We start from the raw sequence: 230,686 nt of genomic DNA on the forward strand, positions 1-230,686 counted from the left end.
ATCATTCTGCGGACCCATTCCCAACCGATCTCGGGTGTGACGCGTCTGACGGGCCGTGGACGACGATCTTGTACGGGCCCTGTTGCAGGAGCAGCCCCTTGATCAGGCCCTGGCCCCACCATTTGATGGCCAGGAACGGGCCCGGAGTGGTCGCCCAGGGGATGATCCGCAGCCAGTGCGCGTTTCCCTGCTTGTCATGCACGTCGTTCCACGCCGCCCAGCCGACGACACCGACAAGACCGCCCGCGAACGCTCCGCCGAGACTTGCACCTCCGGCCAAGCCCCCGACGACGGCCATCCCACCGCCGAAGTACCACCCCTTGTCCCATGGAAGGTCCTGTGGCCCGTCCTGCTCGTAGTGCATGAACGGATCGTTGCCCCAGCCGGACTTGAGGAATCTGTCCAGCCAGCTCAACGTGTTGTTGGTCAGCATCACCGGGTCCCGCTTGGGTGGGATGTTCGCACTCTCCTTCGTGATCTCAGCGATCTTCCAGACGTCCTGAGCGGCGCTGATCGCCTTGCGGACCTCCTCGTCGACGCCGCCCGTGGGGTCGAAGCGGCGGACGACGCGGGTCACTCGGATCACCTCTTTGACCAGCTCGGTGACGATCCGGACGATCCGTTTGATCTGGACCTGGTAGTACGTCCTCGTCACCCACAGCGACGCGGCGAGGGCGAAGTTGCCGAGCGCCATCGCCATCGCCGCCATCGCACCGGACACCAGGACCCGCGCGGTCAGCTTGATCACCTCGCGCTTGTACTCGACGATGCGCTTGGTAATCGCCCGGACGACGATCTTCAGCTGCGTCACGGTGTCCAGCACGAACCGCTGGCCGTCCGCGTCCGAGAACGTCACCGGGCTGTTGTTGGCGTACGCGTAGGGGTTCAGCTGCTGCGGGTCCTCGGTATCCACCACCGGGTCCACCGAGATGAACTTTCCCAGCGCCGGGTTGTACTCCCGGGCCCCGAGATGCACCAGGCCGGTCGAGTCCTCGACCCCGCCGACGAACCCGTGCTCCCCGGGCCACGCGGTCGGAGCCGCCCCGCGAACCTCGCCGTACGGCGTCGTCCGCCGGCGCTGCACCACGAGCGTCGCGGTGTCCACGGTCAGGTTGACCGTGCCGTGGTGGTCGGTGGCGACCCAGCTCAGCTTGGCGCCGGTGCGCACCGCGATCAGCGAGCCGCCGAACGTGTAGTAGCGGGTCCCGACCTGCGTCCCGTCCGGTCGCAGCAGCAACTCGGTCTGACCGAAGTACAGCGTGGTACCGGTACTGTCGCGGCGGAGCAACCGGGCGCCGTCGGCGTCGTAGACGTACGACGTCTGCTTCCCGTTCGTCGTGACCGTGTCCACGTGACCCTCGGCATCCCACGTCAGCGTCTGGCCGGGCGCCGTCGTCTGCTGCCCGGCCTGGTTGTACCCGTACGAGTCGGTCCGGTTCACGCCAGGTCCGTTCACCGCGACCTGCGAGACCTGGTGCGGTTTGCCGGTCGAGTAGGTGTAGGTGCTCGTCGTCGTCCCGGCTGCTGTCCTCCGGGTCTCGGTCTTGCGGTTGCCAACGGCGTCGAAGGTCCAGCTGTGCCAGTAGGGAGCCGGACCGCCGAGCGCGGCCGTCGTCGGCAGCGTGGTGCAGTCGTCGGCCTTCGGCGACCAGGCTTGGGTGAGCTGCCGCGACTGGTCGTAGCCGAAGCACTGGATGTCGGTCGCCGAGCCCTCCGACGCGCCCGCAGTGTCCTTGATCTTCGTGATGTTCCCGGCCGCGTCGTAGCTGTAGGCAACGTCCTGGACCAGCTCGTTCGGGGTGATCACACCGCTCCGGGCCAGCCGCCGGGTGCCCTGCTCGTACTCGAACTGCTGTTGCAGCCAGTTCGAGCCGGCCGTGAGTGAGAGCTCCGACAGCTCGCCGTACGGCGTGTACTTGCTGTCGATCACGTAGTCGTCCGCGCCGGTGAGCGAGTACGGCTGGTTCTGGGCGGTGTACGTCGTCGTCAGCGTCTCCTCGGGGAGCCCACCGACGGCCGGCAGCTTGACCGTGGCCTCCTGCCCGTCGGCGGTGTACGTCGTCGACGTCGTGTACGTCTTCGCCAGCCCGCCTTCGGCCGACGGAATCACCAGCTCGGTTCCGGTCGGCTTGCCGCGGTCGTCGTACCCGGTCATCCGCACGGTGTACGGCGTACCGTTCACGTAGCGGGTCGAGCTGGTCAGCGACCCCGGCTTGAGCGTGTCGTACTTCCAGTCGGCGAGCAGCTTGCCGTCGGCCACCTCTCCGAGGTACTCGCCGGTGCGGCGACCGCCGTCGTCGTAGGTGAACGACAACTTGACACCCCGGCCGTCCAGCGACGACGTCATCCGGTCGAGATCGTCGTAGGTGTACTTCGTCACGCCCCGATCGGGTTCGGTGTCCTGGACCTTCCGGCCACGCACGTCGTAGTCGTACTGCCACTTGTTGCCCGCGGCATCCATGACGGTGGCCAGCTTGCCGCTCGGCCAGTAGCTGTACTTCGTCGCGTCGTACGTCCCGGTCGGGCTGTCGCCGCGGTACTGGCGCAGCTCGGTCAGCCGGCCCTTGGCGTCGGTGATCCGGGTCGTGGCCTGCTCGCCCGTCGGCGGGTCGATCGTCTCGACGCCGGTGGCGTTCGAGTGCGTGGTGCTCCACTTCAGCACGCCCGCGACGTAGAAGCGCTCGGTGCTCGGCAGGCCGCGGTCGTCGTACTGCGTGACCTTCTGGGCGTCGACGTCGCTGACCTGCAAAGGCGCGACCGCGAGACCGCTCGACGGCCGGGACTCCACGTAGTACGGCCCGTTCTCCTGGCTGCGCAGCCCGCGCGAGTCGTAGATGTAGTCGCTGATCACCCAGCCGACGCCGTCCGCGGACGGCTTCTGCGTCTGCCGGACCCGTCCGAGGCCGTCGAGCAACTGGTACGTGTCACCCACCGATCCGTCGGCCTGGAGCACGCTCATCTTGGTGACGGACGGCTTGCCGGCGCTGTCGGTGTACTCGTAACGGATGTTAGGCGTTCCGTTCCGATCCTGACCGGGCAGGAAGGTCGACTGCACCCGGCCGAGCGGGTCGCGGACCGTGTCGGTCCTGCGGTTGCCCTCGTCCACGGTCGCGACTTCCTCGCCCCAGGCAGGGTCCAGCACGCTGCTGGTGACGAGACCGTTCGGCTGCTTCGCCGCGGTCTGCGTGACCGCACCGGCCGCGGGCGTGTAGGTGATCGTCGTCTGCTTGTTCGCGGCGTCGGTCGTCACCTTCGGCCGTCCGTAGTCGTCGTAGGTCGTGGTCGCGACGGTCTGGTAGATCTCCTTGTTCGCACTGTCGAAGCCGGACAGCCGCTGCAGGCTGAGCTGATCGCCGGTCTGCGCGTCGAAGGTCTGCTTCTCGTCCGAGACGACGTCGTTCTTCGTCCAGGTCTGGTCGCACGCCACATCGACTACCTGCTTGCGGCTCGGCACGTCGACGATGCCGCGGGCCGGGTTCGAGTAGTACTCGTACCGGGTGCAGGTGTCGTCGGTGGTCGACGCCTCGTCGCCCTTGTCACTCGTCCACTGCAGCCGGCCGGTCGCGTCGTACTCGTTCCGCGAGGACGTCTTGCGCCAGCCCGAGCCGACCGCCTGCGCCTCGTTGACCGCCTGCTCCTGGATCTGGAACGCCTGCGTGGTCCCCCACGACCGCACCCGGGTCGCGGTCGCCGCCGACATCCAGGGGTCGGTGATCGACCGGGTGACCACGGTCGCACCGCTGTACGTCGTCTGCTCGCGCGCCATCCCGGCCAGCGCGTTGCTGTCGGTCCAGGTGCCGCCGGCCGAGTCCGTGACCTGCACGCTCTTGGTCCCACCGGCGGCCAGCTTGTCGCCGTCCATGCCACGGAAGAACGTGCTCCGAGTGACGGTCTTCGGGCCGGAGTCGTCGCCCTTGGTCACGGTGACCTGGTCATAGCCGCGCCACTGCGACCAGGTCTTCTGGCCGACCTCGACCAGCCCGTCCTCCTCGTCGTACCGCCAGGCCGGCGGCCGCGGGTAGCTGTACGTCGTGACCACCGGGGTGATCCCGCTGACCTGGTCCGACTCGGTCACCGAGCTGACGACGTACTTGCCGAACCAGTCCTGCCGCTCGGCCTGACCGTCAGGCGTCCACTTGATCGGGTGGCAGCGCTTGCCGTTCGTGTCGGGCGCGGGCACGTTGCCGGGCAGGCTGCAGTCGGGATCGTTGTAGCTCACGGTCACCTGCCCGCCGGTGCCGTACGTGATCGTGCGGATCCGCGGCCAGTACATCGCCGGCAGGCCGTCGTTCGGGCCGACGATCCGGTTGGCCTTCATCACCGCGTCGAACGCAAGCTCCGGCACGGCCTTCGTACCACCGACCAGACCTGTCTGCGTGATGCCTTGCAGCCAGAGCAGTGGACTCCGCCCGTCGCCCGGAGTCAGCCAGCCGTACCGTGGCGTCCAGCTGGTCACCGGAACGAGACCAGCACCGCGGTCCACCTCGCTGGTCACCTTCGCGAGCCGGTGCTTGGTCCAGAACGTCGGGTAGAGGTTCGAGCAACTGGTCGCACCGTCCAGGCACTGCTGGTCCAGCGGCGTGTCCACGTAGTCGGCCGGCGCACAGGCAGACGTCTTCGTGCAGCGCTCCTCGGTCGTGAACGAGACCCGCGCGACCGGCTTGTCGGTGCCGAGCCCGGTCCCCTCGCGCTGCCCGTACTCGATGGTGCGGATGTTGCCGGCCCGGGTGTAACGGCTGACCAGGGTCTTCGACCCGGCCCGGCCGTAGTTGTTGGTCTCGACGTCGTAGAAGTAGCGCATCGTGTTGCCGTGCGTGTCGACCACATAGTCGAGGTTCCACTTGTAGGCCTGCTGGCACGACGAGGCCGCGAAGGTGGCCTGGTTGCAGGGCTCCTTCGGGTTGTTGCCGAAGACCGGGACCGTCCAGACCGAGTTCGTCGCGACGGCCGAGCCGGGCAGGTTGTTCAGACCGAAGTAGTACTTCGTCCCGGCGCGGTCGGTGAGCAGCCAGGCCTCGCCCTTGGCGCCGTCGCCGGTATCGGGACCGGCATCCCCGTTCGCCTTCCCGGTCAGCTTCTCGACCGTGACCCCGTCGTCGTTGCGCGGATGCCACTTCAGCGTCGCGTCGTCACGAACCAGTTCACCGCCCGCACCGTTGAGGGCGAAGGTCGCATTGTCGGTCGCCCAGCACAGGTCGCCGACCGGCGTCGTGCCGTTGTTGCCGTCCTGCTGGGACTTGGCCGCACACGAGGCGTACCGGCGCTCGATCGAACCGCCGGGTGTCAGTTCGAAGCCCGCGCCGACCCAGCTGGACTGGCTGTTGGCCGTGGTCGTCCGGCCGTCGACACTGCCCGACGAATAGGTCAGTGCGATATCGGGCGACGGGCCGCCCACGCCGGGCGAAGCTTTCATCGGGTAGTTCCAGGTGAAGTCACCGGAAGAGCCACCGGCCTGCCAGGTCGCCGACGGGTTCAGCGACGTACTCGTCGAGTCGCCGGCCGGTCCGGAAGGCCCGGCCGCGACCGCGAACTGCGTCGCGGCGGCCGACACCGGCACGTCGGCGGACAGGCTGCCACTGCCGTCGTTGCGGGTAGCAACCGGTACGCCGAGGCAGTCCGCCGTCGCGCATCGGACGACCTTCAGCCGAGTCGCCCAGTCACCACCGAACGTCCCCGCAAAGCCCGAGTAGTCGACCCGCAACGAGACTTTGCCGGCGGCAACGATCCCGTCGGTACGCCGGAGCCGCAACCGCAGCTGATCGCCGACGCGACCGACCAGCTCGACCTCGATCTTGGCCGGCGTGCTCAGCGCCGACCGGGCCGCGTCCAGGTTCGCCGCCGTGGCCGGGCCGATCGCGACCGGAAGCTTGCCCGCAGTCGCCGCCGGACCGGGATCGCGCGCCGGACGACCGGTCACCAGTCCCTGCCAGTCGGTCCGCGGCGCGGCCGGTCGCGGTACCTGGACCTCGGCCCGCCCGGCGGCCGGCCAGGTGGCGGGGCCGTGGGTCTGCACCGCCCATCGATCGTCCGGGTCCGCGCCCCGGGGGACGGGCAGGACGGCCTTCACCGGCACGGCCTTGTCCTTGCTGGGATGCCAGGCCGTCTTCCGGGGATCCGGTTTCGGGGCGGCCTGTGCGTGCAACTGCGGCGTACTGACGAACAAGCTGGCTGCTACCAACGTAGCGAGCGCTGCACGGAACCGCGGGGCGTCGGACCTGCGCGCACGACCAAACATGGCGGACCTCCCGAGTCAAAGCCGGTCTTTTCTCAAGCTGAGCGCACTACTTCCGGTGGGCAATCGTTTCCACCCGGCTCGAATGGCCTCTCCGGGTTTGGCCGACGGTGTTTCAGCCGACGATCGGCCGTGCGACCGTGGCGCTGTCCGCCCATTCGCTGGAGGCGCCATGCCCAGACCGGCCACCACCGCCCGACTCGCTCTGGCTGCGGTTCTCCTGCTCCCCGCCGCACTGCCTGCCGCCCTACCTGCCGTGGCGCGCCCTTCCGCGTCGGTCCCCCGCTCCCAGTCGGCAGGGCCGGCTTCGGCGTCCGCCGCGGACCCGTTGCAGGCCGAGGCCGCGCGGACCGGCAAGCCCGTCGAGCTGATGGCAGACCGGACCGAAACCGCCCAGGTCTTCGTGAATCCGGACGGTCACCACACCCTGGTCCAGCACGTCGAGCCGGTCCGGGTACGGCGCGGATCGGGCTGGGTCGCCGTCGATCCGACGCTCGCGTTCCAGGCCGACGGGACAGTCCGGCCGGCTGCGACCTCGCAGCCGTTGACCCTCTCCGGCGGCGGTTCACGATCGCCGTTGGTCACCTTGGGTACGGCCGGCCGACAGATCCGGCTGAGCTGGCCCACCGCGTTGCCGAGACCGGTGCTGGATGGTGCGACCGCGACGTACCGCGAGGTGTTCCCGGGCGTCGACCTGCTGGTCCGGGCGGAGACCAGCGGCTTCTCGCACCTGCTGGTGGTGAAGAACGCCACCGCCGCGAGGAATCCGGCGCTGCGCTCGATCGCGTTCGGCCTGGTGGGCGACGGGCTGAAGGTGTCGTCCACCACCGGCAGCTCGATGGTCGGCAGCGACTCCCGTGGCAGGCCGGTATTCACCTCCGGCACAGCGCTGATGTGGGATCGCCGGACCACCCCCGACGGGACACCCAGCCACCAGGCGAAGGTCGGGACGACACTCGATCACGGCCGGCTGGTACTGCGACCCGACGAGCGTCTGCTGACCGCCCCGGACGTGGCGTATCCCGTCTCCATCGACCCGTCCTGGACCGGATCCGCGGGCGACCTGTGGACCCACGTGAACAGGGCCGCGGTCACCACGTCGTACTGGAACTTCGACCGTGCGGAGGGCGCCAAGGTCGGTGCGGCATACCAGGACCCGCCGCACATGTACCGGTCACTGTTCCAGCTGAACACCGCCCCGATCGCCGGGGCGCGCGTGATCAGGGCGCGGTTCACCATCGAGCTCGACCACACTCCGACCAGCACACCGACACCCGTGCAGCTGTGGCAGACCCGCTCGATCAGCCGCTCCGAGGACGTCACGTGGAACAGCACGGCCAACCACTGGCTGCAGTGGCTCGACACCGAGAGCGGCCACGCGTGGACCCGCGGCGGGGAACCGAACCAGTCGATGGGTTTTGCCGGCGACAAGCTGCTCGCGGTGGTGCAGAGCGCCGCCGACCAGCGGCTGGGGAGCATCGGCTTCGGCCTGCGGGCGGATTCCGAGACCGATCAGAACCAGTGGAAGAAGTTCGTCGGCGGGACGGCGTCGATCGCCGTCGACTACAACAACCCGGCCCGGATGCCACTCAAGGTGAACTTCACCGAGCCGCAGCCGTGCGGTACCGCGTCCGCGCCGACGATGATCCGCACCGCCGAACCGTCGTTCGCGGCGGTCGGTAGCGACCCGGACGGCGACGCGATCCTGAATCGGCTCGAGATCCACCGCGCCGCCGATGACGGTCTGCAGTACCAGCTCGACGCGGGCCCGACCAGCTCGGGCGCGGCGTTCAGCTGGTCGGCCGTGCCACCGGGGACGCTGTCCGACGACGTCACCTATTACTACTCGGCCGCCAGCAACGACGGCGTCGCCGATGACGGGGTGGAGTTCGGTCCGGCGAGCCCGCGGTGCTACTTCCGGATCGACCGCACTCCGCCCGGTACGCCGGTGCTCAGCAGCACCGCCTTCCCGAACGGGTCGGCCGGGATCCAGATCCGCACGGTCGGCGTGATCACGTTGACGCCGGCGGCCGGTGCGACCGACGTCGTCGGGTACCGCTACGGGTTCTCGTCCGACAAGATGACCTTGCAGATCAAGGCCGCGGCCAACGGTTCGGCCCAGCTGCCGGTGACCGTGAACCCGGACCCGCTGCCGACGCGAACGCTGTACGTCCAGGCGCTGGACCAGGCCGGTAACGCGAGCAGCATCGCGCGCTGGAGCCTGATCGCCAAGACCGACCATGCTCCGCCGGTCTCCACCACCCGCGGCGACGTCAACGGTGACGGGCTCGCGGACGTCGCCGCCGTCGTCGACCAGGGAGCCGGGGAGACCGGGATCTGGAACGTCGCGGCGACTCCCACCGGCTTCGGCACCGGAACGAGGTCTTGGGCCAGCGGTGTCAACGGCGGCTTCCCGCTGTCCCGGACGCTGCCGATCCAGGGCGACTTCACCGGTGACGGGCGCTCCGACCAGGCGTTCGTTCACGACGAGGCCGGGCGGCAGGTCGCGATCTACCTGGCCAAGTCGGAGGGGAACAGGTACGACCTGCAGGTGCAGCCGGTCTGGCGTAGCGACGGTGCCGCCTGGAGCATCAGCACGGCTCACGTCGCGTCCGGTGATCTCGACGGCGATCACCGCGACGACATCGTCGTACAACTCGACTCGGGCAACGGGAACTGGAGGACGCTCGTCTACCCCGGCAGCAACCTCGCCGCGCCGGTCCAGTGGCTGCAGACCGCGGCCGGATCCGGTGCATGGAGTCGCAGCCGGCCGGTGATCGCCGACGTGGACGGTGATGGCAAGGACGATCTGGTGGTCCTGAAGGACCTCGGTGGGTGCCGCACCGCAGCGGACCTCTACCGCTCGACCGGTACGGCGTTCTCCGCAGCGGTGACGGTCTTCGACAGCGGGGCCGGGGCGTTCTGTGCCGACCGGGCTCACGCCGCCGTGGGCGACGTGGACGGGGACGGCAAGGACGACATCGTCGCGCTCTACGACAACGGCACCACCGGCACCGACACCTCGCTGCGTGTCCTTCGCTCGGCCGGTACAGCGCTCACCGCGAGCGAGTGGTGGCACGAGACCGGCAAGTTCGATGCAATCCGTACCACGTTGTCGGTGGGCGACCACAACGGCGACAAGCTGGCGGACGCCGCCCTGGTCACTGCCCTTGACGGCGGCGGCCGCGAGGTGTTCGACCTACGCTCGACCGGTACGTCGTTCGCAGCACCGGCATCGGTGTGGCGGGAGACGGCCGTGGGCGCGAGCACCGCACCACGGGTCGACATCGAGCCACGCACGTACGAGCTGGTCTCGCGGAACACCGGACGGTGCGTCGAGGTGGCCGGCGCGAGCCAGACCGACCCTGCGGTCATCCAGCAATGGGACTGCTTCGGCGGGCTGCACCAACGCTTCCGCATCGTACCGACCAGTGGCACCGACCAGTACCAGATCCAGATGGTGCACGAGCGGGTCGCTCCGGCCGACGGTAAGCCGCGCTGTATGGACGTCGGGAACCAGAGCACCGCGGACAACACCCCGATCGTCCAGTGGCAGTGCGCCGGTACAGCGAACCAGCAGGTGCTCCTGGACTACGTCGAGGGCACCAGCTACGACACTGTCGTCCGGCTCCGGTTCGCCCACAGCGACAAGTGCGCCGAGATCACCAACCCGGCCGCAGGAAACGGTGCGGCACTGCTGCAGATGCCGTGCGACAACACCCGTACGACGCAGCAGTGGGTGCTGCGTGCGGCGCTGAACACCCCGCAGCTGAGCGGGCAGTACGCCGTACGCAGCATGCTCCCAGGTGGTTTCGTACTCGACGTCAAGGATTGCACGGTGTCAGCGGGGCTCCGGCTGTGGGACCTGGTCAGCGGCAGCAAGTGCCAGCACTGGGACTTCCGGCCGCTCGGTGACGACATCTACCAGATCGTGGACCTCAACTCGAACACCGCGCTCCAGGTCCTGGGCTGCTCCCGGGCCAATGCCGCCACTGTCATCACGCTCGGCATCGATGCCTCCGAGTGCCAGCGCTGGCGGGTCGAACCAGCGGTCGACGGAAGCGTCACCATCCAGCAGGCCGACACCGGCAAGACCCTGGACGCGGCCGGGTGCGTCGACGCCCGTGGGGTGAGCCCGATCGTCTGGCCGTACTGGAACGGTCCCTGCCAGCGGTGGCACCTGGAGCGCTAGCCGTAATCCGGGTGAGGGGTTGGGGTCGGCCGCCTAAACTGGTCGGGTTATGCCTGATGCCCGGACCGAGTCCCCGAGTCCAACCCCAGCTCCCATCCAGGACCCAGCCGGCAAGCACCGCCGGCCGCGCCGCCGTGGCCCCCGCAGGCGTTCCACGGAACAGCCGGCGACCGGTCAGATCAACTCCGAGCCCAGTCTCAACGAGGTTGTGGCTCGGCTGGAGCAGGTGTCGGTTTATGACCGGGAGCAGCTCGGGCGGCGGCTGGAGCGGGTCCGGCGGACGCCGGACGGGGAGAAGCGGGCGCAGGCGCTACGTGGGGTGATCGGCGCGGTCGAGCAGGCCGAGCAGCGGGTCGAGGTACGGCGGGAATCCGTGCCGGACATCACGTACCCGGAAGAGCTGCCGGTCAGTCAGCTCAAGGACGAGATCGCGGCCGCGATCCGGGACCACCAGGTCGTGGTCGTCGCCGGTGAGACCGGATCGGGAAAGACGACCCAGATCCCGAAGATCTGTCTCGAGCTCGGCCGCGGTGTGCGCGGGATGATCGGTCACACCCAGCCCCGGCGGCTGGCGGCCCGTACGGTCGCCGAGCGGATCGCCGACGAGCTGGGCACGGAGCTCGGCGAGACGATCGGGTTCGCCGTACGGTTCACCGACAAGGTGAGCGAGCGCTCGCTGGTGAAGCTGATGACGGACGGCATCCTGCTCAACGAGCTGCAGCGCGACCGCGACCTGACCCGGTACGACACACTCATCATCGACGAGGCGCACGAGCGCAGCCTGAACATCGACTTCATCCTCGGCTACCTCAAGCGCCTCCTCCCCCGCCGCCCCGATCTCAAGGTGATCATCACCTCGGCGACGATCGACCCCGAGCGCTTCGCCGCGCACTTCGCCGACGCGAACGGCACCCCGGCCCCGATCGTCGAGGTCTCCGGCCGCACGTACCCGGTCGAGGTCCGGTACCGCCCGATCAACGACCCGGACGACCCGAGCACGATCGACCGCGACCAGACCCAGGCCATCCTGGACGCCGTCGACGAGCTCGAGTACGAGGCCGACGGCGACGTTCTCGTCTTCCTCAGCGGCGAGCGCGAGATCCGCGACACCGCCGACGCGCTCAACGACAAGTACGCCGCGCAACGTGGCCGGCCGGGTGCCGTCGAAGTACTCCCCCTCTACGCCCGGCTCTCGAACGCCGAGCAGCACCGCGTCTTCCAGCCGCACTCGACCCGCCGCATCGTCCTCGCCACCAACGTCGCCGAGACGTCACTGACCGTCCCCGGCATCAAGTACGTCATCGACCCCGGTACGGCGCGCATCTCGCGGTACAGCCACCGCACCAAGGTCCAGCACCTGCCGATCGAGCCCGTCTCGCAGGCCAGCGCCAACCAGCGCAAGGGCCGCAGCGGCCGGACCAGCGACGGCATTTGCATCCGGCTGTACTCCGAGGAGGACTTCGAGAGCCGCCCCGAGTTCACCGACCCGGAGATCCTGCGCACCAACCTCGCCTCGGTCATCCTGCAGATGACCGCGATCGGCCTCGGCGACATCGCCGCGTTCCCGTTCATCGACGAGCCGGACAAGCGCAGCATCACCGACGGCCTGCAGCTGCTCACCGAGCTGGGCGCGATCGAGACCCCGAAGGGCGGCCGGCTCACCCCGATCGGCCGGCAGCTCGCCCAGATCCCGCTGGACCCGCGGCTGGCCCGGATGATCGTCGAGGCGGACAAGCACGCCAGTGTCCGTGAGGTGATGGTGATCGCGGCGGCGCTCTCGATCCAGGACCCGCGTGAGCGTCCCACGGACGCCGAGGCGCAGGCGACCCAGCAGCACGCCCGGTTCCGCGATCCGAACAGCGACTTCCTCGGCTACCTCAACCTGTGGGCGTACCTGAAGAAGCAGCAGAAGGAGCTCTCCGGCAATCAGTTCCGCCGGATGTGCCGCAGCGAGTACCTCAACTACCTCCGGGTCCGCGAGTGGCAGGACATCTACGCGCAGCTCCGCCAGGTCGCGTCCCAGATCGGCGTGAAGCTCAACAGCGGCGCGCCGGCCGACCCGCAGACCGTGCACATCGCGCTGATGTCCGGACTGCTCAGCCACCTCGGGATGAAGGACCCGGCGAACCAGCACCAGTACATCGGTGCCCGCGGCACCAAGTTCGCGATCTTCCCCGGCTCCGGGCTGTTCAAGAAGCCGCCGCAGTTCGTGATGGCCGCCGAGCTGGTCGAGACGTCCCGGCTGTGGGCGCGGGTGAACGCGAAGATCGAGCCCGAGTGGGCCGAGGACCTCGCGCCGCACCTGATCAAACGGTCGTACTCCGAGCCGCACTGGGAGCGCAAGGCCGGTGCCGTGATGGCCTACGAGAAGGTCACGCTGTACGGCGTACCGATCGTGGCCCGGCGCAAGGTGAACTACGGCAAGGTCGACCCGGAGGTGTCCCGCGAGCTGTTCATCCGGCACGCGCTGGTCGAGGGCGACTGGGACACGCACCACAAGTTCTTCCACGAGAACCGCAAGCTGATCGAAGAGGTCGAGGAGCTCGAGGAGCGGACCCGGCGGCGCGACCTGCTGGTCGACGACGAGACGCTGTTCGCGTTCTACGACGAGCGGATCGGCGCCGAGGTCGTCACCGGACGGCACTTCGACACCTGGTGGAAGACGGCGCGGCAGCGCGACCACGACCTGCTCGACTTCGAGCGCTCACTGATCGTCCGCGAGGGCGCCGAGGTCCGCGAGGAGGAGTTCCCGCTGCACTGGATGCAGAACGGGATGACCTTCGACCTCACGTACGCGTTCGAGCCGGGCACCGACGCGGACGGCGTCACCGTCCACATCCCACTGCTGGTCCTCAACCAGGTGTCCGCCGACGGCTTCGAGTGGACCGTGCCCGGCTTCCGCGAGGAGCTGGTCACGACCCTGATCAAGTCACTGCCCAAGGCGGTACGGCGGAACATCGTGCCGGCGCCGGATCACGCCCGGCAGATCCTCCCGCAGCTCGACCCGGCGTCCGGACCGCTGACGGACGCGATGGCCCGCGCACTGCGCGACCTGCGTGGTGTCGTGATCGAGCCGGGCGACTGGGACTGGAGCCGGGTGCCGGAGCACCTGCGGATGACGTTCCGGGTCGAGGACGACAATCGCAAGACGGTGGCCGAGGGCAAGGATCTCGCCAAGCTCAAGGAGCGGCTGAAGCCGAAGACGACGGCCGCGATCTCGCAGGTCGCGTCCAAGGCGGTGAGCGGTCTGGAGAAGGCCGGGCTGACCGACTGGACCTTCGGTGACCTGCCACGCAGCTTCTCCGAGCACCGCAACGGTCTGACTGTCGCGGGCTACCCGGCGCTGGTCGACGAGGGCAAGACGGTGGCGATCCGGCTGCAGGAGACCGAGCGCGATCAGGCCGCCGCGATGTGGGCGGGCACGCGCCGGCTGCTGTTGCTGACGATGCCGTCCGTGATCGACGTCGTGCAGCGGCACCTGACCAATCAGCAGAAGATGACGCTGATGGCCGGTCCGCACCGCAACGTAGGTGAATTGCTGGACGATGCGATCGGGGCGGCCGTCGACCAGTTGATGGCCGCGGCCGGTGGGCCGGCGTGGAACCTGACCGCGTTCGCGATCCTGCGGGACGCCGTACGGTCGGAGCTCGCGGACACCGTGCTGACGATCCTCCAGCAGGTCGAGACCGTCCTGGCCTATGCCCGGACCGTGGACAAGCAGATCTCGCGGGCGTCCTCGCCGGCCCTGATCGCGGCGCTGTCCGATGTGCGTGGCCAGCTCGAGGGTCTCGTCCACCCCGGCTTCATCACCGAGGCCGGTGCGAGACGGTTGCCGGACTTGGCCCGCTACCTGCGTGGGATGGAGCAGCGCCTGGACAAGCTCGGCGCGAACGCGGCCCGCGACCGCTCCGGCATGGCAGTCGTCCAGACCCTCACCGACGAGTACCAGAAGCGCCTGCGCGCCGTCCCGACCGGCAAGTACCCCAGCCCCGAACTCCTCGAGGTCCGCTGGATGCTCGAGGAACTCCGCGTCAGCCTCTTCGCCCAAACCCTCGGCACCCCGTACCCCGTCTCCGAGAAACGGATCCGGCGAGCGCTCGCGGACGCCTGAGCCGCGAAGGCTGATGGCACAGCAAAGCCCGCCCCGATGGATCCGGGGCGGGCTGACCGCTGTGTTTACTCGAGGCAGATCCGGAACGGGTGTCCCGCCGGATCGGCGTAGATCCGCCAGCCGCGGTGGATCTCAGCCGGTGGTGGGTCCAGCGGGTCGAGCGGTTCGGCTCCGAGCGCGACCACGGTGGCGTGGCCGCTGGAGAGGTCCTCGACGATCAGGTCGAGATGCAGATCGGGCCCCGCGCCGGGCCACGTGGCCGGCACGTACTCCTCCGAGCGCCGGAAGGCCAGCGTCGAGAACCCGAGCGACGAGCCGGGGCCGGTCAGGCTCCGCCAGTCGTCGTCACCGTTCTCGTCGATGTCCAGACCCAGCAGCGCCGAGTAGAACTGGGCGAGCTCAAGTGGGTCCGGGCAGTCCAGCACCACCGAGCCGAGCCGCCCGGCAGTACTGCCCGGCTGCTCTGCCACCTGCGTCATCTGTCCTCCAGCTCCTCATATGTCGGCCTGCTCCTCAGTCCGGGCAGACCCGGCCAGGCCCGTCGTGTCGGAAGGCCCGGCCGCCTACGATGACAGGTCCCGGGGACAGTTCGCACCTTTCGACACGCGTTCTCGCCAGGTGAGCCGATCGCTGACTGTGCAGGTTCGATCGCGCTACCGGTATCAGCTGGGTACGGCGGTAGCGCGGCGGCGCTCGCCGAGCTTGCGGATCTTGACCCGCGTCCCGCAGTCCTCCATCGCGCACCAACGCCGCGAACCGTTCCGGCTGCGATCCAGGAACAGCCACCCGCAGCCGCCCTCGGCGATCGGGCAGGCCCGCAGCTGCCGGACCTCGACGGTCCGCACCAACTCGACCGCGGCGACCACCAGCCGGTCCGGGATCAGCTGTGCCGGCGACGTCCCGACCACGAGGTCGGCGACGCCGTGCGTCCGATCCTCGGCGGGGATCAGCATCGAGCGCGCCGCGGCTGCCGACCACCGCAGCATCAACCGCTCGAAGGCCGTGCCCTGGCTGCGCTTCACCCCGTCCGGCGCCACCACCGCGCCACCGGCCCGCGACGCCAGGACGTCGTACGTCGCCTCGCGGATGTCGAGCGTCGCCCGGAGCGCCTTCTCGGCCAGCTCCGGCGCGGGCCGCCAGGTGCCCTCGACGGCGCTGAAGTCCCGGAGATCGATGAGCTCGATCCGCCGGCTCCAGGCCAGCAGCTCGGCCGGCGTGGTGAGGTAGTCGTGCTGCCCGGCACCACCCCGGATCCGCGGGCTGACCGTGTTCACCAGGTCGAGCGCGGGATGCCCGCCCACGATGCGGAATTCCGCACGAGAACTGTCGGTCATGGATGAGAGGCTACCACCATCAGACATTTCACTGGGATCAGGTGAATCCATGCACATCTCGTCCCGCCGAGCCACCGCTGCCCTGGTGTTCCTCGGCGTCTCGACGTTCTCCTTCGTCACGATCGAGGTGCTACCGATCGGTCTGCTGACCGTGATGGCCGACGACCTCGGCCGCTCCAGGTCGCAGGTCGGCCTCCTCGTCACCGGGTACGCCGCTGTCGTCGTGCTCGCCTCCATCCCCCTCGCCCGGCTGACTCAGCACCTTCCCCGCCGGCTGGTGCTCGGCGGCACGCTGGGGGTCGTCACGGTGGCAACGGCCCTGTCGGCAGCAGCACCGTCGTACGAGGTCCTCTTCGGTGCACGACTGGTCATAGCGCTCTCCCAGGCGCTCTTCTGGGCGATTGCGCCACCGATAGCGACCGGCCTCTTCGCACCGGAGCTGCGTGGCAGGGTCGTAGCTCGCCTGGCCATCGGGACCGCGCTCGCGCCGATCCTGGGCATTCCGCTGGGCACCTGGCTGGGCGAACAGGCGGGGTGGCGCGTGCCGTTCATCGTCATGGCCGGCCTCGGAGCCGCGGCCTGCGCGGGCATCGTCGTCCTGCTGCCGCACACCGACGTACCGGACAGCCCGTCGCGTCGGGGCAGCGCACCAGACGTCCGCCGGTACGTCGTGCTGCTCACCGCCTCGGCGATCGGCGTGACCGGCTTCCTGACGTTCAACACCTACGTCACGCCGTTCCTGCTGGACATCACCGGCTTCTCGTCGCAGGCGCTGGGCCCGGCGCTCGTCGCCAGCGGCGCGGGCGGCTTCCTTGGCACGTTGATCGTCGGCCGCCTCCTCGACCGCTATCCCTGGGGAGCCATGGTCGTACCGCTGGGCGCCATCACCGTCGGATTGCTCGGCCTCTTCGCGCTGGGCGAGCTCCGAGTGGCAACCATCCTGCTCATCGCCGTTGTCGGGATGTCTTTCAGCGGTCTCGCGGTCGCTGTCCAGAGCAGGACGCTGCAGGTCGCCCCAGGCAGCACCGACGTCGCCTCCGCCGGCACCAGCTCGGCCTTCAACGTCGGCATCGCCGCTGGTGCTTTCGTCGGCGGCGCACTGATCGACCACACCACGGTCCGCAGCGTGGCGCTGGTCGGCGGTCTACTGACGGCGCTCGCGGCGCTGATCATGCTCGGCGAGCCGTTGCTGGCTCGCCGTCGCCTCCAGGTGGCAGAGTCAAACCATGACCGGTCTGGACGACAGGTTTGTGAAGAGGCGGCATGACGCGCCCACGGGGTTCTTCGAGGTCGAGGCGGCGGGGTTGCGATGGCTCGCAGTGCCCGGTGGGGTGCCTGTGGCCGAGGTGCTCGACGTCTCTCCCACGCACCTGAGCACGCAACACCTGGAGAGTGCTCCACCCACAGGTACCGCAGCAGACGAATTTGGGCGCCGGCTGGTCGTGACTCACGACGCCGGCGCCCGGCACTTCGGCGTACCACCTGACGGGTGGGACGGCGACGGTTACATCGGGACGATCGGTCTGCCGCACGCACTGGAGCCGGTCAAAGCGTGGGGCGAGTTCTACGCCAACCTGCGGCTGCGGCCGTACCTGCGGGCCGCCTACAACCACGGCACTATCGACGGTCACCAGCTGCACGTCTTCGAGCGTGTCTGCACCCGCCTGGAGGCAGGGACGTACGACGACCCGTCGGACCAGCCGTGCCGTATCCACGGCGACCTGTGGTCGGGCAACGTCCTCTGGGCCACCGACGGCGTCCACCTGATCGACCCGGCGGCCCATGGCGGTCATCGCGAGACCGATCTGGCCATGCTCGGTCTCTTCGGCCTGCCACAGCTGGAGCGGGTACTGCGTGCGTACGACGAGGCGCACCCGCTCACGGACGGCTGGCGCGAGCGGACCGGACTGCACCGGCTGCACCCGCTCCTCACTCACGTAGTGATGTTCGGCGGTAGCTACGTGCCACAAGCGATCGCGATGGCGCACAAATATGGATGAGACTCTTCTGAAAGCTCTTGACCTGATCTCGTAGCCCACGAACACTTTCGATCATGATCCCGCAGCCCACGGCGCACCAGGCGCTCGCTGACCAGACCTTCGCCCTGGCGTCCGACGCCACCATCGGTGCCGCCGGCCCGGCCCTCCAGCAGATCGCCGAGCAGCTGGCCACCCAGCTCCGGCGCTCGACCGGCTTCGCGCTGCCGGTCCAGGACGGCGCCGGCACGATCACGCTGGCCCAGAACGGGCCGGACGAACTCGGTGCCGAGGGCTACGAACTGCGGGCCGACACCGACGGCGTGACGATCACCGCCGCGACCTCCGAGGGCGTCTTCCGCGGCGTCACGACCCTCCGCCAGCTCCTGCCCGCCAAGGCACACGCCGACAGCCCACAGGAAGGCCCGTGGGAGGTCACCGGTACGACGATCACCGACTCGCCGCGGTACAGCTACCGCGGCATGATGCTCGACGTCTCCCGGCACTTCTTCACCCTCGACCAGGTGAAGCACGTCATCGACCTGATCTCGCTCTACAAGGTCAACCACCTGCACCTGCACCTGTCCGACGACCAGGGCTGGCGGATCCAGGTCGACTCGTGGCCCAACCTGACCGAGCACGGCGGCAGCACGCAGGTCGGCGGTGGGGAGGGTGGCTACTACACCAAGGCGGAGTACGCCGAGCTCGTCCAGTACGCCTCCGACCGGTACATCACCGTCGTACCCGAGATCGACACCCCGGGGCACACCAACGCGGCGCTGTCGTCGTACCCCGAGCTGAACAAGGGTGACCTTCCGCCGAGCCTCTACACCGAGACCGAGGTGGGCTTCAGCTCGTTCACCATCGACAAGGACGTCACCTACGAGTTCCTGGACGACGTGTTCCGGGAGGTGGCTGAGCAGACGCCGGGCGACCTCCTGCACCTTGGTGGAGACGAGGCCCACTCGACCGAGCACAGCGAGTACCTGACCTTCGTGGCCAAGGCGACCGAGCTGGTCGTGAAGCACGGCAAGCGGGTCATGGGCTGGCACGAGGTCGCCGACGGGCCGCTGCCGGCCGGCTCTGTGGTGCAGTACTGGGGCACCGAGGACCCGAAGGCCCAGGTGCTCGCGCAGAAGGCGGTAGAGCAGGGCGCGACGCTGGTGCTGTCACCGGCGAACAGGTCCTACCTGGACATGAAGTACGACGCCGAGACCCCGCTGGGCCTCGACTGGGCCGGTCTGGTCAGCGTGGAGCAGTCCTACAGCTGGAACCCGGCGACTCTGGTCCCAGGCGTACCGGCCAGCGCGATCGACGGCGTCGAGGCGCCCCTGTGGACCGAGACGGTCGATGACGTGAGCAAGATCGAGTACCTGGTGTTCCCGCGGCTGCCCGGGATCGCAGAGCTCGGCTGGTCTGCGGAGTCCGCGCTGGACTGGGCGTCGTACCGCGATCGCCTGGCTGAGCAGGGTTCCCGGTGGGAGGTGCTCGGTGTGAACTTCTACCGCGCCCCTGAGATCGACTGGCGCTAGCTGCTCAGCACCCGGTCGAGCAGCCACGCGGTCGTCTCGTCGACGTCCTGCTCGGCCACGGTGTGGTGCGTGGCGTCGCTGTCGGCGGCGTCACGCACCTCCAGCTTGTAGACGTACCGGTCCGGCTGCGGCCGCCCGGTCCCCAGGTCCTTGCCGCTCAACGCCTGTACGGCGGCCTCGAGCCGGTCCGCGTCTCCCTCCGCACTGGTGTCGAGCGAGCCCTGCGTTGTCAGCCCGGCGAAGCCGCCGGTGCGGGTCACGGTGACGATCACGCCCTCACCCTGCCCCCTGCCTTCGAGACTGTCCAGACCCGCGCGACACGCCGAAGCTATCGATCGGATTCGAGCGTCCATCACCCGGCGTACCGGTCGTTGTCTTTCGTTGCCATCGTCCCGGACCCGCTCAGCGGGTGCGAATCAGCAGGTCGGCGCGGGATTTCCGGTTCCGGAGCGGCGCCTCCAGGAGCGAAACAGGCCGGACACGGAGAGTAACGCGCCCTGACAATGTGCGACACGTGTTTGTGGTCACCCCTACCAAAGGGCGCCAGAACGGCTACAGTTATGGCGTTGCAGTTTTGGACTCCCTGACTTTTGCTGTGCTGCATGGCCGGTCTGTCGTCTGGGGCCTTTCGGCGACGCGTGGCTCATGAGGTGTGGGTCACGGATTGTTAATAGCCATCGAGGAGATAGACAAATGGCTGTCGGTACTGTCAAGTGGTTCAACGCTGACAAGGGCTTCGGCTTCATCACCCCGGATGACGGTGGCGCGGACGTGTTCGCGCACTACTCCGCCATCCAGATGTCGGGCTTCCGCTCGCTGGACGAGAACCAGCGGGTCGAGTTCGAGATCACCCAGGGCCAGAAGGGTCTGCAGGCGGAGAACATCCGCGCGATCTGATCCTCGGATCACCCTTCCAGCACGACACTTGAAGGAGCCACACACCGCAGGGTGTGTGGCTCTTTCGTCGTTCCGGGCACGGCGCCCTAGCGCAGACGCGGGATGACCTCGGCGGCAACCTTCTCCAGGACGTCCTCCGAGCCGCCGTACACGCCCTCGGCGCGGGGCCAGTGGGTGATGAGGTCGGTGAAGCCGAGGGCTGCCGCGCGGCCGGCGATCTCCTCGAAGGCCTCGGGGCTGGAGAGGGCGTAGAGCGCGTTGTCCATCGAGAGGTAGCGGTCGAGGTGGCGGCCCTCGAGCAGGTCGTCCAGGCGGTGGCTGAGCTCGGCGAGCGAGGCGAACCAGGTGTCGAGGCTGGTCTTGTCGCCACCGGTGGTCATCCAGCCGTCGCCGTGCTTCGCAGCGAACTTCAGCGACCGCGGGCCGTTGCCGGCCAGGACGAGCGGGACACGCGGCTTCTGGACGCAGCCGGGGAGCGTCCGGCCGTTGCGGGTCTCGAAGTACTCGCCCTTGAAGTCGACGCCGTCCGTGGTCAGCAACGTGTCCAGCAGGTGCACGAACTCCTGGAAGCGGTCCTGCTTCTCGCGCGGTGTCAGGTCCGGGCCGCCCTGGATGGTCGCGTCCAGGCTGCCGCCGGCGCCGATGCCGCAGACGAATCGGCCGTCGGACACGTCGTCGATCGCGAGGATGTCGCGGGTCAGCGCGAGCGGGTGCCGGAAGTTCGGCGAAGTGACGAACGTGCCGAGCCTGATCGTCGAGGTGACCATCGCGGCCGCCGTCAGCGTCGGCGTCGTCCCGTACCAGGGCGAGTCCTGCAGGCCGCTCCAGGTCAGGTGGTCGTAGGTCCAGGCATGGTCGAAGCCGTACTCCTCGGCCCGCCGCCACCGCGGTGCGGCGTCGCGCCAGCGGTACTCGGGCAGGATCGCGATTCCGAAACGCATGCCCGCACCCTAGCCGCCGGGCGGGGCGGTCAGGTCTGGGCGGTCAGCGCGACGGTGTCGGGAAGCTCGCCAGCGAGCTCGTGCCGATCGATCCCAGCCAGACCTTGCCGTCGCGCTCGCGGACACCGGTCGGCATGTGGAAGCCCGGGTGCTTGGCCCGCAGGTCGTGCACCAGCGTCCCGTCCTCGTCGTACGCCTGGATCTCGATGATGTCCGCGGCCTTCGGCTTCAGGGCGTCCGGCAACGACCAGACGAGCTTGCGGAACACCGGCTGCTTCGGCAGCAGGAAGTCCAGTACGGCGTTGCGTGGCGAGCCGACCGCGACCCAGATCAGCCCGTCCGACCCGCGCGCGATGTTGTCCGGCAGCCCCGGGATCGACGCGACCTGCACCGGCTCCGCACCGTCCATGCCGTCCACGGTCACGTCCAGCTTGTACAGCCCGTACGTCGCCGTCTCGGCCCAGAACAAGGTACGGCGATCGCCGCTGAGCGCCACGCCGTTCGGGAAGGCGCGGTCCGTGGCCAACTGGGTCACCTTGCCGTCCGGGGTGAGCCGGTAGACGCTGCCCGTGGTGGAGTGCTCGAGCAGGTCGGCCATCCACTCGTCGATGCCGAACCGGGTGGACGAGTCGGTGAAGTAGATCGTGCCGTCCTCGGTCACGTCGGCGTTGTTGCAGAACCGCATCGGCCGGCCGTCGATCTCGTCCAGCAACGTGGCGATCCGGCCGTCCTGGTCGAGGGTGAGCAGGCCGCGGTGCGCGTCGCAGATCAGCACCTTGCCGTCCGGGAGCCACTCCAGCCCGAGCGGCCGTCCGCCGGTGTCGGCGAGTGTACGGATCGTCGTACCGTCCGCGCTGACTCGCAGGATGCGTCCGTCGTACAACCCGGTCAGGACGCTCCCATCCGCGTCGATCAGCGTGTCCTCGGGGCCCTCCCCCGGCAACGCCACCACGTCCACCTGGACGTTCAGCGGGTGCCGCTCCGGCGGGGCGGGCGGCGGTGTCCAGCGAACCGGCGAGATCGACGTCATGCGGGAGACCTTAGCGCGCTGCGTCCAGGGGGTCACACAACGGAACAGCCCGGACCGGGAGACGGTCCGGGCTGCGACGGCGTACGGCTAGAAGATGACCTCGCCCCGCGCGCGGCGGGCGCGGAGCTTCTCGAGGGCCTCCTCGAGGATCTCCTGTGCCTCCTGCTCGGAGCGGCGCTCCTTCACATAGGCCAGGTGGGTCTTGTAGGGCTCGATCTTCGGCGGCGGGGGCGGGTTGTTCACATCGGTGCTGGTCGGCAGACCGCACCGTGGACAGTCCCACGCCTCCGGGATCGCTGCCTCGACCGCGAACCAGGTCGCGGTCTCGTGCCCGTTCGCACAGAAGAACACGATGCGCTGCCGGGGCGCGGTGTCGCCGCGCTCCGCCTCGCCCATCGGGCCGGCACCGACCCGGCTGCCACGAATCGCACTGCCACCACCAGCCACGGGATCTACTCCCCCTCAGCCGAGCTTGTACAGCAGGCCGAGCGCGACGATGGCAGCGAACCAGACCAGACCGATACCGATCGTGATCCGGTCCAGGTTCCGCTCGGCGACCGAGGAACCGCCCAGGCTGGACGACACCCCACCACCGAACAGGTCGGACAGACCGCCACCACGGCCTTTGTGCAGCAGCACGAGCAGCGTGAGCATCAGGCTGCAGACGATCACGACGATGGAGAACGCGAGTTTCACGAGGAGTAGCCTAACTGAAGGTCCAGGTAACGGCAGATGCCGGCGAACTCGTCGGCCTGGAGGCTGGCGCCCCCGACCAGACAGCCGTCGACATCCGGTTGGGCCATGATGCCACCTGCACTGGCCATCTTCACCGATCCACCGTAAAGAATCCGTACCGAGTCGGCGACCGAGGGTGAGATCGTCTCCTCGATCCGGCCCCGGATCGCGGCGATCACCTCCTGCGCGTCCTCCGGCGTGGCCACCTCGCCGGTGCCGATCGCCCAGACCGGTTCGTACGCGATGACGAGCTTGCGGACGTCGTCCGGCTTGATCCCGGCGAGCGCGGCGTCGATCTGACCGACACAGTGCGCGACGTGACCGTCGGCCTTGCGGATCTCCAGCCCCTCGCCCACGCAGACGATCGGGATCAGGCCCGCCTCGAGCGCCTTCGCGGTCTTGGCGTTGACGACGTCGTCGGTCTCGTTGTGGTACTGCCGGCGCTCGGAGTGACCGGTCAGCACGTACGTACAGCCGAGCTTGGTCAGCATCGCCGCGGAGATCTCACCGGTGTACGCGCCGGAGTCGTGCGTCGACAGGTCCTGGGCGCCGTACCTGATCTTCATCCGGTCGCCGTCGACCAGCGTCTGCACGCTGCGGATGTCGGTGAACGGCGGGAGCACCGCCACCTCGACGCGCTCGAAGTCGTGCTTCTTGTCCTGCAGGGTCCACGACAGCTTCTGCAGCAGGTGCACAGCCTCGACGTGGTTGAGGTTCATCTTCCAGTTGCCCGCCATCAACGGCGTGCGGGCAGCTGTCGGGTCAGCCATGAGTCGTCAGTCCTCTTCCAGTACGGCGAGACCCGGGAGCTCTTTGCCCTCCAGGTACTCGAGCGACGCGCCACCACCGGTGGAGATGTGACCGAACGCGTCGTCCGCGAAGCCTAGCTGCCGCACCGCGGCTGCCGAGTCACCGCCACCGACGACGCTCAGGCCATCCACCTCGGTCAACGCCTGCGCGACAGCCTTCGTTCCGCCCGCGAACGCGGCCATCTCGAAGACCCCCATCGGACCGTTCCAGAACACGGTCTTCGCGCCGGCGATCTCGGCGGCGAAGGCCTTGCCGGAGTCCGGGCCGATGTCCAGACCGAGCTGGTCGGCGGGAATCGCGTCGGCCGCGACCACCGTGGCCGGAGAGTCCGCCTTGAACTCGGGCGCGACCACGATGTCGGTCGGCAGCACGATCTCGACGCCCTTGGACTTCGCGGTCTCCAGGTAGCCCTTGACCGTGTCCAGCTGGTCGTCCTCGAGCAGGCTCTTGCCGACCTCGTGGCCCTGGGCCTTGAGGAAGGTGAAGACCATGCCGCCACCGATCAGCAGCTTGTCGGCCTTGGCCAGCAGGTTGTCGATCACCGCCAGCTTGTCCGAGACCTTCGCGCCACCGAGGACCACGACGTACGGCCGCTCGGGGTTTTCGGTGAGCTTCTTCAGTACGTCGACCTCGGCCAGCACCAGGCCACCGGCCGCGTGCGGCAGCTTGCGAGCGACGTCGTACACGCTCGCCTGCTTGCGGTGCACGACACCGAAGCCGTCGCTGACGAAGACGTCGGCCAGCGCGGCCAGCTCCTCGGCCAGCGCCTCGCGCTGCTCGTCGTCCTTGCTCTCCTCGCGCGGGTCGTACCGCACGTTCTCGAGCAGCAGTACTTCGCCCTCGTCGAGGTCCTGCACCGACTCCTGGGCGCTCTCGCCGGTGAGGTCGGTGGCGAAGTGCACGGTGATGCCCTCGGGCTGCAGCAGCTCGCCGAGCCGCTTCGCCACCGGGGCCAGGGTGAACTCCGGGTTCGGCTTGCCCTTCGGGCGGCCGAGGTGCGCGGTGACGATCACCTTGGCGCCGGCCTTGGCCAGCTGGACCAGCGTCGGCAGCGAGGCGCGGATCCGGCCGTCGTCGCCGATCACGCCGTCCTTGAGCGGCACGTTCAGGTCGGACCGGACCAGCACCCGCATCCCGGCCAGGTCACCCAGATCTTCGATGGTCTTCACAGTTCAGCTTTCCTCAACTCAAGCGTGAAGCCTGCGCCGGCACCTTTGCGGGTGCCGGCACAGGCTGGGAACCAGGCGATCCTCAGAGCGAGGCGCCGACGTGCTTCACGAGGTCGACGAGGCGGTTCGAGTAGCCCCACTCGTTGTCGTACCAGCCGACGACCTTGACCTGGTTGCCGATCACCTTGGTCAGGCCGGAGTCGAAGATGCAGGACGCCGGGTCGGTGACGATGTCGGTGGAGACGATCTCGTCCTCGGTGTAGGTCAGGTAGCCCTTGAGCGCACCCTCGGCGGCCGTCTTGTAGGCCTCCTTGACCTCGTCGACGGTGACCTCACGGCCGACGGTGACGGTGAGGTCGGTGGCGGAGCCGGTCGGGACCGGGACGCGCAGCGCGTAGCCGTCCAGCTTGCCCTTGAGCTCCGGCAGCACCAGGCCGATCGCCTTCGCGGCGCCGGTGGAGGTCGGCACGATGTTCAGCGCGGCGGCGCGGGCGCGGCGCAGGTCCTTGTGCGGGCCGTCCTGCAGGTTCTGGTCCTGGGTGTACGCGTGGATCGTGGTCATCAGACCCTTTTCGATCGTGAACGCGTCGTGCAGGACCTTGGCCAGCGGGGCCAGGCAGTTCGTGGTGCAGGACGCGTTCGAGATCACGGTGTGCTTCTCGGCGTCGTACAGGTCGTGGTTCACGCCCATCACCACGGTCAGGTCCTCGTTCTTCGCCGGGGCGGAGATGATGACCTTCTTGGCGCCGTTGTCGGCGTGGGTCTTGGCCTTGGTGGCGTCGGTGAAGAAGCCGGTGGACTCGATCACCACGTCGGCGCCGACGTCGGACCACTTCAGGTTGGCGGGGTCGCGCTCGGCGAACGCCTTGATGCTGTGACCGCCGACGGTGATGTCGTCGTCGGTCGCGGAGACCTCACCCGGGAAGCGGCCCAGGATCGAGTCGTACTTCAGCAGGTGGGCGAGGGTCTGGTTGTCGGTCAAGTCGTTGACGGCGACGACCTCGATGTCGGCACCGGACGCCTGCACGGCGCGGAAGAAGTTACGGCCGATCCGGCCGAAGCCGTTGATACCTACGCGTACGGTCACAGGACTGCGTCTCCTCGAACTAGCTCTTCAAGACTGTCGCTACAGCCCGAAGACTAGCCCAACCGCCCAGTCGATCAACTGGTAGCGTCCAGATGAGACCACCCGTTCGTTTGCACGGATCCAGACCAGACCACTGGCTGGTACGACGAACGGCGCCTTCCGGAAAGTCTCTCCGGAAACCGCCGTCGCGCGCTGCTGGTCAGGCCGGGTCGAGCATGTCCGGGGTCAGGTTGGCCTCGGTGTTGGGGATGCCGAGATCGGAGGCGCGCTTGTCGGCCATCGCCAGCAGCCGCCGGATCCGGCCCGCGACCGCGTCCTTGGTCAGCGCCGGCTCGTGCAGCTGGCCGAGCTCTTCGAGACTTGCCTGCTTGTGCTCGAGCCGCAGCTTGCCTGCGATCCGCAGGTGATCCGGTACGTCGTCGCCCAGGATCTCCAGCGCCCGCTCGACCCGCGCGCCGGCTGCCACCGCGGCCCGCGCCGAGCGTCGCAGGTTCGCGTCGTCGAAGTTCGCCAGCCGGTTCGCGGTCGCGCGCACCTCGCGGCGCATCCGGCGCTCTTCCCACGCCAGCACGGACTCGTGCGCACCGAGCCGGGTCAGCAGAGCGCCGATCGCGTCACCGTCGCGGATCACCACGCGGTCGACGTTGCGTACTTCGCGGGCCTTCGAACCGATGCCGAGTCGCCGGGCCGCGCCGACCAACGCCAACGCCGCCTCCGGGCCGGGACAGGTCACCTCGAGGGAGGAGGACCGGCCGGGCTCGGTGAGCGAGCCGTGCGCCAGGAACGCGCCACGCCACGCCGCCACCGCGTCGCAGGAGGCGCCGGAGACGACCGCCGGCGGCAGTCCACGGACAGGACGGCCGCGGTTGTCCACGAGGCCGGTCTGCCGGGCCAGCGCGTCACCGTCGCGAACCACGCGGACAACGTACTTCGTCTGCTTCCGGATTCCGGACGGGGAGATCACCACCACGTCCGACGGGTGCCCGAAGATCTCGGCGATGTCCTTGCGCAGCCGCCGGGCCGCGGCACCGCTGTCCAGCTCCGCCTCCACGACGATCCGCCCCGACACCAGGTGCAGCCCGCCCGCGAACCGCAGGATCGACGACACCTCGGCCTTGCGGCAACAGGGTTTCGTGACCTGGATGCTCGTCAGTTCGGACTTCACCTGTGCTGTCATCGCCATGAGAAGAATCCTCCCACCTATGTCAAAGACCCTTGGACGTAGAACTGGGTTCGGACACTTCGGTTACGAGGACTGCAACCTTCGGTGGTGGTGCTTGCGTTACCTCGGCGACATCGTGAGAGGAGGGGCATGAAGGCACCGGACGAAGCCGAGTTCACCGAGTTCGCCTCGACCATGATCCGTCGGCTGCGGCGGACGGCGTACCTGATGTGCGGTGACTGGCACCGGGCCGAGGACGCCGCGCAGGACGCCCTGGTGAAGGTGTACCGGAGGTGGCACCGGATCGACCGCACCCAGGGACTCAACAGCTACGCGCACCAGTGCCTGGTCACGTCGGTTTTCGACCAGGCCCGCAAACCTTGGCGCCGCGAGCAGCTCAGCGACGTCGAGGACACCTCGATGCCCTTGCCCGATCCGTCGGGCGCTGTCGACACCCGGCTCCTCGTCGTGCAGGCGCTGGCCACGTTGACGCCCAGCCAGCGAGCGTGCGTCGTACTGCGGCACTTCGCCGACCTCAGCATCGAACAGACCGCCGACGTCCTCGGCATCGGCACCGGCGGCGTGAAGAGCCAGACGTCACGCGGCCTCGCCCGGCTCCGCGAACTCCTCGACCAGACCGAAAGGAGCGCCTCGTGACCAACGACATCGAAGACCTGCTCGCGGCCGCCGCCGACGACTCCGGCCGGCCGTTGCGGACCGAGGTCGACGACATCCTGGTCCGCGCCCGGCGCTCGGTCCGGAGGAGCCGGATCGCGACTGTCTCGACCGCGGTACTGACGACCGCGGCGATCGTGGGCGGGATCGCGGCCTGGTCCGCGCACCGCACCGAGGGCGTCGGCCCGGCCGACAAGCCGGCCATCACGATCAAGGCGAACGGCGAAGTCGTCGACCACGCGACCGGCGACACGATCGGGGCGCCGCCGCCGGTCAGCCCGCTGTCGGACGCCGAGGTGCTGCAGCGCTGCAAGCAGTACGACCAGGAGAACGTCGACTTCCTCCACCAGCACAACGCGAACGTCTGGGACCAGGCCGGTCCGATCAACGGCACCTGGACGGTCGTGGTGAAGAGCGGCGACGAGAACCTGCTGGAGGCAATGTTCCTCGCGCCGGACAAGTCGATCGTGTCCACCTGCACGATGGACGCGGCCGACAGGCCCGTCAGGAACGGCCGGCAGAGCACGACGCACGTGATGGACTTCAGCGCGACCAAGCAGCCGGACGCCGTGGAGGCGGGCGTGTGGATCCCGGTGCCGGGAGCGAAGCGCGTCCTGGTGGACACGGCCCAAGGGCCGGTTCGTCAAGCGCTGGTGGGGTCCGACGGCTTCTACGCCCTGGGCTACACCGGGAACCGCAACGGGTCGGGCCCGATCAAGCGGATCCGCGCGTTCGACGCCAACGGCAGACAGCTCTGGACGTTCGTGAGCAAACCGCCGAACCTTCCGCAGTACAAGGAGACCCCGGTCCCGGCGAACGTTTCGGTGAAGACCGTCGCGCCGATCGAGCCGAAGGTCCTGCTCACCAAGGATCCGGAGACGGGGAAGAAGCTCGCTCCCCCGCCGCCGGTCAGTCCGCTGACCGACGACCAGGTCCGGACCCGGTGCGCGACCGTCGATGCGATCGACCTCAAGCGAGTCGGCGGCGCCGAGCTGCCCGTCGGCATGGACTGGACGGTCCCGCTCAAGACCGGCACCGGCAACAAACTCACCGCGCTGCTCGTCTCCCCCGACGGCCGCACCGCGGCTTGGTGTCACATGCTCGGCACGTCGGCCAAGGGGCCGTACGACTACGGCCGCTCGAAGGTCCAGGCCAACGGCAAGTTCCACGACGCGTTCGAGTGGGGCATGGTCCCCGAGAAGGTTGCGCAGATCATCGTCGACCTGCCGAAGGAGGGCCCGACTCGGGCCCTGATGTCCAACGGCTACTACATCTGGGGCCTGACCGGCGGGAACTCGGACCTGCAGACCGTCCGCGTCCGTGGGTACGACGCCAACGGCAAGAAAGTGTACGACGAGAAGAAGCAGCTCGACGCGGACTTCGACTGAGGAGCCAACCTTTCCGTTGGTCGTCGTCGTTCATCAGACGACCGACGGAAAGGAGGGCGCATGCGACAGGCCGACAAGGCGGAGTACACCGAGTTCGCCGCGGCAGCGGCCCGGCGGTTGCGGAGAACGGCGTACCTGATGTGCGGCGACTGGCATCGCGCCGAGGACGCGGCCCAGGACGCGTTGCTCCGCATCTATCGGCGCTGGACCAAGCTCAACCGCACGGCGGGGCTGACGACCTACGCCCATCGCGCGGTCGTGTCGGCGGTCCTCGACCAGGCGAAGCGGCCATGGCGCCGCGAACAGAGCACCGCCGCGATGGCCGATCCGGGCACAGCCGGCGAGCCCGGCCGGACGGTCGACAATCGGCTGCTCGTGATCCAGGCGCTGGCTGCCGTCCCACCCGGCCAGCGAGCCTGCGTCGTCCTGCGCCACTACGCCGATCTGAGCATCGCGGACACCGCCGAGATCCTCGGCATCAGTCCAGGCGCCGTGAAGAGCCAGACCTCGAGCGGCCTGGACCGGCTCCGCGAGCTCCTCGGAAGCGACGAGAGGATCCACCTGTGAACGTTGACATCCACCGACTGCTCGAGGAGACGGCCGACGACACCGACCGGCCGATGGGCTTCTCGCCGGAGGATCTGACCCGGCGCGGCGAGCGCAGTACGTGGTACCGCCGCGCAGGCGTGGTGACCGCCGCAGTCGTCGGCACCACCGCGGTCGTGGCGGCCGTCGCGGCTCTGCTGCCAAGTCCGGCGGCTGAGGTCCAGCCGGCCGGAACCTCCGAACAGAAGTTCACCCTCGACCCTCAGACCGGTAAGACCATCCAGCCCGGACCGGCCCAGAGCCCAGTGAGCGACGACCAGATCATCGCCCGTTGCCTGCCGCTCGACGACTGGTTCCGCAACGCCAATCACCTGCAGGACTCCATCCAGGGTTGGACGGTCCTGCTCAAGCAGGGATCCGGGGCCGAGTTCGACGCACTGCTGGTCCCACCGGACCACAAGCAGGTGGCACATTGCGCGCCCGGCCGTACTGGTCCTGGCGGACGGCCCTTCTACAGCCGGAGAGCGGTACGCCCGGCACCGGACGACCTGGCGCTCTGGATGACGGGCGGCGTTCCGGCCACCGCACGCCTGATCGTGATGGAGACACCCGACGGCAAGGTATCGGAGGTTCCGATGAAGGACGGCTTCTGGCTCCGGCCCGACAGTGCCACCGTGCCGGCCGGCACGCTGTTCCGGGTGTACGACGGAAACGGCAAGGTACTGCTGGACTTCAGACAGCCGGGCGTGAAGACGATCCCGGTGCGTTAGGCGAAGATCTCCCGGTAGACCTTTGCCAGCTTGTCTGGGGCGTGGTGTAGGTAGCGGTCGTCGTCGGCGATGTCCGCGATCACCAGCTCGGCCCCGAGCGACAGCGCAGTACGGCGCAGCGATGCGGGGTCGGGCACGTGATCGGTGTCGGCCAGCACCACGTCGATGCGCAGGTCGGGGGCGTGCGCCGCGAGCACCTCGAGGTGGGTCTCGGGTGAGAAGCCGTCGGTCTCGCCCTTCTGCTCCCCCAGGTTCAGCGTGAGCAGGCGCCGGGCGCTGGTCCGCTCGAGGCCGCGGGACAGCTCGGGGACGAGCAGGTTCGGGATCACCGACGTGAACCACGAACCTGGGCCGACGACAACCCAGTCGGCCTCAGCGATCGCGACCAGGGCTTCGGGGCACGCCGGCGGGTCGGCCGGGTCGAGCGCGACGTCGACCACCTGTCCCTCGGTCGTCGCCACCTCGGCCTGACCACGAATCTCGGTGATCACCTCGGGGTGCTCCGGATCCAGCCCGAGCACGCGTGCGGTGATGTCCAGCGGTACGGCGGACATCGGCAGCACGCGGCCCTCCGCGCCGAGCAGCCGGGCGACCCAGTCCAGGCCGTCGACGGCCTCGCCGAGCAGCTCCCACAGCGCCACGATCAGCAGGTTGCCGACTGCGTGGTCGTGCAGCTCGCCGTTGCTGCGGAAGCGGTGCTGCAGCACGTCGGCCCAGGTCCGGCCCCACTCGTCGTCCCGGCACAACGCAGCCAGCGCCATCCGCAGGTCGCCAGGAGGCAACACCCCGAGCTCCCGCCGAAGCCTGCCCGAAGAGCCGCCGTTGTCAGCGACGGTGACTACCGCTGTCAGGTGGTCGGTGACGTGCCGAAGTGCGGACAGGGAGGCCGCGAGGCCGTGTCCCCCGCCCAGCGCAACTACCCGCGGAGGCCGCATCACTCCCGCCCCAGGTCCCGGTGTACCACTAACGTCGGTGATCCCTTCTCGCGCAGCCTGCGGGCGATCTCCTCGGCCATTGCGACGCTGCGGTGCTTACCCCCGGTGCAGCCGATCGCGACGGTGACGAAGCGCTTGCCCTCGTTCAGGTAGCCGGTCCGCAGGGTGTCCAGCACGTCCACGTAGTTCTGCAGGAACTGCTGGGCGAGCGGATGGCCGAGCACGAAGTCTGACACAGGCTTGTCCTGCCCGGTCATCGGCCGCAGGTCGGGCTGCCAGTACGGGTTCGGGATGAACCGCATGTCGGCGACCACGTCCGCGTCCACCGGGATGCCGTACTTGAACCCGAACGACACCACGGTCGCCCGGAGCTCGGCGTTCTCCTCGTCGCCGAAGGCGTTCACGATCTTCGCGGCGAGCTGGTGGATGTTCAGGTTCGAGGTGTCGATGACCAGGTCGGCGCCGGCCCGGATGTCGCCGAGCAGCTCGCGCTCGCGCTGGATGCCGTCGAGCAGCCGGCCCTCGCCCTGCAACGGGTGCGGACGGCGGACGCTCTCCTGCCGGCGCACGATGACGTCGTCGGAGGCCTCCAGGAAGAGCGTCAGCGGCTTGTAACCCTTCAGCCGCAAGTCGTGGATGGCCGAGCTCAGCTCGTCGAAGAACAGGCCGGTACGGACGTCGACGACGACCGCGAGCCTCGGCGCCGCACCGGTGCCGACGACCTGCTCGACGATGGTGGTCAGGAACATGGGTGGCAGGTTGTCGACGACGAACCAGCCGAGGTCCTCGAGTACGTCGGCGACGGAGCTTCGTCCCGCGCCGGACATGCCGGACACGATGATGAGGTTGCCGCCAGTGTCGTCCATCAGCTCTAGCTCTCCCTGGAATCCCCGTCGGGCGCCCCGGCCGGCGCCGGGACGTCGTCGTCCAGTATCTCGCCTGTGGCGGTGTTCACCGACGGGGCACGGCCGGATTCCGCCTTCGTTGCGGCAGCGTTCACCGCGAGTACGACGGATTCGGCCAGCCGGCGCCCGAAACCGGGCAGGTCCGCGACCTCGTCGATCGTGGCCCCGCGCAACTTCTTCAGCGACCCGAAGTGCCGGAGCAGGGTCTTCCGCCGGACCTCGCCGAGGCCGGGGACGTCGTCGAGCGTGCTCTCGACCATCGACTTCGACCGCCGGCTGCGGTGGTGGGTGATGGCGAAGCGGTGGGCCTCGTCGCGGAGCCGCTGCAGCAGGTACAGACCCTCCGAGGTCCGGCTGAAGATGACCGGGTCTTCCTCGTCCGGCAACCAGACCTCCTCCAGGCGCTTGGCCAGGCCACAGACCGGGATGTCGCCCAGGCCGAGCTCGTCCATCGCCTGGCGAGCGGCCGCCACCTGCGGCGGACCACCGTCGACGACCACCAGCCCGGGCGCGTAGGAGAACTTCTTCGCCCGGCCGGTCTCCGGATCGATCAGCGCGCCGTTCGGATCCTCGTCGGCGGTCATGGTGGCGCGCTCGTCGAGGAGGCGCTTGAACCGGCGGGTCAGAACCTCGGCGATCGAGGCGACGTCGTTCTGCCCGTCGACGCCCTTGATCACGAACCGGCGGTACTCGCTCTTGCGCGGCAGGCCGTCCTCGAACACGACCATCGACGCGACCACCTCGGTGCCCTGCAGGTTCGAGACGTCGTAACACTCCAGCCGCAGCGGCGCCTCGGGCAGGTCGAGACCGGCCTGGATCTCCTCCAGCGCCTGGTTCCGCGTGGTCAGGTCGCTGGCGCGCTTGGTCTTGTGCATGGTCAGCGTCTGCAGCGCGTTCCGCTCGACGGTCTCCATCAGCGCCTTCTTGTCGCCGCGCTGCGGGACGCGGATCGCGACCCGGGAGCCGCGCATCCCCCCCAGCCACTCGGTCAGCGCGTCGGCGTCGTCCGGAACCACGGGGACCAGGATCTCCCGTGGGATCGCGTCGACCGAGTCGTCGGCGTACATCTGCTGGATGAAGCGCGACACCAGGTCTCCGGTGGTCGCCGTACCGTCGGCCTTGTCGGCGATCCAGCCGCGCTCACCGCGGATCCGGCCGCCGCGGACGTAGAAGATCTGGACCGCGACCTCGAGCGGGTCCTCGGCGAGCGCGATCACGTCGGTGTCGGTGCCGTCGCCCAGCACCACCGCGTTCTTGGCCAGGGCCTTCTCCAGCGCGGCCAGGTCGTCGCGGATCTTCGCGGCCCGCTCGTACTCCAGCTCGATGGCCGCGGCCTTCATCTCCCGCTCCAGCCGGCGCACGTACGTCGCGGTCTGGCCGGACAGGAACGCGGCGAAGTCGTCGACGATCTTGCGGTGCTCCTCCTGCGTCACCTGACCGGTGCAGGGCGCGGCGCACTTGCCGATGTACCCGAGCAGGCAGGGCCGGCCGATCTGGCGGTGCCGGTTGAACACGCCCTTGCTGCACGAGCGCATCGGGAAGACCCGGAGCAGCAGGTCGACGGTCTCCCGGATCGCCCAGGCGTGGCTGTACGGACCGAAGTACCGGATGCCCTTCTTCTTCTGGCCGCGGCCGACCATCACCCGCGGGTACTCCTCGTTGAGGGTGATGGCGAGCCACGGGTACGACTTGTCGTCGCGGTACTTCACGTTGAAGCGTGGGTCGTACTCCTTGATCCAGGAGTACTCCAGCTGCAGCGACTCGACCTCGCTGGCGACCACGGTCCACTCGACCTTCGAGGCCGTCGTCACCATCGCCTGGGTGCGCGGGTGCAGGTTCACCAGGTCCTGGAAGTACGACGACAACCGGGCCCGCAGGTTCTTCGCCTTGCCGACGTAGATGACCCGGCCGGCCGGGTCGCTGAAGCGGTACACCCCCGGCGAGTCGGGGATCGAGCCCGGTGCGGGACGGTACGAGGACGGATCTGCCACCCAACCACCCTAGTTCGGGTCGCCGACAAATCCGGAATTCGCCCAAAGTCTCCACCGCTCCTTCAATGACAGACTTGAAGCATGACTCCCGACGAACTCGATCAGGTGATCCGCGGGTACGACGGTGTCCGGGTGCTCGAGGCCCAGAACGACCTGTTCTACCTGTACGACCCGGCCGCCGACCTGCCGCCGGAGCGTCAGCAGCCGTTCGCCACGATCGTCACCGGCGACCACTACGAGAAGGTGTCGCGGCTCGACGAGCCGGGCGCGTGGCGGCTGAACCTCGGGCTCACCAAAGCGTCCTACACCGCGCTGTTCGGTGCGGTGCCGACCGAGCGTGACGCCGACTGGGTGCTCGACTCGGGCCGTGACTACGCCGTACGAAACACCTTGATGCCACACCCGTTCTATGCATCCCAGTACTGGGTAGCAGTGGTGAACCCGGCCGAGTTGGACCCGTTGGTCCCGTTGCTTGCCGAGGCGCATGCGTTCGCCGCGCGCAAGTACGCCAACCACCAGGCGCGGCACACGGCGTGAACCTTGCGGTCGTGTTGCGGCTTGTCCCATAAGGCCGGTTTGACCCCCGATTGGGATGAGCGTGGTCTCTAGCGTGTGACTCAGGGTAGATGCGCAGGACCTTTGCGTGAGGCAACAAGGCCTTGCGTCGACTCGAGGGAGTTCCGCCCATGTTCCCAAGTTTTCGCAGACCACGCCTGATCGGCGTCGTCGCGGCATCGGCGCTCGCCGTCACCGGCGCCGTCGCCACCGCGACCGGCAGTGACGCTGCGCAGCCGAGCGGCGTGTCGATCCGCGGCGCCGGTACCGCGGACGCCATCCCCGGCAGCTACATCGTCGTTCTGGCCGGCCAGCGCTCGCGCGCGCAGACCCGGGCCACGACGCAGAGCCTGGCGTCCGGGTACGACGTGAAGGTGCGCGACCAGTACGACGCGTCGATCAAGGGCTTCTCCGCGGCGATGAGCGAGGACCAGGCCAAGAAGCTGGCCGCGGACTCCCGGGTCGCGTTCGTCCAGCAGAACCAGAAGGTCAAGGCCACCCAGGACGACCCGCCGTGGGGCCTGGACCGGGCCGACCAGCGCGACCTGCCGCTGGACAAGAAGTACGAGCCCGCCACGGACGCCAAGAACGTCAACGTCTACATCATCGACACCGGCATCTACGCCAAGCACAAGGACTTCGGCGACCGCGCCTCGGTCGGCACCGATACCGTCGGCGACGGCCAGAACGGCGTCGACTGCATGGGCCACGGCAGCCACGTGGCCGGCACCATCGGTGGCACGACGTACGGCCTGGCCAAGGCGGCCAAGCTGATCGCGGTCCGGGTGCTCGACTGCCAGGGCTCGGGCTCGACCGAGTCCGTGGTCGCCGGGATCGACTGGGTGACCAAGAACGCCAAGAAGCCGGCGGTCGCGAACATGAGCCTCGGCGGCGGTGCGGACGCCGCGCTGGACGCCGCGGTGAAGGCCTCGGTCGGTGCCGGCATCACCTACGCGGTTGCTGCTGGCAACGACAGTGCGGACGCCTGCCAGAGCTCGCCGGCCAAGGAGCCGTCCGCCATCACCGTGGGCGCGACCGACGACAAGGATGCGAAGGCCTCGTTCTCGAACTTCGGCCAGTGCGTCGACATCTTCGCGCCGGGCGTGGACATCACCTCGGTCGGGATCACCGACCCGGAGTCGACGGCGAAGATGAGCGGTACGTCGATGGCCACGCCGCACGTGGCTGGTGGCGTCGCGCTCTACCTGGCCGATCACCCGGACGCCACGCCGGCCGATGTGACCGCCGCGCTGGTGACCGCGTCGACGCCGGACAAGGTCGGCGACCCAGGGACCGGCTCGCCGAACAAGCTGCTGTTCGTAGGCAAGGTCGACCCGGCCGCCGCGCACTGAGCCTCAGCTGATGGGCCCCGGCCGACCCGGCCGGGGCCTATCGCTGCGTCAGTGGCTCAGGCGGACTGCACGATGTTGCTGCCCTGCACGGCCACCTTGACGGCGGGCAGCGGTGCGGAGGCCGGGCCGTTCGCCACACTGCCGTCGGTGATCTTGAAGCGGCTGCCGTGGAACGGGCAGACGATCTGCCCGTTCTCGACCGAGCCGACCGGGTTGCCCTGGTGGGTGCAGATCGCCGAGAACCCCTTGTACTGCCCGGCGGTCGGCTGGGTCACCACGACCTTGGCGTCGGCGAAGACCTTGCCGCCGCCCACCGGTACGTCGGACACCGGTCCGAGGACCTTGCCGCCACCGGCTGGAGCGCTGGACGCCGGAGCGCTGGACGACGGGGCGCTGCTCGCCGGTGCGCTCGGGGAGGACGCAGTACTCGTGCTGGTGCCCGGCGCGGAGCTCGACGTACCACCGGCGCCGGTGTCGTCGCCGCCACCGCAGGCGGCCAGGAGCGGAGCACTGCCACCCACCAGCGCGACCAGGGCCGCGCAGCGGAGCACCGACCTCCGGTCGCGCAGCTCGGGGCCGGCCTCCGGGGCCTGCTGCGGGGTGGTGGGTGCCATGGTGTCATCGCTCATGAATCTGGACCTCCAGGAGCCGTCGATCAGGTAGTTGAACGCTGTGTATCGAGTCAAACGGATGGCCGACGCGTTCGGTTCAACGTCAACCGGGATTTGAAACTTAGGTGGTGGTCCGGGTGACCGTTTCGACCACGCGAGCGGCCAGGTCGAGAACCGCGCGCCGGGTGTCGGCCTGCAGGGCTTCCGAGTGCAGCGGCCAGGCCTGGGCGATGTGCTCGTCGTACGGCAGCACGATCGGGTCCAGGCCGCGCTGCTGGAACGCCTCGACCAGCCAGCCGACCGAGCCCGGGTCCACGTTCTCGACCATCGTGATGACGATGACGCCGCGGGTCAGGAGCACGTCCTGCCCGTCCGGGGTGAGCTGATCGAGCTGTCCGAGGCAGTACTGGGCCACGTGCTGGACGGACGGGACCACGAGGACCGTGCAATGGCCGGACGACGCCATCTCGGTAGCGATCTCGTCGTACATGCTGCCGGGGCAGTCCACGACTGCGAGGCCTACATCGCGCGAGCCCTGGCCCTGTGCGTCGGCCAGCGTGGACCGGAGTGCCTCCGCGTTGCCGTCGCTGCGGAGCAGGGTCACGCCTTCGATCGGGCCGGCGCCGAGGGTGAGCTCGAGTCGGCGGGACAGCTCGGCCTCGTTCGGGTCGCAGTCGATCGCGACGACCCGGTCGGAGCGCTGGGTCGCGAGCATGGTGGCGAGCAGGGCGGTCAGGGTCGACGTACCGGCATTGATGACCGGGCTGAGGACGCCGACGCGGCGCATGATCGCGATCGGGCGGCGGACGGTGGCGATGTTGTCGACGTCGCGCTGCATGCGGCCGGAGGCGCCGACCAGGTAGGCCGCTTCGGAGGCGATGCGGCGGAAGCGGCGGAAGACCGAGTCACCCTCCGGCTCCGGCGCCGCGCCCCAGGCTTGGTCGGGGCCTGGCACGGGCTGGTACGGCGCTTGGCTGGGGTGCTGCTGGTGGTGCGGCGGGTACTGCTGGTCATACGGAGGTGGCTGGTAGGGCGGGACCTCCTGATAACCCTGGACCGGGTAAGGAGGTGGCTGCGCAGGGGCCTGCTCCTGGGGGTAGTAGGGCTGCTGCGGGGGGTACTGCTCGTACGGTGCCGGTTGGTACGGCGCTACCTGGCCGGGCGGAGGTGGGTACTGCTGGTCGTACGGCCCTGGCTGGTACTGCGGCTCGTACTGGGGTGGGTACTGCGGCGGTGGAGGCGGGTACTGCTGGTTCTGCGCAGGTGGGTACTGCGGCGGTGACTGGGGTTGGACAGGGGCGGGTGGCTCGACAGGCGGCGCGGGAGGTGGTGCGTCCGCGGGCGGGTTGTCGGGGTGGGCCGGCTCGTCGGCTGGTGGTTGCTGCGCCGACATCCGGCGCAACATGTCACCCTGCCAGTCAGATTCAGTCATTCCATCCGGTCGTCAGAACTTGTGCAGCAGGCTGGTGTAGACGCCGAACACTCCCAGCGCCAGCGGGACCGTCACGATGATCGCCCCGACTTCAAGATAGTCGAGCACCTGCGTGAGCCGGGCACGGACATGCTCCGCGGGTGCGAAACCGAGACCGAACGCGCAGAACATCGCCACCAGCACCAGCAGGCCCAGCGCGATGAACGCACCGCCCTGACCGTTCACAGCAGCGATCAGCACACACCCGGACACGATCGTGAAGGCTGCCGCGAAGAGTACGGCGACCTCCGTCACCAGCGGGTACAGCCGCGACCGCGACGCCAGCAGGAACGCCAGCACCAGCGCCAGCGCGACCGCCCAGGCAGAGCCCTCCTTCAGCAGCATGATGCCCGCCACCGCGGACGACACCGCGATCGGCACGGTCGCCAGAGCCAGACCGAGGTGCGCCGCGTTCAAGGCGGCCTGGACGTCGCCGCGCATGATCTCCTGACCAGCGGCGCGCTTGTCGTCCAGGCCTGACAGCCCGGACAGCGCCAGGGCCATCCGCGGCAGCAGACCCAGCAACAGCACCGCGAGCAGTGCTGCCAGCGCGCCAACCCGCTCTGACGCAAGCCCGGTGCCCACACCGACCATCCAGATGGCGACGAACAGTACTGCGGTCGCACCGGCGACGACACCGCCTCCAGCGACCCCTGCGGCGGCGTACAACAGCGGACCGAAGGCCAGGCACAGCGCACCGACCGTGATGACGAGTCCGAACTGCCAGTCGGCGTTCAGCGCCCAGAAGCCGACCGTCAGCGCCAGCACGACCGTCGCTACCGTCACGAGCGGGACCGCGACCAGCTTGTTGCCCGCGCGACCCAGCGCGATGCCGACGAACGCACAGATCGCCGCCAGCACCAGCAGCACGGCCGCGGTGACACCGTTCGGCGCCGCGACGAGCAGGGAGATCGCACCGGCAATGATCGAGAAGACCAGACCGGCCCCGGCGAGGACGCGGCGGTGCTGCGGCGTGAACGTCGTACCGCGGCGCTTCAGGTCACCGACAGCCTCCTCGGTGACGTCGTACACCGTGGGCGGCGGCGGCAGCTCGCCCTCGGACGCGAGTCGCAGGACCGCGCCGTCGATGATCTGCGCGGACGCGAGCGTGCCCTCTGGCGGCACCAGCGCGCCGGTCGCAGTGGTGAGGAAGCGTCGCTGCGGGCTCTGCTGCAGCGGCTCGTCCAGCATCCGCAGCAGGTCCGGCAGCAGGACGCCGAGCGGCTCGTCGGCGGGCAGCACCGCATCCAGCCGCCGGCGCTGACCGATCACCGTGACCCGGCTGTACACGCTCATCTTCCGCTCCTGTTCCGATTCAGTCCGATCCAGTTCCGGTTCACGGCCGGCCGGTCCTGGCCTCGGCCGGGATCAGTTTCTCCAGCACCTTCGCGTACTTCTCCCAGTCCTTCGGGTCCCGGCCGTCGCCGAGCGGGTACCAGAGCGCCGGCTCGTGCGCGGGCCCGATCGCCAGCGCGTGCGGGATGCCCTCGACCTTGAGCATCTGCTCGACACTCGACCCGCGCATCGCCTCGTTGCCGGCGCCGATCCCGATCGGGCACTGCATGCCGAGGAAGCGCGGCTCGTAGGTCGCGTCGGCGGCGCCGTACGCGCCCATCACCATCGCGGAGATCAGCTCGTAGTTGTCCGCGACCTCGTCGATCAGGTCGCCGATCGCGTGCGCCGACGGGAACTCCAGGCCGGGCTGCACGACCGCCAGCGTGACCGTCTCGTCCAGACCGGACCGGGTTCGGCGTGCCTCCAGCGTGCCGAGCGCCGGCTTGAACTCCGCTCCGGGCGGGCCGGACACGACCAGCCAGGTCGGGTCCGGTGCACGGTCGCGGCAGTACTCCGTCAACGCGTCCGGGCTCCACGGCTGCGTCACCGGCTCGGAGGTGGACCAGCCGGCCGGGCCGCCGCCCGTAGTCCGGGTGAACAGAAGCTCTGCGAGCTTGCCGAGCATCAGGGAGGCGACCGGCTTGTGCCGGACCCGGACGGTGAGCTGTAGGTGGCCGAACGGCTCCTTCTGGATCACGTAGTCCGGGTGCAGGTCCGAGGTCTGCTCCCCCGGCTTGGCCGTGGACCGCGCGATGAACAGGTCACCGTCCCACTTGAGCCGTACGCCGTTGAGGCCGTCGTAGTACTCACCGTCGTCGGCGGTGACGACCCACTTGGAGAACGCACCGTTGAACAGCATCGACCGGACCGGCCAGGTGAGCCGTGAGGTCTTCGGGGTGACCAGCTGGATGTCGCGGGCTTCCATCTTCGCGGACGTGAGCGCGTCGACGAGCCAGGAGGACATGCCGATCACCGGGCGATCCTGCATGACCACGGCGACCTTCTCGGTGATCAGGTCGACGCCAGGGCTGAAGACGAGGTTGTTGGGCATCAGTGTGTCCCTTCGCTCGCCGCCACCGCGGGTCCCAGACCGGACGACGTCCAGACCTTGCCGCCCAGCCGGCTGACCAGGGTGTCGGCGTACTTCTCGGCGAGTTCGCGGGCGCCTTCGAGCGCGGAGGCGCGGATCTCCACCCACCACGCAGGGGTGTCGACCGTGCCTGGCTCGGTCCCCAGCATCCGCTCGACCTCGCCTGGCACCTGCACCAGCAGCGGCAGCTCGATCGACACCAGCGGACGCTCCTCCTCGTCGCACAGCTGGATGACCGCTCCGCCACTCACCGCGCGGACGCCGAGGTCCTCCCCCGCGGCCGCGAGGCCGGCCAGCACGTCGTCGCTCGACGGGCGCCCGTCCACGAGCGCCACCAGGTCGTAGGTCATTGCGTTCCTCCACTGCTGTTGCCCGCGGCCTGTGCTGTGCTCGCCGCAGATGGTGCATCGTCGGCCAGAGCGAGCTGGACGAGCTCGGGTGCATCACCGCGGCGGACGAAGAGCCCGCGGCCGGGCGGGTAGTCCCCCGGGTATGCGCCGGTGAAGAGCTGACCCTCGGCGCGGTCGCCGGAGAGCACGAGTCCCGCCGTACCGGACTCCATCAGGGCGGCCATGAACGGCTCGTACATCTGCCGGGACGCTCCGGACGCCCGTCGGGTGACGATGAAGTGCAGCTTGATGTCGCGACCGGCCGCGACGTACGGCAGGAACGCCTCCATCGGCGACTGGTTGCCGGCCGTCAGCAGGTCGTAGTCGTCGGCCAGGACGACGATCCGCGGCCCGCCCAGTCCCGCCTCGGGCACCTGGCCGCTGTCGTCGGGCATCCGCTTGGCCAGCTCCTCGGACACCCCGGCGGCCAGGCCACTGGCGATCCGTCCGGTCGGTGCGTACCCGCCGACGTACGCCTGCGGGACGAACTCGCGCAGACCGCGCCGGGGGTCCATCACCGCGAACACCAGCTCGTCCGACGCGTGCTGCTCGATCAGCTGCTGGACCACGAGCTTGACGACGTTCGTCTTGCCCGAGCCGCTGTCGCCGAAGACGACCAGACTGCTGTCCCGGCCGGCCAGGTCGAGGTAGACCGACGCCAGCGCCTGCTCGTCGACACCGATCGGCACCACGCCCGGCTGCCGCACCTCGTCGGCCACCTGGTCGCGTGGGAGCTGCAGCGGCAGGATGCGGATCTGCGGTGCCTGCGGGCCTTGCCAGGTCGAACGGACCGATACCGCCTGTGCCTCCAGCACGTCCGAGAGGTTCTCGTCCGAGGTGACGCCGTCGATCCGCGGCAGAGCGATCTGCATGTACAGCTTGCTGCCCGGGATCAGAGCCCGACCCGGACCGGCCTTCCGCAGTACCTCCTGCAGCCGCCGGTCGATGCTGGAGTCGGTCGGGTCGTTCAGTCGCAGCTCGAGCACCGTGCCGAACAGGGCCTGGTTCTGCATGCGTACGTCGTTCCACCGCATCATGGCTGCGACGACGTGGACGCCGTAGCTGCTGCCGCGCTGGAGGATGTCCGACATCGGCTCGTCCAGGTCGTCGAACGTGGTCCGGATCGCGCCGTAGTTGTCCACCACCAGCACGATGTCTGCGGTCGGCAGCTCGGGGATCCGTCCGGCCGCATGGTCGGCCCGCAGCGCCTCCATGGTGTCGATGCCGTGGTTGCGGAACACACGCTCGCGCTGGTCGATCATCGTGCGGATCTCTTCGACCGTACGCCGGATGCGCTCCCGGTCGGTCCGCAGCGCGACCCCGCCGACGTGCGGCAGCTCGCCGAGCGCCTGCATACCACCACCGGCCAGGTCGAGTGCGTAGATCGCGACCTCGGCCGGCGTATGCGTGTGCGCGAGCGACATGACCAGTGTGCGCAGCGCGGTGGTCTTGCCGGACTGCGGGCCACCGACCAGGGCTACATGGCCGCCGGCCTTCGTCAGGTCGAGCCGGTAGACCTCCTGGCGCTGGTTGCGCGGGTCGTCGACCACACCGAACGGCGGCTGCATCTGCGGCGGCCGGACGGCGAGCTGCAGCCCTCGCCCGTCCACGTAGTCGCTACGGCCGGCCAGGCCGTCCAGCGTGCACGCAACGGGCAGCGGCGGCAGCCAGATGTTCAGCACCGGCTGGGCCGCCTTACGCGCCTGGTCGACGAAGACGTTCAGCACCGTGGGACCTGTGGTCCGCTCGGTCGCCTTCGGCCCTTCAACCGGCTTGGCCTCCAGTGCCTGCAGCTCCGCCTCGCTCTGCTGGTACGGCGGCAGCTCGTGCGGCCGGACCCCCTCACCCTCGTCCTCGACGACGTCCAGCGTCGGAGCGACGTACGGGCCGGAGACGTAGGCGGCCTTGAAACGCTGGTAGACGCTGGTGTCCACCTTGAGGTAGCCGAAGCCAGGCAGCGGCGGTAGGTGGAACGCGTCGGTGGTGTCCAGGACCGTGCGGCTCTCGTCCTCGGAGAAGGTGCGGAGACCGAGCCGGTACGACAGGTAGGTGTCCAGACCGCGCAGTGCGCCGGCCTCGATCCGCTGGCTGGACAGCAGCAGGTGGACACCGATCGACCGGCCGATGCGGCCGATCGACAGGAACAGGTCGATGAAGTCCGGCCGCTGGTTCAGCAGCTCACCGAACTCGTCGATGATCACGAACAGGTGCGGCAACGGCTGCATGTCCGGCCGCTGCCGCCGGTACAGGCGGTAGTCGGTGATGTTGGCGATGTTGCCCGCGTCCTTCAGGACCTGCTGCCGGCGCTGCACCTCGCCCGCCAGGCTGGCGTACGCGCGCTCGATCATGCTCGCGTCGTCCTGCAGGTTGGTGATGATGCCGGCCACGTGCGGTACGCCGTCGAACGGTGCGAACGTCGCGCCACCCTTGAAGTCGACCAGCACGAACGCGAGGTCCTCGGGCGGGTGCGTGGCCAGCAGCGCCAGCACCATGGTCCGCAGTACCTCGGACTTGCCGGAACCGGTCGCACCGATGATGAGGCCGTGCGGACCCATACCGAGCTGCGCAGACTCCTTCAGGTCGACCAGCGTCGTGCCGCCGTGGTCGTCGACACCCAGCGGCACCCGCAGGAACGCCCGGTCCGGCCGCGGCTGCCAGAGCTGGTTGAAGTCGACCTTGGCGACGTCGGTGAGGTTCAGCAGCTCCAGGAAGTCGACGTTGTCGAGCTGCGCGTCCTCGTCGAGCGACTCGGCCGATAGCCGCAGTGGCGCGAGCTCTCGGGAGATGCCCTCGGCCAAAGCCGCATCGAAGCGGTCGACCTGACCGCTGGCAGCTATCGGGTACGGGCCACGCAGGTCCTCGACCTGTACGTCGTCGCCGTACACGGTGATCCGCATGGTCACAGAGCTGGGCTCCTGCACCCGGTCGGCGACCAGGTGCAGGACGGTGACGCCCAGCTCGCCGGGCAGCAGCGAGTCGTCGGCCTGCGGGCGCACCTCGGCCGAGATGTCGCCGTACGTGTCGTGCAACACCAGCATGCGCTGGGTGAGCCGGCGGCGGTCGTTGAAGTCCACCGACCCGCGACGGGACTCAGTGGCCCACTGGACCCGCTTGGACAGGTCCTGTGCGAGCAGTTGCGACAGCTTGGTCGGGCTGTCCGCGATCCGTCGGAACGGGGTCGGACCGGTCTTGCGGTCCGGGTCCTGGACATGCGGCAGCCACGACATCCACTGCCAGTCCGGCAGTGCCTGCGGCGGGAACGCCGCGGCCATCAGCACGTCTTCCGGCGCGTGCCACACCGCGGTCTGCATCAGCAGCGACCGTGCCACGCGGACGACGCCTTCGCGGTCGCCGACGATGCTCACGTTGCCGACGTGGTCCAGCGGGACGGTCAGGGGCATGTCGGGGATCAGGGTGAAACGACGTACCAGCGCGTTGGCCTCGGCCATCATGAACTGGTCCGGCGGCTCCATCGCGGAGCCGGACTGACCGACCACGGCCGGCACCACCGGCACCCGCCCGCTGCCACAGCGTGGCTGCAGGAAGTCGCTGTCGGTACGGCGGCGCTCCCACAGCCGGGACACGTCGCCGACGCAGTCGAGCAGGGCGTCCGGCGGAGGGTTGAGCTCCAGAGCCTCGGTGCGGGCCTTGCGCTCCTGCACCGAGAACTCGTCCCGCAGCCGCTCGAGGTAGTCGAGGTACCGGGCGCGCTGGTCCTTGCGCTGCTTGCCGCCACCGCCGCGGCCGGCCAGCATGCCGCCGAGCGTGCCGAGCAGCGTCACCGCACCCATGGCGAGACCGATCATCATCGTCGGCCCGGAGCGCCCGACCGTCATCATCGCGATCGAGCCGACCGCGCCGACGCCCTGCATGATCGGCATCATCGCGCCGCCGCCACGGCCGCCACCGGATCCGCCCAAGGTGGGCGCGGGCTCGATCACGCGCTGCGGCTGCATGCCTGGAGCAGATGTGCGTCGCGCCGGGCGGTGCACGATCCGGCTTGCCACTAAGGTTTCCTCCGCTGACCAGCCCGCGAGAACGCGGGGGGACTCGTACTGCTTACCGAACGGGCCCGGCACACTTTAGTGGTGGGAGAGGTCATGGGATGACAGGCACAACGGACAGTTCAGCGGTGATCCAGGTGATCGCCGACCTTGCCCCGATCTGGCTGCCGGGGTGCGTCGTGGACACCGACGAACGCACCGTCGAGGTCGGGTGGGGCCGCGGCGCGCTGCAGATGTCCGCCGTGGTCGGCGTCGGCGAGATCGTCGATCGTTGCCTGCAGCTACCACAGCAGCGGTGGGCGGAGCAGATCGAGGCCTGGTTGCGCGCGGTGGTCGCCGAGGGTGAGCTCGCGACCGAGGAGCACCGGTTCGGCGACGTCGCGGAGCGGCAGCGCGCGGTGCTGGTGCAGCGCGGCTGGTCGGCGCGGACCTCGGGGCCGGTCGCGGACGCGCTGATCCCGTTCGGGGACCACTTCGAGGTGATGGTGTTCATCCGGACCGGGTCCGAGTTCCGCCGGCTGACCGTCGTACGGCGGTCGATGCTGGGGCTCGGGGATCCCGACGTACCGTCGCCGGTGCAGCTGTCGCTGGACGAGCTCTCCGGCCTGGAAGCGGTCGAGCAGGACGGGTTCTCGGTGCTGCACCGGGACGACGACCCGCTGGTCTCGATGGCGGTCGTGGACCGGGAAAACTTGTTGCCGCAGGCATCTGTCGGGCTGGGCGTGCTGCTCGGCGTGCCGCGGTTGAGCACGGTCGCGTACTGCGCGGCCGACGCCGGGCAGGAGACGGCTGACCGGCTGGCGCGGTTCGTCGCGGACACGTACAAGGACGCGCCGGACCAGTGCTGCCCGGACCTGTTCTGGCTGCAGGGCGACCGTCTGGTGCAGGTGCCCGTGACGTTGGCCACACCGCCCACGGTGATGCTGCCGGCAGCGTTGAAGCCGTCGCCGCGGCGGACGTGGCTGCGGCACCTGTTCGAGCAGGTGTTCCGGCGGTAGGCCGCTACTTGCTGGGCGACGGGCTGGCCGGGACGGTTTGGGTAGGAGCCGGTTTGTCCTTCGCGGAGGACGATTTGAAGTACGAGTACCCGGCGCAGCCGCCGCACGCGAGCACACCGATCATCACGCTGGCGAACAGCTTGCCGGTCTGCTCCCGCAGGGTGTTCTTCACGCGGTCCTGCCCGAACAACCAGGCCTCACGGAGCCGCCGCCGGCGTACCGCCACCGACTCGATGACCTGCGTTCCGTAGTAGCTACCCGACATCAGGCTTCCTTAGGGTTGTTCATTGCGGTGCAGGTGTGGCCGTTGGTGTCGCGCCGCGGAGGTGGTCGGCCTCGTCGACGAGCCACCGGACGTCGGCCGCCGGCAGGTGGGCGCTACCACCGTGCTGCTCCATCCGGGCGCCGACGATCCGGTACAGCGTCTTCGCGTTGTCGTTCGCGAAGCCGTCGATCGGAAGGCCCTTCTCGCGGGCGGTCCGCAGCGCCGCGTGCGCAGCCGCGATTCCGGCACCCGGGGCGCCGCGTCCGGCAGCCGTGTCGTGCGCGGTCCCCAGCAACCTCATGTACAGGTTGTTGTCGTCGAACGCGAAGTCCGCGGCGGCGAGCAACTTGCCGTCCCGCAGGCTGACCGCGATCCGGCGCTCACCGGCACCCGACGCGTCGTCGAACACCTGCTCCAGGTACTTCCGGCCGCGGTTCACCGTCGGGTTCTTGCTCTCCCGCTGCGCGATGGTGCGCGCCTGCTCCTTCAGGTCCCTGAGCAGGTCGCCGTCGTGCTTGGGATCCAGGACCCGCACCTCGCCGCCCGCCTCGTCGAAGCGGCGCAGGAAGTTGGACACCGCCTCCGCGGCCCGCTGCGGGACCTCCACGTTCTTGAGCCCGGGGACACGGCCGTGGTCGGACAGCTCGATGTGCCACGTGTCCGTCTCCTTGTCGAACCAGCGCCGCTCGACGCGGACGTGGTTCTCCGGCCCGTGGACGACCCGGTCCCGGTGCGTGCCGAACGAGATGTCCTTGCCGTGCCGGGAGTTCAGGTGGAACTGGACGTTCCCTCCCGGCTCGTAGGTCTTGCTCCACTCCGTGAACCCGCGCTCCGGCACGTTGCGGCCCGGTTGGTAGCGGTCGAGGACCTTCTCCAGCTCGGCGCCTTCGACGTACTCGCCACGCCGTACCGGACCGTGAAAGTCCGGCAGCTTGTTGATCCCCGAGGCCGCTGTCCGGATCTCCAGCTCCAGGTCGGCGAGCGCGGGCTCGTCGTGGTGCTTCAGCGCGTCGTTGATGTCCATCTGGCGATGGGCGTCGGCCACGCGGTCGATCGCGAGCAGCTCCGGGTCCGAAAGCTCGTTCCCGTCCGGCAGATCCCGGCGCCACTCGTCCAGCAGCCGCTTCTGGTGCCGGCCGGACTTCAAGGTGTCCTGGAAGTCCCGCTCCACCTCCCTGGCTACGCGGTACTCCGGGTCGCCGATCTCGTGCGTGAACTTCCGCACCGCATCAGCCCGCCCAACCCCCAACTCACTCCGCGACCGCCGCGGCACCGCCCCAGCCTCCCGAGGCCGCACAGGCTCCTGCCCCGCGCGCTCCGGCTCCCGATAGGGCTGATGCTCCGACGGCCGCCGCTCATACTCCGCCCGACGCGGCGGCTCCTGCCGGAACTGCGGCTGCTCCTGGCGAGGCCGTGGCTGCTCCGGCCGGTACTGCGGCTGCTCCTGCCGCGGCTGCTGCCGATACGGCTGCTCCGGTGGACGCTGCGGGTCATACTCCGGCCGACGCGGCGGCTGCTCCCCCGGCCGATGCCCCGGGTGCTGCGGGCGCTCGTGCGGCGGCTGCTGGCCGTGCTCCGGCGGACGCGGCTGCTGGTACGGCTCGCGCGGCGGCTCCTGCCGGAACTGCGGCTGCTCCTGCCGAGGCCGTGGCTGCTCCGGCCGGTACTGCGGCTGCTCCTGCCGCGGCTGCTGCCGATACGGCTGCTCCGGTGGACGCTGCGGGTCATACTCCGGCCGACGCGGCGGCTGCTCCCCCGGCCGGTAACCCGGCTGCTGCGGGTGCTCGTAGCGCGGTTGCTGGTGCGGTTGCTGTGGGTCCCGCCTGTGCTGCGGCTGACGTGGCGGCTCCGGGGTCCGCGGCGCGTGGTCAGCATCCCGTATGACGTCACGCGGAATCCGCTGCGTGGCATCAGCATCCCGAATCACGTCCCGCGGAATCCGCTGAGTAGCCTCTGGATCCACCCTCGGCTCCCGCTCCACCCGCGGCTCCGACGGGTGGTGCGCCGCCGGCTGTTCCTCGGGTGCACGCTCACGCGGCCACTCCGGCGTCGCGGGCTCGGAGGTGCGCAGCGGATCCGCCGATTCTGAAGGCCGGTCCGACGGCTGATGCGCCGCCGGCTGCTCGTCGGGTGCATGCTCACGCGGCCACTCCGGGGTCGCCGGCTCGGGCGAGTGCGTGGGCTCAGGCGTGTGCGTGGACTCCGGCGTGTGCGTGGGCTCGGGGGTGTGGAGGGGTTCGTGGTGGGTTGGGTTTAGGCGGTCCCAGATGGATGCGGTTTCCTGAGCGGCGGGGGGCTCCGGTGGGTGCTGGCGGGCGGGGGTCGGCGTGCTGGGGTCCTCGGGGTTGAGGCGGCGTGCCCAGTCGGGGGTGTTGCCTTCCTCGGTCTGGCCGAAGCGGCGTTGTGACGCCGGGGCGGTCTCGGCCCGGCGCGGGATGCCCTCCCACTGACCACCCGGCTCGCGGACGCTGAACTCGAGCCGGTCGATGTGGTTCGCGACCGGCACCTCGTCAGCGTGCCTCACCAGGTCGCGCTCGATCGCGGCCTTCTGCTCGGGGCTGCCGTCCGGGTGCTGACGCGCGGCGTGCGACTTCTGCGCGTCCAGCCACTTCAGCTCGCCGTTCTTGTCCACGAACGCGGTCAGCCGGTGCCCGCCGCCGTCGACGAAGTGCATTCCGACGTTCGCGTGCGTCCCCGGCGGGCGCCCGTGCAGCGCGTCGCGGACCTTCTGGAACGCCTCCTGGTCGAGGTCCAAGCCGCCCGGCCGGTCCGCCGGACGGGCGAACTTGTACGCCTCCGGGACGTCCTCGAGCCCCATCCACTCCAGCGTCTCGTCCATCGTCGCGCCGGCCTTGAACGTCCGGCCGGCGGCCAGCCGCGGCTCGTCCCCGTTCAGGATCTCGCAGGCAGCGCGGGCGGTGTCGGCACAGTTCCAGTCGTGGTGGCCGCCGGGGACGTGGTCCGGGTTGACCTTGTGGACCCAGTTCTCCGGGTTCTCGTGCGGCCGCGGCCCGACGCTGTCGCGCAGCTCGACCCGCCGCGGATCCATCGGGTCCGGCCTGAGGTGCGAGAACGGGTCGACCTCCGACCGCACCTTGCCCGGCGCCGGGCGCAGGTACTCCGGCTTCAGCTGATCGATCAGCTCCTGCCGGGTCCGCGGATCGTCGTACCGCGGATCGTTCCCACCATCCCGCGGCCGCGGCCCGTCGCCACCGTCCCGCGGCTGAGTCCGCGGATCGTTGCGGGGCTCGGCCTCTCGGGCCGGCGGCTCGTCGCGGACGTGGTGCGGCTGGGTCCGTGGGTCGGTGGTTGCCTCGGTCTCCCGCATCCGGGGCTCGTCGCCGGGGTGCGGTTGTCCCGGACGGTGTCCGGTGGGGCCGAACTCGTGTTCGGGGTTGCCGGTGTGGTCGACCGTGCGCGGGTCGTGGGCCGGCGGTCGGGCGGGGTCGTGGTTCGGGTCGTGCCAGGCGGGCTCGTTGGGGTTGCGCTGGTGCCAGGACGGAGTCGGGTCGGCCTGGCTCGGGGCGTGCTCGCCGGTTCGGGTCGGGTCGGTGTAGTCCGGCTCCTCCGGGTTGGTCCGCGGCCGCTCCCCCTCGGGAACGCGACGTCCCGGCGGTACTTCGGTCCGCCCCTGCGGCGCGAACCGCCCGGCCGGCTCCGGTGCGCGCGGCGACGGCACGTGCGGCTCGTTCGCGTGGACGCCCGGATGCATCGGCATCATCGGCGGCGGCGCCACCACCGGCGGCTCCCCCGCCCGCTGCCCCGGCACCTCCGCCCCCCGCTGCTCAGGAACACGCGTTTCCGGCGTGTGCGTCTCCGGAGCGTGCGTCTGCGGGGTCCGCGACTCGGGCACATGCGTCTCGGGCGTGTGCGTTTCCGGCGTGTGTGTCTGCGGCGTGCGTGTCTCTGCGGTCCGCGACTCCGGGACGTGTGTTTGCGGGGTGCGCGACTCCGGGACATGCGTTTCCGGCGTGTGTGTCTCCGGTGTCCGCGACTCCGGAACGTGCGTTTCGGGCGTGTGCGTCTGCGGGGTCCGCGTTTCCGGTGTGTGCGTCTCCGGCGTCTCCGGAGTGCGCGACTCGGGCACGTGCGTTTGCGGCGTGTGCGTCTGCGAGGCCTGCGTCTCGGCGGTGTGGGTCTGCGGGACGCGTGACTCGGGGACGTGGGTCTGCGGCGTCGGCGTTTCCGGGAGCTGCGTTTCCGGAGTGTGCGTGCTTGGCGTGTGGCTCGCCGGCGTGTGCGAACTCGGTGTGTTGGTCAGTGTCTCGGGCTGCGGAGTGTGCGTCGGCGCGGCCGCCGGCTCATACGTCGTCGGCGTGCCCGGCTCGTGTGTCGTAGGCGCGTGCGTGGTCGGCGTGCCCGGGTCATGCGTCGTCGGCGCCGTACCCGGGTCATGTGTGGTCGGGGACACGCCCGGGTCGTGGGTTGTGGGCGACAGACCCGGATCGTGAGTTGTGGAAGGTGCCTCGACGTGTGGGCTGTCGACGTGGGGTGAGTCGACGCTCGGTGCGTGGCTGGTCGGGCTCTCGCCGATGTGCGGCGTCTCGCCGACGTGCGGCACCTCGCCCACCGGCACCGACGGAGTGTCGACCTTCCACGGCTTGAAGTTGTGGCCGACGATCGGGATCTTCGCCATCCCCTCGACCACCGAGCCGACCTTCGGGATCTTCGTCACCGCGCCCAGCGCGGCGTCATGCATGCCCGCCTTGAGCGCGCCGACCTTGTCCACGACGTTCGCGACCTTCACCACCGCCGCGCTCGCCACGCCGAACTTGCCGGCCAGCGCCGCACCCTTGACCGCGGCCCCGGCGCCGAACGACGCGGCCGTTGTGACCACGTTGGTCAGCAGCATGCCCAGCGCCTTGCCCGGGTTCTTCGACCACTCGTCCCAGGCGACCAGGCCCTTGAGCATCTCGACACCCTGCTCGCCCAGATCCTTGACGAACTGCGGCCGGGTGTCCTGCCCGGTCACCTGGTCGAAGCCCCACCAGGCCAGCTGGACCGGCGCGGCGACGAGATTGGCCGCGAGCCCGGCAAGCCCCTTCCACGCCGCACCGGCCGATTCCCAGGTCGGCATGTCCCAGTTGAAAGTGCTCTTCGCCCAGTCCCGCAGGAAGCCGATGCTGCCCAGTGCGGGCAGCACCGGGATCAGCGTCAGAATGCCCTGGACGGTCTCACCGATGCAGGTCACGATGCCGACCAGCACGTTGCCGGCGAAGTCCAGGCAGTCCTCGTACCACGGCTTGTCGAGCTCTTCCGTCGTACCCCACGGCTCCGGCGGCGGGTCGCCCTCCTGCTTCGCCTGCTCCTTCGGCTGCTCGCCTTCGCGCAGACCGGTCTTCGGGTCCCACGGCTTGCCCTGGTGCAGCGCCACGATCGCGTTCGCGCAGCGGAAGCAGAGGTCTGGAAGCTCTTCCTTGATGATCCGGTGGACGTCGTTGACCATCTGGTTGTTCTTGTTGACCATCCCCTCGTCTTCTTGCCAGTCGGGGTTGGCGTCCTTCTGCTTCAACCACGCGTACGCGTCGCGCCGGATGGTCTCGAGGGTGTTGAGCCGGCTGTGCACCTCGCCGGCCAGGTTCCGCAGGTGCACCGCCATCGCAGGCAGGCTCGGGCCGAACTTGTCGAAGTTCGTCTGGATCCGCAGCGTGGAGTTCGTCAGGATGTCGCGCTCCGGCGCCTCGTAGCAGCCGTTGAGTCCCTGGAACGTCCGATGCACCGTCTGGCCCAGCGTGGTGATCTGCGGACCGAGGTCGCTCAGCGGCTGGACGTTCGCCTCGAGCGCGTCGACGACGTTCTTCAGGGCGGCGATCGGGATGCCGTCGGGTTGGATCATCTCAGTTCGATTCCTCGGTCACGCTGGGCTGCTACGGAGCAAACGGCTGGTTCGGATGCGGTACTGCGGGAGGCGCGGACGGGCAGTGCTACGGGCGGGCCGCGGCGATCGCGTCACCCAAGCTCGTCGAGCTCGGCGCGAACGCGGTGACGCCGTCACCGGCCACCAGGAACAGCTGGTTCGCGAACCCGGGCGGGGCGAACAGCAGGAACTCCTCGACCGGCCGCACCTCCCAGCTCGCCAGGTCGTCCAGGGTCACGCCGTACTCCGGGGCAAACGCCTGACTGTTCAGCCAGTCGGCCAGCCGCTCCCGCGCTACCACCACCGCCGGATCGTCCTGCGTCATACGGCGCGGTTCCTTCCGCCGGCGTGCTCGCCCGGCAACAGGTTGTTGGCCGCGGCCCGCTGCGCGTTCTGCGCCATCTGCTCCTGCCCGTTCATGTACGCCTTGACCGCCTCGGCCGCGCCGGTCAGTGAGGAGTTGATCTGCTTCGCCGCGGCCTCGATCACCGGCGACCAGTGCTGCGAGTACTCGCCGATCGCGGCTCCCACGACCTTGAACACGTCGTAGTCCAGACCGTTCATGAGGTTGGTGAGGTCGTCGCCGTACGACTTCATCAGGCCGTCCAGCGGCTCGGCGGCCTTCCCGGTGTTGGTCAGCACCGTCTGCACGCCGTCGACATTGATCTTCCAGTTGACCATCCGTGCTCCCTCGAGTCCCCCGTACCTGACGCGGTCGGCGCGCGGTCCGGGTACCGCCCACCGATCAGCTGCCGGCGGAGCGGGCCCACTTCATCGCCGAGCTCTGCGTGTCGGCGGCGATGCCGTCGTTGCCCTTCATGACGTCCTTCAGCGAGTTGATCAGCTCGATCGTCTTGTCGGCCGCCTTGTTGAAGCGGTCCTCGACGCCCTTGTACTCGTCGGAGACGCCGGTCGCGCTGAAGCTCGAGAGAGCTGCCGCGACGTTCTTCCGGTGGTCTGCGATCAGCGCCTCGATCTGCGTCGAGAGCGTGGCGATGGTGGCCTGGACCTCCTGGGAGGCGGCTCCGTCGAAGTTGTTCTGCGCGCCCATGGTTCCTCCCGCTCTCAGTGCTTGCCGAACTTGGCGGCGTTGAAGTCGGCGGCGCCCTGCGCCTTCTTGGCGTTCTGCGCCATGTCCTGCTCACCTTGGCGGTACGCCGTGTCCATGCCGGACTGGGCCGAGTTGATCGAGGCGAGGCCGGCGTTCAGGTCGTTCGCGATGCCGTCGACCTGCGACTTGAACGAGTCGAACATCTGCTTGCCGGCGCCGGCCATCTTGCCTTCGAGCGGAGTCGCCGCCTGGACCAGCTGCTTCACCAGGCCGCCGAGGTTCTGGGTGTTGCCCGACGTCTTCTTGGCGAGATCGCTGAGCGTATCCCGCTCCATCTTCCACCGCTGGCCGCTCACTGTTTCTCCTCTGCATCGATGTCGCGCCGTGCCAACCCTAAACGGACGGTGGGTCACCGGTCCGGTCCGGATCAGCTCCGGCGGAGTACGAGCGACAGCTCTAGCGGGAATCGTTGAGCATGGCAAGCATTTCCGCGCAGGCGGAAATCCTCGACCGGTGACACGCCGCCGATCCACACTCGGGACGGGCCTGTCACCCAACTGTGTGCAGGGCGCCGGACCACTGCCCGGCGCCCCCACACTTCAGCTCACCACCGCACGGCCCTCAGCCGGCGACTCGCTTCCGAGCGGCCGTCTTCTTGGCCGGCGTTGCCTTCTTCACTGCTGCCGCCTTCTTCGCGGCGGCCGCGGTCTTCTTCGCCGGAACCTTCTTCGCTGCCGTCGCAGTCTTCTTCGCGGTGGCAGTCTTCTTCGTGGCCGGCAGCGTCGCAGCCGTCGCCTGCTGCTTCGCGCTCGGCTTCGCCGCGCGGCCCTCGAGGATCTCGGCCAGGAACTGGCCCGTGTACGACTCCGGGTTCGCCGCGACCTCCTCCGGCGTACCCTCGGCGATCAGCGTGCCGCCGCGGCGGCCGCCGTCCGGACCGAGGTCGATGATCCAGTCCGCAGTCTTGATCACGTCGAGGTTGTGCTCGATCACGAGCACCGAGTTGCCCTTGTCCACCAGGCCGCTGAGCACACCGAGCAGCTTGCGGATGTCCTCGAAGTGCAGCCCGGTGGTCGGCTCGTCCAGCACGTACACGGTCCGGCCGGTGGAACGCCGCTGCAGCTCCGACGCCAGCTTCACCCGCTGCGCCTCACCGCCGGACAGCGTCGGCGCCGGCTGACCGAGACGCACGTACCCCAGACCGACCTCGACGAGCGTGGTCAGGTGCCGCGAGATCGCCGGGATCGCGGCGAAGAACTCGGACGCCTCCTCGATCGGCATGTCCAGCACGTCCGCGACCGTCTTGCCCTTGTAGTGCACCTCGAGCGTCTCGCGGTTGTACCGCGCGCCGTGGCACACCTCGCACGGGACGTAGACGTCCGGGAGGAAGTTCATCTCGATCTTCAGCGTGCCGTCACCCGAGCAGGCCTCGCAGCGGCCGCCCTTGACGTTGAACGAGAACCGGCCCTGCTGGTACCCGCGGACCTTCGCCTCCGGCGTCTCCGCGAACAGCTTGCGGACGTGGTCCCAGACCCCGGTGTACGTCGCCGGGTTGGACCGCGGCGTCCGTCCGATCGGCGACTGGTCGACGTGGATGACCTTGTCGACCAGCTCCATCCCGGAGATCTTGGTGTGCCGCCCGGGGACGGCCCGCGCACCGTAGATCTGCCGCGCCAACGACGTGTAGAGGATGTCGTTGACCAGCGTCGACTTGCCGGAGCCCGACACACCGGTCACCGCAACGAACACGCCGAGCGGGATGGTCACGTCGATGTCGCGCAGGTTGTTCTGGCGGGCGCCGTACACCGTCAGCTCGCGGCCCTCGGTCAGCGGTCGCCGGATGGCGGGGATCGGGATCTCGCGACGACCGGAGACGTACGCACCGGTGATCGAGTCCGGGTGGTTGCGCAGGTCCTCGACCGTGCCGGAGACGACCACCTGGCCGCCGTGCTCACCGGCGCCCGGGCCGATGTCGACGACCCAGTCGGCGTGGTCGATGGTGTCCTCGTCGTGCTCGACCACGATCAGCGTGTTGCCCAGCTCCTTGAGCCGGACCAGAGTCTCGATCAGTCGCCGGTTGTCCCGCTGGTGCAGGCCGATCGACGGCTCGTCCAGCACGTACAGCACGCCGACCAGGCCGGAGCCGATCTGCGTCGCGAGCCGGATCCGCTGCGCCTCGCCGCCGGACAGCGAACCCGCCGGCCGGCTCAGCGCCAGGTAGTCCAGGCCGACGTCGAGCAGGAACCGCAGCCGCTCGCCGATCTCCTTCACCACCCGCTCGGCGATCTGCTTCTCCCGCGGGCTCAACTCCATCCGGACCAGGAAGTCGTGCACCTCGTCGATCGACATCGCGCTGATCTCGGCGATGTTCTTGCCGCCGAGGGTGACCGCGAGCGAGATCGGCTTCAGCCGCGCGCCGTTGCAGGCCAGGCACGGGACCTCGCGCATGTACTCCTCGAAGCGCTCCCGGCCGGTGTCGCTGGACGCCTCCGCGTGCCGGCGCTCGACGTACGGGATCACGCCCTCGAAGGTGGTGTAGTACGACCGCTCGCGGCCGTAGCGGTTCTGGTACGAGACGTGGACCTGCTTGTCGTGGCCGGTGAGCAGGGCCTTCTTCGCCTTGGCCGGCAGCTCACCGAACGGCGTGCTGGTCTTGAACTTCAGGTCCCTGGCCAGCGCGTCCAGCAGGCGCTCGAAGTACTGCGAGACGTTCTGCCCCGACCACGGCTGGATGGCGCCCTCGTCCAGCGACCTCGACGGGTCCGGGACGAGCAGCTCCGGGTCGACCTCCATCCGGGTGCCGAGGCCGGTGCACACCGGGCACGCGCCGTACGGCGAGTTGAACGAGAACGACCGCGGCTCCAGCTCGTCGATGGCGAGCGGGTGATCGTTCGGGCAGGCGAGCTTCTCGGAGAAGCGGCGCTCGCGGTGCGGGTCGTCCTCCGGCAGGTCGACGAAGTCGAGCACGACCAGGCCGCTGGCCAGGCCGAGCGCGGTCTCGACCGAGTCGGTCAGCCGCTGCTTCGCCGAGCGCTTCACGGCGAGTCGGTCGACGACAACCTCGATGTCGTGCTTCTTCTGCTTGTCGAGCTTCGGCGGGTAGGTGAGCTGGATGGTCTCGCCGTCGACGCGGGCCCGGGACAGTCCCTGACCGCTCAGCTGGCGGAACAGGTCGAGGTACTCCCCCTTGCGACCGCGGACGACCGGGGCGAGCACCTGGAAGCGGGTGCCCTCGTCGAGCTCGAGCACGCGGTCGACGATCTGCTGCGGGGTCTGCCGCGCGATCGGCTCGCCGCACTCCGGGCAGTGCGGGCGGCCGGCCCGGGCGAACAGCAGCCGGAGGTAGTCGTAGACCTCGGTGATCGTGCCGACGGTCGACCGCGGGTTGCGCGAGGTGGACTTCTGGTCGATCGAGACGGCCGGGGACAGGCCCTCGATGAAGTCGACGTCGGGCTTGTCCATCTGCCCGAGGAACTGCCGCGCGTACGCCGAGAGCGACTCGACGTAGCGCCGCTGACCCTCGGCGAAGATCGTGTCGAAGGCCAGGCTGGACTTCCCGGACCCGGACAGGCCGGTGAAGACGATCATGGCGTCCCGCGGCAGGTCGACCGAGACGTCCTTCAGGTTGTGCTCACGCGCTCCGCGCACGATCAGACGGTCAGACACAAGCTCACTCTCAGCCGTTCTCGAGGGGTACCCGGGATGGTTCTGCCACATGCCCGGTCATGCTAACGAGGCCCACCGACAAAAACTTCCGCCGCCGGAACCGGTGCCTGATCCCTGGGCCGCTTCGAAAGTATATTCGACCGCGGGCGATGCCTGCGCACCGACATGACCGAGGCGTCCGGAAGTGCAAGGATCGGGACGTCACCGAACTTTTCAGGGGAGAGACGCATGCCGGAGTACCACGGGAACGTCAAGGTCGGCGGCCCGGCACAGACGCACGAGCTGGCCCAGCTGATGATCACCAAGGTCGCCGTCGGGCCGATGGACAACAACGCGTACCTGTTGCGCTGCCGGCAGACCGACGAGCAGGTGCTGATCGACGCCGCGAACGACGCGGACACGCTGCTGCAGCTGATCGGCGACAGCGGGCTGGCGCGCGTCATCACCACCCACCGCCACCAGGACCACTGGGGTGCACTCGCCGAGGTCGTCGCCCGCACCGGCGCCACCACGGTCGCCGGCCAGCACGACGCCGAGGGCATCCCGGTCCCGACGGACCAGTTGGTGGATGACGGCGACCACATCGCCGTCGGCAACTGCTCGCTCCGCGCCATCCACCTGGTCGGCCACACGCCTGGCTCCATCGCCCTCGTGTACGACGACCCCGACGGCGCCCCGCACCTCTTCACCGGCGACTCACTGTTCCCCGGCGGCGTGGGCAACACCCAGAAGGACCCCGAGCGCTTCACATCCCTGCTCAACGACGTCGAGTCCAAGCTCTTCCACCAACTCCCCGACGAAACCTGGGTGTACCCCGGTCACGGCGCCGACACCACGCTCGGCACCGAGCGCCCCCATGTCCCGGAGTGGCGCGAACGCGGATGGTGAAGGATGCGTCTCCGCAGGCGCAGCTCGACCGGTTGACGCAGGAACTGATCGCTGGTTTCCGCGACCGGGGAGTCGAGCGGGTCGAGTACGTGCCTGCGCTCAGCCCGCCGTACAGGTCCTGGGTCTGGCTGGGAACCGCTACCGACGCACAGCGAGACCAGTTGGCGGCTGACCCGGAGCTCGGCGAGCAGGTGCGGCGCCTGGCCGAACGGGCCGGTATCACCTTCCAGGGCGTCACCGTCGAGTCTCAGGAGACCGTGGCGCGAGACTTTGCCGGCAACTGGTTCTACCGGTTGCGGTAGTGGATCGGCGGAGGATCGCGGCATGGTGAGCTGGCGTGAGGTTTGTGCGTTGGCCGAGCGGTTGCCGGATGCGCGGCTTGGACAGGCGCATGAGGGGTCGCCGGCCTGGTATGCCGGACGTCATCAGTTTGCGCGGCTCCGCTGGGACGACGACGGACGCGAGCTGCTGCAGTGCTGGACCGGCGACATGGACATGAGTGCTGCACTCGCCGGTCGCCAGGATGTGTTTCCGGTCGTGCAGCGGTTCCAGTACCGCGTCACGTTCTGGGGCTACCTGGACCGCCTCGGGCTGCGTGAAACCGCCGAGTTGCTTCTCGACTCGTACGGCATCCGCGGCGGATCGAAGCGCCGGCAGGCGGTCGACCCGTCAGACTTCCTGCCCCCTAGCGGTCGGTGAGTTCTGCCGGGTGGGCTATCACGTCCACCAGGGCGTTGTTGCGGACCGCGGTGATTTCGGTACGGCGAGAGATGGCGTCGGCGAAGAGCTGACGCTGAAGGGACTGGGCGTCCCGGAGCGGGACTCCGTTGACAGCCAGGACCAGGTCGCCTTGGCGGAGACCGGCGATGGCTGCGGGGCTGTTGGAGATGACCTCTACTACGCGCAGGGCGGTGCGCTGGTCGAAGCGTTCGGCCAGGGCTGCCTGAAGCGGTGCGGGCTTGGTGACCAGGCCTAGATAGGCGCGGCGGACCCTGCCGTCGTGGAGCAGCGAGTAGATGATCCGGCGCGTGGTCGGGTTGATCGGAACGGCCAGGCCCAGGCCGATGCCGGCCACGGCCGTGTTGATGCCGATGACCCGGCCGCGGGCATCGGCCAGTGCTCCCCCGGAGTTGCCGGGGTTGAGGGCGGCATCGGTTTGGATGACGTCCTCGATGATTCGCTGCGCCGAGCCGCTGCGGACCGGGAGCGAGCGGCCGAGGGCGCTCACCACGCCGGCCGTGACGCTGCCGGCGAGCCCGAGTGGGTTGCCCACGGCAACGACGAGGTTGCCGACCTTGAGGTGGTCCGCGTCGCCGTACTCCGGCGGATCGGGGATCTCCCGGTCGGCGCGCAGTACGGCGAGATCCGACAACCGGTCCACGCCGACGACCCGGGCCTGCGCCGTCGTACCGTCCGCGAAGTCGGCCGTCGCCTCCTCGCCGTCGCCGACCACGTGCGCGTTGGTCAGCAGGTGCCCGTCGCCGGTCAGCACGACCGCGGACCCCGACGAGTCGCCCCGCCGGCTGTGGATCCGCAGGCTCGCGACCCGCGGGATCAGGTGTTCCGCCACCCCCGAGACCACCCGGGAGTAGGCATCGAGGACATCGTCCCCGGCAAGCTCATCGGTCATCGCACGCCTCCTGAATTACATCATTACACCGAAAGCAAACCGCGGGTACGGCGTGAACCGGACCACAAACCTGACCGATCGGTTGAAAACTGGCCGATCGGTCAGGCAAGATGGCTGCCATGACAGTCAGCACACCCGCACGGGAGCGGACCAGGCGCGAGATCCTGCGCCAGGCGATGGACCTGTTCCAGCTGAACGGCTACAACGCGACGTCGCTGCAGGACATCGCGTCGGCGGCCGGGTGCTCGAAGGCAACGGTGCTCTACCACTTCAGCGGCAAGCCGGCCGTTCTCGCCGCGGTGCTCGAGCCCGCGGCCGCCGACGTGGCCCGGCTGGTCGCGGCGGCCGCCGCGATGGGCCGCTCCGAGGCGCAGGAGTTCGCGATCGCGGGCTTCATCGACCTCGCCGTGGAGTACCGCGGGGTCACCGACGTCATCCAGGACGTGATCCCGGTGATCGAGGAGATGCCCGAGGTCGCCGGCCTGGTGACCGACGGAATGACGATGATCGGCCTGATGGCCGCGTCGGACGACCCGCTCGAGCACGACCTGGCGAAGTTCGCCGTGAACGGTCTGCTCGGCGAGTGCCGGCGTCCCGGAGAACGTTCCGCGGACGAGCTCCGACGACTCTGCACCATCGCTCTGGGGCGCCTGCTGAGACGCGCCTGATCCATCCGTACTTCGGCCGCCGGCGCCCCTGTCCGGCGGGCGATCACCCCTGCCCGTACGCCGTACCGAATCGAACGGACGCACTCCGATGGCCAATCTGCTGTACCGGCTCGGCCGGTTCTCCTACCAGCGCCGGCGGCTCGTCGCCGCCGTGTGGGCGCTCTTCCTCGTCCTGCTCGGCGTCGGCGCGCTCACGCTGGGCGGCAAGACGGCGAACACGTTCTCGATCCCGGGTACCGAGTCGCAGCGCGCGCTCGACGCCCTGAAGCAGGAGCTGCCCGCCGCGAGCGGCGCGTCCGCTACGGTCGTCGTACAGGCTCCGGAAGGCAAGACGCTCGCCGACCCGACGGTGAAGGCCGCGGTCGGGGCGACGGTCGCCAAGGTCGCGAAGGTGCCCGAGGTGATCGCGGCGATCGACCCGTTCACCAGTAAGGCGATCAGCCCGGACGGGCGGACCGGACTCATCAGCGTCCAGTTCGACAAGCCGGCCGACGAGCTCACCAAGGACAGCAGCAACGGGTACGACGGGTTGAGCGGGCTGAGCTCCGGTGACCTGAAGGTCGTGCCGGGCGGGCAGATCAAGGCGGGGGTTCCGGAGATCGGCGCGACCGAGGCGATCGGTGTCGCGGTGGCGGCTGTCGTACTCGTCGTCACGTTCGGGTCGCTGGTCGCCGCGGGTATGACGCTGGTGACGGCGCTGCTCGGCGTACTGGCCGGGATGGCTGGGTTGTTCGTCGTCACGGCATTCACGGATGTGTCGTCGACCGCGCCGATCCTGGCGTTGATGCTGGGGCTCGCGGTCGGGATCGACTACTCGTTGTTCATCAGCTCGCGGCACCGGTCGCAGCTGGCCGAAGGGGTCGATCCGGAAGAGTCGGTGGCGCGGGCGACCGCGACGGCTGGGTCGGCCGTGCTGTTCGCCGGTGCGACCGTGGTGATCGCGCTGACCGGGTTGTCGGTGGTCGGCGTACCGTTCCTGACGGCGATGGGGCTGGCGGCCGCGGCTACCGTGCTGACCGCCGTACTGGTGGCGTTGACGTTGCTGCCGGCGTTGCTCGGGTTCGTCGGGAACCGGGTGCTGCCGCGGAAGCTGCGGAAGGACCCGACTGCTGTGCCGGCCAAGGAAGGGTTCGGGTTCCGGTGGGGGCGGCTGGTCACGCGCTTCCGGGTGCCGATCGTTGCTGTGGGCATCATCGGGCTGGGGTTGCTGGCGATCCCGTCGCAGAGCATGCGGCTCGCGCTGCCGGACGGCGCGTCGGCCGCGGCAGGGACGAACCAGCGGGTTGCTTACGACCTGACCGCAGCCGCGTTCGGGCCGGGTGCGAACGGGCCGCTAGTGGTGGTTGTGAAGAGCAACGACGCGGCGACCGCCAACGGGATCGTGCAGCAGGTGCTGGGCAAGACGCAGGGCCTGCATGATGTGGTGGCGGCTCAGCCGGCCGCGGCGAGCCCGGACGGTACGACGCGGTTGGTGCAGGTGATCCCGAAGAGTGGACCGGCCAGTGAAGAGACGGCTGACCTGGTCAAGGACCTGCGATCGGCTGTTCAGCCACTGTCGAGCGGTGCGACGAGCATCTCGGTGACCGGGAACACCGCGGTCGGCGTCGACGTGTCGAACAAGCTGTCCGACGCGTTGCCGACGTACCTGTTCCTCGTGATCGGGTTGTCGTTCCTGCTGTTGCTGCTGGCGTTCCGGTCGGTGCTGGTGCCGTTGAAGGCGACGCTCGGGTTCGTGCTGACGATCGGTGCGACGTTCGGGATCACGGTGGCGGTGTTCCAGGAGGGTCACCTGGCGAGCCTGTTCGGCATCGACTCCCCCGGTCCGCTGGTCAGCTTCCTGCCGATCATCATGATGGGCATCCTGTTCGGCCTGGCGATGGACTACGAGGTCTTCATCGTGTCCCGCGTCCGCGAGGAGTTCGTGCATGGCCGGCACGCCAACGACGCCACCATCCAGGGCCTCGGCCACGGCGCCCGGGTCGTCACCGCCGCCGCGCTGATCATGGCGTCCGTCTTCGCCGGCTTCATCCTCGTCGAAGACCCCATCATCAAAGCCATCGGCTTCGGCCTCACCATCGGCGTCCTCATCGACGCCTTCGTGGTCCGCATGACGCTGGTCCCCGCCATCCTCTCCCTCCTCGGCGACCGAGCCTGGTGGTTCCCCAAGTGGCTGGACCGCATCACCCCCCGCGTCGACATCGAAGGCGAGTCCCTACACCCCACCGAACCAGAGCCGAAACAACTCGCCGAGGTGCACTGACAGCAGCACATTGAGGGGCACCGATCGGTGCCCCTCAATGCATCAGGCCGGAAGCATCGCCGACCAGGTACGGCGCGTAGGTGTCGGCGTAGATGCGGACTCGGCCGCCGAGCACCGAACTGGGGATTACGTACATGGCTCCGTTACCCAGCACGACGAAGAACAGGTCGATGTCGTCTGGGTCGTACGGCATCTTGCTCGCCGACTTGTCGAGCACATACGGCCGCCGTCCAATCTCCACGCCCCAGTGCCCTTGGGCGTCCGGGCGCGCACTGCTCTTGACCTGTACCCGCTGGACGCCCTTCGCCGTAGTCACCAGCAGGTCGTAGACCTCGGGCTCGATCGGCAACGCCACCGCACAACCCCGCAGACTGAACCAAGCCATGGCCAGCGCGGGCGCCGAGCTCCGCAGCGACTCCGGTCGAACGGGCTGATCGAAGACGTCACCAGACAATGCTTCACGCTCCGAAGGTCTCAGGCTCGAGCAGTCCAGCCCGAGCCGAACCGCATGCCCCTTGATCCGCACCCGGCTCTCCGACCCGTCGCTGACTCCCAGTCCGGCGATCACATCCGCCCAGCAAGTCGCGTCGCGCATCACAGCACGCAGCTCTCGGTCGGACCAGCGTCGTTGGCCGGTGAAGTGGGCGGTGTCCAGCGCAAGACGTACGGCGTGGCGTTTCAGCACGCGGATCGTGCCTGCGGAGGTCCCGTGCAGTCCCAGTGCGCGGGCGACCGCGCGCCAGGAACGGCTGCCTTCGACTGCTTGGCGCAGCTGTTCGTCGTTCCAGGTCCGCCGGTCCCCCGATGGCTTCATGGGAGAAACGTAAAGAGGGGCACCGACAGAATCGGTGCCCCTTCGAGGGTCGGGCTGACAGGATTTGAACCTGCGGTCTTCTGGCCCCCAGCCAGACGCGTTACCAAACTACGCCACAGCCCGTTGCCCGCTCTCCAAGGAGCGGACCGGAGTAAACCTTACCCCATCGGGTGGGGTGGTTTTTACCGGGTTGGGAGGGTGATGGTTCGGGACCAGATGGTGGAGGTGGGGGGTTTGTTGGGGGACCAGTTGGCGCCTCGGTCGCCGAAGGTGAGGAGGGTGGTGGGGGTCAGGGGGATGGCGCTGCCGTTGGCTGAGTTGCGGTAGTCGATGGGGGTGGGCGGGAGCCAGGTCGTGCCGGAGCCGTCCGGGGAGAGCATGAGGGATTGGCCGGGGCGGCCGTAGTACAAGGCGAGGCGGCCGTCGAGGAGGGGGATCAGGTTGGGGTAGACGCCTACTACGGCGAGGCCTCCGGCGCGCAGGATCGACGGGGTGGTCCAGGTGCGGCCGTTGTCGGTCGAGCGGGCGGTGTACATGTTCAGGTAGCTGCCGGTGCGCATGACGGCGAGCAGGGAGCCGTCCGCGGCGCGGGCGATCGCGGCCTCGCAGAAGCCCTCGCCGGGCTGGGTGCCGTTGTACGCGACCGTGGAGAGCGTGGTCCAGTTCACGCCGCCGTCGGTGGAGCGGAGGATCAACTGGCGGTACTTCGTGTCGTTCGTGTAGTAGCCGCACGCCGACTGGTACAGCGTCCCGTCCGCGTCCTCGACCACGTTGTGAACCAGCACGAATCCACCTAGCGACCGCCCCGGCCGGCTGCTGTTCGCGTCGATCGGCCGCATCGTCTCAGGCGTTGTCATCGCGCCGACCCGGAGCGTTCCCCAGGTCTGGCCGCCGTCGTGGGACACCTTGGTTTCGACGTCGGCGCTGCGGTCCCCCGCGCGCATGTACGTGTGGTACGAGAGCGCCATCAGATCGCCGTTCCGCAACCGCGAGAGGTTGTACGACTGCTCGTCCGGCATCGGGTTGCGGGCGGCGGCCACGGACCACGTCTCCCCCGCGTTCGCCGAGGTCGCGAAGCGAGTCCCCGTACCCGCGGCGGTGTCGACGTGCGCTGCATACGTAACCATCGCCTCGGTGCCGGTGCTGACCGACGAGTGCGGCATCTGGAGCAGCCCGTCTTCCTGCTGGATCGTCACCGCCGGGCCGATGCCGACGGCACCAGGCGGCAGTACCTCGGGAGCCGCGTCGACCTGTACGTCATCGAAGAACACCTCGTCCCCCGCTGTCGCAGTACCGTTGCTCGACAGGTCGAAGCCGGTGATGTCGGTGACCCGGCGCATGCCGACCGGGCCGGCGCGGGCGATCACGGTGTCGTCCTTCAGCACCTCGATCGACTCCTCGTCGACGGCTGCGCGGATCCTCAGGTCGGTCCAGGCTCCGACCGGGACGGCGCCGGGTGTGGTCACGGTCGTCCAGGCGAGGCCGTCATACCAGCGGATGCTGCCGTCGGTGACGAAGGCGAGGTGGAAGACCACGGCTGGGTCGGGTTGGCCCTCGAAGTGGCCGCGGAGTGAGATGAGGAAGCCGTTCTGGACTTCGGCCGGGTACGTCGAGAGGCGGAGGTCGATGCCGCGCTGCGGGACTACCGGGCAGGAGACGACCTCTTGGGTGTTTGTGGCTCGGTCGTCGAGGCGGAGGGACGCTGTGCCGGAGTGGGCGCGGACGTTGCTGACAACTGCCGCTGACTTGCCTGCTGGGGTGGTGCAGCCGGAGGGGGTGGCGCCGAGAGGCTCGGTGTCGTAGGTGCGGCCGGGTGTGGTGGTGACGTCGTCGAAGTAGATGCGGTCGCCGGTGGGGACTGTGCCGTTGCTGGCTAGTTGGTACGCCGTGATGTTCGGGGTGGGTGCTGATGCGCGGGAGGCGGTGCCGAGGTTGATTTCGTTGACGAAGAGCTGGGCCGATTGTGGGGTCGCTTCCAGGCGGAAGGTGTTCCAGGCGCCTACGTGGACGGTGTTTGCGGTGGCGAGCTGAGTCCAGTGGGTGCCGTCGTACCAGTGGACGGCTCCGTCGGGGGTGATGTTGAGGTGGTAGGCGAGGGTGGTGCCGGTGAGGAGGCTGACGAGGAAGCCGTTGGGTAGGGCGGCGGGGAGGGTCTTGAAGGAGAAGGTGGTTGCTGGGCGGGGGTCCAGGGGGCAGGTGACGACGGTGTGGGAGGTGGACGAATGGTCGTCGACGAGGAGCACGTGCTGATCACCCTGGACTGCTACCGAAGCAGCAGCCTTCCCAGCCGGCGTTGAGCAGCCGGAGGGGAGGGTGCCGGGCTGCTCGACCTCGTAGGTACGCACAACCCCGGAGCCCTCAGCTGCGGGAGCTGAGCCCGCAACACCTCCAACCCGGCCCGCCGAAACAGACGCAAGCCCAACGCCAGCAGTTGCGCCGCCGGGGGCAGGAGGCGCGACTGCACCGGCAGCACGCGCGACCCCCGGGGCCGCGGGCGCGCCTCCAGCCCCAGCGCGTGTGATGCCGGGGGTGGGACGCGTGGCTTCAGCGGCGGCGGGGGTTGTGCTGTGGGCTGCGAGGAGGGTGGCGGTGAGGGTTGCGGTGAGGAGGGGGTGCATGGGCGGCCTCCGCAGGGCGTGTTGGGGACACGGAGCCTGCCGGAGGCCTTACCGGGCCGCTAGCTGTTCCAAGCGGGTGAAATGGTCTTAGCGCTTCTTGTTCTTCTGCCGGGCGCGGATCTGGACGTGCACGGGGCTGCCGACGAAGCCGAAGTCCTCGCGCAGGCGGCGCTCGATGAACCGCTGGTACGACGGCTCGATCTGCCCGGAGGTGAAGATCGCGAACGTCGGCGGCATCGTCGTCGCCTGCGTGCCGAACAGGATCTTCGCCTGCTTCCCGGACCGCACCGGGTGCGGGTGCGCCGCCACCAGCCGCCCGAGGAACGCGTTCAGCTGGCCGGTCGGGACGCGCGTCTGCCAGCCGTCCAGCGCCGCCTCGATGGCCGGCACCAGCTTCTCCATGTGCCGCCCGGTCATCGCACTGATGTTCACCCGTGGCGCCCACCGGAACTGGACCAGCTCCCGGTCGATCTCCTTCTCCAGGTAGTACCGCCGGTCGTCGTCGACCAGGTCCCACTTGTTGTACGCGATCACGAGCGCCTTGCCGGCCTCCTCGACCGCGTTCATGATCCGCAGGTCCTGCTCGGTCATCGGCTCGGAGGCGTCGATCACCACCACGACGACCTCGGCCCGCTCGATCGCGGCGTTGGTCCGCAGCGAGGCGTAGTACTCGTGGCCCTGGGAGTTCTTCACCTTGCGCCGGATGCCGGCGGTGTCGATGAACCGCCACTCCTGACCGCCGAGCGTGATCAGCTCGTCGACCGGGTCGACCGTGGTCCCGGCGACGTCGCTGACGACGACCCGGTCCTCCTTGGCGACCTTGTTCAGCAGGGAGGACTTGCCCACGTTCGGCTTGCCGACGATCGCGACCCGGCGCGGCCCGCCGACCTCGCCGTCGCGCTCCGCCGGCGCCTCGGGCAGCGCGGCCAGGACCGCATCCAGCATGTCGCCGGTCCCCCGCCCGTGCATGGCCGAGATCGGGAACGGTTCGCCGATGCCGAGCCCCCAGAGGTTCATCGCCTCGGACTCGATCCGCTGGTCGTCGACCTTGTTCGCCGCGAGCACGACCGGCTTGCCGGACTTCCGCAGCACCCGGACGACCGCCTCGTCGGCGTCGGTGATGCCGACCTTCGCGTCGACGACGAAAAGCACGGCGTCGGCCGCGTTGATCGCGACCTCTGCCTGCGCGGCGACCAGGGCGGCCATGCCGACCGCGTCCGGGTCCCAGCCGCCGGTGTCGACCACGGTGAACTCGCGGCCGGCCCAGTTGGCGTCGTACGACACCCGGTCCCGGGTCACACCCGGGGTGTCCTCGACGACCGCCTCGCGGCGGCCGATGATGCGGTTGACCAGCGTGGACTTGCCCACGTTCGGACGGCCGACGATCGCGAGCACAGGCAGCGGGCCGGTGTCCTCACGCTCGTGCGTCGGTACATCGGTGGGCAGTTCAGTCATCAGGGTCCTTCTGGTCTGGCCGGCCCGGAAGTGGGTGGCCGGTGGCTTCGACGGCCGCCTTCACGTGGGCGCGCAGCACGTCGCCGATGTGGTCGGCGACCGCCTGTACGTCGGAATGTCTCCTGGGAAAGGGTACGCGGTCCACGGAGAAGGGCTCGCCATACACGACGTCGATCCGGCTCCCGGGGGCCGGATAGCTGCTCAGACCACCGCCCGGCGGCCGGGTCCCCATCAGCGCCACCGGCAGGATCGGAGCGCCGGTGACCATCGCCAGGTACGCCACCCCGACCCGGATCCGCCGGAAATCACCCGCGCCGCGATGACCCTCGGGGTAGATGTTCAGCACCCGGCCGTCACGCAGCGCCCGGATGCACTTGCGGACCGCGAGCACGTCGTACGTCCCCCGGTCGACCGGGATCTGCCCGATCCGGCGCAGGAACGCTCCCTGCGGACCGCCGAACACCTCGATCTTGCCGAGCTGGTGCAGCATCCGCGGCGCGACCGCGCCGAGCAGTGGCGCGTCGAGCAGGCTCAGGTGGTTCGGCGTCATCAGCAGCGGCCCGGTCGGCGGGAACCGCTCCTCGTGGTGCACGGTCAGGTCGTACTTGCGGAAGAAGTACGGCCGGGCCACCTTCCGCATCGGCAGCGCCAAGCGGTACGGCAGCGGCGACAGGTCATCGGTGCGGGGCGGCTCCTGGTGCTGATCCTTGCGCCCGGTCAGCTCAGCGGTCATGCGGCACCGTCGCGGTCTCCTTCGCCAGCCTGCTGATCACATCCACAACCTCCTCGAGCGACAGGTACGTCGAGTCGATGGTGACCGCACCGTCGGAGGCCACCTGGAACTCCGACACGGTCGAGTCGTCGGCGTCCCGCCGGACGATCTGGTCACGGAGCTCCTCCGCCGTCACCGAACCGGCCGCCAGCTCGGCACCGCGGCGGGCCATCCGGGCCTCCTGGTCCGCAGTCAGCAGCACCTTCAGCTCGGCGTCGGTCGCGACCACGGTGGCGATGTCGCGCCCCTCGACCACGATCCCGCCGCTCGACTGGGCGTCGTCGATGACCGCCCGCTGCCGCCGGATCAGCTCCTTGCGGACGTCCAGGTTGGTGGCGATCTTGGACACCACCTCGCTGATCCGCGGCTCCCGGATCGCCGTCGTCACGTCGGTCCCGTCGGCGATCACGAACTGGTTCACCGGGTCGGTGCTGAGCTCGAGCCGCAGCTCCCGGGCGCGCTGCGCCACCGCTGCCTTGTCGTCCAGGTCCAGCCCGTGCTCGATCGCCGACCAGGTCACCGCGCGGTACGTCGCGCCCGTGTCGAGGAACCGCAGTCCCAGCCGGCTCGCGACGCCGCGCGCCGTGCTCGACTTACCGGACCCGCTCGGGCCGTCCACAGCGATGATCATGCCCGAAGATTACCTGCGCCCGGTGACAATTTCGCAGCTGGACCTCAGCGGTGGACGACCCAGCCGCGGTCGGTGAGCACCTCGACCAACTGGTCCACCGAGCCCGGTTTGACGGCCAGCTCGACCTCACCGACCGGGCGGCCGGGGCTGTGGTCGATCCGGAGGTCCTCGACGTTGGCGCCGGACTCGGCGGCGTCCGCGAACAGGCGGGCGAGCTGACCGGGGCGGTCGGGGATCGTGACCAGGACCGGGACCAGGTCGATGTGCGGGGCGCCGTGCTTGCCCGGGACGCGGACCGCGCCGGACACGCCCTGGCCGAGGATCGCGGTCAGTTCGTCGCCCGCCTCTTCCTTGCCCAAGGCAACCAGCAGCCGGTCGAGCTCGCCGCGGATCTGCTCGAGCAGACCGGTCAGCGCCGTCGAGTTCGCGGCGACGATCTGCGTCCACAGCGCCGGGTCGCCGGCCGCGATCCGGGTCACGTCCCGGACCCCCTGGCCGGACAGCTCGAGGTGCGACGACGGCGCGTCCGCGAGGGTGCCGGCCGCGAGCGCCGACATCAAGTGCGGGAGGTGCGACACCCGGGCGACGCCCAGGTCGTGGTCCTCCACGGACATCTCGACCGTCCGCGCGCCGCAGGCCTCGGCGAGTCGTCGTACCAGCTCGACGGCGTCGGGCGAGCTGGTCTCGTGCGGCGTGATCGCCCAGGTCGCGCCGTCGAACAGGTCCGCGCGTCCGGCGAGCGGGCCGTTCCGCTCCGAGCCGGCCATCGGGTGACTTCCGACATACCGCGTCAAATCCACTGTCAGATCACCGGTCAGCCCGCGGGCGTCGGCGAGCGGCTTGGACTTCACGCTCGCCGCGTCCGTCACGATCGCGTCGGTCTGCTCGAGCTGCTCCGCGATCACCGCGCCGACATGGTCCGGCGGTACGGCGACCACGACCAGCTGCGGCTCGATCTGGACCAGCCGCGAGCCGGCGCCGATCCGCTCGGCCATCAGCGCACTGTCCGGGTTGGCGTCGACCAGCTCGACGACCACGCCGAGCCGGGCGAGGGCCAGGCCGATCGACGTACCGATCAGGCCGGTGCCGACGATCCGAACCGGGCCGCGCAGCTCAGGCATCGACACTCACTGGGCACCCGTGAGATCCGGCCGCAGCGCGGTCGCGCCGTGCAGGTAGACGTGCTGGATCTTGTCCCGCGACCGCGACGACTCAGTGTGCACCATCAGCCGCACCACCCGCGGCAGTGCGTGCGGGACCGGGATCTCCTGCATGCACATCAGCGGTACGTCGGTCAGTCCGATCTGCCGGCCGGCGACGGCGGGGAACTCCGACCGCAGGTCCGAGGTGACGGTGAACAGGATGCTGATCAGGTCCTCGTTCTCCAGCTCGTTCGCCTCCAGGACCGCCCGCACCAGCTCCGCCGTCCGGTCGAGCAGGTGTTCCCGCTCGTCCACGTCGAGCTGGGTGGCACCCCGGATCGCCCGTACCGCCACGTCTTCGCCTCCCTGCCCGTCGCTGGATCCTCGCTGGATCGCGGCTGGATCGTCTTCCCAAACCTTAGGCCAGAGTCGCCACAGCGTGGACATCCGTCTCGGATTGTGCCACGGCGGCATCGACGGTCTGCTCCAGCAGCAGGGCGATCGTCATCGGCCCGACGCCGCCCGGGACCGGCGTGATCAGCCGCGCCACCTGGGCCGCTTCCTCGAAGTGCACGTCGCCGACGTTGCCTTCGTTGTACCCGGCATCGATCACGACCGTGCCCGGCTTCAGCCAGTCGCCGCGGACGAAGTTGGCCTTGCCGACCGCGGCGATCACGACGTCGGCGGTCCGGACGATCGCGGGCAGGTCGACCGTCCGTGAATGCGTGTAGGTGACGGTCGCGTTCGATGCCAGCAGCAACATCCCGGCCGGCTTGCCGAGGATCGGGCTGCGGCCGATGACCACGGCGTGCGCACCTTGGAGTGGTACGTCGTACGCCTCCAGCAGGCGCATGATCCCGCCGGGGGTTGCCGACCGGAAGCCGGGGTCGCCGAAGGCCATCGCAGCGAAGGATCGCATCGTCACGCCGTCGACGTCCTTGGCCGGGTCGATCGCCTCGAACGCCGCCCGCTCGTCGATCTGAGCCGGCACCGGGTGCTGGAGCAGGATTCCGTGCACGGCCGGGTCGCTCGAGAGCTTGTGAATCTCGGCGACGAGCTCCTCGGTGGTCGTCTCGGCCGGCAGTACGACGCTGCGGGACGCGATACCCGCCTTCTTCGAGCGGTTCTGCTTCATCCGCACGTACGTCGCGGACGCCGGGTCGTCCCCGACCAGCACCGTCGCGAGACACGGCTGGACGCCGGTCTTCTCGACCAACTCCGCAGCCCGCTCGGCGGCCCGCGTCACCATCGCGGCCGCCAGCTCGGTCCCGACCATCAGTTCAGCAGTCATCGCGCACTCCTCAAGTGAGCCAAGTGCCCAGGCGCGCGGCGAAGCCGGTTCGGCAGACCGTTTCCCGGTGGTAGTCCACCTCAACGCCAGTCGCGGTCCTTGGTCGAGGATACCGGGCTACAACAGGCCGGCGTGGTCGAGGGCGAGGTAGGCGGCGTCGATGCCGGTCATGGCGCCCGGCGTACGCAACTCGGTCCGGAGGGCGTCGACGGTGAGCTCGACCGGTACGCAGTCCTCGGCCTCGTCGAGCTGTTGCTTACCCTCGGGCCGGCAGCCGCGGGCGATCGCGACGTACTTGCGGAAGGTCGACGAGGCACCTGACCACTGCCAGCCGACCACGTCGAGGGTCTCGCAGGTGTAGCCGGTCTCTTCCTCGAGCTCGCGGGCGCCGGCGATCGCCACGTCCTCACCGGGCTCGACGAGGCCGCCGGGCAGGTTGGTCACCACCCGGTCCGGGCCGGCGCGGAACATCCGGATGGTCACGATCCGCCCGTCCGGCGTCAGCGGCAGGACGGTGATCCCGGCCGAGATCCCGTCCTCGGACTCCGGCCCCATGACGTCCCACTCGACCTCACGCCCGTCCGGCATCCGGTAGCGGCGCAGCCTGACGGTCAGAAACCGCCGAAACCCCGGCTCCTCCCCCAGCAACTCCCAAGGCTCAGGATCCGCGGGACGAGATGACTCAGCCGCCACGTATTCCGTGACGGCTGAGTCCTCTGGTTGTTCCGTCACAGCGGGCGGTCGTCCTCGGGGTTCTCCGGTGGGGCGATGGGCGCGTCGTCCGCCGGTGGCGCGACGGCAGCGTCGTCGGACGAAGTCGCGTCCTCGGACGTCGCGCTTGCCGAATCAGCGGTGTCGTGCTCCACGGTCGGGCTGGTGTCGGGGCGGGACTCGGAGAGGATGCGGGCGAGGGTCTCCTCGGAGATCCGCTTGAACTTGCGCACCTGGCTCCGGGTCCGGTCGAGCACCGCGACCTCGAGCTGGTCGGGCGTCAGCTGCCGGACGTCCGTGCCGTCGTGCCCGAGGGCGTCCACCGCGAGCCGGAGGGCCCCGGCCAGGGAGATGCCGTCCTGGAAGTGCTCGCCGATGTAGTCCGCGACCTGATCGGCCGGGCCGCCCATCACGGCGTACCCGCGGACGTCCGCGATCGAGCCGTCGTAGGTGAGCCGGTAGATCTGGTCCTCGGCCGTCGAGCCGCCGACCTCGGCGACCAGGATCTCCACCTCGAGCGGCTTCTCACCTCCCGAGGAGAAGATCGCGCCGAGGGTCTGCGCGTACGCGTTGGCCAGCGCGCGGCCGGTGACGTCGCGCCGGTCGTACGAGTACCCGCGCATGTCCGCCAGCCGGACGCCGGCGATCCGCAGGTTCTCGAACTCGTTGTAGCGGCCGACGGCGGCAAACGCCATCCGGTCGTAGATCTCGGCCACCTTGTGCAACGCGGGCGAGCGGTTCTCCGCGACGAACAGGATGCCGTCGGCATACTGCAGCGCGATCGCGCTGCGGCCCTTGGCGATGCCTTTCCGGGCGAAGTCCGCCCGGTCCCGCATCAGCTGCTCGGGCGAGACGTAAAAGGGAACGCTCATCGAAGGTGTCGTCCTCTGTCAGTCGATCGGGTCAAGGGTCACGTCAGGGAGGCCGCGGCCGGACCGTCGGGACGCTCGTGCCGCTGCGCCCAGGCCGCGTCGACGAGCGCCGCCACCTCGTCCTCGGGCAGCCGCCGGTAACCGTCCGCGGTGACCACGCCGACCACCGGGAAGATCCGCCGCAACATGTCCGGACCACCGGTCGCCGAGTCGTCGTCGGCCGCGTCGATCAGGGACTGGATCGTCATCGTGACGCAGTCGGTCTCGGACGCGTCCTCGCGGTACAGCTTCTTCAGCGCGCCGCGGGCGAACAGCGAGCCCGAGCCGACGCTGTGGAAGTGGTGCTCCTCGTAGCGGCCGCCGGTGGCGTCGTAGGAGAAGATCCGCCCGCCCTTGATGTCCTCGTCGTAGCCCGCGAACAGCGGCACCACGGCGAGTCCCTGCATCGCCATCGCCAGGTTGCCCCGGATCAGCGCGCTGAGCCGGTTGGACTTGCCGTCCAGGCTCAGCGTCGCGCCCTCGAGCTTCTCGTAGTGCTCGAGCTCGACCTGGAACAGCCGGACCATCTCGATCCCGAAGCCGGCCGAGCCCGCGAACGCGACCGCGGAGTACTCGTCGGCGGGGAACACCTTCTCGATGTCACGCTGGGCGATGATGTTGCCCATCGTGGCCCGCCGGTCGCCGGCCATCACGACGCCACCCGGGAAGGTGGCCGCGACGATCGTCGTACCGTGCGGGACGTCGGCGGAAAAGTCGGCCTGCCCCAGGCTGCGCCGTCCGGGCAACAGGTCGGGCGCGTGCCCGGCCAGGAAGTCCATGAACGACGAGCCACCTGGGGTCAGGAAGGCTTCCGGCAACCGGCCGGAGGCATCGAAAGTCATCGAGCGGTTCACTCCCCACCCTTTTGCACGAACCCGCGGACGAACTCCTCGGCGTTCTCCTCGAGCACCTCGTCGATCTCGTCCAGGATCGAGTCCACGTCCTCGTCGAGCCGTTCCTTGCGCTCGGCGACATCCTCGGACGTCTCGACCTGCTCGATCTCTTCCTCGCTCGACGAACGCTTCGGCTGCTTGTGCTGCTGACCGCCGTCCTTCGCCATGGCCACACACCTCCTAGAACCGCTGGGAGGGCCACCTGACCGGCCCTCAATAGCGACCCTACCCGGCGGCACCCCCAGTGATGGTGCGAACCAGGTCACTCGCGGTGTCGCACTGGTCCAAAAGTGCCCCGACATGCGCCTTGGTGCCCCGCAACGGGTCCAGCGTCGGGATCCGCTGCAGCGACTCCTTGCCCGGCAGGTCGAAGATCACCGAGTCCCAGGAGGCGGCCGCGACCTGCGGCGCGTACTGCTGCATGCAGCGGCCGCGGAAGTAGGCCCGGGTGTCGACCGGCGGGTGCGCGACCGCCATCCGGATCTCCTCGTCGGTGACGATCCGCTGCATCCGGTTCGACTTCACCAACCTGTAATAAAGACCCTTGTCCGGCCGCAGGTCGGCGTACTGCAGGTCGATCAGGTGCAGCTTCGGGTCGTCCCACTCCAGGCCGTCGCGGTCGCGGTACTGCTGGAGCAGTTTGTACTTCGCGACCCAGTCGAGCTGGTCGGACAGCTTCATCGGGTCGGTGGCGAGCTGGTCGAGGACCTGCTCCCACCGGTTCAGCACGTCCTTGGTCTGCCGGTCCGCGTCGTCGCCGTACTTGTCCTCGACGTACTTGCGGGCCTGCTCGAGGTACTCCGTCTGCAGCTGGACGGCGGTGAGCTTGCGCCCGTCCTTGAGCGTGATCAGGTGTGTGCAGGACGGGTCGTGGCTGACCTCGTGCAGCGCGCTGACCGGCCGGTCCACGCCGAGGTCGTCGGTCAGCCAGCCGTCCTCGATCATCGCCAGCACCAGCGAGGTGGTGCCGACCTTCAGGTACGTCGAGATCTCGGAGAGGCTCGCGTCGCCGATGATTACGTGCAGCCGGCGGTAGCGGTCCGGGTTCGCGTGCGGCTCGTCGCGGGTGTTGATGATCGGCCGCTTGAGCGTCGTCTCCAGGCCGACCTCGACCTCGAAGTAGTCCGCGCGCTGGCTGATCTGGAAGCCGTGCTGGGCGCCGTCCTGGCCGAGCCCGACCCGGCCCGCGCCGGTGACCACCTGGCGGCTGACGAAGAACGGCGTCAGGTGCCGCACGATCGCCGCGAACGCGGTCGACCGGCGCATCAGGTAGTTCTCGTGCGAGCCGTACGACGCGCCCTTGTTGTCGGTGTTGTTCTTGTAGAGGTTCAGCTGCGGCGCGCCCGGGATCAGGCGGGCCTGCCGGGCGCCCTCCATGATCACCAGCTCGCCGGCCTTGTCCCACACCACCGCGTCCCGCGGGTTGGTGGTCTCGGGCGCCGAGTACTCCGGGTGGGCGTGGTCGACGTACAGCCGGGCGCCGTTGGTGAGGATCACGTTCGCCAGGCCGGTCTCCTCGTCGGTGAGCTGGCTCGAGTCGGCCACCTCCCGGCTGAGGTCGAACCCGCGCGCGTCCCGCAGCGGGTGCTCCTCGTCGAAGTCCCACCGCGTCTTCCGCGCGAGCGGCTGCGTCTGGGCGTAGCCGTTCACCACCTGGCTCGAGGTCAGCATCGGGTTGGCCCCGGGCTGGCCCGGCACCGAGATCCCGAACTCGGTCTCGGTACCCATGATCCGCCGAACACTCATGCCCACGAGCCTACGCGGTCCCTACGGCTAAACGAGTTGCTGTGTCCACAGGGTTACCTGTGAAACTGCCGGGATGGAGGAATTGGTCGCGATCCTGGACGAAGACAACCGTGTCATCCGATCCGTGCCGCGGTCGGTGATGCGCCGCGACAACCTGCGGCACGCGGCGACCGGCGTCGTGGTGCGGAACCCGTCCGGCGACATCTACGTGCACCGCCGGACGCCGACGAAGGACGTGTACCCGGGCCGCTACGACTTTGCCGCCGGCGGGGTCGTCGCGGCTGGTGAGGACCCCTTCGACGCGGTGGTCCGCGAGCTCGAGGAGGAGCTGGGCATTGCGGGTGTAGAGCTCACACGACTGCCTGAGGGCGATTACGCCGACGACCGGACGACGTACCACGCCTACCTGTACACGTGCGTCTGGGACGGCGAGGTGAGGCACCAGCCGGAGGAGGTCGAGTGGGGCGGCTGGATGTCACCGGCGGACCTGGTGGCGCGGCTGGACGACCCAGACTGGTCGTTCATGCCGGACACGGTCGGGCTGCTCGGTGCGTACGTCAGGGGTCTGCAGGTGACGGTCAGCGAGGGCTGGGACAGCGATGCGTGGGTCGAGGGCCCGTGGCTCTACCGGTCACCTCGACGGGCTGCGGTCCGTCCCCGGCTGCTTGCTGAAGCGACCCTCCTCCCCTGGCTCGCGCCACAGCTGCCGCTGCCGATACCAGTACCGTCGCTGACGGACGACGGCGTACGTCACCTGCTGCTGCCCGGCCAGCCGTTCGCTGGAGGTTGCCGTGAGACAGGTCGGCAGCTCGGTGCGTTTCTGAAGGCGCTGCACGCTGTCGACGTGGACGAAGCGGTCGCGCACGGCGCACTGGACGCTGCAACGGCGGCTGCGGAGAAGGCGGTCGTGCTGGACGAGTTCCGGACGCAGGTGGTGCCGCTGCTCCCTGTTGAGGTCCGGGGAGCTGCGGAGGCGTTGCTGGGGCGCGTTGCGAGGGTACGGACGTCCCTGGTGCACGCTGACTTCGGGCCAGACCACATCCTGATGTCGGACGGTCAGCTGACCGGTGTCATCGACTGGACCGACGCCGAGATCGGTGACCCCGCCCTGGACCTCGCCTGGGCCTTGAGCTGCGAGGGCGTCGCTGAGACCTACCAACCCAGCCCTGAGCTGCGCGAACGGGCACAGGACTGGGCTTGGCTCTCCCCTTGGTACGGGGTCCACCGCGGCCTGCTACTGGACCTACCAAACGACGTGGAGACCGGGCTACGCGAGATCGTTGCAACCATCGGCGGGACTCGCGGGCACTTACCGGTGTGACTGAATCGGACCCCCAGGTGTGGGAGCGGCTGCGCCAGGGCGATCACCAGGCTCTTGGCGAGCTGTTCGACCGCCACGCGGACGCGGTGTACGCGTTCGCGTTCCGCCGTACCGCGTCATGGACAGCCGCCGAGGAGGTGGTGCAGGCGACGTTCGTGACCGTGTGGCGGAAGTTCCAGCGCAGGCCGCCCGGCCCATTGGCGTCGCCGAGCGCCCGCGCCTACCTGCTGGTGGTGGCGGGCAACGAGTGCCGCACGGTCGCTCGTGCCAGCACCCGGTTCCGTCGGCTGGTCGAGCGGCTCCCGGAAGTGGCACCGGGACCGGACCATGCCACCGACGTCGCCCGCCGGTTGGACGACGAGCGGCAGATGTCCGCCGTACGTCGGGCCGTCGCGAAGCTGCCCAGGCACGAGCGGGAGACGCTCGAGCTGGTCATCTGGGCCGGCCTGACGCAGACCGAGGCCGCTGAGGCTCTCGGAGTATCCGTCGGCACCGTCAAGGCCCGCCTGCACCGCACCCGCCGCCGCTTCCCCGACCTGCTCAGCCAGGTCGCCCTTCTCGAGGAGCTCTCATGACTACGAAGCTCGATCCGCCGCAGGTCCCCCCGCTGACCCCGGCGCAGCACACACGCCTCCGCAACCGCGTGCTGGACCAGACCCAGCCGGCAGGTGCGGCACGTCGTCGCTGGATCGCACCGGTCGCCGCTGTCGGGGCGGTCGCCGCCGTCGCTGCCGTCGCTGCCGGCACGGTCGCTGTGGCCGACCGGATCCACGACCAAGGGGTTCCGGTCAGCGAGACGCCAACGGCTACGCCAAGCGTCAAGGTCAAGAACTCGCTCCCGCCGAACGCTGACACCGATCTGCCGCTCCCGACATCGGTCGACCTCGGGCCGGTCCCCGCCAACGAGGCGAATGCGGCCGCCCAGGCGTCCTGCCGGTTTCCGAACGGCCGCAGCAAGCCCGTCCAGGTCCTCTGGGACCGCCGGGTCCGCGGCCTCTCTCCCACGAGCAAGCTGATGATCCTGCTCGTCAAGGGACCGCCCCAACCGGGCGGCTACTACGACCAGGGCATCGCCCTGTGCCAGCCGGGTATGAACATCGTTGCGGTCAGGGACACGGACTGGGCCCCACAGCCCACCAAGGCCCAACCCCTCACCCGCATCGGCGGCTCCGGCTTCAGCACCGGCCCGACGGAGAGGTCCTTCCAGTTCTGGAAGCTCTACCGAGCCCACCCCACAGTCGCCCGCATCGAGTCCCGCTACGTCTGGAAGGGCGGCGCCGCCCCCTGGATCAGGGGCATCGTGACCAACGGCTACGCCTACACCGACAGCCGAGCCATCCTCCACGACAACTCCACCCCGACCGAACAGGTCCGGGCGTACGACGCGAGCGGACACCGGATCCCGCTGTAAGAAGCCAAGTCACCGGGCCAGCAGCGCGGACAGTTTGTACGTCAGTTTTCCCGATCTCGTCTGCACGGTGAAGACGGCTTTCTCCGGCGGCCTGTTCTCGGTGACGGTGACCGGGCTCGAGAAGGTGTTGCTGTCGACGTACTGCTTCGCCCGGAGATCGAACCTCTTGATCCGCTGCCAGCCGTCGTAGACCTCGATCAGGTTGCACGCTTGCGTCGTACTGCCCTTGGTCCGCCCGGTGAACATCGAGTACGAGTACGACTCGACGTACCCGGCCGCGTTGATCCGCCGCCCCGTCAGGGTGGCGGATCCGCACGTGTAGTACTTGTCCTCGAACGGGTACGGCGTACTCGACAGCAGAGCGACCGTCGTGTCTTCCTGCTTCTGCCACTGTGCCTGGACATACGGGACGCCCCAGTACCAGATCGCGCCCAGGCCCAGCGCGGTGGCCACGATTGTCCCCACGCGCTGCCGCCAAGGACGGAGGACCAGGTATGCGGCGACCAGAACGGCGACGACCATGCAGCCGCTGAGCCAGTCGCTGAGGAAGTACGCGCCCGCACGCCGAGCGTCGACGTCGTACACCGCGGAGTAGTTGTAGCGCGGCCATCTCCCGCGAAGCAGGTAACGGCCCACGAGCCACGGGAGCACCACCGTTGCGCAGGTCGCTACGCCGATTCCGATGGCGATCTTGTCCTTGGTCCGCCTCCGTTGGATCCGGAGGCCCTGGTCCCGGCGAATGGCCTCCTTCTGACGCTCCCGCTCGGCCTTCGACTCGGCCTGCGCCGCCTTACGGGCCGCGTCCCTCTCCGCTTTGGCCTTCGCGGCGGCCGCGCTCTGTCGTGACTCGACCTCCTCGAACCACGACGGGAAGACCAGGGTGACCACCGCGGCCTCGACGAAGTTCTCCAAGTTCAACTCACGCGATATCGAGACTTTGAGCTGATCGGTCCGCTCGACTGACCGCCTGTCCGACAGCAGCTCCCGGGCGCGACTCCACACCATCTTCCGCTTTTCGTCGCTCAACGCCGCGTCGAGGAGGGTCCCCTCCAGTCGTGGGACGGCGTCCGTGACGAGTTTCCGCACCTCCGGCTGCGCCCAGAACCCCGTTTGTAGCAGTCCCGTGTCGATGCGGCGCCACCACATGGCCAGCAGGTCGTCCGCTCGCGACAGGAGCGGCTCCTCAGCGTGTTGACCGACGACCGAGAGCACGGACGAGCTGCGCAACTCATGGACCCACTCGACCGCGGCCGCATCGCCTTTCAGCGCGGCCCGGATCGTCTTGGTGAGCTCCGCACCGGAGAGCTCCCGGCCGCGGAACGACGGCTCGTGCTCGGGATCGAGCAGCAACTGGAGCTCGACCGCTGCGCGCCCCGGCGAGGTAGCACCCGAACGCACGGCGTCGAGGATGCCGTCGGCCTCGTCGCCGACGGGCGTCTCGTGCAACCACGCCCGCAGGTCCGACACGCGGACACCGGCGAGGTGGTCGCGGGCGACCGTGAAGTTCTCCCGGATCGCGCGCGCCAACTCTGCCGGCTCGGTGCACTGCACCCCAGCGAAGTGGTACGACTTCCGGGCGCGGCGCCGGCTGATCGGCGTCCGGTTCGGCCAGTGCGCGGTGATCGCCGGCGACCCGCCCGCGATCCACTCCGTGACCTGGGCCCAGACCCAGCGGCCTTCGGCCGGTGACAGGAGGCCGTCGAGCAGGAGCTTCCAGCGCGGGTCGGTGACCTCGTCGTACGACCAGGACTGCTCGAAGTACGCCGCGCGCACCCGCACCTCGCTCAGTACGCCGTCTCCGCCAGGGATCGCGTGCAGGTGACGACCGGTGAGCAGCTCGTGGACGATGACACCCAGCCCCCACCAGTCGTTTGCCTTGTTGCCGCGCCCGACGCTGCCCTCCGGCGAGGTGTAGATGTAGGTACCGGCCACCGAACCGATCGCGTTGGACAGGACCCCCATCCGGGCGAGGCCGAAGTCGGCCAGCACGCAGTCCAGTGGAGTCTCCCGCCGGATCAGGATGTTCTGCGGTTTCAGATCCCGGTGTGACACGCCGAGCGCGTGCACATGGTCGAGCGCCTGCCCGATCTCCTTCAGGACGTCGAGCACGAACTCGGGCGCCTGCGGGCCGGCACCGCGACGGTTGACGAGATCCTCCAGGCTGCCGAGCGGGAGGTACTCCTGGACCTCCCACACCTGGAAGTCATCGGAGTGGAGCGTGAACTCCAGGACGTGATCCGTGTCGGCGGACTCCAGCGGTTTGATCGCGTCCTGGTCGAGCACCTTCGACGCGTCCGGCCGGTAGATCTTGATCGCGACCTCCTGACCGTTGCTCCGGTCCCGGAACAGGACGACATCGGCCTGAGCGCCACCCGACGACAGCTCCCGGACGTACTCGTACCGCGCGTCCACCTCAGGCGGAGGTATCAACCGCGCCCGCGACACGTGCCGCCCGACCGACGCTTCGTCCCCCTCGTGCCGAGTCACCGGCGCCCCGGTCCGCTCACTCTCGTGCCGCGTCACCGGCCTGGCCCGATCGTCCGCCGACTCGTGCCGCGTCACAGGTCGTTCCGTCATCTGCGCACCCCCGTAGCAAAAGCTGATCGCCCCAGCAACGCCACCCTGGCGCCGACCAGCGCGAGAACCAGCGCTGTCGGATCGGTCCACGAGGCACCGTTGGTGAGCACGAAGTTGGTCACGGCCGAGCCGGCGGCCATCAGGCCGACCGCGATGCCGACGTTCACGAACCCGAGCAGGAAGCAGGCGCCGAAGGCCACCACCAGGTAGAGGGCCCGCGGTCCAGGGTCGAGGTAGTACAGCGGCACGTTCCCCGGGCTCACCAGGAACAGGACGACGTCGACGATGGCGAAGTACACCTGAGCACGCCGCGGCGAGACCAGGTTCGCGATCCCACCGCGCGCCGCGCCAACGAGGAAACAGGCCGTGAGCAGGACGAGCAGCACGTACGGATAGACGGGCTGGTCCGGGTACCGACCGCCAAGCTCCCAGATCTCTGTGATCGACCCGGCCAAGCAGACGAAAGCCAGCAGCCAGTGAACGACGGCGTCGGCGCCGATGCGGGAGAGGACACCGCACGTGAACCCGAGGAAGAAGCCTCCGGCGATGACCGACGTCCCGAGCTGATGTGCCTCGGCAAGCTGGGCGACCGCGATGCCGCCGAGGATGAGTGACGGCCACAACGACGCGCTGTCGACGGAGTACCGCCGGAAGAATCCCCAGCGATGAGCGTGGAACTGTCGCGGTCCCGCGCCGATCTTCGGTCGGGCGCCTTTCAGGACCCAGAACAAGAACGGGACCAGGACCGCGGCCGCGAGGAGGATGGTGAGGGTCATCGGCTGGGCTCCCGGGGGTCTGGTGGTACGAGGTCCAGGACGATGAGCGAGACGTTGTCTGGGGCGCCGTTCTTCAAGGTCGCGGCTGTTAGGTCCGTGACTGCCTGCTCGGGTACGCCGGGCTTGCCGATTGGGCCGGCGAGCAGGGCGCGTAGGTCGTCTGCGGCGACGACGTCGGTGAGGCCGTCGGTACAGATCAAGAGGCGGACCGGACGGACGATCGGGTAGGTCTCCACCGCGGGGTCCGGGGACGACGTGTACATGGACAGGCTCTGCGTCAGGACCGTCGCGCCGTCCCGATGTGGATCTGGCCGGCGATCGGGCACGGTCAGCTCACCGACCGACCCCTCGGCGATCCGGAAGACCGCGCTGTCACCGACGGCGAACACGCTGAACCGCGTCGCGGTCACCGCCACACCCGCCACTGTCGAGCCCAGGCCTCGCAGTCCGTGGACGTCGTCCGACACCGTCTGAACCGCCCGCGCTGCAGCCGCGACCCGCTCGGTGATCGTCCCGGGCTCGACGTCGGACAACGGCCGGGCGGCCAGGGTGGCCGCGGCCACCCGCGACGCGACCGAGCCGCCGGCGTGCCCGCCCATCCCATCGAAGACCGCGGCCACGTACGGGTCTTCGCCCGGCCGGAGGACCTGCTCGCGGGCATAGGTACCGTCGCGCGCGGACAGCCAGGTGTTGATCAGCAGGCAGTCCTGGTTCTCGGTTCGCACGCGGCCGACGTGGGTTCGCGCCGCGATCCGCAGGATCGTCATGACTCCTCCCCCGCGATCACGTCGATCGTGAGCACCGCCGCCCGGCCGAGCCGAACCTCGTGCAGGCCCGGGTCGAGTGGCACCGGACGGTTGCCGGCAGGTCGACCGTCGACAACGGTTCCGTTGACCGAGCCGACGTCGGCGAGTACGACACCGGTGTCGGCGACCGTCAGCTCGGCGTGCTGTCTCGATACCCCGTCGTACGACGCCAGCCCGTCCGCGATGCGGGCGTCCGAGCTGTCCCGGCCGATGGCAACAACAGCCATCGGCCGAATACCGACGGTCGCGCCGTCAGGTAGCCGCAACCGGACCGCCGAAACGCCGACCGGCGGCGCGCTGGTCGCGGTGATCGGCGGAACTGGATGGGCACAGCGGGGACAGACCGTCGCACCAGGCGGGTAGGGCTCGGCGCACCACTCGCGTGGACAGATACCGGTCCCCGCCGCGGGCCGGATCGGGGACTCGACCGGAGTGATCTCTTCCACAGGCGCGGCCGGAAGCAGCGTCAGGTTGGAGAAGCAACGAGGGCAGAGCAGAAGGTCCGCCTGGATACCTTCGGCTTTGCAGTGCGGACAGGTCATGGTCGCCACGACACCCCGTCCAAACCGACGCCACGGTCGCGAAGGCGCAGCTCGAAGTCATCGAGGTCTCCCCGGTTCGGGATCCCGATCAGCAGGACGGCTCCCTCGTCGACGGCCACCTCGAGCCGGGCGCCGTCCGCGGCGAGCCACGATGCATAGCGGTCGCGGGCCTCGGGAGACCGGTAGTTCACGACTTGGTTGCTGGAGGCCACCAGCCGGCCAGCTGCCGGAAGGTCACGCCGAAACGGTCCGGCGACGACGCAATCAGCCTGAGCGATCAGCTCGGGCGCTCTTCGGGCAGCGGCCGCTTCCGTGCGGCCGGTGAACACCAGGACGTCGATCAGCTCCGGATCGAGGAGTCGACGGACCTCTCGGACGAGTCTGCTCAGGGCCTCGGGCTGGTTCGTCGGCTCCCCGCCGGTGATGGTCAGACCGTCCAGATACCCGGACCGGATCTGTTCGGCAACGGCAGCGGCGACTTCGTCGGTCGCCAGCACCCGCCCGCCGCTCGGGTCCCAGGTGTCCACGGACGCGCAGCCGACACATCCGATGTCGCAGCCTTGAACCCAGAGCACCACCCGATGACCCGGTCCCAACGCGGTCACAGGGGCGACCAACCGGGTGATCCGCAGGCTCAGACCAGTTTCGTCGTGAACCATCCGCCCTCCTCCCGGACGAGTGCATTCACCGTGGCTGTGGTCGTGCCGGCGGGGAGGTCGAACAGGGCGCGGGCCAGCGGGTTCACCAACAACGTGGACTCGACTACGCGCTCGATGCCACGACCGCCCTTCGACAGGTCCGCGACGGCCAGCTCGACGATGTCCCGGCGTACCTCGGGCGCGAGCGTCAGCTCGACGCCGTGCTGCTCCGCGGCCCGCCGCATCACGTTGCCGACGGCGTTGTCCGCGAGCTCCACGGCGGTGACCGGGTCGATGTAGTCGAACACCACGATGTTGTCGCCGATCCGGCCGAGCAGCTCCGGGCGGTGGATGGTGACCGAGAACTCATGCTCGATCGCGTGCTTCACGACCGCCTCGAGCTCCGCCCCCACCGGCACGGGCTCCCCCGGTCGCAGCTCCGGGACGCCGAGGTTCGAGGTGAACACGATGATGGTCTCGCCGAAGTGGACCGTGTCGCCGCTGCCGTCGGTCAGCCGGCCGTCCGAGAGGATCTGCAGGAACTTGTCCAGGATCCGCGGATGCGCCTTCTCGACCTCGTCGAACAGGACGACACAGAACGGCCGCTGCCGGACGGCGTTGGTCAGCTCACCCCCCTCGCCGTGGCCCTCGTACCCCGGGGGCGAACCGATCAGCCGGGCTTCTGAGTGGTCGGCGGCGAACTCTGACATGTCGAACCGCACATAGGCGTTCTGGTCGCCGAAGACCAGGTGGGTGATGCGCTTGGCCAGCTCGGTCTTGCCGACACCGGTCGGGCCCGCGAAGAACAGGATCCCTCGTGGCCCGGTCGCGTCGCCGCCGCGCTCGGCGCCGCTCATGCCGGTGTTGGAGCGGATCAGGATGTCCAGGGCGTGCCGGACCGCCCGGCGCTGACCCTTGACCTTCGCAGTCAGGACGGCCTCGCCCTTCCGGAGCCGATTTCGCAGCTCGGTGTCCGCCCACGGGTTGTCCGTCATGCCGATCTGGTACGCCCGTACGGCATCGTCGATCCGCTCCGGCCCGAGGTTCTGGTCCAGGGCCAGCTGGGTGGTCGCGATCATCGCCCGCAGCGACATCCCGACCGAGCGCTCGGCGAAGCGGTCGGCCGCGTCCTCCAGCGCAGGACGGGTCAGCTGGTCGCCACCCTGCATCGATCCGATCAGGCTGCGCGCGAGCCGCAGCCGAACACCCAGCTCCGGCTGCGGCACCGAGATCTGGCGAATGCCCTCGGACCCGCCGGTGAGCCACGGCGGCAGGTCGGCCGGGCGGTCGACCAGCCACAGGACGGGATTGAACAACCCGGTCGTCCGCTCGTGCCCCACGACGGTCGGTACGGCGTCGTGGATCACGGCCAGAGCCGACTGCATGAAGGCATGCTCGGCATCGCTCGGTGGCGTCCCGGCCGGTCGCCACTGCGACACATAGTCGATCGTCAGCGCCAGGCGCGTGTCGCGACAGGAAGTGACCGCACGGAGGAGGCCGGTCAGCTGGTCCGGACCGATCGGTCGGCTTCTGAAGTCACCGCTCAGGCCAGTCGCCTGCGCGACGGCTCGGAGGGCCGCCGGCTCGTTGGGATAGACCTGGACGCCACCAGGCGTGTGCCGGATGACGGCCGCGTAGCCGCTTCTCCGCAAGGTGTCCCAGAGGGCGGGGTGCAGGTCGAGCGGCGCCCAGCGACCGTCGGCGATCGGTACCAGGTAGCGGTCACGCAGGTTCCCGTGCAGGACGTACGCCGGTGTCACCGTCAGCGAGGAGTCGATCTCCCGCAACCAGGCTGGGTGCTCGTCGAGCCCGCGCGGACTCATAGCTGCTTCCTACGAACGGCCGGCCTGGTCGACGTCACCATCCGCCGACGCGCGTGCCGCTGAACCGGAAGCTCACCTGGCGGACGCTGGTACGTCAGCGTGGTCGGGACACCGCGGTCGCTCAACCCATCACGCAGCTGGTCGATGGCGTCGCACGTCGACTTGTCGAAGGCGGCGTCGTCCCGCGCATCGGTGTTCTCGAACGCGACCGGGATGGTGTGCACGCCCTCGGCATCGGCCGGAAACACGACCTTCAGCCCGTGGTGCGGCCAGTCGGCTCCGGAGACCATCGCCACGGTCGCGCCGGTCGACGGCTCGACGTCGACGCCGTACCCCATCTCGCGGAGCACTGCCGTGGCTTGGTCGACAGCGAAGCGCTGGTCAGCTTGCCTGGTCCGGCGCAGCTCCAGGTCGCGCAACGCTCGGACGGCGCCATCCAGATCACCGTCGGGCAACTGCGCGATCAGCGCCTGCGCCTGCTCTCCCTGCGCGGTGTCACTGGCGAGGAGTACGGCGTACTCGTAGGTGAGCTCGCGCGTCCGCTCGGCGCGGCGCTGAGCGATCTGTTGCCGCTTGAGACCCTGGGTGACTCTGGCCTCCATCTCGGTCAAGAAGCCCAGCGCTCTCGCCGACGACGAGCGACCGTCCGTCACGACGCCAGCCAGCTTCCGGATGTCGGCCTGGAACGACGCATCCAGACGCACAGCAAGCTCCAGCACCGCGTCGACCCGGTGCGCCAGTTGCTCGCCGGTGCCGGACTTGGCTGTCGGGCGTGGTGCCTCTCGGGCTGTACCGCGGAACCGCATCGTCGGAAGCGCGACCTGCAGCGCGTCGATTTCACGCTCCAGCGCCTGCTTGGCGCGCTCCGACCTAACGCTTTCGGCTGCGGCCACCAGGGCCCGCTCTTCGGCCGCCAAGGTGTTGTCGAGGTCGTTCAAGCGTTCGACGTCAGCGGTTTCCAGGCGACTGATCCGGGTGGCCGAGACCCTCGCGGCCGCAGTCTTCCCGACTTCGGCACGCAGGATCGTGACGGCCGTCAGCCGGGCGTTGACCCTGGCCATCGCCGCCTCGATCGCGCGGCGGCGCAGCTCCTCGGCGCTGACGATCTGGTAGCCGAACCCCGCCGACCCGCTCATGTAGCCCCCTCCGACGCCCCACCCACGCTGTCATCTGACGGACAGCCGCGAGGTCGGGACGACGGGGGCGCTCAGCGGCGGCGGGCCATGGTGCGTGCGAAGTTGATACCGAGGAGGCCGAACCAGGCGATGATCACGCCGGGCATTCCGACCATGGCGGCGGCGATCGCGGTGATCGGGATCGCGACCACGACCGAGACGATCGCGAGGGCCAGGCCGCCGGGGTCGGGTTCGCGGCTCGGGTGCCGTGGCCGGGCCGGCTCGGGGTGGCCGGCGTACGGCAGGGGCATGCCGCGGCGCTGGGCGTCGCGCTGGTCGAGCTTCTCGAGGAAGCTGTCGATGAGCTCGTTCTCGTACTCCTGGCCCAGCTCCTGCCGGGCCGCCACCGCTGCCCGCAGGTCCTTGCGCACCTCGTCCGTCGCCATACCAGCAAGGTACGGCGGCGCGCCGCCGGCCGAAATCAGGGAAACCCCCCGATCGCACCGGGGGTTTTCACTACCCTGCCGTCCCGCGGTCAGGCCATCCCGCCGTTCACCCGGATCGTCTGCGCCGTGATCCACGCCTGTTCGGGTTGGCAGAGGAACGCGCGTCGTGGATCTCGCCGAGCCGGTTGCCGATCGAGCGGGCCTTCGCGCCGGCGATCGACTCGTCGGTCTCGACGGGGTAGTAGAACGACGTGTTCAGCGGCCCGGGGGCGACGCAGTTCGCGGTGATCCCGCGGGCGCCGACCTCCTTGGCGAACGCGTTCGTCAGGTGCTCCACCGCGCCCTTGCTGCCGGCATACACGCCGTGGAACGGGATCGGTCCCGACGGCTTCCAGCGGCAGGTACTGCGTCGCGAGCCGTACGTCGTCGTGCTCGGCGAGCAGCACCCACTCTCCCGCCGCGACCAGATCTCCCTCGCCGATCTGCGTGGTGAGACGTTTCGGTTCATCGCGCGCGAGCTCGCCCCGACGTACTACGACGCCGTACTCGCCGCATTGCACAGCACTGGCGAAACGTTCCGCCTGTGGGAGAGTCCGACCCCAGGGCTGCGCAGTCTCCGCCTCCGTGACCCTGAGGGCGGGTTCACCCTCCTTCCCGAACCGGTGGCCGCGCGCCTGGCTGACGTGCGCTGTCTTCCGTTGACCGACGCCCTGCCGGCCTGCGAGGTGCATGCCGTCTGGCGCCCGTCCTCGGCCGTCGCGCGCGTCTTCGTCGCGACCGCTCGCACTGCGTTGTCACAGCACAGACAACTGCCCCCGGACCGAGGTCCGGGGGCAGTTGGTTGACGCGGGAGTTACAGGTACTGACCGGTGTTGGTCGCGGTGTCGATCGACCGGCCGGGCTCGGTGCCCTGCTTGCCGGAGATGAGGGTACGGATGTAGACGATCCGCTCGCCCTTCTTTCCGGAGATCCGGGCCCAGTCGTCCGGGTTGGTGGTGTTCGGCAGGTCCTCGTTCTCCTTGAACTCGTCCACGCAGGCCTGGAGCAGGTGCTGCACCCGCAGGCCCTTCTGGTTCTCGTCCAGGAACGCCTTGATCGCCATCTTCTTCGCCCGGTCGACGATGTTCTGGATCATCGCGCCCGAGTTGAAGTCCTTGAAGTACAGGACCTCCTTGTCGCCGTTCGCGTAGGTGACCTCGAGGAACCGGTTCTCGTCGGCCTCGGTGTACATCCGCTCGACCGTGCGCTGGATCATCCCGTTCACGCACGACGCCCGGTCGCCGCCGAACTCGCTCAGGTCGTCGGCGTGCAGCGGCAGCGAGGCGGTCAGGTACTTCGAGAAGATGTCCCGGGCGGACTCGGCGTCCGGCCGCTCGATCTTGATCTTCACGTCCAGCCGGCCCGGCCGCAGGATCGCCGGGTCGATCATGTCCTCGCGGTTGGAGGCACCGATCACCAGGACGTTCTCGAGGCCCTCGACACCGTCGATCTCGCTCAGCAGCTGCGGGACGATGGTGTTCTCGACGTCGGAGGAGACGCCGGAGCCGCGGGTGCGGAACAGCGAGTCCATCTCGTCGAAGAACACGATCACCGGCATGCCCTCGGAGGCCTTCTCGCGCGCCCGCTGGAAGACCAGGCGGATGTGCCGCTCGGTCTCACCGACGTACTTGTTGAGCAGCTCCGGGCCCTTGATGTTGAGGAAGAACGACTTCTGCTCGGCCACCCCGGTCCGCTCGGCGACCTTCTTGGCCAGCGAGTTCGCCACCGCCTTCGCGATCAGCGTCTTGCCGCAGCCGGGTGGGCCGTAGAGCAGCACGCCCTTCGGCGGCTTGAGCTCGTGCTCGAGGAACAGGTCCTTGTGCAGGTACGGCAGCTCGACCGCGTCCCGGATCTGCTCGATCTGACCGGCCAGGCCACCGATCTGGGTGTAGTCGATGTCCGGCACCTCTTCGAGCACCAGCTCCTCGACCTCGGACTTCGGGATCTTCTCGTAGACGTACCCGGAGCGTGGCTCCAGCAGCAGCGAGTCACCGGTCCGCAGGGCGATGTCGAGCAGCGGCGACGCGAGCCGCACGACCCGCTCCTCGTCCGCCTGCGCGATCACCAGCGCCCGCTCGCCGTCGGCGAGCAGTTCCTTCAGCATCACCACGTCGCCGACGACCTCGAAGTCGCAGGCCTCGACCACGTTGAGTGCTTCGTTCAGCATCAGTTCCTGGCCGAGCCGGAGCGCGTCCAGGTCGACCGAAGGGCTGGCCGCCACCCGGAGCTTGCGGCCCCCGGTGAACACGTCCAGCGTGTCGTCATCGTTACGTCCGAGGAAGGTGCCGAAACCGGACGGCGGCTGGGCCAGCCGGTCGACCTCCTCCTTCAGGGCGATGATCTTCTCTCGCGCCTCCCGCAGCGTGTCGGCCAGCCGCTCGTTCTGAGCGGTGACACTCGCCAGGGAAGCCTGTGTTTCGGACAGCCTGCTCTCGAGCGACCGGCTGTCTGCCGGGTGCTCGAGCAGCCGTCGTCGCAACGCCGCGACTTCGGCCTCCAGGTACCGGACCTGGTTACGCAGTTCTGCCGCGGTAGGACTCTCGTCTCCAGCCACGATCATCACCTCACCATGTGGGGCTCGACCCTATGGACCTTACCCAGAAAACCTCACTGGGCAAGCTGAATCCCATCACGTGTCGGTTGCGGATGACGGCAACCGGCGAGGTGCGTCGCATCACGTTCGTGCAGCGGACCTCAGGACACGGAATCAGTTGCTTCCGGCCCGTCTTCGGAGGTAATGGGCTCCGTGACCTGTGCAGGTCGTTCTTCGCGCCGCGGGCCGGCGTAGTCGTCGCCGTAGGCACCCGGAGCCGGGCGGCGCTTCTTGCGGGGTGCCTGCACCCCGTGCGCCATCCGCCGGGCAGTGACCAGGAAGGCCGTGTGTCCCTGCATACGATGGCCCGGCCGCACGGCCAGGCCCTCTACGTGCCAGTCTCGCACGAGCGACTCCCATGCGCGCGGCTCAGTGAACTCACCGTGTGCCCTCAGCGTCTCCACGACCCGGCTCAGCTGGGTTGTGGTGGCGACGTACGCGCAGAACACCCCACCGGGTGACAGGGCCTCCGCGGCCACGTCCACGCACTCCCAGGGGGCGAGCATGTCCAGGATGACGCGGTCCACGTCCTGCTCGTTCAGCTTCTCGACCAGGTCGCCGACCTCGAGCCGCCACGCCGGGTGCTCGCCGCCGAAGAAACCGGTGACGTTCTTGCGGGCGACCTCGGCGAAGTCCTCGCGGCGCTCGAACGAGATGAGCTGCCCGTGGATGCCGATCGCGCGCAGCAGCGCGGTGGTCAGCGCGCCGGACCCGGCGCCGGCCTCGACCACCTTGGCGCCCGGGAAGATGTCGGCCATCGTGACGATCTGCGCGGTGTCCTTGGGGTAGATCACCGCCGCGCCGCGCGGCATCGAGACCGAGTAGTCGGCCATCAGCGGCCGCAGCGCGAGGTACTCGACGCCGCCCTTCGACCTGATCACGACCGCGTCCGGGCCGTCGATCAGGTCGTCGTGCGCGATCCCGCCCTTGGTGGTGTGGAAGATCTTGCCGGCCTCGAGCTTCACCGAGTGCCGGCGGCCCTTCGAGTCCTGCAGGGTGATCCACTCGCCCACCTGCAAGGGGCCGTGGTGGACCCCGGAGTACGCCTGGTCGGGGAAGTCGCGCAAGTCAGCCATAAGGCGCTCACCATAACTTTCCGTGACCCGTACGGCGTAACCGAGCCTTGCCCGGCCGAAGCCCCCGCCGCTGCCTCAGCCGTTGCGGAAAGCGCGCTCCACGTCACCGGTGGCGAGGACGCCGTACACCGCGCCGTCGCTGTCCAGGACGAGGTACTCCGAGGCCGGGTGCTCGCGGATCGTGGCCAGGATCTCCTCGCCGGTGTCGTTGACGCCGATGATGTGGCCCGCGCCGATCCGGGTGGAAACCTCGCTCACCGTGGTCCAAGGCCGCTGGTTCGGGGCCACCGCGGCGACGGCGGTCTCGGACACCAGCGCGTGCGGCTTGCCGTCGCCGTCGATCACCACGACCGCGCCGGCCTGGGCGTCACCGGCCAGCCGGACCGCCTCGGCCAGCGGCGTACCGGAGTGGACCGCGATCGCGCGGCGCGCCAGCGTGCGGACCTGGAGGGTCGGGAGTTTTCGCCGGAGCCGGGCCTGCATCAGGGCTGCGGTGGAGCCGCTCCAGAGGAAGAAGCCGATCAGCAGGGCGATGACGAAGTCGAGGATCGACGGTTGCCGGTTCCAGACCTCCTCGGTCAGCACCGGGGCGGCCACGACGGCCAGCGCGAGCACCCGCCCGGCCCACGCGGCCACGATCGTGCCGGTGTGCATGTTGCCGGTGAGCTTCCAGACGATCGCCCGCAGCACCCAGCCGCCGTCCAGCGGGAGTCCGGGGAGCAGGTTGGTCACGCCGACGATCAGGTTCGCGACGCCGAGCTCCCAGAGGGCGACGTACCCGACGCCCTCGTCGAAGGCGCGCGAGGCGAAGTACGCCAGGCCGCCGACCACCAGCGACGCGATCGGGCCGACCACCGAGACGGCGAACTCCTCGAGCGGTGACTTCCGTTCGCCCTCGATGTGCGTGCCGGCCGCGAAGAAGCCGAGGTTGATCTCCGAGACGCCGATACCGAACCGCATCGCCATCAGCGCATGGGCCAGCTCGTGCACCAGGATCGACAGCGTGAACGCGACCACGAACGCGAACGCGGCCAGGTAGCGCCAGCCGCCGAGCTCGGGGAACTGCTGCCCGATGATCGCGGCGAAGCCGACCGCCAGCAGCATCGCCACCGGCAACCAGGTGAATCGCATGGTCAACCGGATCCCGCGGATACGACCGAGCACCCAGGTCCCGGGCGGCGGAGGGCCGGCCGGCTGGGCGGGGTTCTGGGGGTCACGCGAATCAGGCATCGAGCCAACGCTACTGGTCCGCAGGTAACTCCGTGCTACACACCCACCGTCAGAGCCGCAACACAGGTTTTCCACAGGCTCGGGCGGGGTGTGCACGAAGTGTCGGCGGGAGCGCCTAGGGTTTTGGCATGAGTGTTGCTGCAGCTGCTGACGTTCACGAGCATCCGCGCGGGGCGCTGTCGCCGTCCCGGGCGGCGGACTTCATGAGCTGCCCGTTGAAGTACCGGTTCCGGGTGGTGGACCGGTTGCCGGAGAAGCCGTCGTCGGCTGCTGTCCGCGGGACCGTCGTACACGGGGTGCTGGAGCGGTTGTTCGACCTGCCGCGGGGTGAGCGGACGCTGCAGCAGGCGGCGGAGATGCTCGAGCCGCAGTGGCAGCGGGTGCTGGAGACGGAGCCGGAGATCGCGGAGCTGTTCGCCGAGGACGAGTCCGGCGAGGAGTTCGCACGCTGGCTGGCCGAGGCGCAGCAGCTGCTCGGGAAGTACTTCACCCTCGAGGACCCGAACGCGCTCGAGCCCGCCGAGCGCGAGCTGTACGTCGAGACCGAGCTCGAGTCCGGTCTGGTACTGCGGGGGTACGTCGACCGCCTCGACGTCGCGCCGACCGGGGAGATCCGGGTCGTCGACTACAAGACCGGCCGCTCCCCCTCGGAGTTCTTCGAGGCCAAGGCGCTCTTCCAGATGAAGTTCTACGCGCTGGTCCTGTGGCGCCTCCGCGGCGTGGTCCCCGCGATGCTCCAGCTGGTCTACCTCGGCAACGGCGAGATCGTCCGCTACATCCCCGACGAAGCCGACCTCCGCGCCTGCGAACGCAAGGTCTCCGCCCTCTGGAACGCGATCACCAAGGCCCTGGACTCCGGCGACTGGCGCCCCAGCCCCGGCCCCCTCTGCGACTGGTGCGACCACAAAGCCCTGTGCCCCGCATGGGGCGGCACACCCCCACCCCTCCCCACCCGCACCGTAGAAGAAGTAGCCACCGAATCCGCCGGCATAGACCTAATCTCCATAGACGGCTGAGCACACCACCGGCTTGGCCGGGGTGGGGGCTGGAACCTTGGGTGGATAGCGTTCGTCGCATGAGTGTGGATGTGGCGGCAGTGCGGGCTGTGGCGGTCAGTAAGTGGTACGGGGGTGGGCAGACCCGGGTGATCGCGCTGGACGAGGTCAGTGCCGAGTTCGGTAAGGGCCGGTTCACCGCGATCATGGGGCCGTCGGGGTCGGGGAAGTCGACGCTGCTGCACTGTCTGGCCGGCCTGGATCGGCCAACCGACGGGAGCGTCTACCTCGGCGACGTCGAGCTCGGCAAGTTGCCGGAGAGGCAGCTGACGCATCTGCGGCGGGACCGTATCGGATTCGTGTTCCAGGCGTTCAACCTGGTGCCGACCCTGACCGCGCTGGAGAACATCACGCTCCCGCTCGATCTCGCCGGACGGAAACCCGACCAGGACTGGCTGACGACCGTCGTCGACACCATCGGTCTGGCCGACCGGCTCGGGCACAAGCCGTCAGAGCTGTCGGGCGGTCAGCAGCAGCGGGTCGCCTGCGCCCGCGCCCTGATCTCGAAGCCGGAGGTGGTCTTCGCCGACGAACCGACCGGCAACCTCGACTCCCGCTCCTCCGCCGACGTGCTCGGCTTCCTCCAGCGCTCGGTCCGGGAGTTCGACCAGACCGTCGTCATGGTCACCCACGACCCGACCGCTGCGTCGTACGCGCACCGCGTCCTCTTCCTCGCCGACGGCCGGCTGGAGTCCGAGCTGCAGGACCCGACGGCCGAGACCGTGCTCGACACGATGAAGCAGCTCGACGCCGCCGTGGCCGGCTGATGCTCAAGCTGGGTCTCCGGTCGGTGCTCGCGCACCGGCTCCGGTTCGTCCTGTGCACGGTCGCGGTGATGCTCGGCGTCGCGTTCGCCGGCGGCGCGATGGTCTTCACCGACACGCTCTCCACCGCGCTGAAGAAGAACTTCGCCGTGAGTACGGCGGACGTCACGGTCACGCCGGCCACTCCGATCGACAGCGACTCGAATCTCCCCGCGACGTTCCAGGCCGACGTCGTCGACCGCGTGCGCGCCGTACCCGGTGTGGCCGGTGCCTACCCACAACTCCTCGTCAGCGGCGTACAGATCCTCGCCCTCGACGGCAACCCGATCACCACCTACGGCCTGACCACCTTCGGCTTGTCCTGGCCGGGCGACACCCGCACCGCACCCTTCAAGCTCCTCGACGGTACGGCGCCCTTCGGCACCGGCCAGATCGCGCTGGACGAGTCGACCGCGAGCCGCGAGGGGTACGACGTCGGCGACCAACTCCGGGTAATCACGCCGACCAGAGCCGTCACCGCCACCCTGACCGGAATCACCACGCCCGCGCTCGCCGGCGTCGCGGCCGGCCAGCCGATGGTCAGCTTCGACCGCGCCACCGCGCAGCTCCTCCTGCTCGGCAAACCGGGCTGGACCTCGATCACGGTCACCGTCGCCCCTGGATCGGACGCCGCAACAGTCAGCGCCGCGATCAGCAAAGCGCTCGGCGACGGGGTCAAGGTCCGGACCGCGGCGCAGGTCACCACCGACGGCGAGCACGACCTCGACCGGACGTTCGGCGGCCTGAGCACCCTCCTGCTCGCCTTCGCCGGCCTGGCCCTGTTCGTCGGCACGTTCCTGATCGTCAACACCTTCGCGATGGTCGTCGCGCAACGTTCCCGCGAGCTCGCGATGCTCCGCGCGATCGGTGCGTCCCGCGGGCAGGTCACCGGCACGGTCCTCGCCGAGGGCTTCGTGATCGGCATGCTCGGATCGACCCTCGGTCTGCTGATCGGCATCGGCGTGGCCGTCGGGATCCGGTTCGCCTACGAGCGTCTCGACCTGCGCATCCCGACCGCCACTCTGCAGGTCACTCCGGCCACGATCATCGCCTGCTACATCATCGGCATCGGTGTCACGCTCGCCGCGGCATTTCCGGCCGCGCGCCGGGCCGGGAAGCTGCCGCCGATCGCTGCGATGCGCGACGACGTACCGACCCCTGAGCGCCGCCTGCTGACCCGGGTCGCCATCGGCGGGTTCCTCCTGCTGATGTCGCTGATCCTGCTCGCCATCGGTCTCAAGGCCGGTGCCCTCCCGGGCGCTCTCCTGGTCGGAGTCGGCGGCGCGATGACCATCCTCAGCGTGGTGATGATCAGCCCGCTGATCAGCCGGTACGTCGTCCGCCTGCTGATGCGGCCGTTCGGACGCAAGGCCCCGGTCACGCTCGGCCGCCGCAACGCCGAGCGGAACCCGCGCCGGACCTCCGCGACCGCCTCCGCGCTGATGATCTCGGTCGCGTTGATCAGCGGCCTGCTCGTGATCGCGGCCTCGGCCAAGGCCTCGATCAACCACAGCATCGCCGACGCCCTCGGCACCTCCGAGCTCGTCATCACGTCGAGCGGCCCGCCGAGCTTCAGCCCGGAGGTCGCCGACCGGACCGCGAAGGTCGCCGGCGTCCAGTCCGTCCACCGCGTCCGGCAGCAGACCGGCAAGGTCGGCTCGGCCACTGTCAAGGTCCGCGGAGTCAGCGACGGCACGCTCGACGGGCCGATCGCGGCGAAGTTCGACTCCGGTTCGGTGGCCGCGCTCGGCGCCGGGCAGGCCGTCGTACCGCGGAACCTGGCCAAGATGCTCAACCTGACCGTTGGCAAGACCTTCGAGCTCGCCACCGCGTCCGGCAAGCACAAACTGACGGTCGGCGCGATCCTGGCCCCCAACCGGCAGCTCAACGCGGTCGTCCTGTCGCTCCCGGCGTACGCCGCCGTCGGCGGGTCGCCGACCGACTCCGTCCTGTACGTCGAAGTTGCCAAGGGCACCCAAGTGGAACAGGTCCGGGCCGCGGTCCGCGCGCAGCTGAAGGACTACCCCACGATCGCCATCGCCGACCAGCAGGCCTACGCCGCCCAGGCCCGCGAGCCCGTGAACGGGATGCTGGCCGGCTTCGGCTTCCTGCTCGCGCTGGCGATCCTGATCGCGCTGCTCGGGATCGTGAACACGCTCGCCCTCGGCGTGGTCGAGCGGACCCGCGAGATCGGTCTGCTGCGGGCGATCGGGATGGACCGGCCGCAGCTCAGCCGGATGCTCCGGGTCGAGTCGATCGCGATCTCGTTGCTGGGCGCGCTCCTCGGCCTGGTGATCGGGGTCGCGTTCGCGGCGTCGATCCAGTCCACACTGGTCGACAACGGCCTGTCGGTGCGTGCCATCCCGGTCCTCCAGCTCGCCGTCGCCGTCCTCGTCGCGGGCCTGTTCGGCGTACTCGCCGCTGTTTGGCCGTCACGCCGCGCTGCCCGCCTCGACGTACTGCGAGCCATCGCGTCCGAGTGAGCAGTCACGGCCTACAGCCAGGGGCGTGGTTCGCAGGTAGCCTGCCGGTGTGCCGGGCACCGTGCAGTCCATCGAGCGAGCCGCGGCTGTGCTGCGGCTGCTGGCGGCCGCGCCGGACGGCCTCGGGGTCGCCGATCTCGGTAACGCGCTCGGCCTGGCGAAGACGACCGTGCACGGGATCCTCCGAACCCTGCACCAGGTCGGGTTCGTCGAGCAGGACCACAGCGGCGCGCACTACCACCTGAGCGACGCCTTCGGGCGGCTCGGTGAGACGTACCTCGACCCGAACGAGCTCCGCAGCCGCGCGATCAACTGGGCCGACTCGCTCGCCTCCCGCAGCGGCGAGGTCGTCCGCGTCGGCCGGCTCGTCGAGGGCAAGGTGGTCGTCGTCCACCATGTCTTCCGGCCGGACGACAGCGACCAGGACCTCGACGTCGGTACGACGCTCCCGCCGCACGCGACCGCACTCGGGAAGGCCGTGCTGGCGTTCGACACCAGCGGCGCCTCGCGGCCGCGCAAGCTGGAAGCATTCACGACCCGCACGATCACCGACCCGGCGAAGCTGTCCGAGGAGCTGGCCGCGGTCCGGGCCCGGGGCTGGGCCGGCGAGTTCGAGGAGCACACCGTCGAGCTGGCCGGCATCGCCGCCCCGATCCGCGGACTCGGCGGCCTGGTCGTCGGGGCGGTCGGCCTGGCCGGACGCGTGGAGCGCATCTGCGACAGCCGCCTGCGGCACCGCTCGGACCTGACCACTATGGTCCGGGCGACCGCCGAAGCCATCGCGCGAGACCTCCGGGACGACAGTTGAGTCCCCCGGCGGCGCGAAGGGAGCCGGGACATGGCTGAGCAGTACGTCGCGGCCGTGGACCAGGGCACGAACTCGAGCCGGTGCATCCTGTTCGACCGGCGCGGGCGGCTGGTGTCCGTGGCGCAACGCGAACACCGGCAGCTGTTCCCGCGGCCGGGCTGGGTCGAGCACGACGCCGAGGAGATCTGGCGGAACGTCGCCCGGGTGGTGCCGGCCGCGATCCGGCAGATCGGCGCCGAGCCGGCCCAGGTCGTTGCCATCGGCATCACCAACCAGCGGGAGACCAGCCTGCTCTGGGACAAGCTCACCGGGCAGCCGATCGGCCACGCGGTGACCTGGCAGGACACCCGGACCGACCGCCTGGTCACCGAGCTGGCCGGCGACGAGGGTCCGGACCGGTACGCCGACCGGTGCGGGCTGCCGTTGACGACGTACTTCTCGGCCCCGCGGATCCGGTGGATGCTCGACCACACGCCCGGGCTGCGGCAGCGGGCCGAACGCGGCGAGATCCTGTTCGGGACGATGGAGACCTGGCTGATCTGGAAGTTCACCGGCGGCCTGCACGTCACCGACGTGACGAACGCCAGCCGGACGATGCTGATGAACATCGAGTCGCTCGAGTGGGACGACACGCTGCTGGAGGCGTTCGACGTACCGCAGGCGATCCTGCCGGAGATCCGGCCGTCGTCCGGGGTCTTCGCGATCGCGACCGAGGTACTCCCCGGCGTCCGGATCGGCGCGGCGCTCGGCGACCAGCAGGCGGCCCTGTTCGGCCAGACGTGCTTCAGCCCGGGCGAGGCGAAGTGCACGTACGGCACCGGCTCGTTCCTGCTGATGAACACCGGGCAGGAGATCGTCCGGTCCAAGCACGGGATGCTGACCACGGTCGCGTACCAGATCGGCGACCACCCGGCGTCGTACGCGCTCGAGGGCTCGATGGCGGTGACCGGGTCGCTGGTGCAGTGGTTCCGGGACGGGCTCGGGATGATCCACACCGCGGCCGAGATCGAGACGCTGGCCCGGACGGTCGAGGACAACGGCGGCGCGTACATCGTGCCCGCCTTCTCCGGCCTGTTCGCGCCGCACTGGCGGAGCGAGGCGCGCGGGGTGATCGCCGGGCTGACCGGTTACATCACCAAGGGCCATCTCGCCCGGGCGGTGCTCGAGGCGACCGGCTTCCAGACCCTCGAGGTCGTGGACGCGATGAACGCCGACTCCGGGATCGCGCTGACCGCGCTCAAGGTGGACGGCGGGATGACGGCGAACAACCTGCTCATGCAGTTCCTCGCCGACCTGCTCGACGTCCGCGTCGTCCGCCCGATGGTCACCGAGACCGTCTCCCTCGGCGCCGCGTACGCCGCCGGTCTCGCCGTCGGCTACTGGCCGGACCTGGAGGGCCTGCGCAGCAACTGGCACCGCGCCGGCCAATGGCTCCCGAACATGGACCCAGCCCGCCGCGCCTCGGAGTACACGAACTGGCAGTCGGCCGTCCAACGCACCTTCAACTGGATCCGCCCAGAGGACTGATACGAGTTCACCGATGACGGGGCTCACTACACGGTCACTGTGGCCGGCTGACCGGTGTGGCGGGCCGGTGTGGCGGGCCGGTGTGGCGCCCGGCCGCCGGCCCGCCACACCATCACGGCGGCAGACGCTGCTACGACGGCTGCCGCACGCTCCCGCCCCAGTCGTTCTGATGCCAGCCGTCCTGCGGCGTCCACCACCAGTGGTAGAGCGTGTTGGTCGCGCTCTGCGCGAAGTACTGGTGCTGGTCCTCGAAAGCGAACGCGACCGGATCCGCGTACGCCTGGCCGGCCAGGTCCTCGAACACCAACGCGCCGCCTTCTTGCCACCACCAGTGATACAGCCGGTTGCCAGGCCCGCGAGCGACCACGTGCTGCTGGTTGCCGGTCTTGAACGCCGCGGGCGCGCCGGTGAACCGGCCTGGAGCGCGGCCCCACTTGTCGGTGGTCAGCCCGGCCGAGGGATCCCAGTACCAGTGGAAGAGCTGCCCGTCGGCGGCCTGCGTGAACACGTGCTGCTGCTCGCGCCAGACGAAGGTGGTGGGATCGGAGAACGCCTCACCACCCCAGTCCGCGAGATTCGGCTCGGTGTCGTCGAGGCCCCACCACCAGTGGTACAGATGGTTGTTGGTGCCGCGGGCAACCACATGCAGCTGGTTGCCCCAGACAAATGCTGACGGCGTACCAGCCACCTGCGCACCGGTCCACGTATCCGTGCGGACCTCGCCGTCGGCCGGGTCCCACCACGAGTGCGTCAGCGCGCCAGAGGGCGAGCGGGCGAACACATGTTGCTGACCGGACCAGACGACTGCCGCTGGGTCCCCCGCTATGTCGCCCGGCCACTTGCCGTAGTGCGGCGTGGTCTCGCCCTCGATCCACCACCAGCGCAGCAGCTCCCCGGCCGTGCTCCGCGCCACCGCGTGCTGCTGGTTGTACCAGGGGAAACCAGTCACCTTGCCCGCGATCGGGCCGCCGCCGAAGTCGTCCCGCCGCAACCCCGTCGCCGCCGTCCAGTCCCATCGCCCGAGCGATCCGGTCGCCGTCGGCGCGAAGATGACTTCGTGTCCCGCCCGACCCGCATCGGTCCATTGGTACGCCGCCGCGCCCGGGACCTCCTCGACTGCCCGGCCCGGTCCGTACGCCTCGATGTCGTCGACGAACACCCCGGTCGCAGTCGCCGTACCGGTCTTCACGTAGGTAACCCGGACGTACCGGGCCGGGGTCGGCGCGAAGTTCACGTCGTACCAGACGCGCGAGGCACCGTTGGTCGTGCTGACCTGTCCCTTGGCGGTGAAGGTCCTGCCGTCGAGACTGGTCGCGACCGACAGCACGTCCGGTCGATAGTCCGGGTATTCCTCGTAGGCGTGCGCGCGGACCGTGCCGACCGTCTGCATGCCACCGAGGTCGATCGTGACAGCCGGTTCGACGTGCTGACCGGAGGTGAGCTCGTAACCGAACGAGCGGTTGTCACCCCACTCGTCCGCCAGCACGCCGTCGGTCGCCTCCTTCCCGCTGTCCGGGAACCGGCCCGAGGGCGCCGGCTTCGTGTACGGCTTGCCACCGGCCAGGTTCTGCTGCAGCAGCAAGTTCCCGGCGACCTCGAGTTGGTTCAGCTGGAAAGCGCCGCCGCTGGTCTCGGTCACCTCCACCCGCACGTACCGCGCCTTCGCGTTCAACCCGACCACGTCGTCACCACCCGGCCTGGCCAGGTCGTCCTTCGGGTCGAAGGTCCGCGTGCCCGCCTCCGCCCAGTCCGTTCCGTTGTACGACGTGAGCACGCGGTACTGCTTTCCGTACACCGCACCCCAGTTCAGGTGCACCAGGTCGACCTGCGCCTGCCGGCCGAGATCGACCTGCACCCAGTTCGGTCCGGTGGTGGTCGGCCGTCCGTTGGCGAGGTCCTTCGCGACGACCGGCTTCCCGGCCGCCGCGTCGAGCACCATCGCCCGCACCCGCTGCATGTACGAGACGTCCCTCGAGTACTTGTTGCCGTTCTGCGCGACAGCGACCGCCAGATCGTGCGCAAGACCAGGGTTGGTCTTGCCGAGCTTGTTCAGGACCTCCCAGTCCTCCATCCCGTCGCGCAACGCCTCGTAGCGGGTTGACAGCTCGATCGTGTGGTGTGCCTTGTCCGGCCGAACGATGTAGCCGTCGCCCTTCTGGTCCTGCGCGTTGATGTCGAACTGCCAGTTGTTGTACGCCCAGTGCAGGTAGCCGGTGACCCCGCGGCTGTACGAGAACCACATCGTCTGGCGCTGCTGCCACTGCTGCTGGTCGATGAACCGGTTGAAGTAGTCCGCGCCCGGTCCCATGCAGTTGTAGAGCCACAGTGGTTTCCCGGCCCGGCGCTGGTCGTCGAACGCCGCGGGCAGGTCGGTGTACAGCGTCATCTTGGGGATCGCGATGTCGGCCTTCTGGACCAGGTCCCAGGACGTGTCGAACGTCGTCGCGTCCGCCAGTTTCACGTCCGGGTAGTACTTCCTGACCTTGTCGGCGATTTGGAACCAGGTCGCGCCGGCGACGTCCGACCTCGGCTCGTCGCTCACGTGCGTCCAGAACTTGTCCTTCCACCCCTTGTCGACCAGGTGCTGCCGCAGCGCCGGATAGAACTGGCTGTACCAGTTGTCCGCCTCGGGCCGGTCCCACCACACGTAGTCCGGAATCTGGCTGCCGGCCTGCTTCGGAACCACTTCCTCCAGCCAGACGGGGAACCTGCTGTTCCGTTCCGGGGTCTGCGCACCCGCCTGGGTGAAGCCCTCCAGGGTGTGGACGACGCCCTTGTCCAGGAAGCGCTGGACGACCTGGTCGAACCGGCTCCAGTTGAACGTGTACTTCCCCGCGGCATCGACCGTGCTGCCGCCGTCGGTGAGCAGGTTGATCATCGGCAGCTGCAGGTTGTTCTGCCGGTACTTCTTCATCACGTCGGCCCAGTTGTCGATCAGCTGCCACCAGTCCGGGCTGTACCGGTCGTAGCCGTAGAACAGCTTGATCGTGTCGCCCTTGCCGATGTCCCACGAGGTCAGGCCGAGGAAGTTCGTCCACATCACGTTGGTGAACTCGCTCTGGTTCGCCGGCGGGATCACCACGTTGCGGGCGTTGACCGCGATCGGTACGCCGATGTCGCCGTTCGTCGTCCGTACCAGTGCCAGGCCACGGTAGATCCCGCCCGCGGCCGTCGCCGGCACGTGCACCCGTACCCACAACGACTGGGTCTGGTCCGCCGGAACCGCGATGCTCGTCTCGTTCAGCAGGCGGTCCGGGAAGTCCCCTGGCGCCTTCCGGATCGTTGGGTACACCTCGGCCGACGGCTTGTTCAGGTACTCGTACCCGACCGGGTTGTAGCTGAGCTCGCTCACCGGGATCGTGTCCGACGGTCCGGCCAGCGGCGTGAAGTCGATCCCGGTCACGGTGAAGGCCGCGGGCCCGCGGAGCACGATCTGCGCACCCTCGATGTCGTTCTTCGCCGTATCGAGCCGGATGTCGTCCCGGCCCTCGAACGAGCGGGTGCTGTCCTTGAACACCGAGTTGTACGCCGGCTCCACCCACGACGCCGGCCTCGCGCCGGCAGCGACGGCCGGCCGCGGCGCAGCCACCGCGACGGCGCCGCCGAGGACCAGGGCCGCCGCCATCGTCATCCGCACCCAGCGCATCCGTCGCATCACGGCCTCCAGCTGTCGTCTGCCTCGACGTCAGCATGGCCGCAACCCTTTTACCGCTAAAAGCCCTGCGACCCAGATCGAATGGTCTCTTGGAACACGGTTCAGTCGGCCCGGGATTGCGGTGCCGGCCGGTCGGCGGCCGGTCCGGTCCGACGGGCCGAGCCTCGCCAGACGGCAGCCAGTTGATCCTTACTGCCTGCTGACAGTTCCCGCCGCGCTCCCGGAAGGCCCTGTCCGGCGGTCACGTCCGTCGGGGTCATCTCCCGCCGGCGCCCACCCGGACCGCCGCCGGGCAGGCCGAAACCACCCCTGACGACGCCGTTCCCAGCCGTCGCCGGCGTGTCGACCCGCGGTGCTTGCCCCGCCGACTGCCCCTCAGCGGACCGCGCTTCGACCTGCGGCGCTTCGGAGGCCGACTGAATGCCGTGGTCGGACCGAATCGCCTGCACGGCTCGATCCACCTCGGCCGTAGCTCGGTGGCGAGATTCCTCGGTCGACACCGCCGGGGCGACGCGATCGATGGCCACGCTGAGCCGCTCGCGAGTCTCCGCGTAGACCTCGGCCGGGACCGGCGTCGAAGCCAACAGGGCGCCCGCGATCTGCCACGCCTTCTGAGCGGGCGGCGCGGTCATGACCGTGTTCAGGAACGCAGCCCGCTCGACGCCCGCACGATCAGCCAGGTCGTCAAGGAAACCGCGGACCGCCTCCTCCCTCGTGGTCAGCTCGAGCGTCTTCGGCGGGCGCAGCAACCTCTTGGCCGTCCCCTTGCTGATCACGCCCTCGGCCAGGTGGCCCTCGGTCTGCCGCCGACGACCGGGGTCGAGCGGCGCAGAACCCGCCAACTCCCGGAACGTGCGGTCGTTCAGGTGCGCCAGCACTCCTTGCGGCGCGCGGAGGCGGTCCAGTATCGGCCCGAAGTTCGTCTTCGCCCAGAGCGCATTGACCTCGTGCGAGAACAGGTGTTGCTCGATCGTGGCTGCACGGTTCCAGGCCTCGTCCCCCCGGCGCATCGACTGCGGCAGCCCGTCAACGCCTTCGTCGAGATGCGGCCTGCGGTGCGCCGGAGCATCCGGAGCGGGTGACTCCGCACTGTGTGCGGCCACTGCGACGAGCTCGTACAGGGTGTCCCGCTGTTCGTCGATCGACGATCCCAGGTCAGGTTCACCCCATGGCCGGCCCGTTCGGCCCGCCAGCTCACCGATCACCTCGAACGATCGCTGGCCGAGGTAGAGCCGCCCGTCCTGCCGGCCGCCCTCCCAGCGGACCAGCTTGGTGTCCGCGTCCGTTCCCAGTTCGGCCCGCCAGAACGCCACCTGGGACGCACCGCTGTGCTCCTGGACGGCGAGGGCGACACGTTCGACAGCCAGCCGGATCCGGACATGCCGCACCCCACCCTGGTCGGGGCGGGCGTACTGCTCCTGCTGCCGGTCCTGGAAGTCCTGGATCTGGCGGCGGGTGTAGAAATAGCCGTTGATCCTGACGAAGCCGACATCAGCAGCCATGTTCCGCAGTATGCCGTGGCCGAGGGCCAGCGGCCGCTGGCCCCGCAGCCACTACGCCGGCGAGACGATGTCCGGCGCGCCCAGGCGGACCTTGTCGGCGGACTCGTCGTCGGGCTGGTCCTGGGAGTCGCGTTCGGACTGGACGCGCTGGGTGTAGAACGACACCTCGCGCTCGATCGTCGCCTCGTCCCAGCCGAGGATCGGTGCGACCAGCCGGGCTGCCGCTTCGGCCGCGCCGACGCCGCGGTCCCAGGCCTCGATCGAGATCCGGGTCCGCCGGGCCAGGATGTCGTCCAGGTGCCGTGCGCCCTCGGCCTTGGCGCCGTACACGATCTCGGCCTTCAGGTAGTCCTGCGTGCCGGGCAGCTGCTCGCCCAGCGACGGGTCGTCCGCGACCAGCGCGAGGACCTCGTCGATCAGCGCGCCGTACCGGTTGAGCAGGTGCTCGATCCGGGCCACGTGCAGCCCGGACCGCTGCGCGATCAGGTGCCGCTGGTTCCACAGCGCCTGGTACCCGTCGGCGCCGACCAGCGGGATGTTCTTCGTGACGCTCTTCGGGACCCGCCCGTCGAGCGCGGCCGCGGCCGCGTCGATCGCGTCCTTGGCCATCACCCGGTACGTCGTGTACTTGCCACCGGCAACCACCACGAGACCGGGCGCCGCGTGCGCGACGACGTGCTCGCGGGACAGCTTCGACGTACTCTCGGACTCCCCGGCGAGCAGCGGCCGGAGCCCGGCGTATACGCCCTCGACGTCCTCGCGGGTCAGCGGGGTGGTGAGGACGGCGTTGACGTGGTCGAGCAGGTACTCGATGTCCTTGCTGGTGGCGGCCGGGTGCGCCTTGTCCAGGTTCCAGTCGGTGTCCGTGGTGCCGATCAGCCAGTGCCGGCCCCACGGGATGATGAACAGCACCGACTTCTCGGTCCGCAGGATCATCCCGGTGCTGGACTGGATCCGGTCCTTCGGGACGACGAGGTGGATGCCCTTCGAGGCGCGCACGTGATACTGACCGCGCTCCCCCACCATCGCCTGGGTATCGTCGGTCCAGACCCCGGTCGCGTTCACGACCTGCTTCGCCCGGACCTCGAACTCGCGCCCGCTCTCCAGGTCCTTCGCCTGGACGCCGGTCACCCGCTCGCCCTGCCGGAGGAACCCGGTCACCTTCACCCGGTTCGCGACATGCGCGCCGTACGACGCTGCTGTCCGGGCGAGCTCCATCGTGTGCCGGGCGTCGTCGACCTGCGCGTCGTAGTACTGCAGTGCGCCGACCAGCGCGGACTTCTTCAGCGACGGCACCAGCCGCATCGCGCCGCGGCGGGTCAGGTGCCGGTGGATCGGCAGCCCGGCTCCCAGTCCCGAGCTGATCGCCATCCCGTCGTACAGCGCCACGCCGGAGCCGGCGTAGAACCGCTCCCACCACCGGTGCTGGAGCGGGTAGAGGAACGGCACCGGCTTGACCAGGTGCGGTGCCAGGCGTTGCAGGAGCAGGCCGCGCTCCTGCAACGCCTCGTGCACGAGTCGGAAGTCGAGCATCTCCAGGTAGCGCAGACCACCGTGGATCAGCTTACTGGACCGGCTGGACGTGCCGCTGGCGAAGTCACGCGCCTCCAGCAGTCCGGTGGTCAGGCCGCGGGTCGCGGCGTCCAGGGCCGAACCGGTGCCGACCACCCCGCCACCGATCACCAGGACGTCCAGTTCGCGTCCGTCGGCCATCGCGTCGATCGCGTCGGCCCTTGCTTGCGGTGACAGTGCAACTACAGCCACTGTGCTTTCCTCCGAACTCGTTGTTACCTGCCAGCCCTCACGGCACTGACGGCCCTGACGGTCAGTCGACGTCGACCCAGTCGAGCGTGCGCTGGACGGCCTTCTGCCAGCCGGCGTATCCCTTGGCGCGCTGCTCGTCCGTCCACTGCGGCTCCCACCGCTTGTCCTCGTTCCAGTTCTGCACCAGCTCGTCCTTGTTCTTCCAGAAGCCCACGGCGAGGCCGGCCGCGTACGCCGCCCCGAGTGCGGTGGTCTCCGCGACGACCGGCTTGCTCACCGGTACGCCGAGGATGTCGGCCTGCATCTGCATGGCCAGCTCGTTGGCGGTGACGCCGCCGTCGACCTTCAGCACGTCGAGCGTCACCCCCGAGTCCTTCTCCATCGCGTCCGAGACGTCCTTGCTCTGGTAGCAGATCGCTTCCAGTGTTGCTCGCGCCAGGTGAGCGTTGGTGTTGAACCGGGACAGCCCGACGATCGCGCCGCGGGCGTCGGAGCGCCAGTACGGCGCGAACAGGCCGGAGAACGCGGGGACGAAGTACACGCCGCCGTTGTCCTCGACCTGCCGGGCCAGCGTCTCGGTCTCACTCGCGCCGGAGATGATGCCGAGCTGGTCCCGCAGCCATTGCACCGCGGAGCCGGTCACGGCGATCGAGCCCTCGAGCGCGTAGACCGGAGCCTCGTCGCCGAACTTGTAGCACATCGTGGTGAGCAGGCCGGCCTTCGACCGGACCAGCTCGGTGCCCGTGTTCAGCAGCATGAAGTTGCCGGTGCCGTAGGTGTTCTTGGCCTCGCCCGGGTTGAAGCAGACCTGCCCGACGGTGGCCGCCTGCTGGTCGCCCAGGTCACCGGTCAGCGGTACGACGCCACCCAGCGGGCCGTTCGCCAGCGTCTCGCCGTACTTGCTCGGATCCGACGAGGGCCGGATCTCCGGCAGCATCTGCCGCGGGATGTTGAAGAACGAGATCAGCTCGTCGTCCCAGTCGAGCGTCTCCAGGTTCATCAGCATGGTCCGGCTGGCGTTCGTCACGTCGGTGACGTGGACGCCGCCGTCGGTGCCGCCCGTGAGGTTCCAGAGCAGCCAGGTGTCGGTGTTCCCGAAGACCGCGTCGCCGGCCTCGGCCGCTTCGCGGACCCCGTCGACGTTCTCCAGGATCCACTGCACCTTCCCGGCCGAGAAGTACGTCGCCGGCGGCAGCCCGGCCTTCTGCCGGATCACGTCGCCCTTGCCCTCGCGCTCCAAAGCGGAGGCGATCCGGTCGGTGCGGGTGTCCTGCCAGACGATCGCGTTGTAGTACGGACGGCCGGTCTTCCGGTTCCACACCACCGCCGTCTCACGCTGGTTGGTGATGCCGAGCGCCGCGAGGTCGCTCGGCTGCAGGTTGTTCGCGTTCAGCGCGGTCCGGATGACCGAGCTGGTCCGCTCCCAGATCTCCACCGGGTTGTGCTCGACCCAGCCGGCCTGCGGCAGGATCTGGTCGTGCTCCAGCTGGTGCTTGCCCACCTCGTTGCCGGAGTGGTCGAAGATCATGAAGCGGGTGCTCGTGGTGCCCTGGTCGACGGCACCGACGAAGTCAGCCATGGAAAGTCCTCTCCTCACACATCTGCGTGCTCAGGTCCGTGCTCAGGTCCGTGGTCACGCGGCGGTCTTCTCCTCGGGGATCCGGCCCGGCTCCTCGTCCTCGTCCGCGATCGGCAGGAACCGCCCGACCAGGACGTCGTAGATGAGCGCGCCGAGCAGCGCACCGATGATCGGTGCCACGATCGGCACCCAGAAGTAGACGTCCCCGAACTGATCCTTGAACGCTCCTCCGTACCCGGTGAAGAACGACGCCAGCCGCGGCCCGAAGTCGCGGGCGGGGTTGATCGCGTAGCCGGCGTTGGTGCCCCAGGCCATGCCGATCCCGACCACCAGCAGGCCGACGATGAACGGCGCGAGGTTCATCCCGGGGGACGTGTTGCGGACGTCGGTGATCGCCAGGATGACGAGCATCAGGATCGCGGTACCGATGATCTGGTCCCGGAAGCCGCCCCACAGGTGCACGCCGAGGTCCATGCTGCCGTTGCCGGGCAGCGTGGAGAACACACCCTGGGTCTTGATGGTCAGGCCGGGGTCGACCTTGTGCAGTGCTTCGGTGTAGTTCCAGCGAACCACGAGCGCCGCCAGGAACGCTCCGAGGAACTGCGACAGCGCGTACGGCAGGACCTTCCGCCAGCTGAACCCGCGGAACGCCGCCAGCGCGATCGTCACCGCCGGGTTCAGGTGCGCGCCGGTCATCCGGCCGGCGACGTAGATGCCGAGCGTGACGCCGAGACCCCACGCCCAGGCGATCGAGTCGTGGCCGCCGATACCGCCGGCCACCACCTGCGCCACCACGCCGCAGCCGAACAGGATCAGGATGAACGTGCCCGCGAGCTCCGCGGAACACTCCCCCAGGAGGGTTTTCGCCTTGACCGCTTCGGTCGTAGCCATACCGAGCCTCCCTTCCGCTTACAAGCCAGCCGTGACGACCACGGCTGGCTGGAATCTAGGAGCGATCTCCGGCGGGTACAACGCCCGCCGTTCGACATTGTCGAACGGCGGGCCGCAGTCCCCGGGCTGCGACACTCGGTGAGCTACTGATCACTCAGAGACAGAGATACAGGCCCTGCGGGCCGCGGAGCGTCGCGATCAGGCGGACCGGGCCGGGCTCGACCGGGAGCGTGAGGAACAGCGTGGCAAGGACTGCCTGGACCTCGTCGGCCTGTGGATGCGTCGCGCTGAAGTCGGAGAGCTCGACGGTCGGGAGGTCCGTGGTCGGGTGCGGTGCGTCGCCCCAGTCGATCAGGAACGGTACGACGCCGTCGTACAAGAACTTGGTGACCCGCCAGCTGAGTTCCGCTCCGTTCGCGTTGCGTCTGGAGAGCTGGGTCAGCGGGCCGAAGTCGACGCCGGCTGCGCGCGCGGTGGCTACGAAGGAGTCGGCGTCGTCCGGGTGGATCGCCCAGGTGAACAGGCGCTCCTCGTCGAACGGAAACGGCCATTCGACGGTTCGATCCGCCTCGGGGTCGCGGCCGAGGAACTCGAGGTAGGACGTCCCGCCGAGGCCGACGAGGTAGTTGCGGGTCCCCCAGCGGTCGTGGCGGCCGCCTTCGACCGGTCGGACGCCGGTCGCCGCGGCGAACGCGTCGACGGTCGCATCGAGGTCCGGGGTGCCCAGAACGAGGTGGTCGAGCAGGGGTTCCAGCATTTCCGGCATCTGTACGCCTTTCGATGGATGACCGGCCCGATGGGTTATTCCTAGCATCAACGGCAAGGGAGAGGCGGGTGGTGCGGGGTGCGGCGGTCGCTGATTCTCGACGCCTGCCTGGCGGTGATTGTCGCGGGCGTCGCCGTACCGTCGACGCTCGGCGGAGCCTCCGCAGTCGGGGTACTGGGGGCCGGTCGGGGCGTGACGGGGTGGGGGTGGTTGTTGTTCGCGGCCGTCCATATGCCGCTGGTTTGGCGGCGGCGGTGGCCGGTGGTGGTGTTCTGGGCGGTGCTCGGGGTCGTTGGGGTCTGTGTGGCGATCGGGGTGACCGGGGTGTTCCTGGTCCTGGCGCCGTTGTTCGCCTTGTACACGCTGACGCGGCATGCGGCGTGGGAGGCGGTGTGGCCGGGGCTTGGGGCGAGTGTGGCGGTGCTGGCGGTGGCGGGTGTGTTCAGCGGTGCCGGTTGGACGACGTTGGTCGGGATCAGCGCTGTGCTCGCGGTCGGGTGTCTGATGGGGATCGCGTGGCGGTTGCGCGCAGGTGCGGCGGCTGAGCGGACCCGGCATCTGCGGCAAGAGCTGGCCGCCGAGGCGCGGATGGCGGCGGAGGCTCAGCGGGAGGAGCTGGCCCGCGAGGTGCATGATGTCGTCGCCCACAACCTCGCGGTCATGGTGGCCCTCGCGGACGGGGCGCTGGCCACGATCGAGACCGATCGATCACAAGCGACGGACCTGATCGAGCGATCAGCCGCGACCGGTCGATCGGCGCTGGGTGAGATGCGGCGATTGGTCGGAGTACTGCGGACTGCCGACCGCCCGACACTTTCCGACCTACCCGGCCTGATCACCCGCGTCCAGCAAGCGGGTTTACACGTCTCACTTACCGGGACACTCCCCGAGGTGCCCGCCGAGGTCGGATTCGTTGCCTACCGCATCATTCAGGAGTCTCTGACCAACACTCTCAAACACGGTGGTGACGGTGTGACGGCGGCAGTCGCCATCTCGGCCACCACTGAGATCCTGACGCTGACGATCACCGACACCGGTGGCTCACCATCCCAACGCGCACCCGGCGGGCACGGGCTCGATGGGCTTGCGGAGCGGGTGGCTGCTTGTGGCGGCACCTTCTCGGCTGGGCCTGCCGAAGCCGGGTGGAGGGTCGAAGCTGTGCTGCGACTGGAGGCCGGGGGGTGATCAGGGTTTTGCTGGCTGATGATCAGGCTTTGTTGCGGCTCGGGTTCACGGCGTTTCTCGGGCAGGAGCCTGATCTCGACGTGGTGGGTGAGGCGGGGACGGGCCGGGAAGCGCTCCGGATGGTTCGGGCGCTCCGTCCTGACGTCGTGCTGATGGATGTGCGGATGCCGGTGCTGGACGGGATCGAGGCGACCCGGCAGATCGTCGCCACCGAAACGAGCACCCGGGTGCTGGTGCTGACGACCTTCGACCTGGACGAGTACGTGTATTCCGCGCTCCGCGCCGGTGCTTCCGGATTCATGCTCAAGGACGCGCAGCCGGCCGACCTCGCCGCCGCGATCCGCACGGTCGCCGCCGGGAACGCGGCTGTCGCACCGAGCGTCACCCGGCGGCTGATCGAGGCCTTCACACCGCACTTGCCGACCGGACCGCGACCCGACCCGCTCGAGACCCTCACCGACCGCGAGCGCGAAGTCGTCCTCCAGGTCGCCCGCGGTCGCTCCAACCACGAGATCGCCGACCGGCTGCACCTGTCCGAGGCCACCGTCAAGGTCCACGTCAGCCGGATCCTGACCAAACTCGCCCTCCGCGACCGCGCCCAGCTGATCGTGCACGCCTACGAGAACGGTGTGATCCAACCGGGCGAAAACTGAGTCAACCGATCCGTGCCGGTCGGCGTCAGCCCTGTGGGTCACCTCGACTGTGGACTCGACTGGAGGGGTTCGATGAACGTATCGCTGCTCGGGGGCTGGTTTCCGGCGATGCTCGACGTGGTCGCGGCCGCGGCGTTGCTGCTCGCGACCGGCTGGCGTGACCGGAGCTGGCGCTGGCGAGCGCTCCCGTGGATCGTCGGCGGCGCGGCGGTCGGCACACTGATCGCGGCGTACCCCGGAGCGAAGCTGGTCGGCGTCACCGACCCGCTGCCGTTCCGGGTCTGGCTGTGGTTCGGGATCGGCCTGGCGGCGATCATCGTGCTGGCCGTCGGCTGGCGCAGCGCCCGCTGGTGGCGACGCGGTACGGCGGTGGTCGCGATCGCCCTCGCCGGTCTCGTGTTCGCGAACCAGATCAACCAGTTCGTCGGCTACTACCCGACCATCGACTCCGCGATGAACGACTGGAACGACACCCCCGTCCCCGGTCAGGTCTCGGTCGCGGGCCTGGCCCACGAGGCCGGTACGTCGAAGCTGCCGCCGGCCGGCCGGATCGTCGCCGTCGACATCCCGGCGACGTACAGCGGGTTCAAGCACCGCCAGGAGCTCGTCTACCTGCCGCCGATCTGGTTCCGCAAGCACCGCCCCGCGCTCCCGGTCGTCGAGATGATCGGCGGCGAACGCGGCAACCCGCGCGACTGGATCCGCCTCGGCGGCGCCGAACAGGTCTCGGACGCCTACGCGCACCGGCACCACGGCTACGCCCCGATCCTGGTCTTCACCGACCCGACGGCGAACTTCGACAACGACACCGAGTGCGTCAACGGTCCGCGCGGCAACGCCACCGACCACCTCGACCAGGACATCCCGCAGTACGTCGAGAAGACCTTCGGCGCCTCCACCGACCCGCGGCAGTGGGCCGTCGCCGGCTTCTCGATGGGCGGCACCTGCTCGCTCGACCTGGTCGTCGAGCACCCGAACATCTTCACCCACTTCATCGACATCTCCGGCGACCTCGCGCCGTACACGGGTGACGGCAGCCAGACCCTGCACGACCTGTACGGCGGAAGCGTCGCGCTCGAGCACGCGAACGAGCCGCTCCTGGTGATGAAGGCGCACGGCCCGTACCAGGGCGTGAACGGCCTCTTCCTGACCAGCACGCAGGAGCTCCGCCACCAGCACGAGGCCGCAGAGCTGTCCAAGGCCGCCGCCCAGGTGGGCATCTGGTCCCAGGTACACGTCTCCCCCGGCACGCACGTCTGGCAGTTCGCGGCACCGGCGTTCGCGACCGCATATCCTTGGCTGGCCAACCAGCTCGCGACCCCGGCGGTCCCGCACCACGAAGCGAGGCACCAGAAACCGGCGTGACCCACACACTGCGACGGCTCACCACGAGTCTGCTTCTCGTCGCCCTCCTGGCCGGCTTGACCGGCGGCGACGCGGTCAGCGAGGTACTGCGGCCTGCGCTCCAGCCGGCCGGTCAGCTCCGGGTGGTCGCGCTCGGCGACTCGGTCACCTCCGGCCACAACTGCAACTGCGCCGGCTTCCCGCAGATGTACGGCGGCCTTCTCGCCGACCGCACCGGCGCCCCGGTCGCGGTGAACAACCTCGGCGTGGCCGGCCTCGACTCCAACGGCCTGCTCACGAGCCTCGACCGCCGCAACTCCACGATGCAGGTGGTGACTGCCGCGGCCGACGTCGTACTGCTCACCATCGGCGCGAACGACTTCAGCGACCACCAGGACGACGTCACCGGCGGCCAGTGCTCGACCGAGTGCACCACGGACGAGCTGGACGAGCTCACCACGAACATGCGCCGGATCATCGGCCAGATCCACACCCTCCGCGGGGGCAGCCCGACCACGATCCTGGTCACCGGCTACTGGAACGTCTTCCAGGACGGCGACGTCGCCCGCCGCAGGTACCCGCCGCCCGGCCGGCTCGCCTCCGACCAGCTGACCCGCGAGGCAAACAAACTCATCGCCGACGTAGGCCACTCGGACCAGGCAACCTACGTCGACATCTACAACCCGTTCGAAGACCACCCGGCCGGCATCACCACGCTCCTGGCCCCCGACGGCGACCACCCGAACGCGGCCGGCCACCGACTGATCGCCCAGCTCCTGCTCGCGGCCACACCCAACGGTCTGGGCGTCACATCGCGTCAAGGCGGATAGAGACCCCCTACCAACGAGGGAACCTGATGCCCGACAGAAGCGGTACGGCGGCGTTCGCGGAGTTCGCCGCCGCCCGGCAACCGGCGCTCTACCGATACGCCTACCTCCTGACCGGCGACCGCGGTCTGGCCGAGGACCTGGTGCAGGAGTCGCTGATCAAGCTGTACGTCGCCTGGCCCCGGATCCGCACCCGCGCCGGCGTCGAGCCGTACGTCCGGCGCGTGATCACCAACACCGCGGTCTCCTGGTGGCGCCGCAAGGCGTGGCGCGCCGAGCGCCCGAACGACGACGTACCCGAGCAGCCCGAGCAGCCAGGGCAGCAGGGGCCAGGTGACGACGTGGACGCCCGGGTGTGGCTGTGGGCCGAGATCCTCCGGCTCCCGGTCCGGCAGCGCGCTGCTGTCGTTCTGCGCTACTACGAGGACCTCACCGAACCGCAGACCGCCGAGATCCTCGGCTGCTCGGTCGGGACCGTGAAGAGCCAGGTCGCCGCCGCGCTCGCGAAGCTCCGCGCTCGGCTGGGCGACGACCTGCCCCTCCTGGACACCGCAGGGAGCAACTGATGAACGATCTGCTCAAGGACACCCTGACCTGGCGGGCCGAGACCACCGAACCGGCACCGCTCGACCTCGACGCGCTGATCGACGCCGGCCGGCGCCGGAGCCGCCGACGCCGGTTCACCATCGCCGCGACCACCACCGTCGTCGCGCTCGCCGCGCTGGCGACCGGATTCACCGCGGTCCGTGCCATCGGCAACGACCCCGGCCCGGCCGGACGCTCCGCGCCGTACACCGAACACCGCCCGACCTATGCCATCGGCAACGTCATCCACTACGGCAAGGACACGATCCGGGCGGCCGGCAAGGTCACCGCGATGGCGCAGACAGACGCGGGGCTGGTGTACGCCACCGGAGAACCGGACCACCCGGGCGAGGTCACGCTCCTCGACGGCAGCGGAAAGCACGTCCTCGGCGGTCGCACCCAGTACCCGAGCCTGATCTCCGACGGCCACTCCGTCATCGCCTGGTTCGAGGAGGAGGCTGCCGGTGCACCGTCCGGTCGCTACGTGGTGTACGACGTCTCCCAGCACAGCCAGCTGCTCCAGCTACCGCTCGACACAAAGACCACGAACGTCACCACAATCGACCGCGGCTTCGTCTACGTGATGGCTACGACCCGGCTCGACCGCATCGACCTCCGGACCGGCAAGCGCTCCCAGGTCCGGGACACCCAAGGCAGGTCTCCCGTCGACATCTCCGGCCGGAACTACCTGTTGACCGAACCGGCCGGGCCTGCTTGGGCCCTCTTCCTCGGCGATCTTCTCGGCCCAGGTCATCAGCGCGTGGCCGGCGGCCTGCCCACCTGGGTCGGAGGCTTCGCGCCGGACGGCAAGCACGCGGTCGTCGGGCCGGACGACGAAGGCGTGCCGGCCGGGCGGTTGCAGGTCAACACGGTTCCGGCCGGCAAGGAACTGTCGATCGGCAGCACGGCCTATCGCTGGCAGCGGTTCGCCGGCTGGCTGGACAACGACCGGTTCACGATGGTCGCGGCCAAGGACCGGACCTGGCCCGCCGACCTGCTGACCTGCTCGATCGCCGCCGCGAACTGCACGGTCACGAAGCCGAACGTCGCACCCAGCGAGAGCGGCATCGTCTACCTGTCCCGGTGACAGCAACGCAGAGCGCCTGGCGATCGGATCGCCAGGCGCTCTGTTGCCAACTCATGGTTGCCGACGCGTGGTTGCCGGCTCGTGGATCAGCTCGCCGGAGCCGCCGCGGCCGGCTTGTCCGTGACGGTCAGGTTCTCCGGGAAGTGGCAGGCGGTCTGGTGGCCTGGCTTCAGCTCGATCAGCGGTGGTTCCTGGGTCTTGCAGATCTCCTGGGCCTTCCAGCAGCGGGTGTGGAAGCGGCAGGCCGGCGGCGGGTTGATCGGGCTCGGGACGTCGCCCTGGAGGCGGATCCGCTCCTGCTTGGCCTTGCGGCGGGTGTCGGGGACCGGGACGGCCGAGAGCAGCGCGACCGTGTACGGGTGCATCGGGCGTTCGTACAGGCTGACCCGGTCGGCCAGCTCGACGATCTTGCCGAGGTACATCACCGCGACCCGGTCCGACACGTGCCGGACCACCGACAGGTCGTGCGCGATCATCACGTACGTCAGGTCGAGCTCTTCCTGGAGGTCCTCGAGCAGGTTCACCACCTGCGCCTGGATCGACACGTCCAGCGCGGACACCGGTTCGTCGGCGACGATCAGCTTCGGCCGCAGCGCCAGGGTCCGGGCGATCCCGATCCGCTGCCGCTGACCGCCCGAGAACTCGTGCGGGTACCGGTTGTAGTGCTCCGGGCTCAGGCCGACCAGCTCGAGCAGCTCCTGCACGGCCCGCTTCACACCGTGCTCGGTCCGCACGTTCTGCAGCTTGAACGGCGCACCGACGATCTTGCCGACCGTGTGCCGCGGGTTCAGCGAGCCGTACGGGTCCTGGAAGATCATCTGGACGTCGCGGCGCAACGGCCGCATCCGTCCTTCGCTGAGGTGGCTGATGTCGCGGCCCTCGAAGACGATCTTGCCGGACGTCGGCTCGAGCAGCCGCGTCAGCAACCGGCCGGTGGTGGTCTTGCCGCAACCGGACTCCCCCACCAGCGAGAACGTCTCGCCGCGAGTCACGCTGAAGGTCAGGCCGTCGACTGCCTGGACGGCACCGGCCTGGCGCTGCAGGATACCCTTGCGGATCGGGAAGTGCTTCACGAGCCCGTCGACCGACAGCAGTTCCTCGCCGATCGCGGGGACAGCGGGCGTCGGTTCGGCGTCAGTAGTGGTCACAGTCGTCCCGTTCAGAGCTTCGGCTTGATGTCGGTCTCCCACGCCTGCTGGCGGTCCTTCGGGGAGAGATGGCAGGCGACCAGGTGGCCGTTGCCGGTGTCGAGCAGCTCCGGCCGCTCGGTCTCGCTGGCGCCGCCGTTCAGGTGCGCGTAGTTGCAGCGCGGGTTGAACGCGCAGCCCGGCGGCACGTTGATCAGGCTCGGCGGGGTGCCCTTGATCGGGATCAGCCGCTCGGTGCGCTCCCGGTCGATCCGCGGCATCGAGCCCAGCAGGCCCCAGGTGTACGGGTGCTGCGGCCGGTCGAAGATGTCCTCCGCGCTGCCGTACTCGGCCGCGCGGCCGGCGTACATCACCTGGATGTCGTCGGCCAGCTCGGCCACCACGCCCAGGTCGTGGGTGATGATGATGACGGCCGAGTTGAACTCGCGCTGCAGGTCCCGGATCAGGTCCAGGATCTGCGCCTGCACGGTGACGTCGAGGGCCGTCGTCGGCTCGTCGGCGATCAGCAGGTCGGGATCGCAGGACAGCGCCATCGCGATCATCGCGCGCTGCCGCATCCCGCCGGAGAACTGGTGCGGGTACGCGTCCACCCGCCGGTCGGGCTGCGGGATGCCGACCCGGTCGAGCATCTCGATCGCGTGCTTGCGCGCGACCTGCTTGCTGACCTCGTTGTGCACCCGGTAGGCCTCGATGATCTGGTGCCCGACGGTGTAGAAGGGGTGCATCGCGGACAGCGGGTCCTGGAAGATCATCGCCATCCGCTTGCCGCGCAGCAGCCGCACCTCTTCCCGGGTCGACGCGACCAGGTCCTGGCCGTCGAGGAAGATCTGCCCGCTGATCTTGGCCACACCCGGCGGGTGCAGCCCCATGATCGACAGGCTCGTCACGCTCTTGCCGGAGCCGGACTCGCCCACGATCCCGAGCGTCTTGCCGCGCTCGAGCTTGAACGAGACCCCGTCAACGGACTTCACCACCCCGTCGTCGGTGGGGAAGTGCACCTTCAGGTCGCGGACGTCGAGGAACGCCTCGCCCCGCTCGATCCGCTGCGGAGTGTCCTGAACTTCTGAGATGGGCTCGGTCACGAGATGCGCACCCTCGGGTCGACGACGGCGTACAGGAGGTCAACGATCAGGTTCGCCAGCACGATGAAGAACGCCGCGACCAGCGTCACGCCGAGCACCTTCGGCAGGTCGTTGGCCCGCAGCGCGATGACGGCGTACTGGCCGAGGCCGGGCAGCGAGAACGTCGTCTCGGTCAGGATCGCACCGCCCAGCAGCAGCCCGAGGTCGAGACCGAAGATGGTCAGGATCGGGGTCAGCGCGGAGCGCAGGCCGTGTTTCAGGATCACGTCCCGCTCGGTCAGGCCCTTGGCCCGGGCGGTCCGGACGAAGTCTTCGTTCATCGTCTCGAGCATGCCGGCCCGCGTGAGGCGCGCGTACGCCGCGGCGTAGAGGAAGGCCAGCGTCACCCACGGGAGGATCAGGTCGTAGGCCCACCACACCGGGTTCGGCTCGTCGAGTGGATTCGTGCCGCCCTGGACCGTCCAGCCCAGGCCGTAACTGAAGATCGACAGCGACAGCAGACCGGTGAAGAAGATCGGCAGCGAGACGCCGGCCAGCGCGACCGACATCAGCGACCGGTCCAGGACCGACCCCCGTCTCAGTGCCGAGATGATGCCGGTGCCGACGCCGGTCACCAGCCAGATGAACGCCGCTCCGCCGGCGAGCGACGCGGTCACCGGTATTCGGGCGACCAGGTCCGGCCAGACCGGGGTCTGGGTCAGGAACGAGTACCCGAAGCAGGGCGCCGGGCACCGCTCGGTCGCCGGGCCGTAGTTGTAGTCCGCCCCGACGACCAGCCCCTTCACGAAGCGGCCGTACTGCACGTACAGCGGATCGGTGAAGCCGAGCCGCTCGGCGGTCTCGTGGACCTGCTCCTTGCCCACGCTCTTGCCGACGTAGCGGGACGCCAGGTCGTCGGCGGTCGCGCCGCCGAGCTTGGGGACCAGGAAGAAGATGGAGAACGTGACGGCCGTGACGATGAAGAGCAGGACCACTGCTCCGATCACCCGGCGGACCAGATATGCGAACACCGTGCTCGGCGTGGTGGCCGATGATCATCGCTGATCACCGGCCACCGTCAGCCTTCACCTACCTCTGCTGGCGATTGTTGTACTAGGCAACCTCTAGGGCTACCGACGGGGCAACTACTTCTGCGCGAGCCCGATCGCCGCGTAGTCGTACATGTTCTGGCCGTCGTTGGTGAAGACGTTGGCCAGCGTGTCCGGACGGTACAGCAGGCCCTTGGCCCAGATGCCCGGCAGCACGGCCGCGTTCTCCATCACCTTCTTGTCCACGTCGACCCAGGTCTGGTTGCGCTGACCCTCGTCGGTGGTGGACATCGCCTTGTCGATCAACTGGTCGACCTCGGGGATCTTGATGCCGAGGTTCGAGTTACCACCGGTCGCCCGGATCACCCGGCTGTCGACGATCTGGCTGAGGAAGCCGAAGCCGTCGTTCCAGTCCGCACCCCAGCTGTAGACGATCAGGCCGAGCTTGTTCGCCTTCGCGAAGTCCGGCTTGCCGGCGTACAGCTTCAGGTAGTCACCGGTCGGGTACGGCTTCGTGGTCAGCACGATGCCGGCCTTCTTCAGCGACTGCTGCAGCGTCTCCGCGACGGCCTTCTCCTTGCCGCGGTCCGCGCGGTAGGTGATGTTCAGCGGGAAGCCGTTCGGCTGACCGCACTGCTTCAGCTCGTCCTTGGCCTTGTCGACGTTGCCGTTCTTGTCCGTCTCGAAGCCGTAGTCGTCGAACTTCTGCGCACCGGCGACACCCGGCGGCATCAGGTTCGTCGCGATGTCACCGCCGATCGGGCCGCCGTAGGCGCGCTGGTAGCCCTCGTGGTCCGCGGCGTACAGCACCGCCTTGCGGCAGTGGATGTTGTTCAGCGGCGGCACGTCGGTGTTCAGCACCGTGAAGTTGAGTCGCGGCGCCGGCACGTTGTCGGCGTGCGACTTCAGGTTCGGGTCGGCCAGGATCTTCGCCTGGGTCTCCGGCTGCACACCGGTACCGGCGATGTCGACGTCGAGATCACCGGCGATCAGCCGGTTGTCGATGTCGGAGCCGTCGACGTTGAACGCGACGGTGATCTTGTCCGGCAGCGCCTTCCGGCCCGAGTCCGGGTCGGTCGACGCGTCGTACTGGTCGTTGCGGACCAGGGCCATGCCCGTGTTCGCGTTGTAGCTCTCGAACTTGTACGGACCGGTCGCGACCGGGTGCTCCTTGTACTTCGCACCGGTGTCCTTGGCCTTCGGCACCGGGGCCGTCGACGGGAGCTGGGCGAGGTAGTCGAAGCTGGAGAACGGCTTGCTCAGGTGGAAGACGATCGTGTTGTCGTCCGGCGTCTCCATCGCCTTCGCGACCCCGGAGAGCGACGGGTCCTTGTAGACGCTGTAGCCCTTGGGCACGTCCAGCAGGTAGTCGTTGAAGTACGTCGGGCCGTTCGGCAGCGTCGCCTTGTCCAGCGAGCGCGCCACGGCGTACTTGACGTCCTTCGAGGTGACCGGCGTGCCGTCCTCGAACTTGATCCCCTTGCGGAGGTGGTACGTCCAGGTCTTCGCGCCGTCGCTCGGCTCGCCCGGCTTCTCGGCGAGGTCCGGCACCGGCTTCGCACCCTCGGCGCCCGGAGCGGCCTTGAAGGTCATCAGCGGCCGGACGTAGTTCCGGACCAGGTTCCAGGACAGGCCGTAGTAGGTGTCACCGGGGTCTGTGGAGTCCCACAGCTCGGTGATCGCCATCCGGAGCGTGCCGCCCTTCTTGTCGCTCGGGTTGAAGACCTTCCCGACCGCCGCGTTGAACTCCGCCTTGGTGGTGCCGCCCCCACCGCCGCCGGACCCGCCGGATGTGGCCTTGGGTCCCCCACAAGCCACCAGGCTCAGGGCGACGGCCGCACTGACGGCGGTTGCCGTCGTGATGCGATTCCATCTCATTCTTTGTTGCACCCCTTTTTTCGTGAGAGCCAGGCTCCCTGGTTGGAGAAAAGTCCTACCGCGAGCGCGGGTCCAGTGCGTCGCGCAAGCCGTCGCCGAACAGGTTGAAGGCAAGAACTGTGACGAAGATCGACAGGCCGGGCGGGATCATGTACATCGGGTCGACCGCGTACCACTTGGCGGCGACCGACAGCATGTCGCCCCAGCTCGCGGTCGGCGGCCGGACACCGACACCGAGGTACGACAGACCGGCCTCGAACAGGACGTTGGTCGGGATCAGCAGCGTCGCGTAGACCAGGATCGGGGCGATCAGGTTCGGCAGCAGCTCGGTGAACAGGATGTACGGCCGCCGGGCGCCCAGGCTGCGCGCCGCGTCGACGAACTCCCGCTCGCGCAGCGACAGCGTCTGACCGCGGATGATGCGGCCGATGTACGGCCAGCTGAAGAAGCCGATGATGAACACGATCAGCGCGACCCGCAGCGGGTCACCGGACAGGCCGAGCACCGAGTCCGGGATGGCGCCGACCAGCGCCAGCGCGAACAGCACGAGCGGGAACGCCAGGAAGATGTCCATCAGCCGGCTGATCAGCGTGTCGACCCAGCCGCCGAAGTACCCGGCGATGATGCCCATCGCGACGCCGATCACCACCGACAGCAGCGTGGCCAGGAACGCGATCAGCAGCGAGATCCGGGCGCCGTACACGATCCGGGCGAAAATGTCGCGGCCGCTGGTCGCCTCGATGCCGAACGGGTGGTCCCAACTGATCCCGCCGAGCTTGCCGATCGGCGTCTGCAACGACGGGTCGACCAGGTCCTGGTGGAAGTCGTTCGGCGTGACCCCGACCAGCTTGCAGATCAGCGGCGCGAAGATCGCGACCAGGATCAGGAACACCACGAAGAACCCACCGGCGATCGCGACCTTGTCGCGCTTCAGCCGCATCCACGAGATCTGCCAGAGCGAGCGGCCCTCGATCTTGCCGGCGCCTTCGAGGACGGCCTCGGGCTTGGCTGCCGATGCTCCGGGCTCTACCTCGAGTGGCGTGCTCACGCGATGGGTACCCCTGCCTGGTTGTAGTTCGACCCGGATCCTCGGTGCTGGCAGAACCCGGTAGTAGCTGCCGCCTTAACCTGCCGCCATTACAGCCCGGAGTCAAACGCGGAAAGTGCTGCGTTGCCCGATCGTGATCGTCAGGAAATCGTCCCGTATCGTGGACTTTCCGCAGTAAAGCACGCTGTCGTACCCACGGTCGCCGACGCCTTGCGAACCGTTACTGTCATGGCATTTTTGTGTCAGCGCCGCAATGCGGAGAGATGGAGGAACGACAGCGGGTCGATGGCCGCCGTGACGTTCTCCACATCCTTGCTCGTCAGCACGGCGAGGTGTCCCTGCCAGCTCGGGATCACCGGCGCGTCATGCGCGAGCACTCCCTGTAGCTGACCGATCAGGTCGTCGCGCTTCAGTCCGTTCTGCTCGATGCGTTCCTGCTGCAGCAACTTCGTTGCCGCCGACGACCGGTAGCCGTTCGCCTGGAACGCGCCGTCGGGCGCCACGAACGGCGCGAGATAGTCGTCCGCGTCCGGGTACTCCGGGATCCACCCGGCCTGGTACAGGTCGTACGCCCCGGCTTTGGTCGCCTGCTGGTACTGCGGCCACTCCACCGCGCGCAGCGTCACCTTGAACAGCCCGGACGCCTCCAGCTGCCGCTTCAGCTCGAGCACCTCGAGCTTCCCGCCGGCGCCGTACTGCGTGGGCGTCCAGCCGACCGTCAGCGGTACAGGTACGGCGATGTTCGCGTCCTTGAGCATCGCCGCCGCGGCCACCTTGCTCGGCTGCTTGTACTCCGTCTTGAACGCGTCGACCTGCCCGCCGAAACCGGCCGGTACGACGGAGTACAGCGGCGAGACGTGGTCGCCGTACGCCTTCTTCGCGATCGCGTTCCGGTCGATCAGCTGCGCGACCGCCCGCCGGATCGCGGGCCTGCGCGCGAGCAGCGACTTCATGTGGAAGGCGAAGAAGCGGATGTCCGCGTAGTTCGACTCGATGACCTGGACCTTGTCGGACTTGCGCGCCGCGTCGAGGAGGCTCGGCCCGAAGCCGTGGAAGGCGAGGTCGGCCTTGCCGGTGATGACCGCCTGGTAGAGCGCGGTCGAGTCCTTGAGGATCGAGATCGTGACGCCGTCGTTCTGCGCGCCGCGCGGCCCGCGGTACCCGGCGAACTTCGCGAGCGTGATCTGGTCACCCGGCTTGTACGACGAGAGCTGGTACGGGCCGCTGCCCATCGCCCTGTCGCCGAGGAGCTTGTTCGCCGGGTAGGACTCCTCGTCGACGATCGACATCGCGGTCGTGGTCAGCAGGTACGGCAGCCGCGCGTCCGGAGTGGTCAGGTTGAACACCGCGGTCAGCTCGTCCGGCGTACTCACGGATTTCACCGAGGAGAACAGGCCGGCCGCTCCCCCGGGCGTCCTCAGCTTGACCAGCCGGTCGAAGCTGAACTTCACGTCCGACGCGGTCAGCTCGTGCCCGTTCGGGAAGGTCAGGTGCTCCTTCAGGCTGCACGTGTATGTCGTCGGCGAGTCGAACTGGCAGTCCGCGGCGTCCGGCACCGGGGTCGGCTTGTCCGGAAGGATGGTGAGCAGGGTCTGGAACAGGTTCGCCTGCACGGTCCGCGAACCCACGTCGTACACACCGGCCGGGTCGAGCGAGGTGACGTGGTCGGTGGTCGCGAGCTTGAGCAGCGACAGCTTCGGCGTGGGGTCGCCGGGATGCGGTGCGTTGTCGTCCGGCTGACCACAAGCCGCCAGACCCACTCCCAGTGCGCCCACGGCAACGGCAGCCGATACCCGGCGCACCAACTCGCTCACTCTGTCACCTTCCCCAGCCCGTTACCCCAACAACGCCCCCGAGGGCCACCAGGTGACGGTAGCTCCTCATCGGAGCAGAGCGCGCAGGGACTCCGGGCTGAGCGGCTCGAGCGACTCGACGATCAGCCGGCGCGGAGCCTCGGGGATCGTCACCCAGTGCGGTACGGCGACAACGTACGCCCCGGCCGCCGTACCGGCCGTGGCGCCGGTGACCGAGTCCTCGATCACGACGCAGCTGACCGGGTCGACCCCGAGCTTCGCGGCCGCGGTCAGGTACGGCTGGGGGTGCGGCTTGCCCAGCGTCACCTCGTCACCGGCGACGATCACGTCGAACGGGTCGGCCGGGACGTGCGTCAGCACCGCGTCGATCATCGACCGGTACGACGCCGAGACGAGCGCGCAGGGCACGTCCTCCTTCCGGAGGGCCTGCAGCAGCTCGAGCGCGCCGGGCTGGAACGTCACGTCCCTGCGGAGCGCCTCGATGACCTCGCCGAAGATCCGCTCCGCGAGCTGGTCGCCGGTGATCACGCCGGCCGGGATGCGGCTCATCCACACCTCGACGGCGTCCCGCAGGTCGCTGCCGACCAGGCTGACGCAGTCCTCGAGGGTCCAGGTCGCGCCGAGCGACGGGAGCAGCTCGAGCTGCACCTCGGCCCACACCTTCTCCGAGTCGACCAACGTCCCGTCCATGTCCCACAGCACAGCTTGCAGGGCCGGCACCCGCTGCTCCTCTTCGTCGTACACACTGATCGGTCATCGCTATTGTCCCAGGCGGTTTCGCCGACACGTTCCGCTGGGCGTGAAACCGCGCACACCCGGAGGTGGGAGCACGTAGGCTGGGCAGTCCGGTTTCCGGTCCGTGGGCAGTCAGGGACCGGATTGGCTTGAGAGACGACAGGGGGCCTGCGAGTGGTTGACCTCGCGAACCTGAGGGACCCGGTCGTGATCGCCGCGTTCGAGGGCTGGAACGACGCGGCGGAGGCGGCCACCGGAGCGGTCGACCACCTGATCGACGAGTGGGACGCGGAGCTCGTCGTCGCGATCGACCCCGAGGACTACTACGACTTCCAGGTGAACCGGCCACATGTCGGCTTCGACGACGACGGTGAGCGGCGGCTGACCTGGCCGACCACCCGGGTGTACCTGGCGCGGCCCGAGGACACCGGCCGCGACGTGCTGCTGATCCGCGGCGTCGAGCCGAACATGCGCTGGCGGGCGTTCTGCCGGGAGCTGCTGGAGATCGTCGACGACTCGAACGCGCAGATCGTGGTCGTGCTCGGCGCGCTGCTCGCGGACTCGCCGCACACCCGCCCGATCCCGGTCTCGGCGACCTCGTCGGACCCGGAGCTGACCGCCTCCTGGAGCCTCGAGCCGTCGACGTACGAGGGCCCGACCGGCATCACCGGCGTCTTCGCCGACCTTTGCACGACCCTCGGCGTACCGGCGGTGTCGATCTGGTCGGCGATCCCGCACTACATCGCCGGCACCCCGTGCCCGAAGGCGTCGCTCGCGCTGCTCAGCAAGATCGAGGCTTTGCTGGACCTGCAGATCCCCGAGGGCGAGCTGCCCGAACTCGCCCGCGCCTGGCAACGCGGCGCCGACGAGCTCAGCGAGGAAGACCCCGAGGTCGCCGAGTACGTCCAGTCCCTGGAAGAACAACGCGACACCGCCGACCTCCCCGAGGCCACCGGCGAAGCCATCGCCGCCGAGTTCGAACGCTACCTCCGCCGCCGCAACAAAAACCACCCCAGCGACTAGCCCCGCCCACCCCCCGGTCGCGGCCTACGGTACGGGCGCGTAACGGCACGAGCCGTGGCGCGTTGTTACTAATGGGTTTATATTCATTCGGTCGATTGACCTGGGGGTGAGGCGGATGCGGGGCGAGCGGGGTGGGACGTCGATTCCTGCCTTGGCGGTGCTGGTGCTGCTCGGGGTTGTCGCGGCGGTGGGGATTCTTGGGAACAAGGACAAGCCGGCGCCGGTCGACCTGACCACGCTGGCGGCGTCGACGACCGCCACCACGATCGCCACGGCTCCCCTCGATGCCGAGCCGTTTTCCGGGACCAGCGGGCTGGTCGTGCATCCGCGGGGTGAGGCCGCGCTCTACAGTGCGCCGGACGCGGAGGCGTTCGGGAAGATCGGGCCGACGCAGTTCGGGCCGACCTGGTTGCCGGTGGTCGAGCAGAGCGACGGCTGGGTGCGGGTGCTGCTGCCCTCCAAGCCGAACCGGTCCACCGGCTGGCTGCAGGACGTGGACCTCGATCGCGCCTCCTCGCCGTACCTGATCCGCGTGCACACCAGCTCGCGGACGCTCGAGCTGTTCCTGAACAACAAGAGCCTCGGCAGCTGGAAGGCCGGGGTCGGCGCGACCAAGACGCCGACGCCGCCCGGCCGCACCTTCCTGCTCGGCTCGATCATCGACCACAAGCGCTCGGCCTCTCCGGTCGTGCTCCCGTTGGGTGCGCACAGTCCCACCTTGGACACGTTCGGTGGCGGACCTGGTACCGTCGCGATCCACGGCTGGCCGAACCCGCACGTGTTCGGGGCGGCGATCAGCGCCGGCTGCGTCCGGGTGCCGCGGACCGCGCTCGCCCACCTGCAGAAGGTCCCGCTCGGGACCCTCGTCCTGATTGACAGCAAGTAAGGGAGATTCCCCGATGCGACGACAGTTGGCGCCGACCGTCCTGACGGTCGCGGCGGTGACCGGCGTGGTGACGTTCAGCCTGATCGCCAGCGCGCCGGTCGGCAACGCAGCGGCCCGGCCCTCCTCGGCGTACGCCGTGAGCGCCGAGGGCCAGGTCCCGATCGCGAAGACGCCGTACGCCGAGTCGCTCGACGGCAAGCGGCAGACGACGTCCGCGCTCGAGCTGCCGAAGAACCCGCTGCTCTCGGTCCGGGCCGGGACGGCGACCGCGGGCAACGACTCCGCGTCGGTCGAGCTGTTCGACATCGTCGTCGGTCCGGACATCCTCAGCCAGGTGAAGATCCCGCCCGAGCTGAAGCAGTCCTGCTCGACGCTGCCCGCCACCGGCGCGAACGACCTGCCGATCCCGGACCTGCCGCTGCCCGACCTCGGGCTGCCGCTGCCACAGCTGAGCACCAAGGACCTGCCGGTGAAGAACCTGCCGGACCTGTGCAAGCTGCTGCTCACTCCCCCGGCGTCGCTGCTGTCCATCGACTCGCTCAACGTCTGGTGCTCCGGCGACAACGGCGGCGTCGACATAGGCTCGATCAGCCTGCTCGGTCAGGTCCTGAAGCTGCCGACGACCAAGCAGGGCGCCTCGCTGCCCTCGAACCCGCTGGCGACGATCAAGGTCAATTCGCAGGGCAAGCACTCGGACGGCGCGTTCACGATCACCGGCCTGACCATCGACCTGGGTGGCGCCGAGACGATCACCCTCGCCTCGGCCACCTGCGCCAAGCCGGCCGCGAAGCCGAAGCCCACCCCGAAGCCGACCGAGCCGAACCTCCCGGCGCCTCCGGTCGACCACGTCCCGGCCGCCCCGGTCCCGACCCCGGTCAAGACCCACCAGCCGGTCACCGGCTGACGCCCGTACGAACAGAACCCCCGACCGGCTGCCCGGTCGGGGGTTCTGCACGTCTCAGCCGACGTTCGGCGCGGGGTCCTGCACGTCGAACGCTGGTCGATCTACTCGCTAGAGCTTCACGCCCAGGAGTGCATCTGCTGCCAGGGCTATCAGCGCGGGAGCCTCGTGGTCATCCCCTTCGCTCTCCGCCCAAGCATCGATCACGGCCAGCGCGGCCACGGTGTCCAGATCGTCGGTCAGCGCTGCCCGCAACGCATCGACAGCCGCCGCACCATCCGGCCCGGACCCACGCCCAACCGCCGCACGCCACACATCGAGCCGCTCCTGCGCCGACGTCAGGTCGGTCGGCATCCAGAACCAGTCCGTGCGGTAGTGGTGCGTCAGCAGCGCCAGCCGGATCGCCATCGGGTCCGCGCCGGCCAGCCGCTCCTTCGACACCAGCACCAGGTTGCCCTTGGACTTGGACATCTTCTCGCCGTCCAGCCCGACCATCGCCTGGTGCACGTAGGTCCGCGCGAAGGGATGCTCACCCGTCGCCACCTGCGCACCGGACGCGGACATCTCGTGGTGCGGGAAGATCAGGTCCGTCCCACCGCCCTGGACGTCGAGCGTCATCCCGAGGTACTGCAGCGCGATCGCCGAGCACTCCACGTGCCACCCCGGCCGGCCACGTCCGAGCGACGAGTCCCAGGCCGGTTCGCCCGGCCGCTCGTGCCGCCAGAGCAGGCTGTCCAGCGGATCCTGCTTCCCCTCGCGCTCCGGGTCGCCACCGCGCTCGGCAAACAGCTCGACCATCGTCGACCGGTCGTACCCCGACACCCCGCCGAACGCCGGGTCCGCCTTCACCGCGAAGTACAGGTCGCCGTCGACGGAGTACACCGCGCCGGCCCGGCGCAGGTCCTCGATCGCCTCGGTGACCAGGTCGACCGACTCGACCACGCCGATGTAGTGCTGCGGCGGGATCACCCGCAGCGCGGTCATGTCGTCGCGGAACAGCTGGATCTCCTGCTCGGCCAGGTCGGTCCACTCGACCCCGGTCGCGGTCGCCCGCTCCAGCAGCGGGTCGTCGACGTCGGTGATGTTCTGCGTGTAGTTCACGTCGTACCCCGCGTCCCGCCACAGGCGGTTGATCAGGTCGAACGTGACGTACGTCGCGGCATGGCCCATGTGCGTGGCGTCGTACGGCGTGATGCCGCAGACGTACATCCGGGCGGTCCCTGACGTCGGGGCCACCTCGACCGGACCGCGTGACGCGGTGTCGTAGAGGCGTAGCCGCCGGGCCGGGCCCGGTACGACCGGGATGTCTGGGTTCGTCCACGCCTGCATGTGTCGGAGCTTATGCCAGTCCGATTTTCAATGACGCGACACGGGGTTGGTCGAGGTCCAATCAGTGGGCCGACCTGCGCCGGACCCGGAAGCCCGATAACCTCGCGAGCGATGAGTGCAGACAGCAGCCCCGGCTCGAGTCCGGGATTCAGTCCTGGCTTCCAGGCGTACGGCGGCTGGGCCGCGGCCGCCGCGATCCAGCAGCAGGACCTGTTCAACGAGGTGGTCGGGACCGACTCGCTGATGGTCGACCTGAACGCGCGCACGTTGACGGGCGAGCGCGGCGTGCTCAGCGGGGTCTCGCTGCTCGGCAGCCTCTCCCACCTCGACAACACCTGGCTGTGGGGCTGGGCGAACCCGGGCTTCGGGCCGGACTTCCCCGCTGTCGCGGCGACGCTCCCGATCCGTGACTTCGGCAATCAGCACGGGATCACCGAGTTCACCAGCGACAGCCCGGACCTGAACGGCTTCCCGGACCCGGCGCAGGCCGCGATCACGCTGGCGATCACCGCGGGCTGGGTGCTCGGCGGTCGCGGCGTGTGGTCGACGGCGATCAACGAGGGCCGCGGGCACGTGTACCTGTACGTCGCGGACGAGCAGTTGCCGCGGGCCACCTTCGACCCGTTCGCGACACCACGGCTGCTGATGACGGCGGTCAGCGTGTTCCCGGTCGACCACCGGCAGGTCGTGCGCGGCTACTTCCAGCACTTCGGCTTCGAGTACGCCGAGTCCCCCGACGCGCTCCGCGGTACGGCGTCCGACGGAACCGTCGTGCTCACCTCGTACGACGCCCAGGGCCGCCTCGACAACGTCAGCGTGCAACCCGCGAAGAGCTAGAACGCAGGCCAGGGAATCGCGGGCCAGTCGTCGCTCGGGTACGGGAACGTACCGGTCTTGAGCAGGGACGCGCAGCGCTCGCGGGTCGCAGTCAGCTCGACGGCCGTGATCAGCTCGCACAGCTCCTGACCGAGTCCCCCGGCCAGCCGGTCGGCCAGGTGCCGTACGTCGTCCAGTAGCTCAGGCGGGATCGGGTCGCCGGCCCAGCCCCACAGGACCGTCCGCAGCTTGTCGTCGGCGTTGAACGTGACGCCATGGTCGACGCCGTACACGCGGCCGTCGCCCGGGTTCAGCACGTGGCCGCCCTTGCGGTCGGCATTGTTGACCACGGCATCGAATACGGCCATCCGCTGCAACGCCTCGTTGTCGGCGTGCACGAGGGTCACCGGATTGTGCCGGCCGTCGAGCGCGTCCAGTACGCCGACCCAGCCGTCGGGCACGCGGCCCTGCGGGACGATGTCGACCAGCTCGGTCTCGCCCGGGCCGAGCTCGGTCTCGTCGATCCACAGCTGCACCATGCCCTCGCCGAGCGGCCCGTCCCGCAGCAGCGTCGGCGGAACCACCGACCAGCCGAGCGCCTCGGAGACGACGTACGCCGCGAACTCGCGCTGGGCCAGCGTGCCGTCGGGGAAGTCCCACAGCGGCCGCTCGCCCTGCACCGGCTTGTAGACCACGGTCGCGGTCTCGCCGTCGAGGGCCACCGAGCCTTGGAAAGTACCGTTCGACGCGGCCACCAGGCGGCCGTGCAGTGACAGCTCCCCGTGGGCGAGCAGGTCTGGCCGGCTCATTCCGGCAGGTGCCTGCGGTAGCCGTTGGCGCGCGGGCAGATGTGTCCTTCGGGATCGATCGGCCGGCCGCAGAACGGGCAGCTCGGCCGGCCGGACGCGACCAGGGCGACCGCCCGGCGGGCGAAGGCACGGGCCTGCTCCTCGGTGATCCGGACCACGAACACCTCGGCGTCCTCGGACTCCATCGCGGCGGTGACCGGGTCTTCCTCCTCCTCGAGCTCGACCTGCTCCGCGGCGACGACGGCGAACACCTCGATCACGACCCGCTCGGCGTCGGCCTCCCAGGCCAGCGTCATCGTACCGGCCCGGAACTCCTCCTCGATCGGCTGCTCCAGCGGCGCCGTGTCGTCGGCCGCGGTCGGCGTCACCGGATCGCGGTCGAACCGCCGCGCGACCTCGTCCAGCATCACGTCGAGCCGCTCCGCGAGCGCCATCACCTGTTCCTTCTCACACGCCACCGAGGTCAGCCGGCTACCGGCCCTGGCCTGCAGGAAGAACGTCCTCGCACCGGGTTCCCCCACGGTGCCGGCGACGAACCGCTCCGGGTCGTCGTAGGAGTGCACAACTCGCGCCATGACTAAGACCCTATTACCGTCCACCTACGACTGCGTCTGAGGACTGCTTCTTGGGCTTCGCTTTCGCTGTGGGCTTAGGGACGAGGGAGGCGAGCTCGCTGCCGGAGTCGTTGAGGCGGACCAGGAACGGGCGGGTCGCGGTGTAGGTGATGATCGTCGTCGATGCGGTGTCGACGACGATCCGCTGGAACGCGTCCAGGTGCTGACCGAGCGCGTCCGCGACGATCGCCTTGATCACGTCGCCGTGCGAGACCGCGACCCAGAGCGCGTTGTCGCCGTGGCTCTTCGCGAGCGCCGCGTCGTGGGCGCGGACGGCGTCGACTGCGCGCTGCTGCATCGCACGCATCGACTCGCCGTTCGGGAACGTCACGGCCGACGGGTGCTGCTGAACGACGGCCCACAGCGGATCCTTGGCCAGGGTCGAGATCTTCTGGCCGGTCCAGTCGCCGTACCCGCACTCGGTCAACCGCCGGTCCGTTGCCGGACGCAACCCTGTGTGCCGCTTCGCGATCGCCGCGGCCGTCTGCTTGCAGCGCTCGAGCGGCGAGGTGACGATCGCGGCCAACGGCAGCTCGGCCAGCCGCTGCGCGACCGCCTCGGCCTGCTTGACGCCGGTCTCGTCCAGCTTCACCCCCGGCGTACGGCCGGCCAGCGTGCCGGACGTGTTGGCCGAACTACGGCCGTGCCGGACCAGAATCACCGTGGGCATGCTGAGCACGTTATCTCGTCAGGCAAGTCGCGGGTGCAATCATGGGTTCCGTGATTGTGGATTGCGGGGTGTATGCCGAGGGTGAGCGGAAGGACCTGCCCAAGGACCCCGAGACCGTGGCCCAGGCCGTAGGTGACGACATCGACAGCTTCGGGTGGATCGGTCTGCACGAGCCGACCGAGGCCGAGATGCGCCGGGTGCAGCAGCTGTTCGACCTGCACGAGCTCGCGGTCGAGGACGCGCTGCAGATCCACCAGCGGCCGAAGGTGGAACGGTTCGGCGACTCGCTCCTCGTCGTACTGCGCACCCTCTGGTACGTCGACGAAGGCGACGCCGTCGAGACCGGACAGGTGACGGCCTTCGTCGGACCGCGGTACGTCGTCACCGTGCGGCACGGCAAAGGCGGCGAGCTCGCGACCACCCGTCAGCAGCTCGAGGAACGGGCCTCGATGCTCGGCCACGGGCCGGCCGCCGTGCTCTGGGCGATCTGTGACGCGATCGTCGACGACTACGAGACCGTCGCCGAGCAGGTCGAGATCGATGTCGACGAGATCGAGTCGTCCGTCTTCTCCCCGGAGCGGACCAGCGACGCCGAACGCATCTACCGGCTGAAACGCGAGGTCCTGGAGATGCGCCGCGCGATCGACCCGCTCCGGGAACCGATCGAGCAGTTCGCGCACGGTGTCGCCGGCATCAGCCCCCAGGCGAGCCCGTTCTTCCGTGACGTCGCCGACCACCTCACCCGCGTGTCGGACCAGTCCGAAGCCATCGACACCCTGCTGTCGTCGGCCCTGAACGCGCACCTGGCCCGCGTCTCGGTCCAGCAGAACGACGACATGCGCAAGATCTCCGCCTGGGTAGCCATCGCCGCCGTTCCCACCATGCTCGCCGGCATCTACGGCATGAACTTCGACAACATGCCCGAACTCCGCTGGCACTACGGCTACTACGCCGTCCTCGCCCTGATGGCCTCCACCTGCACCCTGATGTACCGCTTCTTCCGCAAGGTCGGCTGGCTGTAACGCACGGCCCGGTACCGGACATGGGCCAGACATGACGAGTTCGACGGCTGCGCACTCTCCGCCCCCGGCCGGGATCCGGAGCGTCGGCGGCGATGACAAGGAGCGGTTCCGGCGGCTTTTCGACGCCAACTTCCGGAAACTGCTGGCCTACGCGCTGCGGCGGGTGGAGTCGGCCGAGGACGCCGCGGACGTGGTGTCCGACACGATGCTGATCGCCTGGCGACGGCTGCCGGAGGTGCCGGCGGACGACGCGGCCCGACTCTGGCTGTACGGCGTTGCCCGCCGGGTGCTCGCCAACCACCGGCGCGGTGACGACCGCCGGGAGCGGCTCGGTGAGCGGTTGCGCAGCGAGCTGGTCAACGCCGTACCGGACCTCGCCGAAGCAAGCGACTCCGCCGTCGTGGTGCGCGCGGCGATGGCGCGGCTGGGCGACAGTGATCGCGAGCTACTGATGCTGACCGGCTGGGACGGCCTGAACCCGTCCGAGGCAGCGACCGTTCTCGGTCTGCCCGGCCGGACGGTGCGCACCCGGCTGCACCGGGCCCGGCGCCGGCTCGGAAAACTGCTCGGTGACGCCTTCGAGGCTCCTGGACACGAACGGAACGACAACCCGCCGACCGAGGAGGAGCGATGAACGAGTACGAGATCGACCACCTGATCGCGGGAGCCGATCCGTTCGGCGACCGCTCGGTGCCCGCACCGAGCGCCGCCGCAGACCTGGTTGAGGAGCTCATGACCACCACTGCACCAACCCCCGAGGTACGCCGCTCGCGCCGCCGCCCGATCCTGATCGCGGTCGCCGCCGCCGCGGCGATCGCCATTGCCGTCACCGGCGCACTCTTCCCGCACGGCAACCCGGCCGCGCCCGCGCCGGCGTACGCCGCCGAGGCTCGCGCCGTCGCGGAGAACAACCCACGCTTGCTGCTCGGCGACCCGTGGAAGATCAGCCGAGTCGGCGACTTCACCAGAAGCAACGGCAAGCTCGCGTTCTCCGACGGAAAGCACGAAGTCATCCTGACCTGGCACCCGAGCAAGCTGTACGCCGACACCCTCGCCGAGCTGGCCGATGCCGGTCCCAAGCAAGCGGTCACCGTGCTCAACGCACCTGCCACGCGGTTCCAGTACTCCGGCCGAACCGAGTACACGACGATCCTGCCGGTGCACGGCTCGACGTTCGTCGATATCCGCGCCGACCTCGGCTCGGAGGCCGCGTACCAGCAGATGATGGCGAAGATCAGGGCCGTCGACGTCGACACCTGGCTGGGGGCGATGCCGGCCAGTGCGGTCAAGCCGGCGGACCGGGCCAAGGTGGTGGCGGAGGTGTTCGACGGCATTCCGGTACCGAAAGGATTCGATCGGAAAGCCTTCGAGAAAGGTGACCTGAGCGACCGGTACCAGATCGGCGCGGAAGTCACGGGCCACGTCACCTGTGCGTGGCTGGACCAGTGGCGTACCGGCGACCCGGCTCGCAAGCGGGAGGCCCGGGACGCCCTCGCGACCGCACACTCCTGGAAAATTCTCCAGGAGATGAAGGCCGAGGGCGAGTACTCGACGGTCCTGTGGGAGATCACCGACAAGCTCGTGCAACACAACCAAGCGGCACAGGACTACCAGCAAGCGCTCGGCTGCTGACGACGCAGCGCCCGGGATTCGTCCCGGGCGCTGCACCCGGTTAGGTGGCGGTGATCGTGCTCGTCGAGAGCAGGATGATGAGGACGATGCCGAGGAGCACGCGGTAGAGGGCGAAGACTTCGATGGTGTGCTTGGCAACGAACCGGATCAGCCAGGCGACCGATGCGTACGCAACGACGAAGCTGACGATCGTGCCGACGATCAGGGGTACGGCGCCGACGCCGCCGTTCAGGGCGTCCTTCAGTTCGTAGACGCCGGCGCCGACGAGGGCCGGAATGCCCAGCAGGAAGGCGATCCGGGTCGCGGCCACTCGATCCAGGCCGCGGAACAGGCCTGCGGTGATCGTCGCACCGGACCGGGAGACGCCGGGGATCAGCGCCAGGCACTGGACGATGCCCATCACGATCGCATCCGTCATCGTGATCCGCTCCAGCGGGCGGGACTTCGAGCTCAGCCGCTCCGCCGCCACCATCACGAACGACCAGACGATCAGGGCCGCGGCCACCCACCAGAGGCTGCGCAACGGGCCCGAGATCAGGTCCCGGGCCAGGAAGCCGACGATCACGATCGGCAGCGAGCCGACGATCACGTACCAGCCCATCCGGTGATCGAACTCGCCGCGGTGCTCGGGCTTCAGCAGCCCACGGACCCAGGCGACCGCGATCCGCTGGATGTCCTTCCAGAAGTACAGCACCACCGCGGCGATCGCGCCGACCTGGATGACCGCTGTGTACCCGGTGACCGCCGGGTCGTCGATCTTCAGCCCGAGCATCTTCGAGACGATCGTCAGGTGGCCGGTGCTCGACACCGGGAGGAATTCGGTCAGGCCCTCGACGATGCCGAGGATGATGGAGTCCCAGATCGTCATCAGCTGCCGACCCCGGCCAGGTCGAGCGCCTCGGCGACGGTCCGGATATCCGCGATCCGCTGCTCCACGGTCGGCGCGAACGGCGTCAGCGCGACCGTGGTCGCCCCGGCCTCGGCGTACGCCGTCAGCTTCTCCGCCATCCGCTCCTTGCCACCCAGCAGCGAGATCGAGTCCAGGAACCCGAACGGTACGGCGGCCATCGCCTCCCGGTGCTTCTTGTCCAGGTACAGGTCCTGGATCTCCTTGGCCTCGTCGGCGTACCCCATCCGGACCGCGAGCGCGTTGTAGAAGTTCTTCTCCCGGCTGCCCATCCCGCCGATGTAGAGGGCGGCGTACCCGCGGATCGGGTCGGCGGCGGTCCGCACGTCGTCGCCGGTCATCACCGGAACGGACGCGACGACGTCGAAGTCGTCGAGCCCTTGCTGACGGGTCGAGCGACCCGTCCTGATGTGGTTCAACTGCTCTCCCAGATAGGCGGGGTCGTTGAGGATGCCGAGCCAGCCGTCGGCGATCTCGCCGGCCAGCTCGAGGTTCTTCGGACCGACAGCGGCCAGGTAGATCGGCACGTGGTCGCGGATCGGGTGAACGGTCAGCTTCAGCGCCTTGCCCGGTCCGTCCGGCAGCGGCAACGTGAAGTACTTGCCTTCGTACGCGACGGTCTCGCGTCGAAGTGCGGCGTTCACGATGTCAACGTACTCACGGGTCCTGAGCAGAGGCTGAGAAAAACGCACGCCGTGCCAGCCTTCCGAGACCTGCGGGCCGGACACGCCGAGGCCGAGCCGGAACCGCCCGTTCGACAGCCGGTCCAGGGTGGCCGCGGTCATCGCGGTCATCGCCGGCGTCCGGGCCGGGATCTGGAACACCGCCGCGCCGACGTCGATCGTGGTGGTCTGGGCGGCGATCCAGGTCAGCAGCGTGGCCGCGTCCGAGCCGTACGCCTCCGCGGCCCAGGTGACCGAGAATCCGAGCGCCTCGGCCTCCTTCACCAGCCGCAAGTGGTCGAGATGGTCGTCGCCGCCGTACACGAAGCCGATGTTCAGTCCGAGTCGCATGACTGGCGAGCCTAGCGAGAGGTTGTCGGTGGCCCGCAATAGGCTCGGTCCATGCAGCAGCGCTATCTCGGTCACAGTGGATTGGCGGTGAGCCGGCTCGGCCTGGGGACGATGTCCTGGGGGCGGGACACCGACGAGCACGAGGCGCGCGAGCAGCTCGCCGCGTTCGTCGCGGCCGGGGGCACGCTGCTCGACACCGCGGCGGCGTACGGCGACGGCGACAGCGAGCTGCTGATCGGGTCGCTGCTCGGCGACGTGGTGGACCGCGACGACGTGGTGATCGCCACCAAGGCCGGTTTCAGCGTCCGGCGTGGCGAGCGGATCACCGACACCTCGCGCGGCGCGCTGCTCCGCGATCTGGACGGGTCGCTGCGGCGACTCGGGGTGGACTACATCGACCTGTGGCAGCTGCACACCTGGTCCGACGACGTACCGCTCGAGGAGACGCTCTCCGCGCTCGACCACGCGGTCAATTCGGGCAAAGTGCGGTATGTCGGCGTCTCGAACTACGCAGGCTGGAAGTCGGCCCGCGCGGTGACCTGGCAGCAGGCCTGGCCCGGTCGGGCCGTGCCGGTGTCGAACCAGGTGGAGTACTCGCTGCTCGCCCGCGACGCCGAGGCGGACGCGATGCGGGCGGCCGCCGGGCTCGGCATCGGAGTGCTGGCGTGGTCGCCGCTTGGGCGCGGCGTGTTGACTGGGAAGTACCGCACGGGGATCCCCGCGGACTCCCGCGCAGCGTCTCAGCATCTGTCCAGATTCGTCGACCCCTACCTCGACGGCCGGGCTTCGGGCATCGTGGAAGCGGTCGCACGAGCCGCCGACGGGCTCGGCTGGACCCCGCTCGAGGTGGCGCTCACCTGGGTGCGGGACCGGCCGGGAGTGTCGGCGGCGATTGTTGGGGCCCGGACCGCGATGCAGCTGAAGCCCGTGCTCGGCGTGGAGGAGCTCACGCTTCCGCCCGCGATCGTGGCGGCGCTGGAGGATGTTTCGTGAGGCAGGTTGTGTTGGGTAGCTGCTGAGGTAGCTGTTGCGAGGTAGCTGGAGGCGCGAATGGCGGAGTACGAGCTGCAGCAGTTCGAGGTGTCCCGGACAGAGTCCCGCGGTGCGGTGCGCAAGCTGCTCACCGAGCACGCGGAGTACGGCGGCTGGGAGCTCGCCCGCCTCCGCCGCTACCCGGACGGCACCCGCCGCGTCTGGCTCCGCCGCCGCATCATCCGCGTGATGCGGACCCTCTGAGCAGCGCGCTCACCAGCTCCCGCCGGCTTCCCACGCCCACCTTGTCGTACGCCGCTCGCACGTGTTCCTGCACGGTGTGTGGCGACAGGCACAACTTCTCGACGATCTGCCGCGTCGAGTAGCCCCTGAGCAGCAGCTCGGTCACCCGCTGCTGGGCAGGGGTCAGGCCGTGCAGATCCAGCAGCAGCGATCCGAGCTGCGCCGGCGTGACCGGGTCGATGACGACAACCGTTTGACCAACCGCGCCGAGCCTGGACGCGTGCAGCTCGAGCCACTGCCCGCCGGCGGTCCGCACCTTCAGCCGCACCGGGACCTGCTCGAGCCGCATCCGCGCCGCTACCGCTCGCACCGCCATCGGAAGCTGACCCGGCGCACCGAGCTCGGCGAGCCAGTACTCCGCCTCCGCGCTGACCGATTCCAGTCGGAGCCGCTCGTCCAGCACCACCACCCCCGGCCCGGCTCCCGCGCTCCCGGTCGCGTCCGTCCGCAATGCCCGGCGCAGTCCGTCGCCGAGGTGCGGCGCGATCCGCCGTACCACTTGGAGGTCCTGCGGGGAGAAGCCGGTGTCGCCGTCTTCGCGGTGCAGGCAGAGGACGCCCCAGCACTGCCCGTTCGAGATCAGCGCCGCCCGCAGCTCGTCGCCCAGTCCGAGCGGCCGCATCACCTCGACGTACCGGGGGCTGTTCCGCCAGTCGCCCTTGGTCGCCTGCTCGAGCGACCGGACCGGCACCGGGCCGCCGGCCAGGGCGGCGAACTTGTTCACGTCGTCCTGGCCGAACTCGTTGGCCATGAACTGCTCTGTCACCTCGCCCAGTGGCTCCTCGGCGACCGCGGAGGTGAACAGGACCGTCGCCGGGTCCACGGTCGCGAAGAAGGCGGCGTCGACCGTCAGGACGCCTCGCAGCCGCGCGAGCGCCTCGGTCCGCAACTGATCGACGTCCAGCCCGGCGTAACAGCGCTGGATCAGCAGTTCAAGGCGATCCCCCGCCCCCATGATCGTGATGCTACGCCGGTACGACGCCCAGTTGCCGGAGCAGACCGAGCTCGTCGAGGCGGCCCCAGCGCTCGACGATCAGGCCGTCCCGGACGCGGAAGATGTTGATGCCGGGCAGGCTCACCTCCTTCCCCGTGGCCGGCACGCCCATGACCTCGGCCCGCTGCGTCCCGCTGGCCGTGAAGCGCTCGACGACGAGGTCCCCCTCGGCGATCAGCGCGTGCTGCTCGGAGTGCCAGTCCGGGAACCCGCTCCGGAACATCCGCCCGGCCGTCCGCATCCCCTCGCGGTCGGCGCCCGCACCGAACGGCGGGTCGTGGTTGATGAAGTCCTCGGCCAGGTAGGTGTCTACGGCGCCGAGATCCCCCTTGGTGAACAGTCCGTCGATGAACTCGTGGACGACGGTCTTGTTGCTCTCTGGTGTGCTCATGAACCCGATCGTGCGCCGGGTCGCGGCCGTGTCGTACCCCGATTAGTTGGGGTTCTGGGAGCTGAATTATCTCTGCGACAGAGGTATCTTGGTCGGGTGGAACTCGCAGAGGAGTTGCTGGCAGCCGTCGGATTGGTGCGCAGGCATCTGCGCCGCTCGGTCGGGCGGCCGTTTCCCTTGACCGATTCGCAGGCTGAGCTGATCCGCCTCGTCCGGCGGAACCCCGGCGTCTCCGTCGCCGAGGCTGCCGCCGAGCTGGGCCTGGTGGCGAACACCGTGTCCACGCTGGTCGGACAGCTCACCGAGCGCGGCCTGCTGCTGCGGACGCCCGATCCGTCCGACCGGCGGGTCGCCCGGCTGAGCCTGACCGAGCCGGCCCGGCAGCAGGTTGACGCGTGGCGCGACCGACGGGCCGCGCTGGTCAACGAGGCGCTGGACGGCCTTGGTCCGGACGACCGGGACGCTGTGCGGGCCGCGTTGCCGGTTCTCGGCGTACTCGCTGAACGGCTCGCCCCGTCCGAGCAGGATCTTCAGCGCGTATGACGGCGGCAGTGGAAGTCAGCGGGCTGAGTCACCGATTCGGCGACCATGTTGCCGTTGACAACTTCGACCTGACCGTGGAGCCCGGGGAGTGCTTCGGCCTGCTCGGTCCGAACGGCGCCGGCAAGACCACGACGCTCCGGGTGCTGAACACGCTCTACCGGCCGCAGTCCGGCGCGGTTCGGGTCTTCGGCCTGGACGTGCGCGCCGAGGCGATGTCGGTACGGCGGATGCTCGGTTACGTGCCGCAGCAGCTGTCCATCGAAGGAGCGCTGTCAGGCCGGGAGAACGTCTCCTGGTTCGCCCGCTTGTTCGACGTACCGCGGCGGGAACGCGCCGCTCGCGTCGCCGAAGTACTCGAGATCGTGGACCTCGCGGACGCGGCCGATCGGCTGGCGTCGACGTACTCCGGCGGCATGGTCCGGCGGCTCGAGCTCGCGCAGGCGCTGGTGAACCGGCCCGCGCTGCTGGTTCTCGACGAGCCGACGGTCGGGCTGGATCCGGTGGCGCGGGACTCGGTGTGGGCTCGGGTCCAGGAGATGCAGGAGCGGTACGGGATGACCGTGCTGCTGACCACGCACTACATGGAGGAGGCCGACCTGCTCTGCGACCGGGTGGCGCTGATGCATCTCGGGCAGCTGCGGGCGGTCGGTTCGCCGAGTGAGCTCAAGGCCGAGCTCGGGCCCGAGGCAAGTCTCGAGGACGTGTTCCGGCACCACACCGGCGAGAGCCTGGCGACGTCGGGCTCGGAGAAGGGAGGTCTGCGCGATGTCCGTGGCACCCGTCGCACGGCCCAGCGCCTGGGCTGACAACCGACCCCGCGCCGTCCTCCGGCTGTTCTCCCGGATCGGCACGTTCTGCCTGATCGAGCTGCAGAAACTCCGGCACGACCGGACCGAGCTGATCACCCGCGCGATCCAGCCGGTGCTCTGGCTGGTGATCTTCGGCCAGACGTTCTCCCGGATCCGGGCGATCCCGACGGGGAACGTCCCGTACCTCGACTACCTGGCGCCCGGGATCATCGCCCAGTCCGCGCTCTTCGTCGCGATCTTCTACGGCATCCAGATCATCTGGGAACGCGACGCCGGCATCCTCACCAAGCTCCTCGTCACGCCGTCCCCGCGCTCGGCCCTGGTCGCCGGCAAGGCCTTCGCCGCCGGCGTCCGGACGATCTCCCAGGCCATCGTGGTCCTGATCGTTGCCGCCCTGCTGGGCGTCAGCCTCACCTGGAACCCACTGAAACTCCTGGCGGTCCTGGCCGTGGTGGTCCTGGGCGCAGCCTTCTTCTCCTGCCTCTCGATGACCATCGCCGGTCTGGTCCTCCGCCGCGACCGCCTGATGGGCATCGGCCAGGCCATCACGATGCCGTTGTTCTTCGCCTCCAACGCCCTCTACCCAGTCAGCGTGATGCCTGGCTGGCTCCGAGCCCTCTCCCACGGCAACCCGCTGACTTACGAAGTGAGCGCCCTCCGGGGCCTGCTGATCGGCCAGCCCACGAACTACCTCCTCGACTTCACGGTCCTCATCGTCGCCGCTCTGGCCGGCATCATCGCCGCCTCGGCGCTGTTGGGCCGGCTGGCCCGTTAGAGGTCGTGGCGGATCCAGACGTTGGGTTCTACGTACACGGCGTGGTCGTGGGCGAGGTCTGCGTGGACGGGAGTGAGGGCCTTGGGGACGACGACGTCGCCGGTGGTGTCGAAGGGAAGGTCTGTCCAGTCCCGCCACTGGGCGAGGCTGCCGGTGATGACCATCGAGTACGGCGCTACCTGAACGATCTTGCCGCCGGCTCTCACGTGGACTCGGAGCCACGGGTCTTCCGGGAGTCCGTCCGGCCGGAGTTGTTCGATGTACTCCGTCATCGGCTGGTGGGCGTCGGTCTTGCCGTTGGGGCGGACCGGGGCGAAGAGGGTGGTGTGGCCCTTGGCTTTCACCGCCTCCCGCATGGCTTGGAGCATTTCGTGGGAGAGGCCGCGGCCCAGGTGGGACGGGCGGATCACGATCTCGAGAGCGCTGGAGACGTTCGTTTCCCGGCCGGCGCGGAGATCCTGGAAACCCCAGTGCAGCACGCGATCCCAGCCGCCCGGCGGTAGCTCCGTGCGGTCCTCGTCCGGGAACACGAACGGCAGGCTGCGGCCGTGTGCGACCAGCTCGCCGTCCTCGGACGCGACCACGCACTGGTCGGGAAACTCCCGCAGTACCTGACCCATGAACGCGTTCCCGATCGGGTCGTTGAACATGAACTTCGGCCAGGTGTCGGCGAAGTCGTAGATGTGCTGGAGGTACTCAGGCCGCTCGGCCAAGGTGGTGATCGCGATCCCGGACATGAGACGAAGTGTGACACCGCAGCAGCACCAGTCCAGCGATTGATGCCGTCACCACTCCCGCCCCGACGAGGGTCGGCGATGATCGGACCACCGATCAGCAGGCCGGCCGAACTGCTCGCGTTGACGACCACGCCTTGCCCACTCAGCAGGGCCCGTCGCTCGGCTCCGGCTGACGACTGGGTGATGGCGAATGAGATCGCCGAGATCCCGATCACCACAGTCAGCCCGGAGAACGCTCCCGCGACGGCAACCACCGGGGGACTCGGCCACAGGCCCATTGCCACCCAACACATCCCACTCCAAGCCCACGCCACCGCAGCACAGGCCACGGGCGGGGTACGGCGTACCACGGCCAGCGCGATCGCGGTCCCGACCAGTGAGCCCACGCCGTACCCCGTCATCCCCGCGGCCAGGTAGACGCCCGGGCGTCCCCGCTCCTCCCCCAGCACCGACATCCCGAGCGTGAACGCGAACCACGTCACACACGCGGTCCCCCGGATGATCCACCCGTAGAAGACCTCGGGCCGACCGCTGAGGCTGCCGCGGATGGACGGCATCGCTGCGGTGGCAGTCGTGGTGGCGTCTGGTCTGCGTTCGGCGCGCACTGTGCTGGCCAGCAGGCCGGAACCCAGGACAGCCGCGGCCTCCACCCACAGCAGGCTGTTGGTCATCCCGATCGACACCGCAACGGCGCCGATCGTCGGGCCGATGAGCATACCGACCCGGCGGAGGCCGTCCTGCCAGGTCAGGAGCACGATCGCCTTCCCCTCGCCCCACCGATCTCCGGTGTCGGCAAGCAGTGCTGACCGCCCTGGAGACGCGAGTGCGTCGCCGGAGCCGAGCAGCAGGCCGCTTGTCACGAGGACGACCGGCGTCAGAAGACCGAATTCGGCAGCGGCCGGGACGGATGCCAAAGCGACGGCCGACAGGAGCGCGACAACCGCCAGCCGCGGACCGGAGTCGACCCACTGACGAGCCTTCCGCGCCCACCACGGCGACAGCAGGACCGGCACGCCGGCAGCGCCCCCGACCAGCCCGGTCGCAGCGACGGAGCCGGTTTCGCGCAGGATCACGAGCGGCAGGGCGATCTGCGTGATCCGCAACGCGAAGTCCGCCGTACCGCTGCCGGCGAGCAGCGCCAGCGCCTCGTTCCTCGGTCGTCTCACTCCTTTGATTCTTGGCTTTCCGAGTCGCCACCGGTAGCCAGAGCCGCTTGCGTGCTTGCCATAGGCTGTACCTATGACCTCATTGCCGAGCGTCGAGGACCTGAGCCTGGTCCGGGCGATCATCCGCACCGGAGCGGTCGGCACCGCGGCCCGCGAGCTCCGCATCTCGCAGCCGTCCGCATCCCAGCGACTCGGCCGCCTCGAACGACTGTGCGGCACCAAACTCTTCGACCGCGACACCCGCGGCGCCCGCCCCACGCCGGCCGGCGCCGAGCTCGGCCGCCGGGCCGACCACATCCTCGGCCACCTCGAGGAGGTCTACGCCGCCACCCGCGCGGCCGCCGCGGGTCAGCGTCTCGTGGTCGGTGCGTTCTCGAGCATCGCCCCGATCCTGTTCCCGGTCCTGGACGCAGACCTCCCCGACCTCGAGATCCAGCAGGAGGTCGACCACGGCCACTTCCTGGTCGAACGAGTCGCCGAGGGCACCATGGACGCCGCGTTCATCGCGATCGCCGAACAAATGACGCTCCCGCACGGCGCCGTCGCCCGCCGGGTCGGCCGCGACGACCTGGTCCTGTTCGTGCCACCCGGCGCCCGGCCACCCGGCCGCGGCCGCCAGCCCCTCAAGGACCGTCCGATCGCGTTCTCGACCTACGACCGCGGGGCCGAGGACGTCCACGCCCGCCTCGCCGCCCTGGGCGCCATCCCCCGCCGCGGAGTCACCCTGAGCACCACCGTCGCCATGGCTCGCCGGCGCAACCACCTGGCGCTGGTCCCCCGCAGCGCCCTCGCTACCGAGCTGCGCCCCGGCGAACACCTCACCCCAGCCCCTTTCCGCTACCGCCTCACGCTCTCGGTCGTCACGACGCCCACCCCGCCGGCCGTCCTGATCCGCCATCTACCCCGCCTCCGCGCCGCCCTCCAGCTCACCCCACGCTGAGACCATTCGATCACCGTCAAAACTGTGGTTCCCCTTACCAGTTCCTCCTAGGGTCGACGCAGGTCCTAGCGACAGAGAACTTCTCCCCGCGGGGCTGTCACTGCGTAGCGGTACGTTGTGGTCGTTCCTCTGATGCCCATGGCGTACCGCTCCGCGCACCTCCCGTTCACCAGGCTGCTCTAGCCTGCGCCACATGAACCTGAGGCGACTGGCGCGCGGGCGGCGGGTACTGGCGGGTTTCTGGGGTGCGACGGTCGTCCAGGTCGCGGCGATCGTGATCGACGCCAAGGTCGTCAAGCAGGCCAGCAAGGTGACCTTGATGCCGCTGCTCTGGCAGTGGTCGCGGACTCAGGACGCACCGCCGCTGCTCCAGGCGGCGTTGCTGGCGTCGGCGGCCGGGGACCTGTTGCTGGAGACGGATCTCCAACTCGCCGGGATCGCCGCGTTCGCCGCGGCGCACGCGTGTTACCTGGCGGTGTTTCTCGCGAACCCGGCGCAGAGCTCGTGGAAGGTTCTCGCTGCGTACGCCGCTCTCTGGGCCGCCTTGATCGCAGTTCTCTCCCCCGGCCTCGGCGGTCAGCGCGTTCCGGTCGCGGCGTACGCCTTGTTGCTCACGGCAACCGCGATCGCCTCCCGCTGGCACAACGCGCGGAGCGGCGTCGGCGGAGCGCTGTTCCTGGTCTCCGACGCGCTCATCGCGCTGCGGCTCTCCGGGCGCGACTTCCCGGGACGCGGCGCACTCACGATGTCGACGTACGCCGTCGGTCAGTTCCTGCTGGCCTCAGGCGTCACCGAGGCACGGGACAGAGTGACCGGTACTGGTCACCCGCGTTGACCCGGCGCCGCCCGTCGCGGTGGGGTGAACGGGTGGCGACGGTCGACGAGGTACGACGACAGTTCCGGAACCCACCGCCCGACGGGCGGCCGATGATACGTTGGTGGTGGTTCGGCCCGTCGGTCACGCGGGACGAGCTCGACCGGGAGCTGCGGGCGATGGCCGCGGCCGGGCTGGGCGGCGTGGAGGTCGCCTTCGTCTATCCGATGGGACCGGTGACGGCGCCGTTTGGATCCGCGGAGCTGCTAGAGCTCGTCGGCCATGCGGCTCGGACAGCCCGCGAGCTCGGGTTGCGGTTCGACGTGACACTCGGCAGCGGTTGGTCGTACGGCGGTCCGCACGTCACACCGGAGTACGCCGCGCGGCAGGTGCACTGGGATCGACGCGAGATCGGCAGTGCGGCGTACGACGTACCTGTCGTGGAGGCTTGGCCGGGAGACGAGTTCCTCGCGGCGTTCGTCGGCCAGGGGTCTGCGGGAACGCCGACGGCGTACGTCGAGGTGCCGATGCGCGACGGGATTATCCACGTTCCGACCGGCGGCCAGCCACGGGAGGTCCTGATCGCGACGTCCCGGGTCACCGGCCAGAACGTGAAGCGAGCCGCGGCCGGCGCCGAAGGGCTGACGCTCGACCATTACTCGGCGGCTGCGGCGGCCGAGCACATCCGGTGCGTCGCGGAGCCGCTGCTGCTCGCGGCCGATCCGGCGCTGGTCGGATCCGTGTTCTGCGACAGCCTCGAGGTGTACGGCGCCGACTGGACCGCCGGGATGTTCGAGGAGTTCGCGAAACGGCGTGGATACGACCTGCGGCCGCGGCTCTACGAGTTGCTCGTCGACACGGCCCGATCGCGGCAGCTGCGGATCGACTTCGGGCGGACGTTGTCGGAGCTGTACGAGGACAACTTCCTGAAAGTGTTCCAGCAGTGGGCGGCCGGGTACGGCGTACCGTTCCGGATCCAGAGCTACGGCGAACCGCCCGCAACCGTAAGCAGCTACCGCCACGCGGACGCCTTCGAGGGCGAGGGCTGGGGCTGGAAACGGATCCCGGAGACGCGCTGGGCCTCGTCCGCGGCGAACATTTATGATCGATCGATCGTTTCCGCTGAGGTGTGGACGTGGGTGCACTCGCCGTCGTTCCGCGCGACACCGCTCGATCTGCAGGGCGAGGCGCACGAGCATTTCCTCTCCGGCGTCAACCAGCTGATCGGGCACGGCTGGCCGTACTCACCGTCGGACGGTCCTGGTCTCGGCTGGATCTTCTACGCCGCCGGCGCCCTCGACGACCGTAACCCGTGGTGGCCGGTAGCAACCGCTCTATTCGGTTCTCTCCATCGGCTCTCCTGGCTGCTGCAGCAGGGGACGCCGGTGCGGCCGGTGAAGATCTACGTTCCGACCTCCGATGCATACGCTGCTGGGGACGGTTTCCCGGAGCCGCACAATCTGTACCGCGTGGCCCGGCAGCTGATCCTGGAGAGCGTTCCTCGAATCATCCGCGAGGCGGGGCTCGACTTCGACCTGATCGACGACGACGCCATCTCCGTTGTCGATCCCGGCGACGTCTCACTGATCGTCGTACCCGTGGACACCACGACACCAGCTTCTACCGCGACGTGGCTCGAGTCAGTCCGCGCGACCGGCGGACTCGTCGTCACGGATGTCGCGGCTCTCGCCGGCCACCTCCCGACGCCTCCGATCGCGCCGGCGCCTGACGTCGGAGTCGTTCACCGCCGCCTGGACGACGGCGACTTCTACTTCGTCGCCAACACGGGTACGTCGGTGCGCACGCTCACCTTCGACCAGCCGATGGAACGTTGGAGCCCGCTCTCCGCCGAGACAACCATCACCCGGTCCGCGACGCTCCACCCGTACGAGTCAGCCGTCTTCGTCGCGGCCGAGTCCCCCGAACCAGCGGGCAGCCCAGTCGGGTCCGCAGCCGACCCACTCACCGGGCCTTGGACGGTGAGCTTCGGCGATGAACCCCGGCCTGTTTCGCTTCCACATCAGTGGGAAGACGACGCGTACTCAGGTTCGGCCACCTATCAAACGAAGCTCCAACTACCCGCATCCGGCGAGAAGTTGTTTCTCGACTTCGGTCCAGACGAGCTGGTCGACCCCGGCAGCGAGCCCTACCTCCCGGACAACTCCTACCGAGCACTGGTCATCCCGCCGGTCGGAGTCGCAGCAGAGGTGTGGCTCAACGACACGTACTGCGGTGCAGTGTGGGCGCCGCCGTACCGCGTAGAACTGACGCGCGCCGTTCAACCAGGCGCGAACGAGCTGCGGATCGTCGTGTACAACACCGCCGCCAACGCACTCTCGGTCGACCAGCACCTGCTGGATGCCGCCGACGAGGTCGCCAGACGGCATGGCCGCCGGTTCGACCTCCAGCACATCGAGCACGCGACCGACTACGTGCACTCCGGCCTGCTCACGGTCCCAGCGCTCATCCGCGAGGGCTGAGGACCCCGTCTAGTCGGTGGGCTGTGCCTCGGCGAGGCGTTCGTGGTGATGGATGACCTCGGCGATCACGAACGCGAGGAACTTCTCCGCGAAGACCGGATCGAGACCCGACTCGGTGGCGAGGGTCCGGAGCCGGGCGACCTGGTCGCGCTCGCGAGTCTTGTCGGCCGGTGGCATCCCGGTCCGGGCCTTGAGCGCGCCGACCTGCTGGGTGCACTTGAACCGCTCGGCCAGGAGGTGGATCAGGGCGGCGTCGATGTTGTCGATACTGCTGCGGAGCCGGTTCAGCTCCGCGGCGGCGTTCTCCTCGGTCATTCGTCCACTCTTTCAGACCCGCCTGTCCCGGGCGGGCGTCCACCTCGATCGGGGCGGTTGGGGTCACTATGGTCGGATGAGCTTCACGATGCTGGCGGTCGTGGTGGCGGTCGGGTTGCTCGGGCCGCTGCTTGCGGTACGGCGTAACTGGCACGTGCCGGTGGTCCTCGGTGAGCTGCTCGCCGGCGTGCTGCTCGGCCGGACCGGGATCGGGTACCTGGACGCGGCCGACGAGCGATTCACGTTCCTCGCGGAGATCGGGTTCGGGCTGGTGATGTTCGTCGCCGGGACGCACGTTCCGGTGCGCGATGCCGGTCTGCGGCGCGCGATTCGTCCCGGCGTACTCCGTGCGGTGATCACCGGCGTGGTCGCCACCGGTCTGGCGTTCGGGCTGAACGCGCTCTTCGACACCGGGCACGTCGCGCTCTACGCCGTACTGATGGCGTCGTCCTCAGCCGCCCTGATCCTGCCGATCGTCGACTCGCTAGGGCTCGGCGGTACTGCAGTGGTCGAACTGCTCCCGCAGGTCGCGCTCGCCGACGCCGCGTGCATCGTGGCGCTTCCGTTGGCGATCGATCCTCGGCACGCGGGACGGGCTGCACTCGGCGCACTGGCGGTGATCGCTGCGGGAGTGATCGCGTACGTGTTGCTGAGCCGGGTCGAGCGGAGCGGCGTACGTCGTCGGGTCCACGACGTGTCCGAGGACCAGCACCTCACGATCGAGCTGCGGGTCAGTCTGCTCGTGCTGTTCGCGCTGGCCGGCCTCGCGACCGCGACGCACGTATCGATCATGCTGGCCGGCTTCGTGCTCGGCCTAGCCGTGGCCGCTGTCGGAGAGCCGCGCCGGCTGGCCCGGCAGCTGTTCGCGCTGACCGAAGGCTTCCTCGGCCCGGTCTTCTTCGTCTGGCTCGGCGCCTCCTTGGACCTTCGAGAGCTGGGCGCGCATCCGGCGCTGCTCGGCCTCGGCTTGGCGCTCGGCGCCGGCGCGCTGATCAGTCACCTCAGCGGGGTGCTCACCCGGCAGCCACTGAGTATCGCAGCGCTCTCGGCCGCGCAACTCGGCGTACCGGTCGCGGCAGCCACCGTCGGCACGACCCTGCACGTCCTGAAGTCAGGCGAACCGGCCGCATTGATCGTCGGCGCCCTGGTCACGATCGCCGTGAGCACAATCGCCGGCGGCCTCGCCGTACGCCGTGGCCTCGTTGCTCAAGGCAAGGTCTAGGCCTCGTCGAGGAACCGGTCCAGGACTCGCGAGCCGAACTCCAGCGATGCCGTCGGGACGCGCTCGTCGATGCCGTGGAACATGCCCATGAAGTCCAGCTCCGGCGGGAGCTGCAGCGGTACGAATCCGAAGCAACGGACGCCGAGGCGGCTCCAGGACTTGGCATCGGTGCCGCCCGACATCAGCAGCGGCGCCGTCCGGCTCTGCGGGTCCTCGGCCGCGAGGCACGCCTGCATCGCCTCGACCAGTCCGCCGCTGAACTCGGTCTCCAGCGCGATGTCCGTGACCACGGTCTCGCGCTGCACCTTGTCGCCGATCAGCTCGTCGATCGTCGCGTAGAACTCGTCCTCGAAGCCGGGCAGGAAGCGGCCGTCGATGTGCGCCTCGGCGTCACCCGGGATCACGTTCACCTTGTAGCCGGCGTTCAGCATCGTCGGGTTCGCCGTGTTCCGGATCGTTGCCCCGAACATCCGGCTGAAGCTGCCCAGCTTGGCCAGCGTCGCGGTCATGTCGTCCGGGTCGAGCTCGGTCCCGAGCACATCCTCGAGCGTCTTCAGGAACTCGCGGACCGTCGGCGTCACCCGCAGCGGCCACTCGTGACCACCGATCCGGGTCACCGCCTCCACCAGGTTGGTGACCGCGTTGTCGTTGTTGACCATCGACCCGTGCCCCGCTGTACCGCGGGCCTTGAGCCGCATCCAGTTCATGCCCTTCTCGGCCGTCTCGATCAGGTACAGCCGGAGGTCGTCCTTGACCGTGATCGAGAACCCGCCGACCTCGCCGATGCCCTCGGTGCAGTCCGCGATCGTGTCCGGATGGTTGTTGATCAGCCACTGCGCGCCGTACACGCCGCCGGCTTCCTCGTCGGCCGTGAAGACCAGGCGCACCGGGCGCCGCGGCTTGACCCCGGCGCGCTGCCGGGCGCGGACCACGGACAGGACCATCGCGTCGAAGTCCTTCATGTCGACCGCGCCGCGACCCCAGACGCAGCCGTCGAAGATCTCGCCGGCGAAGGGGTCGACCTTCCAGTCCTTCGGATCCGCCGGTACGACGTCCAGGTGCCCGTGCACGAGCAACGGGTCCGCACTCTGGTCCTCGCCGTCCCAGTGCGCGACCAGCGTCGCGCGGCCCGGCTCCGACTCGTAGATCGTCGACTCGATCCCGACCTCGTCCAGCTTCGCGGCGACGTACTCCGCGGCCACGCGTTCGCCGTTGCTCTTGCCGTTGCCGTAGTTCGTGGTGTCGATCCGGATCAGCTCGCTGCAGAGCTCCACCACCTCGGCGTCGGGGGTGTACGACGTACGGTCGCTGGAGGTCGTCATGGCGACCATCCTGCCATCCTCAGGTCAGCGTGATGCTGTCACCCGAGATCGTGATCTGTTCCGGCGGCAGCGGACGCGGCGCCGGGCCGGCGACGACCGCGCCGGTGGCGATCGCGTACTTGCTGCCGTGGCAGTCGCAGTTGATGGTGCCGTTCGCGACGCTCGCCACCGGGCAGCTCTGATGGGTGCAGATCGAGCTGAACGCCTTGAACGTGCCCTTGGTCGGCTGCGTCACCACGATCCGCTGCGGCGCGAAGATCAAGCCGCCGCCGACCGGGATGTCGGTGGTCTTGCCGAGTACGGCGTTGGCCGGCGCCGGGGCCGGGCTGCCGCTGGGTTCGCCGTACTTCGCGCAGCCGGACAGCGTGGCTAGTCCGGCGGCCGTCAGGATCGTGCGGCGACTGGGAGCGTCCACGGGTAGGTCCTTTCAGCGTTTGATGCCAAAGGTGGTGAAGAACCAGAGCGCGCTGGTCAGCCAGACGCCGATCAGGGCGGTGAACACAGCACCGCCCGCGACCGGGAGCAGCCAGCGCGGTGCGTCTTTGCGGGTGAGGGTCAGCATCTTCACGACGAAGGCGCCGTAGAAGAAACAGCCGAGGAGCGAGTGGATGAGGACGCGCGGCTCGCCGTACTCGAAGCCGAGGGCGTAAAGGCAGTGCGCCACTACAGGCAGGCTGACGGCGACGGCGGCTCTGCCGGACCACCTGTGCAGGGGGCCGACCTTGGCGCCTCGGTAGAGGGCGGCGGCGGAGATCAGCTGGACGACACCTAGGAGTGCGGCGAGGGTGGCCAGCCATGCCTTGACCGCTTGGAAGCTGGAGAAGCCGGCGATGTTGATCGCTACGCCAGTTGGCTCGTGCACTCTTGCATAGACGCCCAGAGCGACGGCCACTGCAGCTCCCGCCACCAGCGGGATCACGATGGTTCTGACGCTGCTTGTGCTCGAGGTGGTGCTCATTGGAGGGTCTCGTCTCCGGCGATGGGCTGGGCGGTGACCGCTTGGCCGTTCACCGTTGCTGTGCGGGTGGCTGGGTCCAGGCGTGGTGCCGCGTCGGGTGTGCCGTCGTTGTCGATGCCTACCTGGGAGCCGTCGGGCAGGATGATCCAGCCGATGGTGGATTTGCTGTTCCTCGCCCGGTAGAGGCCGGCCGGTGGACCGGCGAGGCTTGCGGTGAAGCGAAGCGCGCGCCCGCGCACGGTCAACTCCCCCGCCGCGGTCTTAGCCGTCGCCGACCCCGTCAGCCGATCCCCTGTCTTGGAGCGCAGCGCGAGTTGACCATTGGTGAACGTCCCGGTCAGCCACGCCTCGACCCGGCGCCCGTCACACACGTACGCCACGGCACGCCCGCCCTTGACCGCAACGGCAAGCGTCGCCTCGCGTCCGGCGGTCCGGCCCACGTAGACCACCACCTGCGCGGCCGGCGTCGCCCGACTTGGCGTGACCGTCGCTGTGGGTTCCGTAGTACTGGGCTGCGCGGTGCTCGGCGAGCTGCTGGGCGTGCTGGGCTGGGAGGCAGGCGCACTGGTCGGACCCGCGTTCGCCGTACCGTCAGCAGCAGGCGTGGCGCCGCCCGCCTGCGTGCTGTCGACCACCAGCAGCGCAAGCAGGCCCACACCGGTAGCCGCCAGCGTCACCAGCGGACTGCGCTGTCCCATCGCCCCACCCCGAGCCTCGTCCTGCCCCGTCCTCGCCCCGAGACGAGGATCCCGCCCTCTCAGTACGTGGTCAACGCCTCAGCGGTTCAGAGCACCTTGAGTCCGTACATCTCCCCCAGCGGGTCCGCGATCAGCTCGATCCGCGCGCCGTCGGGGTCGCGGAAGTAGAGCGACGTACCGCTCTCCTCGAGGTACTCGACGCCGGCCTGGTCCAGGTTGTCCTTCAGCCGTGCCCAGTTCGCCGGCTCGACCGAGATCGCCAGGTGGTGCAGGCCGCCGAGCACCTCGGCGTACGGCCCGAGCTCGAGCCCCGGGAAGTCGAAGAACGCGAGCAGGTTCCCGTTCCCGATGTCGAAGAAGAAATGGTTCGAACCCTCGTAGTCCCGGTTCCCGACGATCTCCGTCAACGGAAACCCGAGCACCCCCTGGTAGAACTGCACCGTCCGCTCGACGTCCGAACACAGTAACGCAGTGTGATGCAGCCCACGCGCCGACGACCGGCCGCCGGCCTTCAGATACGCCCCCCGAATCCGCTCCCGCTCCGCCTCGATCGCCACCAGATCGACCTCACCCATCGCCCCGCCCACCCTTCACTCGGTCCCCAACACCACCATCAGACACCCCCACCCACCCGATGTGAATTCCACCCCTGGAGTTTGCTACTGTTCTCCGGTCAGCACCGCACCAGCGGTCAGACCACTCGTCCGGGTGGCGGAATAGGCAGACGCGCTAGCTTGAGGTGCTAGTGCCCTTTACGGGGCGTGGGGGTTCAAGTCCCCCCTCGGACACAAACCCGGTCCACCATGTGCTTGACATGGGGACAGACCAGCAACACCGAAGCGAAGAGTAGAGCCCGCCGAGCTCCTCAGCATCCAGCGCGTTCCAAGTAAATCCCAAGTTCTTAACGACCAAGACCGCTGTCACTCGACGTAGCCGCCACCGCCGCCTCGGCAGAGCGCCTCTCCCCGACAGCCGCGTTGTACCGCTCACGCGATTCAGCGGTGGGCGGCCCAGTTGGTCCAGCTTGCCTTGGCGCCGGAGTCGCCGATGCGGACCACGTCGTACACCGCGACACCACCGACCAGCACGGCCACTGCCGTCAGGGTGGCGGTGAGCACGGTTGAGGCTGGTGCCAGGTAGTGCCGGTTCGTCGGGGTACGGCCGGTGGACTCGCGTTGCCGCCACCAGAGGGCGACGGCCACCACGGCTACCGCGGTCGCCGCGTAGATGGCAGTGTCGCCGAGCTCGGCGTGGTGCTGGATCAAAGGATTCGGGGTCAGGCGACCCTCCAGCCATTCGCCGGCGTTCGTAGTGATCGGGACCAGGACGACGACGAGCAGCGACAGGATCGCGTTCGGACCCGCCAGGCGGCGTTTCGCCGCCGGCCAGAGCGCGGTGAGCACGAGCAGTGCCGCCGCGAGTGGAAGCAGGACGACGACGGCGTGCACGAGGAGCACGTGGGCGGGGAGACCGTTGACTGTCTGCATCGGGGGTCCCTTTGGTCGGTTGTGGTCGAGGACCTCAGGCTTGCAGCAGGATCTTGGGGTTTTCTTGGAGTTTCAGCTGAAGTGGGCCGCGTCCAGGGCCGACTGGAGCGACTGCCGGTAGCCGTCCGATGTGAACGTTGCCCCCGACACCGTGTCGAGCTGTGCGCTCTGCGCCGCGACTGCTTCCTGCTCGAGCTGCGGCAGCGCGTACGAGTTGATCTCACGGTCCCGGCCGCTCGACGACGGGTAGACGACCGCCCTCACGGCGACCAGCTTGTGTGCCCGGATCGTCACGCTGACCTGGATGGGCCCGTACCGCGTGTCCACCGACGCCCCGTTGACGGTCACGTCGGCGCTCCCGGGCGACGTACTCACGATCCCCGGTGTAGCCGCCGATACCGCTGGGGCGTCCACGTGGTTGCGGCTCGTCGGGTAGAGGAACAGCAAGACGATCAGTACGCCGCTCGCGCCGGCGACCACCGCGTTGCGCCGCAGCCGGGCCGAGTGCACGCTCATCGCGCACCTGACCGGTGCACCGCGTCGATTGCCGACTGCAACGATCGGCTGTAACCGTCCGAAGTGAATGTTGCCCCGGACACGGTGTCGAGCTGCGCACTCTGCGCCGCGACGGCTTGCCGGTCCAGCTGCGGGATCGCGTAGCCGTTGATCTGGTCGGTCTGACCGTCGCCGCTCGGTCGCCGCAGCGCGCGGGCCTTCGTGATACGGCCGGCGCGCACCGTGATCTCGACCTGGACCGGCCCGTACTGCGTGTCGACGACGTCACCCGCCACGGTCAGGGGCGTGGACGAAGGCGCGGGAGTCCGGGTCGACGCCGTCACCCGAGGCCTGGTCGTCGGTGTGGCCGTCGGAGTCGTCCGGCGCGGCGTTGCAGTGGGCTGCGTAGCTGACGGACGGATAGTGGGCTGCGAGCTCGCCGTCCCCGACACGGCCCGCGGCTGAGCTCCGGCCCGGTACGCAACCGCTGCCACCGCGGTCGTCGCGACGGTCATCACCAGCCTCGTCCCGCGTCTCATCCGGACACTCCTCTCACCACGAGAAACGCTCCAGGTGCAGCTGGCCCGTCGGCACCCGGTTGGCCCGCGCCGCGGCGTACACCGCATCCATCCACGGGTCCGGTCCGCAGACATAGACGTCGTACTGCTCGATTCCCGGGACCACCCGCCGCATCGCGTCCACGTCCGACCAGTTCCACAGGCCTTCCGGCAGCCACGACGTCCGATTCCGGAGCCGGGCGCCGAGCAGGTAGTGCAGCGTGATCCCCCGGCGCCTGGCCAGCTGCTCGAGCTCGTCGCGGAACACGAGGTCGGCCTCCGCGTGCGCGCGGTACACCAGCACCGCGTCGCCGGGCCGGTACTCGAGATCTTCGAGCAACGCCCGCAGCGGCGTGATCCCGATTCCGCAGGCGAACATCGCGACCCGGTCCGTCGCCCGCCGCTCGGCGGTCAGCCGTCCGTACGGTCCCTCGATCGCGACCTTCGTCCCCGGCCGGAGCCCGGCGAGCCGGCTGCTGCCGTCCCCCGCCACCCTGGCCGTCACGCGCAGCCGGTCCGGTGCAGGCGACGCCGAGAGCGAGTACGGGTTGCCTCGCGACCATCCCGGCCCGTCGAGGAAGCGGAAGACGAAGTACTGACCAGCCCGGACCGGCATCCGGTGCAATCCCCGCCCGCCCAGCTGCACCGTCACCACACCCGGTCCCTCGGGGATCACCTCGCGCACCGTCAGCCCGTGCCGAACCGTCCGCCACAGCGGCAGCGCCAACCTGTACAACGCGATCGCGCCGGCGGCCACGCCGTACGCCGACCACCAGTAGACCCGCGCCAGCGGTGACGTCGTGAAATCCGCACCGGTCCAGATCTCGTGCGGCACCGACAACCCGACACCGACATAGGCATACAGATGCAGCAGATGCCACGACTCGTACCGCAGCGCACGCCGTGCCGCCCGGACCGACGTGACCACAGCCAGGGTCAGCGCGATCGACGCCGCCGTAGCCAGCAGCATCCCTCTGTACGTCGTGACCACGGACCACGTCTCGCGGACCAGATCGCTGTGGTCGCGCAATGTGTAGCCGACCAGGATCGTGGCGATATGCACCAGCAGCAGGTTGAACGACCAGAAGCCGACCAGCCGGTGCCGCCTGGCCAACTCGTCCTGACCGTAGCTGCGCTCGATCACCGGCACCCGTGCCATCAGGAAGACCTGCACCAGCAGCAGATCCGCGGCGATCAGACCCGACAACCTGCCGAGCGAGGTGAGCAGGTCCGCGGGCCCGGTCGCCCAATTCTGAAGCCCGCGCCCGGACACCCAGAGCACGACCACCACCAGCACGTTTCCCCAGCACAGCACGCCCACGGCGTCCCGCCACCAGTCCGGGGTCCGGCGCGGGCGGCGCCGGGCATGCGCGGTCCATGGGCGGCTCACCGCCTGCTCAGGACCGCTCGACGTCATGCTCTGACGATGACCGCGGATTCTTAGTCGTTCCTTGGACCTTCCTGCGTGATTGCTGGCAACGCCAGCTCGAAGGTCGCCCCGACCTCGCTCGGCGCGAGCCGGAGCTGTCCCCCGAGCCGGTTGGCTACGTCGTGTGCAAGGGCAAGGCCGAGTCCGTAGTGAGCCCGGCCCGCCCGATGGCCGCCCGAGTCGAACCGGCGCAGCACCCGTTGCGCGGCCTCCGGCCCGATCCCGGGACCGGTGTCGCTGACCGCCAGGATCACGTCGCCACGCTGTCGCCGTACGACGACGCGCACCTCACCACCTGCTGGCGTGTGGTCGATCGCGTTGTCCACCAGGGCGATCGTCGCTCGCCGGATCGCGCTGGACACACCAAGGGCGAGCGCGATCTCACTGTCCGAGGTCCAGCGCAGCCGTACGCCGGCCTGCTCGGCGTGCGCCCCCGCACTCGCGGCCACTGCCTCGGCGATCCTGACCAGATCGACCGGCTCGTGATTCTCGGCGCCCCGGGGATCAGCCGCCGCCAGCAGATCGTCGACCACCTCCGCGAGCCGGCGCGTGTCGTCGACCACACCATCCGCGTCGCCGAGAATTTCCGCACTGGCGCCGTTACGACGCAACGCCCGGCCGAGGACCTGCGCGCGAGTGCTCAGCAACGTCAGGGGTGTCCGCAGCTCGTGGCCCGCGTCGGCCACGAACGCACGCTGAAGCGTCAGCGCTTGTGCGAGCGGTCGCACTGCGCGTCGACCGATCAGGACGCCCAGGAGGCCGGCCAGTAACAGGCCGAGCGCTGCCGCGAACCCCATGGCCTGCAGCAGTCGAGCCCGTTCCCGGTGCGCGGCGGCCAGGTCCAGCACCGCCTGCACCCGGCGGCCGTGGGCGACCCCGGTGGCGATGCGGAACTCGCCCTCCTCGTTCTCGACGGTCAGCAGCTGGACCTGCTCGGTGGCTCTGCTCCGTAGACCGGTCAACTCGGGGAGCAGATCGTCCGGCAGACCGGCTGTCGTGCTCGTGCCGGACGGACCGCTGATGACCAACCAGGTGCCTGCGGGCGGATCACCGACGTCGTCGGCCGTGGCAACGGCAGACCGCAGCAGGTCGTCCGCCGCACCTGCCTGTCCACGGACGACCACCAGCGTGACCAAAGCGGTCAGCACGAGCATTGCCGCCGCGACCAGTCCGGCGGCCTGGACGGCGACGCCACGAGCTGCCCGGTGAACCAGCACCTCGTCCCCGATCGGCCGCCCACTCATGAGCTCCCCAACCGGTAGCCGAGCCCGCGAACTGTGCTGATCACGCCTCGGCCCAGCTTCCGCCGGCAGTAATGCACGTACGTATCCACAACGGTCTCTGACTCGGCCTCGCCGAAGACTCTCTCGAGCAGCTCCGCCCGGCTGAACACGACACCAGGCCGCGCCGCCAGCAACGCGAGCAACGCCGTCTCCCGCTCCGACAACTCGACAAACTCTCCGTCGGTACGCCGCACCGTCCGGCCGGCGATGTCCAGCGAACCACCCGGTACGGCGAGCTCGACCGCCCGATCCAGGTGCCGCCGCAGCAACGCCCGCAGCCGCGCCAGCAACTCGGTCAGCTCGAAGGGCTTGGTGAGGTAGTCCTCGGCGCCGGCGTCGAGACCATCGACGCGGTCCTGCGTGCTGTTCCGTGCCGACAGCACCAGAATCGGGGTGCTGATGCCGCGACTGCGCAGCCGCGCGATCAGATCGAGACCCTCGACGGCCGGCAGACCACGGTCGACGATCATCGCGTCCACCGAGCGGGTCAAGGCGAGGTGCAGACCGGTGTGGCCGTCGGCCGCCCGCGTGACGGCGTACCCCTCGTCGGTCAGCACCCGGCCCAGGAGACCGGCAAGGTCGTCGTCGTCCTCGACCAGCAGCACCTGTGCCGTCATCCACCCCACCCGGCCGTCGCGAACAAGGTGCCATCAGCAAGGACCCCGAGACCTGGGTACCCCGGCAGTACCTCGATCACTTCCGGCCAGCCGTCGGCCGCCACGAACGCGGCCGTGGCGAGGACATCGGCGTACTCCAAGGACGGCCCGGACACCGAGATCGACAACCACCGCGATGCTGCCGGACCGCCGGTACGCGGATCGTACAGGTGTGCGCCGCGGGCCGCGGTCCCACTGGTGGCCACCGCTCCCCCGGTCTGCGCGACGCTCGTGACGACCCGCCCGGGATCGCGCGGGTCCTGGATGCCGACCGTGAAGGGCTCGCCACTCGGACACAGCACGAGCACGTCGCCGCCCGCGTTCAGGCACCAGTCCACCCCGTCGACCTTCCGCAAGCAGTCGCCGGCCCGCTCGACCGCCCAGCCCTTCACCAGCCCCGAAGGATCCCACCCACCGCCGGGCACCTCCGCGTCGAACAAACCACCGGTCAGTTCGCGGGCCGCGACACACCGCGCAGCCACGTCCCGCACCGCGGCATCGACACCATCCCAGCTCACCTCACCGCGAGCCAGGCGACTCACTGCACTGTCCGGCTTGTACGGCGAGAACACCCGGTCGACCTCGCTCAGCTCCGCGAAAACCTCCCGCACCGCCGCCTCGGCGTCCCCCGACCCTGCCCCATCACCCCGAGCGAGCACACTGACCGGCAGCCCCATGATCTGCTCGACCCAGCTCCGCCTCGCCATACCGCCACCGTACGACGGGCCAACGAGCCGCGCCGGCCGGCGATCGGGACTTACGACGTTCCAAGGTCCAACCCACTGAAGGGTGTTCCTGGGATGCGCCTCTTTCGTCCACGCACCTCAATGTGCCTTTTGTAAGGCTCTCTCTACTCACTCATGATGTTGTTACGAACAACGAGTGAGGTAACAATGAAGCCGCAGGAACAGAAGGATCAGGCCAATACCTGCACCGGTCCTGAAACCGTTCGCGCACCAGCCATGACCACCACCAATTCTTACCGAACTGACTGCTACCCAACGAAGAGTAACTCTCGGCCCGTCTCCGGAACACCGCGACAAGTAGAGACCTACCTGACGATGTTCCGACGCGTCGTACCGACGCGGGGTCAGGAACCTGAGGTGAGACGTTCCGGGGTCAGCGCGAGGACGACGCGGTCGGGGTCGGCCGGGTTGTCGCCGGGGTCCTGACCGGGGAGGTAGCGCGCGAACAGACGCTTCGCCAGTTCCGCGTGACCGCCCTCCTCATGGGCCTCGCCGACCGCGGCGACGTACGTCAGGGTCTCGTGATCGTTGATCAGCAGCGACAGGTGCGGGTCGCGGGTGAACAATCGGTACTTCAGCCGGGTGCGGAGGGTGGAGAGTCGGAACGTCGTACCGTCCCAGTCGAACCACACGACACTCAGCTGCGGCGGATGTCCCGGCCGGTTGAACCCCGCCACCGCGTGCAGCGGCTTGGCGAGGACGGCCTCGATCTCCGGTGTTGTCTGCATGGTCTCTCCTCAGAACTCGATAACGACCTTGCCGACCAGTCCGCCGGCCTCGAACCGCTGGTGCGCCGCCCGGATGTCCCGCAAGGCGAACCGTTCGGCGACTCGCAACCGCAGCGACCCGGCGTCCACGAGGTCGGCCAGTCGGGCGAGACCGGCACCGTCCTCCTGGATTCCCATTCCGCGCGCGCCCGGCAGGTCGGGCAACGGATCGTCCGAGATCGACAGGTACGGCCCGCCAGGGACCAGAGTGTCACCCGGATGGACCCCGGCGCTGTCGAACACGGCGTCGTACCGCCTCGGACCCAGCTCCTCGAGCTCGGTCACCACGGTACCCAGTCCGAGTTCCTTGCCAGCGGCAACGTGCTCGGCCCGCGAGACGACGCCGTCGACCTCGTGGCCGGCGAGCAGCGCGAGTTGGACGAAGAGGCGCGCCACCCCGCCAATGGCACCGATGACGAGCACCCTGCTGCCCGTCGGGAGGCCGAGGTGATCGAGGCCCTGGGCCGCCGTGAGGCCGGCCAGCGGCAGCGTCGCAGCCTCGGCCAGCGAGACCGAGCGAGGGGCGGCGGCCAGGAGCCGCGCCGGCAGCGCGACGAGCTCGGCCCAGGTGCCCCGTGCGGTGGCCACCTGCGCCGAGGCGGCGATCACCCGGTCGCCGGTCGCGAACTCCGCGACCGTGCTCTCGACCACGATCCCGGCCAGGTCCCAGCCGAGCGTCGCCGGCAGCTCGGGCCCCATCCCGGTCCAGGCGCGCGTCTTGCAGTCGACCGGATTGATGCTGCTGGCAACAACTCGGACGAGGACCTCACCGGGCCTCGTGGTCGGGACCGGCTGGTCGACGAGCGTGAGCTGGTCGATACCGCCGTGTTCGGTGATACGGACGGCTGTGATGGTGTCGATGGACATATCCTGACGCTAAACACTCACATCGATGTGAGGGCAAAGGAGTTGTTGTTCCATGCGGATCGGTGAACTGTCTCGCCGTACCGGCGTGAGCATCCGCCTGCTCCGGTACTACGAGGAGCAGGGCCTGCTCGCACCCGAGCGCTCGCCGCAGGGCTATCGCGTCTATCGCCCTGACACGCCCGAGGTGGTCGGCACGATCCGCTGCCTCCTCGGCGCAGGCCTTCCGACGACAACCATCGCCGAGATCCTCCCCTGCCTCGAGACCGACGCCGGCACCGTCGCCCCGACCTGCCCCGACGCCCGTGCCCGCATCGCCGGCGAACACGCCCGCGTCCAGTCCGCGATCGAGAACCTCCAGCGATCCCAGACCATCCTCGGCGACATCATCAAAGCCACTCCGCGCTGAGCGCGCTGCCGTGTCGCGGCGGAGGACGGCACCGGCTAGTTGACTGAACTCTTCAGGTGCTCGATTGGCGTGATCGGTACCGGGCTGGAGAGGGTGTGCCGGTGGCGGTTCCTTTGCGAGCCGTGACCTCTTGGAGGCTCGGTCAGTCGAAGAGCTCGCCGCAGGTTACGTTTGTGACCTCCGCCGTGATCGCGGTGGCATGGTCGGAGGCCAGCAGGACGGCGGCGTTCGCCACGTCCGCCAACATCGGCAGACGCCGCAAGGCGGTCTTCTCGGCCATCTGGGCCCACCAGTCCGCCTTGGACACACCTGCGTTCTCGGCGTGCTGGGTCCATGACTCCTCTACACCGGGCGTGTCGGGAGAGCCGCCGGAGCGCAGACAGGCGACTCGGACGCCGCGCGGACCGAGCTCGGCAGCAAGCTGACGGCACAAACCCTCAATCGCCGCGCCGATCACGCCGAAACCGCCGGTGTTGACGTACGGCACCCGGGCAGCCTGGGCGGTGAGCGCCAGGATCACGCCCGACCCGGCCTCAACCATGTACCGCCCCGCAGTGGTCGCGGTGATGAAGTGCGCCTCCATCGCGGTGCTGATCGGCCCGACGAACCGTTCTCGCGCCATCTCCAACAACGGTGCGCCCTGCGTCTGGCCGTAACCGATCAGGTTGAACGACACGTCCAGCCGCCCGGCTTCCTCGACCACGCGCGCGGCATGCCGCTCGACGGCATCCGCATCCAGCGCGTCGACCTGGGCCACGTCCACTGACCTGCCGCCAGTCGACACCTCACCAGCCACCGATTCCAGCGGCACCAGCGTGCGACCGGCAAGGAACAGTTGTGCACCTTCCCGAGCGAACGCGCGGGCCACCGCCCCGCCGACCGCTCCACCTCCGCCGTAGATCACGGCCACCTTGTTCTCCAGCAGCATGGTTTCCTCCTCATATGTCCGGCCCACTCGGCGGGCTGTTTCATCCGATCGGTCAGTGCCGATCGTCAGTGGCAGTGGTGCTTGCTGGTGGCGAGACGGACGGCGCCGAGGTCGTCGTCGCGGCCGGCCGCCCGGTTGCCCAGTAGGTCTCGAACACCCGGTCGCCCTGGCGCAGGTAGCACGCTTCATCCCGAACGCGCGCCCGGCGACGAGGGAGTCGAGCGACTCCGCGGGCACCGAGTACCAGGGCGCCTGCCAGCCCATGAAGTCGCGATAGCGCGACGTCTCCTGGAACGGCCCCTGGCAGAAGACCGCGAAGGTCACGTCGCGTGAGTGCAGGTAGGACAGCTCGAGCACCTGGCCGGTGAAGAACGTGCAGCCCTCACACTGGTCCGCGGCCGGGCTGCCGGTGTGCCACATGTGGTACGACGCGAACAGGTGGGTCCTGCCCTCGAAGGCGTCAAGCAGGTTCACCGGGCCGTCGGCACCAACCAGCTGGGTGCTTGGGTCGACCTCGACCATCGGCAGCCGGCGGCGAGCTGCGGCGATCGCGTCGCCCTCACGCGTGTGCGCCTTCTCGCGGCGGCGGAGTTCGTCGAGTTGCCTCTGCCAAGTCTCGCGGTCGGTGAGCTGGGGTGCAGCTGGCGTGGACAAGGGTTCCTCCTCAGGTCGATACTATGAGGCTAATAGCGACTGCTATGATCTAGCAAGTCCAAGAGGAGAGGTGTTCCATGCCGGTGCAACGTGGTTATCGGCAGGCCTGCGGCATCGCCCGCGGCCTCGACATCGTGGGCGAGCGGTGGTCGCTGCTCGTCGTGCGCGAGCTGCTGCTCGGACCGAAACGGTTCACCGACCTCCAGCAGGCCCTCCCGACCGCAAGCCCGAACGCGCTGTCCGACCGGCTGCGCGAGCTGGCCCACGCAGGCGTCGTACGCCGTCGGCAGGTGCCGCCAGGCAATGTGCGGGTCTATGAGCTGACCACCTGGGGCCGCGGACTCGAGCCGATCGTGGTCGCACTTGGCACCTGGGCGCTGGCCGCCCCGCCGACCGCGGAACAGCGCTTCGTGAGCGTGGACAGCGCCATGCTGACCATCCGCACCTACTTCGTGCCTACTCCGGAACAGCCCGAGGCGACACTCCGGATCGAACTACGCGACCACGGCCCCGCCGGCGCGTTCGGCGTCCGCCTCACATCGTCCGACGCCGAGGTCACCCACGAGCCGCCCGACCAGCCGGACGCCGTCCTGACCACCACGACGGATGCCCTGCTCGCCGCCCTCGGCGCAGCCGACCTGGCCGGGCTGAGGTCGGCCGGTGCCATGATCGTCGGCGATCCCGAGGTCGTACGCCGTCTCCTCGCGAACGTCCGCGTCCCCGCCCCCACAGATCAGCACTCACCCGGCACCTCCCGCCCAGGGCGGGCGGGTAGCGGCCACCCGCCGCCCGAAACATGACCCGGTTCGGTGTCCGCTCGGTTCGCAGTATCTTGACCGACACTCCGGCCGGATCCCACCGCGGTGACGTTGTCGTTGCACGCAGCTGGGCGTGGCACGACACGTACGGGCCTGCTGCGACGCCATCGACATCCGAGCCGATGGGCTAAGACGACCCACCCCGCCGAGACGCCGCCTACAAACTGCTTGGTCCAGATAAGGCCGCCAGCTCTCGGCGAGTGACTCCAAGCGGCGGGGCCGCGTCGTCCATCGGACGGGACGGAGGTCGGTGCTGTCGACCGCCAGGACGTCGAACACCATGAAGGATGCCGGCTGGGTCGGCGCCAACCGATTGCGTACCTGTCGGGACAGTGCCTGCGCGATGTCGGGAGACCTCGCGGTGAAGTCCTTGCCGTTACGCGACCACAGCCGCGCCTCATCATCGCGGACAACGGCCCCGGCCCGGCTAGTTGACTGAACTCTTCAGTGCGCCGATTGGCGTCGCGGGTGCGTGGCTGGAGAGGGTGTGCGGGTGGTTGCTGATGTGGGCCGGGTGGTCGAGTTCGCGGCGGGGTTGCGGTGGCGGGTGCTGTTCCCGGAGTTCAAGCACGTCGCGGCCTCTGGGTTCCTGCGGGATCTGGCCGCGTCGGATTGCTCTGCGGGGACGCTGCGCAGCTATGCGTACGACCTGCTGCGCTGGTTGCGGTTCCTGCACAGCCGCTGGACGCCGTGGGAGCGGCGGAGCGAATCGACGTGCGGGAGTTCGTCGAGTGGCTGCGGGAGACGCCGGTTCAGCAGCGGTTGCGCCGCCACCCGGAGGCGCCAGCGCCAGGCTCGGTGAACCCGATCACGGGCAAGGCGTCGCCCGGAACGACGTACGCGGCGAGGACGATCAACCATCAGCTAAGCGTTCTGTTCGGGTTCTACGAGTGGGCGTGCGCGGCCGACCTGGGACCTCTGGTCAACCCGGTTCCAGCGCAGCGGACTCGGGCCGGTGGCCGGGTGGCTGCGCACCACAACCCGATGGAGGACTTCGTCATTCACCAGCGGGCGACGTATCGGCAGAAGACACCGCGGCCGACGTGGCGGGCGATTCCTGATGATGCCGCAGACGCGCTGTTCGGCGCGCTGCGCAGCCACCGGGACCGGGCGCTGGTGTCGTTCTGGTTGTCGAGCGGTGCCCGGGCCACCGAACTGTTGGGGCTGTGCCACGGCACGGACCTCGATGCCGGCGCGAACACGATCACGGTGGTCAGCAAGGGAAGCCGGTTGCGGGAGACGATCCCCGCGAGTGTGGATTCGTTCGTGTGGCTGGCGCTGTATCTTCGGGCGGAGCGGCCGCCGGCGCAGGCGGGCGGCCCGGTGTGGTGGACCCGGCAAGGCGCACCGCGCCCGTTGACGTACCACGCTGCGCGGGCGGTGCTGCAGCGCGCGAACGCGGCATTGGGCACGAACTGGACTCTGCACGATCTACGGCACACCGCGGCGGCCCGGTTGCTGGCAGATCCGGCGTTCACGTTGTTCGACGTGCAGACGATCCTTCGGCACGCGAGCGTATCGACCACCCAGATCTACACCCAGCCTCGGATGGAGGACCTGGTCGCCAAGGTCCTCGAGCACCACGCCCGGCCGCGGCCGACTGGTCCGGTGATCGAGCCTGCCTACGATGAAGCCATGGTGAGGGAGCTCCTGGGGCTTCCCGCATGACGCAGGTATCAACCGCTGGCGTTGAGCTCACGGCCGGCCCACGATCGGCTGCGCGGATCCAGGCGGCCCGGACGCGGGCGGCCTCGGGACCAACGACGAAGCCGTTGTCGCCGCCGGCCGTGGTAGAACCGGACGCTCTGTTCGGGCGGCATGGACGGATCCTGCGCCGGCATGCCTACGACCTGGGGCCTGCGCCTCCGGCATTGTTGCCGAGTGCACCTGGTGACGTGATCCAGGGCCTCGGCCTGGACGCTACGATCGACTACACCCTTGATCAGGTGCTCGGGGTGTTTCCGGGCCGGAAGCCGACGTCGACCGGCGTGCGGCGGATCCTGCGGTGGCTGAACCGATTCGACGGCGATACTTGGGAGCAGCGCTGGCTGGCCAGCGGCGCCGACCTGGCGCCTCGTGCATGGCGGTCGGCGGTTACACCACGCACGCCGGAGCCGTCGGTGGCCCAAGGCATGAACGCGTTGATGGTTGCGCGCGTCCTACGCCCTTCGTACGGCTGGCAGCTGGCTTCCAAGGCCGGCGCTTACCTGCCCCAGCGCATGCTCGCCGTCAACCAGGAGGAGCAACTGGATCGGCTGCGGGCGTTACCGGCCTACCGGTCGGCGCTGTTGCGGCATCAGTACGACGCGGAGGCTTGCTTGTCGCGGGTGCTGATCCGGACCGGGAAGCGCCTCGAACAGCTTCAGGGCGAGGATCTGCTGTTCTACGCCGATGTGGTCCGCACGTCCGGGCGGAACCGGCGTGAGCACCTGGCTTGGGAGCTGCTGGTCGCGCTCGGACCGTTCGCGGGAGAACCCGTCACGCTACGGGCCGCGTGGTCTGCCAAGGGCAACACCCGCCAGCACTCGGTCGAGACCCTGGTCGACCGCTACGGCATCCCGGCGGGCGGGGTGCGCGACCTGCTCGTCGACTACCTGCGCGAGCTCAAACCGGCCATGGACTATGGCAGCCTGGAGGGCTGGGCCTACCGATTGGTGCGGTTGTTCTGGTGGGAGGTGCTGCAGATCAACCCCGCCCAGGCCGATCTGCGGCTGGCTCCTGAGGTCGCGGCTGAGTGGCGCGAACGGCTGTCAATGACCACCGACGGGCAGCCGCGCCGCGAGATCCACTCAATCCTGTTCGCCGTCCGGGGCATGTATCGGGATCTGGCAGAGTGGTCACACGATGAACCCGCGAGATGGGGTCCGTGGGTCGCGCCTTGTCCGGTGTCGCGGCACGAGTCGAAGAATGCCTCGAAGGCGAAGAGGCATCAGCAGTCTCGGATGCAGAACCGCACTCGAGCACTGACACCACTGCTGCCGGCGCTGCTCGCCGAAGCGGTGCGCCGCCGCGACTGGTCGGCCCGGCTGCTGACCGCCGCCCAGCAGGTGAGCCACGGGCAGCGGTTCCTCATCGACGGCTCGGAGTTCGAGCTGCATCAGCCGCCACCACGCCGATACGAGCGGGACCGGCCGAGCCTGCTGCGCGCCCGGATCATCACCGTAGCGCCGGATCTGCCGTTCATCCGGGTCAACCGGCACGGTCTGGTCGACATCACCGCGGCCGAATCCGACGGGTTCTGGGCGTGGGCGGTCACTGAGACACTGCGCCACACCGGGATCCGGGTCGAGGAACTGCTCGAGCTGACGCAGCTGTCGCTGCGCCACTACACTGCCGCCTCCACTGGCACGCTCGTGCCGTTGCTGCACATCGTGCCCAGCAAGACCGACATCGAGCGGTTGATTCCGATGACGCCGGAGTTGGTGACGGTGCTGGTCGCGGTTCAGCGCCGTGCGAAGGACAGCACGGGCCGGATCTCGCTGTCGGTGCGCTATGACCCGCACGAGAAGGTGCACGGGGAACCGTTTCCGCACCTGTTCGTCCGCCGGATCGGCACCCGCAACGAGGTCATGTCGCCGTCGGTAGCCCGGCGGCTCATCGTGGACGTCGCGGTCTCGGCCGGGCTGCGCGACGCCGGCGAGCCGATCCACTTCACGCCTCACGACTTCCGGCGTCTGTTCGCCACCGAGATGGTGTCCTCCGGGCTGCCGCTGCACATCGCCGCGACCCTGCTCGGGCACCTCAACCTGGACACCACCCGCGGCTACACCGCGGTCTTCCCCGAAGAGGTCATCGCCGCCCACCAGCACTTCATTGAACGCCGCCGAGCCACCCGTCCGGGCGGCGAGCTGCGGACTGCGACCGGAGAGGAGTGGGCCGAGTTCGAGAACCACTTCCTACTGCGCAAGGTCGCCCTCGGCGACTGCCACCGCCCCTACGGCACCCCATGCGTCCACGAACACGCCTGCGTGAAGTGCCGGTTCCTGCGAGTCGATCCCGTCCAACTGCCGCGCATCGAGGAGATGACGGCCAACACGAGCGAGCGGCTCGCCGAGGCCCAGGAGCGAGCTTGGCTTGGTGAGGTGGTGGCGTTGGAGGACTCCTTGAAACATCTGCGTCAGCGCCGCGCCGAGGCAGAGCAGCAGCTCAGTGCAGCAGTGGCACCGTTGCCGGCGCCGGTGGTTGATTGAGTCCACAGGCAGGGATCGACGTCGAAGAGAGCGAGGGCAAGCTCGGCCGCGCGATGGGGCCGTGGCTGCGTCTAGGCTCCTGGTTCATGAAACCTGACCGACAACATTTGGCTCGTCGGCAGCGGCGCGAGCGGCTTCTCGATGACCCAACCCCGCGACTGCCACGTCTACCTGGTGGCTGACCAAGGCGAAGCCGTGCTGATCGACGCGGGCGCCGGCGTGGACGTCGCACCGATCCTCACGCAAATCGATCGCTGCGGAGTACCGCGATCGACCGTCGACCGCATCGTCCTAACGCACGCACACGCCGACCACTCCGGCGGCGCGGCGGCGCTTCGCGAGGCGCTTGACGCGCAGGTCCTGGCTTCACAGAGGTTGCGTCGTACTTGCGCGACGGTGACGAGCGGGCGGCAAGTTTCGACCGGATGAAGCGTCCAGGAGGCTATCCGAACGACTACAGCTTCCGAGCCTGTTCCGTAGACGCGGAGCTGAGCGACGGCCAACGCCTTACTGTCGGCGCTCTGGAGCTCGAGGCGCTCTCGACCCCAGGCCACAGCAGCGGCCATATGTCCTACGCATTGCATCGGACCGGGGGTGTCGACTTGTTCAGCGGTGACGCCGCCTTCGCCAATGGGCGGATTCTTCTCCAGGACATCTGGGACTGCTCGGTTGCCGAGTCCACCCAGAGCATCCGGCGACTGGTCGATTTGAAACCCGACGGGCTGTATCCAGGGCATGGCACCCTTGCACTCACCCTTGGCTGGCATCACTTGTACTCGGCCATGGAGGAAATCTCCGCAGGTCTCCCTCCGCGGCAACTCACTTTCTAGTGGCTCTGCTCGGAGCCAGCGGCACGATGGCCTCTCAATAGTGAGCTTGGTTATGGAGGTCGGGGTTAGAGCCAGCCAGCGCGAGTGAGTACGTCGGCCGCGATATCGGTCAACGTCCGTCCGTCTGAGATGACCTCGAAATCGTCGACCGCGGACTGGTCGAGGATCTGGTCGAGCTGTCCGGCCCGGTCAAGGTGCCAGCGCATCTCCGGGTCGGCACCCGCGTGTTGGATCCGAAGACGTCGATGCAACTCGGCGAGGTCGGCACGAAGGCGACACAGGCACAGTTCGACACCAAGTGCTGCGCGATAGCGTGCACGCTCCGCTGTGGTTTCGACCACGCCCGACACAACCAGCCGGCAGGCCCCAGCCGACAGATAGTTCCGGGCGAGCGACTCAAGGTTTCGGAGCTCGATCGCGAGGTTGAAAGGGTCGTCCGGTGGGGTCGGCCAAGACTGGCTGAGGACGTCAAGGTCGATCACGGCATGCGGAATACGCGCTTCGGCCAGGATCGATCCGGCGGCGGCCGCAACCGAAGTCTTGCCCGCTCCGACCGTGCCGGTGATCAACAGGCAGTCGGGTGATCATTGCTGTCCGGCCGCATCCGAGGAGGCTACAGCTCTGCCGCTGGACCTCCGAGCCAGCGATCCTCGGCGAAATCAGAAGTGCGCTCGCCAATCCCCGCCTGACCATCGCCGAAGCCCTCGCCCGCGCGCAAACCGGATGTGGCGAGACGACCGCTGTCCTGCACCGGGCTGCACAAACCGTTGGCCGCGCCCTCGCTACCGTCGCCAATCTGGTCGGTACGGAGCTCATCGTCCTGTCCAGCGAGCACCACCGCTTCGCGCACCTCATGCAGGCCGAGATCGAGGAGACGTTCCGGCAGCACCTCTGCGGCCCGGCGACCGCCTGCCGGCTTATCACCGTCCAACGGCCATTCGAAGACTGGGCACGAGGCGCCGCCGCAGTGGCAATCGACAACCTCTTCGATCCACACGGCGGCAAGCGCCATGCCCAGAAACATGACTAAGAGCGCCCGGCAGCAGGGGTCACTTCAGGCGCTTGGTCGTGGGGCGGTCGTACCGGCGGTGGGTGGGTCCCGGAACACTAGGCCATTGACCCAAAGTCGAGTAGATTAGTTGACATAGGGCTGCTTATCGGCGGTGAACTGTCGATCGAAACCTGGACCCGCAGATTAAAGGGGCCATGATGCCCTAGTAACCAGCCCCACTAGGCGACAACGCCCTCAGTTTGAAGGGCTACCGGCCCCGCTAGGTGACCCTGTTCGACTCCATTTCGCACCACGATTGATCCCACGGCCGAGCGGCGCCCGATCCTGTGCACCGTCTCAGCCTGCCGAACCGAACTCTCGTGGGTCATCCCTGAGGGAGAGGGGGCGGTCAAGGGGGGTGCGGTCCTTTCCGCCGTGCCTCGTGCCGCCTGCGCGAGGCCACGACCACCCCACAACCTGGTACCAGCAGCCAACAGGCCGCGGCCGGTTGGCTGTGCCTGGGTGGCTGTGGAGCGTGCCGGTTGCCTTGCTCACATCTGCGGCGGCGAGCTGGCAGCAACGTGCCGGCTCACCGCTTCCGCCGAGTCGGCTGGCCCCACCGAAGCGACTACTTACCAATAGCCGCTCGTGCTGCGTTCGCCATGGCGGTGTGGTCGATGCCGGCCCAGTCGAGGAGTTCTTTCCCTGATCCTGAGCCGGGCATGTCCCGTACGGCCAGGTGGGTGATGGACAGCGGCGGCGTCGCGGTTGCGGTGAGTGCGTCGACGATCGCGGAGCCTAGGCCGCCTTCTGGATGGTGGTCTTCGGCGATGACGATGCGGCCGCCGGTGGCCTCGGCAGCGGCGGTCAGGGCGGCTGTGTCGATGGGCTTGATCGAGTAGGCATCGATGACGCGGGCGGTGATGCCGTCGGCGGCGAGTTCGTCGGCTGCGGTGAGGGCTTCGTGGACGGTCACGCCGGCGCCGATCAGGGTGACGTCGTCGTGGTCGGAGCCGCGAAGTGTCTTGGATCCGCCGATGGGGAACTGCTCGTCGGCCCTGTACAGCACAGGGTAGGCGCCGCGTGTGGTGCGCAGATAGGAGATACCGGTCGTGGCGACCATCGCCTCGACCAGCACGGCGGTGCTTGCCGCGTCGGAGGGGTAGAGCACGGTGCTGCCATGGACGGCCCGCATCATCGCCAGATCCTCCAGCGCCATCTGCGAGGGGCCGTCGGCGCCGATCTCGATGCCGGAGTGCGAGCCTACGAGTCTCAGGTCGACGCCGGAGATGGCGCCCATGCGGATGAAATCGTACGCCCGGGAGAGGAAGGCGGCGAAGGTCGAGGCGAACGGGATGTAGCCGCGGACGGCCAGCCCGGTTGCGGCGGCGACGAGCTGCTGTTCGGCAATGAACATCTCGAAGTACCGGTCCGGGAAGGCGTGTGCGAACTCGACGGCATAGGTGGAGTTGGACACCTCGCCGTCGAGCGCAACGACCTTGTCGTTGCCGTTGCCGACGGCCACCAGCGCGTCGCCGTACGCCTTGCGGGTGGCGACCTTGTCGCCGACGTTCCAGCTGGGGCGCTCGGCCGAGACCGGCTCGGTCGTCGTGGGCAGTGTCGCGTCTCCGGCCGGAACCTCGACCGTCTCTGTGCTGCGGCCGTCAGGGAGCGGTCCGCGGACGGTCAAGTGCCGCTCCCCGCCGAGCTCGGTGATGGCGCGCTCGGCCAGGTCGGCCGGCAGCGGCTTGCCGTGCCAGTCGGGGCTGTTCTCGATCTCGGAGAACCCCTTGCCCTTGACCGTCCTCGCCAGGATCACCACAGGCCGGTCGGCGTCGCGAACAGTGGCCAGCGCCTCGTCGATCCCGGTCAGGTCGTGCCCATCGATGACCCCCACGCGGGCGCCGAAGGCTTCGGCGCGGGCGGCGTAGGAGTCCAGGTTCCAGCCGAGGTCGGTCTCGCCGCGCTGACCGAGGCGGTTGACGTCGACGATTGCGACGAGGTTGTTCAGCTTGTAGTACGAGGCCTTGTCCAGTGCTTCCCACATGGACCCTTCGGCCATCTCGCCGTCGCCGCACAGCACCCAGACCGTGTAGTCGGCCCGGTCGAGGTACTTGCCGGCCAGGGCGACACCGACACCGTCGGGCAGACCTTGGCCGAGGGAGCCGGTGGCCACGTCGACCCAGGGCAGGATCGGGGTCGGGTGGCCCTGCAGCCGCTGCCCGAAGCGGCGGTAACCGGTCATCAGCTCCTCGTCATCGATGACGCCGGCGGCCTTGAAGACCGAGTAGATCAGCGGTGAGGCATGGCCCTTGCTGAAGATCAGGTGGTCGTTCGCCGGGTGGTCGGGCTGGTCCCAGTCGTAGTGCAGGTGCCGGGCCAGGAGGACGGCCAGTACGTCGGCCGCCGACATCGAGGAGCTCGGGTGCCCGGACCCGGCGCTCGTGCTGCTGCGCACCGAATCGACCCGTAGCTGGGCGGCCAACTCGGCGACGACGTCCAGGTCGGGCTGGTTGATGCTGTTGGTGGCGGTCATGTGCGTCTCCTCGTGGTCGATCCGGCCGCTGTCAGGCGCCGCCGATCGGCTCGTTGGCCGATGCCTTGGTGAACCCGGGCAGGGCACCCACGGCGAGGGCCAGCACGGCCAGGATGCCGATCTGGACGTATGCGACCCTACCGAAGGCGCGCTGGCGCCGTGTGCGCCATGTGAATCGCCCCGCAACTGGTCGAAACCCGCAAAGATTGTCCAGAACCATCGCCACTGCCAGCGCCGGCGCAAAAGGCAGGCATGGCTGTGGGCGGTCGAGTGGAGGTGTGGGCACTCGAAATCCACAACTGACTTGACTCGTTCAGTGAAGGAACCCGTCCCACTTCAGCTCGAATCTTGCTCCGCCGGGCACGCCATGAGGCCCGGGCAGTTGTTCTTCTGCCCGGGCCAGCGCCAGTCCGATCGGTCCGAGCAGATCGGTCGCCAACTTGCCCACCTTGCCAGTGTTGCTCTAGGCAACGTCAGCCGCTACGCCCGAAGCGCACCGGATCGGTTACTGAACGATCTCTTCTCAGTGGCCCCTTGACTCTGTAGCTGGGTCCAGGGTTGACCATGGGGGTATGCGAACTAGTGAGCTGGCTGGCCGGGCCGGAGTGAACACCGAGACGCTGCGCTACTACGAACGCCGCGGGCTGCTGACCCTGCCGCCGCGCACGCCCGGGGGCTACCGCGACTACCCGCCCAGCACGGTCGAGCTGTTGCGGTTCATCAAACGCGCCCAGGAGCTCGGCTTCACCCTCGACGAGGTCGAGGAGCTGTTGCACCTCGACACGGGCGGCCCGGACAGCTGCGACGCGGCCCGGGCCCTGGCCGAACACCGCCGGGCCGACCTCGCGCAGCGGATCCACGATTTGCAGCGCATGCACGACTCGCTCGCAGACCTCGTCGAGACCTGCGACCTTCCCCGCGCCGACCGCAGCTGCGCGCTGCTCGACGCGATCGACCACCGCCCAAAGGAGACCCGATGAAGCTCGAAGTCCTGCACGTCCCAGACTGCCCGAACCTGTCGCCGCTGCTGGAACGGCTGGCCGAAGTCACCGATCTACCGACCAGCACCCGTGTCATCGACAACGACGCTGACGCCGCACGGTTCGGTATGGCTGGCTCGCCGACTTTGCTGATCGACGGAGTCGACCCGTTCGCCGAGGCCGGAGGCTGTGAGTGCGGGGTGTCGTGCCGTCTCTATCGCGACGACACCGGCCGGATCGTCCCCGCACCGTCGGTCGACCAGCTGCGCGACGCACTCACTGCCGCGAGCCAGCCGACAGCGCCCACTGAGGTGCTCAGCGCCTGGCGGACACGTGCCTTGCCGCTCTACCCGGTCGAGAAGGCGACTCACCAGGCCATCCTGCGGGCCTTCGCCGCCACCGGTCTCCCATCCGCGGACGCTGAACTCGATTCCGTCACCGCTGGCTCCGGTCGCAGTACGACCGACGTGCTGACGGCGCTCCACGACGGCGACGCGATCCGGCTGGCCCCGGACGGGCAGATCGCGCTCGCCTACCCGTTCTCAACGACTCCGACTCGGCACCGAGTCCGGATCGGCGACCAGGTCGACGTCTTCGCTATGTGCGCAATCGACGCCCTCGGCATCGCAGCCATGCTCAACCGCGACACCCGGATCGAGTCCGTCGACGCCACCACCGGCCAGCCGATCTCAATCGCCACTACTGCCGGAACGTCCACGTGGGAGCCCGCGAGCGCGGTTGTCTTCATCGGTGCTGATGCCGGCGGCGGACCATCGGCAGATTGCTGCTGCGACTACCTCAACTTCTTCAATGACCGCGACGCGGCCGAGTCCTGGACCCGCAGCCACCCCGCGGTTCCCGGGCAGATCCTCGACCAGGCCGAAGCCGAGGAACTCGGTGCCCGCCTGTTCCAGCCGCTGCTCGCGCTGTGACAGAGGCTATGGCAGGTGGCGATCGATGCGCTGCAGCAGCCACCCAACGACCGGCAGCCGATGCCACCCACGGCTGATCACCCACTCACGGACTCCGCGCACCGCGGTCCGCAGCCTCGCAGCCGGCGACGTCCGTAGCTCGTCTTCGCGCTCAGCCGCCCTGCGCTGCAAGAAGCGCGCGCAGCCCAGGCACATGCCGACCTCAGGGTGGGCTCCTAACCGCACCAGGTCGCGTTCGTCGAACTCGCCACCGCAGCACCAACACGTCGGCGGCGACGGCTGAGACGTCTCGTCTGCAACGGTCACCCAGCCATCATCTGCCCGACCCGGCCAGTCCGGCTACCAGCCAGGTCAGACGACCGCGGTCGAAACCGGCAGGCCCGACCAGATCGGGCACCAGCTTGCCCACCGTTCCAGTGTTGCTCTAGGCAAGCTTCTCGTCCACTGCAGAGCTGGAGACTGTCAGTTGGAGGGTGACTGTCTAGCGCTCAGCCGCTGCAGGCGGTCGTTATAAGCGGCCAGAGCCGCGTCGCCATCACGAGCGGCCTGCCGATCGAAGCGGCGCGCAGCACGTGTGTCAGCTCGGACCCACTGAACGAACACGATCGCCGTGACCAAGACGATCGGGGTTTCCCCGAAACCCCAGGCAATGCCGCCGCCGGTGGCCTGGTCGGCGATCGGATCGAGACCAAGCGCGGTGGTCGAGGCGGCGAACATCGTGCTGAGCGGGTAGCCGGCCTGCATCACGACCACACCGAAGACGGCGTGGAACGGGACCGCGATCAGCAGCTCGACCAAGCGCAAGCCTGGAGCGGAACGGCGCGGCCACGGATCGACGGCCAGGATCGGCCCGAAGAACAGCAGCCCCACGGTCAGGAAGTGGACCAGCATCACCTGGTGCCCGACATGGGTGCGCATCGCAACGTCGAGCAGGTCGGTGAAGTACAAACCGAACAAGCTGACGACGAACGCAGTCACGGTGAAAACCGGGTGAGAGAAGACCTTCGCGACACGCGAGTGCAGGACTCGCAGCAGGACCCGCCTGGGTGCTCCAGTTGGACCTGAGGCGGGCAGGATCCGCAACGTGAGGGTGATCGGGGCACCGAGGAGCAGCAGGATCGGGGTCAGCATCGACAGCACCATGTGCTGGGCCATGTGAACGCTGAACAGCGCCATCCCAAGCGTCGCGAGCCCGGTCGACGTGACCACCACCAGGCTGGCCAAGCCCAACAGCCAAGCCACGACCCTCCCGGCCGACCAGGCGACCCCGCGGCGGCGCAGCACGATCACCGCTACCAAGTAGGCCAAGGCCAGCAAGACGACCGCTGCTGGCCAGCCGGCGCTGGGATGCCACGCGGTCAGACCGTCCCAACTCACCGCTCCCCGCGACCCTCCACCACCGCTCGGTTCAGGCGTGGGCATCTGGTCGTTACTGTCGTGCCCGTGGTGGCTTTGAGAGTCGGTGGGTGGCGGAACCGTCGGGGCCGGATCTGCGAATCGCAACAAGGGAAGCTGTCCTGCTCAGTCGTGGGGTGGTTCGCCGGTCAGGGTGTGGTCGGCATGGAACAGGCCCTCGGCGATCACCCGGCGAAGGTGGACCCCGCGGATCGAGTACAGCGACCGACGGCCGTCCTTGCGCACATCGACCGCACCAGCCAAGCGCAACCGAGCAAGGTGCTGCGACATGGCCGGCTGCGCGACCCCGAGCCTGTCGGCCAGCGTCGTCACATCCAGCTCCGCGCCATCGGCCAGCGCCCACAACAGGCGCAGCCGGGTCGGATCGACGAGCAGGCGGAACGTGTCGACCGCGACCCGGACCTGGTCGTCGGTCGGCTCCTGACTCTCATCCGACTTCACGTGTGCATCCATGCGCAGGCAAGCATACGTCGTGTTAGCGTGAAGAAGTCCTCCACCCCGCAGTACCGCATTTTCGCGAGGCTCTCCATGACGCAGCACCCCCCTTCTGACGAACACTCTCAGCCGGCCGGGCACGGGCACGGCCACCTAGATCCTCACACCCCCGCCGCCGAAGCCGGTCACGGACACGGCCATGGGCACGGTCACGGCCACGGCCATGACTACGCGACGGGGGTGAAGGGCTGGGTCCTGTCGATCTTCAAGCCGCACAGCCATGACGCGGCCGATTCGATCGACTCCGCGCTGGAGGCCAGCGCCGAAGGAATCCGGGCGCTGAAGATCAGCCTGATCGGGCTCGGCGTTACCGCGATCGCCCAGCTCGTCGTCGTCATCCTCACCGGATCCACAGCGCTGCTGGCCGACACGATCCACAACTTCTCCGACGCCCTCACCGCGCTGCCCCTGTGGGTCGCGTTCATCCTCGGCCGCCGCGCCGCGACCCGCCGCTACACCTACGGCTACGGCCGCGCCGAGGACCTGGCCGGGGTGTTCATCGTCCTCATGATCGCGCTGTCCGCGGTGGTCGCCGGGTACGAGTCGATCCGCCGGCTGATCGATCCTCAGCCGATCACCAACATCGGAGTGGTGCTGGCCGCCGGCCTGATCGGGTTCGCGGGCAACGAACTGGTGGCGGTCTACCGGATCCGGGTCGGCCGCAAGATCGGCTCGGCCGCGCTGGTCGCCGATGGGTTACACGCCCGTACCGACGGATTCACCTCGCTGGCTGTCGTGGTCGCCGCGCTCGGCGTCATGGCCGGATTCCCGCTCGCCGACCCGATCATCGGCCTGCTGATCACCGTCGCGATCCTGGTGGTGCTGAAGGGCGCGGCGACCGACATCTACCGGCGGCTAATGGACGCGGTCGAACCCGAACTGGTCGACGCCGCCGAAACCAGCCTGCGCGCAGTGCCCGGCGTCTTGGACATCGAGAGTCTGCGGCTGCGCTGGACGACCGGCCACCGGCTCCGCGCCGAAACCGGCGTCGTCGTCGACCCCGGCCTAAACGTGATCGACGCCCACGACATCGCCGTCCAAGCCCACCACGCACTCCTGCACGGCGTCCCACGACTCATCGACGCCACCGTTCACGTCAGCCCACGCGGCGACCACCACAACCTCCTGGCTCACCACCACGACACAACATTGGCCACTTGACTTGTTCAGTGAAGGAACCCGTCCCACCTCAACTCGAAACGGGAACCGCCCGGCATGCCCTCCGGGCCGGGCAACTGCTCCACCGCCTTCGCGAGCTCCAGCCCGACCGGACCCAGCAGATGCGGCGCCAAGTCGACCATGGCATTCAGTCTCGCGGCAGAGTTGTCGCGATGCATCCGACGCAGTAGTTCAGTCTGGACTCGGCTCAGTTACAGGCTCGGCAGCCGAACCGGCCGCGAGCCGGGAAGGGTCACCGCCGGCGAACACCGAGACGCAACTGCACCGTCAACTGTCGTCCGACCTCCGGGCCCTCGGTCTCGCGGACAGTGACCAGGTAATTCCTCCTCGCCAGCGCGGCTGGTTGGGAGATGACCGTGAAGGTGCGTCCCTCGATCGAGAACACGATCCCGCACCGAAGCAGTGCGGTATCAAGAAGGAACTGGCCCGGCCCGATCCGTTCGGCTTCGATCGGCGGATCTGCGCCGTCATTGCTCATGGCTACACCTTCAGTCGCAACGACAGGCGCGATCAGGAGTGTGCTGTTGCCGCAGCCGCCCGTCTGCGGCTCGAGCGACCAGTCGCTGGAGGGGGTAAGGGCAGCGTGACGGGGTGTGCGGCCCGGCAGAAACGACTGGCCACCCTGTGTTGAGTGTTACTCGTCCGGCCGTAACACAACAGCCCCAGCGGCGGTAAATGCCGCCTCAGCTTGCCGAGTCGACCGGCGGTTTGCCCGGGCAAGGCCAGGGGAACCGGGACCAGACGGTGGCCGGGCATGCCGCCCCGATTTCGGAAGGGTTATCGGGTCCGTCCGGCCACCCACCGCGTCCGGCTGGCACAGAGGAGCTGACTGCCTCTGTGCTGGTTGCCGCCCCGGGCGCCGTGCAAGCTGTTGAGCCCAGACGCCCACCAATTGCACGGCCCAGCTGACTGGTGCAACCTGCCATGCCCAGTGGCGATCAGCCACCCCGAGTGTCGCTGGCGGCGCTCGGGGTACAGGATGGATATCTGGTCGGTATCCCGCTGGCCCTACGTAGGGCGACCGGCCATGGAGCTGCAGTACCTGCTTGACGCGATGAATCAGGTCTCGGCCTCACTGCGCTTCCCGATGGATCTCGACGAGACCTTGGCCGTGATCACCGCCGGAGCCGCCGAGGCGGTACCGGGGGTCGACTTCGTGAGCATCTCGATCACCGGCAAGGACGGCCGGATCCAGACACTGGCTCCGACCGATGACCTGGCGCTGCAAGCCGACGATCTGCAGTACAAGCTGGGCGAGGGACCGTGCCTGGACGTCGTCTTCGACACCCCGGTCGTCGAGGTCGACGACATCGCCACCGATCTGCGCTGGCCGAAATACGGCCCGCGCGCCGCAATGGAATTCGGCATCGGGGCACAGTTGGGATTCCAATTCCTCGCCGAACCCCACGCCCGCGGCGGAGTCAACCTCTACTCCACCAGCACCCACGCGCTGACCACCGAATCACGCCAACTCGGCGCGATGTTCGCCAACCTGGCCGCGGCAGCCATGGGCTGGAGCCGCGAACACACCAACCTCAACGAAGCACTGATGACCCGCACCGAAATCGGACAGGCCATCGGCATCGTCATGGAACGCTACCGCCTCGACCCCGATCGCGCCTTCAGCTTCCTCGTCCGGACCTCCCAAACCGGCAACATCAAACTCCGCGAGGTTGCCGCCGGCATCGTCGAAGACACCACCCGCAGAGCCCAATAACCGACCTGAGATCGCCCACCGACACCCACACGCCGCGCGGCCAGGTCACCAGGAGCGGCTAGGCCTTCACCCGCTTGCTTGACTAGTTCAGTGAAGGAATCCGTCCCACTTCAGCTCATACCGTGAACCGCCGGGCGTGCCGTGCGACCTGGTTGAAGTCGCGCTGGAGCCGGGCGTCTGCTTGCGCGCGTCGCGCAGCGCCTGCCGGGTCTCCTCCAGCTGCTCGTTGAGGCGCACGAGATCGGCCTCCAGGTCGGCAATGCGGTGCTGGTGGGCGTCCAAGGCTCGCTCAGCCTCTTCAAGGTCGGCCGAAGCCGCGGCATAGTCGCTCTCGGCCTCATTAACGCGCCGGCGAAGCGCAGCACGCCGCTGATCGAGAGTCCGATCGAGGCCCGGCTGGCGCCCCGCCGACTGCACAGCACCTCCAGTGGGCCGACTGGCGGCCTCCGCAGCCTCAGTGCGTTGGCGGGCGGGCTTCGCGGCCTCAGTGTGCCGGACAACTCGCGGCCTGGCCGGAGCGAGTTGAGCCAGCTCGTCATCCTCGTTGAGGACGCCGAAGCCCACATGACGCAGCGCACTGGTCAGCTGTCCGCTCCGCAACAGCTGCGCGGCGGCCGCGTCCACAAGTGCCGCATCCAGCGTCTCCGACAGCTTCTCCACGGTTTGTGCACTCACCCGCCGACCACCGGCCGCCTGAGACCGAGCCGTCTGGACCAGCTCCGGCACGATGTCGTGACGCCTCCGGGTCGACTCACGACGACGAGCGCTGCCAGCCGCCAAGTAACTCTGCCGCAGCTCCTCCCCTAACTCGGTCAGAACGCAGGTGGCCACGGCGCAGTACCGGTCGGGTCGACAGGGCGAGGCACCAGGTGCCCTAGGACCCGCTCAGGCTCCTCAGCCCAATCTCGCCGTCACGCGCGGGTACCCGTCTAAGATGAGGGACCATGGCGGCCATCGTGCTTCGTGTTCGGCTCATCAGCGGGGACAACCTGGATCTGAAGTACGAGGATTCCGAGGCGGGCAGCGAAGCCGAGGTCATCGACCGCGTCGTCGCCACGCTCGCGGAAGATGCCGGGGTGCTGCGCTGCCGGCACGGCGATCGGCTTCTGGTGCTCTACGCGAGGGGCGTCTCCGCCGTGGAAATCGCACCCCGCGGTGCGGTCCTGTGAGCGTCCCTCGCGGCCGGCCGTAGCCGAGATCCGGGAGAGCGCCCGAGCGGCCGCCTCCGGACGTCACCCAGCTGGGCGCGTACTCCGCCCTCATCGAGGCGAGCAGCCTGCTGAAGCACGCGGTCGAGCCGCAGCGGACTGACCTACCAGGCCCAGACGCTCGAGAAGCGGGGTCTGGTGACCCGTATCCAGTCCCCCGACGACGAGCGGAGCATCACCGTCAGCCTCACCCGACGACGGACGGACTGTGCTCGCGAAGGTCTTCCCGGGCACATCACGGTCCTCGACGACCTGCTGTTCGCCCCGCTGTCCGGCGCCGACATCGAGACTCTCGCCGACATCCTCGGCCGCACGCGGGACCACATGCGCCGGACACCCCCACGGTCGGCCGCACCACGCCGCCGCAAGAAGCCGGCCGGCACCCGACCAGCCGTAGCAAGCCGGCCGGCCGTGAGGTCAGCCCTTGAAGGCGCCGTCCATGATGCCGGTGACTAGGCGGCGGCCGACGAAGACGAACAGGACGAGCAGGGGGACGGTGGCCAGGAACGAGCCGGCCATGGCGAGGCCGAGATCGACGACGTAGCTGTTCTGCAGGGCCTTGATCGCGATCTGGGCCGTGTACATCTCCGGTGACTTCAGGATGACGAACGGCCAGAGGAAGTCGTTCCACGCGGTCACGAAGCCGAGCAGCCCGAGCACGAACGCGGCCGGGCGGACCAGCGGAAACGCGATCTGCCAGAAGATCTGCCAGCTGTTCGCCCCGTCGATCCTTGCCGCCTGCAACAACTCGTCGGAGACCGTCGACCCGATGTGCTGCCGCATCCAGAAGATGCCGAACGCACTGGCCAGGCCGGGCACGATCAGGGCCTGCAGCGTGTCCACCCAGCCAAGCCTGGACATGATCATGTACTGCGGAATCACTGCCAGCTGCGTCGGTACCGTCATCGTCAGCACGACGATCAGGAACAACGTGTTCCGGCCCGCGAACCGCAGCTTGGCGAACGCGAAGCCCGCCAGCGCGCAGAGTACGCCGTGACCGACCCCGATCGCCACTGCGACCACGGTGCTGTTGATCAGCGAGCGGACGAACGGAACCGTGCTGAACACGAGGTTCGCGAGGTGGAACAGGTTCGTCCCCGGCACGACCCGCGGGGGCATCTTGTACGCCGTCGCGGAGTCGTTCGAGGCGACCACGAACATCCAGTACAACGGAAACACGGCGCCCACCACGGCCAGGACCAGCAGGACATAGACCCACCACGGCACACGATCGATCCGGCGCTTCATGGCTTCTCCCGGCGGATTCTCGTCGACAGCAGGAAGTTGAGCAGCGCGAACGCGACGACCAGCACGAACAGCGAGACGCCGATCGCCGCGCCGTACCCGAACTTGAACTGGCCGAAGCCCTGCTCGAACAGGAACAGCGTCAGGGTCTGGCACTGCCGGACCGGTCCGCACGTCATCGGCGAGCTGCGCGACACCAGCAGCGGCTCCGTGAAGATCTGCAACCCACCGATCGTCGAGGTGACGATCGTGAACACGATCACCGGACGAAGCGACGGAACGGTGATGTAGCGGAACTGCTTCCAGTTGCCGGCTCCGTCGACCGACGCCGCCTCGTAGATGTCGCGCGAGATCGCCTGCAGCGACGCGAGGTACAGCAGGGTCGTGTACCCCGTCCACCGCCAGATCACCATGGTCGCGATCATCAGCTGGCTGCCCCAGGTGGACTGGGCGAAGTCCACCGGGCCGATACCGACGAGATGCAGCGCCCAGTTCAGCAGGCCGTAGTCGCGGTCGAAGAGTTGCGCGAACACGACCGTCGTCGCGGCCACCGACGTGATGTACGGAACGAGCATCGACATCCGGAACAGCGTCGCGAACCGCAGCCGCGCGTGGTTGAGCAGGTGCGCCAGACCGAGCGCGATCAGCAGCTGGGGCACTGTGGAGAGCACCCAGATGCTGATCGTGTTCTGCATCGCGTTCCAGAACCGTGGGTCGTGGAACAGCCGGGAGAAGTTGTCCAGCCCGACGAACGTGTGCGCGGCGACCGGGTTCCAGTCGAAGAGCGCGACGTAGAAGGTGAACAGCAGCGGGAACAGGCCGAAGATCGCGAAGATCAGGAAGAACGGCGCGATGTAGGCGTACGGCGCGACGCGTTCGCCGAGACTGTGCCGCATCCGGGACCTCGACGCCAGCGGTGGCGTCGAGGTCCGTGGCGCGGTGAGGGTATCGCTCACTTCCCGATCGCCGTCTTGATGTTCTGCAGCGCCGTGTCCCAGGCCTTCGCCGGATCACCCTTGCCCGACTCGACGTTGGTGACCGCGTTCAGGAACTCCTGCCCGATGGCCGAGCTGTCCGGGCCGATGTAGAACGGCTTCAGGCCCAGCAGCGACTCGGTGTAGATCTTGCCGGTCGGCGCGTTCGAGAAGAACGGGTCCTGGTGCGAGGTCAGCTTCGGGTCCTTGTACACGGCCGGCGTCGACGGCAGCGAGCCCGAGCCGAGGTAGTGCGCGAGCTGCGACTGCGGCGACTGCATCTCCTTGATGTAGTCCCACGCCGCCTGCGGGTTCTTGGCGTTCTTCGGGATCGCCAGGTAGCTGCCACCCCAGTTCCCGGCGCCGCCCGGGATCGTGGCGACGTCCCACTTCCCCTTGGTGGCCGGTGCATTGGTGCGGATCCCGCCGAGCATCCAGGACGGCGCGGCGACCACGGCGAAGGCACCCTTCGCCATCCCCGCCGACCAACCCTCGGAGAACGAGCTCAGCTTGGCCGTGATGCCCGCCTGTGCCGCGGCCAGTCCGTAGTCGAAGGCCTTCCTGACCTGTGGGCTGCGGTCGTAGGCGAGGTTGTGGTCGGCGTCGTAGTACTTCATGTCGCCCTGGTTCACGGCCTGGTAGAAGACGCTCGTCCCCGCGTTGTCGATGAACGCCTTGCCGGTGGCGGCCTTGTACTGCTTGCCGATCTCGATGAACTTCTCCCAGGTCGGCCACAGCTTGCTCACCGCGTCCCGGTCCGTCGGCAGCTTGGCCGCCGCGAACAGGTCCTTGCGGTACGCGATCGCCAGACCGCCGACGTCGGTCGGAATGCCGAGCACCGGCCCGTCCTTCGAGACGCTCTGCGACCACACCCAGTCCAGGTAGTCCTTCTGGAGATCGCCACCGCCGAGCGTGCGCAGGTCGACGAAGTTCTGCGGCTGCTCGACGAACTTCGGCATGTCGTCGCCCTGGATGAGGACCAGGTCCGGCACCTTGCCGCCCGCGAGCGCGGTGGTCAGGGCCTGGGCGGTCTCCACCGACGAACCCACCTCGGTGAGCTTGACGTGCCGGTCCGGATGTTTCTGCTGGTACTCCTCGACGGCGGCCTTTTGGTTGATGCCGGAGAACGACCAGAAGTCGAACGACTTCGGGTCGCCGCCGCCCGACCCGGAACTGCCGCCCGAGCATCCGGCGGCGACGAGCGTCACCACGGCCGTGAGGGCGACGGCGATACGACGTTTCATGGCGAACCTCCTGGGGCGCGGACAGACCGACTCGGCCTGAAAGTTTCGAAGCTCAGACCGAAAGACTGCCGGAACTGTAAGGCGGGTCACAGGGCAGGTCAACAGCTCATTCCGGAAGTATTTCCGAAACATTCAGCGGGAAGTTTCGGAGCTACACTCGCCGCCATGACCGGTACTACCGATCCATCGTTGGTGACCCGGGCGGCCGCGCCGGAGATGACCGTGGCCCAGATCGCCGAGCTGGCCGGTGTCTCGGTACCGACCGTGTCGCGGGTGATCAACGGCCGCTCGGACGTCGCGCCGCGGACCCGGGCCAAGGTCGAAGAGGTGATCAGCCGGCACGGCTTCCGGCGGCTGAAGAAGCCGGCCGGCCGCTCCGCCCTGGTCGAGCTGGTCTTCCACGAGCTCGCCGGCGCCTACGCGATGGAGATCATCAAGGGCGTCGAGCGGGTCGCCGACCAGAACGGACTGGCCGTCGTACTGTCCGAGATGCACGGGCACACGCCCGGCCGGGGCTGGATCGAGGGCGTCCTGGCTCGCCGGCCGATCGGCGTCATCGCGGTGTTCTCCGGCCTCACCCCGCAGCAGAGCGACCAGATCCGTAGCCGCGACATCCCGTTCGTGCTGCTGGATCCGACCGGCGACCCGGGCCACCAGTTCCCGTCCGTCGGAGCCGCGAACTGGAGCGGCGGCTTCTCGGCGACCAGGCATCTGCTCGAGCTCGGCCACCGCAGGATCGCCACCATCACCGGACCGCACCGGATGCTGTCCAGCCGGGCCCGGCTGGACGGATACCGCGCGGCGATGGACGCCGCGGGTACGCCGGTGACACCGGACCTGATCTACGAAGGCACCTTCCAGACCGAGGACGGGCTGACCCACGGCCGGACCCTGCTCGCTCTCGCAGACCGCCCGACGGCGGTCTTCACGCACAACGACCTGCAGGCGCTCGGGCTGTACCGCGCCGCCGCCGAGGCCGGGCTGCGGATCCCGGACGACCTGAGCGTGGTGGGTTTCGACGACCTCCCGCTCACGGGCTGGATCACACCCCCACTCACCACGGTCCGGCAGCCGTTGACCGAGATGGCCGCCTCGGCCGCCGACCTCGCGATCACCCTCGGCCGCGGCGAGACGCCGCAGCACCACCGGCTGGAACTCGCCACCGAGCTCATCGTCCGCGGCAGCACCACACCCTTCGGCGCGCCTTGATCCGAATCCGCGCGCTCGGCACTGCGCTCGTCTTCGCGCTGCCATAGCAGTCGCCGCACCCCAGGAACCGCGGTCACCTGGCCTCAGGTCAGTTCGGAGAAGAAGGCGGTGAGGTCATCGGCGAGTAGGGCTGGTTCCTCCCGGGCGGCGAAGTGGCCTCCGCGGGGCATGGTGGTGTAGCGGGTGAGGTTGTAGGTCCGCTCGATCCAGTCGCGCGGCGGCCGGCCTCCGAGGTCGTGAGGGAAGACGGCGATCGCGGTCGGCACCTCGACCTTTTCGATGCGCGGAAAGATTCCGTGGGCGCGCTCGTAGTACGGCCGGAACGAGGTCGAGATCGTGTTGGTGAACCAGTACAGCGACGCCTGGGTCAGCAGGAAGTCGTCGCCGAATCGGGCGGCCGGGTCGCCGTCGCAGTCGCTCCACGCCCGGTACTTCTCGAGAATCCAGGCGAGCAGGCCCGACGGCGAGTCGGACAGGCCCTGGGCGAGGGTCAGCGGACGGGTCTGCTGCTGGTGCGAGTAGCCGCGTTCCTCATCGGACCACGCCTCCTCCGCCGCCAGATAGGCACGTTCTTGCTCGGTCATTCCAGGCAGGTCAGGGCTTAGCGGTCCGTCGGCGTCCAGAAGATGTACCCCGGCGACTGCCTCCGGATGAGCCTGCGCGAGCAAGCTGGACTCACCCGCGCCGAGGTCGGAGCCGTGGACGCCGTACCGCTCGAAACCGAGCACGTCATGCATGAGCCCATGCCAGATCTCGTGGGTCAGCGGGGCCCCGCCGAGGGTGGGCCGCTGCGGAGACAACCCGAATCCGGGCAGGCTCGGCACGATCACCGTGAACGAGTTCTCCGCACTACCGCCGTACTGCGAGGGCACCGACAACCGCTCGGCCAACTCGGTCAGTTCGAGGAAGGAGCTGGGCCAGCCGTTGGCCAGCAAGAGCGGTAGTGCGCCGTCGCGGCCGGCATCGAAACGCAAATAGTGAATGGACGTACCGGCGACGTCGGCGAAAGCGGACGGCAAGGCGTTGATCGCCGCTTCGTGCTCACGCCAGTCATACGCCGTACACCAGTAGCCGACCAACCGACGCAGCTCGTCGCTGTCGGTACCTGCTGTCCAGGCATCGACCGGCCAACGCCTCGCCCAGCGCGTCGCGGTCAGGCGCGCACGGAGATCGGCGAGGTCGGCGTCGGACACCGAGAGCACCTGTTGAGGTCCGGACATCTTCTGCATCCTTTCCGTCGACACCACTGAAAGCTAACAATGGTGTCGGAGGATTGCGACACCAGTAATCGAGTAAGCTGGTGTCGTGGATGGCTTGGATCTGATCACTGAATTCCTCAACACAGTCGACCAGCGGTCGTTCAGCCGGCACGGCCGAAGCCATGCCGGCGGCGAGCAGCTGGTGTCACCAGCCGACTTGGCGGACCGGTTGACCGAGTGGAACCTGCTCGCCGTCGGCGAGAAGCTGGGCCCGGAGGATCTGGCGCACGCGATCGCGCTTCGTACGGCGCTGCGTCAGTCGCGCTCGGGTGAGATCGATGCCGACACTGCCTTGGCGAACTACCCGCTTCAGCTCGTACAGGACCACTCGCGCGGGCTGCGAATCGCTGCCCGGTCGGGACGGCCATGGCTAGACGCGCTCGTCGAGACCGTGGTCGTGGCCGTCGGCCGTGGAGACTGGAGCCGAGTCAAGCTTTGCGCAGCGCCGGACTGCCAATGGGCTTTCCATGACACGTCGCGCGGTGGTCGAGGGCGCTGGTGCGACATGAATATCTGCGGCAACCGCCACAAGACCCGCGTCTACCGCGAGCGCCGGCAACAGGCCGGATGATCTGGAGGGAGACACAGTGACCCATGACAACCTGGAGTCCACGTACCTGGCCTACCTCGACGCACTGAACGCTCGACGGTTCGACGCGCTGGATCGCTACGTCTGCGACGAACTCGTCTACAACGACAGGCCGCTGACCCGCGAGGAGTACGCCGCGATGATCGCGGAGGACACTCGCGCGGTCCCCGATCTACGCTACGAGGCACATCTCCTCTCGACCCACGGCGACATCGTGGCCTGCCGACTCTGGTTCGACTGCACGCCCAAAACAACCTTCCTCGGCCTTGAACCCACAGGGCGACCGGTCTCCTTCGCCGAGCACGTCTTCTATCGGTTCGAGGGAGAACGGATCGCGCACGTCTGGTCCCTCATCGACCGCGAGGCGGTCGCGTCCCAATTCGACCGCTGAGTTGCTGCAGGGCGGTTCACTGGCGAGGTTTTGGTCGCTTGGTCGGGGTGGCGGTGAGTGGGTCTTCCGGCCAGGCATGGCGGGGATAGCGGGCTCGCAGGTCTGCTCGGACCTGGGGATAGCCCTGCTTCCAGAATGAGGCGAGGTCGCTCGTGATCGCGACCGGGCGCCGTGCGGGAGACAGTAGGTGCAGAACGACGGGGACGCGACCGTCCGCGACGGCCGGAGTGACAGTCCAGCCGAATACTTCCTGCAGCTTCACTGCCAGGACCGGCGGCTCGGCGCCGTCGTACGTTAGTCGCACTTGTGAGCCTGATGGGACCTGAAGCCGTTCCGGTGCGAGTTCGCCGAACCGGGTTGCTGCGGGCCATGGCAGTAGTCGCCGGAGCGCCGAAGTCACGTCGATGCGGGCAAGATCGCGCGCGCCTCGCACCGAGGCGAGCTCGGTACCCAGCCATTCGTCGAGACCAGCCAGCAAAGCTTCGTCGTCGACCGCGGGCCACGGGGCTCCGAGGTGGGCGTGACAGAACGCGAGCCGCTGCCGCAAGGCAAGCGCAGCCTCCGACCAACGCAGTACGGACAGACCGCTGCGCCGGATACCGTCGCGCACAGCCGCTTGGACGAGCAGTGGATCGGGCTTTGCCAGCGGGACCTCGTTGAGCACGATCGCGCCGAGTGCCTCCACGCGCCGCGTTACGATCCGGCCGTCGTCCCAGCGGATCTGGTCGGTGGTCGAGACAAGCTCGCCTGCGATGTCTCGCGCGGTCTGCTCATCGATCGGCGCCGCGGAACGGATCCTGGCATCGGCGCGACCAGGCGCCCGGTCGGCAACCGCGATCGCCAGCCAGGTCGTGGTCCGCAACGGCGACTCCGGATCCAGCGTGGCACCTGTACCACCAGACATCTGGTACGTCGCCGAGCCGGATCCCCGGATCCGCGCGATCCGATCCGGATACGCCAGCCCCACCACAAGCCCCACCGCAAGGTCGTCCGGTACGACATGAGTCGCCTGACCCGTTGGCCCACCCAATGGTTTGCCAGTCGTCGTGTCTCGGCCGAGGCGCTTTGTTTCTTCTCGCCAGCGTGCCGTGGCTCCGCGATCGTCGCCGCGGCGTAGGGCTCGCCAGCGAGCCGGGAGATCATCACCGAAGTCGCGGCCGGAGTCGTCCGAGAGCAGCGCGACGATCTCGCGGGCCCGGTCGGTGCCGATTCGCGGCGTCGCGTCGATCAGCGCACGAGCCAACCGCGGATGCGCCCCGATCGCCACCATCCGCCGTCCCCGTTCGGTGATCCGGCCCTTGTCGTCAACGGCCTCGAGGCGTCGCAGCAGTTCGGTGGCCGCGGTCATCGCCACGGCGGGGGGCACCTCCAACAAGTTCAGACCGTCGCCGGCGGGCGCACCCCACGCCGCAAGGTCGAGGGCGAAAGCTGCCAGATCGGCGGTCGCGATCTCCGGCGCCGGGTGATCGTCGAGATGCATATGGTCGATGGCAGACCAGCACCGATAGACCCGGCCAGGTGCCTCCCGCCCAGCGCGACCCGCTCGCTGGTCGGCCGACGATCTCGACACTCGGCAGGTGACCAACGCACCGAGGCCTCGGGACTGATCGGTCCGCGGCTCCCGGGCAAGACCCGCATCGACCACAACCCTGATCCCGGGCACAGTCAGCGAACTCTCCGCGACCGACGTCGTAACCACGATCCGGCGAGTGGTGGTCGCGGCCAACGCTCGGTCCTGTTCAGCCCTCGACTGGCGACCGAACAACGGCAGGACATTCCGACCGGCCAACCGGCGAGTCACACCGTTGATCTCCGCCTCCCCCGGGACGAACACGAGGATGTCGCCGTCGTTCTCGGTCCATGCACGCTGGACGACGGCCGCGACATGATCCAGCAGGCGCGGGTCGACCCGCCCACCGGGAAGCAGCGGCACGGGGACCGGTGGTGGGGCCCATTCGACGGCCACGTCGAACAGCGCAGCCGACGCGGTGATCACGGGCGCCGGAACGTCAGTGCCCAGTGCGCGAGTCAGCCTGACCGTGTCCGGCGTCGCCGAGGTCGCAACGATCGCCAGGTCCTCCCGAAGGTTCGCCCGGATGTCGACGCAGAACGCGAGCAGCAGATCGGCATCGAGGTGCCGCTCGTGGCACTCGTCGATCACAATCGCTGCGACACCGGGCAGCTCCGGGTTCTGCTGCAGACGCCGTACGAGGAGCCCTGTCGTCACCACCTCGACACGCAGTCCTCGTCCGCCGCTGCGTTCACCCCGCATCGCGTAGCCGATCCGTTGCCCGAGCGGTTCGCCAACCAGCATCGCCAGCCGGGCCGCCGCCGCACGGGTTGCCAACCTTCGCGGCTCGGCCACGATGATCGTCCCCTCGAGAGCGTCGCCCAACGCAAGCGGCAGCAGCGAGGTCTTTCCCGATCCGGGCGGCGCCACCAACACCGCAGTACCGCGCGAACGCACCGCTTCGACCGTCGCAGGCAAAACCGCCCGCACCGGCAGATCAGCCCCTGACACCGACGACTCAGGCAGCAACACACCCCGACGCTATCCGACCAACACCACAGACCAAGCCGCGGCGCCCGGACCGTCAGAGATCAGCCTGCTGGAGCCAGGTATGGAAACGCGTCGAGGTCGCGCTGGGTCAGTCGCTCGACGAACCGGATCAACCTATGCGTCGAGATGTTGCTCCAGTGCTAGGACGTCGGCCACTGTACGGCGTACTCCTGAGCCTCGTCGCCGGTCTGCCGACGGGCCAACACCGCTCACCACTTTCAACCGAGCCCAACCAGCACCTCGTACGACGCCCGGACCGGCACCTCCACACCACCCGGCCTGACCGCCCGCGCCGTCTCCCTCGACGTCATGCCGGTCTACACCCCCCGGACCCACTATCAACCTGTCCGGAGGAATCGTCCCTGGAGCCTAGGACCGGGCTCGGTCAGATGCGGAGACGCCAGAGGATCAGGCTCAGGATGACGAGTACCGCGATGATCGGGAAGATCCACGCCGGCACCCATTCTGTCTTCTCGGACACGGCAGCCTGGAGTGCGCTGAGGACCGGGAAGGTGATCGCGATGACGATCGTCGAGGCGTCGCGCCGTTTGATCCTGCCGTCGACGTCGTTGGAGATCTCGTCCAGCCGCAGCCGCACCATGCTCTCGAACTCGCCGAGTCCGCGCGAGGAGTGACCTCGCCTGAAGACCCAGCGTTCTCCCCCGTAGTGGAAGACGTTGGGGAGCCGATGGGCGAAGACATCGGACGCATCCCGGAGTCCGACGACCGTGTGCTTGATGCTCAGCGGACCGACGAGTCGATGATCGGCGAGCTCCTCCACTCGCCCACCTGCCGCGACCTTCAGCGCCGCCACCAGCGGTACCCGCTGCCCGGGACGAGAGGCCGGCACACCGCGCCGGTCCTGCTCCACCAGCCGCCGCTGCCCGTCCAGGCTGATCGGTCGCCGGAAGGCGGCGTCCCTTCGCTGCGACCAGCTGAGTCGGCGGCGGTGCGGTCCGAGGATGTCGAGTTGGCCGGCCGGAAGCGCCAGCCCCATCGCCCGCGCGTTCTTCAGCCGCTCCTCGTTGTGCAGGATGACGGCATGGGGAATGACGAGGTACGGGTTCGCCGGGATCGGAGTGTACCGGTCTTCTTGCTCGGTCGGTAGCTGTACCGAGAGCAGCGTTCCCTTGTGGAAGCCGAGCAGATGCTCACCATCGAGCTTCGCCTCCTTCACTACATCTCGAAGCTCGGCCCGATCGACCTTCTTGAAATCGAGCAACCCCTGCAGCAGGCCACCGATCGAGACGAGCCGGTCCCAGCGGTCATCGGCGTCCATCAGGGTACGAAGTCCCGCAGCGTCACCGGACTGCAGCGTCGCGACGTCCTCGACGACCTGCTGGTTCTCGCGGGCACTGAGCGGACTCTCCACCTCGACTGTGCCCGTCCGCATCCGATCGTCCAGCGACGGGTCGCCGAAGAGCGCTCGGACGAGGTCACCGAAGCCCAGCTCGGCATGACCGAGACCGCTGAACGAGACCCAGGATCCAGCGCGCCCCGCATCCGCGAGCCCTTCGCCGCCTTGCCACAACTTGGCGAGCTTGATCAGCTCGTACTCGGACAGCTCGGCACCAGGCTCGCCGGTACCGCTGAGAACGGTGTGCAGAATCGAGATACCGCTGCCCGGAAAGACCGTCCGGAGACCGGTCACCGACGCCTCGACGTCGTGCCGTGCGGGGGCGCCCGGCGAGACGAGCACGTACTTCTTATCTTCGGACTCGTACTCGACCTCGGTCGCGAAATGGATCGTGACCGGTTCCTGGTTCGCGACGACGTACGTACGAAAGGGCGCGTCGGCGCGATAGACGTAGAGGAACATGTCGTCCTCGTACGACGCGAGCGCTCGCTGCCGCGCGTCATCTGTCCCAACCGGCAACGCCGACGCCGGACCCACCGTATGCAACGTCACCGTATAGGTCGAGAACGCAAACACCGCCTGCTGGACAACCTCGTGCAACTCGGTGACCGGTCGCGCATCAACCATGGAGCCCACCCCCTCGATCGCCCCTGCTCGCACGGTAGGCGCCCACGCAACCCAACCGCCAGGACCTGCACCCCAGAAGTTGAAACCGGTGCCGAAGTCGCATCCTGCCCCTCCCTCGCGCTCACCTGCTTGGCGCCGGGCTACTGACTGAGTTCTTCCGCGAGGGCCTGGACCATGGCGGTCGCTGCTGGGCTCGGGCGTTTGGTGGTCAGGGCCCAGGCGGTACGCCGCAGCGCAGCTGGGTCGTGTACCGCGATCCACCGGACGCCGCGTGGCAGCGACTCGGCTGCTACGCCTGGTACGAGCGCGATTCCCAGGCCCGCGGCGACGAGGCCGAGACGGGTCGGCCAGTCGCGTACTGCGAAGGAGACTTTCGGGTCGACGATCCCGGGCCATGCGCCGAACTCCGGTCCGTCGCCGGTCCGGGCGCCGACCACCCAGTTCTGGTCGACGAGGTCGGCCGGCTCGACCCACTCGCGGACGGCCAACGGGTGCGACTCCGCCACGGCCACGCCCGCGCCTCGCCCACTGCGCAGCTCGGTCCGGCTCAGCCCTTTCAGGTCGTACGCCGGCAGCCCTTCGCCGACGGCGACGATCGCGACCTCCAGCCGCCCGCGGCGTAGCGCCGCCAACTGAGCCGGCGTCGAACCCTCGTACAGCCGGATTTGCAGGCCAGGATGGACCCGCGCGAGTCTCGCGATTGCCCGAGGCAACAAAACTGCTGTGACGGTCGGGAAGCCGCCGACGACGAGACGGCCGGCGAGCCGGTCACGGAGTCCGGCGAGCGCCTGACCCGCCGCGTCGACACCGTCGATCACCTTCGCGGCGTGACGAACCAGCACCTCCCCCGCCGCAGTCGGCCGTACACCTCGGGCATGACGCTCGAACAACGGCGTACCGGCGACCTTCTCGGTCGCCGCTATCTGCCGCGACACGGCCGACTGGGTGTAGCCGAGTCGCCCGGCCGCGGCGCTGAACGAGCCCGTCCGTGCGACCTCGAGCACGACGCGCAATCCTGCCAGTGTTAGTTCCGCCATGGTTACAGGGTATGAGTCTTTCGCATACCTCGTCTGCAGAACCGTCGCTTGTGTGATGTCTCGACGCTGATCAGGATTAAAGTACACAGAAAGGAATCACCATGTCTGACGTGTACACCCGCGACGAACTCGTCGCACGCCTGGTCCGGGCCGGAGAGCTCGAGGTCTCGGGCGAGAATCCCGAGGAGGCCGACTCGTACTTCGACATCGAGAACTTCTCGTTCCACGGCCCCGGCGGATTCGACGCCGACTACGCCGGTCTGACGGAGTACTTCCGCTCACTCCGCGCCGCCTTCGCCCACCGAACCATCCGTCGCGGCATTATCATTGCCGAAGGCGACTACATCGCCTGCCAGACCTGGATCGAAGGCACCTTCGTCCACCCCTTCACGCACTCCCCCGTCGGCCCCCTCGAGCCGACCGGCACTCGAGTCGTCATGGACCTGATGAACATCTTCAAGTTCGACGCCACCGGCCGCATCGTCGAAGAACACGTACGCACCGACAACCGCACCTTCCTCCACCACCTCGGCGCGGGAGCTCTACTATCCGCCTAATCCGCCGTTCGGAGGTACGTCGTCGGGGGATGATGGAAGGGTGAGTACTTCGTCGCGCGGCTGGCCTGTCGTGCTCCTGCACGGATGGCCGGTCACCGAGATCCACTGGCAAGGCCTGCTGCCATTCCTGCGTCGCAGCGATTTCGCGCCGATCCCGGTCACACTGCCAGGGCTGGGCAAGCCACCGGGGAGCACACCAAGTTTCAGGAAGGGCGATCTTGCCGACCTCCTCGGCCGCGAGCTCAGCGAGCTCGGGCGCAGGCGATTCTCGCTGGTAGGCCATGACTGGGGAGGCACGGTCGCACTTCTCCTGGCCGCCGCCATGCCCGAGGCGGTGAACGCGATCGTCATCGAAGAGGAGATCCTTCCAGGCATCGACATCAACATCCCCGCGCCGGGCGCCGAGTACTACCCGTCCTGGCACGGGCCGTTCAACCGCGCACCCGGCCTCGCCGAACAACTCGTCCCAGGACGCGAGGACGCCTACTACGGAACCTTCCTCCGGCAAAGCGCCGGTCCCGCCGGGCTCGACCCGGAGACAGTGCGCTCCTACATCGACGCCTACACGACTTACGACGTGCTGGAGGCGGGACTCGGCTACTACCGGACCCGGGCCGACGACCTGACGGATGTTCAACGACTCCAACAGAACCCGATCCACACGCCCGTCCTCGCGATCGGAGGACGTTACGCGATGGGCTCCGCCGTCGCGCACGGCCTCCGCACCCTCGCAACCGACCTCACCGGCCTAGTCCTGGAGCGATCCGGCCACTACCCCGCCGAACAAGAACCCGAACCCACAGCCCAAGCCATCACCAACTTCCTCCAGCAACACCGCGACCGGCCATAGCCGGCCCGGGCTCGGGGTACGAGTCCGGGCCGGGTCGGGGAGTTACTTCAGGTGGCTGAGGAGGTTCTGCATTGTTGCGATCTCGGCGGTTTGACCGGTCTCGATCTGCTTGGCCAGCGCGGTTGCTGTCGTACTCTGGCCGGAGCCGTGCTCGGTTTTGGCCATCGCGATCGCGCCTTGATGGTGCTTGATCATCATCTGCACCCACATCCGGTCGAATGCTGCGCCGCTGGACTTGTCGAGCGCGGTCATCTCCTTTTCGGTCATCATCCCTTGCCCGGTCGGCATCGAATGACCCATACCGGGCGTCGGGACCATCTGACCCCAACCGGTCAGCCAGGCGGACATCTGCTGGATCTCCGGATCCTGGGCCCCCTTGACGGCCGTCGCCAACTGCTTGACCGTCGGGTTGCTCGCCTTCTTCAGCGCCAGGTCAGCCATCTCCACCGCCTGGCGATGGTGCGGGATCATCATCGTTGCGAACTGGACGTCGGCCTGGTTGTGGTCAACCGAGGCGGTGTCGGTGCCCGCCGTGGTCGGGTCCATGGTGCTGTGGTTCATGCCCGGCATCGAGCTCGACGATCCACTGGGCTGCGTTCCGTCTTCGTTGCCACAGGCAGCGAATCCGAGGCCGATCCCGAGGGCGACGGTCGCTACCAGAACGCCGCGCGTACTGCGCTTCATGAAGTTTGTCCTTCCATCGTTGTCTGAAGATGCCATGCGTGCGGAAGCCGCGGACGGCCTAAATCCGCAGCACGCAGAGCGTCAACAACGATGGAATGAGCCATGGCGGCGACCGCCCGCCGGAGGCAGGTACGACGACGGCGTACCGAGACCACCACGGCGCCGTACGCCCCGACCGCATCCAGAACAGGACCAACCCGAGTCCAAGCAGCGCCGTCGCCAGCACCGCAAGACAGACCGCGCTCATGGCGTTGGACCTGCTCGGTGTGTACGACGCAACGGTCATCGACGGACTCGACAACTCGATGACCGGGGCAACCACCTCCGGCATCACGTGCATGCTGCTGCGCTGCAGATAGTTGCTACTACTCACCATTGGCACACTCGAGCCCGCGATGGGCGACGGGTCGGCCATGCCGGGATCGTGGTGCATGGTCAGGGCGTGCATGGCAAACACGCCGGCCAGCACCACCATGCCGAGCAACGACCGCACAAGCCCCGGTGCCACTACCGGATCCCCAGTATCCATCGAGTCTCAGCGTACCGACCGCACTTGGCGCTTGCGGAACACCAGTAGCTCCGACCGTCCAGTGGTGATCAACTGGACGTAGCTGCCGAGCAGCGTAAGGCCGCGACGGTCGAGCATGTCGATCGTCCAGGCTCGCGGAAGGACATGGCAATCTGTCGAGTCACCATCGATCCACCTCCTCAGTACGACGTCGTCGATGCAGTACTCCGTGATTGCTCCGAACGCGACCGTTCCGCCCGGACGAGCAACACGGATCATCTCCTCGAGGTAGCCGACAACCGTCACGAACGGCCGCCGGACGAACAGTTGCTGCGCGTGAACGAGATCCACCGAGCCCGATTCCGTGTCGACGAGACTGCGTGCGTACGGAGGCCGCATCACAACCTGAGGCAATCCGTGCCACTGTCCGAGGCGAGCCCCTGGCGTCCCGTACACCTCGTACACGTCCACGCCCAGCGCAGCGATCATGCACTCAGCACATTCGTGCGTGCCCGCGCCGAGCTCGCAGACCCGATCGACGCGCCCGCTCAGCCCGCTCAGGTTCAACATCGCCGCTACGTCGAACTCCGTCCGAACCGCGTCCAGACGGTCCACGGCCGGTTCCGCTGCCATGATCGATCCCCCCATGCAGAAGTTCTGGCCTACTACTATGGCACATAGTATTCCCAATGAGATTCAGCGGACGACCAGTCGGCCCAGTAGCTGTTGCATGGCCGCGACCTCAGCCGTCTGGTCGACCTGCATCTTCTTCGCGAGCGCAACCACGGCAGAGTTCTGTCCTGCTCTCTCACCGGCCTTGGCCATCGTGATCGCACCTTGGTGGTGCCGGATCATCATCCGGAGCCACAGCCGATCGAACGCGAGGCCCTCGGCGCGGCCGACCTCGGACCATTCGTCCTCGGTCATCACCCCGGGCAGCGACACCTCGTGACTGTGCGACTGCTCCGGAATCTTCGCTCCCCAGCCGGTCAGCCAGGCCGACAGTTGCTTCACCTCGGCAGCCCGCACCACATCGAGCTGAGCAGCTAGCTTCTTCACAGACGACGAGTTCGCCTGATACGCCGCCATACTCGACATCTGAGCGGCCTGCTGGTGATGCAGGATCATCTCCGAGGCAAAGGTCACATCCGCAGCATTGTGATCGGCGCCCTTCGTAGCCTCCGTAGCCGTCGGCTCAGCGCGCGAGTCCGTCGAGTCGCCACAACTGGCAACGGCACCGGCGACGCCCATCATCAGCACGGCCCATGCAACCAACTTCCTCAACGCGCCCATCCGCTCATAGTTACTACTACGCCTAGTACATGAGCGTGATAGTACACGGCGCAGACGAAGCTCATTTTTCAGGTTGAGGGTTTGGTACGCCGCCCGTGGTGCGTGCTGCGAGTTCGCGTCGGGCCATTTGGCCGGCGGCGAGGTAGACGAGGCCCCAGGCGAGGGCGATGGTGCCGAGCAGGACGGCGATTCCCACCGCTGCGCGGCCCGGATTCAGGACGAAGAAGAGGCCGAGCAGGACCGAGAGAGCCGCGCCGGGCACCAGCATCCAGCGGGATGTTCGCAGGCGGCTGCCGAAGACGGCCGTCATCTCGAGGACGCCGCGCACGATGAGCCAGATACCGAGGATCCAGGTGACTGTCTTGGCCGTGACGTGCGGGCTGAAGATGGCGAAGAAGGCCGCGATGATGCCGAGCAGTCCCAGAAGCGTCAGGCCGAGCCGGCCGGCTGGGCTGAACAGTTCACTGCGTGCGGCCTCGACGGATATTCCGAGTCCTTCGGCCAAGGCCCAGAAACCCCAAAGGATGGTCAGCGCCAAGGCCGTCGAGGCGGGCCAGACGATCGCCACGACGCCGAAGATCACGCCGATGATTCCGCGGGCTGTCAACACCTTCCACCCGGCGCCGAGGAGACCACGTTGTGTCTCGCGGGCCACGGCTCAGTCCCCCGGCCGTTCGTTCTTGACGATGTGCCCCTGCTTCACGATGACCGCCAGCGAGGCCTCGGGGTCGGCTAACAGCTGGATGTCATCCAGGGGGTTGCCGTTGACGAGGAGGAGGTCGGCCAGCGCGCCTTCTTCCACGACGCCGAGTGATCCCGGATAGGGGTTGCGCGGACCGGACAAGGCCAAGAGTTCAGCGTTGGTGACCGTCGCCATGGTGAGTACTTCGGCCGGAGTGAACCAGCGAGCCATCTTCGCGAGCTGCTTACCTTGCTTGGCTGCGAGGCCGGGGTCGAACAAGGTGTCGGTCCCCCACGCCAGCCGGACCTCGTATTTCCTGGCCAGCTCGAACGCCCGTTCGGTGCCCGTCACCACCTGCTGGAACTTGTCTTCCCTTCCAGCCGGAACCGGAGGGGCATCTTCGTCGTCCAGGAACGGCTGCATCGACCACCACACGCCGTTGTCCGCCATCAGTTCGGCGGTCTCGTCGTCGAGCAGTTGGCCGTGCTCGACGCATTTGACGCCCGCCCGGATGGCCTGCTGGACCGCCCGGGGCGTGTAGGCGTGCACCATCACGTAGGTGCCCCAGTTCTCCGCGGCCTCGACCGCGGCACGGAGCTCGGCCTCGGTGTACTGCGTGACATCCAGCGGGTCGTACGACGAGGCGACGCCACCGCCCGCCATGAGTTTGAGCTGCGAGGCACCCAGCATGAGTTGCTCCCGGGCGGCTTCGAAGACCGCGCTCTCACCGTCGGCGATCCGGACGGCTCCGACCAACTCGCCATGGCTGAGGTGCCCCAGCCGGCCCCGCGGTACTTCATGCCGCATGCGGAAGTCTCCATGGCCGCCGGTCTGCGAAATCATCGCTCCCGACGGGAAGACCCGCGGACCCTGGACCAGGCCGGCGTCGATGGCCTGCTTCAGCGCGAACGCAGGCCCGCCGGCATCGCGGACGGTGGTGAACCCGCGGAGCAGCGTCGCCCGGGCTTCGACCGCGGCCGCGATGTGCAGGAAGGCAGGATCGCCCATCAGCGCCGTGGCCAACGGTACGGCGGCCAAGATCGAATGCCAGTGCGCGTCGATCAACCCAGGCATCAGGGTCCGCCCTTCGCCGGGCACGACCTGCGCCCCGGCGGGGATCTCGGCGGTCGGCGAGATCGTGTCGATCGTCCCGTCGCGGACCACAACGTCGACCGGGTCTCCGAGACGGCCGGCACGCACATCCAGAACTCTGACCTGACGGAAGACGATCGGCACTGCCTGAGGCGTGGTCACGGTCGGCCTCCGTTCGCAGCTGACCCGGGCACTCGGCTACCTACCGAGGCCCTCTTGGTCTAGGCACCTCGACTTTAGGTCGGCGCCGACCGTCGCAGCTCACCCGAATCGGACGATGGCGCTCAGCCGACGCCGTGCCGAGACCTGTACGAGCGCCGCGTACGCCGCGTCGTACCGTCCGCGCCGAGCACCTTCGCATCTCCTCCATCCGCAGAGCCCGACCTCGACCGCCTGGGATCACCCGAATCGGGCGAGGCGATGGCGTCAGCGGGAGTCGCGCGCCGCCTGACGCCGAGCGCCCAAGGCACGCGTCGACGCATCCTTCTTCAGCCCTCCGGTTGTCTTGACCGCGCGCGGGACTGCACCGGTGGCCGGCTCGGACTTCCTGACGCGGGTCTTGGGTGCGGCCTCCGCAGCGGTGGAGCGGGCCGAACGCGCCGCCGCGATCCGCTCAGCGCGAAGCTCCAACGTTGCGCTTTTCGCTGCAGCGGCGACTGCCCGGCTCACGCGGGCCAGGACCGACTCGAACAGCTCGGCCTTGTCGCGATTGCGCTGGTTCCGCGCGTACGACAGTCCCCTGCCACCCACCTCAGCAACCGCCGCTCCCGCGCCGCGACGGTAGTTCTTCACGTACTTCGTGCGCATCCGCCGGACGCGCTGGTGCAACTCCAGCAGTTCATCCTCGTTCAACTGCTTCAACGCATCGCGTTCGGTCTCCGCGACCAACAGTCGCTCGACGTCGGTCAACGAGTGCAACAACCCCTGGTTCATCCGCAGTCCTCCTCACCTCGAGGTGCGCCTTCCGCCCCAGCCCTCCGAATACCGACACTAATCGGCACCAAACGATTCGGGCAGAGGTCGAGCGTGCGATATCCGTGCCCGGCCGAGTCGGCGACCGATCGAAGCAACAAGCGCTGCCGCCGTCTACCAACGACGCTGTGACCCGACAAGGGGCCACCCGCGCCGCAGCCCTCGCGCAACGACGACTGGACGCCCAGCAGCAACGGCTCGCCAGCTTCGACTACTGACCTCGCCCAGCGCGTGGGAGCGCCACAGATCGAGATTGCAACAACGTGCAATGTGCGCTTTCGCTCGTTGACGCGGCACCAACCAGCGGGATACTGACCGAGACAAAGAGGCCACCGGGAGCGCACGTGAACGGCGCTTTGTTCAATATGGCCTACGAAATGAATCGGAGAGCTGGGCGTGAAACGAATCCTCGGAGTAGTTGCTTGCCTTTTACTCGCACTGAATTACGGCGCCGGGCCGGCGACAGCCCTGAAACCCCTCCGACCGGCTACTCAATCTGCCGATGCTTACGAACTCAAGAACAAGAACAGCGGAATGTGCCTAGCGGTCCCCAACGGCAGCACAGTGCGCGGCGCGAAACTAATCCAATGGCCGTGCGGCGTCCTTGACCCCACGGGGTCTCGGCAATTCGATTGGGCCGGTGACGAATGGGAACAGATCCACTACCCCGCCCAGAGGGAGCTCCTCTGCCTGGCCGTCCCCAACGGGAGCGAGACAAGTGGGGTCCAGGTGATCACTTGGACATGCGGCTCGGGCAACGAGCAACTATGGAACCACCAGGGGATCAGCATTGACGTCTTCGATACTATCGTGAATTACAAATCTCGCCAGTGCCTAGCAGTCAGCGGCGGGAGCAAGGCCCGAGGGGCGGCCGTCATTCAATGGCCATGCAATGGCAAGCCAGAGCAACAATGGGCGCAGGATTTCTAAGTTGCCCCAGCACCATGCGACGATCGGCCACTGCCTGCTCCCACGGATAGGGGCAGCGGGGCCTTGACACCACTGGAAGCCACGCACGGTGGCGGACCGAATGGCGGAGCCGATGTGCTGGACGATCGAAGCCGGAGCCGCACTGAGCATGCCTCCATCCAGCACGACAGGGAGTCAGTGTCGAAAGCGTGGGCGACTGCGGTCATTCCTGCGGTGATGGTGCGTTCGGCTTCGTTGCTGGACAGTCCGATCCGGCCGGCGGCTGAGGTCAGCTTGTCGCTGGTGGTGGCTTCGTCGAGCATGCGCGCCGCCATTGCGTACGCCCGATCCTCCCGGCGCTCTGGGCAAGCCGATAGCCGGTGGGTTGTTGGAAGTACGGGTGTCGCCCTCCGCATGGTGTCGGCCGCAACCAAGGCGAGCGCGTCGGCGCCGGTTGCTGGTCCTCGAGAACCCCGCGTTAGTTCCGTGAGTGGAGCTTCTGCCGACCGGCGTTTGAGCAGGATGTGACTGCCTCGTCCGCAGAGACTTCGACTGCGAGAAGTTGACTGAATGGGCGCGCGCATTCGCATTTCAGGTCGCGACGCCGGGCGACCGACCGGGTGCAAGTACTAGAGGGCCGCGCCCGATGCGAAGGCTAGTGTCACGAGGGTTTGCGCGAGGTCGTACGTTTCGCTGTCGGGGTTGGCGACGTTGGCGTCGGGTAGCGGTGAGGTGGGTGGGCGACCGACCGGATCCGGTGGTGTCAGGGCGGTGACCTTGCCGAGTCCGCCGCCGCGCAGCATTTCGCGGATCTGGTGGAAGGCGCCGACCCCGTCGCCCAGCCGGACGAAGGACGAAGACGGCAGCGCGGGCACCCCCGAACCGGTGGCGGGCGGCACGACGATGCCCAGGCGGCTCGCCTGCAGGCTGCGGCGCAGATCGGCGATCACCTTCGAGCGACCCTCCACCAGCTCCTGGTCGGTGAACACCAGATCACTGCCACCGTCGAAGCTCAAGCCACGCCTCCGGAGCGTGCTCGATCCGACCATCGCCCACACGTCGTCGACGATGACGACGGTGGACTCGAGCCGGCTGGTCCGGCCGGGGAAGCCCATCGGGTGGAATGCCAGCACCCGGTTGCCCACCGGATCGGGGTCGTTGGCGGTCGGCAGCGCCAGGACCACCTTCCGCCGGTTGGCCAGCTCGAAGTCGTGGTACGGATTGAAGCCGAACGGGTAGTCCGGCTGCTGCGGCGTGCAGATCACTACGTGCAGGGCGGGGTTGGCGTTCATCCGGGCGGTCAGCACCTCGAACAGGTCGCGGGCGAACGGATCGGTGGTCGCCGCTGCGGCGGTCGGCCCCACCCCGGGTGTCTCGATGTAGACGAACCGTTCGGCCCGCCCGAACGCCTCGGCGAGCGCCCATTGCGCGTCCCGCCGGCCCCAGCCGCCGGCCGCGACCTCCCGCAGGAGCTCGTTGAAGATTCGCTCCTTGACCGACTCGTCGGCCGGGGCGTTGTCCTTGAGGTCGTCGAGCTTGGTGATCAGCGAGTTGGCGCGGGTCGCCACTTCCGATGGCAACCCGGCGCCGTTGAGCAGCTGGGTCAGCCAGTCCTTGACCTTGTCGACGAGCGCGTCGAACGTCCGCGGCAGGTTCGGATCGGCCGGATCAACGATGTCGGCGATGCGCAACAGCGCCAGTTCCGGTGACTCGCACGAAGCGGCGACGGTCTGCAGCACCGCCCCGGCGAACTGGCCGGACGCCGCTGCGGCCGGCTCGTTCCAGGCCACGCCGGTCAGCGCGCCGAGCCGGTCGACGAGGTTCGTGGTCCGGCGAAAGGCCGCCCGGGCCAGGTCGAAGGCCAGCCGGCCGCCGGTGGTGGACACCCCGACCGTCTGGGTCTCGCGACCGCCCAGTCCGCCGGGACCGCCGAGCCGTGGGAGGGCGTTGTGCAGCTCCGGCGTCAGCCGTCCGCCACTGATCACCGCCGTCCAGGTCGTGCCGGCCAGACCCGCGACGATGAGGTCCCGGCGCGCCATGCCGGGCAGTCGCGGCGCGTCCCGCGGCGTTCCCTCGCTGACCAGCGCCAGCGCGGCGGCGGGGCCGCCCGCGGTCGGCGAGGGCGCCGTCCGCGGCTCGCCCGATGCGAGAATCCCGGCGTTGCAGATGGACCGTCGTACGGCGGTCCCGAACAGGTTCGTGACGCGGGTCGGTGCGGCTGCGGTCCCGGTGATCGGCGCCGACACATCGCCGAAGATGCGCGTCTCCCCCGTCCGTTTCACGACCACCAGATCGACGTGCAGGACGGGATCGGCCGGCAACGTCGTGGGCGGCGCCTGCCCGTACCTCACCAGGCCGAGCGGGTCGGCGAGCAGCACCGTCGCCGCGCCCGATCCGTCGGTCACAGCGCCGCCGCCGTCCCCCCGCGCTTCCACCGCGTCGTCGCTGAACAGCCGGCTGAACGCTCGTACCGTCGCGCCGGCCGGCAGCCCGCCCAGGCTGAGCACCACATCCGGCGACGGCGTAACCCCGGTGCTGGTCACGAACGCAGCCGCCGCCGTGATCGAACTCCTCGCGCCGACCGGAATCGAGCCGGCCGGCGCCGCGGCCACCCCACCCAGTGCTGGAAAGGCCGGCCAATGCGCCGCGGCACCCACGGCCGCCGGCGCGGGGAACGATCCGTCGATGCGCTGGGCGACCGCCAGCGATTCGACCGTCGCGCCCGTGAGGGCGACCGTCGAGGCACCGAGTACGTCGTTCCCGTCGGGCAGCATCGTCACCAGCTCGTCGCGGCGGACGGACGGGCGCGGCTCGATCTTCGTCCCGTCCCAGGTCGCGGCCGGGACGCCGAGCAGGTACTTCCGAAGCTCCACGACCCGTACGGTGAAGAAGTCTCGTTGCAGGCTCACGCCGGACGGCAGCGCCGGGAAGGTGACGGTGTCGCCGAGCCGCCCGGTCGTCGCCGGCCCGATGAGCAGGGCCTTCCGCACGTCGTCCGGGAAACTCGCCGAGACCGCCGTCTTGGCGATCGTCGCGGTCAGGTCGGTGATCGAGAAGAGTCCGGCCGACACGACTGTGAGGCCGGTCAGATTGGTCGCGGACGCAGGCGCGCCGGCTCCGTCGATCAGCCGCACCAGCACCCCCGCGGTCGGGGCCAATCCGGTGATCATCCCCGCCAATGGCGGGTTGTTGTCGAACGGGTCGGAGGTCGCGCGCAGTTGCAGCGGCTGCTGCGCCTTCATGAACGCGAGGAACGCCGAGGCGACCGCGACCGCGTCGATCGGCTGCCCGGTGGCGTCGTGGAATGACATCGCCCCGCCGACCAACGTGTCGCCGGCGTCAACCGCCCCGTCGGTCAGTCCGCCGGCGGCCAGCACGATGTGGGCCGGAACAGGACGGGCCGGCTGGCCGAGCGCCCGTCCGGGCCGAGCTCCGGTGGCGTCTTCGAGCGCGGTCGCGTACAGCCGGGCCAGGCGCAGGTACTGCTGGGGGTGCAACGAGACGACGCTCGCCGAGCTCGAGATTGCCGCGCCGGTGGCGTCCCGCAGGAAGACGCCGGCGAGTTGGGCCACCTGATCGGCCGGACGGACGAAGCCGTGGCACGGCGCTGTCCAAGTGCCGGCCGAAAGGGTGAGCGTCAGACCGTCCGAGGCGACGGTCGGCGTCGAGGAGGTCCACGACTTCGCGAGCACCGGCATGGTGCCGCCGAACAGCGAGACCCCGGTCGTCTGCAACGTGTCCGCGAGCGCCATCGGTCAGCTCCCTTCGACCGCGGTCGAACGATCGAGTGGATCGGTCGCCGTCACGGCGATCGAAGCGGCGGTCGCCGGCACCAGGACGGTCACGTCGAACACGCCGTTGACCGGTGCCCGGCGGGTCGCGTCAGGCTTGGTCAACGTGGTGACCGGCATCGTCAACGCGGCGGCCGGACGCACATCCGTGGGGTCGAAGGTCGCGAGCACGGTCCGGACGCCGTCCGTGCCGAGCGCGCTGATCTCGAGGCGGCCGTTGCCTACCGGGGTCGGACTGGTGGGCAGATCGGTCGAGAACGCGATGAGGGTGGCCGTTCCCGAGCGGGTCACGGTGAGTGCCGTCAGGTACGGCGGCACGGCCGGCGGCACCAGCACGACTGCGACCGCCGAGGCCGCCGACGTGCCCGACCGGATGCCGTCGCCAGGCAAGTCACGACCGCGAGCGACGGCGCGGTAGAAGTACGGGAACCAACTGGCCGTGACCGAGGTGTCGACGAACCGGTAGCCAGTGCGGACCGGCCCCGACAGCGACGCGACCGGCACCGCGGTGAGCGCCGACAGCGGCGAACTCAGCGCCGGTACGGCGGGCCCCATCGTGTCCACCGTCTGCGCCAGCAGCGACTTGCGCACCCGATGCACGGCCAGCACGTCCGGCGCCAACCCGCTTCCCGGAACCACCGTGAGCACGACACCGGAGCGGGCCGCGTCGTACTCACCGTCCAGACTCGGCGTTCCCGGCCGCTCGATCCTCGGTACGCCGACCAGCACGATGTCGCCGGACCGGGCGGACTCCACGTTCTGCGCGGTGATCGAGGACAGCCGGTACACGTACAGCGTGTCGGCGCTGCCGGGGAGCGTGATCTCCATCGATGTCTCCGTGATCGGACGCTCGTTGAGGCGGGTGAAGCTGGCCAGGCTCTTGGCCTGATTGCTCGTCACCTTGCTCTTCAGGTCGATCGCACGCGACCGGATGGGCTGCCCGACCGGCGGCGCACTGTTGTCGACTGCCTGATACAGCGCGGCCTCGGTCGCCTCCCACACGATGTAGCCCGACGCCCCCGCGACCGCCGGCCAGCTCAGTACCGTCCGCGCGCGGCCGCTGGCGTCCGGCTGCGCGGTCCACAACACCTCGACGGCGGGAATCGCCGGCGGCGGTGCGGGGAACGGGTTCGACACGGTGGTCGCGCGGGGATCGACCGGGGCGCTCAGTTCGCCCGGACGGACCGCCTCGGCCGCCCGAACGGAAACGGCGTACGCGAGCTGAGCCGACGACGCGTAGGACAGCTGCATGATCGGCACGGTGAGCCGGTAGCGGCGAACCTGGCTGCCGGTGGTCGATGCCGGAGGCGCGCCCGATCCGGCAGGCGAGTTCGGGTCGGAGATCTCCACCACAGACGCCGCCTGGGCCACCGTCACCGCGTCGGCCGGCGCCGACGGCACCCGGATCGAGGGCGTGCCCGAAGCCGAGAAGCCGATCGTGACCACGTACGATCCGACCGCGCCGGTGTTGCCGGTCTGGAACCCGCTCACACTCACCGGTGGTGGTCCGAGCGGGCAGAAGACGCCGGTCACCTCGATCCGGTCCGGCGAGCGGTCCGCCCAGTCCCACGTCACCTCGACGGTCAGCGTCGCGTTCTGGACCACCGGCCCAGTGGCCGGTAGCGGATCGGGGTAGCCGATCGAGACCCCGGCCAGTCCGGGTTTCTGCACCGGGTCGGCGACCAGCGAGTGGTTGGTCAGCGTCCACGGACCCCATCGCCCATGCACATCGATCGGCCCGACTGCGTATGTCGTGGTCGACGTGCCGGCGAGCGGCGCGGGTTCCTCCGGCATCGTCACGCCCGGCCGCACGCTCGCGTCGGGCTGGCCGTTCGGCGCGATGGCGTACGGCATCAGGTACGGCTGGAACCCGCCCGCGTTGTGTGGCCGGGGCACGTTGACGATCGCGTCCGTACCACCGCGATGGGTGAGGATGCCGGCGCCGACTGGATGCCGGGCCGGCGCCCAGTCGAGCATGACAGCGGCCGAACCGACCTGATCCCGGGTAATCGGACGGTTCGCGAAGGTCTGGGTCGCCCGGACGTCCTGAAGCGCGCCGGGCGAGGCCTCGAGGAACCCGATGGCCGCCAGTTCGAGCTGGTAGCCGAAGGCCAGGGTGATCGTCGTAGTGACCATGTAGTCCCAGGATGCGATCAGCACGTCCGGCGGCACGGTGTCCTTCAGCGGCCACGCATGGGCGTTCGCCGTGTCGTAGGTGCCGAATCCCAGCCCGACCGCGACCGGGCTGTCCATGACGGCCATCCCGATGTACTTCGTGGTCGGCAGCGTGAGCGCGGCCGGCTTGGTCGGATCGGGCTGGGACACGCCGGGCTGCGAGATGCCGTCGAAGGTGCCGCCGGACAGCTGCAGGATCTGCAGCTTGGCCGGATCCGCGTCGTCGCTGTTCCGCAGGCACTGGGTGACGTCCACCAGCGGAATCTTGCGCAGGACCTCGAGGAAGATCTTCGGGTCCGGGAAGTTCCAGGTCGGCTGAGCGAGCCCGGCGCCCGGGGGCGGCGGTTGCTGCTGCATCAGCTGGCCGGTCTGGAGCCGGGTCAACGCCGCGTCGACCCCGTTGAGGCTCGGGGTCGGGTTCGCGCGGCCCTGCGGCACGGGATCGTAGTCCGGGGCCGCGATCTCGCCCTTGCGATAAGGGAATCCGACCACCTCGAACAGTTGCCAGTCCGGCTGGTTCGCGTACTCCCCCGCCCCGAGCGCGCCGATCGCACTGATCGCGCCGTGCCCGGTGAGCCGGAGTGCGGTGATCCCGGGGTACCGCAAGCGGCCGTCCCTCGCGGCGGTAAAGAGGAGCCGTTGGCCGGGAAGGACGTTGCCGTTGGCGCCGAGCCCCTCGACCAGGAGCGAGCCGCCCTGCGGGTCGGCGTGGAACCGGATCTCGATCACCGGTACCGACAGCGGGACGGTCGCCGGCGCGGTACGTAGCTGGGCGCCGGCCACCGGCGTCGTGGGCTCCTCCTTGCGCTGGCGGCGCCAGACCTGGAACGGTGCTCGGGGAAAGCCGATCACCGGGTTCAGCGCCCATCGCAGCGAGAACATGACCTCGTCCCGCGACGGTACCGACAGCGTCGCCAACCGCAGCACCCCGTACTCGGGGATCACGACCCTAGGCATCGTCTTCCTCCCACGGTGCGTGACCCGCGAGCGGCAGGGTCGTGACGACTACCGTCTCGCCGGCGAAGGCGTACAAGGTGCTGGACGGACGATCGGCGGTGATCGTCACGGTGGCTCCGTTCACAGGCCACGCCGCGTCGTTGAGCAACACCAGGGTCCGGGTGCCCGATGGTGACCGGACGAAGCCCGACACCGGTCCGGTCGCCGTCAGCCGCAGGGAGGGTTCCCGGCCGGGAACGATCCGCTGGTAGGCCGAATCGGGCTGCCCCGGCACGGTCTCCTGCATCGGGGCGTCGCGGAAACGCCACAGTGGCTCGTCGGCGTCGAGCAGGATCGCGTGCGGCACGAATCGGCCGGCGAGCGGCCGCCACAGCACGACCCGACTGCCGCGGTCGGGCGGCCCGAGCGGGGACAGCCCGGCGGCTTCCAGCGCCGCTTCGATCGCGATGTCGGTGGCCTCGCCGGCGGCCAGCCCGACGATCGACCCGGTCAGTGCCTTGTGCAGCAGATCGCGGGCCTTGAGCTCGTCGACCAAGGCCGGCAGTGAGGTGAACCGTCCGGTCTTGAAGTGCCGGCGGAACAACGGCACGACCGCCTTGCCGGCCGGCGGGGCAGGCACCGGCTGCGCCTCGATGTCCAGCGTGTACGCCATCGAGGGCCGCAGCGAGACCGGCACCGTATAGCTGCCGTGTCCCTCGGTGTGGTAGCTGCCGCCGATGCAGCCGGCCCGGCCGCTCTTGACCAGCTGGTCGACCGCGTCGTACAGCGGCGAGGTGAACGTCACGGGCACCTCGTCGAGGCCGCCGACCTGATGCTGTGGGATCGCGATGCCGTCCGCGCCGCGCAGGACGATGGTCAGGTCACGACCGTACGACTTGTACAGCTGGACCGCCTGCAGGTCGTTGAAGACGATCTTCACCACCTCGTCGGCGAAGACGAATTCCTCTTCCTGCCCCGGGTTCGTCGCCAGCACATAGGCGCCGAGCCGGTCAGGCGGTGCATCATCGGTCGTGAACCGGAACGACTCGGTCACGACCGGCCACGTGGTGGTCGTCGTCGATCCGTCCGGCCGCTTGTCCTCGGACTTCGGCGTGTACTTCACCGCCAGGGTGTAGTTCGTGCCGGGCGCCAGCAGCGGAACCAGCGAGGTGCCGTCGAGGAACCCGGTCAGGGTGTCGATGGTGCCGCTGCGGCTCTGGGTCTCGGTGTCGGACCGCCCGACTTCAGCGAGGGTGAGCACCTCGGCCACTCCGAGCACGACCGCCGGATGTGAGCGGGGCTTCGCTCCTGGCACGATCCGGATCCGCAGGCGCTGGGTGGCCGGGTCCGGTTTCACGGTGACGGTCAGGTGGACCTGGTTCCCGAACTCGGGTTCGTTGAGGTACGTCGCGACCGGGGCGACCTCGTGCCACCACGGGCCGTTCGGGTCGATCCAGGTGGACGGGAGGCCACCGATCGGGGGCACGATCACGGTGGGCGACAACGCATTCAGCGGGTCCGTGGCGGTCGTGGTCATCGACCCGTCGAGTTGCTCGACCACCACCTCGTCCTTGGCCAGCAGGTCGCGGTCGACGACGAGGTAGAGCGTCGCGTACTGCGCCGGCCCGGTCAGCAGGTCGATCCACCGTTGGTCCGTCCGGGACTTGGCGATCGACTGCAGGTCCGGGTCGAACGGCAGTTCGCCCTTGCCGACCGCGTCGACCAGGTCCGGCAACGCCAGGGCGCGCATGCAGTCGGTGCTCTTGCAATTGCCCCGGTTCGCCGCGGACAGGGCCGGTGCGGAGCCACGCAGGGCCACCGCGTCGAGCTTGGGCTGCGCGACGGATGGGTCGATCGCGAGCCCGCCCAGCCGGCCGAGCAGGTCGCCGCGCAACCGGTCGACCGGCGCAACGCACACCCGAACCAGCAAGGTCTCGTCGGACGGCGAGTCGATCACCAGGCGGACGATGCCGGGGCCGGTCAGCTGGAGGATCTCCGCTACGTTCTGCGCCCCGGTCATCGCGGCCCGGTCAACGATCGCACCCGTCCGGTCGAAGGCCGCAACCTTCGCGCCATGCGCCATCGTCACCAGCGTCAGGCTCACCGACCGCAGCGGCACCGCGAACGACAGTTCGGTGCGGAAACCGACGTCCAGACCGCGCCGGGCGCCGGTGCCGCCGATCCGCACCGCTGGGTACGGCATGTTGTTGAAGTCCAGCACGGTGACGCGGAACGCCGTACCGACGTTCGACGGATTGGGGTCGCCGTCCTGGAGCACCTTCACGAGGAAGACGCATGTCTGCTTCGGGTCGCCTTCCGGATCCCCCGGATCGTCCGGGCCGGGATCGCCGGGGTCGCAGTTCTGCAGGACCGGGTAGCGAGGGCCGATGACGCGGGCCGGCTGCGAACCTCCGGCCTGGGTGTGTCCGAACAGCGCCTCCAACTGGGCCTCGACCGGGCCGCGCTGCGGTTCGTCGACCTCGAGGTCGACGTCGACCGGGGTCTGCCGCACGGTTCCGGGCGGGTCCGGCCAGGCGTCGCCGTGCAGTTCCCACCCCGAGCCGGACGGGCCGAGCGGCTGCTTGCAGAAGGTCCAGAGCACAGCGGCCGGCGGCGCGACCGGGTCGCACACCGAGCCCCAGGTCGCGTCGACGATGGCGGTCAGATCGGTCGAGCGTTCCAGGGCCCGCGCGCCCATCAGCGGCACGTTGGACATCAAGGCCAGGTCGACGGCCGCGGTGCCGCTCGCCGACGAGGTCGCCGGGTCCGGCCGCCACACCGCCTCCGGCGTACCCGGGCCTGGCGCCGTCCCGGTCAGCGAGATCTCGGTCAGCTCGTAACTGACCTTGCGATCGCCGCCCAGCACCACCCACCCGTTCGGCGGCAGGTTCGGCGGCGCGTCCAGCGGCTTGGTGAATGTCGTCAGGCTCGAATCCACCGTGGGCGCGGTGAGGAACTGGATCACCGGCACCGAGTCGATCGGCACCACCGGTGGGGTGCCGGTCCCGCCGGCCGGCAGGGCGTCGCCCAGGCTGGCGTCGATCGGGCGGTCGCCACCCTGCCCGGCCGTGATGACCGGCGCATGGCTCTGCAACCACACGTTCCGCACGATCGCGGGCGGCGGCGGAGGCGCCGGCGGCGGGCCGATCTCGACCGAGACGCAGCCCTCCACCGAGAAGAAGAAAAAGTCGACGTGGCCGCAGATCTCGCCCTTGACGTGGGTGGGATCCGGCGCCTCGACCTCGAGCCTGCCGTGGGCACCGACCGAGATGATGAACAGCCGCAACTCGCCGTCGATCTGGATCCGCCCGACGAGGAACAGCCGCGGCGAGAAGCTCACCCCGACGTCCGCTCGGGCGCTGACCTTCAGGTACAGCCCGATGCCCTCGTCGCCGAAGACGATCGAGGCGCCGATGCCGGCCGCCATCGCGATGCCGGGCAGAGTCCTGAGCTGGCCGTAACCGGGCCAGCCGGTGATCTCGTGCCCGGCGATCATCACGTAGCCGAAGCCGCGGACGATGCCGAGAATCATCGCCGATGCCGGCGCCCCGAACGTACCGACGTACAGGTGCCAGTTCTTCAGGTCGTCGAGCTTGGTGAACAGCTCGACCGGCACCACCAGCGAGACGATCTCCTCGATCTCGAGATTGACGATGACGCCGATCGTGAAGCTCTTGCGGGCGAAGTCGAGGTCGATCACCCCGAGGATGCCGACCACCAGGTCGGTCGCCGGCTTCAGGTCGGGCATCACTGCGACGATCAGGATCTTGACGAAGACCAGGACGCGGGGGCCGGGCAGCTCCAGCACGAACATGCCGCGCAGGTTGACCAGGAACCCGCCCTCGGTGGTGCCCAGCATGACGCCGACGCCGAAGCTCCACCGGTCGAACTCCGGACCCCACAGCTCGACGCCGTTGTTGAACAGCTTCGCCGGTTCGCCGCCCGCGGCGACCAGCCACAGGATCGCCGGCCCGGTCGCGTCGTTCGGGTTCGGATCGCTCTCGAGCCGCTTGTAGTGCATCGCGAACAGGCCGGAGAAGCCGTAGATCCCGAGGCCGGACTGGGCGAGCGGGATCGGAGCCGGCAGGTCGATGATCAGTCCGAGGAAGACCGCCGTCGCCGACCGGCCGGTCGCCGGATCGCTGACCGGGCGTACGCCGAAGCTGGCCGCAATCCGCAACTTGATCGGCACCAGACTGACGTCGAACGCGCCCTCGATGCCGCCGAAGCCGGGCTGCTCCTGCCCGGCCGGCGCGGCGGGCGGCTCGATGATGTTGACGAAGCCGGAACCGACGATCACCGAGGAGATGTCGACGCTGATGCCGCTGGGCAGGATCGTGGGTACGCCGAGCGGGTCGACCGGGAGCTTGACCTTGAACCGGTCGATGCGCACCACGCCGAGGTCCACCTTCATACCGAGGTCGAGCTCGATGGTCAGCGGGTTCACCTTCGCCACCCGGGCCGCGAAGATCTTCAGGACGTTGTCGATCGGCGCCGGCAGCTTGAACAGGCCCGGGTCGCTGAGGTCGAGCTCGTAGCCCTTGGACGTGTCGAAGATGGGCCGGTAGCCGCCGCCCTGGAAGTTGATGTCGAAGCCGATGGCGCGGTAGCGAACCTTCAGCGGGCGGGTGGTCTTGATGCCCAGCGAGTCGATCTCGACGCCGAACTCGACCGCGTAGTCGAACAGCACGCCCGCGTCGCTGAAGGCGGCCGGATCACCGGGCGGGATGAACTGGCGGAAGCGCAGCTCGCCGCCGTACAGCGTGATCTTCTCGGTCCGGACCAGACCGCTCGCGCCGATCGCTGCCGCGCCGACGATCGTGCCGCCCAGCATCGCGTAGCTGCTCGCCGAGTTCGGATCGGTCGCGCCGACCGCCAGGCCGATGATCGGCGCGAGGATCATGACCGACCCGAGCGCGTCCTTGAGCCGGTTGTCGGCCGTCAACGCCCCGCTGTGTGGGTTCTTGACCTGCAGCAACCCGTCCACGTCGTCCGGGTGGGCGCCGATCGCCAGCGTCTCGGTCCACGAGTGCACCGCCGGGTCGTGCACGATCGTCAGGCGGAAGTCGGTGACACCGTCCTGCGGGTTCGCGGTGTCGGCGCTGGCAGCCGGTTGCTGCTCCGCCTGCAGGTTGCCGTTGATCGCCGGAGCGCCGTCGGGGTTGCGCATCTTGGCTTCGAGGTCGGTCTCGAAGTCGAGCCGGCCGCTGAGTTCGAGCAGCACCGGCTCGTTGCGAATCACCTTGACCCGGATGCCGATCCGGCGGAACACGGCCGGCGGCTGGCTTGGCAACGGGGCCGGCGGCTTGGCCGGGTTCCGGGCCGGCGGCGGCGTGGTCGAGGGCGCCGGGCGGGCCGCGCGCGACACGGTCAGCGAGGCCGAGTCGGCGGGCTGGGTGAGCGTCGCGGTGATCACCGCGTGGCGGTCACCGTCATTGTCGTTGCGATGCGCGGACTGCGCGTCGGAGAAGCCGGTCGCGTCGGTCGTGCCGACGGTCGCGAGCGCGCCGACTGCGGCGGTGGCGACGGCGAGGCGTCGTTCGGACAGGCTTTGGTCCTGGTCCAGCCGGTTGTCGCTCTCCCAACTGGCGGACGCGTCGATCGTGACCGAGGGCAGAGTGGCGCCCACCGCGAGCTGCTGCAACCACTCGCGCAGCGCCGCGGTGCCGCCGGCCGCCTGGCCCGCAGCCCGGCTCGTCGGGTAGCGGGCGTCCGGCAAGGTCGGGTCGTCGTTGACGTACTTGTCCAGGACCGCCGGCCAGTCGTCGATCCGCGGCTTGGACTTGGTGAACTTCAGCTCGAAGGTCTGCGGGGTCGCGGACACCGCAGCCCAACTCGCCTGGATGGCGAGGTTGCTGGTGTTCTCGGGTACGTCGATCTCGAACTGGCCGTCGGTGACAGTCACCGCGGTGCCGCCGGCCGTCACCGTCACCTGCCCCTGACCGGTGACCCGGAACCGCTCGCGGGTGCCGCCGGCGTTGCCTGCCGCAACGATCGCGTGCGAGGCGGCGGTGCCGACACCACTGCCGCTCGGAACCATGGGCGGCAGGTCGCCCGGGTTCGGCACCCGGTCGGCCGGCGAACCGGCCGCAGTGGTGGGGGTGGGCGCGGCCGGGGCGGCTTTGAGATGCACGGTGATCGTCTCGGTGTAGCTCTGACCGCTCGACGCCGCGTCGTTCACCGTGAGAGTCAGGCTGTGGTCGCCGACCGCCAGGTCGGACACCGTGACCTGGCCGGTCGAGGTCTGGTAGCGGTTCCCGCCGGCGCCGTCCGCGGTGACGCTCACCGTGTGCGGCGGAAGGCCACCGGTGACCTCCACCTGCACGGTCGCCGCGGTGGTCGCAGTGAACGATCCTCCTTCGACGACGGTGGCTTTCGTCGTCGATGCGCTCGTCCGGCTGCCCGCGGCGATGTCCACGTTCTTGCCCTGATCGGCCACGACGAATTTCGCCGACAGGTTGACCTCAGGCCCGAGCAGGTCGGCGGACAGGTCGAAGCTGACCTCGCCGGCGAAGCTGACCAGCAGATCCTGGACGCTGACCTGGAACCCGTAGCCCTTGGCCACGTCGCTGACGTACACCCGGGCACTCTGAACGTAGATGCCGGTGAACGACTCGTCGACGCCGAAGAACTCGAGGATCTCCGGCGGGGTGTTGTCCGGGTCGCCGTCGATCACGACCGAGCCGAGGCCGAAACCGACCTTGCCGTCGTTGTGTACGGCGATCGCCGGCTCCATGTGGGCCAGTTCGCCCGCCTCGAGGGTGCTCGGGGCGTCGAATCCGCCGCCGCCCCAGGACGCCAGCGTGAAGGTCGGGGGCGTCAACAAGCTGTCATCGGTCATCTCGTAGACCAGCACCGGCTTGGGCAGGATGATCCGTACCGGGTCGGTGATCGCCGGGTCGGCGACGATGCGGTGCTCGCTGTCGAGCTTGCCCGGCTTCCAGGTGTCACCCAGCTCGAAGTGGAGCTGGTCGAGCATCAGCTCCAGCCGGAACCGGATGCCCGGGTACTCGGTGGGCAGGGCCCCCTGCTCGACCGGCAGGAACACGTCGAGCAGCCCTTGCAGCGGGCCGAGCAGCGCCGGTACCGAGGTCACCGCGGTCTCGATCAGCGCCGCGCCGTCGCGCGGCACGGTCAGGCGAAACCTGATGGCGACGTCGTCCCAGGCGAACCCAGCCGAGCCGCTGGAACTGGAGAACCGGCGTGGGGTGTTCGGCCCGAACTGCAGGGAGCCGGTGTAGATGACGGCGTTCTCGTCGTACGACGACGCCAGGTCGGCGACCCCCAGCTGGGAGAGATAGGCGTCAGCCTCGTCCGGGAAGGTGACCCCAGACAGGAAGTATGGCGTCAACAACCGATAGAGCCCGAGCGCAGTCACCGTCCCGCCCGGAAGGACCCGCCGAGCTCAGTGGCCAATGCCGGCATGCTTCCGCTCCCCCCGGAGATCCACAGCAAGTCTCCATCGTTGCGGCGGCAATCAAGAAGAGTCAAGACGATGCAGACACTCAATCCCCGCAACTCTGCTCAGCGCACAACCGTTGGGTCCACCCGCAATCGAGCGCGGACCACGATCGTTCGGCGAAATTAACTGACGACCGCGACGATGAACGACCGTTCGGTTATCCTCCGACGGCGAGTTCGTGTCGGCCGGCGTCGAGTAGGGAGGCGAACAGTCCACCTGGCCTGGTTCGAAGGTCCGCCGGGGCGCCTTGCTCGACCACGCGGCCCCTCTCGCCGAGAACGATGATGTGCGTTGCGGCCGAGACGAACTCCAGTCGGTGGCTCACCATCACTACCGTGCGACCCGGATCGGCCATCCATTCGGTCATTGGCCCGCGGACCTCCGCGAAAGTGAACGCGTCGACACCCGCAAGCGGCTCGTCCAGTGTGACGATCGGCGCGCGATCCACGAGGATCCGGGCCAGCGCCAGGCGTTGCTTCTGGCCTTCGGACAGCCTGGTCGCCTGCTGCCGTAGTACCTGCAAGGCATCGCTGTCGTTGCTCGCCAACCGGACTGTCCGCAGAGCCTCGCACAGCGACTCCTCGCTCGCATCAGCTGGAGCAAACAGGTTCTCCTGGACAGTTCCCTCGATAACGTGGCCGGTCTGGGACAAGTAGCTCATCTCCTGGAGCAGTTCCTCACGATCCCAGGAACAGGTCGACCTACCGCGCACCTTGACCTCGCCCCGATCCGGTGTCAGGAACTTGAGCAGCATCCGCGCAATCGTCGTCTTGCCGGCGCCGGAGCGGCCAACGATCAACGTCACGCCGCCGGTAGGGATACCGAACGAACAGTTCTCGACGGCGACCTCGTCGGGAACATACGCGAACGAGACGCCGGAAAACTCAGCCTCCCAGGACGAACTGCTGTCCGCCGTTGCCGGCCGCGTAACGGCGACGTCGTCGTTGGCCAGCAGGGCGAGCAAGGTCCGGGACGTAGACATCGAGCGCCGCACGTCGTCGTAACCAGACAGCATGTTCCGGATCGGGGTCATGATCCGGGCGAAGAGCGAGACGTAGAAGTACGCGTCGCCCACGGCATTGACGTTTGTCCCACGGGTCGCGGCGACCAGCACCACTCCGAGGATCGCGATCAGTCCCAGATCCTGGATGAAGTTGACCGATCCGATGTAGACGCTCTCCCGGACGGACAGATCCTTGTCGATCGTGCCCAGCTCATGACTCGATGTACCCAGACGCCCGATATACCGAGACTTCTGCTCATGAGCCAGCAGCACATCCCGGTTCGCCAGGACCTGCCCGGTGAACCCGAACAACTCGCGCCGGCGATCGTCGTACCGCTCCCGACGTTTGCTGAGGCGCCGGCCTTGGAGCCAACTGATCGCGGCGAGAACAGCAGTGACACCCAGGCTCAGCAGAGCGAAGCCGATGTTGACATCGATGAGTACGAGGAAGACAGCGACCAGACTGAAGAGATACTGCCCCGCCTCGACAAGGAACGCATAGGCGCCCGACACCGCGCGCGCTCCTTGTTGCACCGCCCCCGCCAGACCGCCCGGCTCGTCCTCGACCTCGACCGGCAGCGCAGAGTGTGTGAACGCCTTGCTGACACCTGCCTCGAACAGACCCGAGAACAGCCGGCGCGAGATGCTCTCCCGCGAACTCGTCGTCACGACGGCCAGCAGCACCGCCAGCAGACTCACCGCCACATAGGTGACGATCCCCCACCTGAACTCGACTCCGCTGAAGAGACGATTCGCAAGGTCCACCACCCAGTCGGAATCACTCGACCCCACACTCCCGAGCGCGCGTGACCAGATCGAGCCTTCGCCGCTCCCGTTCATCACGTCCGCCACCGCCGCGATGATCCGCGACTCGATCAAAGACTTGACCGTTGCGATCGAACCCGCGATGAAGGCACCGATGACCACGGCAACTACAGCCCGCTTCGACTGCACCAGCGCACGCCCCAAGTACCGAAGCGTCAGCTTCCACATAGCTCCCCCCACCCCAAATAGCCATTGCCCGCGTACCAGACATGGCCTCGCCCCCCAGCGAGTCGCACATGTCTACGGACAGTCAACACAGTGACGCACTCGCGTGATGTCATGTCAACGCACCGCCGATCACAACCTTCGCAAGCGACGGGCATGCGGGAGACGTCAAAGGTCAGAGGCGGTAGTCGCTAGCCGACGTTGCCGTCGATCGACTCGCGGAGTAGGTCGGCGTGACCGGCGTGGCGGGCCGTCTCCTCGATGAGATGCAACAGGACCCATCGCAGCGAGAAATGCTTGCCGCGCACCGGCTTGACCGACAGCTGGTCCAGGCTCGAGGCCCCCGCGACGATCGCTCGGCTCCGCTCGCACACCCTCCGATAGCGCTCGCGCAGCGCCTCGGGGTCGGCCTCCGCGGGTACCCGAAACTGCCAGTCCGGATCGGCGCTCCAGTCGGCATCCACAAACGGCTGGCTGTCGGGCTGCCCCAGGAAGTGGATCTCCATCCAGTCCTCCTCGGCGAGCGACAGGTGTTGGAGCAGGCCCGCAAGGGTCAGGGTGGACGGAGGATGGGAGCGAGACATCTGCTCCCGGTCCAGCCCATCGGTCTTGGCAAGCATTGCCTCACGCTGGCCGTCCAGAAACTCGCTGAGCAGCTGTACTTCGGTGCCGCCGGGTTCGGGATCGCTGTGCATCCGCTCACCCTACGGATCCTCGGCGGCGTGCAGGCAGACAGGTACCGCGTCGCGTCGGCTTGACCTTGACGTTGGGTCAACCCTTCATCCTGTGGGGCAAGGCCTTCCTCGGAGTGATGGGAATGGCTCCACAAAGGAGAGGGATGATGACGACGGTGGTCGAGAAGAGTCGGCAGGGTGCCGGGCCGGCGGTTCGGGTGCGGGGGCTGGAGAAGTCGTACGGGAAGCTGGAGGTGCTGCGGGGCGTGGACTTCGACGTGGCGCGAGGCAGCATCTTCGCGTTGCTCGGGTCCAATGGCGCGGGCAAGACCACGACGATCAGGATCCTCACCACCCTCCTGAAGGCCGACGCGGGGACCGCGGCCGTCAACGGCTTCGACGTCACCACGCAGGCCGCCGACGTACGCGGCTCCATCAGCCTGACCGGACAGTTCGCCGCGGTCGACGAGATCCTCAGCGGCCGGGAGAACCTCGTGCTCGTGGCCAAGCTGCGGCACCTCGCGGACCCGGGCGCGATCGCGGACGGCCTGCTGGACCGTTTCTCGCTGACCGAGGCGGCCACGCGCAGGGTGTCGACGTACTCCGGTGGCATGCGCCGCCGCCTGGACATCGCGATGAGCCTGATCGGGGACTCGCCGGTGATCTTCCTGGACGAGCCGACCGCGGGCCTCGACCCGGAGGCGCGGATCGAGGTCTGGCAGATGGTCAAGGAGCTCGCCGGTTCCGGTACGACGGTGTTGCTGACCACGCAGTACCTCGACGAGGCCGAGCAGCTCGCGGACCGGATCGCGATCCTGCACCAGGGCCGGATCATCGCCAACGGCACGCTGGCCGAACTCAAACAGGTCTTCCCGCCCGCCGAGATCGAGTACGTCGAGAAGCAGCCCACGCTCGAGGAGATCTTCCTGGCGATCATTGGAGACCGGCGATGAACACGTATTTCCTCAGCGACACCCTCGCCCTGACCGTTCGGACGTTGCGTCACATCACCCGCAGCCTGGACACGATCATCACGACCGTACTCACCCCGGTCGCGCTGATGCTGATGTTCGTGTATGTGTTCGGCGGGGCGATCTCGACCGGCACGAAGTACATCAATTTCATGCTGCCGGGCATCCTGCTGATCACGATCGCCTCCGGCATCTCGTACACGGCGTTCCGCCTGTTCATGGATCTGAAGAGCGGGATCCTCGAACGTTTCCAGTCGATGCCGATCGCCCGGTCGGGCCTGCTCTGGGCGCACGTCGTCACGTCGATGGTCGCCAACCTGATCGCGCTCGTGATCGTCATCGGCGTCGCGCTGCTGATGGGCTTCCGCTCCAGCGCCGGCGTCCCGGCCTGGCTCGCGGTGACCGGGATCCTGCTGCTGTCGACGCTGGCGTTGACCTGGCTCGCCGTGATTCCCGGGCTCACCGCGGGATCGGTGGAGAGCGCGGGCGCCTTCGCGTACCCGCTGATCTTCCTGCCGTTCGTGAGTTCGGCGTTCGTGCCGACGCAGACCATGCCCGGCCCGGTGCGGTGGTTCGCCGAACACCAGCCGGTGACGTCCATCGTCGACACGATCCGTGCCCTGTTCGCCCAGGAGCCGGTCGGCAACGACATCTGGACCGCGCTGGCGTGGTGCGTCGGCGTGCTCGTCGTGGCGTACGTCCTGGCGATGGCCGCCTATCGGCGGAAGTCCGCCTGAGGCAGGCTTGGGCACATGCTCACCATCAGCCAGCTGGCGACCTACGCCGGTGTGACGGTGCGGGCCGTGCGCCACTATCACAAGATCGGGCTGCTGCCGGAGCCCGCGCGCGACCGGTCCGGGTACCGGTCGTACGACTCGGCGGCCGTCGTACGGCTGATCCGGATCCACACGCTGGCCGACGCCGGCGTACCGTTGGCCCGCGTACAGGAACTCCTCGATGCCGCGCCCGAGCAGTTCGGGGACGGCGTACAGGAGATCGACAAGGAGCTGCGCGCGGAGATCCGGCGGTTGCAGGTCAGCCGCCGACGGCTGGCCATGCTGGCGGCCGGCGAACAGCTGGCGCTCCCGCAGAGCGTCGTGGACTACCTCGACCGGCTCCGCCGTGAGGGCGTCAGCGAGCGCTACCTCGAGATGGAGCGCGGCGCGTGGATCATGATCGCCGCGCAAGCGCCGGAGGCGATCGACGCCGTGATCGCCGCGAAGCACGAGCAACTGGAGGATCCCGATACGCGGAAGCTCTACAGCCTGGTGAGCGAGGCGGTCGACAATCAGGGCGACGATGCCTTGCTCGTCGAGATCGCCGACCTCCTGGAACGCCTGTACCTCCGCGCCGCCGAGGCCGGTCAGCTGGGAGACGAGCCCTTCGACGACCAACTCGTCGAGCTGCTGGACGCGGTCATGCTCGAGTCTGCACCCGAAGCAGCGCGCCTGCTCGCGATCATGGAAGAACGCGGCTGGAAGGGCTGGACCCGCATCGAGCGAGTACCACCGAGAGACCCCGACACCCAGCCCTGACCTCCTCGAGCACGCGGGCGGGCCGACCTGCTCGGTCTACTGAACTCGCTGTCGGTGGGTATTGAACGGTATGGACGTTGTTGACGGGTTTCGGGTGGCGACGCTGAATGTGTTCGGTTTGCGGGAGGACTGGCCGCGGCGGCGGGACCTGATCGCTGCGGGTTTCGCCGAGTTCGATCCTCAGTTGGTGGCGCTGCAGGAGGTAGTGAGCAACGACTCGGTGGATCAGGCCGCGGAGGTTCTGGCAGACGGGTACGAGATCGTCCACCACACCGAGCGCGAGGATGACGGGCAGGGTCTGTCGATCGCTTCGCGCTGGCCGATCGCGGCGACCCACGAGGTCGATCTGCACCTGGGGCCGCGTCCTGCCGGCTTCGCGTGCTCGGCCCTGGTGACCGAGATCGCTGCCCCGGAGCCCATCGGTCGCCTGATCTTCGTGAATCACCTGCCGGACTGGCAACTCACCCACGAAGCGGAAAGGGAGCGACAAACGGTCGCAGTGGCCAGGTTCATCGAAGGGCTGGTCGGCGACTCCCGTGTCCCCGTTGTGGTGGCCGGCGACATGGATGCCACCCCTGACGCGGCCAGCATCCGCTTCTGGATCGGTAAGCAATCTCTGGACGGAACCAGCGTCTGCTACCGCGACTGTTGGACCACGAGAAACCCGCAGTCGCCCGGCCATACATTCACACCGGAGAATCAGCTCACCACGACAGCAGAGATCGGTGACTGGGAGCTCGAGCTCGGCCGGCGCATCGACTACATCCTGGTCCGCTGCTCGGATCATGGTCCCTGTCTGGACGTCGTGGACTGCCGGCGACTGTTCGACAAGCCGTCGGGCGGTACTTGGCCCAGCGATCACTTCGGTGTCGGCGCGGTCCTGTCGCCGGTAACGCCCAGCGGCAGGCGGGTCCCGTGAACGCTGTGACAGTTGCCACGCTCAACGTTTGGAACACCAGCGGTGACTGGCCGGCCCGACGTACCGTCCTGAGGCGCGAGCTCTCCGGTCTCGCGCCCGACCTGATCACGCTGCAGGAAACCGTAGTGACCACCGACTACGACCAGGTACGAGACATCCTTCCTCCGGATTATCACGTCGTACATCAGCGCGCACGGCATCCCAACGGGCAGGGAGTCAGCACCGCGAGCCGCTGGCCGATCGGACGGGTCGAGGAAGTCGATCTCCAGCTCACGCCCCGCAGCGGTGATTTCCCGTGCACCGCGTTGATCACCGAGATCCTCGCTCCCCCACCCATCGGCCGGATCTGGCTTGCCAACCACTTCCCGGACTGGCAGCTCGACCACGAAGCGGAGCGGCGTACCCAGGCCGTGACGACCGCGCGGATCCTCAGCGCCCTCGCCGCTGAGACGCCAGGACATGTCCTCGTCGCCGGCGACTTCGACGCCGAACCAGATGCCGACAGCATCCGGTTCTGGACCGGGAAACATGTCATCGACGACGTCAGCGTCTGCTACCGCGACGCCTGGGCAAGCACTCACCCCACCGACCCAGGCCACACCTTCGTCCCAGACAACCCGAACAGCGCCGACTGGGACTGGCCGTTCCGCCGCATCGACTACATCCTGGTCCGCTGCGGCGCCCACGGCGGCCCCACCCTCGTGATCGAAGACTGCCGCCAAATCCTGCACCAACCCCACAACACCGCCAGCGACCACTACGGCCTAGCCGCCGTACTTCGCCCTCCTGCCGCACGCGACACAGCCCAAGGTTCAGGCAACTAGTCGGCGGGCGGCGTGAGGGTGCGGCGCCGATAAGGTGGGGAGATGCCGCGTGACACCTTGAGTCGGGAGCAGATCGTGACGGCGGCGGTTGGGGTTTTGGATGTTGAGGGTGTTGATGGGTTGAACGTACGGCGGCTCGGTGCCGAGTTGGGGGTTGCGGCGACCGCGATGTACTGGCACATCAAGAACAAGGACGAGCTGATCGTGCTCGCCGGCGACCAGGTGTGGAACGAGGTCGACCTGTCGGAGCCGGAGGGGCCGGACGAGCCGGGTTGGCGGGCGGCGGCTGGCGCGGTAGCGGCGAGTATCTACGCGATGATCAGCCGGCATTTCTGGCTGGTGCCTCTGATGGGAACCCACCTGATCTACGGACCGGGCAAAGCCCGCGTCGACGACCATTGCCTCGGGATCTACGAGGACGCGGGCTTCGGTCGGCGCGGCGCTGACGAGGCGGCTGCGACTGTGTTGATGTACGCCATTGGCGCCGTCCAGGGACAAGCCTCCGAGCGAGCCTGGCAGGCCCGGCTCCGCAGGTTGGGCGCCGACCAGGAACGGGAACTCCGCGAGCTCGTCGATCAGATCAGCACCGTCGCGCAGGACTTCCCACGGCTACGGTCGCGGCTGCTGCCGACCGAAGTACCGGAGCAGGGAGCCGATCAAAGCCTGTTCACGGTTGGCTTGGACATCGTCCTGGACGGCCTGGAAGCACGCCTCGCCACTATCCGAAATGAGCACCGGCCGCCGGGGTCGCGAGCAGAACGATGACCAGCGCCGAGCCGACCGTGGTCAGCGCGAACCTGACGTACTGAACGGGCCGAAGCCAGCCGGGGAACTCGCCGCCGGCCGCGTCGACGATCGCTTGCGCATCGAGATTGCGAACCGCAGGATCGCTCGACCGCCGGAAGGCAGCCTGGGTGAAGCGAGCCGCCAGAATCTGCCCGGCGGTGATGAAGCCGCCCGCGAAGAACAGCAGTCCCGCGAACACCCACGAAGCGATCCTGGCCGGGCCCACGCCCGCCAGATCCAGACCGGCCAGTACGAACAGCACGGCCGCGATCCCGAAAGGCAGCAGCGCCTCGCTTGCCGACTCCTTGAACCGCACCCGATGCTCGACCAGTACGTCGCTCTCCAATCCTGCCTTCAGCACTTCCCGCTCCGCTGCACGTTCTGCGGCCTCTCCATAGCGGAGTGCAGCCACGGGCACCACGCAGAACGTCAGCCCGAGCAGCACGAGCACGACAACGGACACCACCACCGCGACCGGCATGCGGAACGCCCTCCACTCGACTTTATCTAAGTTCAAGTCGAAGGATAACGTGAGCTTGGCCGACCTGGCGTTAGAGACGCGTTAGAACCATCCGCCCTGGTCGTGCGGCTGGCTAGGCTCCGCCCGGTGACAGAAACGCGGGAGACCGACACGGTCGGAGCGGCGCCCATGCATGGACGGTTCGTCAGCTGGCTGCTGCACGATCGGCCGGCTGGACATGCCGGACCGCATCGACCCACGCCCCACCCGACCCACCCCTGGTGGAAGGTCATGTGTCTGACCGGCGTCGACTACTTCTCGACGCTCGGGTACCAGCCGGCCATCGCGGCTGCGGCCGTCGGCCTGCTCTCACCGATCGCCACCTTGGTCCTGGTCCTGCTCACGCTGTTCGGCGCGCTGCCGGTCTATCGGCGCGTGGCCGCTGAGAGCCCGCACGGCGAGGGGTCGATCGCCATGCTCGACCGGCTGCTCGGCCGCTGGAAGGGCAAGTTCACCATCCTCGTCCTGCTGGGCTTCATGGCCACCGACTTCATCATCACGATGACGCTGTCGGCGGCCGACGCGACCGCGCACGTGATCGAGAACCCGTTCGTCCCGCACTGGTTCGAGGGCAAGGAGGTGATCATCACCCTGGTCCTGCTGGCCCTGCTCGCCGGCGTGTTCCTGCGGGGCTTCGGCGAGGCGATCGGCATCGCCGTCGTCCTGGTGGTGCTGTACCTCGGGCTCAACGTGATCGTCGTCGGCGACGCGCTCTGGAACGTGATCACCGCGCCCGAACTGGTCACGAACTGGCGTGGCATGCTCACCACTGAGCACTCGAACATCTGGGTGATGATCGGCATCTCGCTGGTCGTCTTCCCCAAGCTCGCCCTCGGCCTGTCCGGGTTCGAGACCGGGGTCGCGGTGATGCCGCAGGTGCAGGGCGGCGCCGGCGACGACCCGGCCCGGCCGGCGACCCGGATCCGGAACACCCGCAAGCTGCTCACCACCGCCGCACTGATCATGAGCGGGTTCCTGATCACCAGCAGCTTCACCACGATCGTGCTGATCCCCGCCGACGACTTCAAGGACGGCGGCCAGGCGTCCGGACGGGCGCTGGCCTTCCTGGCGCACGAGCACCTCGGACCGATCTTCGGGACCGTGTACGACGTCAGCACGATCCTGATCCTCTGGTTCGCCGGAGCCTCGGCCATGGCCGGCCTGCTGAACATCGTTCCGCGCTACCTCCCCCGCTACGGCATGGTCCCGGACTGGGCTCGGGCGACCCGGCCCTTGGTGATCGTGTTCGGCCTGATCGCGTTCGTCATCACCCTGCTGTTCAAGGCCGACGTCGACGCGCAGGGCGGTGCGTACGCGACCGGCGTACTCGTGCTGATCCTGTCCGCCTCGATCGCGGTCACCCTGTCCGCCCGGCGGCGCGGGCAGAAGGTGCAGACCGTCGGCTTCGCCGTGATCAGCGTGGTCTTCCTCTACACGGCGATCGCGAACATCATCGAACGGCCGGACGGCGTCCAGATCGCCTCCTTCTTCATTGTCGCGATCATCCTCACCTCCCTGATCTCCCGCGCCACCCGCTCGCTCGAACTGCGTGCCACCGAGGTGCGTTTCGACGAGGCGGCGTGCCGGATGATCTCCGCGGCGGCCGTGGCCGGCGAGCTGCGGATCATCGCGAACGAGCCCGACGACCGCGACGAAACGGAGTACCAGGAGAAGGAGGCCGAGCAGCGCGAGGTCCGGAACCTGCCCGAGGGGCTACCGATCCTGTTCCTCGAGGTGACGCTGACCGACGCCTCCCAGTTCGAGACCGAGCTCGACGTCCGCGGCGAGGAGCGGTTCGGGTACCAGATCCTCCGGGTCGAGAGCCCGAGCGTGCCGAACGCCATCGCGGCCCTGCTGCTCAAGATCCGCGACGACTGGAAGGTCATGCCGCACATCTACTTCGCCTGGGCCGAGGGCAACCCGTTCCACTTCCTGCTCCGGTACCTCGTGTCCGGCGCCGGCGACGTACCACCCGTCACCCGCGAGGTCCTCCGGCGTGCCGAACCGAACCGTTCCAAGCGGCCCTGGGTCCACGTCGGCTAGCGTCGGGCCGAACTCGCAACCGTCTCCTGGGTACGGCGATGGTCGAGCGCCGCACCTTCCACTCTGCGGGCTTCGAGGTGCTCGGCCGAGCCGAGTTGCCACGGCACGTTGATCACCATCACGCCCGGCTGGAACAGCAGCCGGGCCTTCAGCCGCAACGCGCTCTGGTTGTGCAGCAGCGCCTCCCACCAGTGCCCGACGACGTACTCCGGAATGAACACCGCGATCAGGTCGCGCGGACTGTTCCGCCGGATGTCCTTCACGTAGCTGAGCACCGGCCCGGTCACATCGCGGTACGGCGAGTGCAGCACCTTCAACGGCACCGGCAGCGCCCGCTCGCTCCACTCCTGGAGCAGGAGGTCGGCGGCCTCGTCATCGGTGTTCACGGTCACGGCGGTCAGGGAGGTCGGGCGCGTCGCCCGCGCGTAGGCGATCGCACGCAACGTCGGCGTGTGCAGCTTCGAGACCAGGACGATCGCGAAGACCCGGGCCGGCAGCGTTACCGCACCCGGACTCGGCCGTAGCTCGGTCGCGACGCGATCGTAGTACCTCCGGATCCCCTTCATCAGCAGGAAGACCGCCGGCATCGCGAGTACGACGATCCACGCGCCGTGGGTGAACTTCGTGATCAGTACGACGACCAGGACCACCGCGGTGAAGACGGCACCCAGCGCGTTGATCGCCCGGGACCGGTGCATCGATGCCGTGGCGGTCGGCTCGCGCAGCGCGCGGGTCCAGTGCACGACCATGCCCGCCTGGCTCAGGGTGAAGGAAACGAAGACCCCGATGATGTAGAGCTGGATCAACCGCGTCGTACTGGCGTCGAACACCCAGATCAGCAGGCCCGCCAGCGCCGCCAGGATCACGATGCCGTTGCTGAACACCAGCCGGTCGCCGCGCCGGGCGAACTGGCGCGGCAGGAACCCGTCGTGCCCGAGCAGCGATCCCAGGATCGGGAAGCCGTTGAACGCCGTGTTGGCGGCGAGCACCAGGATCGCGGCCGTGAATGCCTGGACGGTGAAGAACCCGATCGAGTGGTACCCGCCGAACACCGAGCCCGCGACCTGCGCGATCACCGTGCGCTGCTCGTATCCGGCCGGCGCACCGGTGACCCGGCCGGGATCGGCGGCTACATGCACGTGGGACACCAGGGCCAGCGCAGTGATCCCCGCGAACATCACGACCGTGACGGTCCCCATGATCGTCAGCGTGTCGGCCGCGTTCTTGCTCTTCGGTGGCTTGAAGTTCGGCACACCGTTGCTGACGGCCTCGACTCCGGTGAGCGCGGTACACCCGGAGGCGAACGCCCGCATCGCGAGCAGTACGACGAGCAGGCCGCCGGTGTGGCCCGCCGACTGGATCCCGTACGGCGCGGACTCGGCCTGCGGCACGTCGCCGGTGAGGATGCGGATCAGCCCGACCGCGATCATCGTCAGCACGATCGCGATGAAGCCGTACGTCGGGATCGCGAACGCCGTCCCGGACTCCTTGACGCCACGGAGGTTCATCAAGGCGAGGACGGCAACCAGGCCGATGGAGACCGCCACCGCGTGCGGACCCAGCTGCGGGAGCGCGGACACGATGTTCTGCACGCCCGCCGCGACCGACACGGCAACCGTGAGAACGTAGTCGACCAGCAATGCGCTCGCCGCGACCAGCGAGGCGTTCCGCCCGAGATTGGCGCGGCTCACCGCGTAGGCACCGCCGCCGCTGGGATACGCATGGCAGGTCTGCCGGTAGGACAGCACCACGACGATCAGCAGCGCGGCGACCACGGCGGCGATCCACGGCGTCAGGTGCAGCAATGCCAGGCCGCCCAGACTCAGCATCAGCAGGATCTCTTCGGTCGCGTAGGCGTTCGACGACAGCGGATCGCTGCAGAACACCGGCAGGGCCAGCTTCTTCGGCAGCAGCGTCTCCCCCAGTCGCTCGCTGCGCAGCGGGCGTCCGAGGAGGAACCGCTTCGGCAACTCGTGCAGCTTCACAGCAATACTGAAGCATCGCGAACTGCCGAGAACGCCGTTCCTCACACGTTTCTAACGACGCCTCGGCACTCAGGGTTCGAAGCGGTAACCCATGCCGGGTTCGGTCAGCAGGTGTTTCGGACGGGCCGGGTCCTGCTCCAGTTTGCGCCGGAGCTGGCCCATGTAGAAACGCAGGTTCCCGCCGGCTGTCTCGTAGCCGGCACCCCAGACCTCGGTCAGGAACTAGTGTTGGGACAGCAGTACGCCGCATCCGCGCCAGCAGCTCGTCGATCCCGAACGGCTTGGTCACGTAGTCGTCCGCGCCGGCGTCCAGCGCCTCCACCCTGTCGGTCTGGTCGGTCCGCCCGGACAGCACCAGGATCGGCGCATCGGTCCACCCGCGCAGGCCGCGGATCACTTCCACGCCGTCGAAGTCCGGCAGCCCGAGGTCGAGGATCACCAGCTCCGGCGGATGCGGCGCCGCTACCTCGAGCGCCTCGCCGCCCGTCGCGGCTGTATACACGTCGTACCGACGGGCCTTGAGGTTGATCTGCAGGGTTCGGACGATCTGCGGCTCGTCGTCGACCACCAGCACCGTTGTCACTCCGTCGCTCCTTCAGCCTTTCGCCGGACCGCCCCTGTGCTCTCAGCTCAGGCCAGCGCGGCGAGTGCGGCGTTGAGTTTGACCACGTTCACGCGCGGCTCTCCGAGGAAGCCCAGGGTGCGGCCTTCGGTGCTGGCCTTCACCAGCGCCTGCACCTGGTCCACGGACAAGCCTCGCTCGCGCGCGACCCGGTTCACCTGGAGAGCGGCGTACGCCGGGCTGATGTGCGGGTCGAGCCCGCTGCCGCTGGCGGTGACCGCGTCCGGCGGTACCTGCGACGGGTTGACGCCCTCGAGGGCCGCGACCGCCTTACGCCGCTCGTCGACCGCGGCGAGCAGATCGGCGTTGTTCGGACCGAGGTTCGAGCCGCCGCTCGCCATTGCGTCGTACCCGCTCGCCGACGGACGGGTCTGGAACCACTTCGGGTCGGCGACCATGATCGCCTTCCCGTCGGCGTCCTGCTTGCCGCTGTCCATCGTGTACGCCTGGCCGATCAGGTCGGAGCCGACCGCCTTGCCGCCGACCTTCACGATCGAGCCGTTCGCGTTCCCGTGGAACAGCACTTGAGAGACCCCTGTCATCACCAGCGGGTAGGCGATGCCGAGCACGACGGTGAACACCAGCAGGGCCCGGATCGCGACCCCGAACTGCCGTACCGAGCTCGGGAGATTGCTTGCCATTGGCACGTACCTTTCAGCGCAGCCCGGGGATCAGCGAGATCACCAGGTCGAGGAGCTTGATTCCGATGAACGGGCTGATCAGGCCGCCGGCGCCGTACACCAGCAGGTTCCGCCGGAGCATGGCCGAGGCGGACGACGGCCGGTACCGGACGCCGCGCAACGCCAGCGGGACCAGCCCGACGATGATCAGCGCGTTGAACACGATCGCCGACACGATCGCCGACTGCGGCGAGTGCAGGCCCATCACGTTCAGCTTGTCCAGACCCGGGTACGCCGCCGCGAACAGCGCCGGCAGGATCGCGAAGTACTTCGCCACGTCGTTCGCGATCGAGAACGTGGTCAGCGACCCGCGGGTGATCAGCAACTGCTTGCCGATCTCGACGATCTCGATCAGCTTGGTCGGGTTGGAGTCGAGGTCGACCATGTTGCCGGCCTCCTTCGCGGCCGACGTACCGGAGTTCATCGCCACGCCGACGTCGGCCTGGGCCAGCGCCGGCGCGTCGTTGGTGCCGTCACCGGTCATCGCGACCAGCCGGCCGCCCTCCTGCTCCTTCTTGATCAGCGCCATCTTGTCCTCGGGCGTCGCCTCGGCCAGGAAGTCGTCGACCCCGGCCTCCTCGGCGATCGCCTTCGCGGTCAGCTGGTTGTCGCCGGTGATCATCACGGTCCGGATGCCCATCGCGCGCATCTGGCCGAACCGCTCCCGCATCCCGGTCTTGACCACGTCCTTCAGGTGGATGACGCCGAGCGGCCGGGCCTTGCCGTCTATGCTCTCGGCAACGACCAGCGGCGTACCACCGGAGGCCGAGATGCCGTCGACGATCTCCCCCAGCTGCGCGTCGGTACTGCCGCCGTGCTGCTGGATCCACGCGTTGACCGCACCGGCCGCACCCTTGCGGACCTGCCGGCCGTCCACGTCCACGCCACTCATCCGGGTCTGCGCGGTGAACTCGACGAACGTTGCGTGCGGCAACTCACCGGTATGCCGCTCGCGCAGCCCGTACCCCGTCTTCGCGAGTACGACGACCGACCGGCCCTCCGGCGTCTCGTCGGCCAGGCTGGACAGCTGCGCCGCATCGGCCAGCTCGGTGTCGGTCACGCCCTGCACCGGGATGAACTCCGCCGCCTGCCGGTTGCCCAGCGTGATGGTGCCGGTCTTGTCCAGCAGCAGGGTGTTCACGTCACCGGCGGCCTCGACCGCGCGGCCGGACATCGCCAGCACGTTGCGCTGCACCAGCCGGTCCATGCCGGCGATACCGATCGCGGACAGCAGCGCGCCGATCGTGGTCGGGATCAGGGCGACCAGCAGGGCCACCAGGATCACGATGTTCAGGTTCGTGTGCGCGTAGGTCGCGAAGGTCGGCAGCGTCGCCACCGCGATCAGGAACACGATGGTCAGGCTGGCCAGCAGGATGTTCAGCGCGATCTCGTTCGGCGTCTTCTGCCGGGACGCGCCCTCGACCAGCGCGATCATCCGGTCGATGAAGCTCTCACCGGGTTTGGTGGTGATCTTCACGACGATCCGGTCGGACAGCACCTTGGTGCCGCCGGTGACCGCGCTGCGGTCGCCGCCGGACTCGCGGATGACCGGGGCCGACTCGCCGGTGATCGCCGACTCGTCCACACTGGCCACGCCCTCGACGACGTCGCCGTCGCCGGGGATGATCTGCCCGGCCTCGACGACCACGAGGTCGCCGAGCTGGAGCTGGGTGGCCGGCACCGGTTCCTCAGCGCCGTCCGCGGTCAGTCGGCGGGCGGTGGTCTCGGTCTTGGCCCGGCGCAGTGTCTCGGCCTGGGCCTTGCCGCGACCTTCGGCGACCGCCTCCGCGAGGTTCGCGAAGATCACGGTCAGCCAGAGCCAGACCACGATCCACCAGACGAAAACGCTCGGATCAGTGACGGCCTTGATCGTGGACGCGGCCGCGCCCACCTCGACCACGAACATGACCGGGTTTTTCACCATTACCCGCGGGTCGAGCTTCTTCACCGCGTCCGGCAGGGAGGTCAGCAGCAGCTTCGGGTCGAACGCACCCGACGCCGCCTTCTTGGCCACCGTGTCCGCAGCCTCTTTCGAGGGCGGGGACGATGGGGTCTTCACGATCGTGGTCACAGTCCCTCCGCGAGGGGTCCGAGAGTGAGTGCGGGGAAGTAGGTCAGGCCGGTCACGATCAGGACGACACCGACGAGCATCGTGACGAACAGGGCCTTGTGGGTGGGCAGCGTGCCCTGGGTCACCGGCACCGGCTGCTGTTTGGCCAGCGATCCGGCCAGGGCGAGTGCGAACACGATCGGCACGAATCGGCCGAGCAGCATCACCAGCCCGAGGGCGGTGTTGTAGAACGGGATGTTTCCGCTCAACCCGGCGAACGCGCTGCCGTTGTTGTTACCGGCCGAGGTGAAGGCGTACAGCACCTCGGAGAAGCCGTGCGGGCTGCCGGTGTTGAGGATCGACGCCCGGGCCACTGCGAGGCCCATCGCGATCGAGGCGCCGACCAGAACCACGGTCGGCGTGGTCAGGATGTACAGCGAGACCAGCTTCATCTCGCGTGCGGTGATCTTCTTCCTCAGGTACTCCGGTGTCCGCCCGACCATCAGGCCCGCGACGAACACCGTGAGAATCGCGAGGATCAGCATGCCGTAGAGGCCCGTCCCGGTACCGCCGGGTGATACCTCCCCCAGCATCATGTGGAAGAGCGCCGTACCGCCGCCGAGTGGGGTGTACGAGTCGTGCAGCGAGTTCACCGCGCCGGTCGACGTACCCGTGGTCGAGGTCGCGAAGAGCGCGGACGCCCATTCGCCGAAGCGGGTCTCCTTGCCCTCCATCGCGGCGCCGGCGGCCTGGGTCGCCGTACCCGCGCCCTGGTTCTCGAAGAAGGTCGCCGCGAAGGTGAAGGCCGCCCACAGCGTGCCCATCACGCCGAGGATCGCGTAGCCCTGCCGCTTGTCGTTGATCATCAGGCCGAAGGTCCGGGTGATGCACACCGGGATCACCAGCAGCAGGAAGATCTCGAACAGGTTCGACAGCGGGTTGGGGTTCTCGAACGGGTGCGCGGAGTTGGCGTTGTAGAAGCCGCCGCCGTTGGTGCCGAGCTCCTTGATCACCTCCTGGCTTGCCACCGGGCCGCCAGGGATCGTCTGGGTCTGACCGACGACGGAGGCGACCTCGTGGCCGCCGGAGAAGTTCTGTACGACGCCCATCGCGACCAGCACCAGCGTGCCGATCACCGCAATCGGCAGCAGGATCCGCAGCGCTGTCCGGGTCAGGTCGACCCAGAAGTTGCCGATCCGATCGGTCTTGGAGCGGGCGAAGCCGCGGATCAGGGCGACCGCGACGGCCATCCCGACGGCCGCGGAGAGGAAGTTCTGCACCGCGAGGCCGGCGAACTGGACCAGGTGGCCGAGCACGGCCTCGGGGACGTAGTTCTGCCAGTTCGTGTTCGACACGAACGAGGCCGCGGTGTTGAACGCCAGGCCCGACCCGACGTTGGGCAGGCCGAGGGACAGCGGCAGCCAGTGCTGGATCCGCTGCAACAGGTACAGCAGGACGACGCTGACCGCGGAGAACGCGATCACCGAACGCGCGTAGACCGCCCAGGTCTGGTCGGCCTTCGAGTCGACGCCGAAGAGTTTGTAGGCCCCGCGCTCGATCCGCAGGTCCTTGCCGGACGAGTAGACCCTGGCCATGTAGCCACCGAACGGGCGGTAGGCGGCCGCCAGGCACGCGAGGAGCAGGCCGACCTGTAACAGGCCGGCGGCAGTGTCGGACATCAGAACCTCTCGGGGAAGACCAGGGCGGCGATCAGGTAGAGGACCAGCGCAACGGCCACCACCAGGCCGGCGATGTTCTCGGCGCTCACAACTTCTCCACTCCACGCAGCGCGAGCCAGATGGCCGCGAACACGACGACGGTGACGGCCAGGTAGATGACGTCAGACATGACCCCACCACCCGACGGCAAAAGTGCTCATGCCTTCACTTCACACCTCTGCCTGCACCGTCAGAGGTCTTCTCACAGACCTCTCGCAAACCCCCGCCGACCTCTCATAGCCCTCTCACGAGGAGGTTCGGGGGGCTACTCCGCGTTGGGAGGATTGGCTGGCGGTTGGGAAAGGGTCAGGTGGGTTGTGATCTGGTAGCGGTCGCCGCGGTAGGCGGCGCGGGTGAATTCGAACCGGCGGCCAGTCTGGTCCCGGGTGGTTCGCTCCAGTAGCAGGATCGGCGCTTCGAGGGTGAGGCCGAGGAGGGCGGACTCGGTGGCGTCGGCCGCTGCTGCCGCCTGCGTCTGTTCGGCGTCGGTCGGGATCACGCCGTACTGGTGTTCGAGCAACGCGTAGAACGAGTTCTGCTCGATCGCCTGGACGTCGAAGTCGGGAACGAGCTCCTGCAGAACGTGGATGGTCTCCAGGCAGATCGGGTCGTCGTTGACGAAGCGTTGCCGGGCGATCCGCAGTACGGCTGTGTTCGGTGGGACCCGGAGCCGACTGCCGACCAGGGTGCCGGCTTGAATCGTGCCGTGGCTGAGAACCCTGCTGGTCCAGTGCCCGGGTGCTGTCGGGTACGTCGCTCCGTGGGTGCCGCTGATCTGTTGAGCGACCTTCGGGCTACCGACGAACATGCCCCGGCCATGCTCGCGAACCAGCCAGCCATCGCGGACCAGGTCGTCAACTACTGCGCGGAGAGTCGGTCGGGAGATCTCGAGTTCGGCCGACAGTTGGCGTTCGGACGGGATCGATTGACCAACCGATCGTGATTCGATCAGCCCCAGCAGGTGCTCGCGCGCTCGATCTCGCTTTCGCAGGCCGCCTGCCACGAGAACCCTCCTTGGTTACACCGGAAGGTTTCGTATGGTACGCCGCTCAGCCAGGCCGGCTCTCCAGAGCTCAGTGTTCCGGTGGCTGGTAGTTCTCGCAGCTCCCGGCGTTGCTCAAGGAGTCCTCGTAGGTGGTGTCGTGCTTGCGGTACTTCGCCACGCGGGCGTCTGCCTGCGTGGGCGAGACGGTCTCGTTCTTG

Annotated in this window: 203 protein-coding genes, 2 tRNA genes, 2 pseudogenes and 1 riboswitch (1 of these 208 cut by a window edge); of the genes and pseudogenes, 77 read left to right on the plus strand and 130 right to left on the minus strand. The window is 68.8% G+C overall.

The features are described 5' to 3' along the window. Position 1 precedes the first annotated feature (1 nt). Positions 2–6,163, minus strand: coding sequence for an RHS repeat-associated core domain-containing protein (locus AB0E69_RS06215; protein ID WP_360140453.1), 6,162 nt, complete (start codon positions 6,161–6,163; stop codon positions 2–4). A gap of 241 nt (positions 6,164–6,404) precedes the next feature. Here AB0E69_RS06215 and AB0E69_RS06220 point away from each other — a divergent pair, with 241 nt between their 5' ends. Beyond that, a complete protein-coding gene (locus tag AB0E69_RS06220; protein ID WP_360140456.1) occupies positions 6,405–10,424 on the plus strand; it encodes an RICIN domain-containing protein in 4,020 nt (1,339 codons plus the stop codon). A gap of 178 nt (positions 10,425–10,602) precedes the next feature. Then, entirely contained in the window at positions 10,603–14,535 is a 3,933-nt protein-coding gene (gene hrpA, locus AB0E69_RS06225; protein WP_360142992.1) for an ATP-dependent RNA helicase HrpA, read from the plus strand. 65 nt (positions 14,536–14,600) lie between these two features. On the opposite strand, the gene AB0E69_RS06230 is transcribed toward hrpA, so the two are convergent. Next, the gene (locus tag AB0E69_RS06230) at positions 14,601–15,014 is read right to left on the minus strand and encodes a VOC family protein (protein WP_360140459.1); all 414 of its coding nucleotides are present in this window, start codon (positions 15,012–15,014) and stop codon (positions 14,601–14,603) included. 183 nt (positions 15,015–15,197) lie between these two features. Further along, positions 15,198–15,869: a CGNR zinc finger domain-containing protein gene (locus AB0E69_RS06235; RefSeq protein WP_360140462.1), complete on the minus strand. Its 672-nt coding sequence runs from the start codon at positions 15,867–15,869 to the stop codon at positions 15,198–15,200. 49 nt (positions 15,870–15,918) lie between these two features. Here AB0E69_RS06235 and AB0E69_RS06240 point away from each other — a divergent pair, with 49 nt between their 5' ends. From AB0E69_RS06240 to AB0E69_RS06250, 3 genes are read left to right on the plus strand one after another with little or no spacing between them, the layout of a single operon-like run. Then, positions 15,919–17,136 carry an MFS transporter gene (locus AB0E69_RS06240; RefSeq protein ID WP_360140465.1) on the plus strand — a complete coding sequence of 406 codons (1,218 nt, stop codon included), beginning with the start codon at positions 15,919–15,921 and terminating at the stop codon, positions 17,134–17,136. Further along, on the plus strand, positions 17,096–17,869 hold the full coding sequence (locus tag AB0E69_RS06245) for a fructosamine kinase family protein (protein WP_360140468.1): 774 nt from the start codon (positions 17,096–17,098) through the stop codon (positions 17,867–17,869). Before AB0E69_RS06240 ends, AB0E69_RS06245 begins: the two co-directional genes overlap by 41 nt. Before the next feature lie 53 nt (positions 17,870–17,922). After that, positions 17,923–19,377, plus strand: a complete 1,455-nt coding sequence (locus AB0E69_RS06250; protein WP_360140471.1) for a beta-N-acetylhexosaminidase — start codon at positions 17,923–17,925, stop codon at positions 19,375–19,377. Here the strand turns inward: AB0E69_RS06250 and AB0E69_RS06255 are convergent. Further along, positions 19,374–19,649, minus strand: a complete 276-nt coding sequence (locus AB0E69_RS06255) for a protealysin inhibitor emfourin (protein ID WP_360140474.1) — start codon at positions 19,647–19,649, stop codon at positions 19,374–19,376. The two genes, AB0E69_RS06250 and AB0E69_RS06255, sit on opposite strands and share 4 nt — an antisense overlap. 421 nt (positions 19,650–20,070) lie before the next feature. Between AB0E69_RS06255 and AB0E69_RS06260 the strand changes: the two genes are divergently transcribed. Beyond that, positions 20,071–20,274, plus strand: coding sequence for a cold-shock protein (locus AB0E69_RS06260; RefSeq protein WP_134100749.1), 204 nt, complete (start codon positions 20,071–20,073; stop codon positions 20,272–20,274). 86 nt (positions 20,275–20,360) lie between these two features. On the opposite strand, the gene AB0E69_RS06265 is transcribed toward AB0E69_RS06260, so the two are convergent. The 8 genes from AB0E69_RS06265 to whiA form a co-directional block, all read right to left on the minus strand. Continuing rightward, positions 20,361–21,215, minus strand: a complete 855-nt coding sequence (locus AB0E69_RS06265) for an LLM class flavin-dependent oxidoreductase (protein ID WP_360140477.1) — start codon at positions 21,213–21,215, stop codon at positions 20,361–20,363. 43 nt (positions 21,216–21,258) lie between these two features. After that, a complete protein-coding gene (locus tag AB0E69_RS06270) occupies positions 21,259–22,245 on the minus strand; it encodes an SMP-30/gluconolactonase/LRE family protein (RefSeq protein WP_360140480.1) in 987 nt (328 codons plus the stop codon). 87 nt (positions 22,246–22,332) lie between these two features. Then, positions 22,333–22,692 carry an RNA polymerase-binding protein RbpA gene (locus AB0E69_RS06275; RefSeq protein ID WP_360140483.1) on the minus strand — a complete coding sequence of 120 codons (360 nt, stop codon included), beginning with the start codon at positions 22,690–22,692 and terminating at the stop codon, positions 22,333–22,335. Positions 22,693–22,707: 15 nt separating this feature from the next. Then, entirely contained in the window at positions 22,708–22,941 is a 234-nt protein-coding gene (gene secG / locus AB0E69_RS06280; protein ID WP_360140486.1) for a preprotein translocase subunit SecG, read from the minus strand. Next, a complete protein-coding gene (gene tpiA, locus AB0E69_RS06285) occupies positions 22,938–23,750 on the minus strand; it encodes a triose-phosphate isomerase (RefSeq protein WP_360140489.1) in 813 nt (270 codons plus the stop codon). The genes secG and tpiA overlap by 4 nt, the downstream gene beginning before the upstream one ends. Positions 23,751–23,756: 6 nt before the next feature. Further along, entirely contained in the window at positions 23,757–24,959 is a 1,203-nt protein-coding gene (locus tag AB0E69_RS06290) for a phosphoglycerate kinase (protein ID WP_360140492.1), read from the minus strand. Positions 24,960–25,041: 82 nt separating this feature from the next. Further along, entirely contained in the window at positions 25,042–26,046 is a 1,005-nt protein-coding gene (gap, locus tag AB0E69_RS06295) for a type I glyceraldehyde-3-phosphate dehydrogenase (RefSeq protein WP_360140495.1), read from the minus strand. Positions 26,047–26,245: 199 nt separating this feature from the next. After that, positions 26,246–27,229: a DNA-binding protein WhiA gene (gene whiA, locus AB0E69_RS06300; protein ID WP_360140498.1), complete on the minus strand. Its 984-nt coding sequence runs from the start codon at positions 27,227–27,229 to the stop codon at positions 26,246–26,248. Positions 27,230–27,358: 129 nt separating this feature from the next. Here whiA and AB0E69_RS06305 point away from each other — a divergent pair, with 129 nt between their 5' ends. The 4 genes from AB0E69_RS06305 to AB0E69_RS06320 are packed head-to-tail and all read left to right on the plus strand — an operon-like array spanning position 27,359 to position 30,587. Beyond that, on the plus strand, positions 27,359–27,865 hold the full coding sequence (locus AB0E69_RS06305) for a SigE family RNA polymerase sigma factor (RefSeq protein ID WP_360140501.1): 507 nt from the start codon (positions 27,359–27,361) through the stop codon (positions 27,863–27,865). Continuing rightward, positions 27,862–29,271: a hypothetical protein gene (locus tag AB0E69_RS06310; protein WP_360140504.1), complete on the plus strand. Its 1,410-nt coding sequence runs from the start codon at positions 27,862–27,864 to the stop codon at positions 29,269–29,271. Before AB0E69_RS06305 ends, AB0E69_RS06310 begins: the two co-directional genes overlap by 4 nt. A 60-nt stretch (positions 29,272–29,331) precedes the next feature. Next, complete coding sequence (locus AB0E69_RS06315) at positions 29,332–29,838, plus strand: SigE family RNA polymerase sigma factor (protein WP_360140507.1); 507 nt, start codon at positions 29,332–29,334, stop codon at positions 29,836–29,838. Next, complete coding sequence (locus AB0E69_RS06320; protein ID WP_360140510.1) at positions 29,835–30,587, plus strand: hypothetical protein; 753 nt, start codon at positions 29,835–29,837, stop codon at positions 30,585–30,587. The genes AB0E69_RS06315 and AB0E69_RS06320 overlap by 4 nt, the downstream gene beginning before the upstream one ends. On the opposite strand, the gene yvcK is transcribed toward AB0E69_RS06320, so the two are convergent. From yvcK to uvrC, 3 genes are read right to left on the minus strand one after another with little or no spacing between them, the layout of a single operon-like run. Then, on the minus strand, positions 30,584–31,522 hold the full coding sequence (gene yvcK, locus AB0E69_RS06325; protein WP_360140513.1) for a uridine diphosphate-N-acetylglucosamine-binding protein YvcK: 939 nt from the start codon (positions 31,520–31,522) through the stop codon (positions 30,584–30,586). The genes AB0E69_RS06320 and yvcK overlap by 4 nt on opposite strands. Next, positions 31,522–32,388, minus strand: coding sequence for an RNase adapter RapZ (rapZ, locus tag AB0E69_RS06330; RefSeq protein WP_360140516.1), 867 nt, complete (start codon positions 32,386–32,388; stop codon positions 31,522–31,524). Before rapZ ends, yvcK begins: the two co-directional genes overlap by 1 nt. A 5-nt stretch (positions 32,389–32,393) precedes the next feature. Next, positions 32,394–34,418, minus strand: coding sequence for an excinuclease ABC subunit UvrC (gene uvrC, locus AB0E69_RS06335; protein WP_360140519.1), 2,025 nt, complete (start codon positions 34,416–34,418; stop codon positions 32,394–32,396). A gap of 81 nt (positions 34,419–34,499) precedes the next feature. Between uvrC and AB0E69_RS06340 the strand changes: the two genes are divergently transcribed. Both AB0E69_RS06340 and AB0E69_RS06345 read left to right on the plus strand, forming a co-directional pair. Next, positions 34,500–34,955, plus strand: a complete 456-nt coding sequence (locus AB0E69_RS06340) for a DUF6194 family protein (RefSeq protein WP_360140522.1) — start codon at positions 34,500–34,502, stop codon at positions 34,953–34,955. Between the two features lie 149 nt (positions 34,956–35,104). Further along, on the plus strand, positions 35,105–36,325 hold the full coding sequence (locus tag AB0E69_RS06345; RefSeq protein WP_360140525.1) for a S8 family peptidase: 1,221 nt from the start codon (positions 35,105–35,107) through the stop codon (positions 36,323–36,325). Between the two features lie 56 nt (positions 36,326–36,381). On the opposite strand, the gene AB0E69_RS06350 is transcribed toward AB0E69_RS06345, so the two are convergent. The 6 genes from AB0E69_RS06350 to eccCa form a co-directional block, all read right to left on the minus strand. Further along, positions 36,382–36,954, minus strand: a complete 573-nt coding sequence (locus AB0E69_RS06350) for a Rieske (2Fe-2S) protein (protein WP_360140528.1) — start codon at positions 36,952–36,954, stop codon at positions 36,382–36,384. A 103-nt stretch (positions 36,955–37,057) separates the two neighbouring features. Next, positions 37,058–38,368 carry a hypothetical protein gene (locus AB0E69_RS06355; protein ID WP_360140531.1) on the minus strand — a complete coding sequence of 437 codons (1,311 nt, stop codon included), beginning with the start codon at positions 38,366–38,368 and terminating at the stop codon, positions 37,058–37,060. Positions 38,369–38,380: 12 nt separating this feature from the next. After that, the gene (locus AB0E69_RS06360) at positions 38,381–39,703 is read right to left on the minus strand and encodes an EsaB/YukD family protein (protein WP_360140534.1); all 1,323 of its coding nucleotides are present in this window, start codon (positions 39,701–39,703) and stop codon (positions 38,381–38,383) included. Positions 39,704–39,743: 40 nt separating this feature from the next. Beyond that, positions 39,744–40,793 (minus strand): DUF6177 family protein, encoded by a 1,050-nt coding sequence (locus AB0E69_RS06365; RefSeq protein ID WP_360140537.1) that lies wholly within the window; start codon positions 40,791–40,793, stop codon positions 39,744–39,746. Continuing rightward, on the minus strand, positions 40,793–41,182 hold the full coding sequence (locus AB0E69_RS06370; RefSeq protein ID WP_360140540.1) for a hypothetical protein: 390 nt from the start codon (positions 41,180–41,182) through the stop codon (positions 40,793–40,795). Before AB0E69_RS06370 ends, AB0E69_RS06365 begins: the two co-directional genes overlap by 1 nt. Continuing rightward, the gene (gene eccCa / locus AB0E69_RS06375) at positions 41,179–45,177 is read right to left on the minus strand and encodes a type VII secretion protein EccCa (RefSeq protein ID WP_360140543.1); all 3,999 of its coding nucleotides are present in this window, start codon (positions 45,175–45,177) and stop codon (positions 41,179–41,181) included. The genes AB0E69_RS06370 and eccCa overlap by 4 nt, the downstream gene beginning before the upstream one ends. A gap of 149 nt (positions 45,178–45,326) precedes the next feature. On the opposite strand from eccCa, the gene AB0E69_RS06380 reads away from it, so the two are divergent. Next, the gene (locus AB0E69_RS06380) at positions 45,327–46,223 is read left to right on the plus strand and encodes a hypothetical protein (RefSeq protein WP_360140546.1); all 897 of its coding nucleotides are present in this window, start codon (positions 45,327–45,329) and stop codon (positions 46,221–46,223) included. A 4-nt stretch (positions 46,224–46,227) separates the two neighbouring features. Here AB0E69_RS06380 and AB0E69_RS06385 read toward each other — a convergent pair whose 3' ends face one another. The 7 genes from AB0E69_RS06385 to uvrA form a co-directional block, all read right to left on the minus strand. Then, entirely contained in the window at positions 46,228–46,488 is a 261-nt protein-coding gene (locus tag AB0E69_RS06385; protein WP_360140549.1) for a hypothetical protein, read from the minus strand. 19 nt (positions 46,489–46,507) lie between these two features. Beyond that, positions 46,508–52,324 carry a toxin glutamine deamidase domain-containing protein gene (locus AB0E69_RS06390; RefSeq protein ID WP_360140552.1) on the minus strand — a complete coding sequence of 1,939 codons (5,817 nt, stop codon included), beginning with the start codon at positions 52,322–52,324 and terminating at the stop codon, positions 46,508–46,510. A gap of 88 nt (positions 52,325–52,412) precedes the next feature. Next, positions 52,413–52,670 carry a hypothetical protein gene (locus AB0E69_RS06395; RefSeq protein ID WP_360140555.1) on the minus strand — a complete coding sequence of 86 codons (258 nt, stop codon included), beginning with the start codon at positions 52,668–52,670 and terminating at the stop codon, positions 52,413–52,415. Then, the gene (locus tag AB0E69_RS06400; protein WP_360140558.1) at positions 52,667–53,026 is read right to left on the minus strand and encodes a DUF6507 family protein; all 360 of its coding nucleotides are present in this window, start codon (positions 53,024–53,026) and stop codon (positions 52,667–52,669) included. Before AB0E69_RS06400 ends, AB0E69_RS06395 begins: the two co-directional genes overlap by 4 nt. Before the next feature lie 64 nt (positions 53,027–53,090). Next, positions 53,091–53,396, minus strand: a complete 306-nt coding sequence (locus tag AB0E69_RS06405) for a hypothetical protein (RefSeq protein ID WP_360140561.1) — start codon at positions 53,394–53,396, stop codon at positions 53,091–53,093. A 14-nt stretch (positions 53,397–53,410) separates the two neighbouring features. Beyond that, positions 53,411–53,752: a hypothetical protein gene (locus AB0E69_RS06410; RefSeq protein WP_360140564.1), complete on the minus strand. Its 342-nt coding sequence runs from the start codon at positions 53,750–53,752 to the stop codon at positions 53,411–53,413. Positions 53,753–54,017: 265 nt separating this feature from the next. Beyond that, positions 54,018–57,113, minus strand: a complete 3,096-nt coding sequence (gene uvrA / locus AB0E69_RS06415) for an excinuclease ABC subunit UvrA (RefSeq protein ID WP_360140567.1) — start codon at positions 57,111–57,113, stop codon at positions 54,018–54,020. A gap of 177 nt (positions 57,114–57,290) precedes the next feature. Between uvrA and AB0E69_RS06420 the strand changes: the two genes are divergently transcribed. Genes AB0E69_RS06420 through AB0E69_RS06430 form a run of 3 tightly spaced genes read left to right on the plus strand, consistent with a single transcriptional unit; the run spans position 57,291 to position 58,649 of the window. Further along, the gene (locus AB0E69_RS06420; protein ID WP_360140570.1) at positions 57,291–57,950 is read left to right on the plus strand and encodes an MBL fold metallo-hydrolase; all 660 of its coding nucleotides are present in this window, start codon (positions 57,291–57,293) and stop codon (positions 57,948–57,950) included. Beyond that, positions 57,944–58,252: a hypothetical protein gene (locus tag AB0E69_RS06425; protein ID WP_360140573.1), complete on the plus strand. Its 309-nt coding sequence runs from the start codon at positions 57,944–57,946 to the stop codon at positions 58,250–58,252. The genes AB0E69_RS06420 and AB0E69_RS06425 overlap by 7 nt, the downstream gene beginning before the upstream one ends. A gap of 22 nt (positions 58,253–58,274) precedes the next feature. Next, on the plus strand, positions 58,275–58,649 hold the full coding sequence (locus AB0E69_RS06430) for a hypothetical protein (protein ID WP_360140576.1): 375 nt from the start codon (positions 58,275–58,277) through the stop codon (positions 58,647–58,649). On the opposite strand, the gene AB0E69_RS06435 is transcribed toward AB0E69_RS06430, so the two are convergent. Further along, entirely contained in the window at positions 58,636–59,580 is a 945-nt protein-coding gene (locus AB0E69_RS06435) for a trypsin-like peptidase domain-containing protein (protein ID WP_360140579.1), read from the minus strand. The genes AB0E69_RS06430 and AB0E69_RS06435 overlap by 14 nt on opposite strands. Before the next feature lie 119 nt (positions 59,581–59,699). On the opposite strand from AB0E69_RS06435, the gene AB0E69_RS06440 reads away from it, so the two are divergent. Both AB0E69_RS06440 and AB0E69_RS06445 read left to right on the plus strand, forming a co-directional pair. After that, positions 59,700–60,248 (plus strand): helix-turn-helix domain-containing protein, encoded by a 549-nt coding sequence (locus tag AB0E69_RS06440; protein ID WP_360140582.1) that lies wholly within the window; start codon positions 59,700–59,702, stop codon positions 60,246–60,248. A gap of 88 nt (positions 60,249–60,336) precedes the next feature. Further along, entirely contained in the window at positions 60,337–62,508 is a 2,172-nt protein-coding gene (locus AB0E69_RS06445; protein ID WP_360140585.1) for an MMPL family transporter, read from the plus strand. Positions 62,509–62,542: 34 nt separating this feature from the next. Here the strand turns inward: AB0E69_RS06445 and AB0E69_RS06450 are convergent, their stop codons facing one another. The 14 genes from AB0E69_RS06450 to dop all read right to left on the minus strand — a co-directional run bounded on the left by AB0E69_RS06450 (position 62,543) and on the right by dop (position 75,492). After that, positions 62,543–63,322, minus strand: a complete 780-nt coding sequence (locus tag AB0E69_RS06450) for a group I intron-associated PD-(D/E)XK endonuclease (protein ID WP_360140588.1) — start codon at positions 63,320–63,322, stop codon at positions 62,543–62,545. A 49-nt stretch (positions 63,323–63,371) separates the two neighbouring features. Next, a tRNA-Pro gene (locus tag AB0E69_RS06455) sits at positions 63,372–63,445 on the minus strand. Between the two features lie 59 nt (positions 63,446–63,504). Then, a complete protein-coding gene (locus AB0E69_RS06460) occupies positions 63,505–65,667 on the minus strand; it encodes a sialidase family protein (protein ID WP_360140591.1) in 2,163 nt (720 codons plus the stop codon). A gap of 360 nt (positions 65,668–66,027) precedes the next feature. Continuing rightward, positions 66,028–67,395 carry a ribosome biogenesis GTPase Der gene (der, locus tag AB0E69_RS06465; protein ID WP_360140594.1) on the minus strand — a complete coding sequence of 456 codons (1,368 nt, stop codon included), beginning with the start codon at positions 67,393–67,395 and terminating at the stop codon, positions 66,028–66,030. Further along, a complete protein-coding gene (locus tag AB0E69_RS06470; RefSeq protein WP_360140597.1) occupies positions 67,388–68,128 on the minus strand; it encodes a lysophospholipid acyltransferase family protein in 741 nt (246 codons plus the stop codon). The genes der and AB0E69_RS06470 overlap by 8 nt, the downstream gene beginning before the upstream one ends. Further along, entirely contained in the window at positions 68,118–68,798 is a 681-nt protein-coding gene (cmk, locus tag AB0E69_RS06475) for a (d)CMP kinase (protein WP_360140600.1), read from the minus strand. Before cmk ends, AB0E69_RS06470 begins: the two co-directional genes overlap by 11 nt. Positions 68,799–68,842: 44 nt before the next feature. Continuing rightward, positions 68,843–69,919: a prephenate dehydrogenase gene (locus tag AB0E69_RS06480; protein ID WP_360140603.1), complete on the minus strand. Its 1,077-nt coding sequence runs from the start codon at positions 69,917–69,919 to the stop codon at positions 68,843–68,845. Between the two features lie 6 nt (positions 69,920–69,925). After that, positions 69,926–70,294: a chorismate mutase gene (gene aroH / locus AB0E69_RS06485; RefSeq protein WP_360140606.1), complete on the minus strand. Its 369-nt coding sequence runs from the start codon at positions 70,292–70,294 to the stop codon at positions 69,926–69,928. A 64-nt stretch (positions 70,295–70,358) separates the two neighbouring features. Then, a complete protein-coding gene (locus tag AB0E69_RS06490) occupies positions 70,359–71,231 on the minus strand; it encodes a bifunctional 5,10-methylenetetrahydrofolate dehydrogenase/5,10-methenyltetrahydrofolate cyclohydrolase (RefSeq protein WP_360140609.1) in 873 nt (290 codons plus the stop codon). Between the two features lie 18 nt (positions 71,232–71,249). Then, positions 71,250–71,335, minus strand: a riboswitch (ZMP/ZTP riboswitch). 13 nt (positions 71,336–71,348) lie between these two features. Next, a complete protein-coding gene (locus AB0E69_RS06495; RefSeq protein WP_360140612.1) occupies positions 71,349–71,879 on the minus strand; it encodes an NUDIX hydrolase in 531 nt (176 codons plus the stop codon). Between the two features lie 80 nt (positions 71,880–71,959). After that, positions 71,960–72,814, minus strand: coding sequence for a proteasome subunit alpha (prcA, locus tag AB0E69_RS06500; RefSeq protein WP_360140615.1), 855 nt, complete (start codon positions 72,812–72,814; stop codon positions 71,960–71,962). Between the two features lie 38 nt (positions 72,815–72,852). After that, complete coding sequence (gene prcB, locus AB0E69_RS06505; protein ID WP_360140618.1) at positions 72,853–73,695, minus strand: proteasome subunit beta; 843 nt, start codon at positions 73,693–73,695, stop codon at positions 72,853–72,855. An 8-nt stretch (positions 73,696–73,703) separates the two neighbouring features. Continuing rightward, positions 73,704–73,913, minus strand: a complete 210-nt coding sequence (locus tag AB0E69_RS06510; RefSeq protein ID WP_360140621.1) for a ubiquitin-like protein Pup — start codon at positions 73,911–73,913, stop codon at positions 73,704–73,706. 58 nt (positions 73,914–73,971) lie between these two features. Further along, on the minus strand, positions 73,972–75,492 hold the full coding sequence (dop, locus tag AB0E69_RS06515; RefSeq protein ID WP_360140624.1) for a depupylase/deamidase Dop: 1,521 nt from the start codon (positions 75,490–75,492) through the stop codon (positions 73,972–73,974). A gap of 73 nt (positions 75,493–75,565) precedes the next feature. Here dop and AB0E69_RS06520 point away from each other — a divergent pair, with 73 nt between their 5' ends. Genes AB0E69_RS06520 through AB0E69_RS06530 form a run of 3 tightly spaced genes read left to right on the plus strand, consistent with a single transcriptional unit; the run spans position 75,566 to position 78,224 of the window. Then, the gene (locus AB0E69_RS06520; RefSeq protein ID WP_360140627.1) at positions 75,566–76,813 is read left to right on the plus strand and encodes a phosphotransferase; all 1,248 of its coding nucleotides are present in this window, start codon (positions 75,566–75,568) and stop codon (positions 76,811–76,813) included. Then, positions 76,810–77,388, plus strand: a complete 579-nt coding sequence (locus AB0E69_RS06525; protein ID WP_360140630.1) for a sigma-70 family RNA polymerase sigma factor — start codon at positions 76,810–76,812, stop codon at positions 77,386–77,388. The genes AB0E69_RS06520 and AB0E69_RS06525 overlap by 4 nt, the downstream gene beginning before the upstream one ends. After that, on the plus strand, positions 77,385–78,224 hold the full coding sequence (locus tag AB0E69_RS06530) for a hypothetical protein (protein ID WP_360140633.1): 840 nt from the start codon (positions 77,385–77,387) through the stop codon (positions 78,222–78,224). The genes AB0E69_RS06525 and AB0E69_RS06530 overlap by 4 nt, the downstream gene beginning before the upstream one ends. A gap of 9 nt (positions 78,225–78,233) precedes the next feature. Here the strand turns inward: AB0E69_RS06530 and AB0E69_RS06535 are convergent, their stop codons facing one another. The 9 genes from AB0E69_RS06535 to AB0E69_RS06575 form a co-directional block, all read right to left on the minus strand. Beyond that, positions 78,234–80,801 carry a protein kinase gene (locus AB0E69_RS06535; RefSeq protein ID WP_360140636.1) on the minus strand — a complete coding sequence of 856 codons (2,568 nt, stop codon included), beginning with the start codon at positions 80,799–80,801 and terminating at the stop codon, positions 78,234–78,236. Next, entirely contained in the window at positions 80,798–81,577 is a 780-nt protein-coding gene (locus tag AB0E69_RS06540; RefSeq protein ID WP_360140639.1) for a hypothetical protein, read from the minus strand. The genes AB0E69_RS06535 and AB0E69_RS06540 overlap by 4 nt, the downstream gene beginning before the upstream one ends. Next, positions 81,574–82,344 (minus strand): PP2C family serine/threonine-protein phosphatase, encoded by a 771-nt coding sequence (locus AB0E69_RS06545; RefSeq protein ID WP_360140642.1) that lies wholly within the window; start codon positions 82,342–82,344, stop codon positions 81,574–81,576. Before AB0E69_RS06545 ends, AB0E69_RS06540 begins: the two co-directional genes overlap by 4 nt. Then, on the minus strand, positions 82,341–82,610 hold the full coding sequence (locus AB0E69_RS06550) for an FHA domain-containing protein (RefSeq protein WP_360140645.1): 270 nt from the start codon (positions 82,608–82,610) through the stop codon (positions 82,341–82,343). Before AB0E69_RS06550 ends, AB0E69_RS06545 begins: the two co-directional genes overlap by 4 nt. Positions 82,611–82,921: 311 nt before the next feature. After that, positions 82,922–83,584, minus strand: coding sequence for a 4Fe-4S single cluster domain-containing protein (locus AB0E69_RS06555; RefSeq protein WP_360140648.1), 663 nt, complete (start codon positions 83,582–83,584; stop codon positions 82,922–82,924). Next, positions 83,560–85,386: an AAA family ATPase gene (locus AB0E69_RS06560; RefSeq protein ID WP_360140651.1), complete on the minus strand. Its 1,827-nt coding sequence runs from the start codon at positions 85,384–85,386 to the stop codon at positions 83,560–83,562. Before AB0E69_RS06560 ends, AB0E69_RS06555 begins: the two co-directional genes overlap by 25 nt. Next, positions 85,383–86,522 (minus strand): hypothetical protein, encoded by a 1,140-nt coding sequence (locus AB0E69_RS06565; protein ID WP_360140654.1) that lies wholly within the window; start codon positions 86,520–86,522, stop codon positions 85,383–85,385. The genes AB0E69_RS06560 and AB0E69_RS06565 overlap by 4 nt, the downstream gene beginning before the upstream one ends. Before the next feature lie 71 nt (positions 86,523–86,593). Further along, positions 86,594–86,947, minus strand: a complete 354-nt coding sequence (locus tag AB0E69_RS06570) for a hypothetical protein (RefSeq protein ID WP_360140657.1) — start codon at positions 86,945–86,947, stop codon at positions 86,594–86,596. Positions 86,948–87,053: 106 nt separating this feature from the next. After that, positions 87,054–87,284: an SDR family oxidoreductase gene (locus tag AB0E69_RS06575; RefSeq protein WP_360140660.1), complete on the minus strand. Its 231-nt coding sequence runs from the start codon at positions 87,282–87,284 to the stop codon at positions 87,054–87,056. Positions 87,285–87,291: 7 nt separating this feature from the next. Here AB0E69_RS06575 and AB0E69_RS06580 point away from each other — a divergent pair, with 7 nt between their 5' ends. Then, positions 87,292–87,792, plus strand: coding sequence for a LysR substrate-binding domain-containing protein (locus tag AB0E69_RS06580; RefSeq protein ID WP_360140663.1), 501 nt, complete (start codon positions 87,292–87,294; stop codon positions 87,790–87,792). A gap of 8 nt (positions 87,793–87,800) precedes the next feature. Here AB0E69_RS06580 and arc read toward each other — a convergent pair whose 3' ends face one another. The 3 genes from arc to AB0E69_RS06595 form a co-directional block, all read right to left on the minus strand. Continuing rightward, a complete protein-coding gene (gene arc / locus AB0E69_RS06585; RefSeq protein ID WP_360140666.1) occupies positions 87,801–89,546 on the minus strand; it encodes a proteasome ATPase in 1,746 nt (581 codons plus the stop codon). A 134-nt stretch (positions 89,547–89,680) separates the two neighbouring features. Continuing rightward, complete coding sequence (locus AB0E69_RS06590; protein ID WP_360140669.1) at positions 89,681–90,655, minus strand: tRNA (adenine-N1)-methyltransferase; 975 nt, start codon at positions 90,653–90,655, stop codon at positions 89,681–89,683. Positions 90,656–90,730: 75 nt separating this feature from the next. After that, on the minus strand, positions 90,731–91,885 hold the full coding sequence (locus AB0E69_RS06595) for a site-2 protease family protein (protein ID WP_360140672.1): 1,155 nt from the start codon (positions 91,883–91,885) through the stop codon (positions 90,731–90,733). A gap of 128 nt (positions 91,886–92,013) precedes the next feature. Between AB0E69_RS06595 and AB0E69_RS06600 the strand changes: the two genes are divergently transcribed. From AB0E69_RS06600 to glpK (AB0E69_RS06620), 5 genes are read left to right on the plus strand one after another with little or no spacing between them, the layout of a single operon-like run. Further along, positions 92,014–92,901, plus strand: coding sequence for a PD-(D/E)XK nuclease family protein (locus AB0E69_RS06600; protein ID WP_360140675.1), 888 nt, complete (start codon positions 92,014–92,016; stop codon positions 92,899–92,901). A 59-nt stretch (positions 92,902–92,960) separates the two neighbouring features. Continuing rightward, positions 92,961–93,707, plus strand: coding sequence for an ABC transporter ATP-binding protein (locus AB0E69_RS06605; RefSeq protein ID WP_360140678.1), 747 nt, complete (start codon positions 92,961–92,963; stop codon positions 93,705–93,707). Further along, complete coding sequence (locus AB0E69_RS06610) at positions 93,707–96,226, plus strand: FtsX-like permease family protein (protein WP_360140681.1); 2,520 nt, start codon at positions 93,707–93,709, stop codon at positions 96,224–96,226. Before AB0E69_RS06605 ends, AB0E69_RS06610 begins: the two co-directional genes overlap by 1 nt. Positions 96,227–96,275: 49 nt before the next feature. Continuing rightward, positions 96,276–97,034 (plus strand): IclR family transcriptional regulator, encoded by a 759-nt coding sequence (locus AB0E69_RS06615; protein ID WP_360140684.1) that lies wholly within the window; start codon positions 96,276–96,278, stop codon positions 97,032–97,034. Positions 97,035–97,064: 30 nt separating this feature from the next. After that, on the plus strand, positions 97,065–98,561 hold the full coding sequence (gene glpK, locus AB0E69_RS06620) for a glycerol kinase GlpK (protein ID WP_360140687.1): 1,497 nt from the start codon (positions 97,065–97,067) through the stop codon (positions 98,559–98,561). Positions 98,562–98,691: 130 nt separating this feature from the next. Here the strand turns inward: glpK (AB0E69_RS06620) and AB0E69_RS06625 are convergent, their stop codons facing one another. The 6 genes from AB0E69_RS06625 to AB0E69_RS06650 all read right to left on the minus strand — a co-directional run bounded on the left by AB0E69_RS06625 (position 98,692) and on the right by AB0E69_RS06650 (position 108,718). Further along, the gene (locus AB0E69_RS06625) at positions 98,692–102,216 is read right to left on the minus strand and encodes a glycoside hydrolase domain-containing protein (protein WP_360140689.1); all 3,525 of its coding nucleotides are present in this window, start codon (positions 102,214–102,216) and stop codon (positions 98,692–98,694) included. 101 nt (positions 102,217–102,317) lie between these two features. Further along, positions 102,318–103,718 (minus strand): hypothetical protein, encoded by a 1,401-nt coding sequence (locus AB0E69_RS06630; protein ID WP_360140692.1) that lies wholly within the window; start codon positions 103,716–103,718, stop codon positions 102,318–102,320. A 51-nt stretch (positions 103,719–103,769) separates the two neighbouring features. After that, the gene (locus tag AB0E69_RS06635) at positions 103,770–105,482 is read right to left on the minus strand and encodes a glycerol-3-phosphate dehydrogenase/oxidase (protein WP_360140695.1); all 1,713 of its coding nucleotides are present in this window, start codon (positions 105,480–105,482) and stop codon (positions 103,770–103,772) included. A 61-nt stretch (positions 105,483–105,543) separates the two neighbouring features. Beyond that, positions 105,544–107,061: a glycerol kinase GlpK gene (gene glpK, locus AB0E69_RS06640; RefSeq protein WP_360140698.1), complete on the minus strand. Its 1,518-nt coding sequence runs from the start codon at positions 107,059–107,061 to the stop codon at positions 105,544–105,546. 54 nt (positions 107,062–107,115) lie between these two features. Then, positions 107,116–107,952: an MIP/aquaporin family protein gene (locus AB0E69_RS06645; protein WP_360140701.1), complete on the minus strand. Its 837-nt coding sequence runs from the start codon at positions 107,950–107,952 to the stop codon at positions 107,116–107,118. Positions 107,953–108,106: 154 nt separating this feature from the next. Continuing rightward, entirely contained in the window at positions 108,107–108,718 is a 612-nt protein-coding gene (locus tag AB0E69_RS06650) for a VOC family protein (RefSeq protein WP_360140704.1), read from the minus strand. A 78-nt stretch (positions 108,719–108,796) separates the two neighbouring features. On the opposite strand from AB0E69_RS06650, the gene AB0E69_RS06655 reads away from it, so the two are divergent. The 6 genes from AB0E69_RS06655 (at position 108,797) to AB0E69_RS06680 (ending at position 114,399) form a co-directional block, all read left to right on the plus strand. Continuing rightward, on the plus strand, positions 108,797–109,903 hold the full coding sequence (locus AB0E69_RS06655; protein WP_360140707.1) for a histidine kinase: 1,107 nt from the start codon (positions 108,797–108,799) through the stop codon (positions 109,901–109,903). Continuing rightward, on the plus strand, positions 109,900–110,556 hold the full coding sequence (locus tag AB0E69_RS06660; RefSeq protein ID WP_360140710.1) for a response regulator transcription factor: 657 nt from the start codon (positions 109,900–109,902) through the stop codon (positions 110,554–110,556). The genes AB0E69_RS06655 and AB0E69_RS06660 overlap by 4 nt, the downstream gene beginning before the upstream one ends. 72 nt (positions 110,557–110,628) lie before the next feature. Then, positions 110,629–111,921 carry an alpha/beta hydrolase-fold protein gene (locus tag AB0E69_RS06665; RefSeq protein ID WP_360140713.1) on the plus strand — a complete coding sequence of 431 codons (1,293 nt, stop codon included), beginning with the start codon at positions 110,629–110,631 and terminating at the stop codon, positions 111,919–111,921. After that, positions 111,918–112,730 carry an SGNH/GDSL hydrolase family protein gene (locus AB0E69_RS06670; protein WP_360140716.1) on the plus strand — a complete coding sequence of 271 codons (813 nt, stop codon included), beginning with the start codon at positions 111,918–111,920 and terminating at the stop codon, positions 112,728–112,730. The genes AB0E69_RS06665 and AB0E69_RS06670 overlap by 4 nt, the downstream gene beginning before the upstream one ends. Positions 112,731–112,756: 26 nt before the next feature. Then, complete coding sequence (locus AB0E69_RS06675; RefSeq protein WP_360140719.1) at positions 112,757–113,293, plus strand: SigE family RNA polymerase sigma factor; 537 nt, start codon at positions 112,757–112,759, stop codon at positions 113,291–113,293. Next, the gene (locus AB0E69_RS06680; protein WP_360140722.1) at positions 113,293–114,399 is read left to right on the plus strand and encodes a hypothetical protein; all 1,107 of its coding nucleotides are present in this window, start codon (positions 113,293–113,295) and stop codon (positions 114,397–114,399) included. The genes AB0E69_RS06675 and AB0E69_RS06680 overlap by 1 nt, the downstream gene beginning before the upstream one ends. 86 nt (positions 114,400–114,485) lie before the next feature. Here AB0E69_RS06680 and AB0E69_RS06685 read toward each other — a convergent pair whose 3' ends face one another. The 7 genes from AB0E69_RS06685 to AB0E69_RS06715 all read right to left on the minus strand — a co-directional run bounded on the left by AB0E69_RS06685 (position 114,486) and on the right by AB0E69_RS06715 (position 123,141). Then, positions 114,486–115,547, minus strand: coding sequence for a dipeptide ABC transporter ATP-binding protein (locus AB0E69_RS06685; RefSeq protein WP_360140725.1), 1,062 nt, complete (start codon positions 115,545–115,547; stop codon positions 114,486–114,488). Between the two features lie 11 nt (positions 115,548–115,558). Then, positions 115,559–116,629: an ABC transporter ATP-binding protein gene (locus AB0E69_RS06690; protein ID WP_360140728.1), complete on the minus strand. Its 1,071-nt coding sequence runs from the start codon at positions 116,627–116,629 to the stop codon at positions 115,559–115,561. Then, positions 116,626–117,639: an ABC transporter permease gene (locus AB0E69_RS06695; protein ID WP_360140731.1), complete on the minus strand. Its 1,014-nt coding sequence runs from the start codon at positions 117,637–117,639 to the stop codon at positions 116,626–116,628. Before AB0E69_RS06695 ends, AB0E69_RS06690 begins: the two co-directional genes overlap by 4 nt. Before the next feature lie 114 nt (positions 117,640–117,753). Then, entirely contained in the window at positions 117,754–119,535 is a 1,782-nt protein-coding gene (locus AB0E69_RS06700) for an ABC transporter substrate-binding protein (protein WP_360140734.1), read from the minus strand. A 55-nt stretch (positions 119,536–119,590) separates the two neighbouring features. Continuing rightward, complete coding sequence (locus AB0E69_RS06705) at positions 119,591–120,583, minus strand: ABC transporter permease (RefSeq protein WP_360140737.1); 993 nt, start codon at positions 120,581–120,583, stop codon at positions 119,591–119,593. 242 nt (positions 120,584–120,825) lie between these two features. Further along, positions 120,826–122,397 (minus strand): ABC transporter substrate-binding protein, encoded by a 1,572-nt coding sequence (locus AB0E69_RS06710; protein WP_360140743.1) that lies wholly within the window; start codon positions 122,395–122,397, stop codon positions 120,826–120,828. Positions 122,398–122,463: 66 nt separating this feature from the next. Beyond that, entirely contained in the window at positions 122,464–123,141 is a 678-nt protein-coding gene (locus AB0E69_RS06715; RefSeq protein WP_360140746.1) for an HAD family phosphatase, read from the minus strand. Between the two features lie 165 nt (positions 123,142–123,306). Here AB0E69_RS06715 and AB0E69_RS06720 point away from each other — a divergent pair, with 165 nt between their 5' ends. The 3 genes from AB0E69_RS06720 to AB0E69_RS06730 all read left to right on the plus strand — a co-directional run bounded on the left by AB0E69_RS06720 (position 123,307) and on the right by AB0E69_RS06730 (position 125,945). Further along, a complete protein-coding gene (locus AB0E69_RS06720; protein WP_360140749.1) occupies positions 123,307–124,155 on the plus strand; it encodes a PAC2 family protein in 849 nt (282 codons plus the stop codon). 115 nt (positions 124,156–124,270) lie between these two features. Continuing rightward, complete coding sequence (locus tag AB0E69_RS06725) at positions 124,271–125,041, plus strand: L,D-transpeptidase (RefSeq protein ID WP_360140752.1); 771 nt, start codon at positions 124,271–124,273, stop codon at positions 125,039–125,041. 13 nt (positions 125,042–125,054) lie between these two features. Continuing rightward, entirely contained in the window at positions 125,055–125,945 is an 891-nt protein-coding gene (locus AB0E69_RS06730; protein ID WP_360140755.1) for a hypothetical protein, read from the plus strand. A 108-nt stretch (positions 125,946–126,053) separates the two neighbouring features. Here AB0E69_RS06730 and mshC read toward each other — a convergent pair whose 3' ends face one another. Continuing rightward, the gene (mshC, locus tag AB0E69_RS06735) at positions 126,054–127,271 is read right to left on the minus strand and encodes a cysteine--1-D-myo-inosityl 2-amino-2-deoxy-alpha-D-glucopyranoside ligase (protein ID WP_360140758.1); all 1,218 of its coding nucleotides are present in this window, start codon (positions 127,269–127,271) and stop codon (positions 126,054–126,056) included. Positions 127,272–127,382: 111 nt separating this feature from the next. Between mshC and AB0E69_RS06740 the strand changes: the two genes are divergently transcribed. Further along, positions 127,383–128,108 (plus strand): DUF6882 domain-containing protein, encoded by a 726-nt coding sequence (locus AB0E69_RS06740; protein ID WP_360140761.1) that lies wholly within the window; start codon positions 127,383–127,385, stop codon positions 128,106–128,108. Here AB0E69_RS06740 and AB0E69_RS06745 read toward each other — a convergent pair. Genes AB0E69_RS06745 through AB0E69_RS06755 form a run of 3 tightly spaced genes read right to left on the minus strand, consistent with a single transcriptional unit; the run spans position 128,105 to position 130,180 of the window. Further along, positions 128,105–128,896 (minus strand): SCO1664 family protein, encoded by a 792-nt coding sequence (locus AB0E69_RS06745; RefSeq protein ID WP_360140764.1) that lies wholly within the window; start codon positions 128,894–128,896, stop codon positions 128,105–128,107. The two genes, AB0E69_RS06740 and AB0E69_RS06745, sit on opposite strands and share 4 nt — an antisense overlap. Next, positions 128,893–129,471, minus strand: coding sequence for a DUF3090 family protein (locus AB0E69_RS06750; protein ID WP_360140767.1), 579 nt, complete (start codon positions 129,469–129,471; stop codon positions 128,893–128,895). The genes AB0E69_RS06745 and AB0E69_RS06750 overlap by 4 nt, the downstream gene beginning before the upstream one ends. A gap of 13 nt (positions 129,472–129,484) precedes the next feature. After that, a complete protein-coding gene (locus AB0E69_RS06755; protein ID WP_360140770.1) occupies positions 129,485–130,180 on the minus strand; it encodes a histidine phosphatase family protein in 696 nt (231 codons plus the stop codon). 41 nt (positions 130,181–130,221) lie between these two features. On the opposite strand from AB0E69_RS06755, the gene corA reads away from it, so the two are divergent. Genes corA through AB0E69_RS06770 form a run of 3 tightly spaced genes read left to right on the plus strand, consistent with a single transcriptional unit; the run spans position 130,222 to position 132,834 of the window. Beyond that, the gene (gene corA / locus AB0E69_RS06760; protein ID WP_360140773.1) at positions 130,222–131,202 is read left to right on the plus strand and encodes a magnesium/cobalt transporter CorA; all 981 of its coding nucleotides are present in this window, start codon (positions 130,222–130,224) and stop codon (positions 131,200–131,202) included. A 31-nt stretch (positions 131,203–131,233) separates the two neighbouring features. Then, positions 131,234–131,836: an RNA polymerase sigma factor gene (locus tag AB0E69_RS06765; RefSeq protein ID WP_360140776.1), complete on the plus strand. Its 603-nt coding sequence runs from the start codon at positions 131,234–131,236 to the stop codon at positions 131,834–131,836. Continuing rightward, a complete protein-coding gene (locus tag AB0E69_RS06770) occupies positions 131,833–132,834 on the plus strand; it encodes a hypothetical protein (protein WP_360140779.1) in 1,002 nt (333 codons plus the stop codon). Before AB0E69_RS06765 ends, AB0E69_RS06770 begins: the two co-directional genes overlap by 4 nt. Before the next feature lie 40 nt (positions 132,835–132,874). Here the strand turns inward: AB0E69_RS06770 and AB0E69_RS06775 are convergent, their stop codons facing one another. Further along, positions 132,875–133,702: an undecaprenyl-diphosphate phosphatase gene (locus AB0E69_RS06775; RefSeq protein WP_360140782.1), complete on the minus strand. Its 828-nt coding sequence runs from the start codon at positions 133,700–133,702 to the stop codon at positions 132,875–132,877. Next, entirely contained in the window at positions 133,702–134,754 is a 1,053-nt protein-coding gene (locus tag AB0E69_RS06780) for an LLM class F420-dependent oxidoreductase (protein ID WP_360140785.1), read from the minus strand. The genes AB0E69_RS06775 and AB0E69_RS06780 overlap by 1 nt, the downstream gene beginning before the upstream one ends. Positions 134,755–134,805: 51 nt before the next feature. Between AB0E69_RS06780 and AB0E69_RS06785 the strand changes: the two genes are divergently transcribed. Together AB0E69_RS06785 and AB0E69_RS06790 are read left to right on the plus strand one after the other, a co-directional pair. Continuing rightward, positions 134,806–135,747 (plus strand): aldo/keto reductase, encoded by a 942-nt coding sequence (locus AB0E69_RS06785; protein WP_360140788.1) that lies wholly within the window; start codon positions 134,806–134,808, stop codon positions 135,745–135,747. 57 nt (positions 135,748–135,804) lie between these two features. Beyond that, the gene (locus AB0E69_RS06790; protein WP_145811853.1) at positions 135,805–135,990 is read left to right on the plus strand and encodes a DUF5703 family protein; all 186 of its coding nucleotides are present in this window, start codon (positions 135,805–135,807) and stop codon (positions 135,988–135,990) included. Here AB0E69_RS06790 and AB0E69_RS06795 read toward each other — a convergent pair. Further along, the gene (locus AB0E69_RS06795) at positions 135,965–136,984 is read right to left on the minus strand and encodes a LuxR C-terminal-related transcriptional regulator (RefSeq protein ID WP_360140792.1); all 1,020 of its coding nucleotides are present in this window, start codon (positions 136,982–136,984) and stop codon (positions 135,965–135,967) included. The two genes, AB0E69_RS06790 and AB0E69_RS06795, sit on opposite strands and share 26 nt — an antisense overlap. A 10-nt stretch (positions 136,985–136,994) precedes the next feature. Next, positions 136,995–137,414 carry an ester cyclase gene (locus tag AB0E69_RS06800; RefSeq protein ID WP_360140795.1) on the minus strand — a complete coding sequence of 140 codons (420 nt, stop codon included), beginning with the start codon at positions 137,412–137,414 and terminating at the stop codon, positions 136,995–136,997. A 96-nt stretch (positions 137,415–137,510) separates the two neighbouring features. Between AB0E69_RS06800 and AB0E69_RS06805 the strand changes: the two genes are divergently transcribed. The 3 genes from AB0E69_RS06805 to AB0E69_RS06815 are packed head-to-tail and all read left to right on the plus strand — an operon-like array spanning position 137,511 to position 139,541. After that, complete coding sequence (locus tag AB0E69_RS06805; protein ID WP_360140798.1) at positions 137,511–137,957, plus strand: MarR family transcriptional regulator; 447 nt, start codon at positions 137,511–137,513, stop codon at positions 137,955–137,957. Continuing rightward, on the plus strand, positions 137,954–138,763 hold the full coding sequence (locus AB0E69_RS06810) for an ATP-binding cassette domain-containing protein (RefSeq protein WP_360140801.1): 810 nt from the start codon (positions 137,954–137,956) through the stop codon (positions 138,761–138,763). The genes AB0E69_RS06805 and AB0E69_RS06810 overlap by 4 nt, the downstream gene beginning before the upstream one ends. Continuing rightward, a complete protein-coding gene (locus AB0E69_RS06815; protein ID WP_360140804.1) occupies positions 138,723–139,541 on the plus strand; it encodes an ABC transporter permease in 819 nt (272 codons plus the stop codon). The genes AB0E69_RS06810 and AB0E69_RS06815 overlap by 41 nt, the downstream gene beginning before the upstream one ends. Here the strand turns inward: AB0E69_RS06815 and AB0E69_RS06820 are convergent. Together AB0E69_RS06820 and AB0E69_RS06825 are read right to left on the minus strand one after the other, a co-directional pair. Then, positions 139,538–140,278, minus strand: coding sequence for a GNAT family N-acetyltransferase (locus AB0E69_RS06820; protein ID WP_360140807.1), 741 nt, complete (start codon positions 140,276–140,278; stop codon positions 139,538–139,540). The two genes, AB0E69_RS06815 and AB0E69_RS06820, sit on opposite strands and share 4 nt — an antisense overlap. Positions 140,279–140,445: 167 nt before the next feature. Continuing rightward, positions 140,446–141,609, minus strand: a pseudogene (locus AB0E69_RS06825) (MFS transporter); the annotation flags it as partial. Between AB0E69_RS06825 and AB0E69_RS06830 the strand changes: the two are divergent. From AB0E69_RS06830 to AB0E69_RS06840, 3 genes are all read left to right on the plus strand, one after another. Beyond that, on the plus strand, positions 141,518–142,384 hold the full coding sequence (locus AB0E69_RS06830; protein WP_360140810.1) for a LysR family transcriptional regulator: 867 nt from the start codon (positions 141,518–141,520) through the stop codon (positions 142,382–142,384). The pseudogene AB0E69_RS06825 and the gene AB0E69_RS06830 sit on opposite strands and share 92 nt — an antisense overlap. Before the next feature lie 193 nt (positions 142,385–142,577). Then, a complete protein-coding gene (locus AB0E69_RS06835) occupies positions 142,578–143,219 on the plus strand; it encodes a lysoplasmalogenase family protein (protein WP_360140813.1) in 642 nt (213 codons plus the stop codon). 32 nt (positions 143,220–143,251) lie between these two features. Next, positions 143,252–145,678 (plus strand): glycosyl hydrolase, encoded by a 2,427-nt coding sequence (locus AB0E69_RS06840; RefSeq protein WP_360140816.1) that lies wholly within the window; start codon positions 143,252–143,254, stop codon positions 145,676–145,678. A gap of 9 nt (positions 145,679–145,687) precedes the next feature. On the opposite strand, the gene AB0E69_RS06845 is transcribed toward AB0E69_RS06840, so the two are convergent. After that, a complete protein-coding gene (locus AB0E69_RS06845) occupies positions 145,688–145,993 on the minus strand; it encodes a chorismate mutase (RefSeq protein WP_360140819.1) in 306 nt (101 codons plus the stop codon). A 76-nt stretch (positions 145,994–146,069) separates the two neighbouring features. Between AB0E69_RS06845 and AB0E69_RS06850 the strand changes: the two genes are divergently transcribed. After that, positions 146,070–147,215, plus strand: a complete 1,146-nt coding sequence (locus tag AB0E69_RS06850) for a cation:proton antiporter (RefSeq protein WP_360140822.1) — start codon at positions 146,070–146,072, stop codon at positions 147,213–147,215. Here the strand turns inward: AB0E69_RS06850 and AB0E69_RS06855 are convergent. From AB0E69_RS06855 to AB0E69_RS06875, 5 genes are all read right to left on the minus strand, one after another. Continuing rightward, entirely contained in the window at positions 147,212–148,537 is a 1,326-nt protein-coding gene (locus AB0E69_RS06855; protein WP_360140825.1) for a M20/M25/M40 family metallo-hydrolase, read from the minus strand. The genes AB0E69_RS06850 and AB0E69_RS06855 overlap by 4 nt on opposite strands. A 19-nt stretch (positions 148,538–148,556) precedes the next feature. Next, positions 148,557–148,952: a Rieske (2Fe-2S) protein gene (locus tag AB0E69_RS06860; RefSeq protein ID WP_360140828.1), complete on the minus strand. Its 396-nt coding sequence runs from the start codon at positions 148,950–148,952 to the stop codon at positions 148,557–148,559. A 12-nt stretch (positions 148,953–148,964) separates the two neighbouring features. After that, entirely contained in the window at positions 148,965–149,495 is a 531-nt protein-coding gene (locus tag AB0E69_RS06865) for a DUF6529 family protein (protein ID WP_360140831.1), read from the minus strand. Next, positions 149,492–150,193 carry a hypothetical protein gene (locus AB0E69_RS06870; protein ID WP_360140834.1) on the minus strand — a complete coding sequence of 234 codons (702 nt, stop codon included), beginning with the start codon at positions 150,191–150,193 and terminating at the stop codon, positions 149,492–149,494. Before AB0E69_RS06870 ends, AB0E69_RS06865 begins: the two co-directional genes overlap by 4 nt. Positions 150,194–150,279: 86 nt before the next feature. Further along, on the minus strand, positions 150,280–150,768 hold the full coding sequence (locus AB0E69_RS06875; protein WP_360140836.1) for a VOC family protein: 489 nt from the start codon (positions 150,766–150,768) through the stop codon (positions 150,280–150,282). A 127-nt stretch (positions 150,769–150,895) separates the two neighbouring features. On the opposite strand from AB0E69_RS06875, the gene AB0E69_RS06880 reads away from it, so the two are divergent. After that, positions 150,896–150,981 (plus strand) — tRNA-Leu (locus AB0E69_RS06880). A 207-nt stretch (positions 150,982–151,188) separates the two neighbouring features. Here the strand turns inward: AB0E69_RS06880 and AB0E69_RS06885 are convergent. The 9 genes from AB0E69_RS06885 to AB0E69_RS06925 all read right to left on the minus strand — a co-directional run bounded on the left by AB0E69_RS06885 (position 151,189) and on the right by AB0E69_RS06925 (position 158,480). After that, positions 151,189–151,680: a DUF2231 domain-containing protein gene (locus AB0E69_RS06885; protein ID WP_360140839.1), complete on the minus strand. Its 492-nt coding sequence runs from the start codon at positions 151,678–151,680 to the stop codon at positions 151,189–151,191. Positions 151,681–151,752: 72 nt separating this feature from the next. Then, positions 151,753–152,196, minus strand: a complete 444-nt coding sequence (locus AB0E69_RS06890) for an FMN-binding protein (RefSeq protein WP_360140842.1) — start codon at positions 152,194–152,196, stop codon at positions 151,753–151,755. After that, positions 152,193–152,714, minus strand: coding sequence for an FMN-binding protein (locus AB0E69_RS06895; protein ID WP_360140845.1), 522 nt, complete (start codon positions 152,712–152,714; stop codon positions 152,193–152,195). The genes AB0E69_RS06890 and AB0E69_RS06895 overlap by 4 nt, the downstream gene beginning before the upstream one ends. A 13-nt stretch (positions 152,715–152,727) precedes the next feature. Beyond that, complete coding sequence (locus AB0E69_RS06900) at positions 152,728–154,149, minus strand: ferredoxin reductase family protein (protein ID WP_360140848.1); 1,422 nt, start codon at positions 154,147–154,149, stop codon at positions 152,728–152,730. A gap of 23 nt (positions 154,150–154,172) precedes the next feature. Continuing rightward, positions 154,173–155,405, minus strand: coding sequence for a HAMP domain-containing sensor histidine kinase (locus AB0E69_RS06905; protein ID WP_360140851.1), 1,233 nt, complete (start codon positions 155,403–155,405; stop codon positions 154,173–154,175). After that, positions 155,402–156,061, minus strand: a complete 660-nt coding sequence (locus AB0E69_RS06910; protein WP_360140854.1) for a response regulator transcription factor — start codon at positions 156,059–156,061, stop codon at positions 155,402–155,404. The genes AB0E69_RS06905 and AB0E69_RS06910 overlap by 4 nt, the downstream gene beginning before the upstream one ends. Beyond that, complete coding sequence (locus AB0E69_RS06915) at positions 156,058–156,807, minus strand: FAD:protein FMN transferase (protein ID WP_360140857.1); 750 nt, start codon at positions 156,805–156,807, stop codon at positions 156,058–156,060. Before AB0E69_RS06915 ends, AB0E69_RS06910 begins: the two co-directional genes overlap by 4 nt. A 383-nt stretch (positions 156,808–157,190) precedes the next feature. After that, positions 157,191–157,574 carry a pyridoxamine 5'-phosphate oxidase family protein gene (locus AB0E69_RS06920; protein WP_360140860.1) on the minus strand — a complete coding sequence of 128 codons (384 nt, stop codon included), beginning with the start codon at positions 157,572–157,574 and terminating at the stop codon, positions 157,191–157,193. 9 nt (positions 157,575–157,583) lie between these two features. After that, on the minus strand, positions 157,584–158,480 hold the full coding sequence (locus tag AB0E69_RS06925) for an NADP-dependent oxidoreductase (RefSeq protein ID WP_360140863.1): 897 nt from the start codon (positions 158,478–158,480) through the stop codon (positions 157,584–157,586). Between the two features lie 52 nt (positions 158,481–158,532). Here AB0E69_RS06925 and AB0E69_RS06930 point away from each other — a divergent pair, with 52 nt between their 5' ends. Next, positions 158,533–158,886 carry a MerR family transcriptional regulator gene (locus tag AB0E69_RS06930; protein ID WP_360140866.1) on the plus strand — a complete coding sequence of 118 codons (354 nt, stop codon included), beginning with the start codon at positions 158,533–158,535 and terminating at the stop codon, positions 158,884–158,886. Between the two features lie 142 nt (positions 158,887–159,028). On the opposite strand, the gene AB0E69_RS06935 is transcribed toward AB0E69_RS06930, so the two are convergent. Beyond that, positions 159,029–160,468 (minus strand): SDR family oxidoreductase, encoded by a 1,440-nt coding sequence (locus AB0E69_RS06935; protein ID WP_360140869.1) that lies wholly within the window; start codon positions 160,466–160,468, stop codon positions 159,029–159,031. 77 nt (positions 160,469–160,545) lie between these two features. Here AB0E69_RS06935 and AB0E69_RS06940 point away from each other — a divergent pair, with 77 nt between their 5' ends. The 6 genes from AB0E69_RS06940 (at position 160,546) to AB0E69_RS06965 (ending at position 166,306) form a co-directional block, all read left to right on the plus strand. After that, the gene (locus AB0E69_RS06940; protein ID WP_360140872.1) at positions 160,546–161,268 is read left to right on the plus strand and encodes a helix-turn-helix domain-containing protein; all 723 of its coding nucleotides are present in this window, start codon (positions 160,546–160,548) and stop codon (positions 161,266–161,268) included. Between the two features lie 511 nt (positions 161,269–161,779). Then, on the plus strand, positions 161,780–162,088 hold the full coding sequence (locus AB0E69_RS06945; RefSeq protein WP_360140875.1) for a site-specific integrase: 309 nt from the start codon (positions 161,780–161,782) through the stop codon (positions 162,086–162,088). After that, a complete protein-coding gene (locus tag AB0E69_RS06950; protein WP_360140878.1) occupies positions 162,085–162,954 on the plus strand; it encodes a site-specific integrase in 870 nt (289 codons plus the stop codon). The genes AB0E69_RS06945 and AB0E69_RS06950 overlap by 4 nt, the downstream gene beginning before the upstream one ends. Then, positions 162,951–165,476, plus strand: coding sequence for a tyrosine-type recombinase/integrase (locus tag AB0E69_RS06955; RefSeq protein ID WP_360140881.1), 2,526 nt, complete (start codon positions 162,951–162,953; stop codon positions 165,474–165,476). The genes AB0E69_RS06950 and AB0E69_RS06955 overlap by 4 nt, the downstream gene beginning before the upstream one ends. Before the next feature lie 141 nt (positions 165,477–165,617). Further along, complete coding sequence (locus tag AB0E69_RS06960) at positions 165,618–165,905, plus strand: MBL fold metallo-hydrolase (RefSeq protein WP_360140884.1); 288 nt, start codon at positions 165,618–165,620, stop codon at positions 165,903–165,905. Continuing rightward, entirely contained in the window at positions 165,863–166,306 is a 444-nt protein-coding gene (locus tag AB0E69_RS06965; RefSeq protein WP_360140887.1) for an MBL fold metallo-hydrolase, read from the plus strand. The genes AB0E69_RS06960 and AB0E69_RS06965 overlap by 43 nt, the downstream gene beginning before the upstream one ends. Before the next feature lie 65 nt (positions 166,307–166,371). On the opposite strand, the gene AB0E69_RS06970 is transcribed toward AB0E69_RS06965, so the two are convergent. Continuing rightward, positions 166,372–166,875, minus strand: a complete 504-nt coding sequence (locus AB0E69_RS06970) for a hypothetical protein (RefSeq protein WP_360140890.1) — start codon at positions 166,873–166,875, stop codon at positions 166,372–166,374. Between the two features lie 11 nt (positions 166,876–166,886). Between AB0E69_RS06970 and AB0E69_RS06975 the strand changes: the two genes are divergently transcribed. Beyond that, on the plus strand, positions 166,887–167,336 hold the full coding sequence (locus AB0E69_RS06975) for an ROK family protein (RefSeq protein ID WP_360140893.1): 450 nt from the start codon (positions 166,887–166,889) through the stop codon (positions 167,334–167,336). Between the two features lie 589 nt (positions 167,337–167,925). Here the strand turns inward: AB0E69_RS06975 and AB0E69_RS06980 are convergent. Both AB0E69_RS06980 and AB0E69_RS06985 read right to left on the minus strand, forming a co-directional pair. Continuing rightward, a complete protein-coding gene (locus AB0E69_RS06980) occupies positions 167,926–169,833 on the minus strand; it encodes a transketolase (RefSeq protein WP_360140896.1) in 1,908 nt (635 codons plus the stop codon). A 313-nt stretch (positions 169,834–170,146) separates the two neighbouring features. Then, on the minus strand, positions 170,147–170,281 hold the full coding sequence (locus AB0E69_RS06985; RefSeq protein ID WP_360140899.1) for a hypothetical protein: 135 nt from the start codon (positions 170,279–170,281) through the stop codon (positions 170,147–170,149). Between the two features lie 124 nt (positions 170,282–170,405). On the opposite strand from AB0E69_RS06985, the gene AB0E69_RS06990 reads away from it, so the two are divergent. Further along, the gene (locus AB0E69_RS06990) at positions 170,406–170,813 is read left to right on the plus strand and encodes a MerR family transcriptional regulator (RefSeq protein ID WP_360140902.1); all 408 of its coding nucleotides are present in this window, start codon (positions 170,406–170,408) and stop codon (positions 170,811–170,813) included. Continuing rightward, a complete protein-coding gene (locus AB0E69_RS06995; protein ID WP_360140905.1) occupies positions 170,810–171,745 on the plus strand; it encodes an alkylmercury lyase family protein in 936 nt (311 codons plus the stop codon). The genes AB0E69_RS06990 and AB0E69_RS06995 overlap by 4 nt, the downstream gene beginning before the upstream one ends. A gap of 462 nt (positions 171,746–172,207) precedes the next feature. On the opposite strand, the gene AB0E69_RS07000 is transcribed toward AB0E69_RS06995, so the two are convergent. Beyond that, entirely contained in the window at positions 172,208–173,122 is a 915-nt protein-coding gene (locus AB0E69_RS07000) for a cytochrome c oxidase assembly protein (protein WP_360140908.1), read from the minus strand. Positions 173,123–173,266: 144 nt separating this feature from the next. Further along, the gene (locus AB0E69_RS07005; RefSeq protein WP_360140911.1) at positions 173,267–173,614 is read right to left on the minus strand and encodes a metalloregulator ArsR/SmtB family transcription factor; all 348 of its coding nucleotides are present in this window, start codon (positions 173,612–173,614) and stop codon (positions 173,267–173,269) included. A 222-nt stretch (positions 173,615–173,836) separates the two neighbouring features. On the opposite strand from AB0E69_RS07005, the gene AB0E69_RS07010 reads away from it, so the two are divergent. Beyond that, a complete protein-coding gene (locus AB0E69_RS07010; RefSeq protein ID WP_360140914.1) occupies positions 173,837–174,817 on the plus strand; it encodes a cation diffusion facilitator family transporter in 981 nt (326 codons plus the stop codon). Between the two features lie 5 nt (positions 174,818–174,822). On the opposite strand, the gene AB0E69_RS07015 is transcribed toward AB0E69_RS07010, so the two are convergent. Then, positions 174,823–174,957 carry a hypothetical protein gene (locus tag AB0E69_RS07015; protein ID WP_360140917.1) on the minus strand — a complete coding sequence of 45 codons (135 nt, stop codon included), beginning with the start codon at positions 174,955–174,957 and terminating at the stop codon, positions 174,823–174,825. A gap of 110 nt (positions 174,958–175,067) precedes the next feature. Beyond that, the gene (locus AB0E69_RS07020; protein ID WP_360140920.1) at positions 175,068–175,313 is read right to left on the minus strand and encodes a hypothetical protein; all 246 of its coding nucleotides are present in this window, start codon (positions 175,311–175,313) and stop codon (positions 175,068–175,070) included. A gap of 501 nt (positions 175,314–175,814) precedes the next feature. On the opposite strand from AB0E69_RS07020, the gene AB0E69_RS07025 reads away from it, so the two are divergent. After that, entirely contained in the window at positions 175,815–176,552 is a 738-nt protein-coding gene (locus AB0E69_RS07025) for an ANTAR domain-containing protein (protein WP_360140923.1), read from the plus strand. A gap of 87 nt (positions 176,553–176,639) precedes the next feature. Here the strand turns inward: AB0E69_RS07025 and AB0E69_RS07030 are convergent, their stop codons facing one another. Next, positions 176,640–177,212 (minus strand): hypothetical protein, encoded by a 573-nt coding sequence (locus tag AB0E69_RS07030; protein WP_360140926.1) that lies wholly within the window; start codon positions 177,210–177,212, stop codon positions 176,640–176,642. A gap of 284 nt (positions 177,213–177,496) precedes the next feature. On the opposite strand from AB0E69_RS07030, the gene AB0E69_RS07035 reads away from it, so the two are divergent. After that, positions 177,497–177,721: a hypothetical protein gene (locus AB0E69_RS07035; RefSeq protein WP_360140929.1), complete on the plus strand. Its 225-nt coding sequence runs from the start codon at positions 177,497–177,499 to the stop codon at positions 177,719–177,721. Between the two features lie 177 nt (positions 177,722–177,898). Then, positions 177,899–178,216 (plus strand): hypothetical protein, encoded by a 318-nt coding sequence (locus AB0E69_RS07040; protein ID WP_360140932.1) that lies wholly within the window; start codon positions 177,899–177,901, stop codon positions 178,214–178,216. On the opposite strand, the gene AB0E69_RS07045 is transcribed toward AB0E69_RS07040, so the two are convergent. From AB0E69_RS07045 to AB0E69_RS07055, 3 genes are read right to left on the minus strand one after another with little or no spacing between them, the layout of a single operon-like run. Beyond that, positions 178,178–179,008, minus strand: a complete 831-nt coding sequence (locus tag AB0E69_RS07045; RefSeq protein WP_360140935.1) for a carbohydrate ABC transporter permease — start codon at positions 179,006–179,008, stop codon at positions 178,178–178,180. The two genes, AB0E69_RS07040 and AB0E69_RS07045, sit on opposite strands and share 39 nt — an antisense overlap. Further along, positions 179,005–179,901 carry a sugar ABC transporter permease gene (locus AB0E69_RS07050; RefSeq protein WP_360140938.1) on the minus strand — a complete coding sequence of 299 codons (897 nt, stop codon included), beginning with the start codon at positions 179,899–179,901 and terminating at the stop codon, positions 179,005–179,007. The genes AB0E69_RS07045 and AB0E69_RS07050 overlap by 4 nt, the downstream gene beginning before the upstream one ends. 56 nt (positions 179,902–179,957) lie before the next feature. After that, complete coding sequence (locus tag AB0E69_RS07055) at positions 179,958–181,223, minus strand: extracellular solute-binding protein (RefSeq protein ID WP_360140941.1); 1,266 nt, start codon at positions 181,221–181,223, stop codon at positions 179,958–179,960. Positions 181,224–181,388: 165 nt separating this feature from the next. On the opposite strand from AB0E69_RS07055, the gene AB0E69_RS07060 reads away from it, so the two are divergent. Next, positions 181,389–182,432 carry a LacI family DNA-binding transcriptional regulator gene (locus tag AB0E69_RS07060; protein WP_360140944.1) on the plus strand — a complete coding sequence of 348 codons (1,044 nt, stop codon included), beginning with the start codon at positions 181,389–181,391 and terminating at the stop codon, positions 182,430–182,432. A gap of 83 nt (positions 182,433–182,515) precedes the next feature. Here the strand turns inward: AB0E69_RS07060 and AB0E69_RS07065 are convergent, their stop codons facing one another. Continuing rightward, the gene (locus tag AB0E69_RS07065) at positions 182,516–183,652 is read right to left on the minus strand and encodes an epoxide hydrolase family protein (protein ID WP_360140947.1); all 1,137 of its coding nucleotides are present in this window, start codon (positions 183,650–183,652) and stop codon (positions 182,516–182,518) included. 85 nt (positions 183,653–183,737) lie between these two features. On the opposite strand from AB0E69_RS07065, the gene AB0E69_RS07070 reads away from it, so the two are divergent. Next, positions 183,738–184,262: a CGNR zinc finger domain-containing protein gene (locus tag AB0E69_RS07070; RefSeq protein ID WP_360140950.1), complete on the plus strand. Its 525-nt coding sequence runs from the start codon at positions 183,738–183,740 to the stop codon at positions 184,260–184,262. A 16-nt stretch (positions 184,263–184,278) separates the two neighbouring features. Then, positions 184,279–184,671, plus strand: a complete 393-nt coding sequence (locus AB0E69_RS07075; RefSeq protein WP_360140953.1) for an ester cyclase — start codon at positions 184,279–184,281, stop codon at positions 184,669–184,671. A gap of 16 nt (positions 184,672–184,687) precedes the next feature. Here AB0E69_RS07075 and hrpB read toward each other — a convergent pair whose 3' ends face one another. From hrpB to AB0E69_RS07090, 3 genes are all read right to left on the minus strand, one after another. After that, positions 184,688–187,213, minus strand: a complete 2,526-nt coding sequence (hrpB, locus tag AB0E69_RS07080; RefSeq protein ID WP_360140956.1) for an ATP-dependent helicase HrpB — start codon at positions 187,211–187,213, stop codon at positions 184,688–184,690. Positions 187,214–187,616: 403 nt separating this feature from the next. Continuing rightward, positions 187,617–189,215 (minus strand): hypothetical protein, encoded by a 1,599-nt coding sequence (locus AB0E69_RS07085; protein WP_360140959.1) that lies wholly within the window; start codon positions 189,213–189,215, stop codon positions 187,617–187,619. 140 nt (positions 189,216–189,355) lie between these two features. After that, positions 189,356–190,252 carry a LysR family transcriptional regulator gene (locus tag AB0E69_RS07090; protein ID WP_360140962.1) on the minus strand — a complete coding sequence of 299 codons (897 nt, stop codon included), beginning with the start codon at positions 190,250–190,252 and terminating at the stop codon, positions 189,356–189,358. 101 nt (positions 190,253–190,353) lie between these two features. Here AB0E69_RS07090 and AB0E69_RS07095 point away from each other — a divergent pair, with 101 nt between their 5' ends. Both AB0E69_RS07095 and AB0E69_RS07100 read left to right on the plus strand, forming a co-directional pair. After that, a complete protein-coding gene (locus AB0E69_RS07095; protein WP_360140965.1) occupies positions 190,354–190,809 on the plus strand; it encodes a nuclear transport factor 2 family protein in 456 nt (151 codons plus the stop codon). A 40-nt stretch (positions 190,810–190,849) separates the two neighbouring features. Then, positions 190,850–191,659, plus strand: coding sequence for an alpha/beta hydrolase (locus tag AB0E69_RS07100; protein WP_360140968.1), 810 nt, complete (start codon positions 190,850–190,852; stop codon positions 191,657–191,659). A 42-nt stretch (positions 191,660–191,701) separates the two neighbouring features. Here the strand turns inward: AB0E69_RS07100 and AB0E69_RS07105 are convergent, their stop codons facing one another. From AB0E69_RS07105 to AB0E69_RS07135, 7 genes are all read right to left on the minus strand, one after another. Beyond that, positions 191,702–192,343 carry a DUF305 domain-containing protein gene (locus tag AB0E69_RS07105; RefSeq protein WP_360140971.1) on the minus strand — a complete coding sequence of 214 codons (642 nt, stop codon included), beginning with the start codon at positions 192,341–192,343 and terminating at the stop codon, positions 191,702–191,704. Positions 192,344–192,401: 58 nt separating this feature from the next. After that, complete coding sequence (locus tag AB0E69_RS07110) at positions 192,402–192,872, minus strand: hypothetical protein (RefSeq protein ID WP_360140974.1); 471 nt, start codon at positions 192,870–192,872, stop codon at positions 192,402–192,404. Positions 192,873–192,878: 6 nt separating this feature from the next. Next, positions 192,879–193,484, minus strand: a complete 606-nt coding sequence (locus AB0E69_RS07115; protein ID WP_360140977.1) for a phospholipid methyltransferase — start codon at positions 193,482–193,484, stop codon at positions 192,879–192,881. A 63-nt stretch (positions 193,485–193,547) separates the two neighbouring features. Next, the gene (locus AB0E69_RS07120; protein WP_360140980.1) at positions 193,548–193,997 is read right to left on the minus strand and encodes a DUF305 domain-containing protein; all 450 of its coding nucleotides are present in this window, start codon (positions 193,995–193,997) and stop codon (positions 193,548–193,550) included. A gap of 208 nt (positions 193,998–194,205) precedes the next feature. After that, on the minus strand, positions 194,206–194,799 hold the full coding sequence (locus tag AB0E69_RS07125; RefSeq protein ID WP_360140982.1) for a DUF308 domain-containing protein: 594 nt from the start codon (positions 194,797–194,799) through the stop codon (positions 194,206–194,208). Between the two features lie 3 nt (positions 194,800–194,802). After that, complete coding sequence (locus tag AB0E69_RS07130) at positions 194,803–196,080, minus strand: amidohydrolase family protein (protein ID WP_360140985.1); 1,278 nt, start codon at positions 196,078–196,080, stop codon at positions 194,803–194,805. A gap of 264 nt (positions 196,081–196,344) precedes the next feature. Next, positions 196,345–196,827: a hypothetical protein gene (locus AB0E69_RS07135; RefSeq protein ID WP_360140988.1), complete on the minus strand. Its 483-nt coding sequence runs from the start codon at positions 196,825–196,827 to the stop codon at positions 196,345–196,347. A gap of 459 nt (positions 196,828–197,286) precedes the next feature. Between AB0E69_RS07135 and AB0E69_RS07140 the strand changes: the two genes are divergently transcribed. Beyond that, positions 197,287–197,820, plus strand: a complete 534-nt coding sequence (locus tag AB0E69_RS07140; protein ID WP_360140991.1) for an RICIN domain-containing protein — start codon at positions 197,287–197,289, stop codon at positions 197,818–197,820. Positions 197,821–198,428: 608 nt separating this feature from the next. On the opposite strand, the gene AB0E69_RS07145 is transcribed toward AB0E69_RS07140, so the two are convergent. From AB0E69_RS07145 to AB0E69_RS07165, 5 genes are all read right to left on the minus strand, one after another. Continuing rightward, positions 198,429–201,551, minus strand: coding sequence for a hypothetical protein (locus tag AB0E69_RS07145; RefSeq protein WP_360140994.1), 3,123 nt, complete (start codon positions 201,549–201,551; stop codon positions 198,429–198,431). A 3-nt stretch (positions 201,552–201,554) separates the two neighbouring features. Then, complete coding sequence (locus AB0E69_RS07150; RefSeq protein WP_360140997.1) at positions 201,555–204,722, minus strand: hypothetical protein; 3,168 nt, start codon at positions 204,720–204,722, stop codon at positions 201,555–201,557. Then, complete coding sequence (locus AB0E69_RS07155; RefSeq protein WP_360140999.1) at positions 204,715–212,079, minus strand: hypothetical protein; 7,365 nt, start codon at positions 212,077–212,079, stop codon at positions 204,715–204,717. Before AB0E69_RS07155 ends, AB0E69_RS07150 begins: the two co-directional genes overlap by 8 nt. Before the next feature lie 241 nt (positions 212,080–212,320). Further along, positions 212,321–214,159 (minus strand): ABC transporter ATP-binding protein, encoded by a 1,839-nt coding sequence (locus AB0E69_RS07160; RefSeq protein ID WP_360141002.1) that lies wholly within the window; start codon positions 214,157–214,159, stop codon positions 212,321–212,323. Positions 214,160–214,347: 188 nt separating this feature from the next. Beyond that, a complete protein-coding gene (locus AB0E69_RS07165; RefSeq protein ID WP_360141005.1) occupies positions 214,348–214,851 on the minus strand; it encodes a DinB family protein in 504 nt (167 codons plus the stop codon). Positions 214,852–214,997: 146 nt separating this feature from the next. Between AB0E69_RS07165 and AB0E69_RS07170 the strand changes: the two genes are divergently transcribed. The 6 genes from AB0E69_RS07170 to AB0E69_RS07195 all read left to right on the plus strand — a co-directional run bounded on the left by AB0E69_RS07170 (position 214,998) and on the right by AB0E69_RS07195 (position 219,844). Beyond that, complete coding sequence (locus AB0E69_RS07170; protein ID WP_360141008.1) at positions 214,998–215,783, plus strand: ATP-binding cassette domain-containing protein; 786 nt, start codon at positions 214,998–215,000, stop codon at positions 215,781–215,783. Next, a complete protein-coding gene (locus AB0E69_RS07175) occupies positions 215,780–216,538 on the plus strand; it encodes an ABC transporter permease (RefSeq protein ID WP_360141011.1) in 759 nt (252 codons plus the stop codon). The genes AB0E69_RS07170 and AB0E69_RS07175 overlap by 4 nt, the downstream gene beginning before the upstream one ends. A 15-nt stretch (positions 216,539–216,553) precedes the next feature. Beyond that, positions 216,554–217,336: a MerR family transcriptional regulator gene (locus AB0E69_RS07180; protein WP_360141014.1), complete on the plus strand. Its 783-nt coding sequence runs from the start codon at positions 216,554–216,556 to the stop codon at positions 217,334–217,336. A gap of 94 nt (positions 217,337–217,430) precedes the next feature. Continuing rightward, positions 217,431–218,255 carry an endonuclease/exonuclease/phosphatase family protein gene (locus tag AB0E69_RS07185; protein WP_360141017.1) on the plus strand — a complete coding sequence of 275 codons (825 nt, stop codon included), beginning with the start codon at positions 217,431–217,433 and terminating at the stop codon, positions 218,253–218,255. Continuing rightward, on the plus strand, positions 218,252–219,079 hold the full coding sequence (locus AB0E69_RS07190) for an endonuclease/exonuclease/phosphatase family protein (protein ID WP_360141020.1): 828 nt from the start codon (positions 218,252–218,254) through the stop codon (positions 219,077–219,079). The genes AB0E69_RS07185 and AB0E69_RS07190 overlap by 4 nt, the downstream gene beginning before the upstream one ends. A 42-nt stretch (positions 219,080–219,121) precedes the next feature. Next, positions 219,122–219,844 carry a TetR/AcrR family transcriptional regulator C-terminal domain-containing protein gene (locus tag AB0E69_RS07195; protein WP_360141023.1) on the plus strand — a complete coding sequence of 241 codons (723 nt, stop codon included), beginning with the start codon at positions 219,122–219,124 and terminating at the stop codon, positions 219,842–219,844. On the opposite strand, the gene AB0E69_RS07200 is transcribed toward AB0E69_RS07195, so the two are convergent. Continuing rightward, the gene (locus AB0E69_RS07200; RefSeq protein ID WP_360141026.1) at positions 219,798–220,346 is read right to left on the minus strand and encodes a hypothetical protein; all 549 of its coding nucleotides are present in this window, start codon (positions 220,344–220,346) and stop codon (positions 219,798–219,800) included. The two genes, AB0E69_RS07195 and AB0E69_RS07200, sit on opposite strands and share 47 nt — an antisense overlap. A 126-nt stretch (positions 220,347–220,472) precedes the next feature. Here AB0E69_RS07200 and AB0E69_RS07205 point away from each other — a divergent pair, with 126 nt between their 5' ends. Next, a complete protein-coding gene (locus AB0E69_RS07205; RefSeq protein ID WP_360141029.1) occupies positions 220,473–222,428 on the plus strand; it encodes an amino acid transporter in 1,956 nt (651 codons plus the stop codon). On the opposite strand, the gene AB0E69_RS07210 is transcribed toward AB0E69_RS07205, so the two are convergent. The 8 genes and pseudogenes from AB0E69_RS07210 to AB0E69_RS07245 all read right to left on the minus strand — a co-directional run. After that, positions 222,425–224,413 (minus strand): APC family permease, encoded by a 1,989-nt coding sequence (locus tag AB0E69_RS07210; RefSeq protein WP_360141032.1) that lies wholly within the window; start codon positions 224,411–224,413, stop codon positions 222,425–222,427. The genes AB0E69_RS07205 and AB0E69_RS07210 overlap by 4 nt on opposite strands. 69 nt (positions 224,414–224,482) lie before the next feature. Further along, positions 224,483–224,996, minus strand: a pseudogene (locus AB0E69_RS07215) (response regulator). Between the two features lie 47 nt (positions 224,997–225,043). Then, positions 225,044–225,676 carry a K(+)-transporting ATPase subunit C gene (gene kdpC / locus AB0E69_RS07220; RefSeq protein ID WP_360141035.1) on the minus strand — a complete coding sequence of 211 codons (633 nt, stop codon included), beginning with the start codon at positions 225,674–225,676 and terminating at the stop codon, positions 225,044–225,046. 13 nt (positions 225,677–225,689) lie between these two features. Then, positions 225,690–227,729: a potassium-transporting ATPase subunit KdpB gene (gene kdpB, locus AB0E69_RS07225; RefSeq protein WP_360142994.1), complete on the minus strand. Its 2,040-nt coding sequence runs from the start codon at positions 227,727–227,729 to the stop codon at positions 225,690–225,692. A 53-nt stretch (positions 227,730–227,782) separates the two neighbouring features. Then, positions 227,783–229,444 carry a potassium-transporting ATPase subunit KdpA gene (gene kdpA, locus AB0E69_RS07230; RefSeq protein WP_360141038.1) on the minus strand — a complete coding sequence of 554 codons (1,662 nt, stop codon included), beginning with the start codon at positions 229,442–229,444 and terminating at the stop codon, positions 227,783–227,785. Then, a complete protein-coding gene (gene kdpF, locus AB0E69_RS07235; RefSeq protein WP_131283897.1) occupies positions 229,444–229,533 on the minus strand; it encodes a K(+)-transporting ATPase subunit F in 90 nt (29 codons plus the stop codon). The genes kdpA and kdpF overlap by 1 nt, the downstream gene beginning before the upstream one ends. Positions 229,534–229,748: 215 nt before the next feature. Beyond that, entirely contained in the window at positions 229,749–230,486 is a 738-nt protein-coding gene (locus tag AB0E69_RS07240) for a GntR family transcriptional regulator (RefSeq protein WP_360141042.1), read from the minus strand. 70 nt (positions 230,487–230,556) lie between these two features. Next, positions 230,557–230,686, minus strand: partial view of a glycoside hydrolase family 16 protein gene (locus tag AB0E69_RS07245; protein ID WP_360141045.1) — the end only. The gene runs 845 nt beyond the window's last position; 130 of the gene's 975 nt are visible here — the last part of the coding sequence; its start codon lies beyond the right edge, outside the window; the stop codon is at positions 230,557–230,559.

Source organism: Kribbella sp. NPDC026611, from assembly GCF_040638345.1.
Classification (GTDB): domain Bacteria; phylum Actinomycetota; class Actinomycetes; order Propionibacteriales; family Kribbellaceae; genus Kribbella.

Excerpts from the sequence above, each read along its gene's own strand:
- AB0E69_RS06220 (WP_360140456.1), top strand. The coding sequence starts at position 6,405 with ATGCCCAGACCGGCCACCACCGCCCGACTCGCTCTGGCTGCGGTTCTC.
- AB0E69_RS06230 (WP_360140459.1), bottom strand. The coding sequence starts at position 15,014 with ATGACGCAGGTGGCAGAGCAGCCGGGCAGTACTGCCGGGCGGCTCGGC.
- AB0E69_RS06235 (WP_360140462.1), bottom strand. The coding sequence starts at position 15,869 with ATGACCGACAGTTCTCGTGCGGAATTCCGCATCGTGGGCGGGCATCCC.
- AB0E69_RS06240 (WP_360140465.1), top strand. The coding sequence starts at position 15,919 with ATGCACATCTCGTCCCGCCGAGCCACCGCTGCCCTGGTGTTCCTCGGC.
- AB0E69_RS06245 (WP_360140468.1), top strand. The coding sequence starts at position 17,096 with ATGACCGGTCTGGACGACAGGTTTGTGAAGAGGCGGCATGACGCGCCC.
- AB0E69_RS06250 (WP_360140471.1), top strand. The coding sequence starts at position 17,923 with ATGATCCCGCAGCCCACGGCGCACCAGGCGCTCGCTGACCAGACCTTC.
- AB0E69_RS06260 (WP_134100749.1), top strand. The coding sequence starts at position 20,071 with ATGGCTGTCGGTACTGTCAAGTGGTTCAACGCTGACAAGGGCTTCGGC.
- AB0E69_RS06265 (WP_360140477.1), bottom strand. The coding sequence starts at position 21,215 with ATGCGTTTCGGAATCGCGATCCTGCCCGAGTACCGCTGGCGCGACGCC.
- AB0E69_RS06270 (WP_360140480.1), bottom strand. The coding sequence starts at position 22,245 with ATGACGTCGATCTCGCCGGTTCGCTGGACACCGCCGCCCGCCCCGCCG.
- tpiA (WP_360140489.1), bottom strand. The coding sequence starts at position 23,750 with ATGGCTGACCCGACAGCTGCCCGCACGCCGTTGATGGCGGGCAACTGG.
- whiA (WP_360140498.1), bottom strand. The coding sequence starts at position 27,229 with ATGGCGATGACAGCACAGGTGAAGTCCGAACTGACGAGCATCCAGGTC.
- AB0E69_RS06305 (WP_360140501.1), top strand. The coding sequence starts at position 27,359 with ATGAAGGCACCGGACGAAGCCGAGTTCACCGAGTTCGCCTCGACCATG.
- AB0E69_RS06315 (WP_360140507.1), top strand. The coding sequence starts at position 29,332 with ATGCGACAGGCCGACAAGGCGGAGTACACCGAGTTCGCCGCGGCAGCG.
- yvcK (WP_360140513.1), bottom strand. The coding sequence starts at position 31,522 with ATGCGGCCTCCGCGGGTAGTTGCGCTGGGCGGGGGACACGGCCTCGCG.
- rapZ (WP_360140516.1), bottom strand. The coding sequence starts at position 32,388 with ATGGACGACACTGGCGGCAACCTCATCATCGTGTCCGGCATGTCCGGC.
- AB0E69_RS06340 (WP_360140522.1), top strand. The coding sequence starts at position 34,500 with ATGACTCCCGACGAACTCGATCAGGTGATCCGCGGGTACGACGGTGTC.
- AB0E69_RS06345 (WP_360140525.1), top strand. The coding sequence starts at position 35,105 with ATGTTCCCAAGTTTTCGCAGACCACGCCTGATCGGCGTCGTCGCGGCA.
- AB0E69_RS06350 (WP_360140528.1), bottom strand. The coding sequence starts at position 36,954 with ATGAGCGATGACACCATGGCACCCACCACCCCGCAGCAGGCCCCGGAG.
- AB0E69_RS06355 (WP_360140531.1), bottom strand. The coding sequence starts at position 38,368 with ATGACTGAATCTGACTGGCAGGGTGACATGTTGCGCCGGATGTCGGCG.
- AB0E69_RS06360 (WP_360140534.1), bottom strand. The coding sequence starts at position 39,703 with ATGAGCGTGTACAGCCGGGTCACGGTGATCGGTCAGCGCCGGCGGCTG.
- AB0E69_RS06365 (WP_360140537.1), bottom strand. The coding sequence starts at position 40,793 with ATGCCCAACAACCTCGTCTTCAGCCCTGGCGTCGACCTGATCACCGAG.
- AB0E69_RS06370 (WP_360140540.1), bottom strand. The coding sequence starts at position 41,182 with ATGACCTACGACCTGGTGGCGCTCGTGGACGGGCGCCCGTCGAGCGAC.
- eccCa (WP_360140543.1), bottom strand. The coding sequence starts at position 45,177 with ATGCAGCCGCAGCGCGTGATCGAGCCCGCGCCCACCTTGGGCGGATCC.
- AB0E69_RS06380 (WP_360140546.1), top strand. The coding sequence starts at position 45,327 with ATGACAGGCACAACGGACAGTTCAGCGGTGATCCAGGTGATCGCCGAC.
- AB0E69_RS06385 (WP_360140549.1), bottom strand. The coding sequence starts at position 46,488 with ATGTCGGGTAGCTACTACGGAACGCAGGTCATCGAGTCGGTGGCGGTA.
- AB0E69_RS06390 (WP_360140552.1), bottom strand. The coding sequence starts at position 52,324 with ATGATCCAACCCGACGGCATCCCGATCGCCGCCCTGAAGAACGTCGTC.
- AB0E69_RS06395 (WP_360140555.1), bottom strand. The coding sequence starts at position 52,670 with ATGACGCAGGACGATCCGGCGGTGGTGGTAGCGCGGGAGCGGCTGGCC.
- AB0E69_RS06400 (WP_360140558.1), bottom strand. The coding sequence starts at position 53,026 with ATGGTCAACTGGAAGATCAATGTCGACGGCGTGCAGACGGTGCTGACC.
- AB0E69_RS06405 (WP_360140561.1), bottom strand. The coding sequence starts at position 53,396 with ATGGGCGCGCAGAACAACTTCGACGGAGCCGCCTCCCAGGAGGTCCAG.
- uvrA (WP_360140567.1), bottom strand. The coding sequence starts at position 57,113 with ATGTGGCAGAACCATCCCGGGTACCCCTCGAGAACGGCTGAGAGTGAG.
- AB0E69_RS06420 (WP_360140570.1), top strand. The coding sequence starts at position 57,291 with ATGCCGGAGTACCACGGGAACGTCAAGGTCGGCGGCCCGGCACAGACG.
- AB0E69_RS06425 (WP_360140573.1), top strand. The coding sequence starts at position 57,944 with ATGGTGAAGGATGCGTCTCCGCAGGCGCAGCTCGACCGGTTGACGCAG.
- AB0E69_RS06430 (WP_360140576.1), top strand. The coding sequence starts at position 58,275 with ATGGTGAGCTGGCGTGAGGTTTGTGCGTTGGCCGAGCGGTTGCCGGAT.
- AB0E69_RS06435 (WP_360140579.1), bottom strand. The coding sequence starts at position 59,580 with ATGACCGATGAGCTTGCCGGGGACGATGTCCTCGATGCCTACTCCCGG.
- AB0E69_RS06440 (WP_360140582.1), top strand. The coding sequence starts at position 59,700 with ATGACAGTCAGCACACCCGCACGGGAGCGGACCAGGCGCGAGATCCTG.
- AB0E69_RS06445 (WP_360140585.1), top strand. The coding sequence starts at position 60,337 with ATGGCCAATCTGCTGTACCGGCTCGGCCGGTTCTCCTACCAGCGCCGG.
- AB0E69_RS06450 (WP_360140588.1), bottom strand. The coding sequence starts at position 63,322 with ATGAAGCCATCGGGGGACCGGCGGACCTGGAACGACGAACAGCTGCGC.
- der (WP_360140594.1), bottom strand. The coding sequence starts at position 67,395 with ATGACTGAACTGCCCACCGATGTACCGACGCACGAGCGTGAGGACACC.
- AB0E69_RS06470 (WP_360140597.1), bottom strand. The coding sequence starts at position 68,128 with ATGACCGCTGAGCTGACCGGGCGCAAGGATCAGCACCAGGAGCCGCCC.
- cmk (WP_360140600.1), bottom strand. The coding sequence starts at position 68,798 with ATGATCATCGCTGTGGACGGCCCGAGCGGGTCCGGTAAGTCGAGCACG.
- AB0E69_RS06480 (WP_360140603.1), bottom strand. The coding sequence starts at position 69,919 with ATGCCTGAGCTGCGCGGCCCGGTTCGGATCGTCGGCACCGGCCTGATC.
- AB0E69_RS06490 (WP_360140609.1), bottom strand. The coding sequence starts at position 71,231 with ATGACTGCTGAACTGATGGTCGGGACCGAGCTGGCGGCCGCGATGGTG.
- prcA (WP_360140615.1), bottom strand. The coding sequence starts at position 72,814 with ATGAGCGTTCCCTTTTACGTCTCGCCCGAGCAGCTGATGCGGGACCGG.
- prcB (WP_360140618.1), bottom strand. The coding sequence starts at position 73,695 with ATGACTTTCGATGCCTCCGGCCGGTTGCCGGAAGCCTTCCTGACCCCA.
- AB0E69_RS06510 (WP_360140621.1), bottom strand. The coding sequence starts at position 73,913 with ATGGCGAAGGACGGCGGTCAGCAGCACAAGCAGCCGAAGCGTTCGTCG.
- dop (WP_360140624.1), bottom strand. The coding sequence starts at position 75,492 with ATGAGTGTTCGGCGGATCATGGGTACCGAGACCGAGTTCGGGATCTCG.
- AB0E69_RS06520 (WP_360140627.1), top strand. The coding sequence starts at position 75,566 with ATGGAGGAATTGGTCGCGATCCTGGACGAAGACAACCGTGTCATCCGA.
- AB0E69_RS06530 (WP_360140633.1), top strand. The coding sequence starts at position 77,385 with ATGACTACGAAGCTCGATCCGCCGCAGGTCCCCCCGCTGACCCCGGCG.
- AB0E69_RS06535 (WP_360140636.1), bottom strand. The coding sequence starts at position 80,801 with ATGACGGAACGACCTGTGACGCGGCACGAGTCGGCGGACGATCGGGCC.
- AB0E69_RS06540 (WP_360140639.1), bottom strand. The coding sequence starts at position 81,577 with ATGACCCTCACCATCCTCCTCGCGGCCGCGGTCCTGGTCCCGTTCTTG.
- AB0E69_RS06545 (WP_360140642.1), bottom strand. The coding sequence starts at position 82,344 with ATGACGATCCTGCGGATCGCGGCGCGAACCCACGTCGGCCGCGTGCGA.
- AB0E69_RS06550 (WP_360140645.1), bottom strand. The coding sequence starts at position 82,610 with ATGGCTGTTGTTGCCATCGGCCGGGACAGCTCGGACGCCCGCATCGCG.
- AB0E69_RS06555 (WP_360140648.1), bottom strand. The coding sequence starts at position 83,584 with ATGGTTCACGACGAAACTGGTCTGAGCCTGCGGATCACCCGGTTGGTC.
- AB0E69_RS06560 (WP_360140651.1), bottom strand. The coding sequence starts at position 85,386 with ATGAGTCCGCGCGGGCTCGACGAGCACCCAGCCTGGTTGCGGGAGATC.
- AB0E69_RS06565 (WP_360140654.1), bottom strand. The coding sequence starts at position 86,522 with ATGAGCGGGTCGGCGGGGTTCGGCTACCAGATCGTCAGCGCCGAGGAG.
- AB0E69_RS06570 (WP_360140657.1), bottom strand. The coding sequence starts at position 86,947 with ATGGCGACGGACGAGGTGCGCAAGGACCTGCGGGCAGCGGTGGCGGCC.
- arc (WP_360140666.1), bottom strand. The coding sequence starts at position 89,546 with ATGATCGTGGCTGGAGACGAGAGTCCTACCGCGGCAGAACTGCGTAAC.
- AB0E69_RS06590 (WP_360140669.1), bottom strand. The coding sequence starts at position 90,655 with ATGGCTGACTTGCGCGACTTCCCCGACCAGGCGTACTCCGGGGTCCAC.
- AB0E69_RS06595 (WP_360140672.1), bottom strand. The coding sequence starts at position 91,885 with ATGCCTGATTCGCGTGACCCCCAGAACCCCGCCCAGCCGGCCGGCCCT.
- AB0E69_RS06600 (WP_360140675.1), top strand. The coding sequence starts at position 92,014 with ATGAGTGTTGCTGCAGCTGCTGACGTTCACGAGCATCCGCGCGGGGCG.
- AB0E69_RS06605 (WP_360140678.1), top strand. The coding sequence starts at position 92,961 with ATGAGTGTGGATGTGGCGGCAGTGCGGGCTGTGGCGGTCAGTAAGTGG.
- AB0E69_RS06610 (WP_360140681.1), top strand. The coding sequence starts at position 93,707 with ATGCTCAAGCTGGGTCTCCGGTCGGTGCTCGCGCACCGGCTCCGGTTC.
- glpK (WP_360140687.1), top strand. The coding sequence starts at position 97,065 with ATGGCTGAGCAGTACGTCGCGGCCGTGGACCAGGGCACGAACTCGAGC.
- AB0E69_RS06625 (WP_360140689.1), bottom strand. The coding sequence starts at position 102,216 with ATGCGACGGATGCGCTGGGTGCGGATGACGATGGCGGCGGCCCTGGTC.
- AB0E69_RS06630 (WP_360140692.1), bottom strand. The coding sequence starts at position 103,718 with ATGGCTGCTGATGTCGGCTTCGTCAGGATCAACGGCTATTTCTACACC.
- glpK (WP_360140698.1), bottom strand. The coding sequence starts at position 107,061 with ATGGCTGACTTCGTCGGTGCCGTCGACCAGGGCACCACGAGCACCCGC.
- AB0E69_RS06645 (WP_360140701.1), bottom strand. The coding sequence starts at position 107,952 with ATGGCTACGACCGAAGCGGTCAAGGCGAAAACCCTCCTGGGGGAGTGT.
- AB0E69_RS06650 (WP_360140704.1), bottom strand. The coding sequence starts at position 108,718 with ATGCCGGAAATGCTGGAACCCCTGCTCGACCACCTCGTTCTGGGCACC.
- AB0E69_RS06665 (WP_360140713.1), top strand. The coding sequence starts at position 110,629 with ATGAACGTATCGCTGCTCGGGGGCTGGTTTCCGGCGATGCTCGACGTG.
- AB0E69_RS06675 (WP_360140719.1), top strand. The coding sequence starts at position 112,757 with ATGCCCGACAGAAGCGGTACGGCGGCGTTCGCGGAGTTCGCCGCCGCC.
- AB0E69_RS06680 (WP_360140722.1), top strand. The coding sequence starts at position 113,293 with ATGAACGATCTGCTCAAGGACACCCTGACCTGGCGGGCCGAGACCACC.
- AB0E69_RS06700 (WP_360140734.1), bottom strand. The coding sequence starts at position 119,535 with ATGAGATGGAATCGCATCACGACGGCAACCGCCGTCAGTGCGGCCGTC.
- AB0E69_RS06725 (WP_360140752.1), top strand. The coding sequence starts at position 124,271 with ATGCGGGGCGAGCGGGGTGGGACGTCGATTCCTGCCTTGGCGGTGCTG.
- AB0E69_RS06730 (WP_360140755.1), top strand. The coding sequence starts at position 125,055 with ATGCGACGACAGTTGGCGCCGACCGTCCTGACGGTCGCGGCGGTGACC.
- mshC (WP_360140758.1), bottom strand. The coding sequence starts at position 127,271 with ATGCAGGCGTGGACGAACCCAGACATCCCGGTCGTACCGGGCCCGGCC.
- AB0E69_RS06740 (WP_360140761.1), top strand. The coding sequence starts at position 127,383 with ATGAGTGCAGACAGCAGCCCCGGCTCGAGTCCGGGATTCAGTCCTGGC.
- AB0E69_RS06745 (WP_360140764.1), bottom strand. The coding sequence starts at position 128,896 with ATGAGCCGGCCAGACCTGCTCGCCCACGGGGAGCTGTCACTGCACGGC.
- AB0E69_RS06750 (WP_360140767.1), bottom strand. The coding sequence starts at position 129,471 with ATGGCGCGAGTTGTGCACTCCTACGACGACCCGGAGCGGTTCGTCGCC.
- AB0E69_RS06755 (WP_360140770.1), bottom strand. The coding sequence starts at position 130,180 with ATGCCCACGGTGATTCTGGTCCGGCACGGCCGTAGTTCGGCCAACACG.
- corA (WP_360140773.1), top strand. The coding sequence starts at position 130,222 with ATGGGTTCCGTGATTGTGGATTGCGGGGTGTATGCCGAGGGTGAGCGG.
- AB0E69_RS06765 (WP_360140776.1), top strand. The coding sequence starts at position 131,234 with ATGACGAGTTCGACGGCTGCGCACTCTCCGCCCCCGGCCGGGATCCGG.
- AB0E69_RS06770 (WP_360140779.1), top strand. The coding sequence starts at position 131,833 with ATGAACGAGTACGAGATCGACCACCTGATCGCGGGAGCCGATCCGTTC.
- AB0E69_RS06775 (WP_360140782.1), bottom strand. The coding sequence starts at position 133,702 with ATGACGATCTGGGACTCCATCATCCTCGGCATCGTCGAGGGCCTGACC.
- AB0E69_RS06780 (WP_360140785.1), bottom strand. The coding sequence starts at position 134,754 with ATGCGACTCGGACTGAACATCGGCTTCGTGTACGGCGGCGACGACCAT.
- AB0E69_RS06785 (WP_360140788.1), top strand. The coding sequence starts at position 134,806 with ATGCAGCAGCGCTATCTCGGTCACAGTGGATTGGCGGTGAGCCGGCTC.
- AB0E69_RS06790 (WP_145811853.1), top strand. The coding sequence starts at position 135,805 with ATGGCGGAGTACGAGCTGCAGCAGTTCGAGGTGTCCCGGACAGAGTCC.
- AB0E69_RS06795 (WP_360140792.1), bottom strand. The coding sequence starts at position 136,984 with ATGGGGGCGGGGGATCGCCTTGAACTGCTGATCCAGCGCTGTTACGCC.
- AB0E69_RS06800 (WP_360140795.1), bottom strand. The coding sequence starts at position 137,414 with ATGAGCACACCAGAGAGCAACAAGACCGTCGTCCACGAGTTCATCGAC.
- AB0E69_RS06810 (WP_360140801.1), top strand. The coding sequence starts at position 137,954 with ATGACGGCGGCAGTGGAAGTCAGCGGGCTGAGTCACCGATTCGGCGAC.
- AB0E69_RS06815 (WP_360140804.1), top strand. The coding sequence starts at position 138,723 with ATGTCCGTGGCACCCGTCGCACGGCCCAGCGCCTGGGCTGACAACCGA.
- AB0E69_RS06820 (WP_360140807.1), bottom strand. The coding sequence starts at position 140,278 with ATGTCCGGGATCGCGATCACCACCTTGGCCGAGCGGCCTGAGTACCTC.
- AB0E69_RS06830 (WP_360140810.1), top strand. The coding sequence starts at position 141,518 with ATGACCTCATTGCCGAGCGTCGAGGACCTGAGCCTGGTCCGGGCGATC.
- AB0E69_RS06835 (WP_360140813.1), top strand. The coding sequence starts at position 142,578 with ATGAACCTGAGGCGACTGGCGCGCGGGCGGCGGGTACTGGCGGGTTTC.
- AB0E69_RS06845 (WP_360140819.1), bottom strand. The coding sequence starts at position 145,993 with ATGACCGAGGAGAACGCCGCCGCGGAGCTGAACCGGCTCCGCAGCAGT.
- AB0E69_RS06850 (WP_360140822.1), top strand. The coding sequence starts at position 146,070 with ATGAGCTTCACGATGCTGGCGGTCGTGGTGGCGGTCGGGTTGCTCGGG.
- AB0E69_RS06855 (WP_360140825.1), bottom strand. The coding sequence starts at position 148,537 with ATGACGACCTCCAGCGACCGTACGTCGTACACCCCCGACGCCGAGGTG.
- AB0E69_RS06865 (WP_360140831.1), bottom strand. The coding sequence starts at position 149,495 with ATGAGCACCACCTCGAGCACAAGCAGCGTCAGAACCATCGTGATCCCG.
- AB0E69_RS06870 (WP_360140834.1), bottom strand. The coding sequence starts at position 150,193 with ATGGGACAGCGCAGTCCGCTGGTGACGCTGGCGGCTACCGGTGTGGGC.
- AB0E69_RS06875 (WP_360140836.1), bottom strand. The coding sequence starts at position 150,768 with ATGGGTGAGGTCGATCTGGTGGCGATCGAGGCGGAGCGGGAGCGGATT.
- AB0E69_RS06885 (WP_360140839.1), bottom strand. The coding sequence starts at position 151,680 with ATGCAGACAGTCAACGGTCTCCCCGCCCACGTGCTCCTCGTGCACGCC.
- AB0E69_RS06890 (WP_360140842.1), bottom strand. The coding sequence starts at position 152,196 with ATGAGCGTGCACTCGGCCCGGCTGCGGCGCAACGCGGTGGTCGCCGGC.
- AB0E69_RS06895 (WP_360140845.1), bottom strand. The coding sequence starts at position 152,714 with ATGAGACGCGGGACGAGGCTGGTGATGACCGTCGCGACGACCGCGGTG.
- AB0E69_RS06900 (WP_360140848.1), bottom strand. The coding sequence starts at position 154,149 with ATGACGTCGAGCGGTCCTGAGCAGGCGGTGAGCCGCCCATGGACCGCG.
- AB0E69_RS06905 (WP_360140851.1), bottom strand. The coding sequence starts at position 155,405 with ATGAGTGGGCGGCCGATCGGGGACGAGGTGCTGGTTCACCGGGCAGCT.
- AB0E69_RS06910 (WP_360140854.1), bottom strand. The coding sequence starts at position 156,061 with ATGACGGCACAGGTGCTGCTGGTCGAGGACGACGACGACCTTGCCGGT.
- AB0E69_RS06915 (WP_360140857.1), bottom strand. The coding sequence starts at position 156,807 with ATGGCGAGGCGGAGCTGGGTCGAGCAGATCATGGGGCTGCCGGTCAGT.
- AB0E69_RS06920 (WP_360140860.1), bottom strand. The coding sequence starts at position 157,574 with ATGCAGACAACACCGGAGATCGAGGCCGTCCTCGCCAAGCCGCTGCAC.
- AB0E69_RS06925 (WP_360140863.1), bottom strand. The coding sequence starts at position 158,480 with ATGTCCATCGACACCATCACAGCCGTCCGTATCACCGAACACGGCGGT.
- AB0E69_RS06930 (WP_360140866.1), top strand. The coding sequence starts at position 158,533 with ATGCGGATCGGTGAACTGTCTCGCCGTACCGGCGTGAGCATCCGCCTG.
- AB0E69_RS06940 (WP_360140872.1), top strand. The coding sequence starts at position 160,546 with ATGCCGGTGCAACGTGGTTATCGGCAGGCCTGCGGCATCGCCCGCGGC.
- AB0E69_RS06955 (WP_360140881.1), top strand. The coding sequence starts at position 162,951 with ATGACGCAGGTATCAACCGCTGGCGTTGAGCTCACGGCCGGCCCACGA.
- AB0E69_RS06960 (WP_360140884.1), top strand. The coding sequence starts at position 165,618 with ATGACCCAACCCCGCGACTGCCACGTCTACCTGGTGGCTGACCAAGGC.
- AB0E69_RS06980 (WP_360140896.1), bottom strand. The coding sequence starts at position 169,833 with ATGACCGCCACCAACAGCATCAACCAGCCCGACCTGGACGTCGTCGCC.
- AB0E69_RS06990 (WP_360140902.1), top strand. The coding sequence starts at position 170,406 with ATGCGAACTAGTGAGCTGGCTGGCCGGGCCGGAGTGAACACCGAGACG.
- AB0E69_RS06995 (WP_360140905.1), top strand. The coding sequence starts at position 170,810 with ATGAAGCTCGAAGTCCTGCACGTCCCAGACTGCCCGAACCTGTCGCCG.
- AB0E69_RS07005 (WP_360140911.1), bottom strand. The coding sequence starts at position 173,614 with ATGGATGCACACGTGAAGTCGGATGAGAGTCAGGAGCCGACCGACGAC.
- AB0E69_RS07015 (WP_360140917.1), bottom strand. The coding sequence starts at position 174,957 with ATGGTCGACTTGGCGCCGCATCTGCTGGGTCCGGTCGGGCTGGAGCTC.
- AB0E69_RS07020 (WP_360140920.1), bottom strand. The coding sequence starts at position 175,313 with ATGAGCAATGACGGCGCAGATCCGCCGATCGAAGCCGAACGGATCGGG.
- AB0E69_RS07025 (WP_360140923.1), top strand. The coding sequence starts at position 175,815 with ATGGATATCTGGTCGGTATCCCGCTGGCCCTACGTAGGGCGACCGGCC.
- AB0E69_RS07035 (WP_360140929.1), top strand. The coding sequence starts at position 177,497 with ATGGCGGCCATCGTGCTTCGTGTTCGGCTCATCAGCGGGGACAACCTG.
- AB0E69_RS07045 (WP_360140935.1), bottom strand. The coding sequence starts at position 179,008 with ATGAAGCGCCGGATCGATCGTGTGCCGTGGTGGGTCTATGTCCTGCTG.
- AB0E69_RS07050 (WP_360140938.1), bottom strand. The coding sequence starts at position 179,901 with ATGCGGCACAGTCTCGGCGAACGCGTCGCGCCGTACGCCTACATCGCG.
- AB0E69_RS07055 (WP_360140941.1), bottom strand. The coding sequence starts at position 181,223 with ATGAAACGTCGTATCGCCGTCGCCCTCACGGCCGTGGTGACGCTCGTC.
- AB0E69_RS07060 (WP_360140944.1), top strand. The coding sequence starts at position 181,389 with ATGACCGGTACTACCGATCCATCGTTGGTGACCCGGGCGGCCGCGCCG.
- AB0E69_RS07065 (WP_360140947.1), bottom strand. The coding sequence starts at position 183,652 with ATGTCCGGACCTCAACAGGTGCTCTCGGTGTCCGACGCCGACCTCGCC.
- AB0E69_RS07085 (WP_360140959.1), bottom strand. The coding sequence starts at position 189,215 with ATGGTTGATGCGCGACCGGTCACCGAGTTGCACGAGGTTGTCCAGCAG.
- AB0E69_RS07090 (WP_360140962.1), bottom strand. The coding sequence starts at position 190,252 with ATGGCGGAACTAACACTGGCAGGATTGCGCGTCGTGCTCGAGGTCGCA.
- AB0E69_RS07095 (WP_360140965.1), top strand. The coding sequence starts at position 190,354 with ATGTCTGACGTGTACACCCGCGACGAACTCGTCGCACGCCTGGTCCGG.
- AB0E69_RS07105 (WP_360140971.1), bottom strand. The coding sequence starts at position 192,343 with ATGAAGCGCAGTACGCGCGGCGTTCTGGTAGCGACCGTCGCCCTCGGG.
- AB0E69_RS07110 (WP_360140974.1), bottom strand. The coding sequence starts at position 192,872 with ATGGATACTGGGGATCCGGTAGTGGCACCGGGGCTTGTGCGGTCGTTG.
- AB0E69_RS07115 (WP_360140977.1), bottom strand. The coding sequence starts at position 193,484 with ATGGCAGCGGAACCGGCCGTGGACCGTCTGGACGCGGTTCGGACGGAG.
- AB0E69_RS07145 (WP_360140994.1), bottom strand. The coding sequence starts at position 201,551 with ATGGCGCTCGCGGACACGTTGCAGACGACCGGGGTCTCGCTGTTCGGC.
- AB0E69_RS07150 (WP_360140997.1), bottom strand. The coding sequence starts at position 204,722 with ATGCCTAGGGTCGTGATCCCCGAGTACGGGGTGCTGCGGTTGGCGACG.
- AB0E69_RS07160 (WP_360141002.1), bottom strand. The coding sequence starts at position 214,159 with ATGTGGAAGCTGACGCTTCGGTACTTGGGGCGTGCGCTGGTGCAGTCG.
- AB0E69_RS07165 (WP_360141005.1), bottom strand. The coding sequence starts at position 214,851 with ATGCACAGCGATCCCGAACCCGGCGGCACCGAAGTACAGCTGCTCAGC.
- AB0E69_RS07170 (WP_360141008.1), top strand. The coding sequence starts at position 214,998 with ATGACGACGGTGGTCGAGAAGAGTCGGCAGGGTGCCGGGCCGGCGGTT.
- AB0E69_RS07175 (WP_360141011.1), top strand. The coding sequence starts at position 215,780 with ATGAACACGTATTTCCTCAGCGACACCCTCGCCCTGACCGTTCGGACG.
- AB0E69_RS07180 (WP_360141014.1), top strand. The coding sequence starts at position 216,554 with ATGCTCACCATCAGCCAGCTGGCGACCTACGCCGGTGTGACGGTGCGG.
- AB0E69_RS07195 (WP_360141023.1), top strand. The coding sequence starts at position 219,122 with ATGCCGCGTGACACCTTGAGTCGGGAGCAGATCGTGACGGCGGCGGTT.
- AB0E69_RS07200 (WP_360141026.1), bottom strand. The coding sequence starts at position 220,346 with ATGCCGGTCGCGGTGGTGGTGTCCGTTGTCGTGCTCGTGCTGCTCGGG.
- kdpC (WP_360141035.1), bottom strand. The coding sequence starts at position 225,676 with ATGGCAAGCAATCTCCCGAGCTCGGTACGGCAGTTCGGGGTCGCGATC.
- kdpA (WP_360141038.1), bottom strand. The coding sequence starts at position 229,444 with ATGTCCGACACTGCCGCCGGCCTGTTACAGGTCGGCCTGCTCCTCGCG.